The 230,686-nt window shown below is 54.5% G+C and carries 196 protein-coding genes, 3 tRNA genes, 2 pseudogenes and 1 riboswitch (2 of these 202 only partly in view); of the genes and pseudogenes, 111 read left to right on the plus strand and 90 right to left on the minus strand.

Going from position 1 to position 230,686, the window contains the following annotated elements:
* Positions 1–684, minus strand: partial view of an octaprenyl diphosphate synthase gene (gene ispB / locus AC1UKS_RS02665; RefSeq protein WP_482435619.1) — the 5' portion only. It extends 288 nt beyond the left edge of the window; 684 of the gene's 972 nt are visible here — the first part of the coding sequence; the start codon lies at positions 682–684; the stop codon falls past the left edge of the window.
* Between the two features lie 254 nt (positions 685–938).
* On the opposite strand from ispB, the gene rplU reads away from it, so the two are divergent.
* The 5 genes and pseudogenes from rplU to AC1UKS_RS02690 all read left to right on the plus strand — a co-directional run.
* Positions 939–1,250 carry a 50S ribosomal protein L21 gene (gene rplU / locus AC1UKS_RS02670; RefSeq protein ID WP_013204036.1) on the plus strand — a complete coding sequence of 104 codons (312 nt, stop codon included), beginning with the start codon at positions 939–941 and terminating at the stop codon, positions 1,248–1,250.
* Positions 1,251–1,265: 15 nt separating this feature from the next.
* A complete protein-coding gene (gene rpmA, locus AC1UKS_RS02675) occupies positions 1,266–1,523 on the plus strand; it encodes a 50S ribosomal protein L27 (RefSeq protein WP_013204035.1) in 258 nt (85 codons plus the stop codon).
* A gap of 329 nt (positions 1,524–1,852) precedes the next feature.
* The gene (cgtA, locus tag AC1UKS_RS02680) at positions 1,853–3,040 is read left to right on the plus strand and encodes an Obg family GTPase CgtA (RefSeq protein ID WP_265909755.1); all 1,188 of its coding nucleotides are present in this window, start codon (positions 1,853–1,855) and stop codon (positions 3,038–3,040) included.
* A gap of 147 nt (positions 3,041–3,187) precedes the next feature.
* The gene (gene fepB / locus AC1UKS_RS02685; protein ID WP_482435621.1) at positions 3,188–4,168 is read left to right on the plus strand and encodes a Fe2+-enterobactin ABC transporter substrate-binding protein; all 981 of its coding nucleotides are present in this window, start codon (positions 3,188–3,190) and stop codon (positions 4,166–4,168) included.
* Between the two features lie 192 nt (positions 4,169–4,360).
* Positions 4,361–4,792 (plus strand): annotated as a pseudogene (locus AC1UKS_RS02690) (TonB-dependent receptor domain-containing protein); the annotation flags it as partial.
* Positions 4,793–4,826: 34 nt separating this feature from the next.
* Here AC1UKS_RS02690 and pmrB read toward each other — a convergent pair.
* From pmrB to dacB, 3 genes are read right to left on the minus strand one after another with little or no spacing between them, the layout of a single operon-like run.
* Positions 4,827–5,882: a two-component system sensor histidine kinase PmrB gene (gene pmrB / locus AC1UKS_RS02695; RefSeq protein WP_265909751.1), complete on the minus strand. Its 1,056-nt coding sequence runs from the start codon at positions 5,880–5,882 to the stop codon at positions 4,827–4,829.
* Positions 5,879–6,541: a two-component system response regulator PmrA gene (pmrA, locus tag AC1UKS_RS02700; protein ID WP_013204028.1), complete on the minus strand. Its 663-nt coding sequence runs from the start codon at positions 6,539–6,541 to the stop codon at positions 5,879–5,881. Before pmrA ends, pmrB begins: the two co-directional genes overlap by 4 nt.
* A 5-nt stretch (positions 6,542–6,546) precedes the next feature.
* Positions 6,547–7,980: a serine-type D-Ala-D-Ala carboxypeptidase gene (gene dacB, locus AC1UKS_RS02705; RefSeq protein WP_106381975.1), complete on the minus strand. Its 1,434-nt coding sequence runs from the start codon at positions 7,978–7,980 to the stop codon at positions 6,547–6,549.
* A gap of 248 nt (positions 7,981–8,228) precedes the next feature.
* Here dacB and greA point away from each other — a divergent pair, with 248 nt between their 5' ends.
* Positions 8,229–8,705 carry a transcription elongation factor GreA gene (gene greA, locus AC1UKS_RS02710; RefSeq protein WP_013204026.1) on the plus strand — a complete coding sequence of 159 codons (477 nt, stop codon included), beginning with the start codon at positions 8,229–8,231 and terminating at the stop codon, positions 8,703–8,705.
* Positions 8,706–8,830: 125 nt separating this feature from the next.
* On the opposite strand, the gene yhbY is transcribed toward greA, so the two are convergent.
* A complete protein-coding gene (gene yhbY, locus AC1UKS_RS02715; RefSeq protein ID WP_013204025.1) occupies positions 8,831–9,124 on the minus strand; it encodes a ribosome assembly RNA-binding protein YhbY in 294 nt (97 codons plus the stop codon).
* A gap of 128 nt (positions 9,125–9,252) precedes the next feature.
* Here yhbY and rlmE point away from each other — a divergent pair, with 128 nt between their 5' ends.
* The 17 genes from rlmE to AC1UKS_RS02800 all read left to right on the plus strand — a co-directional run bounded on the left by rlmE (position 9,253) and on the right by AC1UKS_RS02800 (position 27,261).
* A complete protein-coding gene (gene rlmE, locus AC1UKS_RS02720) occupies positions 9,253–9,882 on the plus strand; it encodes a 23S rRNA (uridine(2552)-2'-O)-methyltransferase RlmE (protein ID WP_053145041.1) in 630 nt (209 codons plus the stop codon).
* Between the two features lie 56 nt (positions 9,883–9,938).
* Complete coding sequence (gene ftsH / locus AC1UKS_RS02725) at positions 9,939–11,873, plus strand: ATP-dependent zinc metalloprotease FtsH (RefSeq protein ID WP_013204023.1); 1,935 nt, start codon at positions 9,939–9,941, stop codon at positions 11,871–11,873.
* Between the two features lie 115 nt (positions 11,874–11,988).
* The gene (gene folP, locus AC1UKS_RS02730; RefSeq protein WP_482435622.1) at positions 11,989–12,825 is read left to right on the plus strand and encodes a dihydropteroate synthase; all 837 of its coding nucleotides are present in this window, start codon (positions 11,989–11,991) and stop codon (positions 12,823–12,825) included.
* Between the two features lie 4 nt (positions 12,826–12,829).
* Positions 12,830–14,164: a phosphoglucosamine mutase gene (gene glmM / locus AC1UKS_RS02735; RefSeq protein WP_013204021.1), complete on the plus strand. Its 1,335-nt coding sequence runs from the start codon at positions 12,830–12,832 to the stop codon at positions 14,162–14,164.
* Between the two features lie 220 nt (positions 14,165–14,384).
* On the plus strand, positions 14,385–14,717 hold the full coding sequence (gene secG / locus AC1UKS_RS02740) for a preprotein translocase subunit SecG (protein ID WP_013204019.1): 333 nt from the start codon (positions 14,385–14,387) through the stop codon (positions 14,715–14,717).
* A gap of 52 nt (positions 14,718–14,769) precedes the next feature.
* A tRNA-Leu gene (locus tag AC1UKS_RS02745) sits at positions 14,770–14,856 on the plus strand.
* 61 nt (positions 14,857–14,917) lie between these two features.
* Positions 14,918–14,994: transfer RNA gene (locus AC1UKS_RS02750), tRNA-Met, on the plus strand.
* A gap of 212 nt (positions 14,995–15,206) precedes the next feature.
* Positions 15,207–15,659 carry a ribosome maturation factor RimP gene (rimP, locus tag AC1UKS_RS02755; RefSeq protein WP_041692438.1) on the plus strand — a complete coding sequence of 151 codons (453 nt, stop codon included), beginning with the start codon at positions 15,207–15,209 and terminating at the stop codon, positions 15,657–15,659.
* A 24-nt stretch (positions 15,660–15,683) separates the two neighbouring features.
* Entirely contained in the window at positions 15,684–17,171 is a 1,488-nt protein-coding gene (gene nusA / locus AC1UKS_RS02760; RefSeq protein ID WP_053145037.1) for a transcription termination factor NusA, read from the plus strand.
* Between the two features lie 24 nt (positions 17,172–17,195).
* The gene (gene infB / locus AC1UKS_RS02765; RefSeq protein ID WP_482435623.1) at positions 17,196–19,883 is read left to right on the plus strand and encodes a translation initiation factor IF-2; all 2,688 of its coding nucleotides are present in this window, start codon (positions 17,196–17,198) and stop codon (positions 19,881–19,883) included.
* A 69-nt stretch (positions 19,884–19,952) separates the two neighbouring features.
* The gene (rbfA, locus tag AC1UKS_RS02770; protein ID WP_013204015.1) at positions 19,953–20,369 is read left to right on the plus strand and encodes a 30S ribosome-binding factor RbfA; all 417 of its coding nucleotides are present in this window, start codon (positions 19,953–19,955) and stop codon (positions 20,367–20,369) included.
* Positions 20,369–21,313 (plus strand): tRNA pseudouridine(55) synthase TruB, encoded by a 945-nt coding sequence (gene truB / locus AC1UKS_RS02775; RefSeq protein ID WP_013204014.1) that lies wholly within the window; start codon positions 20,369–20,371, stop codon positions 21,311–21,313. Before rbfA ends, truB begins: the two co-directional genes overlap by 1 nt.
* Before the next feature lie 108 nt (positions 21,314–21,421).
* Positions 21,422–21,691, plus strand: a complete 270-nt coding sequence (gene rpsO / locus AC1UKS_RS02780) for a 30S ribosomal protein S15 (RefSeq protein WP_013204013.1) — start codon at positions 21,422–21,424, stop codon at positions 21,689–21,691.
* A 300-nt stretch (positions 21,692–21,991) separates the two neighbouring features.
* The gene (pnp, locus tag AC1UKS_RS02785) at positions 21,992–24,136 is read left to right on the plus strand and encodes a polyribonucleotide nucleotidyltransferase (protein ID WP_013204012.1); all 2,145 of its coding nucleotides are present in this window, start codon (positions 21,992–21,994) and stop codon (positions 24,134–24,136) included.
* Between the two features lie 126 nt (positions 24,137–24,262).
* The gene (gene nlpI / locus AC1UKS_RS02790; RefSeq protein ID WP_013204011.1) at positions 24,263–25,147 is read left to right on the plus strand and encodes a lipoprotein NlpI; all 885 of its coding nucleotides are present in this window, start codon (positions 24,263–24,265) and stop codon (positions 25,145–25,147) included.
* A gap of 109 nt (positions 25,148–25,256) precedes the next feature.
* On the plus strand, positions 25,257–25,307 hold the full coding sequence (gene yrbN, locus AC1UKS_RS02795) for a protein YrbN (RefSeq protein WP_482436870.1): 51 nt from the start codon (positions 25,257–25,259) through the stop codon (positions 25,305–25,307).
* A 16-nt stretch (positions 25,308–25,323) separates the two neighbouring features.
* Entirely contained in the window at positions 25,324–27,261 is a 1,938-nt protein-coding gene (locus tag AC1UKS_RS02800; RefSeq protein ID WP_053145034.1) for a DEAD/DEAH family ATP-dependent RNA helicase, read from the plus strand.
* A 113-nt stretch (positions 27,262–27,374) separates the two neighbouring features.
* Here AC1UKS_RS02800 and AC1UKS_RS02805 read toward each other — a convergent pair whose 3' ends face one another.
* From AC1UKS_RS02805 to ubiU, 3 genes are all read right to left on the minus strand, one after another.
* Complete coding sequence (locus AC1UKS_RS02805) at positions 27,375–28,382, minus strand: luciferase-like monooxygenase (RefSeq protein WP_482435625.1); 1,008 nt, start codon at positions 28,380–28,382, stop codon at positions 27,375–27,377.
* A 234-nt stretch (positions 28,383–28,616) separates the two neighbouring features.
* Positions 28,617–29,495, minus strand: a complete 879-nt coding sequence (locus tag AC1UKS_RS02810; protein WP_482435626.1) for a U32 family peptidase — start codon at positions 29,493–29,495, stop codon at positions 28,617–28,619.
* Between the two features lie 8 nt (positions 29,496–29,503).
* Positions 29,504–30,499 carry a ubiquinone anaerobic biosynthesis protein UbiU gene (gene ubiU, locus AC1UKS_RS02815; protein WP_482435627.1) on the minus strand — a complete coding sequence of 332 codons (996 nt, stop codon included), beginning with the start codon at positions 30,497–30,499 and terminating at the stop codon, positions 29,504–29,506.
* A 205-nt stretch (positions 30,500–30,704) separates the two neighbouring features.
* Here ubiU and ubiT point away from each other — a divergent pair, with 205 nt between their 5' ends.
* Positions 30,705–31,232: a ubiquinone anaerobic biosynthesis accessory factor UbiT gene (gene ubiT, locus AC1UKS_RS02820; protein ID WP_482435628.1), complete on the plus strand. Its 528-nt coding sequence runs from the start codon at positions 30,705–30,707 to the stop codon at positions 31,230–31,232.
* On the plus strand, positions 31,226–31,729 hold the full coding sequence (locus AC1UKS_RS02825; protein ID WP_482435629.1) for a GNAT family N-acetyltransferase: 504 nt from the start codon (positions 31,226–31,228) through the stop codon (positions 31,727–31,729). Before ubiT ends, AC1UKS_RS02825 begins: the two co-directional genes overlap by 7 nt.
* On the opposite strand, the gene AC1UKS_RS02830 is transcribed toward AC1UKS_RS02825, so the two are convergent.
* Positions 31,716–32,033: a GIY-YIG nuclease family protein gene (locus AC1UKS_RS02830; protein ID WP_265909744.1), complete on the minus strand. Its 318-nt coding sequence runs from the start codon at positions 32,031–32,033 to the stop codon at positions 31,716–31,718. The two genes, AC1UKS_RS02825 and AC1UKS_RS02830, sit on opposite strands and share 14 nt — an antisense overlap.
* 73 nt (positions 32,034–32,106) lie before the next feature.
* Here AC1UKS_RS02830 and AC1UKS_RS02835 point away from each other — a divergent pair, with 73 nt between their 5' ends.
* Positions 32,107–32,535: a YhbP family protein gene (locus AC1UKS_RS02835; protein WP_482435630.1), complete on the plus strand. Its 429-nt coding sequence runs from the start codon at positions 32,107–32,109 to the stop codon at positions 32,533–32,535.
* Positions 32,536–32,567: 32 nt separating this feature from the next.
* Here the strand turns inward: AC1UKS_RS02835 and AC1UKS_RS02840 are convergent, their stop codons facing one another.
* Complete coding sequence (locus AC1UKS_RS02840; protein WP_482435631.1) at positions 32,568–33,089, minus strand: type 1 glutamine amidotransferase domain-containing protein; 522 nt, start codon at positions 33,087–33,089, stop codon at positions 32,568–32,570.
* Positions 33,090–33,332: 243 nt separating this feature from the next.
* On the opposite strand from AC1UKS_RS02840, the gene AC1UKS_RS02845 reads away from it, so the two are divergent.
* A complete protein-coding gene (locus tag AC1UKS_RS02845) occupies positions 33,333–34,376 on the plus strand; it encodes a permease (RefSeq protein ID WP_482435632.1) in 1,044 nt (347 codons plus the stop codon).
* 43 nt (positions 34,377–34,419) lie between these two features.
* Here the strand turns inward: AC1UKS_RS02845 and nrdG are convergent, their stop codons facing one another.
* Positions 34,420–34,896, minus strand: a complete 477-nt coding sequence (nrdG, locus tag AC1UKS_RS02850; RefSeq protein ID WP_482435633.1) for an anaerobic ribonucleoside-triphosphate reductase-activating protein — start codon at positions 34,894–34,896, stop codon at positions 34,420–34,422.
* Positions 34,893–36,992: an anaerobic ribonucleoside-triphosphate reductase gene (gene nrdD, locus AC1UKS_RS02855; protein WP_482436871.1), complete on the minus strand. Its 2,100-nt coding sequence runs from the start codon at positions 36,990–36,992 to the stop codon at positions 34,893–34,895. Before nrdD ends, nrdG begins: the two co-directional genes overlap by 4 nt.
* A gap of 409 nt (positions 36,993–37,401) precedes the next feature.
* On the opposite strand from nrdD, the gene AC1UKS_RS02860 reads away from it, so the two are divergent.
* Positions 37,402–39,978, plus strand: a complete 2,577-nt coding sequence (locus tag AC1UKS_RS02860) for a DEAD/DEAH box helicase (protein ID WP_482435635.1) — start codon at positions 37,402–37,404, stop codon at positions 39,976–39,978.
* 36 nt (positions 39,979–40,014) lie between these two features.
* Here AC1UKS_RS02860 and AC1UKS_RS02865 read toward each other — a convergent pair whose 3' ends face one another.
* Positions 40,015–41,673 carry an alpha,alpha-phosphotrehalase gene (locus AC1UKS_RS02865; protein ID WP_482435636.1) on the minus strand — a complete coding sequence of 553 codons (1,659 nt, stop codon included), beginning with the start codon at positions 41,671–41,673 and terminating at the stop codon, positions 40,015–40,017.
* Between the two features lie 210 nt (positions 41,674–41,883).
* Between AC1UKS_RS02865 and AC1UKS_RS02870 the strand changes: the two genes are divergently transcribed.
* Complete coding sequence (locus tag AC1UKS_RS02870) at positions 41,884–44,274, plus strand: beta-N-acetylhexosaminidase (protein WP_482435638.1); 2,391 nt, start codon at positions 41,884–41,886, stop codon at positions 44,272–44,274.
* A gap of 40 nt (positions 44,275–44,314) precedes the next feature.
* Here AC1UKS_RS02870 and ridA read toward each other — a convergent pair whose 3' ends face one another.
* The 5 genes from ridA to argF form a co-directional block, all read right to left on the minus strand.
* Positions 44,315–44,701: a 2-iminobutanoate/2-iminopropanoate deaminase gene (gene ridA, locus AC1UKS_RS02875; RefSeq protein ID WP_013203991.1), complete on the minus strand. Its 387-nt coding sequence runs from the start codon at positions 44,699–44,701 to the stop codon at positions 44,315–44,317.
* A gap of 103 nt (positions 44,702–44,804) precedes the next feature.
* Positions 44,805–45,269, minus strand: coding sequence for an aspartate carbamoyltransferase regulatory subunit (pyrI, locus tag AC1UKS_RS02880; protein ID WP_013203990.1), 465 nt, complete (start codon positions 45,267–45,269; stop codon positions 44,805–44,807).
* Positions 45,270–45,280: 11 nt separating this feature from the next.
* Positions 45,281–46,216: an aspartate carbamoyltransferase gene (gene pyrB / locus AC1UKS_RS02885; protein WP_482435639.1), complete on the minus strand. Its 936-nt coding sequence runs from the start codon at positions 46,214–46,216 to the stop codon at positions 45,281–45,283.
* Between the two features lie 12 nt (positions 46,217–46,228).
* The gene (locus AC1UKS_RS02890; RefSeq protein WP_482435640.1) at positions 46,229–46,381 is read right to left on the minus strand and encodes a hypothetical protein; all 153 of its coding nucleotides are present in this window, start codon (positions 46,379–46,381) and stop codon (positions 46,229–46,231) included.
* Between the two features lie 91 nt (positions 46,382–46,472).
* A complete protein-coding gene (gene argF, locus AC1UKS_RS02895; RefSeq protein WP_482435642.1) occupies positions 46,473–47,483 on the minus strand; it encodes an ornithine carbamoyltransferase in 1,011 nt (336 codons plus the stop codon).
* A gap of 159 nt (positions 47,484–47,642) precedes the next feature.
* Here argF and rraB point away from each other — a divergent pair, with 159 nt between their 5' ends.
* Positions 47,643–48,062, plus strand: a complete 420-nt coding sequence (gene rraB / locus AC1UKS_RS02900; protein WP_013203986.1) for a ribonuclease E inhibitor RraB — start codon at positions 47,643–47,645, stop codon at positions 48,060–48,062.
* Between the two features lie 127 nt (positions 48,063–48,189).
* Entirely contained in the window at positions 48,190–48,954 is a 765-nt protein-coding gene (gene miaE, locus AC1UKS_RS02905) for a tRNA isopentenyl-2-thiomethyl-A-37 hydroxylase MiaE (protein ID WP_482435643.1), read from the plus strand.
* A gap of 61 nt (positions 48,955–49,015) precedes the next feature.
* Here the strand turns inward: miaE and AC1UKS_RS02910 are convergent, their stop codons facing one another.
* The 4 genes from AC1UKS_RS02910 to pepA all read right to left on the minus strand — a co-directional run bounded on the left by AC1UKS_RS02910 (position 49,016) and on the right by pepA (position 54,441).
* Positions 49,016–49,519, minus strand: a complete 504-nt coding sequence (locus tag AC1UKS_RS02910; protein WP_482435644.1) for a GNAT family N-acetyltransferase — start codon at positions 49,517–49,519, stop codon at positions 49,016–49,018.
* Between the two features lie 84 nt (positions 49,520–49,603).
* Positions 49,604–52,459 (minus strand): valine--tRNA ligase, encoded by a 2,856-nt coding sequence (locus tag AC1UKS_RS02915; protein WP_482435645.1) that lies wholly within the window; start codon positions 52,457–52,459, stop codon positions 49,604–49,606.
* A gap of 5 nt (positions 52,460–52,464) precedes the next feature.
* A complete protein-coding gene (locus tag AC1UKS_RS02920; protein WP_265909728.1) occupies positions 52,465–52,923 on the minus strand; it encodes a DNA polymerase III subunit chi in 459 nt (152 codons plus the stop codon).
* Between the two features lie 6 nt (positions 52,924–52,929).
* Positions 52,930–54,441, minus strand: a complete 1,512-nt coding sequence (gene pepA / locus AC1UKS_RS02925) for a leucyl aminopeptidase (RefSeq protein WP_013203981.1) — start codon at positions 54,439–54,441, stop codon at positions 52,930–52,932.
* A gap of 290 nt (positions 54,442–54,731) precedes the next feature.
* Between pepA and lptF the strand changes: the two genes are divergently transcribed.
* The gene (gene lptF, locus AC1UKS_RS02930; RefSeq protein ID WP_265909727.1) at positions 54,732–55,832 is read left to right on the plus strand and encodes an LPS export ABC transporter permease LptF; all 1,101 of its coding nucleotides are present in this window, start codon (positions 54,732–54,734) and stop codon (positions 55,830–55,832) included.
* Positions 55,832–56,908, plus strand: a complete 1,077-nt coding sequence (gene lptG, locus AC1UKS_RS02935; protein WP_106381994.1) for an LPS export ABC transporter permease LptG — start codon at positions 55,832–55,834, stop codon at positions 56,906–56,908. The genes lptF and lptG overlap by 1 nt, the downstream gene beginning before the upstream one ends.
* An 83-nt stretch (positions 56,909–56,991) precedes the next feature.
* On the opposite strand, the gene AC1UKS_RS02940 is transcribed toward lptG, so the two are convergent.
* From AC1UKS_RS02940 to AC1UKS_RS02955, 4 genes are all read right to left on the minus strand, one after another.
* Positions 56,992–61,041: a S6 family peptidase gene (locus AC1UKS_RS02940; protein ID WP_482435646.1), complete on the minus strand. Its 4,050-nt coding sequence runs from the start codon at positions 61,039–61,041 to the stop codon at positions 56,992–56,994.
* 403 nt (positions 61,042–61,444) lie between these two features.
* Entirely contained in the window at positions 61,445–62,740 is a 1,296-nt protein-coding gene (locus AC1UKS_RS02945) for a DUF445 domain-containing protein (protein WP_482435647.1), read from the minus strand.
* Between the two features lie 55 nt (positions 62,741–62,795).
* Positions 62,796–64,298, minus strand: a complete 1,503-nt coding sequence (locus AC1UKS_RS02950) for a helicase HerA-like C-terminal domain-containing protein (protein ID WP_482435648.1) — start codon at positions 64,296–64,298, stop codon at positions 62,796–62,798.
* 203 nt (positions 64,299–64,501) lie between these two features.
* Entirely contained in the window at positions 64,502–65,014 is a 513-nt protein-coding gene (locus AC1UKS_RS02955) for a YjjA family protein (RefSeq protein WP_013203975.1), read from the minus strand.
* A gap of 392 nt (positions 65,015–65,406) precedes the next feature.
* On the opposite strand from AC1UKS_RS02955, the gene AC1UKS_RS02960 reads away from it, so the two are divergent.
* The 9 genes from AC1UKS_RS02960 to AC1UKS_RS03000 all read left to right on the plus strand — a co-directional run bounded on the left by AC1UKS_RS02960 (position 65,407) and on the right by AC1UKS_RS03000 (position 79,444).
* Positions 65,407–65,491: transfer RNA gene (locus AC1UKS_RS02960), tRNA-Leu, on the plus strand.
* A 184-nt stretch (positions 65,492–65,675) separates the two neighbouring features.
* Positions 65,676–66,929 (plus strand): tyrosine-type recombinase/integrase, encoded by a 1,254-nt coding sequence (locus AC1UKS_RS02965; RefSeq protein ID WP_482435649.1) that lies wholly within the window; start codon positions 65,676–65,678, stop codon positions 66,927–66,929.
* A 217-nt stretch (positions 66,930–67,146) separates the two neighbouring features.
* The gene (locus tag AC1UKS_RS02970; RefSeq protein ID WP_095924506.1) at positions 67,147–67,338 is read left to right on the plus strand and encodes a type II toxin-antitoxin system antitoxin; all 192 of its coding nucleotides are present in this window, start codon (positions 67,147–67,149) and stop codon (positions 67,336–67,338) included.
* A 2-nt stretch (positions 67,339–67,340) separates the two neighbouring features.
* The gene (locus AC1UKS_RS02975) at positions 67,341–70,466 is read left to right on the plus strand and encodes an anti-phage-associated DUF499 domain-containing protein (protein ID WP_284106250.1); all 3,126 of its coding nucleotides are present in this window, start codon (positions 67,341–67,343) and stop codon (positions 70,464–70,466) included.
* A 24-nt stretch (positions 70,467–70,490) separates the two neighbouring features.
* Entirely contained in the window at positions 70,491–71,576 is a 1,086-nt protein-coding gene (locus AC1UKS_RS02980; RefSeq protein ID WP_482435650.1) for an anti-phage-associated DUF3780 domain-containing protein, read from the plus strand.
* A 31-nt stretch (positions 71,577–71,607) separates the two neighbouring features.
* Entirely contained in the window at positions 71,608–74,703 is a 3,096-nt protein-coding gene (locus tag AC1UKS_RS02985) for an anti-phage-associated DUF1156 domain-containing protein (RefSeq protein WP_482435651.1), read from the plus strand.
* A gap of 42 nt (positions 74,704–74,745) precedes the next feature.
* Entirely contained in the window at positions 74,746–77,529 is a 2,784-nt protein-coding gene (locus tag AC1UKS_RS02990) for a phospholipase D-like domain-containing anti-phage protein (protein ID WP_482435652.1), read from the plus strand.
* On the plus strand, positions 77,526–78,395 hold the full coding sequence (locus tag AC1UKS_RS02995) for a restriction endonuclease (protein WP_482435653.1): 870 nt from the start codon (positions 77,526–77,528) through the stop codon (positions 78,393–78,395). The genes AC1UKS_RS02990 and AC1UKS_RS02995 overlap by 4 nt, the downstream gene beginning before the upstream one ends.
* Positions 78,396–78,691: 296 nt before the next feature.
* Positions 78,692–79,444: a hypothetical protein gene (locus AC1UKS_RS03000; protein WP_284106245.1), complete on the plus strand. Its 753-nt coding sequence runs from the start codon at positions 78,692–78,694 to the stop codon at positions 79,442–79,444.
* Positions 79,445–79,665: 221 nt separating this feature from the next.
* On the opposite strand, the gene AC1UKS_RS03005 is transcribed toward AC1UKS_RS03000, so the two are convergent.
* Positions 79,666–80,778, minus strand: a complete 1,113-nt coding sequence (locus tag AC1UKS_RS03005) for a helix-turn-helix domain-containing protein (protein ID WP_482435655.1) — start codon at positions 80,776–80,778, stop codon at positions 79,666–79,668.
* A gap of 9 nt (positions 80,779–80,787) precedes the next feature.
* Complete coding sequence (locus tag AC1UKS_RS03010) at positions 80,788–81,507, minus strand: hypothetical protein (RefSeq protein WP_482435656.1); 720 nt, start codon at positions 81,505–81,507, stop codon at positions 80,788–80,790.
* Positions 81,508–81,745: 238 nt separating this feature from the next.
* Here AC1UKS_RS03010 and AC1UKS_RS03015 point away from each other — a divergent pair, with 238 nt between their 5' ends.
* Entirely contained in the window at positions 81,746–82,729 is a 984-nt protein-coding gene (locus tag AC1UKS_RS03015; protein WP_482435657.1) for a toll/interleukin-1 receptor domain-containing protein, read from the plus strand.
* Positions 82,730–82,805: 76 nt separating this feature from the next.
* Positions 82,806–83,114 carry a hypothetical protein gene (locus AC1UKS_RS03020; RefSeq protein WP_482435658.1) on the plus strand — a complete coding sequence of 103 codons (309 nt, stop codon included), beginning with the start codon at positions 82,806–82,808 and terminating at the stop codon, positions 83,112–83,114.
* Between the two features lie 331 nt (positions 83,115–83,445).
* On the opposite strand, the gene AC1UKS_RS03025 is transcribed toward AC1UKS_RS03020, so the two are convergent.
* The 3 genes from AC1UKS_RS03025 to AC1UKS_RS03035 all read right to left on the minus strand — a co-directional run bounded on the left by AC1UKS_RS03025 (position 83,446) and on the right by AC1UKS_RS03035 (position 85,391).
* Complete coding sequence (locus AC1UKS_RS03025; protein ID WP_482435660.1) at positions 83,446–84,102, minus strand: inovirus Gp2 family protein; 657 nt, start codon at positions 84,100–84,102, stop codon at positions 83,446–83,448.
* A 389-nt stretch (positions 84,103–84,491) separates the two neighbouring features.
* Positions 84,492–85,088, minus strand: a complete 597-nt coding sequence (locus AC1UKS_RS03030; RefSeq protein WP_336982935.1) for a hypothetical protein — start codon at positions 85,086–85,088, stop codon at positions 84,492–84,494.
* Between the two features lie 96 nt (positions 85,089–85,184).
* Positions 85,185–85,391, minus strand: a complete 207-nt coding sequence (locus AC1UKS_RS03035; RefSeq protein ID WP_336982936.1) for a helix-turn-helix transcriptional regulator — start codon at positions 85,389–85,391, stop codon at positions 85,185–85,187.
* An 814-nt stretch (positions 85,392–86,205) separates the two neighbouring features.
* On the opposite strand from AC1UKS_RS03035, the gene AC1UKS_RS03040 reads away from it, so the two are divergent.
* From AC1UKS_RS03040 to AC1UKS_RS03095, 12 genes and pseudogenes are all read left to right on the plus strand, one after another.
* Positions 86,206–86,985, plus strand: a complete 780-nt coding sequence (locus tag AC1UKS_RS03040) for a hypothetical protein (RefSeq protein WP_336982937.1) — start codon at positions 86,206–86,208, stop codon at positions 86,983–86,985.
* A 133-nt stretch (positions 86,986–87,118) separates the two neighbouring features.
* On the plus strand, positions 87,119–87,994 hold the full coding sequence (locus tag AC1UKS_RS03045) for a GTPase family protein (RefSeq protein ID WP_336982938.1): 876 nt from the start codon (positions 87,119–87,121) through the stop codon (positions 87,992–87,994).
* 212 nt (positions 87,995–88,206) lie between these two features.
* Positions 88,207–88,908: a WYL domain-containing protein gene (locus tag AC1UKS_RS03050; RefSeq protein ID WP_482435662.1), complete on the plus strand. Its 702-nt coding sequence runs from the start codon at positions 88,207–88,209 to the stop codon at positions 88,906–88,908.
* 5 nt (positions 88,909–88,913) lie between these two features.
* Positions 88,914–89,561: a hypothetical protein gene (locus AC1UKS_RS03055; RefSeq protein ID WP_390215137.1), complete on the plus strand. Its 648-nt coding sequence runs from the start codon at positions 88,914–88,916 to the stop codon at positions 89,559–89,561.
* A 182-nt stretch (positions 89,562–89,743) separates the two neighbouring features.
* Positions 89,744–90,154, plus strand: coding sequence for an IrmA family protein (locus tag AC1UKS_RS03060; protein WP_088911601.1), 411 nt, complete (start codon positions 89,744–89,746; stop codon positions 90,152–90,154).
* 109 nt (positions 90,155–90,263) lie between these two features.
* A complete protein-coding gene (locus AC1UKS_RS03065; RefSeq protein ID WP_390215136.1) occupies positions 90,264–91,085 on the plus strand; it encodes a DUF932 domain-containing protein in 822 nt (273 codons plus the stop codon).
* A gap of 70 nt (positions 91,086–91,155) precedes the next feature.
* Positions 91,156–91,626, plus strand: a pseudogene (gene radC / locus AC1UKS_RS03070) (RadC family protein).
* Positions 91,627–91,638: 12 nt separating this feature from the next.
* Positions 91,639–91,962 (plus strand): type IV toxin-antitoxin system YeeU family antitoxin, encoded by a 324-nt coding sequence (locus AC1UKS_RS03075; RefSeq protein WP_064164243.1) that lies wholly within the window; start codon positions 91,639–91,641, stop codon positions 91,960–91,962.
* A 36-nt stretch (positions 91,963–91,998) separates the two neighbouring features.
* Positions 91,999–92,319: a TA system toxin CbtA family protein gene (locus AC1UKS_RS03080; protein WP_482435664.1), complete on the plus strand. Its 321-nt coding sequence runs from the start codon at positions 91,999–92,001 to the stop codon at positions 92,317–92,319.
* Positions 92,320–92,432: 113 nt separating this feature from the next.
* Entirely contained in the window at positions 92,433–93,266 is an 834-nt protein-coding gene (locus AC1UKS_RS03085; protein WP_094110323.1) for a DUF4942 domain-containing protein, read from the plus strand.
* Between the two features lie 74 nt (positions 93,267–93,340).
* Positions 93,341–93,736, plus strand: coding sequence for a DUF6088 family protein (locus AC1UKS_RS03090; RefSeq protein ID WP_088208768.1), 396 nt, complete (start codon positions 93,341–93,343; stop codon positions 93,734–93,736).
* On the plus strand, positions 93,729–94,679 hold the full coding sequence (locus AC1UKS_RS03095; protein WP_088208769.1) for a nucleotidyl transferase AbiEii/AbiGii toxin family protein: 951 nt from the start codon (positions 93,729–93,731) through the stop codon (positions 94,677–94,679). Before AC1UKS_RS03090 ends, AC1UKS_RS03095 begins: the two co-directional genes overlap by 8 nt.
* A gap of 378 nt (positions 94,680–95,057) precedes the next feature.
* Here AC1UKS_RS03095 and AC1UKS_RS03100 read toward each other — a convergent pair whose 3' ends face one another.
* From AC1UKS_RS03100 to AC1UKS_RS03115, 4 genes are all read right to left on the minus strand, one after another.
* Positions 95,058–95,231 carry a hypothetical protein gene (locus AC1UKS_RS03100; RefSeq protein ID WP_482435665.1) on the minus strand — a complete coding sequence of 58 codons (174 nt, stop codon included), beginning with the start codon at positions 95,229–95,231 and terminating at the stop codon, positions 95,058–95,060.
* Positions 95,228–95,491, minus strand: a complete 264-nt coding sequence (locus AC1UKS_RS03105; protein WP_482435666.1) for a hypothetical protein — start codon at positions 95,489–95,491, stop codon at positions 95,228–95,230. Before AC1UKS_RS03105 ends, AC1UKS_RS03100 begins: the two co-directional genes overlap by 4 nt.
* 348 nt (positions 95,492–95,839) lie before the next feature.
* Positions 95,840–96,622, minus strand: a complete 783-nt coding sequence (locus AC1UKS_RS03110) for a PAAR domain-containing protein (protein WP_482435667.1) — start codon at positions 96,620–96,622, stop codon at positions 95,840–95,842.
* A gap of 19 nt (positions 96,623–96,641) precedes the next feature.
* Positions 96,642–97,127, minus strand: a complete 486-nt coding sequence (locus AC1UKS_RS03115) for a PAAR domain-containing protein (protein WP_482435668.1) — start codon at positions 97,125–97,127, stop codon at positions 96,642–96,644.
* Positions 97,128–97,486: 359 nt separating this feature from the next.
* Here AC1UKS_RS03115 and AC1UKS_RS03120 point away from each other — a divergent pair, with 359 nt between their 5' ends.
* From AC1UKS_RS03120 to AC1UKS_RS03130, 3 genes are all read left to right on the plus strand, one after another.
* Positions 97,487–97,876: a hypothetical protein gene (locus AC1UKS_RS03120; RefSeq protein WP_482435669.1), complete on the plus strand. Its 390-nt coding sequence runs from the start codon at positions 97,487–97,489 to the stop codon at positions 97,874–97,876.
* A gap of 441 nt (positions 97,877–98,317) precedes the next feature.
* Positions 98,318–99,037 carry an integrase gene (locus AC1UKS_RS03125; protein WP_482435670.1) on the plus strand — a complete coding sequence of 240 codons (720 nt, stop codon included), beginning with the start codon at positions 98,318–98,320 and terminating at the stop codon, positions 99,035–99,037.
* Positions 99,030–99,692 (plus strand): RES family NAD+ phosphorylase, encoded by a 663-nt coding sequence (locus AC1UKS_RS03130; RefSeq protein ID WP_482435671.1) that lies wholly within the window; start codon positions 99,030–99,032, stop codon positions 99,690–99,692. The genes AC1UKS_RS03125 and AC1UKS_RS03130 overlap by 8 nt, the downstream gene beginning before the upstream one ends.
* Before the next feature lie 75 nt (positions 99,693–99,767).
* On the opposite strand, the gene AC1UKS_RS03135 is transcribed toward AC1UKS_RS03130, so the two are convergent.
* From AC1UKS_RS03135 to AC1UKS_RS03160, 6 genes are all read right to left on the minus strand, one after another.
* Positions 99,768–100,349 (minus strand): class I SAM-dependent methyltransferase, encoded by a 582-nt coding sequence (locus AC1UKS_RS03135; RefSeq protein ID WP_482435672.1) that lies wholly within the window; start codon positions 100,347–100,349, stop codon positions 99,768–99,770.
* The gene (locus AC1UKS_RS03140; protein ID WP_482435673.1) at positions 100,349–101,362 is read right to left on the minus strand and encodes an HNH endonuclease domain-containing protein; all 1,014 of its coding nucleotides are present in this window, start codon (positions 101,360–101,362) and stop codon (positions 100,349–100,351) included. The genes AC1UKS_RS03135 and AC1UKS_RS03140 overlap by 1 nt, the downstream gene beginning before the upstream one ends.
* 148 nt (positions 101,363–101,510) lie before the next feature.
* Positions 101,511–103,583 carry an FUSC family protein gene (locus AC1UKS_RS03145; RefSeq protein WP_482435674.1) on the minus strand — a complete coding sequence of 691 codons (2,073 nt, stop codon included), beginning with the start codon at positions 103,581–103,583 and terminating at the stop codon, positions 101,511–101,513.
* A gap of 355 nt (positions 103,584–103,938) precedes the next feature.
* Positions 103,939–105,270 (minus strand): MFS transporter, encoded by a 1,332-nt coding sequence (locus AC1UKS_RS03150; protein ID WP_482435675.1) that lies wholly within the window; start codon positions 105,268–105,270, stop codon positions 103,939–103,941.
* Positions 105,271–105,355: 85 nt separating this feature from the next.
* Positions 105,356–106,297, minus strand: coding sequence for a 2-hydroxyacid dehydrogenase (locus tag AC1UKS_RS03155; protein ID WP_482435676.1), 942 nt, complete (start codon positions 106,295–106,297; stop codon positions 105,356–105,358).
* A gap of 150 nt (positions 106,298–106,447) precedes the next feature.
* Positions 106,448–107,440: a LacI family DNA-binding transcriptional regulator gene (locus AC1UKS_RS03160; protein WP_482435677.1), complete on the minus strand. Its 993-nt coding sequence runs from the start codon at positions 107,438–107,440 to the stop codon at positions 106,448–106,450.
* Positions 107,441–107,710: 270 nt separating this feature from the next.
* Here AC1UKS_RS03160 and idnO point away from each other — a divergent pair, with 270 nt between their 5' ends.
* From idnO to AC1UKS_RS03175, 3 genes are read left to right on the plus strand one after another with little or no spacing between them, the layout of a single operon-like run.
* Positions 107,711–108,472 (plus strand): gluconate 5-dehydrogenase, encoded by a 762-nt coding sequence (gene idnO, locus AC1UKS_RS03165; RefSeq protein ID WP_482435679.1) that lies wholly within the window; start codon positions 107,711–107,713, stop codon positions 108,470–108,472.
* Positions 108,473–108,487: 15 nt separating this feature from the next.
* Positions 108,488–109,054, plus strand: a complete 567-nt coding sequence (locus AC1UKS_RS03170) for a gluconokinase (RefSeq protein WP_482435680.1) — start codon at positions 108,488–108,490, stop codon at positions 109,052–109,054.
* A complete protein-coding gene (locus AC1UKS_RS03175; protein WP_482435681.1) occupies positions 109,044–109,517 on the plus strand; it encodes a NanQ anomerase/TabA/YiaL family protein in 474 nt (157 codons plus the stop codon). Before AC1UKS_RS03170 ends, AC1UKS_RS03175 begins: the two co-directional genes overlap by 11 nt.
* A gap of 74 nt (positions 109,518–109,591) precedes the next feature.
* Here the strand turns inward: AC1UKS_RS03175 and AC1UKS_RS03180 are convergent, their stop codons facing one another.
* From AC1UKS_RS03180 to AC1UKS_RS03215, 8 genes are all read right to left on the minus strand, one after another.
* Positions 109,592–110,140, minus strand: coding sequence for a hypothetical protein (locus tag AC1UKS_RS03180; protein WP_482435682.1), 549 nt, complete (start codon positions 110,138–110,140; stop codon positions 109,592–109,594).
* A gap of 318 nt (positions 110,141–110,458) precedes the next feature.
* On the minus strand, positions 110,459–111,862 hold the full coding sequence (locus AC1UKS_RS03185) for a c-type cytochrome (protein ID WP_482435683.1): 1,404 nt from the start codon (positions 111,860–111,862) through the stop codon (positions 110,459–110,461).
* Positions 111,859–113,517 carry a GMC family oxidoreductase gene (locus tag AC1UKS_RS03190; RefSeq protein WP_482435684.1) on the minus strand — a complete coding sequence of 553 codons (1,659 nt, stop codon included), beginning with the start codon at positions 113,515–113,517 and terminating at the stop codon, positions 111,859–111,861. The genes AC1UKS_RS03185 and AC1UKS_RS03190 overlap by 4 nt, the downstream gene beginning before the upstream one ends.
* 27 nt (positions 113,518–113,544) lie before the next feature.
* On the minus strand, positions 113,545–114,111 hold the full coding sequence (locus tag AC1UKS_RS03195) for a sugar dehydrogenase complex small subunit (protein ID WP_482435686.1): 567 nt from the start codon (positions 114,109–114,111) through the stop codon (positions 113,545–113,547).
* A 243-nt stretch (positions 114,112–114,354) separates the two neighbouring features.
* The gene (locus AC1UKS_RS03200; protein ID WP_482435687.1) at positions 114,355–115,473 is read right to left on the minus strand and encodes an NAD(P)/FAD-dependent oxidoreductase; all 1,119 of its coding nucleotides are present in this window, start codon (positions 115,471–115,473) and stop codon (positions 114,355–114,357) included.
* Between the two features lie 58 nt (positions 115,474–115,531).
* Positions 115,532–116,305, minus strand: a complete 774-nt coding sequence (locus AC1UKS_RS03205; RefSeq protein ID WP_482435688.1) for an amino acid ABC transporter ATP-binding protein — start codon at positions 116,303–116,305, stop codon at positions 115,532–115,534.
* A gap of 1 nt (position 116,306) precedes the next feature.
* The gene (locus tag AC1UKS_RS03210; protein ID WP_482435690.1) at positions 116,307–117,119 is read right to left on the minus strand and encodes an amino acid ABC transporter permease; all 813 of its coding nucleotides are present in this window, start codon (positions 117,117–117,119) and stop codon (positions 116,307–116,309) included.
* Between the two features lie 62 nt (positions 117,120–117,181).
* On the minus strand, positions 117,182–118,012 hold the full coding sequence (locus AC1UKS_RS03215) for an ABC transporter substrate-binding protein (protein WP_265909669.1): 831 nt from the start codon (positions 118,010–118,012) through the stop codon (positions 117,182–117,184).
* A 201-nt stretch (positions 118,013–118,213) separates the two neighbouring features.
* Here AC1UKS_RS03215 and AC1UKS_RS03220 point away from each other — a divergent pair, with 201 nt between their 5' ends.
* The gene (locus tag AC1UKS_RS03220; protein WP_482435691.1) at positions 118,214–119,302 is read left to right on the plus strand and encodes a LacI family DNA-binding transcriptional regulator; all 1,089 of its coding nucleotides are present in this window, start codon (positions 118,214–118,216) and stop codon (positions 119,300–119,302) included.
* On the opposite strand, the gene fucO is transcribed toward AC1UKS_RS03220, so the two are convergent.
* The 8 genes from fucO to AC1UKS_RS03260 all read right to left on the minus strand — a co-directional run bounded on the left by fucO (position 119,274) and on the right by AC1UKS_RS03260 (position 132,287).
* Positions 119,274–120,425, minus strand: a complete 1,152-nt coding sequence (gene fucO / locus AC1UKS_RS03225; protein WP_482435692.1) for a lactaldehyde reductase — start codon at positions 120,423–120,425, stop codon at positions 119,274–119,276. The two genes, AC1UKS_RS03220 and fucO, sit on opposite strands and share 29 nt — an antisense overlap.
* A gap of 136 nt (positions 120,426–120,561) precedes the next feature.
* Positions 120,562–122,163, minus strand: coding sequence for an APC family permease (locus AC1UKS_RS03230; RefSeq protein ID WP_482435693.1), 1,602 nt, complete (start codon positions 122,161–122,163; stop codon positions 120,562–120,564).
* Positions 122,164–122,501: 338 nt separating this feature from the next.
* The gene (ampH, locus tag AC1UKS_RS03235; RefSeq protein WP_265909664.1) at positions 122,502–123,695 is read right to left on the minus strand and encodes a D-alanyl-D-alanine-carboxypeptidase/endopeptidase AmpH; all 1,194 of its coding nucleotides are present in this window, start codon (positions 123,693–123,695) and stop codon (positions 122,502–122,504) included.
* Between the two features lie 130 nt (positions 123,696–123,825).
* Entirely contained in the window at positions 123,826–125,406 is a 1,581-nt protein-coding gene (locus AC1UKS_RS03240) for a methyl-accepting chemotaxis protein (protein WP_482435694.1), read from the minus strand.
* A 106-nt stretch (positions 125,407–125,512) separates the two neighbouring features.
* Entirely contained in the window at positions 125,513–127,810 is a 2,298-nt protein-coding gene (gene opgB, locus AC1UKS_RS03245; protein WP_482435695.1) for a phosphatidylglycerol--membrane-oligosaccharide glycerophosphotransferase, read from the minus strand.
* 373 nt (positions 127,811–128,183) lie between these two features.
* The gene (locus AC1UKS_RS03250; RefSeq protein ID WP_482435696.1) at positions 128,184–129,677 is read right to left on the minus strand and encodes an FGGY-family carbohydrate kinase; all 1,494 of its coding nucleotides are present in this window, start codon (positions 129,675–129,677) and stop codon (positions 128,184–128,186) included.
* Between the two features lie 14 nt (positions 129,678–129,691).
* Complete coding sequence (locus tag AC1UKS_RS03255; protein WP_482435697.1) at positions 129,692–130,537, minus strand: class I fructose-bisphosphate aldolase; 846 nt, start codon at positions 130,535–130,537, stop codon at positions 129,692–129,694.
* Positions 130,509–132,287, minus strand: a complete 1,779-nt coding sequence (locus AC1UKS_RS03260; protein ID WP_482435698.1) for a glycerol-3-phosphate dehydrogenase/oxidase — start codon at positions 132,285–132,287, stop codon at positions 130,509–130,511. Before AC1UKS_RS03260 ends, AC1UKS_RS03255 begins: the two co-directional genes overlap by 29 nt.
* Positions 132,288–132,617: 330 nt before the next feature.
* On the opposite strand from AC1UKS_RS03260, the gene AC1UKS_RS03265 reads away from it, so the two are divergent.
* The 3 genes from AC1UKS_RS03265 to AC1UKS_RS03275 all read left to right on the plus strand — a co-directional run bounded on the left by AC1UKS_RS03265 (position 132,618) and on the right by AC1UKS_RS03275 (position 136,487).
* Positions 132,618–133,769, plus strand: coding sequence for a porin (locus tag AC1UKS_RS03265; protein ID WP_265909656.1), 1,152 nt, complete (start codon positions 132,618–132,620; stop codon positions 133,767–133,769).
* A 151-nt stretch (positions 133,770–133,920) separates the two neighbouring features.
* Positions 133,921–135,081, plus strand: coding sequence for an alanine racemase (locus tag AC1UKS_RS03270; protein WP_482435699.1), 1,161 nt, complete (start codon positions 133,921–133,923; stop codon positions 135,079–135,081).
* A gap of 59 nt (positions 135,082–135,140) precedes the next feature.
* Positions 135,141–136,487: an amidase gene (locus AC1UKS_RS03275; protein ID WP_482435700.1), complete on the plus strand. Its 1,347-nt coding sequence runs from the start codon at positions 135,141–135,143 to the stop codon at positions 136,485–136,487.
* 36 nt (positions 136,488–136,523) lie between these two features.
* Here AC1UKS_RS03275 and AC1UKS_RS03280 read toward each other — a convergent pair whose 3' ends face one another.
* Entirely contained in the window at positions 136,524–136,913 is a 390-nt protein-coding gene (locus AC1UKS_RS03280) for a tautomerase family protein (RefSeq protein ID WP_013203899.1), read from the minus strand.
* 130 nt (positions 136,914–137,043) lie between these two features.
* On the opposite strand from AC1UKS_RS03280, the gene AC1UKS_RS03285 reads away from it, so the two are divergent.
* The 4 genes from AC1UKS_RS03285 to mug all read left to right on the plus strand — a co-directional run bounded on the left by AC1UKS_RS03285 (position 137,044) and on the right by mug (position 140,109).
* On the plus strand, positions 137,044–137,964 hold the full coding sequence (locus AC1UKS_RS03285; RefSeq protein ID WP_482435702.1) for a LysR family transcriptional regulator: 921 nt from the start codon (positions 137,044–137,046) through the stop codon (positions 137,962–137,964).
* Between the two features lie 99 nt (positions 137,965–138,063).
* Positions 138,064–138,525 carry a heme-degrading domain-containing protein gene (locus AC1UKS_RS03290; RefSeq protein ID WP_482435703.1) on the plus strand — a complete coding sequence of 154 codons (462 nt, stop codon included), beginning with the start codon at positions 138,064–138,066 and terminating at the stop codon, positions 138,523–138,525.
* A gap of 71 nt (positions 138,526–138,596) precedes the next feature.
* On the plus strand, positions 138,597–139,553 hold the full coding sequence (locus tag AC1UKS_RS03295; RefSeq protein WP_482435705.1) for a YncE family protein: 957 nt from the start codon (positions 138,597–138,599) through the stop codon (positions 139,551–139,553).
* Between the two features lie 37 nt (positions 139,554–139,590).
* Positions 139,591–140,109: a G/U mismatch-specific DNA glycosylase gene (gene mug, locus AC1UKS_RS03300; protein ID WP_482436873.1), complete on the plus strand. Its 519-nt coding sequence runs from the start codon at positions 139,591–139,593 to the stop codon at positions 140,107–140,109.
* A gap of 72 nt (positions 140,110–140,181) precedes the next feature.
* On the opposite strand, the gene rpoD is transcribed toward mug, so the two are convergent.
* The 3 genes from rpoD to rpsU form a co-directional block, all read right to left on the minus strand.
* A complete protein-coding gene (rpoD, locus tag AC1UKS_RS03305; RefSeq protein ID WP_013203894.1) occupies positions 140,182–142,020 on the minus strand; it encodes an RNA polymerase sigma factor RpoD in 1,839 nt (612 codons plus the stop codon).
* Positions 142,021–142,256: 236 nt separating this feature from the next.
* On the minus strand, positions 142,257–144,002 hold the full coding sequence (gene dnaG / locus AC1UKS_RS03310) for a DNA primase (RefSeq protein WP_265909646.1): 1,746 nt from the start codon (positions 144,000–144,002) through the stop codon (positions 142,257–142,259).
* Positions 144,003–144,114: 112 nt separating this feature from the next.
* Positions 144,115–144,330 (minus strand): 30S ribosomal protein S21, encoded by a 216-nt coding sequence (gene rpsU, locus AC1UKS_RS03315; protein WP_001144069.1) that lies wholly within the window; start codon positions 144,328–144,330, stop codon positions 144,115–144,117.
* Between the two features lie 302 nt (positions 144,331–144,632).
* Here rpsU and tsaD point away from each other — a divergent pair, with 302 nt between their 5' ends.
* Positions 144,633–145,652: a tRNA (adenosine(37)-N6)-threonylcarbamoyltransferase complex transferase subunit TsaD gene (gene tsaD, locus AC1UKS_RS03320; RefSeq protein ID WP_482435709.1), complete on the plus strand. Its 1,020-nt coding sequence runs from the start codon at positions 144,633–144,635 to the stop codon at positions 145,650–145,652.
* Positions 145,653–145,752: 100 nt separating this feature from the next.
* Here tsaD and plsY read toward each other — a convergent pair whose 3' ends face one another.
* A complete protein-coding gene (gene plsY, locus AC1UKS_RS03325) occupies positions 145,753–146,361 on the minus strand; it encodes a glycerol-3-phosphate 1-O-acyltransferase PlsY (protein ID WP_053144871.1) in 609 nt (202 codons plus the stop codon).
* Between the two features lie 107 nt (positions 146,362–146,468).
* On the opposite strand from plsY, the gene folB reads away from it, so the two are divergent.
* Positions 146,469–146,828, plus strand: a complete 360-nt coding sequence (gene folB / locus AC1UKS_RS03330; protein ID WP_053144869.1) for a bifunctional dihydroneopterin aldolase/7,8-dihydroneopterin epimerase — start codon at positions 146,469–146,471, stop codon at positions 146,826–146,828.
* Positions 146,829–146,971: 143 nt separating this feature from the next.
* Complete coding sequence (gene bacA, locus AC1UKS_RS03335; protein ID WP_013203889.1) at positions 146,972–147,790, plus strand: undecaprenyl-diphosphate phosphatase; 819 nt, start codon at positions 146,972–146,974, stop codon at positions 147,788–147,790.
* Between the two features lie 49 nt (positions 147,791–147,839).
* Here bacA and AC1UKS_RS03340 read toward each other — a convergent pair whose 3' ends face one another.
* Positions 147,840–149,066: a multifunctional CCA addition/repair protein gene (locus AC1UKS_RS03340; RefSeq protein ID WP_482435712.1), complete on the minus strand. Its 1,227-nt coding sequence runs from the start codon at positions 149,064–149,066 to the stop codon at positions 147,840–147,842.
* 139 nt (positions 149,067–149,205) lie between these two features.
* The gene (locus AC1UKS_RS03345) at positions 149,206–149,826 is read right to left on the minus strand and encodes a TIGR04211 family SH3 domain-containing protein (protein ID WP_482435714.1); all 621 of its coding nucleotides are present in this window, start codon (positions 149,824–149,826) and stop codon (positions 149,206–149,208) included.
* Positions 149,827–150,097: 271 nt separating this feature from the next.
* Here AC1UKS_RS03345 and AC1UKS_RS03350 point away from each other — a divergent pair, with 271 nt between their 5' ends.
* The 3 genes from AC1UKS_RS03350 to hldE all read left to right on the plus strand — a co-directional run bounded on the left by AC1UKS_RS03350 (position 150,098) and on the right by hldE (position 155,846).
* Positions 150,098–151,402: a CYTH domain-containing protein gene (locus tag AC1UKS_RS03350; protein WP_482435716.1), complete on the plus strand. Its 1,305-nt coding sequence runs from the start codon at positions 150,098–150,100 to the stop codon at positions 151,400–151,402.
* Positions 151,403–151,464: 62 nt separating this feature from the next.
* Complete coding sequence (gene glnE, locus AC1UKS_RS03355) at positions 151,465–154,299, plus strand: bifunctional [glutamate--ammonia ligase]-adenylyl-L-tyrosine phosphorylase/[glutamate--ammonia-ligase] adenylyltransferase (protein ID WP_482435718.1); 2,835 nt, start codon at positions 151,465–151,467, stop codon at positions 154,297–154,299.
* A 119-nt stretch (positions 154,300–154,418) separates the two neighbouring features.
* Positions 154,419–155,846, plus strand: coding sequence for a bifunctional D-glycero-beta-D-manno-heptose-7-phosphate kinase/D-glycero-beta-D-manno-heptose 1-phosphate adenylyltransferase HldE (gene hldE, locus AC1UKS_RS03360; RefSeq protein WP_482435720.1), 1,428 nt, complete (start codon positions 154,419–154,421; stop codon positions 155,844–155,846).
* Positions 155,847–155,919: 73 nt separating this feature from the next.
* Here the strand turns inward: hldE and ubiK are convergent, their stop codons facing one another.
* Positions 155,920–156,216: a ubiquinone biosynthesis accessory factor UbiK gene (ubiK, locus tag AC1UKS_RS03365; RefSeq protein ID WP_053144859.1), complete on the minus strand. Its 297-nt coding sequence runs from the start codon at positions 156,214–156,216 to the stop codon at positions 155,920–155,922.
* A gap of 147 nt (positions 156,217–156,363) precedes the next feature.
* Positions 156,364–156,516, plus strand: a riboswitch (FMN riboswitch).
* 107 nt (positions 156,517–156,623) lie between these two features.
* Between ubiK and ribB the strand changes: the two genes are divergently transcribed.
* Positions 156,624–157,280, plus strand: coding sequence for a 3,4-dihydroxy-2-butanone-4-phosphate synthase (ribB, locus tag AC1UKS_RS03370; protein ID WP_482435723.1), 657 nt, complete (start codon positions 156,624–156,626; stop codon positions 157,278–157,280).
* Between the two features lie 86 nt (positions 157,281–157,366).
* Here the strand turns inward: ribB and zupT are convergent, their stop codons facing one another.
* Positions 157,367–158,134, minus strand: a complete 768-nt coding sequence (gene zupT / locus AC1UKS_RS03375; RefSeq protein ID WP_482435726.1) for a zinc transporter ZupT — start codon at positions 158,132–158,134, stop codon at positions 157,367–157,369.
* Between the two features lie 195 nt (positions 158,135–158,329).
* On the opposite strand from zupT, the gene ygiD reads away from it, so the two are divergent.
* Positions 158,330–159,115, plus strand: a complete 786-nt coding sequence (gene ygiD / locus AC1UKS_RS03380) for a 4,5-DOPA-extradiol-dioxygenase (RefSeq protein WP_482435728.1) — start codon at positions 158,330–158,332, stop codon at positions 159,113–159,115.
* Positions 159,116–159,137: 22 nt separating this feature from the next.
* Here ygiD and AC1UKS_RS03385 read toward each other — a convergent pair whose 3' ends face one another.
* The 6 genes from AC1UKS_RS03385 to tolC form a co-directional block, all read right to left on the minus strand.
* Entirely contained in the window at positions 159,138–160,154 is a 1,017-nt protein-coding gene (locus tag AC1UKS_RS03385) for a hypothetical protein (RefSeq protein ID WP_482435730.1), read from the minus strand.
* Positions 160,155–160,281: 127 nt separating this feature from the next.
* Entirely contained in the window at positions 160,282–168,765 is an 8,484-nt protein-coding gene (locus AC1UKS_RS03390; RefSeq protein WP_482435732.1) for an Ig-like domain-containing protein, read from the minus strand.
* Between the two features lie 235 nt (positions 168,766–169,000).
* Entirely contained in the window at positions 169,001–169,381 is a 381-nt protein-coding gene (locus tag AC1UKS_RS03395; RefSeq protein WP_482435734.1) for a hypothetical protein, read from the minus strand.
* A gap of 580 nt (positions 169,382–169,961) precedes the next feature.
* Positions 169,962–171,122, minus strand: a complete 1,161-nt coding sequence (locus AC1UKS_RS03400; RefSeq protein WP_265909628.1) for a glutathionylspermidine synthase family protein — start codon at positions 171,120–171,122, stop codon at positions 169,962–169,964.
* Positions 171,123–171,126: 4 nt separating this feature from the next.
* Positions 171,127–171,798: a DUF1190 family protein gene (locus AC1UKS_RS03405; RefSeq protein ID WP_013203875.1), complete on the minus strand. Its 672-nt coding sequence runs from the start codon at positions 171,796–171,798 to the stop codon at positions 171,127–171,129.
* A gap of 144 nt (positions 171,799–171,942) precedes the next feature.
* Positions 171,943–173,421, minus strand: a complete 1,479-nt coding sequence (tolC, locus tag AC1UKS_RS03410; protein WP_482435738.1) for an outer membrane channel protein TolC — start codon at positions 173,419–173,421, stop codon at positions 171,943–171,945.
* A 212-nt stretch (positions 173,422–173,633) separates the two neighbouring features.
* Here tolC and nudF point away from each other — a divergent pair, with 212 nt between their 5' ends.
* The 5 genes from nudF to parE are packed head-to-tail and all read left to right on the plus strand — an operon-like array spanning position 173,634 to position 178,092.
* The gene (nudF, locus tag AC1UKS_RS03415; RefSeq protein ID WP_013203873.1) at positions 173,634–174,269 is read left to right on the plus strand and encodes an ADP-ribose diphosphatase; all 636 of its coding nucleotides are present in this window, start codon (positions 173,634–173,636) and stop codon (positions 174,267–174,269) included.
* On the plus strand, positions 174,266–174,691 hold the full coding sequence (locus tag AC1UKS_RS03420; protein ID WP_013203872.1) for a DUF1249 family protein: 426 nt from the start codon (positions 174,266–174,268) through the stop codon (positions 174,689–174,691). Before nudF ends, AC1UKS_RS03420 begins: the two co-directional genes overlap by 4 nt.
* 39 nt (positions 174,692–174,730) lie before the next feature.
* On the plus strand, positions 174,731–175,558 hold the full coding sequence (gene cpdA / locus AC1UKS_RS03425; protein WP_013203871.1) for a 3',5'-cyclic-AMP phosphodiesterase: 828 nt from the start codon (positions 174,731–174,733) through the stop codon (positions 175,556–175,558).
* 3 nt (positions 175,559–175,561) lie between these two features.
* Positions 175,562–176,143 carry an esterase YqiA gene (gene yqiA, locus AC1UKS_RS03430; protein WP_265909626.1) on the plus strand — a complete coding sequence of 194 codons (582 nt, stop codon included), beginning with the start codon at positions 175,562–175,564 and terminating at the stop codon, positions 176,141–176,143.
* A gap of 53 nt (positions 176,144–176,196) precedes the next feature.
* Complete coding sequence (gene parE / locus AC1UKS_RS03435; RefSeq protein ID WP_053144838.1) at positions 176,197–178,092, plus strand: DNA topoisomerase IV subunit B; 1,896 nt, start codon at positions 176,197–176,199, stop codon at positions 178,090–178,092.
* A 79-nt stretch (positions 178,093–178,171) separates the two neighbouring features.
* On the opposite strand, the gene ampC is transcribed toward parE, so the two are convergent.
* Positions 178,172–179,338, minus strand: coding sequence for a class C beta-lactamase (ampC, locus tag AC1UKS_RS03440; RefSeq protein ID WP_482435742.1), 1,167 nt, complete (start codon positions 179,336–179,338; stop codon positions 178,172–178,174).
* 195 nt (positions 179,339–179,533) lie between these two features.
* Here ampC and AC1UKS_RS03445 point away from each other — a divergent pair, with 195 nt between their 5' ends.
* The 4 genes from AC1UKS_RS03445 to AC1UKS_RS03460 all read left to right on the plus strand — a co-directional run bounded on the left by AC1UKS_RS03445 (position 179,534) and on the right by AC1UKS_RS03460 (position 182,450).
* The gene (locus AC1UKS_RS03445; protein ID WP_482435744.1) at positions 179,534–180,859 is read left to right on the plus strand and encodes a sensor histidine kinase; all 1,326 of its coding nucleotides are present in this window, start codon (positions 179,534–179,536) and stop codon (positions 180,857–180,859) included.
* On the plus strand, positions 180,856–181,503 hold the full coding sequence (locus AC1UKS_RS03450) for a response regulator transcription factor (protein WP_482435747.1): 648 nt from the start codon (positions 180,856–180,858) through the stop codon (positions 181,501–181,503). Before AC1UKS_RS03445 ends, AC1UKS_RS03450 begins: the two co-directional genes overlap by 4 nt.
* A 70-nt stretch (positions 181,504–181,573) precedes the next feature.
* Positions 181,574–182,056: a GlcG/HbpS family heme-binding protein gene (locus AC1UKS_RS03455; protein WP_482435749.1), complete on the plus strand. Its 483-nt coding sequence runs from the start codon at positions 181,574–181,576 to the stop codon at positions 182,054–182,056.
* Positions 182,057–182,072: 16 nt separating this feature from the next.
* A complete protein-coding gene (locus AC1UKS_RS03460) occupies positions 182,073–182,450 on the plus strand; it encodes a DUF1090 domain-containing protein (RefSeq protein ID WP_482435751.1) in 378 nt (125 codons plus the stop codon).
* A 42-nt stretch (positions 182,451–182,492) separates the two neighbouring features.
* Here the strand turns inward: AC1UKS_RS03460 and AC1UKS_RS03465 are convergent, their stop codons facing one another.
* A complete protein-coding gene (locus AC1UKS_RS03465; RefSeq protein ID WP_482435753.1) occupies positions 182,493–183,170 on the minus strand; it encodes a hypothetical protein in 678 nt (225 codons plus the stop codon).
* A 104-nt stretch (positions 183,171–183,274) separates the two neighbouring features.
* On the opposite strand from AC1UKS_RS03465, the gene AC1UKS_RS03470 reads away from it, so the two are divergent.
* Entirely contained in the window at positions 183,275–184,174 is a 900-nt protein-coding gene (locus AC1UKS_RS03470) for a LysR family transcriptional regulator (RefSeq protein ID WP_482435755.1), read from the plus strand.
* 95 nt (positions 184,175–184,269) lie between these two features.
* Here the strand turns inward: AC1UKS_RS03470 and AC1UKS_RS03475 are convergent, their stop codons facing one another.
* Both AC1UKS_RS03475 and AC1UKS_RS03480 read right to left on the minus strand, forming a co-directional pair.
* Positions 184,270–184,578 (minus strand): putative quinol monooxygenase, encoded by a 309-nt coding sequence (locus AC1UKS_RS03475; RefSeq protein WP_053144804.1) that lies wholly within the window; start codon positions 184,576–184,578, stop codon positions 184,270–184,272.
* Between the two features lie 33 nt (positions 184,579–184,611).
* On the minus strand, positions 184,612–185,193 hold the full coding sequence (locus tag AC1UKS_RS03480; protein WP_105760224.1) for an NAD(P)H-dependent oxidoreductase: 582 nt from the start codon (positions 185,191–185,193) through the stop codon (positions 184,612–184,614).
* 153 nt (positions 185,194–185,346) lie between these two features.
* Here AC1UKS_RS03480 and AC1UKS_RS03485 point away from each other — a divergent pair, with 153 nt between their 5' ends.
* From AC1UKS_RS03485 to ftsP, 4 genes are all read left to right on the plus strand, one after another.
* Entirely contained in the window at positions 185,347–186,129 is a 783-nt protein-coding gene (locus AC1UKS_RS03485) for a transporter substrate-binding domain-containing protein (protein ID WP_265909605.1), read from the plus strand.
* 148 nt (positions 186,130–186,277) lie between these two features.
* Positions 186,278–188,551: a DNA topoisomerase IV subunit A gene (gene parC / locus AC1UKS_RS03490; protein ID WP_482435758.1), complete on the plus strand. Its 2,274-nt coding sequence runs from the start codon at positions 186,278–186,280 to the stop codon at positions 188,549–188,551.
* A gap of 180 nt (positions 188,552–188,731) precedes the next feature.
* A complete protein-coding gene (locus AC1UKS_RS03495) occupies positions 188,732–189,469 on the plus strand; it encodes a 1-acylglycerol-3-phosphate O-acyltransferase (protein ID WP_482435759.1) in 738 nt (245 codons plus the stop codon).
* A gap of 107 nt (positions 189,470–189,576) precedes the next feature.
* Positions 189,577–190,995, plus strand: a complete 1,419-nt coding sequence (ftsP, locus tag AC1UKS_RS03500; protein ID WP_482435761.1) for a cell division protein FtsP — start codon at positions 189,577–189,579, stop codon at positions 190,993–190,995.
* Positions 190,996–191,057: 62 nt separating this feature from the next.
* Here the strand turns inward: ftsP and dkgA are convergent, their stop codons facing one another.
* Positions 191,058–191,882 carry a 2,5-didehydrogluconate reductase DkgA gene (gene dkgA / locus AC1UKS_RS03505; protein WP_265909600.1) on the minus strand — a complete coding sequence of 275 codons (825 nt, stop codon included), beginning with the start codon at positions 191,880–191,882 and terminating at the stop codon, positions 191,058–191,060.
* Between the two features lie 124 nt (positions 191,883–192,006).
* Here dkgA and AC1UKS_RS03510 point away from each other — a divergent pair, with 124 nt between their 5' ends.
* Positions 192,007–192,900 (plus strand): AraC family transcriptional regulator, encoded by an 894-nt coding sequence (locus tag AC1UKS_RS03510; protein WP_265909599.1) that lies wholly within the window; start codon positions 192,007–192,009, stop codon positions 192,898–192,900.
* Between the two features lie 27 nt (positions 192,901–192,927).
* On the opposite strand, the gene AC1UKS_RS03515 is transcribed toward AC1UKS_RS03510, so the two are convergent.
* Together AC1UKS_RS03515 and metC are read right to left on the minus strand one after the other, a co-directional pair.
* Complete coding sequence (locus AC1UKS_RS03515) at positions 192,928–193,584, minus strand: DedA family protein (protein ID WP_053144792.1); 657 nt, start codon at positions 193,582–193,584, stop codon at positions 192,928–192,930.
* Between the two features lie 106 nt (positions 193,585–193,690).
* On the minus strand, positions 193,691–194,890 hold the full coding sequence (metC, locus tag AC1UKS_RS03520; protein ID WP_482435764.1) for a cystathionine beta-lyase: 1,200 nt from the start codon (positions 194,888–194,890) through the stop codon (positions 193,691–193,693).
* Between the two features lie 249 nt (positions 194,891–195,139).
* On the opposite strand from metC, the gene exbB reads away from it, so the two are divergent.
* A complete protein-coding gene (exbB, locus tag AC1UKS_RS03525; protein ID WP_482435766.1) occupies positions 195,140–195,871 on the plus strand; it encodes a tol-pal system-associated acyl-CoA thioesterase in 732 nt (243 codons plus the stop codon).
* 5 nt (positions 195,872–195,876) lie between these two features.
* Positions 195,877–196,299, plus strand: coding sequence for a TonB system transport protein ExbD (gene exbD / locus AC1UKS_RS03530; RefSeq protein WP_265909596.1), 423 nt, complete (start codon positions 195,877–195,879; stop codon positions 196,297–196,299).
* A gap of 50 nt (positions 196,300–196,349) precedes the next feature.
* Here the strand turns inward: exbD and tcuC are convergent, their stop codons facing one another.
* From tcuC to AC1UKS_RS03560, 6 genes are all read right to left on the minus strand, one after another.
* Entirely contained in the window at positions 196,350–197,678 is a 1,329-nt protein-coding gene (gene tcuC / locus AC1UKS_RS03535) for a tricarballylate/proton symporter TcuC (protein ID WP_482435768.1), read from the minus strand.
* 182 nt (positions 197,679–197,860) lie between these two features.
* Complete coding sequence (locus tag AC1UKS_RS03540; protein ID WP_482435770.1) at positions 197,861–198,847, minus strand: Csu type fimbrial protein; 987 nt, start codon at positions 198,845–198,847, stop codon at positions 197,861–197,863.
* A complete protein-coding gene (locus AC1UKS_RS03545; RefSeq protein WP_482435772.1) occupies positions 198,844–201,267 on the minus strand; it encodes a fimbria/pilus outer membrane usher protein in 2,424 nt (807 codons plus the stop codon). The genes AC1UKS_RS03540 and AC1UKS_RS03545 overlap by 4 nt, the downstream gene beginning before the upstream one ends.
* Positions 201,268–201,270: 3 nt before the next feature.
* The gene (locus AC1UKS_RS03550; protein ID WP_482435774.1) at positions 201,271–201,990 is read right to left on the minus strand and encodes a fimbrial biogenesis chaperone; all 720 of its coding nucleotides are present in this window, start codon (positions 201,988–201,990) and stop codon (positions 201,271–201,273) included.
* A 26-nt stretch (positions 201,991–202,016) separates the two neighbouring features.
* Positions 202,017–202,523 carry a Csu type fimbrial protein gene (locus AC1UKS_RS03555; RefSeq protein WP_482435776.1) on the minus strand — a complete coding sequence of 169 codons (507 nt, stop codon included), beginning with the start codon at positions 202,521–202,523 and terminating at the stop codon, positions 202,017–202,019.
* 37 nt (positions 202,524–202,560) lie between these two features.
* The gene (locus tag AC1UKS_RS03560; RefSeq protein ID WP_265909592.1) at positions 202,561–203,127 is read right to left on the minus strand and encodes a spore coat protein U domain-containing protein; all 567 of its coding nucleotides are present in this window, start codon (positions 203,125–203,127) and stop codon (positions 202,561–202,563) included.
* A gap of 549 nt (positions 203,128–203,676) precedes the next feature.
* On the opposite strand from AC1UKS_RS03560, the gene AC1UKS_RS03565 reads away from it, so the two are divergent.
* Positions 203,677–205,809 carry a putative bifunctional diguanylate cyclase/phosphodiesterase gene (locus AC1UKS_RS03565; protein WP_482435779.1) on the plus strand — a complete coding sequence of 711 codons (2,133 nt, stop codon included), beginning with the start codon at positions 203,677–203,679 and terminating at the stop codon, positions 205,807–205,809.
* Positions 205,810–205,866: 57 nt separating this feature from the next.
* Positions 205,867–207,276: an aminotransferase-like domain-containing protein gene (locus AC1UKS_RS03570; RefSeq protein ID WP_265909590.1), complete on the plus strand. Its 1,410-nt coding sequence runs from the start codon at positions 205,867–205,869 to the stop codon at positions 207,274–207,276.
* A 66-nt stretch (positions 207,277–207,342) separates the two neighbouring features.
* Here AC1UKS_RS03570 and AC1UKS_RS03575 read toward each other — a convergent pair whose 3' ends face one another.
* Positions 207,343–207,825 (minus strand): YlaC family protein, encoded by a 483-nt coding sequence (locus tag AC1UKS_RS03575; protein ID WP_482435781.1) that lies wholly within the window; start codon positions 207,823–207,825, stop codon positions 207,343–207,345.
* 301 nt (positions 207,826–208,126) lie between these two features.
* Here AC1UKS_RS03575 and AC1UKS_RS03580 point away from each other — a divergent pair, with 301 nt between their 5' ends.
* From AC1UKS_RS03580 to AC1UKS_RS03615, 8 genes are all read left to right on the plus strand, one after another.
* Positions 208,127–208,714 carry a hypothetical protein gene (locus AC1UKS_RS03580; RefSeq protein WP_482435783.1) on the plus strand — a complete coding sequence of 196 codons (588 nt, stop codon included), beginning with the start codon at positions 208,127–208,129 and terminating at the stop codon, positions 208,712–208,714.
* 192 nt (positions 208,715–208,906) lie between these two features.
* On the plus strand, positions 208,907–210,343 hold the full coding sequence (locus tag AC1UKS_RS03585) for a circularly permuted type 2 ATP-grasp protein (protein WP_013203827.1): 1,437 nt from the start codon (positions 208,907–208,909) through the stop codon (positions 210,341–210,343).
* Complete coding sequence (locus AC1UKS_RS03590; RefSeq protein WP_482435785.1) at positions 210,337–211,266, plus strand: alpha-E domain-containing protein; 930 nt, start codon at positions 210,337–210,339, stop codon at positions 211,264–211,266. The genes AC1UKS_RS03585 and AC1UKS_RS03590 overlap by 7 nt, the downstream gene beginning before the upstream one ends.
* The gene (locus AC1UKS_RS03595) at positions 211,263–212,063 is read left to right on the plus strand and encodes a transglutaminase family protein (protein WP_482435787.1); all 801 of its coding nucleotides are present in this window, start codon (positions 211,263–211,265) and stop codon (positions 212,061–212,063) included. Before AC1UKS_RS03590 ends, AC1UKS_RS03595 begins: the two co-directional genes overlap by 4 nt.
* A 19-nt stretch (positions 212,064–212,082) precedes the next feature.
* Positions 212,083–212,793: a proteasome-type protease gene (locus AC1UKS_RS03600; RefSeq protein ID WP_013203824.1), complete on the plus strand. Its 711-nt coding sequence runs from the start codon at positions 212,083–212,085 to the stop codon at positions 212,791–212,793.
* Between the two features lie 269 nt (positions 212,794–213,062).
* Complete coding sequence (locus tag AC1UKS_RS03605; protein WP_482435790.1) at positions 213,063–213,497, plus strand: DcrB-related protein; 435 nt, start codon at positions 213,063–213,065, stop codon at positions 213,495–213,497.
* Between the two features lie 14 nt (positions 213,498–213,511).
* Complete coding sequence (locus tag AC1UKS_RS03610; RefSeq protein WP_482435792.1) at positions 213,512–217,795, plus strand: RHS repeat-associated core domain-containing protein; 4,284 nt, start codon at positions 213,512–213,514, stop codon at positions 217,793–217,795.
* 9 nt (positions 217,796–217,804) lie between these two features.
* Positions 217,805–218,194, plus strand: a complete 390-nt coding sequence (locus AC1UKS_RS03615) for an Imm50 family immunity protein (protein WP_482435794.1) — start codon at positions 217,805–217,807, stop codon at positions 218,192–218,194.
* 179 nt (positions 218,195–218,373) lie between these two features.
* On the opposite strand, the gene AC1UKS_RS03620 is transcribed toward AC1UKS_RS03615, so the two are convergent.
* From AC1UKS_RS03620 to AC1UKS_RS03630, 3 genes are all read right to left on the minus strand, one after another.
* Positions 218,374–219,585 carry a serine hydrolase domain-containing protein gene (locus tag AC1UKS_RS03620; RefSeq protein WP_482435796.1) on the minus strand — a complete coding sequence of 404 codons (1,212 nt, stop codon included), beginning with the start codon at positions 219,583–219,585 and terminating at the stop codon, positions 218,374–218,376.
* Positions 219,586–219,809: 224 nt separating this feature from the next.
* The gene (locus AC1UKS_RS03625) at positions 219,810–220,418 is read right to left on the minus strand and encodes a phosphate/phosphite/phosphonate ABC transporter substrate-binding protein (RefSeq protein ID WP_482435798.1); all 609 of its coding nucleotides are present in this window, start codon (positions 220,416–220,418) and stop codon (positions 219,810–219,812) included.
* A complete protein-coding gene (locus AC1UKS_RS03630; RefSeq protein ID WP_482435800.1) occupies positions 220,399–221,493 on the minus strand; it encodes a fatty acid desaturase in 1,095 nt (364 codons plus the stop codon). Before AC1UKS_RS03630 ends, AC1UKS_RS03625 begins: the two co-directional genes overlap by 20 nt.
* 217 nt (positions 221,494–221,710) lie before the next feature.
* On the opposite strand from AC1UKS_RS03630, the gene olsF reads away from it, so the two are divergent.
* The 6 genes from olsF (at position 221,711) to AC1UKS_RS03660 (ending at position 230,300) form a co-directional block, all read left to right on the plus strand.
* The gene (olsF, locus tag AC1UKS_RS03635; RefSeq protein WP_482435802.1) at positions 221,711–223,414 is read left to right on the plus strand and encodes a bifunctional ornithine lipid synthase OlsF; all 1,704 of its coding nucleotides are present in this window, start codon (positions 221,711–221,713) and stop codon (positions 223,412–223,414) included.
* 334 nt (positions 223,415–223,748) lie between these two features.
* Complete coding sequence (locus AC1UKS_RS03640) at positions 223,749–224,969, plus strand: oxalate decarboxylase family bicupin (protein ID WP_482435804.1); 1,221 nt, start codon at positions 223,749–223,751, stop codon at positions 224,967–224,969.
* Between the two features lie 127 nt (positions 224,970–225,096).
* Positions 225,097–226,170, plus strand: coding sequence for an ABC transporter ATP-binding protein (locus AC1UKS_RS03645; RefSeq protein ID WP_482435806.1), 1,074 nt, complete (start codon positions 225,097–225,099; stop codon positions 226,168–226,170).
* Between the two features lie 23 nt (positions 226,171–226,193).
* Positions 226,194–227,171, plus strand: coding sequence for an ABC transporter substrate-binding protein (locus AC1UKS_RS03650; RefSeq protein ID WP_482435808.1), 978 nt, complete (start codon positions 226,194–226,196; stop codon positions 227,169–227,171).
* Positions 227,172–227,175: 4 nt separating this feature from the next.
* Entirely contained in the window at positions 227,176–228,918 is a 1,743-nt protein-coding gene (locus AC1UKS_RS03655) for an ABC transporter permease (protein ID WP_482435810.1), read from the plus strand.
* 113 nt (positions 228,919–229,031) lie between these two features.
* The gene (locus AC1UKS_RS03660; protein ID WP_482435812.1) at positions 229,032–230,300 is read left to right on the plus strand and encodes an acid phosphatase; all 1,269 of its coding nucleotides are present in this window, start codon (positions 229,032–229,034) and stop codon (positions 230,298–230,300) included.
* A gap of 63 nt (positions 230,301–230,363) precedes the next feature.
* Here the strand turns inward: AC1UKS_RS03660 and abgT are convergent, their stop codons facing one another.
* Positions 230,364–230,686, minus strand: partial view of a p-aminobenzoyl-glutamate transporter gene (gene abgT / locus AC1UKS_RS03665; RefSeq protein ID WP_265909576.1) — the end only. The gene runs 1,210 nt beyond the window's last position; 323 of the gene's 1,533 nt are visible here — the last part of the coding sequence; its start codon lies beyond the right edge, outside the window; it ends in the stop codon at positions 230,364–230,366.

The raw sequence follows: 230,686 nt of genomic DNA on the forward strand, positions 1-230,686 counted from the left end.
ACCGACATTTTTACCGAGCGTTTTACCATCGGCGCTGTAATCCAGCAGATCGTCGATTAGCTGGAAAGCGGTGCCAATGAAGCGGCCATAGTCCTGCAGCGCTTTTTCCTGCTCTGGCACAGCCTCAGCAAGGATGGCTGAAGATTGGGCCGCCGCTTCAAACAGACGGGCGGTTTTGCTGTAAATCACCCGCATGTAGCTTTCTTCGGTGATATCCGGGTCGTTGCAGTTCATGAGCTGCAGAACTTCACCTTCAGCGATAACGTTAACTGCTTCAGACATCAGCGCCAGTACCCGGAGCGATCCGAGGCTAGTCATCATCTGGAAAGCACGGGTGTAAATGAAGTCGCCAACCAGCACGCTGGCCGCGTTACCAAAAGCAGCATTGGCCGTGGCTTTGCCGCGACGCATGTCTGATTCATCCACCACATCGTCGTGCAGGAGCGTGGCCGTGTGAATAAATTCGATCAGGGCTGCTATGGTAACATGCTGTTTCCCTGTGTAATTAACGGCGCGAGCCGCTAAAACAGCGATCATCGGACGGATGCGTTTGCCTCCACCACTGATGATGTAGTAACCCAACTGATTAATGAGGGAGACCTCAGAGTTCAGCTGTTCGAGGATAGTTGCGTTGACGTCCGCCATATCTTGCGCGGTGAGTTCGGTTATCTGTTCTAAGTTCATCAGTCTGTTCAGCTATTGCTCAGTATGCTGCTATGATAAGCGTCTTTACCCGTGCCTGCGGCAGGTTATGTATTACAGATTGTACTGGAAAATCAGCGCAACGAAACAATTGCATTCGCTTAGCGTTTTTTTTCTGCAATACCCCGCATCAGGCACTTGTCATTATCCTGGAAGTTGCGTAGAATTCGCGCCCTATTGTGAATATTTATAGCGCAGCCTGAAACTAAGACGGCAAGCGCGAAAGCGGAGTTTATATGTACGCGGTTTTCCAAAGTGGTGGTAAACAACACCGAGTAAGCGAAGGTCAGACCGTTCGCCTGGAAAAGCTGGACATCGCAACCGGCGAAACGATTGAATTCGACCAGGTTCTGATGATTGCCAACGGTGAAGATGTGTCAATTGGCGCGCCTTTAGTTTCAGGTGGCTTGATCAAGGCAGAAATTATTGCTCATGGTCGCGGCGACAAGATCAAGATTGTTAAGTTCCGTCGTCGTAAGCATTACCGTAAGCAGCAGGGTCACCGTCAGTGGTTTACTGACGTGAAGATCACTGGCATCAGCGCGTAAGAGGAGATCTGACAAATGGCACACAAGAAAGCTGGCGGCTCCACTCGAAATGGTCGCGATTCCAATGCAAAACGCCTTGGCGTTAAGCGTTTCGGCGGCGAATCTGTTCTGGCAGGTAGCATCATCGTTCGTCAGCGTGGAACCAAATTCCATGCGGGCACCAACGTAGGCTGCGGCCGTGACCACACTCTGTTTGCAACTGCAAACGGCAAGGTCCAGTTCGAAGTGAAAGGCCCGAACAACCGTAAATACATCAGCATCGTTGCTGAGTAAGGTTTTCGTGCCTGAAAGCGGTACCTGATACCGCTTTCAGCAGCGAATCTAAAAGCCCCGCTATGATTGCGGGGCTTTTTACATTCTGCGTTCTGCCCCGGCGTAATTACGTCTGAGGGGGCACAGCAAAGGTCATTTTTGCTGTACACTTTATATTCAGCTGCACGATGTCTTGAGGCGGATCTCCTTTCTGGAATCGACGTGAAGACAGCTTTTGCGGCGCCAGAAACCCAGTTTCCGTCATCAGGCACACCAGCTTGCTACGGCGGATCACTCCCGGACACGCGTCACCTTGCCAGCGTCGGGCGAATGATTTACGGAGAAGTAACATGAAGTTTGTTGATGAAGCGACGATACTCGTCGCTGCGGGCGATGGCGGCAATGGCTGCGTCAGCTTCCGTCGTGAGAAATATATCCCAAGAGGCGGTCCGGACGGCGGCGACGGTGGTGACGGCGGCGATGTCTACATGCAGGCCGATGAAAACCTCAATACCCTGATTGACTACCGTTTCGAAAAATCTTTCCGTTCAGAGCGTGGCCAGAATGGTCAGAGCCGTGATTGTACCGGCAAACGTGGTCAGGACATTATTATTAAAGTGCCGGTCGGCACCCGTATCATCGATCAGGGCACTGGCGAGACGCTGGGCGACATGATGACGCATGGTCAGATCCAGATGGTCGCGAAAGGCGGCTGGCATGGTCTGGGCAACTCCCGCTTCAAATCCTCCGTAAACCGTTCTCCTCGTCAGAAAACGATGGGGACCAAGGGTGAAGTGCGTGATATCCAGCTGGAACTGATGCTGCTGGCTGACGTGGGTATGCTTGGTTTGCCGAATGCCGGTAAATCGACCTTTATCCGTGCGGTGTCCGCCGCGAAACCAAAAGTGGCTGACTATCCGTTTACCACGCTGGTACCAAGCCTCGGCGTGGTTCGTATGGACACTGAACAGAGCTTCGTGATCGCCGATATCCCGGGTCTGATCGAAGGGGCATCTGATGGCGCGGGTCTGGGTATTCGCTTCCTGAAGCACCTTGAGCGCTGCCGTGTACTGTTACACACCATCGATCTGGCGCCAATTGACGAATCCGATCCGATTGAAAATGCCCGCATCATCCTCGGTGAGTTGGAAAAATACAGCGAGAAGCTGTTCAACAAACCGCGCTGGTTAGTGTTTAACAAAGTTGACCTGCTGGATGCAGAAGAAGCGGAAGCTCGTGCGAAAGCGATTGCTGATGCGCTGGGCTGGACAGATAAATACTATCTGATCTCTGCTGCCAACCGTACTGGCGTAACGCCATTGTGTTGGGATGTGATGTCCTTTATCAACGCCAATCCAAAAGAAGCGGAAGAAGCACAGAAGCAGCCTGAGAAAGTCGAGTTCATGTGGGATGACTATCATCGCCAGCAACTTGAAGAAGCTGAAGCAGAATCAGCTGTTGAAGTGGAAGACGACGACTGGGATGACGACTGGGATGAAGAGGACGACGAAGGCGTCGAAATCATCTACAAGCGTTAATTCAGAAAAAGGACACCCCGGTGTCCTTTTTTAATGTCTGAAGCTCGGGCAATTAAGTCTTTTAAATGGTAAAGATAATTATTATCATCTTTGCCATCCTTCGATTTGCCATGTTTTGACATCGGCGCTTTACCAACGAGCCTGATAATGACCTCTGCCTTCCTCACGCGTTGCCCGCTACTGTTCAGCCTGCTTATGATCCCCATTCTCGCCCAGGCTGATGCCCGTCCTGACTGGCCGCGCCATCTTTCGACCTCAAAGGGGGATGTTGTGCTTAAGCAGCAACCGCGACGTATTGTTTCAACCAGCGTGACGCTCACCGGCTCATTACTGGCGATTGAAGCCCCGGTTATCGCCAGCGGGGTAACTCAGCCAGGAAAACGGCTTGCCGATGATCGGGGGTTCTTTCGTCAATGGGGCGATATTGCCAGAGCCAGAGGGGTTAAAACGTTACCCACAGGGGAAGCCAGTCTGGAAGCCATCGCCGCGCAGGATCCTGATTTGATCGTGGTCAGCGCAACGGGAAAAGACTCAGCTGTCACGCTGTATGACCGCCTTTCGCTGATTGCACCCACGCTGGTGATTAATTACGACCAGCAGAGCTGGCAGCAAACAGAGCGACAGCTTGCAAAAGCTATCGGAAAGGAGACTGAAGCGGAGGCTTCTATTCAGTCATTTGCCAGACGGGTCGCTGCCGTCAAAGAGGCAATAGTATTGCCACCGCAGCCCGTCTCTGCGCTGGTGTTCAATCCACAGACTCAGGCCGCTAATCTCTGGACCCGCGACTCTGCGCAGGGACAATTGCTGGAATCATTGGGGTTTACCCTGGCCACGGTGCCCGCTGAACTGGCTCAGGCGCAACGGAGATTGCAACGCAAAGACATTATCCAACTCAGTGGCGAGAGCCTGGTGACGGGGATCAATGGGCAATCTGTGTTGATGTTTGCCGCCGATCAATCTGGCAAATTGGCACTGCTGTCTGCGCCTCTATTGGCGGCGTCACCTGCCGTTCAGCACCAGCAGGTGTATACCCTGGGGAATGACAGCTTCCGCCTTGATTACTACAGTGCAAGCCATCTTCTGACGCGACTTACTGAGCTATTCGCTGCTCACGGAGTCCGACCATAACCACTTAAGTCCGTCCGTGATCCCTCCGCGCCAGCAGAGGGCATCATGACCGCCGTCAATCTCCCGAAAGCGCACATCCAGGCCAGCATCGACCAGCAGGGGATATAGCTGGCGGTTCGACTCAAGAATGATTTTCTCATGCCAGCCTGCATCCAGTGCAATGCGTTGTCCGGGCATTCCGGCAATGCCTTCAACAACCTGACCTATATGCTGCAAAGCAACAATAAAACGACAGGCGACCGCTTATCAATCATCCCGGAATATACCCTGAACTCGACGCTGGCCTGGCAGGCCACAGACGCGCTTTCCCTGCAAAGCACTCTGACCTGGTATGGTCGGCAGACGCCGAAAAAATATAACTACAAGGGAGAGTCAGTCAGCGGTACGGAGCAATCGACGGTCAGTCCCTACTCCATCGTGGGCTTGAGCGGTACCTACGATGTGAACAAATACGTGAGCGTCACCCTCGGCGTGGATAACGTACTGGATAAACGTCATTTCAGGGAAGGGAATGCACAAACAACCGGTAACGCCACGACCAATGCGTATATGTATGGCGCAGGGGCGAACACCTATAACGAATCTGGGCGGACCTGGTATATGGGCCTGAATACGCATTTCTGAGGATAGTGGAGGTGGTGACGGCTCCCCACCACGGCTAGTTCAGATTGTGCGGCAACCAGCAGGTGGCATTGAGCCCACTTCGGTCGTCACGATTGGTCAATCGCAACTCACCGTGATGGATCTGCGCGATGCGCAGCACAATATTCAGTCCTAACCCACTACCGCCATAACGTTGATCCATCCTGCGAAACGCTTTTGTCAGGTCGGCTGCAGCTTCAGGATCAATACCTGGCCCTTCATCTCTGACAGTGAAACGGCTGCCGCCGTTTTCACTTTCTGCCAACAGACTGATATGGCTGCCTTCCGGGCTGTATCTCGAAGCATTCTCAAGCAAATTACGCACCATCAGTCGCAACAGAACGGCATCGCCTTCAGCTTCAAGAGACAGGTCACCTGAGACCTCCAGCGTCTGCTGGCGCAGCAATAGCATCTCAACCATTTCCTGCTGCAATGGCTGGAAGACACTTTCCCAGCTGACCACCTGATAATGGCCACCGGCCAGAGCCTGACCTGCACGGGATAGCATCAGCAGTTGCTCAATAACATGCATGAGCTGGTCGATGCGTTTCACTAACATCGGACCCTGGGTAACACCCTGTTGCTCCAGCAGTTCAAGGTGAAGCCGTAATCCGGCTAACGGTGTGCGCAGCTCATGTGCCGCATCAGCGGTGAAAAGCCGCTCTTGCTGCAAGGTATGATCGAGCCTGCCCAATAACTGGTTCAGGGCGCGGGTCACTGCAGCAATTTCATCCATGTCAGAGAAATTAGGCAGCGGTGTGAGATTATCGGCAGAGCGTTCAGACAAGCTGTTCTGCAGTGACTTCAACGGGCGAATGATCCAGCTGATCGCCCAGAAAGAGAGTAGTAGCGTGAAGCAGACCATCACCACGGAAGGCAGTAACAGTGAGGCTATCGCTTCGCGGATTTCATTTTCGACTCGCTCATTGCGGGCGTGAGCAGAGAGCGTTTCGTTAACCAGGAAACTGATCTGTTCGCGGCTTTCATGCCACAGCCAGGCTGCGCTCATCATCTGACAGGACAGCAGGATCAATGCCAGCATAATCAGCAAACGCCGACGCATACTATTCAAGTGCGTTCTTCCAGACGATATCCCACGCCACGCACCGTCTTGATGCGGTCTTTGCCCAGCTTGCGGCGCAAGTTGTGGATATGCACCTCAAGCGTGTTAGAGCCGGTATCATCTTGCCAGCTATAAAGGTCTTGTTGCAGCGTTTCACGATGCACCGTCTGGCTGATGCGCATCAATAAACGGGTCAGCAGCGCAAACTCTTTCGGCGTCAGCTCAACAGGCTGATTGTCTATATAGACTTGCTGAGAAGACAGGTTGAGGGAGAGATCGCCCTGTTGCAGCAGGTTATCGCTGCGTCCCTGATAACGGCGAATCAAAGCCCGAACTCTGGCCTTCAATTCGGCCAGCGCGAAGGGTTTAACCAGATAATCATCGGCACCGGCATCCAGTCCATCAACCCGATCCTCTAAGGCATCACGGGCGGTGAGGATCAGCACCGGCAGATCGATAGTCTCTTTACGCCACTGCCGCAGCAGCTGCCTGCCGTCCCGATCCGGCAACCCAAGATCGAGAACAATCAGGCTGTACTGGCCGCTTTGCAGCAGAGCACAGGCTTCAGCGCCATTCTTAGCCGCATCCACCGCATACCCTTCAGTCGTCAGCGCCTGAACCAGTCCGCCCAACAGCAAAGCATCATCTTCAACAACCAGTAGTTTCATAATTGTCAGTTATTTTGGTAAACATCCTTATAAAGCCGGCTCTCAAAGCGGACCAGCGGAATACGTCGCTGACGCTGATCTTCCGGCGGAACGGCATAGCCAGAAAGATACTGGACGAATGCCACGCGCTGCCCGCTGGCTGTCGTCATAAAGCCAGCAAGGTTATACACACCCTGCAATGAACCGGTCTTGGCGGATACCTTTCCGTCGACGCCTGCTTCATGAAGACCACCGCGATAGCGTAACGTTCCGTCGTAGCCTGCGAGAGGCAACATGGAAATGAAATTCAGCTGTTGATCATTTTGTGCAATGTATTGTAACGCTTGCATCATGGTCGCCGGGGAAATCAAATCGTGCCGTGAAAGCCCCGAACCGTCTACCTGAATGCTGTTGCCCAGATCGACATTCGCCTTTTGCTTCAAAATCTGACGCACGGCATCAGAGCCGGCGCGCCAGGTGCCAGGGACGCCAAATCGCTCATGTCCAATGGTGCGGAACACGGTATCGGCAATCATATTGTCCGACTTCTTCAACATGATCTTCAGCAGATCGTGTAAGGGTGCAGACTGTGTTTCTGCCAGCACGTTAGCTGGCTGCGTGACCTGAGTCTGACGCAGTAAATGGCCGGAATAATCGATATCGGCTGCCTGCAACTCCGCTTTTAGCAGGGCACCGGCATAGCTAGCGCCATCCTGAATAGCAAAGGCCAGCGGCAAGGGTTCGGCACGCTGGGTCATACATCCAGTCAGGGTGAAGCGGTTTAATTCGCCTGGCACCACATCCAGCTCACAATACTGTGCATCCGGCGAGCCTTTCGCCAGCGTTCGCACCTGGCTAAACATACTGACCGGATAATAGGAGGCCACGCGAATAAACGCCTTGTCACCCGGATTCGGTGCGCTGTAGAGCGATACCGAGAAGCAGTTACGGTCAACAATGGCAGCGGCTGGCGGCGCACTAAAGCACTGCGTCAGGTCATTCCACGGCCAGCCTGGGGCTTCGTCGTGGCTGGCAAATACCGACGTATCAATCACCAAATTGCCCTGGATATGCTTCACACCCTGCTTTTTCAGCGTGGTCACCATATTGCGCAAGTCCTGACGCGTCAGCGTCGGATCGCCACCAAAACGGGCCACCAGATCGCCTTGCAGCGTGCCATCATTAATGGTGCCTTTGCTTTCCAGTTGCGTATGAAAACGGTAGTCCGGGCCAAGCTGAAGCAACGCCGCCAGGGCGGTTAACACTTTCATCGTACTGGCCGGCAGCGCCATCTGTTTACTGTGGTAGTCAATTGAAGGCGTGGTTGCGCCTATTTTCTGCACAATCAGCGCCAGATTTGCGCCATCAGGTAAATATTGGGTGTAGTCTTCAACCGAAGCAGCGTGGGCATTCAGCATAAATGCGCAGGCTAAACCGGTAACAATTCGTGAAAATCGCATAATCTCGCGTTTACTGACAGGTGATGCTGACATACTACGGTGCATCGTTGTGGAAAGTAAACGATGACCCATAAGGAACTCTGGGTTAAAATACGTATCAAAATGCAAAACCTCCAGGCCCTGAGCTTCCCTTTGGGTCTGGTTTGTTTCGTTTGAAATTCAGTGGCAAGCGCCGCAGAACGCTTTTTCTGCATGAACCTGTCAGGATGACGAAATTTTGCACAGGACAGAGTTTACGAGGTATTGAGATGAATCAGATTCCGATGACGTTAAGGGGCGCGGACAAACTGCGCGAAGAGCTGGAAGAGCTGAAAACCATTAAACGCCCCCGAATTATTGCCTCAATTGCAGACGCACGTGAGCACGGCGACTTAAAAGAAAACGCTGAGTATCACGCAGCGCGTGAAGAGCAGGGCTTCTGTGAAGGTCGTATCCAGGAGATCGAGGCAAAACTGTCTAATGCTCAGGTCATCGACGTTACCAAAATGAACGCGAACGGTCGGGTGATCTTCGGTTCAACCGTCAAGGTATTGAACCTGGATACTGACGAAGAGTCGACTTATCGCATCGTGGGCGATGATGAGGCTGATTTTAAGCAAAATCTGATTTCTGTGAACTCGCCAATGGCGCGTGGCCTGATTGGCAAAGAAGTTGATGATGTGACGATCGTGAAAACACCCGGCGGCGACGTCGAGTATGAGATTTTGAAGATAGAATATCTCTGATTTCTGCTACGCTGAAACTATCACGCGTATTGTAAAGAAAGGAAAAAGGCCGCTATGCGGCCTTTTATCAACATCAGGAGCGTGTCACCTTCTCCGGTCTAAGTTTCAGTATTGTTACCTGATCCTCAGCGCGGAAGGGAGATCTTGCGTTCCTTCGTTGGACGGTACAGTACCAGCATCTTGCCGATAACCTGCACGTTTGCTGCTTTGGTTTCGCGCACGATAGCCTCAACAACCAGTGCTTTCGTTTCACGGTCTTCCGTGGCGATTTTCACTTTGATGAGCTCGTGGTGCTCCAGTGCTTGTTCGATCTCGGCTAGCACCCCTTCGGTCAAACCATTGTTGCCCAGCATAACAACGGGCTTCAGCGGATGGGCCAGTCCTTTCAGGTGCTGTTTTTGTTTGGTACTCAGATTCATCGTATTTTTTACTTACATTGGGATTGAAAACGGGTCATTCTACCGCCATCTCTGGTGTATCACCAAATCGGCTTTGCTGATTTGCGCGGTTTATTTATCGCATGCGTTGAATCATAGTTGGAAATTGTATGACTGGTAAAAAGCGTTCGGCCAGTTCCAGCCGCTGGCTGCAGGAACACTTTAGCGATAAATATGTGCTTCAGGCACAGAAAAAAGGGCTGCGTTCTCGCGCCTGGTTTAAACTCGATGAAATACAGCAAGGTGACAAGCTGTTCAAACCTGGCATGACCGTCGTCGATCTGGGTGCTGCACCCGGGGGTTGGTCTCAATATGTGGTAACGCAGATTGGGTCAAAGGGTCGTGTTATTGGTTGTGATATCCTGCCGATGGATCCTATCGCCGGTGTCGATTTCCTTCAGGGCGATTTTCGTGATGAACTGGTCATGAAGGCGTTGCTGGAACGCGTAGGTGACAACAAAGTACAGGTTGTGATGTCCGATATGGCTCCCAACATGACAGGAACGCCAGCAGTTGATATTCCACGTGCAATGTATTTAGTTGAGCTTGCACTGGAAATGTGTCGTGATGTATTGGCACCTGGCGGCAGTTTTTTAGTAAAAGTGTTTCAGGGAGATGGCTTTGAAGATTACCTCCGGGAAATTCGCTCCCTGTTTACGAAAGTAAAAATTCGTAAGCCGGACGCTTCGCGCTCTCGTTCGCGTGAAGTGTACATTGTAGCGACAGGGCGCAAACTATAGTACCCTACGCTGTCTGTTAACACAGTTGTAATAAGAGGTTAATCCCCTTGAGTGACATGGCGAAAAACCTAATTCTTTGGTTAGTCATCGCGGTCGTGCTGATGTCTGTATTCCAAAGCTTTGGGCCCAGCGAGTCGAATGGCCGTAGGGTTGACTATTCAACCTTCCTGTCAGAAGTGAACCAGGATCAGGTCCGCGAGGCACGTATTAACGGGCGTGAAATCAACGTTGTCAAAAAAGACAGCAACAAATACACGACTTACATTCCTGTCAACGATCCCAAGTTGCTTGATAACCTGTTGACTAAAAACGTGAAAGTAGTTGGCGAACCGCCAGAAGAACCGAGCCTGTTGGCGTCGATCTTCATCTCATGGTTCCCAATGCTATTGCTTATTGGTGTCTGGATCTTCTTCATGCGCCAGATGCAGGGCGGGGGCGGCAAAGGGGCAATGTCCTTTGGTAAAAGCAAAGCCCGCATGCTGACGGAAGATCAGATCAAGACTACCTTCGCTGATGTTGCCGGTTGCGACGAAGCAAAAGACGAAGTGGCTGAGCTGGTTGAATACCTGCGTGAGCCAAGCCGTTTCCAGAAACTGGGCGGTAAAATTCCGAAAGGCGTTCTGATGGTCGGGCCTCCGGGTACCGGTAAAACGCTGCTGGCGAAAGCAATCGCCGGTGAAGCTAAAGTGCCTTTCTTCACGATCTCCGGTTCTGACTTCGTTGAAATGTTCGTGGGTGTGGGTGCATCCCGTGTCCGCGACATGTTTGAACAAGCCAAGAAAGCCGCGCCTTGCATCATCTTTATCGATGAGATCGATGCAGTCGGTCGTCAGCGTGGCGCTGGTTTAGGCGGCGGTCACGATGAACGTGAGCAGACGTTGAACCAGATGCTGGTAGAGATGGATGGTTTTGAAGGTAATGAAGGTATCATCGTCATCGCCGCGACTAACCGTCCAGACGTACTTGACCCGGCGCTGCTGCGTCCAGGCCGCTTTGACCGTCAGGTTGTTGTAGGCTTGCCAGACGTTCGTGGCCGTGAGCAGATCCTGAAAGTGCATATGCGTCGCGTTCCATTAGCGACCGACATTGAAGCATCCGTTATTGCTCGTGGTACGCCGGGCTTCTCAGGCGCCGATTTGGCTAACCTGGTCAACGAAGCTGCGTTGTTTGCTGCCCGTGGTAACAAACGTGTTGTGTCGATGGTTGAGTTCGAAAAAGCGAAAGACAAGATCATGATGGGTGCGGAACGTCGCTCCATGGTGATGACAGAATCGCAGAAAGAGTCGACGGCCTACCACGAAGCTGGTCACGCGATCATTGGTCGCCTGGTGCCGGAGCATGATCCGGTGCACAAAGTGACCATCATTCCTCGTGGCCGTGCATTAGGTGTGACCTTCTTCCTGCCTGAAGGCGACGCGATCAGCGCCAGCCGTCAGAAACTGGAAAGTCAGATTTCTACCCTTTACGGTGGCCGTCTGGCAGAAGAGATCATCTACGGTGTTGAGCGTGTTTCTACCGGTGCTTCTAACGACATCAAGGTAGCCACCTCAATAGCGCGTAACATGGTAACGCAATGGGGCTTCTCAGAGAAACTGGGCCCGCTTTTGTATGCTGAAGAAGAGGGTGAAGTATTCCTCGGTCGTTCAGTGGCTAAAGCGAAGCACATGTCTGATGAGACCGCACGTATCATTGACCAGGAAGTGAAATCACTGGTTGAAGGTAACTACCAACGTGCACGTCGTATTCTGAACGAAAACATGGACATTCTTCACGCGATGAAAGATGCGCTGATGAAGTATGAAACCATTGATGCTCCACAGATCGATGACCTGATGGCACGCCGTGAAGTGCGTCCACCACAGGGCTGGGAAGATCCGGGCAGCACCAATAATTCTGACAGCAACGGTACGCCTAAGGCTCCGCGCCCGGTTGATGAACCGCGCACGCCAAATCCTGGTAACACCATGTCAGAGCAGCTGGGCGACAAGTAATTTACTTGTTCGTTTAAGCTCACTCCAAACCCCGGCGCTGTCCGGGGTTTTTTATATCTACAATTTCATTACCCGGTCCTACTGACCTGCTGAACCCGTTTGGAGACTTACCGTTATGAAGCTTTACGCCAGAGACACCATCCTCGATCTTTCCCATCCTCATGTGATGGGGATCCTGAATGTGACCCCGGATTCTTTCTCTGATGGCGGCAAGCATAACGATTTGATCCAGGCGCTGACCCATGCCAACGAAATGATCAATGCCGGTGCCACCATTATTGATATTGGCGGCGAATCCACGCGTCCTGGCGCATCGGAAGTCAGTGTTGAGCAGGAACTGGAACGGGTTATTCCGGTGGTTGAGGCTATTTCTCAACGTTTTGAAGTGTGGATTTCGGTCGATACTTCCAAAGCAGAGGTGATCCGGGAATCCGCCAATGCGGGTGCGCATGTCATCAATGATATCCGTTCACTGCAGGAGCCAGGTGCTTTGGAAGCAGCGGCAGCAACAGGCTTACCTGTCTGTCTGATGCATATGCAGGGCGAGCCGGGCACCATGCAACAATCGCCGAAGTACAACCAGCTGCTGCAGGATGTGGACGCCTTTTTTGTGCAGCACATCGCCAGATGTGAAGCCGCCGGGATTAAAAAAGAGCAGTTGATCCTCGACCCGGGATTCGGTTTCGGTAAGAATCTGTCCCACAATTATCAGTTGCTGGCCCATCTGGCTGATTTTCACCGGTTCGGCCTGCCACTGCTGGTCGGCATGTCCCGTAAAAGTATGATTGGGCAACTGCTGAACGTTGGCCCGTCGCAGCGGCTGACAGGCAGTCTGGCCTGCGCGGTAATCGCCGCGATGCAAGGCGCGCACATCCTGCGCGTTCATGATGTTAAAGAAACCGTCGAAGCGATGCGCATCGTCGAAGCAACACTGTCAGCGAAGGAAGAGTAACGCTATGAGTAACCGTAAGTATTTTGGTACCGATGGCATCCGCGGCAAAGTGGGTGAGTCTCCTATTACACCTGACTTCGTGCTGAAGCTTGGCTGGGCAGCGGGTAAGGTGCTGGCACGCAATGGCTCAAAGAAAATTATCATCGGTAAAGATACGCGCATTTCTGGCTACATGCTGGAGTCAGCCCTTGAGGCAGGCCTGGCAGCAGCGGGATTATCGGCGGCCTTTACGGGACCGATGCCAACCCCAGCCATTGCCTATCTGACCAGAACCTTCCGTGCCGAAGCGGGGATTGTCATTTCGGCTTCGCACAATCCGTTTGACGATAACGGTATCAAATTCTTTTCCATCGAAGGCACTAAGCTGCCAGATGACGTGGAAGAGGCGATCGAAGCGGAGATGGAGAAACCGATCACCTGCGTAGAATCTGCAGAGCTGGGACGTGCCAGCCGCATTGTCGATGCAGCTGGCCGCTACATCGAGTTTTGCAAAGGTACCTTCCCAAGCGAACTCAGCCTGAATGGCATGAAGATTGTGGTGGACTGCGCCAACGGTGCGACCTACCACATCGCGCCAAACGTCCTGCGTGAACTCGGCGCGACGGTGATTACCATTGGTGTTAACCCTGATGGGATGAACATCAACAAAGAGTGTGGCGCCACCGATGTCCGCAAGCTGCAGGAACGCGTGTTGTCGGAGAAAGCAGACGTGGGGCTGGCCTATGATGGCGATGGCGATCGCATCATGATGGTGGACCATCTGGGCCATAAAGTGGACGGTGATCAGATCCTGTATATCATTGCCCGTGAAGGCTTACGTCAGGGACAACTGCGCGGCGGTGTCGTCGGGACGCTGATGAGCAACATGGGGCTTGAACTGGCGCTTAAGCAACTGGGTATTCCGTTTGCGCGTGCAAAAGTGGGCGACCGCTACGTGCTGGAAAAACTGCAGGAAAAAGGCTGGCGTCTGGGCGCTGAAAACTCCGGCCACGTGATCCTGTTGGACAAGACCACTACCGGTGACGGTATCGTGGCAGGTTTGCAGGTACTCACTGCGATGGTGCGTAACCACATGACTCTGCACGATCTGTGTAGCGGCATGAAGTTGTTGCCACAGATCCTCGTTAACGTGCGCTTCAGTGGAACAACCGATCCGCTGGAAGATGCAACGGTCAAAACGGTCACTGCAGAAGTCGAAAAAGAGCTGCAGGGTCGTGGGCGGGTGTTGCTGCGTAAATCAGGGACTGAACCGCTAATCCGCGTGATGGTTGAAGGCGAAGATGAAGCGCAAGTGACGGCGCTGGCACACCGGATTGCCGATGCGGTGAAAGCGGTCTGATAAGCCAGAAAAGGGCGGTAGATGAGTGATTTACCAGCAAGTTGTTGCTCATTTGCCGTTTTTTTCCGCAATCAGATGCCTGGTGCTAAATTGCCCTTGCGCAGTCAGGCGGCTTTGGTTAGTATTCACACCCGCTTCTGATGGGTAGTGACAACGCTATCTCTCTAACTGGTTTGAAGCTTTTTGATGTGCGGCTACCGCGCAAGGAAACAGGTTAATTATGTACGAAGCTCTCTTAGTTGTTTTCCTTATTGTTGCAATCGGCCTTGTAGGTTTGATCATGCTTCAGCAAGGTAAAGGCGCTGATATGGGCGCGTCATTTGGTGCTGGCGGTTCGGCAACGCTGTTTGGTTCTAACGGTTCAGGTAACTTTATGACCCGTATGACCGCAGTATTGGCAACACTGTTCTTCATCATTAGCTTGATTCTGGGTAACCTCAACTCCAATAAGACTCAGAAAGGAAGCGAGTGGGAAAATCTGACTCAGCCTGCACAGTCGCAGCAGAGCCAGCCAGCTAAACCGGCAACCCCGGGTAGCGATATCCCACAGTAAGCAGTAAGCAGTAATTTCGACACGACAGAAATAAAAAAGTCGTCTCTTTAGTGCCGTGGTGGTGGAATTGGTAGACACGCTACCTTGAGGTGGTAGTGCCCGCATGGGCTTACGGGTTCAAGTCCCGTCCTCGGTACCAAACTTCAGTATTGCTTGCGTTTTACGCAAGATCGGCGTAGTATTTGCCACGTTATTTCGGACGCGGGGTGGAGCAGCCTGGTAGCTCGTCGGGCTCATAACCCGAAGGTCGTCGGTTCAAATCCGGCCCCCGCAACCACTTTCCCTTAGAGTTCTTTTTCAAATATACTGTATGCATCGAACGGCGCATCTCAGCAGATTTTGAAAAAAATTCTTTTGGATTGTGCCGAACCGCCAGATTTTTGGCGTACAGGGTCCAGTCGCATAAAGCCCCGATTTATCGGGGTTTTTTGTTATCAGGAAACAGCATACTGGGCTATTAAGCCCTTTTTTTATGTCTTGGGGGTGGCCTTGTCCACATTAGAGCAAAAATTAACTGAGCTGATCACAGCACCTGTAGAGGCGCTGGGCTACGAACTGGTCGGTATCGAGTTTGTACGCGGTCGTACATCGACGTTGCGCATCTATATTGATAGTGAAAATGGCATCAATGTTGACGATTGTGCTGATGTTAGCCACCAGGTAAGTGCCGTATTCGATGTCGAAGACCCGATTACTGTCGCTTACAACCTTGAAGTCTCCTCACCAGGCCTTGAGCGCCCACTCTTTACCGCTGCGCATTACGCACAATTTATTGGCGAAGAAGTGAGCCTGGTGCTGCGTATGGCCGTTCAAAACCGCCGCAAATGGCAGGGAATCATTAAATCTGTAGAAGGTGAAATGATCACTGTTGCTGTTGAGGGTAACGACGAAGTGTTCGCGCTGAGCAACATTCAGAAAGCGAACCTGGTTCCCCACTTTTAAAAGTCCGGATTGAGGCATACCAGGATGAACAAAGAAATCTTAGCTGTAGTTGAGGCTGTGTCGAACGAGAAATCACTCCCGCGCGAAAAGATTTTCGAAGCGCTGGAGAGCGCACTGGCCACGGCGACCAAGAAAAAGTACGAGCAGGAAATTGAAGTCCGTGTCAGCATTGACCGCAAAAGCGGCGATTTCGACACCTTCCGCCGTTGGGTTATCGTTGACGAAGTGACTATGCCAACGCGTGAAATCACGCTGGATGCAGCTCGCTACGAGGACGAAGCGCTTAATCTGGGCGAATATGTAGAAGACCAGATCGAATCTGTGACCTTCGACCGTATCACCACCCAAACCGCGAAACAGGTTATCGTGCAGAAAGTGCGCGAAGCTGAACGTGCGATGGTTGTCGATCAGTTCCGTCAGCAGGAAGGTGAGATCATCACCGGCGTGGTTAAGAAAGTTAACCGCGACAATATTTCTCTGGATCTGGGCAGCAACGCTGAAGCCGTCATCATTCGTGAAGATATGCTGCCACGCGAAAACTTCCGTCCGGGCGACCGCATTCGCGGTGTTCTGTACGCAGTGCGTCCAGAAGCGCGCGGTGCTCAGCTGTTTGTCAGCCGATCCAAGCCTGAAATGCTGATCGAACTGTTCCGTATTGAAGTGCCAGAAATTGGCGAAGAAGTAATTGAGATTAAAGCCGCCGCGCGCGATCCAGGCTCACGAGCCAAGATTGCGGTGAAAACCAACGACAAACGTATCGACCCAGTCGGTGCATGCGTCGGTATGCGTGGTGCACGAGTTCAGGCAGTATCCAGTGAGCTGGGTGGCGAGCGTATTGATATCGTATTGTGGGATGACAATCCTGCGCAGTTCGTGATCAATGCCATGGCCCCTGCGGATGTTGCCTCTATCGTGGTGGATGAAGATAATCACACCATGGATATCGCTGTTGAAGCCGGTAACCTGGCTCAGGCGATTGGCCGTAATGGTCAAAACGTACGTTTAGCCGCACAGCTGAGTGGCTGGGAGCTAAACGTAATGACGGTCGACGATCTGCAGGCGAAGCACCAGGCTGAAGCCCATGCTGCCATCGACGTCTTTACCAAGCATCTCGATATTGATGAAGACTTTGCTACCGTTCTGGTTGAAGAAGGTTTCTCTTCTCTTGAAGAACTGGCATATGTTCCGATCAACGAGCTGTTGGAAATTGACGGTCTGGATGAAGAGACAGTAGAAGCGCTGCGCGATCGTGCGAAAAATGCGTTAACAACCCTGGCGCTGGCGAAAGAAGAGAGCCTGGGCGACAACCAGCCGGCAGAAGATTTGCTGAATCTGGAAGGTCTTGATCGTGAGCTGGCATTCAAGCTGGCAGCGATTGGCGTCTGTACGCTGGAAGATCTTGCCGAACAGGGTGTTGACGACCTGACAGATATTGAAGGCCTGAACGATGAGCGGGCTGGTGAGCTGATTATGGCTGCACGCAATATCTGCTGGTTCGGCGACGACGCGTAATAAACTGTAGCAGGAAGGAACAGCATGACAGATGTAACTGTAAAATCGCTGGCCGCAGAGATTCAGACACCGGTAGAACGCCTGGTACAGCAGTTTGCTGATGCAGGGATCCGCAAGTCTGAGACTGATTCTGTGACGCAGCAGGAAAAAGAAACGCTCCTGACCCATTTGAATCGCGATCATAACGGCGGTTCAGGTAAACTGACTCTGCAGCGCAAGACGCGCAGCACCTTGAATGTTCCCGTTACCGGGGGCAAAAGCAAGTCAGTACAAATTGAAGTCCGCAAAAAGCGCACCTATGTAAAAGGCGATCCTGCAGAAGCTGAACAGGCTGAAGCAGAAGAGCAGGCACAGCGTGAAGCGGAAGAACTGGCTCGTCGTGAGGCTGAAGAAAAAGCCAAGCGTGAAGCCCAAGACAAAGCGAAGCGTGAAGCCGAGGAGCAGGCTAAACGTGAGGCAGCTGATAAAGCCAAACGTGAAGCAGCGGAAAAAGATAAAGTGAGCAATCAACCTACTGATGAAGTAATCCGGGCAACGCAGTCTGACAAAGCCCGTCGCGAAGCAGAAGCTGCAGAACTGAAGCGTAAAGCCGAAGAAGAAGCGCATCGCAAGATTGAAGAAGAAGCGAAGCGCGTAGCGGAAGAGGCTCGTAAAATGGCAGAAGAGAAAGGCACCGAGTGGACTGAGGTTAAAGAAGTTGAAGATACTTCTGATTACCACGTAACCACTTCTACCCACGCCCGTGCGGCTGAAGACGAAAACGATGCGAAGGTTGAAGGCGACCGTCGTACCCGTGCAGTCCGCCCGGCAAAAGCGCCACGCTCCAAGAAAGGCAACAAGCATTCTGAAGCGAAAACTGACCGTGAAGAAGCGCGTGCGCAGGTTCGCGGCGGTAAAGGCGGCAAGCGCAAGCCAAGCACCCTGCAGCAGGGCTTCAACAAGCCAGCGCAGGCTGTTAACCGTGACGTGATCATCGGCGAAACCATCAGCGTAGCCGAACTGGCTAACAAGATGGCGGTGAAAGGTTCCCAGGTCATCAAAGCGATGATGAAAATGGGTGCCATGGCCACCATTAACCAGGTTATCGATCAGGAAACTGCCCAGCTGGTAGCGGAAGAAATGGGTCACAAAGTGACGCTGCGCCGTGAGAATGAGCTGGAAGAAGCGGTAATGAGCGATCGTGATACTCATGCGCTGCAGGAATCCCGTGCACCGGTTGTGACCATCATGGGCCACGTTGACCACGGTAAAACCTCTTTGCTGGATTATATCCGCTCCACCAAAATCGCCTCTGGCGAAGCGGGCGGCATTACTCAGCACATCGGTGCATACCACGTTGAAACTGACACCGGTATGATCACCTTCCTGGATACCCCGGGACACGCCGCGTTTACCGCAATGCGTGCTCGTGGTGCTCAGGCAACTGACATCGTTATCCTGGTTGTTGCGGCAGATGATGGCGTGATGCCACAGACTATCGAAGCTATCCAGCACGCAAAAGCGGCGAAAGTGCCGGTTGTCGTGGCGGTGAACAAAGTTGATAAGCCAGATGCCGATCCGGATCGTGTTAAAAACGAACTGACCCAGTACGGAATCATTCCGGAAGAGTGGGGCGGCGAGAACATGTTCGTGAACGTGTCTGCGAAAGCCGGTACCGGTATTGATGACCTGCTTAACGCCATCCTTCTGCAAGCAGAAGTGCTGGAACTGAGCGCGGTTCGTCAGGGTATGGCAAGCGGTGTGGTTATCGAATCCTTCCTGGATAAAGGTCGTGGTCCGGTTGCTACCGTGCTGGTACGTGAAGGTACGCTGAATAAAGGCGATATCGTTCTGTGCGGCTTCGAGTATGGCCGTGTGCGTGCGATGCGTGACGAATTAGGTCGCGAAGTGACTGAAGCCGGTCCTTCGATTCCTGTTGAGATTCTGGGACTGTCAGGTGTTCCTGCAGCCGGTGATGAAGCAACGGTTGTTCGTGACGAGAAGAAAGCCCGTGAAGTTGCACTGTATCGTCAGGGCAAATTCCGTGAAGTTAAGCTGGCTCGTCAGCAGAAATCTAAACTGGAGAACATGTTTGCGAACATGACCGAAGGTGAAGTTTCTGAACTGAACATCGTGCTGAAAGCTGACGTTCAGGGTTCTGTCGAAGCTATCTCCGACTCGCTGCTGAAGCTGTCCACTGATGAAGTGAAAGTGAAAATCGTGGGTTCAGGCGTAGGTGGTATCACCGAAACTGACGCCACGCTGGCCGCGGCTTCTAACGCTATCCTGCTGGGCTTCAACGTACGTGCCGATGCTTCTGCTCGCCGCGTAGTGGATACCGAAAGTCTGGATCTGCGTTACTACTCCGTGATCTATAATCTGATTGACGAAGTTAAGCAGGCGATGAGCGGTATGCTGGCGCCTGAGTACAAGCATCAGATTACCGGTCTGGCTGAAGTGCGTGACGTGTTCAAATCACCTAAGTTCGGCGCTGTTGCCGGCTGTATGGTGACTGAAGGTAACATCAAACGTCACAACCCAATCCGCGTTCTGCGTGACAACGTGGTTATCTACGAAGGCGAGCTGGAATCCCTGCGCCGCTTCAAAGATGACGTCAACGAAGTCCGTAACGGCATGGAATGTGGTATCGGCGTGAAGAACTACAACGATGTGCGTGTTGGCGATATGATCGAAGTCTTCGAGATTATCGAGATCCAACGTACTATCGATTAATGGTCGCCTGAAAACAGTGACTTATTTGGGAGGCCGTTGTGCCTCCCGAATTATTTGGAGAGTATTATTATGGCGAAAGAATTTGGTCGCCCACAGCGTGTCTCTCAGGAATTGCAGAAAGAGATTGCTGTTATTCTGCAGCGTGAGATTAAAGATCCCCGTTTGGGCATGATGGTTACCGTATCAGGCGTCGATTTGTCTCGCGATCTGGCCTATGCCAAAGTATTTGTGACCTTCCTGAACGACAAAGATGAAGACGCTATCAAAGGCGGTCTGCGTGCGCTGGGTGATGCTTCTGGCTACATCCGTTCACTGCTGGGCAAAGCGATGCGTCTGCGTATCGTCCCTGAACTGACCTTCTTCTACGACAACTCGTTGGTTGAAGGGATGCGCATGTCTAACCTGGTGACCAATGTGGTCAGAAACGATGTTGAACGTCGTGGACCGCAGGAAGAACAGGAAGAAGAAGACAAGAAGGAAGACTGATGAGCCGTCCTCGTCGTCGCGGACGTGACGTCCACGGTGTTCTGCTGCTCGACAAACCACAGGGGCTGTCGAGTAATGATGCCCTGCAGAAAGTGAAGCGGTTGTTCACAGCAAACCGAGCTGGTCACACCGGCGCCTTAGATCCTCTGGCAACCGGCATGCTGCCGATCTGCCTTGGCGAAGCCACCAAATTTTCTCAGTATCTACTGGACTCAGATAAACGTTACCGCGTGATTGCCCGTCTTGGGCAGCGTACGGATACGTCTGACGCTGATGGCGCGATTATCAGCGAGCGTCCGGTGACCTTTACTGAAGAACAACTGGCGCAGGCATTGGACAGCTTCCGTGGGGAAACCCAGCAGGTGCCGTCGATGTATTCCGCGCTGAAGTACCAGGGGCGTAAGCTGTACGAATATGCCCGTGAAGGCATCGAAGTCCCGCGTGAAGCCCGCAGCATTACGGTTTACGAGTTACAGTTTATTCGCTGGGAAGGCGATGAGCTGGAGCTGGAAATCCACTGTTCCAAAGGCACCTATATCCGCACCATCACCGACGATCTTGGCGAGATGCTGGGCTGCGGCGCGCACGTTATCTATTTGCGTCGTTTGCAGGTTGCGACCTATCCGATCGCCAGTATGGTGACGCTGGAACAGTTGGCTGAACTGAGTGAAGAAGCTTACCGTACCGAACGCACGCCGGCAGAATTGCTGGATGCGTTGCTGATGCCGATGGACAGCCCGGCAGCCGCGTATCCGGCGGTCAATCTGCCGCTGGCCGTGTCAGCTTACTTCCGCCAGGGCATGCCGGTGCAGGCGGTTAATGCGCCTTCTTCCGGCCTGGTTCGCGTGACGGAAGGTGAAGAGCAGAAGTTTATTGGTATGGCAGAAATTGCCGATGACGGTCGCGTTGCGCCACGCCGTCTGGTTGTAGAATATTCCGACTAGTCATTTGCGTAAGCTTCTGGCTAAGAGTAGAATGGCGCGGCTTTACCATTGGGTTGCTGAATTAGAGATCGGCGCCTGTACATTTATCTTATAATTTGGAGTTGTATCATGTCTCTAAGTGTTGAATCTAAAGCGCAGATCGTTGCTGATTACGGTCGTGACGCGAATGACAGTGGTTCTACCGAAGTTCAGGTTGCTTTGTTGACTGCACAGATTAACCATCTGCAGGGTCACTTCTCTGAGCACAAAAAAGACCACCACAGCCGTCGCGGTCTGCTGCGTATGGTTTCTCAGCGTCGTAAGCTGCTGGATTACCTGAAGCGTAAAGACGTTGCACGTTACACCAGCCTGATCGAGCGTCTGGGTCTGCGTCGCTAGTATCAGAGTTTGCCGGGTCGTTTCGGTGCATTCTGATGTACCGAAATGATGGGTTGGCAGATTCGTGCGAGATTCGCTAAAAAGGGGCCTTTATGGCCCCTTTTTTTAGGCGAGCGGCAGCATTTCAAGCCAAACTATTGTATTGTTGCTGGGTGTGATCTTCAGTTGCAGAGGTTCGCGCGGCTAATGAGAGGCTTTGTCCCATAAGGGATTAGGGTTGTCATTAGTCGCGAGGATGCAGATGAGGATTTAAAATTAACGGCAGGGTCAGTGCCTTGCCAGTACGTTAAGGACATAATTTTGCTGAACCCGATCGTAAAAAAATTCCAGTATGGTCAGCATACCGTCACCATTGAGACCGGTATGATGGCTCGCCAGGCAACGGCAGCCGTAATGGTAAGCATGGACGACACCGCTGTGTTCGTTACCGTTGTAGGCAAAAAGACCACTAAGCCAGGCCAGGACTTCTTCCCGCTGACCGTTAACTATCAGGAGCGTACTTACGCTGCTGGTCGTATTCCGGGTAGCTTCTTCCGTCGTGAAGGCCGTCCAAGCGAAGGTGAAACCCTCATCTCTCGTCTGATTGACCGTCCGGTTCGTCCGCTGTTCCCGGAAGGGTTCATCAACGAAGTCCAGATTATTGCCACCGTGGTCTCCGTAAACCCACAGGTTCACCCGGATATCGTGGCATTAATCGGTGCCTCTGCCGCACTGAGCCTGTCAGGTCTGCCTTTCAATGGTCCAATTGGTGCCGCTCGCGTGGGCTACCTTAACGATCAGTATGTGCTGAACCCAACCACCGATGAGCTGAAAGAAAGTAAGCTGGATCTGGTTGTTGCTGGAACTCAGGGCGCGGTTCTGATGGTTGAGTCTGAAGCTGAACTGCTGAGCGAAGATCAGATGCTGGGCGCAGTGGTGTTCGGCCACGAGCAGCAGCAGGTTGTGATCGACCAAATCAACGCGCTGGTTGCCGAAGCAGGTAAACCGCGTTGGGACTGGAAGCCAGAAGCTGTCAACGAATCATTACAGACCCGTATTGCTGCGCTGGCTGAATCCCGCCTGAGCGAAGCATACCAGATCACTGAAAAACAAGAGCGTTATGCTCAGGTTGGCGTGATCAAGTCTGAAACCACTGCAGCACTGCTGGCGGAAGACGCTAGCCTTGATGACAACGAAATCGGCGATCTCCTGCATGCGCTTGAGAAAAACGTGGTTCGTAGTCGTATCCTGAGCGGCGCTCCGCGTATCGATGGTCGCGAAAAAGACATGATCCGTGGTCTTGATGTACGCACTGGCGTTCTGCCACGTACTCATGGTTCTGCGCTGTTCACCCGTGGTGAAACTCAGGCACTGGTTACCGCAACGCTGGGTACCGCCCGTGATGCCCAGAACCTGGATGAGCTGATGGGTGAGAAGACCGACAGCTTCCTGTTCCACTACAACTTCCCTCCGTACTGCGTAGGTGAAACTGGCATGGTTGGGTCGCCTAAGCGTCGTGAGATTGGTCACGGTCGTCTGGCTAAGCGTGGCGTACTGGCAGTAATGCCTAAAGCTGACGCTTTCCCTTATACCGTGCGTGTCGTGTCAGAAATCACTGAATCAAACGGCTCCTCTTCAATGGCTTCCGTCTGTGGTGCTTCACTGGCACTGATGGACGCAGGTGTACCAATCAAAGCAGCCGTAGCCGGTATTGCGATGGGTCTGGTAAAAGAAGGCGAGAACTTTGTGGTTCTGTCTGACATCCTGGGTGACGAAGATCATCTGGGCGACATGGACTTCAAGGTAGCCGGTAGCCGTGAAGGTATCACCGCGCTGCAGATGGACATCAAAATTGAAGGTATCACCCGCGAAATTATGCAGGTGGCTCTGAACCAGGCTAAGGGTGCGCGTCTGCACATTCTGGGCGTGATGGAACAGGCTATCAGCACGCCGCGTGGCGATATCTCTCAGTTCGCACCACGTATTCACACGATCAAAATCAGCCCGGACAAGATCAAAGACGTGATCGGTAAAGGCGGTTCTGTGATTCGTGCGCTGACCGAAGAAACCGGCACCACCATCGAAATCGAAGATGATGGCACGGTGAAAATCGCAGCGACCGACGGTGAGAAAGCGAAATATGCTATCCGTCGTATCGAAGAGATCACTGCAGAAATCGAAGTGGGCCGTATCTACAACGGTAAGGTTACCCGCATCGTTGACTTCGGTGCCTTCGTTGCTATCGGTGGTGGCAAAGAAGGTCTGGTTCATATCTCTCAGATCGCTGATAAGCGTGTAGAGAAAGTGACCGACTATCTGCAGATGGGCCAGGAAGTGCCGGTGAAAGTTCTGGAAGTTGATCGCCAGGGCCGCGTACGTCTGAGCATCAAAGAAGCGACTGAGCAGGCTGCAGAGCCTGAAGCAGCCGTGACTCCAGCAGCGCCTGAAGCTCCTGAAGCAGAATAAAGTCAGACCCTTAAGCTCTCCCTGTGAACGGGGAGAGCAGTATCATCGCGAGGACAGGACGACACCTTGTGTACGGCAGGCGGATGAAAGGATATTCATCCCAATGTTTGTCTTTGGGAGTGGGAAATGAAGCCTTTTTTACGCTGGTGTTTCGTTGCGACAGCTTTAACGCTGGCAGGATGCAGCAACTCGGATTGGCGTAAGAACGAGGTTCTGGCTGTTCCGCTGCAGCCTACGCTGCAACAGGAAGTGATTCTGGCACGTATGGAACAAATTCTTGCCAGTCGATCCCTTAGCGATGATGAACGCGCACAGCTGTTATATGAGCGCGGAGTGTTGTATGATAGTTTAGGTTTGAGAGCACTTGCGCGAAATGACTTTTCATTAGCGTTATCTGTCAGGCCTGATATGCCTGAAGTATTCAATTACTTAGGCATATATCTAACGCAGGCAGGCAATTTTGATGCTGCCTATGAAGCGTTCGATTCTGTACTTGAGCTTGATCCAACTTACAATTATGCGCATTTAAACCGCGGTATCGCCTTATACTACGGCGGAAGGTATAAATTAGCGCAAGATGATCTGCTGGCGTTTTATCAAGACGATCCTAACGATCCTTTCCGCAGCTTGTGGCTCTATCTCGATGAAAGAGAGATGGACGCAGACAAGGCTAAAGTAGCGCTTCAACAGCGTTACGACAAAGCGGTCAGAGACCAATGGGGATGGAAAATTGTCGAGTTCTACCTGGGAAATATCAGTGAAAGTACACTGATGGACAGTCTCAAGGCAGACGCAACGGATAACACCTCGCTCGCTGAACATCTCAGTGAAACCAACTTCTATTTAGGTAAACATTACCTAAGTCTGGGGGAGAAGGACGACGCAGAAGCGTTGTTCAAGCTGACGGTCGCAAACAACGTTCACAACTTCGTTGAGCACCGATATGCATTGTTGGAGCTGGCCCTACTCGGCCAGACACAAGACGATTTATCAGAATCTGACCAGCAATAGCTGACGAACTACTATCGCCCTTTTTTCGAAATGTCATCATCTTAGCGGATGAGGGCTTTCTTGTTCGTCGAAACCACTAATTTGAGCCGGTTCACACTTTTTGATGAAAATGACTGAATGTTTTCACGACGAGTTATGTAGACTGGCCGCCGCAATCTAAGAGGCACGTGTACTACATGACTGATATTGAAACCACTTTTGCTGACCTTGGCCTGAACGCCGAACTCCTTGAATCTCTGAACGGTATGGGCTACGTGAAGCCTTCTCCAATCCAGGCTGAGTGCATTCCTCACTTGTTGGCAGGCCGTGATGTTCTGGGTATGGCACAGACCGGTAGCGGAAAAACTGCAGCGTTCTCGCTGCCACTGCTAAACAACATTGATAGCTCCCTGAAAGCACCTCAGATCCTGGTGCTGGCACCAACGCGTGAGTTGGCGGTTCAGGTGGGTGAAGCGATTACCGAATTCTCTAAACACATGAAAGGTCTGAACGTGGTTGCCCTTTACGGCGGCCAGCGTTATGACGTTCAGCTGCGCGCTTTGCGCCAGGGTCCACAAGTTGTTGTGGGCACCCCTGGTCGCCTGCTGGATCACCTGAAGCGTGGCACGTTAGATCTGTCTAACCTGCGCGGCCTGGTGCTGGACGAAGCCGATGAAATGCTGCGTATGGGCTTCATCGAAGACGTTGAAACTATCATGGCTCAGATCCCAGACAATCATCAGACTGCTCTGTTCTCTGCAACCATGCCAGAAGCGATTCGTCGTATTACTAAGCGCTTTATGAAAGATCCGCAGGAAGTGCGTATCCAGTCAAGCATGACCACTCGCCCTGATATTTCTCAGAGCTACTGGACAGCTTTCGGTCGTAAGACTGATGCACTGACTCGCTTCCTGGAAGCTGAAGATTTTGATGCTGCTATCATCTTCGTGCGTACTAAAAACGCCACGCTGGAAGTTGCTGAAGCGCTGGAGCGTAGCGGTTACAACAGTGCTGCCCTGAACGGTGACATGAACCAGGCCCTGCGTGAGCAGACTCTGGAACGCCTGAAAGATGGTCGTCTGGACATCCTGATTGCGACCGACGTTGCGGCCCGTGGCCTGGACGTTGAGCGTATCAGCCTGGTGGTAAACTTCGACATCCCTATGGATGCAGAATCTTACGTTCACCGTATCGGCCGTACCGGTCGTGCGGGTCGTGCTGGCCGTGCGCTGCTGTTCGTTGAGAACCGTGAGCGTCGTCTGCTGCGCAACATTGAACGCACCATGAAGCTGACCATTCCAGAAGTTGAACTGCCTAACGCAGAACTGCTGGGTGAGCGTCGTCTGGCTAAGTTCGCCGCTAAAGTTCAGCAGCAGCTGGAAAGCAGCGATCTGGAACAGTACCGCGCACTGCTGAGCAAAATGCAGCCTGCAGAAGATGAGCTGGATATCGAAACGCTGGCCGCTGCTCTGCTGAAAATGGCTCAGGGTGAACGTCCTCTGATCGTGCCTGCCGATGCACCTCAGCGTCCTCGTCGTGAGTTCAAAGAGCGTGATGATCGTCGTGGTGACCGTCCAGAGCGTGGTCCTCGTGAAAACCGTGAAGGTGGCGAGCGTCCAGCCCGTCGCGAACGTCGTGACGTTGGCGATATGGAAGTTTACCGCATTGAAGTTGGCCGCGATGACGGCGTTGAAGTTCGTCACATCGTTGGTGCTATCGCTAACGAAGGCGACATCAGCAGCCGTTACATCGGTAACATCAAACTGTTCGGTACTCACTCAACTATCGAGCTGCCGAAAGGCATGCCGGGTGACATCCTCCAGCACTTCACTCGTACGCGTATTCTGAACAAACCAATGAATATGCAGCTGATTGGCGATGCAGTGCCACACAGCAAAGAGCGTACTGGTGGCGGTGAGCGTCGTGGTCCAGCTCCAGCCCGTGGCGGCTTCGGCGCTGGCAACCGTGAAGGCGGTCGTAGCGATCGTCCTGAAGGTGGTCGTCGCTTCAGCAATGACCGTAACGGTCCAGCTGCTGGTGGTGAGCGTCGTGGCGGCGGTTTCAGCCGTGACGGTGGCAACCGCGGTCCTCGTACCGAAGGTGGCAACGCACCCACTCGTCGTCGTGATGCATAATCACTGACTGACCCATAAAAAAACCAGCCTTCGGGCTGGTTTTTTTTTGCCTGCAACTCGCGGACGCTGCATCAGCGATAAGGGCAGCGAAATCCTGCCCTACAGCGTGCGGATTACAGCGCGTTATGCGCTTCCATAGCCAGTTCAAACGAGCGCAAACGCGCCTGCTGATTGTGTATCTGACCATTCACCATGATTTCGTCAGCCTGCGTTTCACGCATCAGTGAAGCCAGTCCCTGACGGACTTTATCCACATCGCCGACAATCGACATACTCAGCGCCTGTTGCACACCGTACTGCTCTGAAGGTGACCACAGGTTATCCATATTCTCAACCGGCGCAGGCAGCGGGCCTGGCTTACCACGGCGAAGATTGATGAACTGCTGCTGCATCGAGGTGAACATATAGCGGGCATCCCGTTCGCTATCTGCAGCCACCACATTCACGCACACCATCGCATGCGGCTTCTCAAGACGCGCCGATGGCTTAAAGTTTTCACGATAAATATGCAGGGCCTGGAACAACATGTCCGGCGCAAAATGCGACGCAAAGGCAAAGGGGATGCCTAGCTGGGCGGAAAGCTGCGCGCTATATAAGCTGGAACCGAGCAGCCAGACCGGAATTTTCAGCCCCAGCCCTGGCACCGGCTGTACGGCCGGTTGTACGCCTGGTTCAGCATCAAACCAGGCAATCATCTCGGCGACATCTGACGGGAAGTTGTCGACATGGCCGCCCATATGACGGCGAAGTGCCATCATTGTGCGCTGATCCGAACCCGGCGCGCGGCCCAGTCCCAGATCGATACGGCCAGGATAAAGCGATTCGAGGGTACCGAACTGCTCGGCAATCACCAGCGGTGAATGGTTTGGCAACATTACGCCGCCTGAGCCCAGACGCAGCGTGGTGGTATTGGCGGCCAGATAGCCAATCAACACCGACGTCGCCGCACTGGCAATGCCGGTCATGTTGTGGTGTTCAGCCAGCCAGTAACGGTTATAACCTGACTTTTCCGCTTGCTGTGCGAGAGCCAGTGAAGAATGAAACGCATCGCGCGCGGTTGCGCCTTGCGGGATCGGCGCCAGATCGAGAACCGAAAGTGGGACATTTTTCTTATCAGACATAGGTGCTCACTTATTCGAAGGGCGTAAGCCAATACAAATATCTATCCTGGACGATTTCTTCTCAAAAGGATTGGCAGTTTGCAGCACTTTTTAGCAGTGCAAGGCCGCGATTAAAGCCCCGTCAATCCACTGGCTCGCGCTCAGGACAGGCTATTCTGACCAGTATCCTCCATCGCTACCCATATTGAACAGCCTTTATTGGTAGTGCGATGATGGGGTTTTACGCCCGCCGCGTTAGCTGACCAATTCCAGCCCGGCCACTTTCCACCAGTAGCCATTGCACTGCTGGCGGGATATCAATGTCAGAGGCTGTTTTCCGGTTTCGTTATTGCGGAACGCTTCAAGCATCGGCAGGGTATCGCTGCCTTCCGGTGACAGCCGCACAATGTCAACCAGGCCCTGCATCGAAATCAGCTCATTGCCAAGGTTATAGCAGTAGCCGCTCATGGTCTGGATGCCGTTAAGCACAAATACCTGCTGATCTTCCTGCGAGCGCAAAGCTCTGCCCCGTGGATACTCAATACAGCATGTCTGACAATCATCTTTCCCGCGGTTTTCCGCTCTGGCCGTAAAACAGCGCGCGGAATAAGCCAGCGGCAAATGGCCGTAGCTCAGCACCTCAACCTCAAACTGATTCCTGATCCCCAGCGCCTCACACTGAGTGAGTAAATTGACCAGCCATTCACGGGAAAGCTCAACCGGCATGCACCAGCGCATCATGCCCATTTTATGCAGCAGTCGTAGGGTCACGGCGTTATAACAGTTGAGCGCATGTCCGGCGACGAACGGCAAACCGGCCTCTGAAGCCATATTCACCGTGCCTATATCGTTAGCTTCGATCAGAAATTCGCCGTTATCAACGTACCTTTTCAGCTCGGTCAGTTCAGAGGGGGATTGCAGTAATGCCAGCGTACTGAGCACCACCTGTTTTCCGCTGCCCGCCAGGTCTTTGGCCATCCCCAGCCAGTCGGCGTGCTTCGTTGCCCGACGCTTGCTGCAAACGGCTTCACCCAGGTAAATAACGTCAGCCGAGCTGGCAGCAGCTGCCTGATAAAATGCCTGCAACGTCTCTGTTGGCCAGTACCAGAGAACCGGGCCTATTGCGTATTTCATGGTGATCCTTACTGCCATTCACGGTGATAGGCACCGAGCGTGGTTTGAGTGCCTTCGCTAAGCGAACTTAATGCGGTCATCCAACTTTGTTGTGCGCTGAAATTCTCCGGATCAGCCTTGCAGCGATCGATGGCGTGTCGCCAGATACGCGCGATTTGCGCCACATAGGCCGGACTTCTCTGGCGTCCCTCAATTTTCACGGAGGCGATATTTGCCGACAAAAGGGTGGGAAGCAGCTCGAGAGTATTCAGGCTGGTCGGTTCCTCCATGGCGTGATACGGCACATCGCCTACCTTATAACGGCCCTTACACAGCGTCGGATAACCGGCATTTTGACCGGCGTCGTAACGATCGATCAGCACTTCATTTAAGCGTGACTCAAGCCCGGCTGCGGTTTGCTGCCAACGGACATATTTCGCCGGTGAGCAGGCACCCACGGTATTCGGCGATTCGCCCGTCAGGTAGGAGGAGAGGTAACAGCGACCTTCAGCCATGATGCACAGGCTGCCAAAGGCAAAGACTTCAAGCGGAACGGTCGTCGCGCGCGCCAGCTGGCGAACCTGATGAATGGACAGCACGCGCGGAAGCACCACCCGTGAAACCGCAAAGTTGCGTTGATAGAACCTAATCGCCTCAGCGTTAGTGGCGGATGCCTGTACCGAAACATGGCGCTCAATCTGCGGATAGCGCTCGGCGGCGTATTCCAGCATGGCGATATCAGCGAGGATCAGCGCATCGACGCCGGCTTCTGCAGCCATATCCACCGCCCGTTCCCAGCGCTGGTAGCCGTCAGGATGGGCAAAAGTATTGATCGCCACATGCAGTTTACGTCTATGCTGATGAACGTAGCGGGACGCTTCCTGCAGACGCTTTTCGGTAAAATTGAGCCCGGCAAAATGGCGCGCGTTGGTGTCATCTTTCAGGCCGATATATACGGCATCAGCACCATTCTCTATCGCTGCCTTCAGGGCAGGTAAGTTACCTGCAGGACATAGCAATTCCATATCAAAACATTCCGGATAAACAGAAGAGGCGTTGAGTTTAGTCAGCATGAAGCGGACAATTTTTGATTTAAGGCAGCTAATGGCGTATTGATGGGAAGAGATTTGCCGACAAATTCCTCAAAGTTCGCTCACTTTGTTGATCCAACTGCCTGATGCGTTTTGTCGATATGGCAAAATAGTCGAAACTTACTCAAAAGGAGTCACGATGGTGTTGAACCCATTTCGCGCTCAATTGGTTCGAAAAGGCCCGCAAATGCTGCGGATCCCGCTGCAGTTTGCACCGTTCATGATCAAGAAGCAGATGCTGCAGCAGATCCTGAACTGGCAATTTCACCATGCTTTGGCCGAAGGTGAGTTAAACTTTCTGCAGGGGCGTTGGTTAGGGATTGAGATCCGTGACCTCGGGCTGAGCTGGGCAACGACTGTTGAACAGGGAAAATTACGGATAGCCGATCGGGTTGAAGCGGACGTCTGGTTTCGCGGCGACGCTAACGATTTGCTACTGGTAGCCGCTCGCAGGTTGGATCCCGACACGCTGTTTTTCCAGCGCCGTTTGGTAATTGAAGGGGATACAGAACTGGGGCTTGAAGTGAAAAATCTGATGGATGCGATTGAGCTTGAATTCATGCCGGCGCCGTTGCGCTTTGGTCTTATGCAACTGGCTGATCTGGTTGAGGCTGGACTGACTGAGGACGCGAATTCCCCAGCGGATCGCGCGGGTGCACCATGTTGATTCGTAGTGAAATAGGAATGGATGCGGCCAGCATAGACAGTTTGTTGCGCCGTTGCTTTGAAACCTCCGCAGAAGCTGAACTGGTTCAGCAACTGCGTGAAGATGGTTTACTCACCCTGGGCGTGGTCGCCACGGATGAGGAAGGCCAGGTACTGGGCTATGCGGCATTCAGTCCGGTAACCTTGAATGGCGAAGATAATCAGTGGGTCGGCCTTGCGCCGCTGGCCGTAGATGCCGATTTTCGCGGGCAGGAACTGGGCAAAAAGCTGATTTACGAAGGTCTGGATACGCTGAATGAGTTTGGCTATGCCGCGGTGGTCGTGCTCGGCGATCCGGCCTACTACGAACGATACGGTTTTGAACCGGCGGCCAGGCATCAGCTTCGTTGCCGCACGCTGGGCGCGGAGGCCGCTTTTCAGGTCTACAAGCTGGCTGATAATGCGTTTACCGGGGCCGGAGGGCATATTGACTATTCAGCGCCCTTTAACCGTTTTTAAGCCCCTCCAGCCAGGCGCTTAATGAGACAGGCTGGTGCTCTACCAGCCTGATCTTCTCCAGCCGCTTCAACTGTTTCACCTGATATTCCAGCCTGGAGGCAGAAGAACGATCCCCGGCCTCACAGTGAAACAGCAGCTCCAGCGGGCCTTTCCCGCGTAATGCTTTCGCTCCTTTCCCCGCCTGATGCTGTAAGAAGCGTCTGGCCACATCATTAGTGATCCCGGTATACAGCATGCCGCTGGCGGTGCGCAGGATATACAGGCGCCATGGCGTACTCTGACATTCGCTCATTATTTCAGTCATCACGATTCCTCTGCCCGCAGCATAGCAAAACCCACGGCGAATGTGGCAAAGTAGCGTTTTTCAGGGAGGCCTCATGTCAGCAAGCGAAAACCTTAGCGCGATTAGCCGCTATCTTAAAAAACAACATGTGCTGTCTCTTTGCAGCGGCAATCCAGTGTGGTGTGCCAACTGCTTTTACGTCTATGACGCCGAAAAGGTCGCCTTCTGGTTGATGACGGAAACTGACACCCGTCACGGTGCGCAAATCGCCCAGGATCCGCTGGTGGCCGGCACCATCAATGGACAGCCTAAATCAGTGCTGCTGATAAAAGGGGTGCAATATTCCGGCAAGATAGCTTTGCTGCAAGGTGAAGAAGAGCTGCATGCCCGCAAAGCCTACATCAAGCGTTTCCCGATCGCGGCAAAAGTCTCCGCACCGTTATGGCAGATAACGCTGGAGGAATTGAAGATGACCGATAATGCGTTGGGATTTGGCAAAAAGTTGAGTTGGATAAGAGGATAACAGGCCGGGTGTAATACCCGGCCTGAGGCCTGTCAGGCCGTTTCGAGCAGACGCAGGGACTCACGGTTAAACGCGGGTAAATCCTCAGGGGTACGACTACTGACCAGCGTGTCGTTATCGACGACCACTTCTTTATCGTAGAAATCGGCACCGGCATTTTTCAAATCAATCGCAATGGCCTTCACGGAGGTCATTTTACGCCCGCGTACCGCATCGGCGCTGATTAGCAGCTGTGGGCCATGGCAGATGGCAAATACCGGTCTGCCTAGCGCCACAAACTGTCTGGTGAAGTCAACGAAGCGGTCATCGCCTCTCAGGCTGTCCGGTGAATGGCCGCCGGGTAACAGCAGCGCATCGAACTCGCCTGGCTTAACGTCGTCGATAGACTTATCGATCTTCACTTCCGCTTTGCCTTGCTTGCCCTTGACGGTCACGCCGGCTTTTTTCTCGATGGTGATAACCTGATGGCCAGCCTGGGTAAAAGCGTCAGCAGGAGAAGTAAATTCTGAGTCTTCAAATTCATCGGTTATGAGTACCGCTATCTTCTTGCTCATGTTTTCCTCCGGTGATTAAAATCATTAACACCCTTGAGTGTGGTTCATTATGCTGATAAATCAAGTCGTGAGGGGGGGATTGCGCTGAGTTAAACCGGTTAAGGTAGAGTGTCATGCCGATGAGTTGGTCATGCCGACTGAGCAGGCGAAAATTCAAAACGGAACCCCGATCAAATTGTGGATAATGAATTCTGAGTACTATGCGCTGTCGGGCGTAGCCCGCAGCGATCCGGAGTCTTCGCCATGTCCCATATAACCTCGTCACGCCTTGCTCTTCCTGTGTTTGCCAGGTGGAAACCGCTGCTGTTTTTGGCTGTGGTGGTCATCGGGCTGTGGGTCGTCAAGTGGCAGCCCTATTACCTGAAAGCTTTCCTCGCCGCGGATACGCACAGCATCGGTAAATCCCTGTTGGCCAACCCCAGCGAGCATCCTGTTCAGGCCGCCTGGGACTACGCGCAGGTCTATTTTCTTGCGGTATGGAAAGCCGCCGTGCTGGGGGTGATCCTCGGCTCTCTGGTACAGGTGTTGATCCCCCGAAACTGGTTATTACGCACGTTGGGACAGCCCCGTTTTACTGGCACGCTGTTTGGTACGTTGCTTTCCCTGCCTGGCATGATGTGTACCTGCTGTGCCGCGCCGGTTGCTGCAGGGTTGCGGAAATCTTCAGCCTCAGTAGGGGGAACGCTGGCGTTCTGGTTGGGAAATCCGATCCTGAATCCGGCCACGCTGGTGTTTATGGGATTTGTGCTGGGCTGGCAATTTGCGGCCATCCGGCTGGTGGCCGGGGTGTTAATGGTGCTGGGTATTGCGCTGCTGGTGCAAAAAATGACGCCCGATACGCAAACTTCAAACGTGGTTCCGCTGGTGCCTAAAATCGATCACACGCCGTTTTTGCGACGCTGGTTTCGCGCGCTGTGGACGCTGTTCTGGAATACCATTCCGCTGTATATCCTGGCGGTGCTCCTGCTCGGCGCGGCGCGAGTCTGGCTGTTCCCTCATGCGGAGGGCCTGGTCAGCAATACGCTGTTCTGGGTGGTGGCGATGGCGATTGCTGGGTGCCTGTTTGTGATCCCAACGGCGGCAGAAATCCCGATTGTTCAGGCTATGATGCTGGCGGGCATGGGGATGGCACCGGCGCTGGCGCTGTTGATGACCTTGCCAGCGGTAAGCGTGCCGTCGCTGCTGATGCTGCATGGCGCGCTGCCGGCCCGTTCGTTGTGGTTTACCGGCGCATTGGTGGCATTAAGCGGGATAATTGTTGGCGGATTGAGTCTGTTACTGCTTTAGCGTGATTCAGGCAAGTAGATGTAAGCCCGCCAGAATAACGGGCTTAGCCATCGGCTTTCCGCAGGTAGTGAATGACCTGGTTACTGCTGCCACGCCAGGCGAGTGCCGGGTCTTTTAAGGCCGCGATAAACTTTCCATCGATTAACACATCAATCTGCTCAATGACCTGCTTTTGCTTAGCCGTCAGCTCCGCCAGCAGGTAACCGGTCCACAGCCAGATATCCTTGCCCGGGCAATCACGGCGCACGCGCTTCACCAGCCTCAGCACATCCGCGACGTTAGCCGGATGCAAGGGATCGCCTCCCGACAGGGATAAACCCTGGCGGGGAATGCGCGTATCGTTCAGGTCAGCGATCAGCTGCTCTTCCTGCTGCACGGTGAAAAGATGCCCGGAAGTGAGCCGCCAGGTACTTTTGTTATAACAACCCTTGCACTGATGCTCACACCCGGCGACAAACAGCGTGCAACGCGTGCCAGGCCCGTTAATGATGTCGACCGGGTAATACTGATGGATATTCACCCCAGCGGGCCGTTCAAATGCTTAACGCGTCGTTTCACCTCTTCCTGTTTTCCGGCGTTAAATGGACGGGCATCCGGGCTGCCAAGATAACCGCAAACGCGACGGGTAACCGACACTCTGGCCGCATCGTGATTGCCGCATTTCGGGCACGTAAACCCCTTGCTGGTACAGGCGAATTCGCCGGTAAAGCCGCACGCATAGCACTCATCAATCGGTGTGTTGGTGCCGTAATAGGGCACGCGGCTGTAGCTGTAATCCCAGACGTCTTCCAGCGCTTTCAGGTTGTGCTGAATATTGGGATATTCGCCGTAACAGATGAAGCCGCCATTGGCGACCGGCGGGTAGGCCGCTTCGAAATCAATCTTGTCGTAGGGGTTAACCTTTTTCTCCACGTCGAGGTGGAAGCTGTTGGTGTAATAGCCTTTGTCGGTGACGCCAGGCACCACGCCAAATTCTGCTGCATCCAGACGACAGAAGCGATCGCACAGGTTCTCACTCGGCGTGCTGTAGAGACTAAAGCCGTAACCGGTTTCGGCTTTCCAGCGATCGGTGGCCTGACGCAGATGGCTGACAATCGCCACCGCTTTGTCCCGCAGCTGTTGATCGTCGTAGAGATGCGTTGCGCCGCCGCTCAACGCGTTAATGGTTTCGTGCAGCCCGATATAACCCAGCGAAATGGAGGCGCGGCCGTGTTTGAAGATCTCCGCCACGTCATCGTCGGCATTTAACCTGACGCCACAGGCGCCTTCCATATACAGAATGGGTGCGACACGCGCTTTGACGTTCGCCAGCCTGGCGATGCGGGTCATCAGCGCTTTTTTCGCCAGCGCCAGACGCTGATCCAGCAGCGTCCAGAAGTGTTGTTCATTGCCTTTCGCCTCAAGGGCGATACGCGGCAGATTCAGGCTGATGACGCCGATATTATTACGGCCCTCATGCACCAGTTCACCGTTCTCTTCCCAGGTGCCGAGGAAGCTGCGGCAGCCCATGGGGGTTTTGAAGGAACCGGTGACGCTGACCACCTGCTCATAGTTGAGAATATCCGGGTACATGCGCTTACTGGCGCACTCAAGGGCCAGCTGCTTGATATCGTAATTGACGTCACCGGCGCGGCGGTTAAGGCCTTCTTTGATGGCGAACACCAGTTTTGGGAAAACGGCGGTTTTACGGTTTTTACCCAAACCGGCAATGCGATTGCGCAAAATGGATTGCTGCACCAGTCGCGCCGACCAACAGGTACCAAGGCCAAAGCCGAAGGTGACGAAAGGCGTCTGACCGTTAGCGGTATGCAGGGTATTCACTTCGTACTCAAGCGACTGAAAAGCGTCATAACACTCTTTTTCGGTACGGTCGCGGGCATAGGCTTCAGCATCGGCAATCTGCCATTGTTGCGCGGTTTTCAGGTGCTTAGCCTGGCTGGCCTCGACAAACGGCGCCAGCACTTCATCAATGCGGTTGATGGTGGTGCCGCCATAAATATGGCTGGCAACCTGCGCGATGATTTGCGCCGTAACGGCGGTCGCGGTCGAGATGGATTTGGGTGGTTCAATCTCGGCATTGCCCATCTTGAAGCCGTGCGTCAGCATCCCTTTCAGATCGATCAGCATGCAGTTGAACATTGGAAAGAACGGCGAGTAATCCAGGTCATGGTAGTGAAGTTCGCCACGTTCATGTGCCATCACCACATCACGCGGCAAAATATGCTGCGAGGCATAATGCTTAGCCACGATCCCCGCCAGCAGGTCGCGCTGCGTTGGGATCACCTTGCTGTCTTTGTTGGCGTTTTCGTTCAACAGGGCGGGGTTACTTTGCTCAACCAGGCCGCGAATGGCGGTATTCAGTTTGCCCCGCAGCTCACGGGCAATGTCGCGATCGTGGCGATATTCGATGTAAGTCCGGGCCAGTTCGGGATAGCGCCCGGCCATCAGCTGGTTTTCAACCGCGCGCTGGATATCATGAATATCCAGGCAGTCCTGCTGCTGAAGCTGCTGGCAAATCTGCACCGTTACCTCAGCACAATATTCCCGATCCTCAATTCCTGCCGCGTGCGCCGCGGCTATGATTGCATCGCCGATGCGCGTTGCATCAAACGGCATACTGCAGCCATCACGTTTAATCACCCTCACCACGTGTCATCCCTCGCAAAAATCTATATATGGATTTATGCAGGCATGATAAACGCTATATGTAGTGATTTTTGGAGTTTAACTGCCAGTTTGTTGACCTGGCGCAAGTGTTCAGCAAAGTCTTAAGAACGCGCTAAAACGCTCCAATTTATGCCCGGCAGGCAGAGCACTCGGATGCTGTCACTTTGCGGCGGCGGGCTGGCTCTCAAGGCCACCTGCGCTGAAACTTTGGCCGGAGAACGGGCAACATCGCAGCTGAAAGTATTTTTTGGCGCCTGAATGACGCGCTTCAGTTGCATTCATAGCAGAGGAATTCATATTATTGCCTGTTATGCGGAGCAAACATGTCTTTGCTCAGGTCATCCCGGGATACTGTCTGATGCCTTCTGTGACGTACAATGAAAAACAGGTTAGCCGATGGATCGGTGCGCGCACCGTTGCCAGGGGAAGAAGCCTGGTGGAAAAAGCGCAGAACATTCAGTGGCAAAACAACCTGCTGACCGGCGAAGTGCCGGGCAGAAAAATCGAACCCTTCCAGGTGATGGTGCATTTCAGCACGCCGCAGGGCAAGCTGCTGGCCAATGGCGAATGCACCTGTCCGGTAAAAAACAACTGCCGCCATGTTGCGGCGGTGATGCTGGCTTATCTGCAACAGCAGCCTGAGAAAGTGCCAGAAGAACCCACATTACACCGAATCTCCACCACGCCAGTGCCAACGCTGCGGCTTGAATCTCGCGCAAAATTTGTCAGTGGCTTTGGTCGCTATGGCCACCGGCAGAAGAAGCTGGACTTCGCTGCGGTGCATTTTGACTACTCGGGCATCGCCGTCCCGGCGGGCAGCAGCGGCGAACGCTTTGAAGACCGTCAGGGCACGCCTTTTTTGATTCAGCGTCAGCCGGTGCTGGAAGAGAGCTGGTTGCAGGAGCTGAATGCCGCCGGGCTGGAAACCATCCCGGCCGGGCACATCTACACCCCTGAATCCACGCCATTGCCACCGGTGATCTTTGCCCCGGAAACCCCGGCTGCGTGGCGTGCGTTTATCCGCAAACAGCTGCCGAAACTGCGCAAGCGCGGCTGGAAAGTCAGTATGGACGATGACTTCACCTGGAACGTCACCGACATTGCCGGCATCGAAGGCAAAGCGGTGCAGGGGCAGGACGGCTGGTTCAACCTTGAGTTGGAAGTCAACGTCGGCAAACGCCAGGTACGGATGCAGCCGTTACTGTCCGCGCTGTTCCAGAAAGATCGCCGCTGGTTCTCCGGCAACCTCAATCAAATCCCCGACGAGGAAGTGATCGAACTCCGAAGCGATCGCAACGAACGTCTGCATATCAGCGCCAGCATCATGAAGCCGCTGGTCGGCAACCTTATCGATCTCTTTGCGTTAGGGGCCCATACGCCGCTGCGTATTGCGCCTTACGAGGCAGGCCGCTTAACCGCGCTGAATGATACCGGCCGCTGGCAGTTTCACGGCGACAGCGGTGTCTGTCAGCTGGCCGAGCGCCTGCGATCCAGCGAAGGCATCCTGCCAGTTGAGCCACCGAAAGGGCTGCATGCCCAGCTGCGTGATTATCAGCAGCAAGGGCTGAACTGGATGCAGTTCCTGCGCGCCCATGACCTCTCCGGCGTGCTGGCGGATGATATGGGACTGGGTAAAACCGTGCAGACGCTGGCGCATCTTCAGCTGGAAAAAGAGGCGGGCAGGCTGGACCGTCCGGCGCTGATCGTGGTGCCGACCACGCTGGTCTATAACTGGACGCAGGAAGCCAGCCGCTTTACGCCAGAGCTGAAGGTGCTGGCGCTGACCGGGCCAGATCGTAAAGCCTTTTATGATGACATCGAAAAGTACGATCTGGTGCTCACCACCTATTCGCTGTTGTGGCGTGACCAGCCGCAGCTGATTGGCCACAGCTATCATCTGTTGATCCTTGACGAAGCGCAGTACGTTAAGAACAGCGCCTCACGCGCGGCGGCGGTGATTCGCTCGCTGAAATCCCGCCACCGCTTGTGTCTGACCGGTACGCCGCTGGAAAACCACCTCGGTGAGCTGTGGTCGCAGTTCGATTTCCTGCTGCCGGGCTTCCTCGGCAGCGAAAAGCAGTTTACGCAGGACTGGCGCGTGCCGATTGAGCGCAACGGTGACCGGGTGCGCAGAGAGCTGTTAGCGCGACGCGTCAGGCCGTTTATGCTGCGCCGACGCAAGCAGGAAGTGGCAAAAGAGCTGCCGCCTAAGAACACCATCGTGCGGTCTGTCGAGATGGAAGGCAGCCAGCGCGAGCTGTACGAATCCGTGCGCAGTGCGATGCAGGATCGTGTGCGGCTGGCGGTCGAGCAGCAAGGCGCCGGGCGCAGCCATCTGCTGGTGCTGGATGCGTTACTGAAGCTGCGGCAGATTTGCTGCGATCCGCGGCTGGTCAAAACCGATAAGGCGGCGAAGGTAAAGCATTCCGCCAAGCTGGCGCTGCTGCGGGAGATGCTGGACGATCTGCTGGCGGAGGAGCGCCGAATCCTGATTTTCTCGCAGTTCACCACCATGCTGTCGCTGATCGCGGAAGAGCTGCAAAAAGCCCGCATTCCGTATGTGATGCTGACCGGCAGCACGCGGGATCGTATTGAGCCGGTGAGGCGTTTCCAGGAAGGTGAGGTCCCGGTATTTTTGATCAGCCTGAAGGCCGGTGGCGTGGGGCTCAATCTGACGGCGGCGGACACGGTGATCCATTACGATCCCTGGTGGAATCCGGCGGCAGAGAATCAGGCCACCGACCGCGCCTATCGCCTCGGTCAGGACAAGCCGGTGTTCGTCTATAAACTGATTGCCGCGGGCAGCATTGAAGAGAAGATCGTCGCGCTGCAGGGGCAGAAAGCCGAACTGGCCGACAGCATCCTTGAGGATGAACTGAGCGAACCCGCCAGCTTCACCAGTGACGATCTCGCCACGCTGTTTGCGCCGCTCTGACGACGCGTCTCTGCGGTCGATTGCCGCTACGCGCCATCAGCGCTTCTGATACCACCAGACCGCTTCCCACGGGCGCAGCATCACTTCACCGGGCGTGACGTGGGTATCGGGATAGTTGCTGATCAGCACGTCCCACTGACCGCTGTAGGCCGGTGGGTGCCAGACCTGGGTTTCGGCACTGAAGTTGGTTGCCACCACCAGCGTCTCGTTGTCCATGCGTCGGCAGTAACACCACAGATAAGGATGATCCGGCAGCAGATCGAGATAATCGCCCCAGGTGAGGATCGCGAACTCTTTGCGTAGCTGGATCAACCGCTGATAGGTGTAAAACACCGATCCTTGGTCGGCCAGTGCCGCCTCGGCGTTGATCGTTTCCAGGTTGTCGCACATACCGATCCACGGCGTGCCGCTGGTGAAGCCGCCATTCTCGCCCGCGTTCCAGGGGATGGGCGTGCGGCCGTTATCGCGGGATTTACTGGCCAGAATCGCCAGCAGGTTATCGCTGTCACGGCCCTGAGAGCGCAGCTCGGCGTACATATTGTGGCTTTCGATATCGCGGTAATCGATGATGCGGGTGAAGTGCGGATTGGTCATCCCCAGCTCTTCCCCCTGGAAGATATACGGCGTGCCCTGCATCCCGTGCAGCACCAGCGCCAGCATTTTGGCCGACTGCACCCGGTAGCGATCTTCGTCTCCCCAGCGCGACACCACCCGTGGCTGATCGTGGTTACACCAGAACAGCGCGTTCCACGCCTGATTGTGCATGCCATGCTGCCAGTGGCTGAAGATCGCCTTCTGCGCCACCAGATCCAGCGGCGTCAGCGTCCATTTCTGACCATTGTAGAAATCCACCTCAACATGATCGAAGCTGAATACCATCGACAGCTCTTCGCCATCCAGTGCGCCATAGCGCTGGCAGTGCTCAAGGGTGGCGGAAGACATCTCGCCCACGGTCATCAGCTCACGCGGGCGGAACACGTCGCGGCTCATTTCCTGCATAAACTCATGGATGCGCGGACCATCGGTATACAGTCGCAGCCCGTCGCCACCGGGGTCGTCCGGGAAATCCTGATGCTTGGACACCAGGTTCACCACATCCAGCCGCAGCCCGTCGATGCCGCGATCGGCCCAGAAATTGACGATCTGCTTGAGCTCGGCGCGCAGATTCTCGTTCTCCCAGTTAAGCTCGGCCTGCTCCGGTGCCCACAGGTGCATATAGTACTGGGCGCTTTCCGGGTGCCAACGCCAGGCGTTGCCACCAAACTTCGACAGCCAGTTGTTCGGCGGCTGAGTTGGCGTGCCGTCACGCCAGATATAATACGAGCGATAGGGGCTCTCGGGATCCAGCGCCTCGTGGAACCAGTGATGCTGGGTCGAACTGTGGTTGAACACCATATCCAGAATAATGCGCATGCCGCGCCGATGCGTTTCTTCGACCAGTTTGTCAAAGTCGTTCAGGGTGCCAAAGATCGGATCGATGGCGATATAGTTCGCCACGTCATAGCCGTTATCGACCTGCGGGGAGATATAGAACGGCGTCAGCCAGATTGCATCCACGCCGAGCTGTTTTAAATAATCGAGCCGCTGGATCACGCCTGCCAGATCGCCCGTTCCGCTGCCGGTCGTGTCCTGAAAACTCTTGGGATAAATTTGATAAATAACGCCGTTCTGCCACCACGGGGGAATTTTGGTCATCGCTCAATCCTGATTCTCAGGTGAAAGGGTCTGGCTGCGTCGATCGTTGTAATCCATTCTTATTCCCTAAGATTAGCCATTATCTGGCAAGGCGTCACAAAACAAGACAGTGCCTGGGGGTTTAATCGCAACTCACTTGATGCGCATTGCGAAATATGTTTTATGGGTTTTTTGCCTTTTTTGGCCCGTCATACTTATGGAGACCTTTTGATGCCTCAGTTTTTGCGTTTGTCGTTACTTGCCAGCGCCCTGTTTGTCTCACTCTATGCTCAGGCAACCCCCGCTGGCAACCTACCGTTGATGCCCTGGCCACAACAGGTTGAGCAGCCGGCCAGCGGCGGCAGTTTGCGGCTGGATAACCGGCTTTCTATCCGCATTGAGGGCGACGATCTGCCGGGATCGGGAGATCGCTGGCGTCAACGCATTGGCCTGCAAACCGGCTGGCAGATGATGCCGCAAACCGCTGAGGTGGCGCAGCCGACCCTCCGCATTATTATCGCCAAACGCGTCGATCCAATCCCGCAGCCGGACAGTGATGAAAGCTACAGCCTGCAGGTCAGCGGTGACGGCGTGGTGCTGAATGCCGCCACGCGTTTTGGCGCGATGCGTGGCATGGAAACCGTATTGCAACTGGTGCAGAACACCCGGCAGGCCAGCGAGATCCCTTATGTCACCATCCACGACAGCCCGCGCTTTCCCTGGCGTGGGATCCTGATCGATTCCGCCCGGCATTTTATGCCGCTCGAGACACTCCGCCGCCAGATTGATGGCATTGCCTCGGCCAGAATGAACGTCTTCCACTGGCACCTGACCGACGATCAGGGCTGGCGATTCGCCTCCAGTCATTATCCGCAGCTGCAGGAAAAGGGCAGCGACGGCCTGTACTACACCCAGGATCAGATGAGATCGATCGTGCAGTACGCAGCGGATCGTGGCGTACGCGTGGTGCCGGAGATCGATCTACCGGGTCATGCGACGGCGCTGGCGGTGGCGATGCCCGAATTGATCAGCGCGTCGGGGCCGTATCAGATCGAACGTGGCTGGGGCGTGTTCAAACCGCTGCTCGATCCCAGCAACGAGCAGGTTTATCGGTTTATCGACACCCTGGTCGGCGAAGTGGCGGCAGTGTTCCCGGATCCGTGGCTGCATATTGGTGGTGACGAAGTGGATGCCACGCAGTGGAAGGAATCCAAACACATTCAGGACTTTATGCGGGGAAAAGGGCTGAAGGATGAGCATGCGTTGCAGGCGTATTTCAACCAGCGGGTGGAGAAGATCCTTGAGCAGCATCATCGCCAGATGATGGGCTGGGATGAGATCGCCCATCCGGATCTGCCGAAAAGCATTCTGATCCAATCCTGGCAGGGGCAGGATGCGTTGGGCGAGGTCAGCAAACAGGATTATCACGGCATCCTCTCCGCCGGTTTCTATCTGGATCAGGCGCAGCCGGCCTCTTATCACTACCGCAACGAAGTCTATCCCGTGGGTCTGGACGGGCACGATCGGCTGCAGCAGGGCGATACGGCGCAGAGCTGGCAGTTCAGCATGCCAAGGCTGAAAGGCAGCGAGGTGAAGGGCAGCTTTACGCTTATCGAGCATGGCGGCGAATGGCGCGGCTTTATCGATTTTGCCGGGAAATCGCGGCGGATGGTGCGCGACGTCGAGTGGCTGTCACCGCATCAGGTGACTTTCAGCGTGGATACCTGGATGGGGGACTTCCGCCCGGTGGTCTCACTGGATGGCGACAGGCTCAGCGGCTATATGCAGGTGGGCAACGCGCGCTATCCTGTTCAGGGCTCTAAGCTGCAGGCGGTGCCGGCCGGCATCCAGCCTGCGGTACCGAGTGAGCAGCAGATGAAAGATAACCTGCTGGGCGGTGAAGCGGCGCTGTGGGCAGAAATCGTCAATCCTCAGGTGATTGATGTGCGCCTGTGGCCGCGCGCCTATGTCGTGGCGGAGCGCTTGTGGTCGGCGAAGGATGTGACCAATGAGCAGAACATGTACCGGCGGCTGGCGGCGGTGGACAGCTGGTCAGCCGTCTCGGTAGGCTTGCAACAGCATGCCCAGACGCAGACCCAGATGATCCGGCTGGCAAACAGCAGCAATACCGTGCCGCTGCAAATCTTCGCGGAAGCGCTGGAGCCGGCACAGTATTACACCCGTCAGCACCTGAAATTCCAGGCCGGGCATTACGACCTCAACGAACCGCAAAACCGGCTTGCCGATGTGTTACCCGCAGAGAGCGATAAGGTGCGCGAGCTGAATCAGCAGGTCGGGGCATTGATTACCAACCGGGGCGACCGCCAGGCGCTGCAAGCTATACGTCATCAGTTACGTCTGTGGCAGCAAAACGTGCCGGAGGTGATGCCGCTGCTGGCGCAAAATTATCCATTACAGCCGCTTCAGCCGGTGGCGCAGCAGCTGGACGCGATAAGCCGCATCGGCCTGTCATTGCTGGATGCCATAGAGGATAACCGGGCGTTTGGGTCGGATGAAGTGGCAAAAATGCAGGCGACGCTGGATAACGCGGCGGCCACCCAGGATGAAGTGGTGCTGGCGTTGGTCTATCCGATTGAGCGGTTATTGCAGGCGGAACGATAGGACGAAAACCCTCTCCCGCGGCGGGGAGAGGGTGAACCGGTTAGCGACGAACGGCGATAGCTTCGATTTCGATTTTCACATCTTTTGGCAGACGGGCCACTTCCACGCAAGAACGCGCCGGGAAGCTGGCCTGATGCTCGGTGAAAAACGCTTCATACGCGGCATTCACCGTCGCGAAGTCATTCAGATCCTTGACGAACACCGTGGTTTTAACGATGTCACCGACTTTCAGACCGGCGGCTTCAACGATCGCCTTCACGTTTTCCAGCGACTGGCGTGCCTGAGCGGTCACGTCGTCGGCCACGGTGCCGGTTTTAGGATCGACCGGGATCTGGCCAGAAGTGATGATCATGCTACCCAGATCGACGCCCTGCACGTAAGGACCGATAGCGGCGGGTGCGTTTTCAGTGCTGATTTCGCGAGACATACTTTCTCCCTGATAATGAGATGCTGCGTTAGCGGAGCAACGGCGGTCACTCCGGCCGGGTTTGGCGTTCACCAGCGGCCCATTATAGGCCGCTGGATGCTGATTACCAGTTTGCCAGCACCACGTGGTGGGCGAACGACTTCTCACAATATTTGCAGGTTAAGCGCACGTCATCCTGGCGTTTTTTCACCGCGAAGCTGGAGGTGACCGGCTCGCTGCGGCTGATGCAGTTGCTGTTCGGGCAGGTCAGCACGTGCTCGATACGATCCGGCAGCGCCGGCGCAATTTTGCCGACCACTTCATAATTATCGATGCGGTTAACCGTGGCGTGCGGGGCATAGACCGCCAGCTGGTTAATCTGATCGTCGGTCAGAAACGTGTTCTCAATCTTGATCAAATCTTTGCGGCCCATCTCGCCCGACGGCAGGTTCAGACCGATAGTAATGCGCTGATCGGTTTCGGTCAGGCGGAACAGCGACAGCAGCTTAAAGCCAATCTGTGCCGGAATGTGGTCGATTACCGTGCCGCGTTTAATCGCTTCGACCTGCAGTTTATTATCGTGCGTCATCTCATTTCCCCTTACAGAGCCAGTTCGCTACTCAGCACCAGCGCCAGAAGCGCCTGGCGTGCATAGATGCCATTTCCCGCCTGCTGGAAGTACCAGGCATACGGCGTTTTATCGACATCGGTGGTGATCTCGTCGATGCGCGGCAGCGGGTGCAGCACTTTCATATTGTCGCGGGCGCCGGCGAGGTCAGCCGCACGCAGCACAAACTGCGCTTTGACGTTGGCGTATTCGGACGAGTCCAGACGCTCTTTCTGCACGCGGGTCATATACAGAATGTCGACCTGCGGCACCACTTCTTCAATGCTGTCGTGGCGGCTCCAGACAATGCCTTTTTCATCCAGCACATCGGTGATGTAAGACGGCATCGCCAGCGCATCCGGGGCGATAAAGTAGAAACGGTTGCCGTCGAACTTCGCCAGCGCCTGTGCCAGCGAGTGCACGGTACGGCCATATTTCAGGTCGCCGACCATTGCCACCTTCAGGTTGTTCAGACGGCCCTGGGTTTCCTGAATGGTGAACAGGTCCAGCAGGGTCTGCGTCGGGTGCTGATTCGCGCCGTCACCGGCATTGAGGATCGGCACCCCGTTGGAGAATTCCGTTGCCAGGCGCGCGGCACCTTCCTGCGGATGACGCATCACAATCGCATCGACGTAGGTGCCAATCACCGAAATGGTGTCGGCGAGGGTTTCGCCTTTCTTGCCCAGTGAGGTGTTGCTGCCATCGGCGAAGCCGACCACCGACGCGCCCAGGCGGTGCATGGCGGTCTCGAAAGAGAGGCGCGTGCGGGTGGAGGCTTCAAAGAAGCAGCTCGCCACCACGATATGCTTCAGCAGTTCCGGCTGCGGCGTGGCCTTCAGGCTGGCGGCGGTGCGCAGCACCAGCTCGAGCTCTTCACGATTGAGGTCGTTAATTGAAATGATATGCTTGTGAAACAACGGGTTTGCCATTATCTCTCTCCTTTACGCGTGCCGGTTAGCTGAAAAACGGGCAAAAAAAAGCCCCTCAATGAGGGGCTTCTTTTTATGATCGGTGGTGCCTTGGAAGGAAAAACGGCGCTGCCAGCCTGGGTTCAGGCTTGTCAGTCCAGCAATGTTAACGCGACTCAGTTTCATGCTTCCTCCCGGCAAACGGGGGGCATTATACGCAATCGGTACCCTGCGGCAAGCAAAAAACGCAGGTCCGAAACCGTTTGCCCCTGGCAACTTAATGCAGTTTTGCCAGCGTCGCGACCATCACCGCCTTAATGGTGTGCAGACGGTTTTCCGCCTGATCGAACACCACGCTGTGCGCGGATTCAAACACCTCGTTGGTCACTTCCATGCCGCCCTGCAGATTGTATTGCTCGGCCATCTGCTGGCCCAGCGTGGTCTGGTCGTCGTGGAAAGCCGGCAGGCAGTGCAGGAACTTCACTTTTGGGTTGCCGGTCAGTGCCAGCATCTCATTGTTGACCTGGTATTTGCGCAGCAGCGCGATACGTTCCTGCCACACTTCTTTCGGTTCGCCCATCGACACCCAGACATCAGTGTAGATGAAATCTGCGCCGTTCACGCCTTCCGCAATATCTTCGGTCAGGGTGATTTTGCCGCCGGTTTTTTCTGCCGCCTTACGGCACTCGGCAACCAGCGCCTCATCCGGCCAGCAGCCTTTTGGTGCCACCAGACGCAAATCAAGCCCGACCAGCGCGGCGGCTTCCATCAGGGTATTGCCCATATTATTATGCGCGTCGCCGACATAGGCGAGGGCCATCTGGCTGAAGGCTTTCTCCGGCAGGTGCTCTTCCATGGTCAGCAGGTCTGCCAGCAGCTGGGTCGGGTGGAACTCGTTGGTCAGGCCGTTCCACACCGGCACGCCGGCATGTTCCGCCAGCGACTCGACCAGCGCCTGGCCGTGACCGCGATACTGAATACCGTCATACATCCGGCCCAGCACGCGCGCCGTGTCTTTCATCGATTCTTTATGGCCGATCTGGCTGCCACTCGGGCCGAGGTAGGTGACGTTTGCGCCCTGATCGTAAGCGGCAACTTCGAAAGAGCATCGGGTACGGGTCGAGTCTTTTTCGAAGATGAGCGCAATATTCTTGCCTTTCAGGTGCTGAATTTCCTCATCGTTTTTCTTATCTGTTTTCAGCGTGGACGCCAGCGCCAGTAATCCGGTCAGTTCAGCGGGTGTAAAATCCAGCAGCCTGAGAAAATGGCGTTTATATAAATGACTCATAAAGCACTCCAGGTGACAATTATTGAATTAAAATTCAATTTAACCGTATGAATATGCATTTTCAACCCCGACGTGCAGAAACTTTTGTTTAAAGGTAGTGGCGGGAACGGCACTGTGGGAAAATACTCATTATAGATGCCACACACAGAGGAACGGATCATGGCAAATGAAGCCTTGCTGGAAGAGCAGCGTGAAGAAACGCGGCTGATTATTGAAGAGCTGTTAGACGATGGCAGCGACCCGGACGCGCTTTACACCATCGAACACCACCTCTCTTGCGACAGTTTTGACGCGCTGGAAAAAGCGGCGGTTGAAGCCTTCAAATTGGGTTACGAAGTGACCGAGCCGGAAGAGCTGGAACTGGAAGATGGCAGCAAAGTGATGTGCTGCGATATTCTGAGCGAAGGCGCGCTGAATGCGGAACTCATTGATACGCAGGTTGAACAGCTGGTCGATCTGGCCGCGAAGTTCAACGTTGATTACGATGGCTGGGGCACCTACTTCGAAGATCCTGATGCGCAGGACGAAGATGAAGAAGGCGACGAAGCCGATGAAGAAGATGACGGCATCCGTCACTGATTCAGCTTAAGCGTTATCAGGCCCGGACATTGCTCCGGGCCTGTTTATTTCTGATCGGGCAGAATTGCGCTGCCATCGACTTTTATGAAGGGAACGCCGGTTCACCTTCACCACTTTTCGGACCCGCATGAACACTGAACACCTGCTTGCTCCCATTCACGCTTTTTTGCATTGCCGCACGCCGCAGGCATGGATTGAGCAGGCCCGTAAGCCGGAGAACCTGCCGCTGCTGCTCACCGACCATCTGGTGTGCGAACTGAAAGCGGCGCAGACCGCCATGTGGCTGATCCGCAAATATGTGGCGGACAAAGAGAGTGGCGATGCGCTACTCGCCTGGCTGAAGCCGTGGGAACAGTTTGTGCATTGTGAGAACGCTGACCTGGCGTTTCTCGAGCAGCATAAAACCTTATCGAAAACGGTGATTAGCCGCGTCGACGCCAAATATGGTGATGTGCTGGTGGATAAGATGGTGCTGCTGATCAAAGAAGAGCTGCACCACTTTTATCAGGTGCTGGAAATCATGCAGGCGCGCAATATTCCCTATGTGAAAATTACCGCCAGCCGCTATGCCAAAGGCCTGCTGCGGGAAATCACCAATCATGAACCGCAAACGCTGGTGGATAAGCTGATTTGTGGCGCCTATATCGAAGCGCGTTCCTGCGAACGGTTCGCCAGCCTGGCGCCGCATCTGGATGATGAACTGGCATCGTTTTACGTGTCGTTATTGCGCTCAGAAGCCCGGCACTATCAGGATTATCTGGCGCTGGCAGCCGAGATATCGAAAACCGATATCAGTGCGCGCGTGCAGATCATTGGCGAGACGGAAGCGAAGTTGATTCAGGAACCGGACAGCCAGCTGCGATTCCACAGTGGATTGCCGGATTTCGATTAGTCGAACAGAAGGTTGGCTCAGGAAGGGATCAGGACGGAAGGGGACTTCCGTCCGGTTCAGTTCACAGCGTTTTCAGCATGGTGACTTCACAGTCAACGTGGCCGGTGCAGCCCATCGGGCCGGGGATATGTTCAAAGCCCAGATGCTCATACAAACGCACGGCACGCGTCAGTGAAGCGGTGGTTTCAAGGTAGCAACGTTTGAAGCCGCGCTCGCGCGCAAAGTCCATCGCCTGCATCGCCAGCTCGCGTGCCAGTCCCATACCACGCACCGCAGGCATAAAGTACATCTTCTGCAGTTCGCAAACCCCTTCCTCGCTGCACTGCAGCGGCGCTACGCCACCGCCGCCAACAATCTTACCTTCCAGCTCAACTACCCAGTAGGCGCTGTCAGGCTCGCTGTAGAGCTCAAAGAGATGGTCGAGGTTCGGGTCCGCCACGGTGAAGCCTTTATCGGCCGTCAGGCCAAACTCGGCGGAGACATCGCGGATGACCTGCGCAATCTGCGGGTTATCGTCCAGCGTAATGGGACGCACGTGTAAATTGAGCTGCGTTGCAGTTGTCATAAGACTCACTCGTTTAACCATGCCAAAAAAGCCGGGCAAGCCCGGCTCTGATCGGTGGGCAACGGGCAGGACGCCCGTTGCCCTTTACAGTGCGGCAATCACCGACTGTTGTTCAATCAGTTTCGCTTTAGCCTGTTCAAAGTCGGCAATGCGCTCACGCTCTTTCGCCACAACGGCTTCAGGGGCGCGGGACACAAAACCTTCGTTCGACAGTTTGCTCTCAATCTTACCGATTTCCACGTCCAGCTTGGTGACTTCCTTCGCCAGACGCTCCAGCTCAGCGGTCTTGTCGACCAGGTCAGCCATTGGGATCAGCAGCTCGGCACCGTCGATGATCTTGGTGACCGACACCGGCCCTTTGTCATCGGCCGCCAGACAGGTGATGCTGTCCAGACGTGCCAGCGTTTTCAGGAAGCTGTGGTTGTCGGTAACGCGCTGCACCACTGCCGGGCTCGCGCCACGCAGCAGCACATCGAGCTTTTTAGACGGAGACAGGTTCATTTCCGCCCGAATATTACGGATGGCAACGATAGCCTGCTTCAGCCACTCGGTGTCGTTCAGTGCGGCTTCATCAACCTTCGCGGTATCGAAAGCGGGCATCGGCTGCAACATGATGGTGTCGTCGCTGATGTTTTTCAGCACTTTCACGCGCTGCCAGATGGTTTCAGTGATAAACGGAATGATTGGGTGCGCCAGGCGCAGCAAGGCTTCCAGCACGTTCACCAGCGTATTACGCGTACCGCGCAGCTGAACTTCCGTTCCGCCGGTCATTACCGGTTTCGCCAGCTCCAGGTACCAGTCACAGAACTGGTTCCAGGTGAATTCATACAGAATGTTGGCGGCGATATCGAAGCGGTAGCTATCCAGCGCGTCACGGTAGGCTTTCACCGTCTGGTTGAATTCAGCGATGATCCAGCGATCGGCCAGAGACAGCTCCATTTCGCCACCGTTGAAGCCACAATCCTGATCTTCGGTGTTCATCAGCACAAAGCGGCTGGCGTTCCACAGCTTGTTACAGAAGTTGCGGTAGCCTTCCAGGCGCTTCATATCCCAGTTGATGTCACGGCCGGTCGAGGCCAGCGCCGCCAGGGTGAAACGCAGGGCATCGGTCCCGTGAGGCTCAATGCCGTTCGGGAACTGCTTCTCGGTGCGCTTGCGGATTTTCTCGGCCAGCTGCGGCTGCATCATGTTGCCGGTACGTTTCTCCAGCAGGTCTTCCAGCGAAATGCCGTCAACCATATCCAGCGGATCGATGACGTTGCCTTTCGACTTGGACATTTTCTGGCCTTCGTCGTCACGGATCAGGCCGGTCATATAGACCGTCTTAAACGGAACCTGCGGCTTGCCGTCTTCATCTTTGATGAAGTGCATGGTCAGCATGATCATGCGGGCGATCCAGAAGAAGATGATGTCGAAGCCGCTGACCAGCACGCTGGTCGGGTGGAAGGTGCGCAGCGCTTCGGTGTTCTCAGGCCAGCCAAGGGTAGAGAAGGTCCACAGGCCGGAAGAGAACCAGGTGTCCAGCACGTCTTCATCCTGATTCAGCGCCACTTCGGCACCCAGGCTGTTTTCGCTACGCACTTCTTCTTCGGTGCGACCGACGTAGACGTTGCCTTCTGCATCATACCAGGCCGGGATACGGTGACCCCACCACAGCTGACGGGAAATACACCAGTCCTGAATATCGCGCATCCACGAGAAGTACATGTTTTCGTACTGCTTAGGCACAAACTGGATATCGCCTTGCTCAACCGCTTCAACCGCGACTTTCGCCAGCGGTGCAGTACGCACGTACCACTGATCGGTCAGCATTGGTTCGATAACCACGCCGCCACGGTCGCCGTAAGGCACGGTCAGATCGTGAGGCTTCACCTCTTCCAGCAGGCCCAGCGCGTCGACCGCAGCAACGATCGCTTTACGCGCCGCGAAACGTTCCAGGTTCTGGAATTCAGCCGGGATAGCCGCGCTGTAGACGTCGGATTCTTCGCCGTTGCAGTCATACACCTGCGCCAGCTCACGGATATCGCCATCAAAGGTCAGGATGTTGATCATCGGCAGCTGGTGACGACGGCCAACTTCATAGTCATTGAAGTCGTGCGCCGGGGTGATTTTCACGCAGCCGGTGCCTTTTTCCATGTCCGCGTGCTCATCGCCAACGATTGGGATGCGACGGTTTACAAACGGCAGCACGATAAATTTGCCGATCAGATCTTTGTAGCGCGGATCTTCCGGGTTAACGGCCACGCCGGTGTCGCCCAGCACCGTCTCAGGACGGGTGGTGGCGACCACCAGGTAATCTTTGCCATCGGCGGTTTTCGCGCCGTCGGCCAGCGGATAGCGGATATGCCACATCGAGCCTTTCGACTCACGGTTTTCCACTTCCAGGTCAGAGATAGCGGTGCGCAGTTTTGGATCCCAGTTGACCAGGCGTTTGCCACGGTAAATCAGGTTCTCTTTGTACAGGCGCACAAACACTTCTTTGACGGCGTCAGACAGGCCATCGTCCATGGTGAAGCGCTCACGCTCCCAATCCACAGAGTTACCGAGGCGGCGCATCTGGCGGGTGATGGTGCCGCCTGATTCTGCTTTCCATTCCCAGATTTTTTCGATGAACGCATCGCGACCGTAGTCTTTACGCGTTTTGCCTTCTTCAGCGGCGATTTTGCGCTCGACAACCATCTGCGTGGCGATACCGGCATGGTCCGTCCCTGCCTGCCACAGGGTATTTTTACCCTGCATGCGCTGGTAGCGGATCATGGTATCCATGATGGTTTGCTGGAACGCGTGACCCATATGCAAGCTACCGGTGACGTTCGGCGGCGGGATCATGATGCAGAAGCTCTCCTGGCGGGTATCGCCATGAGGTTTAAAGTAGCCCTGCTGTTCCCAGTGCTCGTAAAGCGGCTGTTCGATATCTTGCGGGTTATATGTCTTTTCCATTTCTACTATGTCGTTGGCGGCACGGGCGGCGTTGCCGTATTCAAGTGGAATCCAACGCTGCGATACGCTTTATAGCGGTCGCGCGCCAGCTGTTTCAAAGATTCTTCATAAGGGACGAAGTCTACCACTTCATGGAAAGCGGTGGCAAAATCTGCAAACTGCGGCAGCAGGCTGATCAGCAGGTCACGCGGCGAATTTCCCCGACGTTGTGGCCAGGCGAGTTCAACCGGTGCACCGTATTTTGGCCCTTCGCCCGCCAGATTGTGCGGCACAAAGGCGCTGGCCGGACGTTGCCATAATGCTTCGTCCAGCCGGATGGCCTGCGCTTCATCCTCGCAGGCAATCAACACGCGTTTTCCCTCGCGCCAGCGCGCTTCTGCTATATCGCAGACCAGCGCCTCAAGGGCGCTGATCCCGTCAACCGGGGTGTCGGTTTCAAGCAGATAGAAGGTTGCGTTTTTCATCAGATTTTAATCGTCGCCGTTCAGGCCTGCGCGGTTAAGCAGGAACTGAGAGAGCAGGGCAACCGGACGTCCGGTCGCGCCTTTGGCTTTACCGGAGCGCCATGCGGTACCGGCGATGTCCAGGTGCGCCCAGTTGTATTTACGGGCAAAGCGCGCCAGGAAGCAGGCTGCGGTAATCGCGCCGCCAGGACGGCCACCAATGTTTGCCATATCGGCAAAGTTGGAGTCCAGCTGCTCCTGATATTCGTCGGCCATCGGCAGACGCCACGCGCGGTCACCCGCCTGTTCGGACGCGCCGATCAGCTCGTGCGCCAGCGGATTATGGTTCGACAGCAGTCCGCTGACGTGGTGGCCCAGCGCAATCACGCAGGCACCGGTCAGAGTGGCGATATCAATTACCACGTCCGGATCGAAACGCTCCACGTAGGTCAGCGCATCGCACAGCACCAGACGGCCTTCGGCATCGGTGTTCAGCACTTCAACGGTCTGACCGGACATGGTGGTCAGCACGTCGCCAGGACGGTAAGCACGGCCACCCGGCATGTTCTCACAGCCGGCCAGCACGCCGACCACGTTCAGCGGCAGGTTCAGCTCGGCCACCATCCGCATCACGCCGTACACCGACGCCGCACCGCACATGTCGTACTTCATCTCATCCATGGCTTCGCCAGGTTTGAGCGAGATACCGCCGGAGTCGAAGGTCACGCCTTTACCGACCAGCACGATTGGCTTGCTGTCCGGATCCGGGTTGCCTTTGTACTCAATGACCGACATCAGCGATTCATTCTGCGAGCCCTGGCCCACGGCCAGATAAGCGTTCATGCCCAGCTCTTTCATCTGCTGCTCGCCAATTACGCGGGTGGTGATGTTTTTGCTGTAGGCATCGGCCAGCTGACGCGCCTGGGACGCCAGGTAAGCCGCGTTACAGATGTTCGGTGGCATATTGCCGAGGTCTTTTGCCGCTTTCACGCCAGCCGCCACGGCCAGGCCGTGCTGAATGGCGCGTTCGCCGCTGGTCAGTTCACGGCGCGTCGGCACGTTGAACACCATTTTACGCAGTGGACGACGCGGTTCGGTTTTATTGCTTTTCAGCTGATCGAAGCTGTAAAGCGTCTCTTTCGAGGTCTCAATCGCCTGACGCACTTTCCAGTAGGTATTGCGGCCCTTAACGTGCAGCTCGGTCAGGAAGCACACCGCTTCCATTGAGCCGGTATCGTTCAGGGTATTGATTGTTTTCTGAATAACCTGCTTGTACTGACGTTCATCGAGCTCGCGCTCTTTGCCGCAGCCAATCAGTAAAATGCGCTCAGAGAGAATATTCGGCACATGATGCAGCAACAAAGTCTGACCGACTTTGCCTTCCAGTTCGCCACGGCGGAGCAGAGCACTGATGTAGCCATCACTGATTTTATCCAGCTGTTCAGCAATCGGTGACAACCTGCGCGGTTCAAACACGCCAACCACGATACAGGCACTGCGTTGTTTTTCCGGGCTACCGCTTTTTACACTGAACTCCATGCACTCTCCTGAATCTTAAAGACAACGGCGCTTGCTGCGGCTAGAATGTAGCGCTTTCGTCAAGCTCGGTGCCAGGCACTACGCCGTTAAAGTAACGGGCGTCAGATTTAGTTTTGGTGATGATTAGTCCCAATTATTTTGGGTTACATCATTTTTTTGCATCACCAGAACGCGATTGTTGTCATACTAGTTTAGCTATGACGGAGGCCATTGATGAGAAAAAATGGCGTATAAGCGATGAAACTAGCGATTTTCCTGCAAAAAGACAAGTTTTCACAGGCGTACTCAGCGTGATCATCATTAGATATCTGGTAAGGGAAACACTCAAAAGCCAGCTGGCTATCCTCTTCATCCTGCTACTGATCTTCTTTTGTCAGAAGTTAGTCAGGATTTTAGGCGCAGCGGTGGACGGTGAGATCCCAACAAATTTAGTCCTGACATTATTAGGCCTTGGCGTGCCCGAAATGGCGCAGCTTATCCTGCCACTGAGCCTGTTTTTAGCCATTTTGATGACGCTTGGCCGGTTATACACCGAAAGCGAAATCACGGTGATGCACGCCTGCGGCTTGAGTAAAGCCGTACTGGTGAAGGCAGCGATGGTGCTGATGCTGTTCACCGCCATTGTTGCGGCGGTCAACGTTGCCTGGCTGGGGCCCTGGTCTTCGCGCTATCAAAGCGAAGTGACACAAAATGCTAAAGCTAACCCTGGCGCTGCTGCGCTGGCGGCGGGCCAGTTCCAGCAGTCCGGAGATGGCCAGTCGGTGATGTTCATTGAGAACGTCAAGGGTAACAACTTTGGCAACGTGTTCCTGGCGCAGCTGCGGCCGAAAGGCAATGCGCGTCCGTCGGTGGTGCTGGCGGATAAAGGCCATATGACCCAGGGGCCCGACGGTTCTCAGATTGTGACCCTTGATAAGGGCACGCGCTTTGAGGGCACGGCGATGCTGCGCGACTTCCGCATTACGGATTTCGAGAACTATCAGGCGATCGTGGGGCACCAGGACGTGGTGCTGGATCCGAACGATGCCGAACAGATGGATTTCAAAACCCTGGCGAAGTCCGACAAGCCTGAGTTCAGAAGCGAGTTCCACTGGCGCCTGACGCTGGTGTTCTCGGTGCTGGTGATGGCGTTGATGGTGGTGCCGCTCAGCGTGGTCAACCCACGTCAGGGCCGCGTGCTGTCGATGCTGCCTGCCATGCTGCTGTACCTGATCTTCTTCCTGCTGCAGAGTTCCCTGCGCTCCAGCGGACAAAAGGCTCGCCTCGATCCGGCCTTATGGATGTGGGTGGTGAACCTGTCTTATCTGGGGCTGGCCGTGTTGCTTAACGTGTGGGATACGGTGCCGATGCGGCGTTTCCGTGCTCGCTTTAGCAAGGGAGGAGCCTACTGATGTTTGGCGTACTCGACAGATATATCGGTAAAACCATCTTCAACACCATTATGGCAACGCTGTTTATGCTGGTGTCGCTGTCCGGCATCATCAAGTTTGTCGACCAGCTGCGCAAAACGGGCCAGGGCGAATACACCGCGCTGGGTGCCGGATTGTACACCGTGCTGAGCGTGCCGAAAGATATCGAAATCTTCTTCCCGATGGCAGCGCTGTTAGGCGCGTTGTTGGGACTGGGCACGCTGGCGCAGCGCAGTGAGCTGGTGGTGATGCAGGCGTCGGGCTTTACCCGTATGCAGATTGCCGCCTCGGTAATGAAAACCGCCATTCCGCTGGTGCTGTTGACCATGGCCATCGGCGAATTTGTTGCGCCACAGGGCGAGCAGATGGCGCGTAACTACCGGGCTCAACAGCTGGTGGGCGGCTCGCTGCTGTCGACGCAAAATGGCCTGTGGGCCAAAGATGGCGATAACTTTATCTTTATCGAACAGATCAAAGATAACAGCGAACTCAGCGGCATCAGCATTTACAGCTTCAACAAAGCGCGTCGTCTGGAGACCGTGCGTTATGCGGCGTCGGCCAAGTACAACGTGGATAAAAAGCGTTGGGACCTGGCGGAAGTGGATCAGTCGAATCTGACCGATCCAAAACAGGTGACCGGCAGCCAGACGCTGAGCGGCGAATGGAAAACCACCTTAACGCCCGACAAGCTCGGCGTGGTGGCGCTGGATCCGGATGCGCTGTCGATTAGCGGTCTTTATAACTACGTGAAGTATCTGAAGCAGAGTGGCCAGGTGTCCAGCCGTTATCAGCTGAATATGTGGAGTAAAATCTTCCAGCCGCTGTCGGTGGCGGTGATGATGCTGATGGCGCTGTCGTTTATCTTTGGTCCGCTGCGTAGCGTATCAATGGGAATGCGTGTAGTCACCGGGATCAGCTTTGGCTTTATCTTCTACGTGCTTGACCAGATCTTCGGTCCGCTAAGCCTGGTTTACAACATTCCGCCCATTATGGGCGCTCTGTTGCCGAGCGGGGCGTTCTTTGCGATCAGCGTTTATATGTTGCTGAAGCGGCGGTAAACGCAGCCCGGTTGCTCCCAACGCCGACCTGAAAGTAAAAAGACCCCGTCAACTGGCGGGGTCTTCGTTTTACAGGGCAACAATCAGAAATTGTAGGTGATACCGGCGATGCCGCTGTAGTCGGTGCGGAAGGTGCCGCCCACGCTGCTTCTGGCTTTCCCCTCAACCGACCAGTTATCGGCAATCTTACCTTCGACGCCCATTTGCACGCGGTAACGGTTATCCGATAACGCGCCGTATTTGCGGCTGACCTGGCTGTCTGACAGCGTCATGCTGGAACCGGCTGAGCCTGGCGAATACTGATATTCAACACCCGCTGTTAGCATCACGTCCGGATTGGACTTCCACAGGCCACGCTTCTTCACCTCCAGCCCGGCGGTAGCGATATAAGGCGTGCTGGCGCTGAGGCCAACCTGCGCGCTGTCGCTCTTCAGGCTGAAGCCAGACAGGCTGCCGCCACTCAGGCCTACGTACGGCGAGATAAACAGCGAGCCGCGATCGGCGGTGAACTGATAGCCGCTTTTAACGCTGCCGGCCAGGATATGGCTTCTCGCTTTACCGTGGTGAATATCCAGCACCGGATCGAAGGTCAGATCCTGACTGAGGTGCATATAGCGGATGGCGGAATCAACAAACCAGCCCATGGATGACCAGGAGTAATCAGCGCCGATGGTTGCCATACGGTGAGTTTCCTGCCCGTTACCCTTGGTGGTGCCCTGGGTGTAGCCGGCAGTAAAGCCGAATATTGTCTGTCCCTGCACGCTGTCCCAGCCGAGGTTCAGGGATTGCTGGTTCACCGTAAACCCTTCAAAACTTCCCTTATTCTGCTCAATCGACACCCATTCACCGCTTTTTTGCGGCGCATTGCGTAGCAGCGAGGCACGTCCATGCAGCTGGCTTATGGCTTCGCTGAAGACATACTGGCGGGAAGCCAGCAATGCGCGGGTATCGCGGATCAACGGTTTGTTATCCTCGACGGTGAACCAGCCTGAAGGTTTACCACTCGTAGGGTCGACAGGCGTTGCAGGCGTCGCGACTTCGTCTGAAGCGGTCGGTTCAGCCGGTGTTTCTGCATCCGCAGCCGCTTCAGATTCAGCCGGTGTTTCAGCATCCGCGGCCGCTTCAGGCTCTGAGGGTGTTTCTTGATCCGCAGGCGTTGAAGGCTGAGTCGGCGTTTCAGGCTCTGCCGGTGTGACCGGATCCACAGGCGTGACAGGTTCAGCCGGTGTCTCAGGCTCAGTCGGCGTCACCGGATCCACAGGCGCAACAGGCTCAGCCGGCGTTTCAGGCTCTGCGGGTGTTACTGGATCCACAGGCGGGACAGGCTCAGCTGGCGTTTCAGGCTCTGCAGGCTTCACCGGATCCACAGGCGCGACAGGCTCAGCCGGCGTTTCAGGTTCTGCGGGTGTTACCGGATCCACAGGCGTCACAGGCTCAGCCGGCGTTTCAGGCTCTACCGGTAACGCCGGTTCTGCCACGGCGTTATGCGCCAGTACCCATTGCACGCGGTTATCTTTTTCGATCACCTGGTAGTCCGGTGTATACAGGCTGAAGCCCCGGGCAACCGACGGCACGGTAAAGTAGTCATGAGCCGTTCCGGCAGGCGCATCCAGCAGCACAATGTCGTTCATCAGGCTGACCGGTTCTGACGAGCTGGCCAGCACGCTGATATCCAGAATATTACTGCTGCCCGTTGCCGATTTCTCGATGGTCACTTTGTCGCCCTGTTCTGTGGCAGGGGAAGCCGCCAGGCTGATGGTCAGTCCGTTGGCATCCAGCGATCCCAAATTAAACAGGGTTGACGACCAGACGCCCCCATCCGCAGCCAGCAGTGAAATAGCGGAACCGGAGGTGGCTTTCAAACTCCCAACGCTACTGTTGCCGCTGAGCTGCCAGAATGCACCGGTGTCCATGGTCATTGTGCTGCTGGCCGCCGCAGTAATCGCGCCCTGGTAATTGACTTTACCGAGAGCGAGCCTGGCGTTTTCACCCAGCGTAATATCCCCAGTGACTGAGCTGGCAGCCAGCGCGGCAAGTTCAGTCGCGCTGCGCAGAGGCTGACTACAGGTGGTAGTGTCGGTATTGATTGCCGCATAACAGCGCCAGATACGTTCTTCTTCTGATGAGCTGGCGTAATATCCCAGCATCACCTTAGAAGAGTCAGCCGCTGCGATATCAGCCTGGACCTGGGCATACTCGCCGACCTGCAGCGTGCTGTCTTTACTGACGGAAATAAGGTCGGCGTTGAAGCGCGAGGTTGTCCAGTCGTCATCAACCACCAGGCCGGCAGCATGAGGCACGGGCTGGCCCGAAAGCAGGACGGTACCCTGAGAGACGTTCAGATTTCCCTTCAGGTTCATGCCGCCGGTAAGCGCCGTAATTGCAGATGAGCTGGCCATACTGGCATTGACGTTCAACTCGCCTTGCTGGTCGCCGCTGCCACCCAAAAAGCCACGAAAGACGATGCGGTTCAGCTGCGACAACCGGCTTTCGATAACCGCTTCAGCATCGGTGCCCAGATAGGTCCAGGTCTCGGTGCTGCTTTTATCGGTTGGGAAATACCAGTACGAACTCTTGTTAAGCTGAAAATATTCGGTGTCCTTGGTGTAAGGGTTGGCGTAGACGTAGATAGAGCCTATGGTCCCTTTGGGATTGCTGCCACTGAACTTGTTGAACTGCACGTCATCACTGTTGTATCCGGTCAGATTGAGCGTGGCTGCGGTTGACGTATCATGGTTCACCACCGTGGCGCCGCTGTCCGTATGGTTGATTTTTTTGAACGACAGATTATTACCGTTGAGATCGAGCGTGCCGCCCCGGTAACCGAAGAAGATATTATCTGTCGCGAGTTGTGCAGCATCGTTAAGGACCACCGTCGGCCGCCCGCTGACCAGCGTCACCGAAGAGAACGCCTGTTTGTTACCCTCAGCATCAGCTTGTTGATCAAGCACCACCGTACCGTCGCCGGTATTCAGGCTGCCGCCATTAATCCCGGAGGCATTGACGTACAGGGTCCCTGCACCAATTTTATGCAGAGCATCACCAGCCAGACCATTAACCTGCCACTGTACGGTTTTACCTGAATCAACTTCGATACCGCCGCCAACCCAGCTGCTGTTCGCACCCTCAGCCGATTTAACGAGGTAGTTGTTAGAGAATTGCAGCTTTCCGGCGCCCAGGTTTACTGCCTGATCCAGCACTAAGGTACCGCCCTCGCCGTTGAAGCGCAGATCTTTGGAGGCATCCAGCTCATCAGTGGTGGCATCGCTGGGTAACGCGGCGTCCACGCCATGCCATGCCCAACTCGTGTTTCCTTGCGTGATGCTGTCTGTACCCCAGTGCAGGGTGCCATCCACACTGCTGTCGGTCACATCCGGGTCGGTGTTGCCGGCAATGACCTGCTGAATAAATTCATCCTGAATTAAGCCTGAATTGGTGGTCAGGCCGTAAGGATAGGTGCCTGATATAGAAACGGTGACGGCAGCGAGTTTCCATATTTTGTCAACGTTGTCATAAACCAGTACCGGACTGCCGCTGTCGCCACCCTGGCCACCAATGTCCAGCGGGGTAACGCGTGCATCCGTTGGCGCATAGGTGGTCCAGGACAGGTAATTGGTCGAGAATCGTGGGTTGAGGATCGTGCCGCCGGTTCTGTAAGTGTAGGCATCGGCCAGATTAACGACTGTCTGAGTATCGGCATCGACCTGTTTCTGGGTGCCGGTTCCTACGCGCACGTACCAGGTGTAGCGGCTGGTATCGGTTAATTCGGTGCCGGTGACATAGGGAATTGACGCGGTTTCTGTCACCACTTTATTTAAACGTGGGGCATGAAAATCTAATGAACTCATTTCATTGCGATTGATTAAACTATAGCTGGTGGAATATTGGGCGCCACTACCAAAACTTACCGTTTTATATCCCCCATTGTGTTTTACGCCAGCAACATAGGAAGGGGAAATTAACGTGGCGTAGCCCTTGGACGACGCCACGCCAAAATCCGGCATAGGAAAATTCAGCGTTCCTGCGAGGATGCCGTCGGTGGAGTAGACATTGACGTCTTTATTACCCACGGCATACTTTCCGAGGTTTTCGCCAAAGTCGCGATAGTCCTGGAGATCAATATCTTGTCTCATAATACCTGCATAAGACGTTACGCAGACAAAAAGAGTGCCGTAGCACGCAGCGGTCCTTCTTCTCACAATAATAATCCTTTTAATTTATTCTATTTATTACATTGCTCTGGCAATGAATTATCTCGCCTTATTGTATTAAACAATTTAAAGACAAATTAAGTGTCCATTAAAAGTGATTTTAATTTTGCTGTAAACGGATATGTCAGGAATGATTGATCTGCGATAATATTCAAAATAGAGAAAAGCAGGGTCTTTTGAGATGCTTTATTATGAGGGTGTTAAATAAACTACCAGGAAATAAGGAGGGATTAATTAAATCCCCCTGAATAATACTATTCTACTGAAAAAATAAAAGAGTATTGTTCAGGGGTAAATCAGGAGGAAGTGTATTCACCGTGGCAGGCTAGCCTGTGCGAAGCCAGGCGATCAGCGTCGGCAGTAACGTCAGCAGCCACAGGATCAGCCCAATCACCCCACCGACCACCGTGCCGTTGATGCGGATGCGCTGTAAATCCTTGCCGATATTCAGCTCAACCTGATGCGACATATCCTTCGCATCCCAGCTCTTCACCGTATCGCTGATATGGCGGCTTAAGAACGCCGAGAATTCCGGTGCGGCGCTGGTCGCGGCCTCTTCCATATGCTGGTTGAGCGAGGCGCGTAAGTTGGCATCCTGCATCAGGGTTTCCCCCAGCCACTGACCGGCAGCGCTAACTTTGCTGTGCAGCACCGAATCTTCTTTATCAAGATCCGCTTTCAGCCAGTTACGCAGATCGCCCCACAGCTGGCTGATATAGGTATTCAGCGCGTCATCCTGCTTCAGATAGTCTTTGATCTCTTCGGCTTTCAGCTGCATTTCGGGATCGTTGCGCAGCCGCTCGATCAGCCGTTGCACCGCGCGGTTAAAGCCCTGACGGATCTCATGCGCGCCATCCTGCTCGATATCGTTGAGGATCGATCGCACCGCGTTGGCAGCCATCTCCGCACTCTTATCGCCAACCCATTCGGTCGGCAGCATCTTCTCTTTCAACGGATGCTCGCGCTTCAGATAACGCATCACCTGCTGGGCGATAAATTCGTGGGTGCCCGGCTTGTTCACCAGATGCAGAAGCTGTGCGATGGCATCGTCGAGCAACGTCTGGTGACGGTTATTCTTCGTCAGACTTTCCAGCACCATCGCCGCCGACTGCGACAAATCGACCTTATCGATGGCTTTATGGATGGCACGACGCATAAATGCCTGAATGCGCTGATCATCGGCCAGGTCGAGGAACCCGCGCACAATCTTCAGCAGATAACCGCCCAGACGAGCGGCGTTCTCAGGGCTGCTCAGCCAGTTGGCAATCATCTGCGCCGGATCGTGACGGCGGATCAGCGTCAGCAGCGAGGTAGTGTTAAGGAATTTGTCCTGCACAAACAGCGCAAGGTTATCGGCAATGCGGTCTTTATTGCGCGGGATAATGGCGGTATGACGCCCAACCAGTGGGATCGGCACGCGCCTGAACAGCGCGCTGACCGCAAACCAGTCGGCCAGTCCGCCGACCATCGACGCTTCAGAAATGGCCTTCAGCGCACCGACCCAATGATTAGTCGGAAACCACAGCGGGTAAAGCACGGTGCCGATAAAGGCCCCTGCCGCGCCGCATAACAGCAGCAACGGCGTACGTTTAGCTCTGGTGAGTTCGAGTTCTTTGTCCATTGACCCTTATCTTACAATTTATGGTGTGTTGACGGCCTTGCCTTACTCCCGTTGCTTAGCGTTTACGGCCGCCCATAATGCTGCCCAGCACGCCACGGATAATCTGATTGGTAATCTGGCGCGCGGCGCTTTTGGTGACGCTTTGCACCACGCCATCTCGCTTGCCGCCGCGCGGGCCGGTGCTGCCGAACAGGATATCCTTCAGTCCGCCGAGGATGCCGTCGTCCACCTCGACCTTTTGCCCTTTGGCCGGCGGCGCGTTGGCCTCGTCGCTGGCGGCCTGCACGCCTTTGCTCAGCATCTCGTAAGCCGATTCCCGATCGACCGCCTCTTCATATTTGCCGGAGAGCGGAGAGTGATTGATCAGGCCGTTGCGCTCATCGTCGGTAACCGGCCCCATCCGGGAGAAGGGCGCTATCACCGACGCGCGCTCGACCACCGACGGGCTGCCTTTCTCATCCAGGAAGGAGATTAACGCCTCGCCGGTGCCGAGTTCCTGAATGGCGGCGACGGTATCGAACGCCGGGTTGGCACGCATGGTCTGCGCGGCCACCTTCACCGCCTTTTGATCCTTAGGCGTAAACGCCCGCAGCGCGTGCTGAACACGGTTGCCGAGCTGTCCGAGCACCGTATCCGGGATATCCGCCGGATTCTGCGAGACAAAATAGACGCCCACGGCTTTGGAACGAATTAAACGTATCACCTGCTCAATCTTATCCAGTAGCACCTGCGGCGCATCGCTGAACAGCAAATGGGCTTCATCGAAGAAGAACACCAGTTTTGGCTTCTCTTGATCGCCGGCTTCCGGCAGTTGCTCGTAAAGCTCTGAAAGCATCCACAGCAGGCTGGTGGCGTAGAGTTTCGGCATCTGATAGAGCTTCTCTGCCGAGAGGATATTGATTACCCCTTTGCCGTCGCTGTCGGTGCGCATCCAGTCTTTGATGTCGAGCATCGGCTCACCGAAAAAGTACTCGGCACCCTGTTGCTCCAGCGACAGCAGCCCGCGCTGGATCGCCCCCACCGACGCGCTGTTGATATTGCCGTACTGCGTCTGGAATGCTTTGGCGTTATCGCCGATGTACTGGGTCATCGCCCGCAGGTCTTTAAAGTCGAGCAGCAGCAGACCCTGATCGTCCGCCACGCGGAAGATAATCTGCAGCACGCCGCTCTGGACCTCATTCAGATCCAGCAGACGCGCCAACAGCAACGGGCCGAGATCGGAGACCGTGGCGCGAATGGGATGGCCTTTTTCGCCGAAGATATCCCACAGCACCACCGGATTGCCCTGCGGCGACCAGTCGGTCACGCCAATCTTCGCCAGTCGATCTAACAGCTTCTCGGAGGCCGCGCCTTCTTTCGCTATCCCGGTCAGATCGCCCTTCACATCGGCCATAAACACCGGCACGCCGATGGCCGAGAAGCTTTCCGCCAGCTTTTGCAGCGTGACGGTTTTGCCGGTGCCGGTTGCGCCGGTAATCAGCCCGTGACGGTTGGCCATGCCAGGCAAAAGGCTAAGCGACAGGTCGGTGGTTTTGGCAATCAGCAACGGTTCAGTCATCGGTATGGTTCCTGAAGTAAGCGAAAGAAGTGGGTGAAGTCATACACTAAGCGTAGCAGGCCGACGCGCAGCGAAGCGAGAAGGGCACTGTCCTTTTTCAGCGCGCAATGATGACTGTAACGGATTCAGTTGGCGGATAAATAAAAAAAAGAGCCGCGCAGTGGCGGCTCCGGGAAGGACGGTGAGGGGACAGCCTCGCCGTTTTAAGAGATGAACTGTTTGCCCTGCTTCAGAACCAGGTCACAGGCTTTGGTTTTCACCTTCTTGCCCATCGCGGTATCGCCCAGGCTGCTGAGGTTCACCTGCTGATTATTACCGGTGTTCAGCAGACCCATCAGGCCCTGTTTGTAATCGGTGGTTTCCTGCTGCTTGGCCGTGTCGGTCAGACCCAGTTTGCCCATCAGCTGGTCTTTCACCGAGCTGACGTTGTTATCCACAAGATTGTTCTTCACGCAGTATTGCAGCACGCCAGTGGCATTGGTCATGGTGCTGGAGCTGAGCGCCTGATTGCCGCCGCCTAACAGGCTGGTCAGCGAGCTAAGCGACGTTCCCGCAGGCTGAGGCGTGGTACCCGACGCCGCAGTAGAAGAATTTGAGTTCTGGCTGAGCGTCGAAGCCGCGCTGCTCAGCTGATCCTGCCAGCTGGCTGCAGAAGCCACGCCCGCGAACAAGGAAGTCGAAACCGTTACTGCCAAAACCATCTTAGAAAATTTCATAATAGACCTTATAGTATGTTTTCCAGCGCGACGCCCTTCGGGCGTCACACCGTATCTCCCCATTGGGACTGCCGGATTGTCGGGGAGTTCCGCATTGTGAGGGGGGAAAGCATTTGGTGCTGGCCTTTGAGATTAGTCCTAAGGGGAAGGTGGGGCGGATGGCGGAGGTGGTGGGTTGGTTGTATGGTGAGTTTACGGGGTGGAGAAGGGGGGAGAAGTGGGACTGCTGATTTTGGGCTTTTGTTGTGGAGGATCGTTTGGGGAGAGGCTGGGTAAGGTTTTTCCTCGTAACCGCTGATTTTTTCAGCACTTGCATCACAACAGGGCGGATAGTAGTTGCGCGCAGAGTCGGTAACGGTATAATCCCCAACGTTTTCCGCATACCCTTCAGTGCCGAAGTGGCGAAATCGGTAGACGCAGTTGATTCAAAATCAACCGCCGCGAGGCGTGCCGGTTCGATTCCGGCCTTCGGCACCATCGGAACATCAATAGACGTCAACGGACGTCTTTTTTTGTGCCTGAAATCCAGTATTTACCTATCTTTCCCGCTATAGTAACTCTCTCAAGGTCAACCGGGTTCAACGTACATCTACCAACAGATGTTGGTACAGATGATGGTATTTCCGGTTCGATAATGCTTGTACCAACAGGAGGGATAAGCATGGCTCTAACAGATATTAAAGTCAGAACAGCCAAGCCAAAAGATAAGCAATACAAGCTGACTGATGGTAATGGTATGCATCTTCTCGTCCACCCAAATGGTTCAAGATACTGGCGTCTGCAGTACCGCTATGGCGGAAAGCAAAAGATGCTGGCTTTAGGTGTTTACCCTGACGTATCTCTTGCAGATGCCAGAGCTCGTCGCGATGACGCTCGTAAGCTTTTAGCAAACGGCATCGATCCGGGAGATAAAAAGAAAAATGATAAGATTGAGCAGGAGGAAGCACGTACTTTTGAGCAGCTTGCTATTGAGTGGCATGCCACAAATAAAAAGTGGTCGGAAGAACATAGCCGACGAGTGCTTAAAAGCCTGGAGGACAATCTCTTCCCTGCCATAGGTAAGCGGAATATCGCTGATCTTAAAACTAGAGACCTGCTGGCCCCAATCAAAGCGGTAGAACTGTCAGGACGGCTTGAGGTTGCTTCACGATTACAACAGCGAACCACGGCAATTATGCGCTATGCCGTACAGAGTGGTTTACTGGACTATAACCCCGCGCAGGAGATGGTTGGCGCTGTTGCTTCAAGTAACAGGCAGCATCGACCAGCCCTTGAGTTGAAACGGACTCCCGAGCTGCTTCAGCGCATAGGCAGCTATACCGGTAGGCCGCTGACTCGCCTAGCCGTTGAGCTAACTCTTCTTGTCTTCATTCGTTCCAGTGAATTGCGTTTTGCTCGCTGGTCAGAGATCGATTTTGAAACATCTATGTGGACGATTCCAGCCGAGCGAGAAGCTATTGAGGGAGTAAAGCACTCACAGCGTGGCTCAAAAATGCGTACACCTCATCTGGTGCCACTTTCCCGACAGGCTCTGGCGATTCTTGAACAGATAAAGAGGTTCAGTGGCGATCACGAACTGATCTTTATTGGTGACCATAACCCTCGCAAGCCGATGAGTGAAAACACGGTTAACAAATCTCTGCGAGTGATGGGATATGACACTCAGGTTGAAGTCTGTGGTCACGGTTTCAGGACAATGGCGTGTAGTTCGCTGATTGAATCGGGGTTGTGGTCGAGGGATGCGGTGGAACGACAGATGAGCCATATGGAGCGTAACTCTGTGCGGGCAGCGTATATCCATAAAGCGGAACATCTGGATGAACGCAAGCTGATGTTGCAGTGGTGGGCTGATTTTCTTGATGCGAATCGGGAGAAGGCGGTTAGTCCGTTTGATTTTGGGAAGATACGCAGGTGAAGGGATTTAATATATTGTAAATCTGCGGCCTGAACTGCTAGGCCGCTACAAAGTTAATGCCGGGTACCTATGGTGGAAAAATGGGCAAGCAATAACCGCAAAGTGTATGCCGGAATCAGTACTGGATTCAAAAAGGCTATGTGGGCGAGTCGATTGTTCAGTAAAATCTAATACTGTATATTGCAGTACATTTGCAGGCATTCTTCGGGAGTGTGACATGGCTACTACCAAAACCGCGACGCTTACCATCCGGCTAGATCCTGGATTGAAGGACGCGCTGCGAGCTGCCGCACAAGTGGAACATCGTTCTATCGCTAACATGATAGAAATGCTGATCCGTGAACATTGCGTGAAAAATGATATAGCCATCGAGCAGTCCAAGAAATCGGATCAACGTGGGGAACGTTAAACATGATCAAGACAGTGAAACAGGCGTGTCGTTTTAATCCTGTTATTAAGGATTACAGAATGAGCCAGGGAATTGAGAATCTGGCTGATCTGATAAACGATGCAGGCGATGGCAAAGAGTTCTTTTCAAGAAACTATGTTACTCACGGTATGGAGCAACTTTTCCGAGAAGGTATGCTTCGCCTGTCTGGTAAGTCAGACCAAGCAGTTTTCGAGCTCACCCAGGCTATGGGGGGGGGGAAAACCCACATGATGATTGCGCTAGGCTTGCTTGCAAAAAATACACATTTACGTCCTGAGGTCTTGCCTGCTGATCTTAATAAGCGCTTAGACTTTGATAATGCAAGAATTGCTGCGTTTAATGGTCGCAATAATCCTGACAATTACATCTGGGGGGATATTGCCACCCAGCTCGGCGAGTCAGAGAAAATCAAACAGCATTGGATTAATGGTCCTAAAGCTGTTGACCAACAAAAGTGGAAAGAGATTATTGGCAGCACTCCCACGTTGATAATGATTGATGAGTTGCCGCCATATCTTGATAACGCAAGTACTCAGGTATACGGTTCAGGCACACTTGCTAACATGGTGGTATACAGCCTTAGTGCCTTGATGAGTGCTGCATTAGAACTACCAAACTGCTGTATTGTCATCGCCAACTTGTCTGGTAGTTATGATGCCCAGACCAAGACACTTAAAGAAGCAATTTCAAACCTGCAGCAAGAAACTCGCAGACAATCGATGACCATTACGCCGGTACAGCTATCGGGTAATGAAATATATGAAATCCTTAAAAAGAGATTGATTGATGAGCTGCCAGATGAGCAAACCATCAATGAAGTTGCTGAGGAATACGCTCAGCAAATCAAAAAGGCAGAGGACGGAGGATACATTGTTGCAGCAAGTATTGAACAAATTGCTGAACAAATCAGAGAGACCTACCCCTTCCATCCATCGTTTAAACACTTGGTAGCTCTGTTTAAAGAAAATGAGGGATTCAGGCAGACTCGAGGCTTGATGCAGTTTACTGCTCGCCTATTAAAAAGTGTTGAGCAACGCGAAGTTGATGATGTTTTCCTTGTCGGCACGCAGCACCTGGATCTTAATGACGAGCAAGTGAATGATGAAATTGAACGAATTTCACCAAAACTGATTCCAGCCGTCACCAGAGACATTGCTGACAAGGGCGATGCGATTGCCGAGAATATCGATAATGAACTCAGTAACGATGCGGCTAGCCAGTTAATGACATTGCTGCTTGCATCGTCTTTGTCTCGTGCTGTAGGGGGGCGTATTGGCCTGTCGGAAAGTGAAGTAATTGAATTCTTAGCCGCGCCTAATCGTAAAGCTGATGAGTTCCTTGATGCACTCCAAAAATTACGCGAACAAGCTTGGTATTTACACCGGGAAGACCAGCGCTTCTATATCAAAGAAACGGAAAACCTTTCACGTCAGATCGAGCGTAATGCTAAAGAATTACCGCAACCAAAAATTGATCAGGCTCTAATTCATAGGCTTAAAGGAATCCTTCAGCCCAATCGTCGTAACGTATATCAGGAGGTTCAGATCCTCCCACGTATGGACGAACTCAAGCTGGGTGGACCTCGTGTTCTTATAGTGATTAAGCCAGATGGTAAAGTGCCTCCTAGCGAACTTACTAATTTCTTTGAGTTTCAGCAGGAAAAAAACAACTTACTTGTGCTTACTGGACAGGACAGCATCATGGCTGATGCAGTGGAAGATCGCCTGCGTGAGCTGTATGCCATCGAACAGATTACCAAGCGGTTGAAAGCTGGGGATACCTTATATGAGGAAGCTCGGGACAGATTAGAAGAAGCTGAAGGGCGTTTTATCAAGGCCTTGTCTGCAGCTTATAATACAATCCTATTTCCCGGTATCGATGAAATCGATGGCTCTGAGCGTTTGCTCAAAGTCACAATTGATCATGGATTAAAAGTTGGGGAAGGTGACCAATCTGCCGAAGTGCAAATTGAAAAATTGATGGCAGATCCAAGAGCTAATTATAAATTAGCTTCTGATTTGGATAAGAATTTCACCCAGTTTTTTGCTATGGCAGAATCCGAACTTTGGCCGTCTGGTGCCAGTAACCGCCGTACACCATGGAAGGATGTTGTCAACCGCGCCAAATGCAATTCAGGCTGGCCCTGGATGCCTGGTGGCAGTGGTATGGATACCCTCAGGGCTGCAGCTCTTAAGCAGGGGCGCTGGAGAATGGGGGAGGATGGTTATATTGAAAAAGGACCATTCCCGAAAGAAAAAACCAGTGTTAACGTCACGTTGGTAGGCACTAGTCCAGAAAATGGAGAGTCGCTCATCACTTTGACTCCAAGAAATGCGGGTGAGAGCCCAGTTATCTATTTCTCGACTAAACCAGAAGTGCTAGATACTGATCCAACAGTTGATGATTTGGAAAATTTTAGTACGAGGGAAGGTACACTTTATTTTAAAGTTGCCGATCCAACCGGAAAATATGAGTGTGGCCCCGCAACGCGCTGGGTTGCAGATCTAAAAATAAGACATCAAATTGAACCTTCCGCAGATAAACGAAAGGTTACCTTGCAGTGTACGCCGAAAGCCGAGATGTACTACACCTTGGATGGCTCGAATCCGAAAGATGGACAACCCTATGTTGCTCCGTTTGAAGTTGGCTCTAATGCTGCTCGCTTGTTGGTTTACGCTAAAGCAGGTGAAGCAACTAAAACAGCAGATTTCCCGATACAGCATAGCGGTGACAAAACTGTTCAGATAGATGACACCAAGCCAGCGAGTTTAATCAGTGGCAAGCGTGTACCGCTCGATACCACAGAAAAGGTCTTCAAGGTACTGAACCGCTTTAAAGATCAAGCAAACACACGCTTTAAAGGTGTTCGCATTGAGATCGGTGAAGGAGAGAACACTGTTGGTGTTCGCTTTGGAGAGCGTCAAATCACGGCCGCAATGATCGAGGCGACTATAAATAGCTTGCGGGACGTATTGAACGAAGCTGATGCTAATGTCTCAATTGCTGTGAGAGATGGTGTCGATTTTGAAAATGGCTTTGAAGCCAAAGAGTTCGCCAAATTAGTTGGTATTGAGTTGAAACCTGGTGACATTGCTCAAGAAGAGTAATCCCCAAAAATAGAGACTAGATATATGGCCAAGGCACAATCAAAAAAAACCACGACAGGTGTTAAGCATCCGACGCTGGGTTTCGGTGTGCCTGCTAGCAGTGATCCTCACCACTTTAAAGTGATCATTCCAAAGTCGAGTACCGGTAAAGTGCAAATTAGTGAGTATCTTGGTTTGCAGGCGCAAAGCGAAGAATTTTCTGTAGTTGATCGTGTGCAGTTAGACCGCACTCGTTGGACAGCGATACGCGCTGAAGTGCAACGTGCGTTTAATTCTCGCTTGAAAAGCTATGGCTTAGAAACTAGCTCTTGGCAAGTAGGCGAGAACATGCTTGACCGTTTGTTAGGTAAGGAGATTTGTGTACTCGCTTGGGCAATAGAGGGTATGGAAATTGACAATATCCCCGTTGCAGTTCGCAACTGGTTAGCGCTTAGCCCAGAAGAACGTTGGTGGTTATTTGGAATGACAGCCAAAAGCACTGGAGGGGTTGAAGATCGTGATATTGGGTGGCGTATTGCCCTGCGTCACGCGCTTGGTGATATCGTACAAACTGAGCAAATACAATTCACTCAAGACAGCTGTGTCTCTTATAGTCGACATGCACCAAAATCACACGAAATTGAGGAACCATCAGTAAGTTATGGCGACTTGAAATCATCTGATAATACCTGCTTGTTGTCTCACGATACCGGTGGTGACGATTCGTTATCTCTCGATGCAGCTAATGCTCAATTATCTATTGAACCTGCTCTAGGCAACTCAAATGCAGAGGAGTTCTTATTCTTGTTTGAAGCCAAACTTGCCAAGGCTATCGGGCAGCCGGTTGGCGAAATGAGTAGTCCAGAATTTTTGGTCAAAAAGGGATCAACAGCCAATATTGCTCTAGCTAGATCATTGCGCCCAGCGATTCGAGACCTGCGTCAGAAACTTTTAGATGATGGTGTTCTAATGAAACGAGGAGATGTTTATTCCTTCGAACACGAGTATCAGTTTAAAAGTCCCAGTGCGGCAGCTTGTGTAATAGCAGGTAATCCGCGTAGTGGTATGGATGCTTGGCGGGATCTGCAAGGGCGGAGCCTGAAAGAGCTGGGATACGGTAAAAAAAGTTAGCTCATGGTTTGAATTTAGGCGCGGAAAAACTATGAAGCCTAAAAAATATGTTCATTTTTTAGGTCGGGCAAGGCAAATTGCCTTGCCCGACCTGTTTGGAGATAAAGACAAGATGGCAGAATTAACTCCTTTTGTACTTAAGGATGCACCAGCTCTAATTGAGGCGGCATATCCGGCACAAAAAATTTCATTCGAAGCCCAAAAAGAACGAAAAGCTGGGCCAGGTCAAACATTAACTTCATTGGGATCTTATTGGAAGGGTAGAAAACCTTTGATCCTTGTTCGGTCGATCGTGTTGGGGACACTCTTGCCTCAAACTGAGGATACTGAAAAAGATTTAGAAACATTCGAGATGCTGATGGGTTTTGACATCGAAAGCCTAGCAAAACGAGCGTTAATTCAAAATGATATTAAGCCGACCGATATAGCTGCTCGTATACAGTTGCATAATCCTTGGGATTATTTTAGTCATAACGTCAAAGCTACTGATGCTAATTTTAACGAGATAGATGCGTTACAATTTCCAATCAACAGTAATTCTCTTGGCCTAAAGTTGCGCTGGCGTCGCGATGTAGAAAAAAGAGAAAAACTGACGATCTATATCCAATATTTAGAAACTATTGATGGATATGAGGCAAAAGCTAGCCTTTGCAAAAGACCGGAGGAAGTTGACCAGCATTGGCTTTACGAGCATATTTGGGCAAAAGTTAATCGAAACTATAAAAACCTTGGCATTAACGCAAAATCCCATCAAGAACTCGTAGAACAACTCGGGCTGCTTCGCTACGGCCACCGACCAAAAGTAGCCGATACCTTTAGTGGTGGCGGTTCAATACCATTCGAAGCAGCCAGATTAGGTTGTGACGTGTATGCCTCTGACTTAAATCCAATCGCGTGCATGTTGACTTGGGGAACATTTAATATCATTGGTGCTCAGCCTGATGTCCATAAATCGACAATAGAAAAGCAGAGACAAGTCAAAAATAAGGTTGAAAAAAAAATAGTTGACTTAGGAATCGAACATGATTCCAAAGGTAATAGGGCTAAGGCTTTCTTGTATTGTATAGAGGCTCGTTGTCCTGAAACTGGGTGGTTGATTCCCTTGTCGTCCTCTTGGGTTATTTCGCCGAGACAAAATACTATTGCAAAACTAATACCTAATCGTGAACTTAAGTCGTTTGATATTGAGGTTATTAGCGATGTAACTTCTAATGAGTTAGAGGCTGCGAAAACTGGTACCGTTCAAGATGGGCAAATGGTTTATGAGTTAGATGGTAAAGTGTACCGCACGCCGATAAAAACACTTCGAGGTGATTTTCGGGATCAAGATGGAAAAACAAAAAACCGATTAAGGTTATGGGAAAAATTGGATTTTAGGCCAAGGGAGAATGATATTTTTCGAGAAAGATTGTATGCAATACAATGGGTTACAAAGGATTCTATACATGAGTCTAGAAAAATAACATTTTTTACAGGCCTTAGAGAAGAAGATATTATTCGTGAAAAAGTGATAGATAAAATTCTATCTGAAAACATTCAGGATTGGCAGTCGCGCGGAATAATTCCCGATATGGAAATAGAGCCGGGTGACAAAACCGATGAGCTTATCAGAACGCGTGGATGGCGATATTGGCACCAATTGTTTACTCCGAGAGATCTCTTGAATCTAGCCTTTCTAAAGCAAGAAATAGATGCTCCAGAGCTAATTTCAGAATTTTGTGGAACACTTGATTTTTGCTCAAAATTATCTCGTTGGATTGTCAGATATTCATCAGGGGGGGGGAGCGATTTCACCTCTAATGTATTTTCAAATCAAGCATTAAATACACTGTACAACTGGGCTAATAGATCATTTTTTGATTGCGAATTTGTACAAAATTATCCATCGATCCCGTTGCCCCACAAAACTGAGTTACAAGCTTTAGCAAGCAATGAAATAACAGTATTGAATAATATATACATTACAGATCCCCCATACGCAGATGCGGTTAATTATCATGAAATTACTGAATACTTTATTGCATGGCTACGCAAAAATCCGCCTGAACCATTCGATAAATGGACATGGGACTCCCGTAGAGCCTTAGCTATTAAGGGTGCTGGGGATGACTTCCGTAAGGGAATGATTAGTGCTTATAAGGCGATGGCAGAGCATATGTCCGACAACGGTATGCAATGTGTGATGTTTACCCATCAAGATACTGGCGTTTGGTCAGATATGGTTGGTATTTTCTGGGCATCAGGGTTACAGGTTGTAGGAGCTTGGTACATCGCCACTGAAACTAGCACTGAACTGAAGAAAGGCGGCTACGTGCAAGGCACAGTCATTTTGATGCTGCGCAAACGCGTTGCTGGAGAACGTGCTGGTTTTAAGCAACGGTTGTTGCCGACCGTGCGGGCTGAGGTTAAGCGCCAGATCGAAACAATGATGCACCTTAATGATGAGGTTCAAGGCAAGTTGGGTGAACCTGTCTTTAACGACTCTGATCTTCAAATGGCCGGTTATGCAGCAGCGCTAAAAGTTCTGACGTCTTATACCCATATTGGTGGCGATGATGTCACCAACTTTGCCCTGCGTCCACGTATCAAGGGTGAAGTAACTGTCGTGGATGAGATAGTGCAACAAGCTGCTGAAGCTGCAAATAGTCTGTTGGTACCAGAAGGGTTATCCGCTGATACTTGGCAAAAAATAAATGGTATTCAACGTTTCTATCTACGCATGATGGATATTGAAACCACAGGGGCTTCAAAACTTGATAACTACCAAAATTTCGCCAAGGCCTTCCGAGTTGAGGATTACGGTCGGGTAATGGGTAATATGACTGCTAATAAGGCGCGTCTTAAGCAAGTACCCGAGTTTTCTTCACGTGACCTGACGGACAGTACTGAGATCGGCTCAACTTGGCTTGGACATTTGATTATTGCCTTGCAAGAAACACTCAGTGAGAAAGAACTTCAGACAATAATTAATCAGTTGCAAGCAGATTTGCCGGACTTTATAGAAGTGCGGCCGGTATTGATCGAAATGCTAACCTTCATTGAGAAAAAAGCTCCCGAGAGAGCCACTCGTGAGGCAGCTGAAGTGTTGGGGGCCCGCCTGAAGAACATGCGTGCACTTGGCCAATGATCGACGTGAATAGAAGCAATGATGAATCAATGAAGCTATTAGTTGAGTTACAACTGGGATGGAGATTCTACGGTAATGAGCATTAGGCGATTTTCGTCACGTACGCATAGACTCGACAATAGTTTCCTGCTTGAGCACCTTAAAGGTGCTCGCAGTTACAAACGTATAGCTGGTTATTTTACGAGCTCACTCTTTGAAGTGGCCAACGAGCTCATCGAGTCTATACCGGATGTAAAAATCGTCTGTAATGTAGATATTCATCCTGATGACCTGAAAGTGGCTCAGCTTCGTGAGTCCAAAATGATAGGTCGCTGGAATGAGCAGAACATTGAAGCTGAAAGCCTACTCAACCGCGATCGCTATCGACGACTTGACAGTTTCTTGGCCAAGCATGGTCAAGTAATCCGGGTTGCTCCTGACAGTATTTGCGGTTTTTTACACGGCAAAGCAGGTGTTATTGAGCTTGCTGATGGGCGAAAAGTTGGCTTCATTGGCTCTATGAACGAAACCAGCAGTGGCTGGCAACGTCATTATGAAATTCTTTGGGAAGATGAATCCCCGGAAGGAGTGGAATGGATTGAACAAGAGTTCAATTTTTTGTGGAATGCGGCTCGTCCATTACCTGAGGCGGTTATTCGTGAGGTGAAACGACGTGGCTATCGCAGAGAGGTTTTATTTGAAGATATCGTCGAAGCTGATGATATAGCTCCTGCAGCGTTGATCGAGTCTCCACTTTATCGGCAGGGATTTTCCTTACAACCTTGGCAGCAAGGGTTTGTCAGTGAGTGCATTCGGCATTACCACAACCATGGCATCGTACGCTTATTGATTGCTGATGAAGTTGGCCTTGGAAAAACGCTTTCGATGGCTACTGCTGCACTTTCATTGTGTTTACTGAGTGATCGCGATAATAAGAAACGCAAACCCGTTATTATTTTTGCTCCAGCCACGCTTTGTGAGCAATGGCAAGTGGAGATGATAGATAAGTTAGGCATTCCTTGTGCTAGATGGCATACCCAGAAGAAAGCTTGGTTAGATCCTGAAGGGCGGATTATATCGCCCACTGGACAAGAACATATTGCAAAGTGTCCGCTTCGCGTAGGGATTGTATCCACGGGCCTAATGATGCGTGACTCGTTAGAGAAGCAGCATTTGTTGGGATTGCATTTTGGTGTGGCGATATTGGATGAAGCGCATAAAGCGCGTAGCAGACAAGGTTTCGGCAAAGATGCTGGCTCGCATAATGAGTTACTCACCTTCATGCGAGAAATCGCTGCGCGCTCAGATCATGTTATTTTGGGCACGGCCACCCCCATTCAAACCAACTCTGAGGATTTATGGGACTTGATTGGCATCTTACATCAAGGTAGCGGTAATTTTGTACTTGGCAACGACTTTGCCAAATGGCACCGCCCACAAGAAGTTTTGCCCATACTGTCGGGTGAACAGCGCGTGACCAAAACCAGTTTTGCTTGGGAGCTTCTTCGGTCACCATTACCAGTCGTAGATTCAACCAATGAACAGTATGCTCGTCGCCTATTTAGCTCTATTCGCCAGGATCTTGGCTTAATTAATCAGAATGATAAATGGGATATAAAGAATACGCTCTCAGACCTGTCAGAAGACTCTTTAGAATATTTTGAAGATGAGTTGGATAGAGATATATCTGGTGCCAGTTTTTTTCAGCGTGAAAACCCATTAATCCGCCACATTGTTTTGCGCAAACGTGTAACGCTTGAAGATGCTGGTCTTTTGCCCCGCATAGGTGTAGATGTTCATCCTGATCGGGAGTTGGCAAAGGAAGTTCACCAATTTAATATTTTGTTCGAAGGGAAAGCCTTGAGAACAAGTGAGGACTTCCGACAAGCTTATGCAGAGGCGCGACATTTTAGCAAAGCCCTTTCCCTGAATGGTAAGGGCAGTGGCTTCATGAAAAATCTTATGGAACAACGGATTTGCTCAAGTATTGCCGCTGGATTAAATACGGCCCGAATGCTATTGGAAGGCCGTACTGTTCTTGAGGAAAACGATGAACAGCTGATTGAGATTAAAGCCGAAAGCCCGGCTGAAATTGCGGTTCTGGAAAGGATGATAGCCAGACTTGAGCATATAAAAGAAGATCCGAAACTCAACGCTGTGATTCATTACCTTGAGAAGGAGAAGTGGCTGAAATTTGGAGTCATTATTTTCAGCCAGTATTACGATACAGCTAAGTGGGTCGCCGACTCACTTGCTGAACGTTACCCTAATCAGGCTGTGGGTCTTTATGCTGGTGCAGGTCGCAGCCGCCTTTATCAAAAGGGTGAAAGTGTCAATATCGAAAGGGAAATGCTTAAGCGTATGGTTGCTGAGCATCAACTTGAGATCATGGTTGCCACGGATGCCGCTTGTGAAGGCCTGAATCTTCAGACATTAGGTACGTTGATCAATATTGACTTGCCATGGAATCCGACACGTTTAGAGCAGCGTATTGGCCGCATCAAGCGCTTTGGCCAAGTTCGTGAAAAAGTCAGTATGCTTAATCTCGTCAACGAGCAAACCGTGGACGAAAAGGTTTATGAGAAACTGTCTGAACGAATGCAGGATCGTTACAACCTGTTCGGCTCTTTGCCTGACACCATCCGTGATGAATGGATAGAAGATATTGAAACTATGGGTGAGAAAATGGATGAGTATATTAACGCCCAGAAGCAGGCTAATGGGTTTGACTTGCGATATACAGAGACAATGTCTCCATCAGATAAAGATTGGCGTGATTGCTCCAACGTACTCTCGCGTCGCGATTTCACAGAGTTAATGATGTCCGGGTGGAGTGAAAGTAAATGAGTTCTGGAAAAATGGTTACTTATGATCAGCTCATGGTCCCATTAATGAAGGCCTTAGTTAACTTAGGGGGGTCGGGTAGTATCGATGAAATCTATGAGACTGTGGTTGATATAGAAAAGTTTGATGAAGAAACATTGGCGATTTTACATAACCCGGAGAAAAGCAGTCAGACAGAGATTGGGTATCGCTTAGCTTGGGCGCGCACTTACTTAAAAAAGGCGGGTTATCTAGAAAATTCATCACGTGGTGTATGGGCCTTAACAGATAAAGCGAAACAAGCGTCGGAAATCGATAGTCGTGAGATTGTAAATTTTGTTCGTACATTAGACCGAAAAGCTAGCCTGGCTACAACGGATCCTAGTAAACCTGAATTATCTGTTGATGATTCACCGGAGGAAGTGCTTGCTTGGCGCGAAAAATTACATCACATATTGATTGAGGAGATGAGTCCTGACGCGTTTGAAAGGTTAACGCAAAGGCTTCTACGAGAATCTGGTTTTATTCACGTTGAAGTTACAGGCCGTACTGGTGATGGTGGTATAGATGGTAAAGGCATTGCCAGAATAAATGGTTTGATGAGTTTTCACATTGCTTTTCAGTGCAAAAAATACAAAGGATCGGTTGGGGCTCCAGAGATACGAGATTTCCGAGGTGCTACTGTGGGACGGGCAGATAGAGGAATGTTTATTACAACTGGGAATTTCACAAAAGCTGCCATAGAAGAAGCAAATCGTGACGGTGTTTCCCCAATAGATTTAGTTGATGGCGATCAATTAGCTGATAAGCTTAAGGAACTAAGTTTAGGAGTGAGAACAGAGCTCGTTGAGAAAGTGAGTGTAGATCCAGATTGGTTTTTAAATCTTTAGTAGCTACTAGTTAATTTTCCACAGTAGGGACTTGAATGGATGTATGGTTGTCATGATTTGTATTAGCTCAAAATATGAGCTAACAATTTCCTCAGGCAGCATCCAATCAAATCTGACATTCCGCTGCGAGCGAGAAGTGGAAGCTCTTGTTGGACTCAAATCTGATGACTGTTTGGCTCAAATCTTGGTTTATTGATCAACAGGGAGCAGTTCAGGCCTAGGGTCCCATATGGCCTAGAATAAGTTAGAATTCATTTTCTCCACTTATATGGTCAGGACGAAGAAACACAACTTTTATGACTAAGACAAAGAGACACAACTTCCCTCCAAGCGTTGTTGGTAAGATCGCAGAGCGCGCCGCATACATTTGTAGCAATCCTTCTTGTCACAGAGTAACAATCGGCCCGGATCAATCGGCGGAAAATCTTTCTATCAAGACGGGTGAGGCGGCGCATATCTGCGCGGCAAGTCCTGGTGGACCACGCTATGACATGTCCCAATCAGAAACAGAGCGGAAGAGCATAAATAATGCTATATGGTTGTGCGGAGCTTGTGCCGATCTAGTTGATAAGAATGGTGGAAAGGGTTACCCAGCCGAGCATTTGCGCAAATGGAAACGCGACCACGAATCACTGATGAAGGAGTGTTTGGAGGGAGGAAAGAGACTAATGTTTCAGTTTCTGTCGCATCGTCCAGACGAGAACGTTGCTCTACGTGTGATCCATTTATTGGAAGACAAGAGTTCTCTCTATATGCCATACGCTCAAGAAGATCCAAGCCGAGTCTTGGATTCTTTGAAGGAGCTCCGGCTCTCTCTTACGGCGATTCGCTCTGAGATTGCACCCGAGTCCCCGCTATCAGTGATCGTTGAGTCAATTGTCCGTGCTTGCCGACACTATATGAATTCAACTCCTGATTGGCCGGGCATTGATGAGCTGAACTTCTCCCTCGGCGCAGTTCGTAAGGTAGTAGGAATTAACATCGGAGAACTACTGAAACACTATGAAATTCCGATCAGCCAAGAACTACATTCCATTATTCCTGAATGAGTTTTAACACATGACTCCAGCGGACGCAGCGTGATAAAGCTGAGCTGCACCGTTAGTTTCAGTCCTTGAATGAATATATCTGGCACAGAGCGGACAGTCAGATTAGGTTTGGCTCAGTGCCAGAATTGTGTCAGTTCAAATCTGAGCTAATACACATGAGTACTAGATGTAGCTGTTGCTGTAAAATGAATATGGCAAGTAGATACCATATTCATTCAAATCTATTTAACCAGACTCAAATGTGGAGGGCGTTTACCAGAGGTTTGCTCAGATAAGCCTTCCCCATTGATGGAGCCCATAAAGAAGCTATTGCTGAAGGTAAGAGCACTTACTTCATCTGCAGGGAACCGTAGTTGTTCGAGGATCGTACTACGCTTGATCCCACTTGAACGCAGTGCTGAAAATACCTTTTCTAATACAAGTGATCTCTCACGATCGTCCATGCCTTGTGGTTCGCTGGTCCGATACCCCCGCCGAGCTAACTCAATTGATAACTGTCGATAATGCCATTCGGTAGATAAACCCACATCGAATGTGCGACGGACCAAAGCTGCGAGTGATACTTTCCAATTTTTTTTCATTGAGATAAGTAGATCCAGCGATGGCATTCTTGGGACTGTCGCCAAAACACTACGTTCAGGCATCAAAAAAGATGATGCAAAGCGGTCTGCATCTAGCTCGGCTTGCCTTCCATTATTGCTCGAATGTTTGTGAAGAACTAAATGACCTAATTCATGAGCGGCATCGAAGCGGCTACGCTCCGGCGTTTTCATTGTGTTCAGAAGAACAAATGGTTTTTCGTCAATCCAAAACGAAAAAGCATCAACTTCAATGCAATTTTCAGCGAGCGAGAACACACGTACACCATTAGCTTCCAGAAGGTGAATTAAGTTAGAAATCGATAATTCACCGACTCCCCAGTGTTCTCTCACTGCTCGGGCGGCACGATCAGGTTCCGAATAACCATCGAAGCTACAATCAGGAATATTGGGTTTCGGTAGTTTGAATTTTTCTTCAATCCAGATCGATAACTCCTGGGCAAGTTTGCCTGCACCAAGCGCTGAATCTCTCTTCTGTGCGCTTAGCTTAGACATTGCTCGAAAACTAACCGATTCAGGAGAAAGAGAAGGGACGTCTCCGTCGAGGAAAAACTCAACAGGGTAACCAAGAACAGCAGAGATTTTATCCATACTGTCACTGGCTATAGCGTCAAAGATACCTGCCTTCTCATAGTTCGAAATCGTTCTGCTGGTCAATTCAGCTGCTTCGGCTAAAGCTCTTTGTGTCAGACCTCTTCGTTCTCTTGCTATACGTAAACGCTCTGAATTAAACATGGTACATACTTAGCCTACTTTTAAAATGTCGAGGTCAATATCCGGCGTAAATAGTGGTGCATCATTACTTTGGATAATCGGCTCAGGTCCGTTGATATCAAGTATCAAACGTGTAGAAAAGCTATTAACTACATTTTTATCGTTGTACGAGACAGGCCGAGAAAGTTCTGCACGGATACCGACACGGTGAAAGTCATCGATTTCATAAAAATCGTAGAGTAAAAACCATAAGTCCATTCCGATTTTATTTGGCAGGAGAGGGACAATATCGCCCTCGGGTAGATCAAGGTCCAACTTAAGTTGGTTATCGTCAAGTTTGAGATCTCCCTGCCCTGGGGTATTGTTGTGAATCAATCCCATCAGATCGCAAGTAAAATCACCTTTCTTTAGGCGAGATTCAGGGTATCCATGAAGAAGCCCAGTTTGATCGCAGCCACGGCATAGGTAAATTGCAACTTTATCGCTCACTGTTAATTCAACATTTCGAATAGATAGCCGTTTGTACCCTTTTGGCGCAAGAATCTCACGAGCACCGCTAACTCCCTCACCATAAAAATACTGCCCACGTGAAATTGCAGGGTGGTTTTGGGTCGTTGAGTAACGGCCTGATAACCCTCTTTCGAGGATACGGCCAAGATCACTTTGGCTGAGATTCATAGGCTGTAGATAAGACTCAACGTCACCATGGTCAGCCAGCACGACAGTTTTTGCGAGATTGTGAGAGTACATTGGCAGTGCCTCTTATGTATTTTCTGTTTTTTATACCTCAATCGAGGTGTAAAAACAAGAAAAATACTGGATGCAATGACAGTGTAAGCGCATTGTTCATCTGACAATCAAAGCGCGTGAAAAGCAAAAAAAATCGAGAAAGATATAACCCTAAAAAATAGTGAGAAAAGTGACCTTTACCCATATCTGAGGCAGAATAGAACTAGTCAATTTCTGCGCCTCAGGAGTCTTCACCGTTATGATTAGCCTTGTTTTTTCTTATTCCCATGTAGATGAAGAACTACGCAATGAGCTCGAGAAACATCTTTCGCCCCTCAAGCGGATGGGGAAAATCACCACATGGCACGATCGCCGCATCGATCCTGGGCAGGAATTTGAACACCAGATTGATCATTATTTTTCCGAAGCCGATATTATTCTATTGCTCATCAGTAGCGATTTTATCGCCTCCGATTACTGCTATCAGGTTGAAATGACCAACGCGATGGAACGTCACAAGCGGGGTGAGGTAGTGGTCATACCGGTGATTTTACGAGAATGCGCTTGGCACCAGTTGCCGTTCGGCAGCATTATGGCGGCGACAATCGACGGTAAACCCATAACCAAATTTTCCAGCCATGATGAAGGTTATGTTCAGGTCGTTGATGCCGTCTCTCGCGCTATTGCCAGTATGGAAGCGAAAAAATCACTACAGAGTGCGCATGTCTCTTCTCCGGCTCCGGGGAATCTTGGGTATCAGGCAACAGAGATAGTTTTTACTCCACGATCCAGCAATCTATCTCTACCAAAGACTTTTACCGACCTTGATAAAGATCGAGCCCGACGTGAAGGTTTTGAGTATGTCGCCCGTTATTTTGAGAACTCGTTGGATGAACTCAAGAAACGCCATGCTGGGTTAGACGTCGATTTCCATCGGCTTGATGCGAATTCATTCACTTGCGCGGTCTATATCAACGGTAGCAAGGTTGGTCAATGTGGCATCTGGCGTGGCAATCAACATCATGGAATGGGGGACATCTGTTATAGCCAAGAGAACGTTATTCGGAACAGCTATAACGAAAGCTTGACCCTTACTGATAACGGTCAAATTCTCGGTTTTCGTGCCTTGATGGGTGGATTTAGCAGTGTCAACTCACGAGAACAGCTGCTGACGAATGAGGGGATCTCAGAACATCTTTGGGGAATGTTCTTCGGAGTAATCAAGCAACGTATGTGTCGATGATTAATCGCCTCAGAATCGTTAACTTAACCCAATTTGAACGAAGCCGGTACTGACAAATTACGATAAGGATATAGAAATGGTACAACTTAACCTTGCCAAGGTGCTGTTACTTGGAGACGAAAGTAATGGATATGTCCGTTACGAAATATTTTCAAAAGAAGGAGAACGACCAGACTATCCAGAAAAAATTATGGTTTATCGCGAGAAGGTATTGGAGACGAACGGCGATAAGTATTGGGCCAAAACGGATGAAATTATCAGTCTGGACCATCTCGGATTCCAGAACGGTGGATTTCAAATGGCAATTACTTATCAAATGCGTCCTGCGCGGGATATGTTTTCAGCGATAGATGAATGCAAAAAACATTATAGGAGTTCCCAGTGACCAGAAGATTATAGAACAGACTAATCCAGCATCGTTGATCTCAGTTCTACTTCAGTGCTGTAGCTCTGGCGTGGTCGGCTGGGCTGCGACTTACCTTTAATAATTAGTGCCAGATTGCGTATAGTGTCGATTGTCTCTGTTAACCCGTGTGGTTATAGCCTCGGAACATATTCAGACTCCTGCTGGCAGGCGTAAGCCGTCCCTGAAGGGCAGGCAGACGCCATGCTGTTGTTCAGATTAAAAGGATTGAGAAGGGTATCGCGGGGCGGTTGTCACACTATGGAGTTATGGCGTAAATAAGTCGCCATCAGCAAAAACGGTGTAGGGAATCTCAGTCCTGACTACAGCCGAATGAGCGTTCAGCACTGCTATAGCGTTTAGTTCGATGCTTTGCCATGTAGCTCAGACGGAAAGTCAGAGCATCTAGTTTATCCAGAAACCCCGGCTTATTGAGCTCCAGGAAAGCCAAAGGGTTATCAACAAAGTGCACCAGCGTCAGATATTCAGGCCAGTCACGCTTCTTCATCGCACTTAGCCATGCGATCTGAACAAGAGAGCCCAGACCTTTCCCCTGTTCGTCGTAGCTTCCCAGAGCATTGAACGTGTCTGTGTTGACGAAGAGGGCCATGTGATAATGCTTCTTGCCACACAGTTCTGGTTGCTCCAGCACCCAGACGTAGCGAACTGAAGAGCGATGGCAGCGTTTACCTTCCCTGGCTTTTCTTTGTCGGTAAGCGACTATCTGAGCTTTTAGTGAGTCGATAAAGCGGGATATTAGCCCCGGGCTTAAGTCAGCATCACTGACAATGCTGTCACCCACATCTCCGGCTTCAGGTAAGTGTAAATCCACCCTGATAACCGTGGTTTGTGGATGGTCCTGCAGTGCGTTACAAAGTACCCCTTCGATACGCTGTAGATATTTATCGTTGAAAGGTTCCTGGCGTTGGTCCAGTACCATTGGGTGGATGATGTCATCGAACAAAAACATAATGGATTCCTCCACCTGTCGGGAAACAGCAGGCATAGAGCTGCCTTCTTGGAACACAGACAGGTATAGTGATTGGGAAATTCAGCAATTAACGCTGATGGGGATACTGGGCAGGTGTTGTTTGTGATTTAGTATGCAACTCACGTTGTTACAGCCTTATGCCCTGCAGAGGTTTGCTTAAGTATTTGTATTATAAAATTACTGACAGGCTATTAGGTCCTTACCCTACAGGTGAATATTACCTATCCGACATTAGTTCCGCTTAGCGGAACCTTTTGGGGCAAGGCTTAACTTATTGTTTCAACGACAATAATTACTCCGAAGTTAGCAGTTCCATAAAATATGTATTTGCCCCGGAATGGTTATGTATCCGTCGCATCTCGAGCGGCTCAAATCAGTGGATCGAGTACTGTACGATAGGCAAAACAGATGTACTCATCCATCTTGCTGGTAAGTATGTGGTTCTCAGCCTGACGGTCATTAACCCAGTTATCTATCTCCTCGCTTGATTTAAACTTTAGATTCTCAATCCAGTCAGCAAGACAATTCCCCAGCATCAAATCGTACCAGCACAGCCAGACAAGCTTTAGACGGAGCTCGGTCCCTCTAAACTGCTGAAACAGGCTGGTGAGCTTATTTGCCAGTGAACGATGTTTTAAACGGACGCATTCGGAAAGCAGAACACCTTCAAGCATGGGATGGTGGGCCAACAAGTGCTCCTGCGTTAATAAGCTTACGTTCAGGTCATCATCTATCGATAATGATGCTGCCGCTGCCTTTCCGTAAATAAGCCGGTGTAGCCAGTGGGGCACAATAGCAATAACAGCTTCTTTCCCAGGGAATTTAAGACAGCCAACCGTCAGGCTATGATAGTGATATATATTTTGATGGCACATTCCCTGCCTGACTGTCAGCTTCGTAAAGTCTGTCAACCAGGTCTGGTAGCATTTATGAAGCTCTTCGTATCGGGGTTTATATTCTTTCATGGTTTAAATATTCCTTCGGGTATAGATGACAGGCAGCAGAAAACCTCCGGATAGCCGGATAATGATTTCATGCTGCGGATTTAGTTCGGGGTGAGATTATTTACGGGAACGGTTGATGCGTTCTTGCAGCCAAACTTCGACTTCGCTTTTACGCCAGCGAGAGCTGCGGCCAAATTTGATGGGTCTTGGGAAGGAACCATCTTTGATTAGCTTATATATAAATTTATCTGTCATGCATACGAGTTTGGTAATAAAAGTCATGTCGATAAACTGATCTTCGAGCAAGGAAGGTTGATTGGACATTGCTTGATTCTCCGGTTAAGTAAACTAAGCTGGACTCGTTATATTTGATAACGACCACGTGCTTCGGCATACCAACCCGGTAATCTGTAAAAAAGTTGAAGGTCATTGACCTCTATGCCACTACTGGCCTATTGGAAAATCGATCCCCTAAGTGCTGCATCATAACGAACCGCCAGCTATCAGCTACTGAGTTCTCTGAACGCTGCTCCATACCAATTTCTTGGCTGCCATTGAGCACTGCACTAAGGGAAATTTTTTCATTGCATGTCAAAGGTCGTTTACTGCGGAAGTGAATAAAGCATCCACTTCTTTCCTTGGCAGTTACTGAGTAGTCAATCGAGTTAATGGTAGAAGGACGTGCCTGCTGAATTTGGCTACGATTTTTGTGCAGAACACCATGGGGTAGGTTTCTTCGTGGATTGTAAGTAGAATACTGTATTCTTGATGCGGAAAGGCTAGGTGTCATACCTAACTTATTGATATTTTTCTCGTAACCGAAATTGAGCACTACACTTTTACTACGTTATTGCACGGCTTTTATATCATTCTTCCATTCAGAAAAAGTATGGTTTACATCTGGATTATCTTCTTTTACTCTTGAGTGAAATGATGGAAAACACCATTCTAGGGTAGGAGAGGTATCGTGGAGGGGTATGAATTCGATGAACGGGAAATGCGAAAAAAGAGACTGCGACAGGCAAGTCGCCTAAAGTGGTTGAGGAAAAACCCAAGGGCAATGCATTTTTTTCTCTTTCGTTTACTAGCGAACAAAACCGTAGCACTCGCCAGTACGAACATCCGAACAAAGCTCGATATGCCACAGTTTCATGTCCATGCCCCCGATGTGGTCATGTCCCCTCAAAATACGGGAAAAATAAATAATAAAGGCGAGATAAACTTCCAGGATTTAGACATAAATCTGCAGGACTTGGATCTGAATTTTCCCCCACCAAAATGTGAACAAGCTAATGGATTAGACTTCTCTAGGGTAACGAATACGGATGTTATCCCAGATGTAATGGAAAAAATAATCGATGTCATTTTGAAAATGCACCAATCGACGAGGGCAGCAGACCAGGCTATCACGGAAGTGATGGGGGCTTGGGCTAATGCCAGCAATCAGTTCCCTAGAGCATTTTCATGGCTGGATAAGAATAATGAAGAGCAATGTTTATGGGTTTGGGAGCAAATGAGGAAGAAATATATTTCTATTGATACCAAACCTATTTCCTGTGAGCAACGCTACCATTTTATTATTGCTATCTTTGATAACTGGAAAGGGTGGAGTGACGAGCAACTAGGTTATCTGAAAGAAAATAAAAGAAGAAAGGATGGGAAGTTCATTTCTCATGGTTTGGGTGGTGCAAATACTTTAAGCCACAAAGAAATATTGCTCGAAGAACTGAGTAAAGCTTGGGAGCAAAAATCCCGTAGGAAAAAGATTAAAGATACAACTCCTACCTTGAAATTGAATAAACTATACCAAAAAAGGCTGGGCCAGATTGCTGAAAATAAAAGCATGACGCTAGATGAGACACTCAAATGCCTTATCGATAATGAGTTCTCACGTGTCAGTATATTGAAGACTAGATAGTATTAAACCAGATGAGGAATAGGGTACACATCTGAACATCATTCCAAATAATTTCAGACAGATATTATCGCAGTGAATCACCTCCGACGCCTTATTGGCTCGGGGGTTTTGTTTTTCTGTCTGAGGTCGTTTCATGAAAAAATCAGAAGGTTTGCAAGCCATCGAGAAACCGTTGGCATCACTCCCCCATGCTTTCGGTAAACACATTCTTGACCATATTTACAAGCTCACTCACTACGAACCGATCATCGGCATCATGGGCAAAACAGGTACGGGAAAATCATCGCTCTGTAATGCGCTTTTCCAGGGTGAGGTCACTTCCGTTAGCGATGTCAACGCCTGCACTCGTGAGGTGCTTCGATTGCGTCTTAGCAGCGGCGACCATAGCCTGATACTTGTAGACCTACCCGGTGTAGGCGAGAGTGAGCAACGGGATAAAGAATATGAATCTTTATATCGCAATATTCTCCCTGAGCTGGACCTCATCCTGTGGGTTATTAAAGCTGATGATCGTGCGTTTTCCGTGGATGAACGTTTCTACCGTCGGGTTATGTCTGACCACCACCAGCGGGTGCTTTTTGTCGTTAGCCAGGCTGACAAAATCGAGCCATGCCATGAATGGTTTGTCACCAGCAATGCACCATCCCCGCATCAGTTGGTGAATATCGAGGCCAGACTGGCGTCTATTCGCCAGTTATTCTCACCACACCATCCGGTGTGCGCTGTCTCAGCGAGAACAGAATGGAATCTCCCATCAATGATAGAAACGATGATGTGCTGCCTGCCAGACCGAGCCACCAGCCCATTGGTGACACAACTGCATGGGAGGTTATGCAGTGAGCCGGTAAAAAAGCAGGCTCGTGAGGGCTTTGGTAATGCGGTTGGGGAGGTGTTTGATTCTGCGCAAGCGGCATCATTTATTCCCGCGCCACTGAAAGCAGTTATTCGCACTGTCCGCGATGCCGTAGTATCCGCTGCTCGCGCCGTTTGGGACTGGATTTTTTTCTGACCTGGCTTACCTGCCATTATCTTCGGGACATACCCTGTCCGTTCTGATGTTTTATAATCTGCTGAATTTCGACAGTTTTCCCTTTACGCCCCGTCACGGTTGATTTTGGCAACTGTAAAAAATACGTCTTCTGGTGTCCATTCCCTGTCCCTCCCCCTCGTTAGAATAATCGTTTTATTTTCAGCTAATTATATCACTGGAGAACCTGCCTCATGGTTCAGGTTGAACGTCGTCATGACCGGCTTGCCGTCCGACTATCGTTAATTATCAGCCGCCTGGTAGCTGGAGAAACACTGGATTTACGAGCGCTGGCAACTGAATTTGGTGTGTCGGTTCGAACTCTACGCCGGGACTTTCGGGAACGTCTGATGTACCTGGATCTGGAGTATCGCAAAGGCCGATGCCGCTTGCTATCCGGTAGCCGCCAGAGAGAGTTAGCAGTGTTGAAATTTGCCCGTCAGTCAGGCGTTGAAGCTCTGTTTCCTGATATGGATAACCATCTGGTCAGTTCACTGTTGAGCGGATCAGGAGAGTCTCCTTGCCTTATCTGGCAGGGAAGATCCCTGGTTTCATCCCCAGAATCAGGCGTATTCACTCGGTTAGTGAGCGCGGTATCAGAACATCGAAAGGTGACGCTGCTCGGTAACGGTTGCCGCTGTACAGGCCTCGCTCCCTATCGGCTAGTTCTGCGTGACGGCGAGTGGTATCTGACAGGCGAGCATCAGACCCGGATAGCAGTATTTCCCTTGACGGATATTCGTGCAGTCACGCTCCACAACGGCAGCTTCGCTCCTGATATAGCGATGCGCGATATCCTCTCTCACCCGGATTTTCTTCAGGCTTTACCCCACTTTCGCTTTTTCCATTCATTGCTTGTCGCAACTGCCGGCGGGCTTATACCTCAGAAGGAATAACCACGATGAAATTACTTACCACTACATTGCTGGCTACCAGCGTTTGTCTGAGTGCAGTTTTTCCGGCTGACGCTGGCAATATCGTCGGCTCTGTCAAAGCCTGGGAGTACATGCAGGCTGACGGCTGGAAATCAGCTGATGGCATGGATGACAATACGCTGCACAATATGCTCTACCAGGCCAATGTTATTGATAACTACCCGTGGACGAAGCAGTTTTTGCTACGTACCCGTGGTGGTGGTGCAATTTTCCTTGCCGATAAGAAAACCCACACTATTCGTCAACTAAAACTGAATCCTGTCGGTGAAACCTACAACGACATTGAAACGGTTTATCAGGGAGATGATAAAGGGGAAGGCTGCTACTTTGCCGTTATTGATAACCAAGCTTCGGTACGTGATAAGGCTATCGATGCTCTTATATACCCCGACTGGTCTGCACCCCAAGATACGGATGCTGTTCTTAAGGCTAAGATTGCAAAAGTCAGACAACAGACAGCCCCAAAAGTCATTATGGTGATGCCAGATAATTGTGTGAATAAACAGCAGCAAGCCACATTGGCGGCTAAGCGCTCGGAAGAGGATCGGAAACTACAGCAATGGGTCGCACAGCAAAGCTTAGCGGAATTGTGTCGTCGCACAGGCAACTGCTGAGCACTTCCCAAAAGCCACGTCCCAAATGCCACTGAAGGAAAAGAACGATGGAAAAGGATTGTCAGAAAGATATAGATATACCTTCTTTCACAATAGTAAGGGTATGGGCAAAACCTAGTTACAGCAAAATCATGCCACTCGTCAGCCGATTGGCTAAAACCTTACCTGCCATTGTCGTTTTAATGCTGTGCCATCCGTCATCTGCTTACGCAGATGAACAACGCTATATCAGTATCCGCAATACCGATACCGTGTGGACTCCCGGTAATATCTGTGTGTATCAGTTCCGTCTGGATAATGGTGGTAGCGGTGTGGGTTTTGGCCCTCTGTCTGTTTCGCTGGGGCTGAAAGACAAGGCGGGCAACACGCTGGCGACGGGAACAATGGACGTAGCCCCCTTTGGAGACAGCGATGCTACTCGTTCTCAGGAAGCTTTTCTTGAGCATGAATGTGTCGAAAACGTCAGCGCTATTGAAATCATGAATGCGACCGAAGAGCGCAACGGCCATCAGGCCAGGCTGCCACTGTCCGTTTTCGACCCTCAGTATTATCAGCCACTGTCAGTATCGGTTGCTGTGAATAAGGCATCATAACTGGCTTAGACTTAAATCTGCCAGACTTCAGACTCACAACAACATCAGGCCATGCCTCCTTCGGGAAGCATGGCCTTTTCTTTTTTAATCGCCAAAAAAGGAATTAATCATGATCCGATTAGCCAGCCGCTTTGGTGCGGTTAATGTTGTACGCCGCGACCGCCCATTAACTCACGACGAACTGGCACATTACGTGCCCAGCGTCTTCAGTGAAGAAAAGCATGAGTCCCGCAGCGACCGATACACCTATATCCCAACAATAACCCTGCTCGATAATCTGCAACGTGAAGGTTTCCAGCCTTTCTTTGCCTGTCAGACCCGAGTGCGCGACCAGAGCAAGCGCGAACACACCAAACACATGCTGCGTCTTCGCCGTGAGGGCCAAATCACTGGCAAGCAAGTTCCGGAAATTATTCTGCTCAACAGCCACGATGGTTCGAGCAGTTATCAGATGTTGCCGGGATTATTTCGTTCAGCCTGCCAGAATGGACTAATTTGCGGTGAGAGTTTTGGTGAGGTTCGTGTACCTCATAAAGGCAACGTGGTGGAGAAAGTCATTGAAGGGGCTTACGAAGTGCTGGGAATATTTGACCGTGTAGAAGAGAAACGCGATGCCATGCAGTCGCTAATGTTAACTCCGCCAGCACAGCAGGCGATGGCGAAAGCGGCATTAACCTATCGCTTTGGTGAAGAGCATCAGCCGGTGACGGATTCGCAAATCCTATCCCCGCGCCGCTGGCAGGATGAAAGTAACGACCTGTGGACCACTTATCAGCGCATTCAGGAAAACCTGATTAAAGGCGGTCTGTCTGGACGAACCACCAAAGGCAAACGTGCCCATACTCGTGCTGTAAAAGGTATCGACGGTGATGTGAAGCTTAACCGTGCTCTGTGGGTGATGGCTGAGAATATGCTGCAGCTTGCCTCATGAACCTTTTTATTATCCCTTCCCTCAGGCCTTGCCAATAAACCGGCGAGGCTTTTTGTTTTAAGGAACAAAAATGTCTGTATTTAATTTATCCCCGGTATTTCCTGCAAACGAGCAACGCGTCATTCGTCGGGCATTACGCCTGCTGGAGAAATATCAGCGTCAACCGAGTGAGCCATTTACCTCCACCAGCTTCACTAAGACCTAGCTGCAATTACAGATGGCTCATCAGGAGCGTGAAGTTTTTATCGTGATGTATCTCGATAATCAGCACTGCCTACTGGGATGCGAAACTCTATTTACCGGCACACTCAGCCATACCGAAGTTCATCCCCGCGAAGTGGTTAAATTAGCTCTGAAACACAATGCCGCTGCGGTAATTCTGGCGCATAACCATCCGTCAGGTACGACAGAAATCAGTCAGCAGGACAAACACATCACTCAGCGGATAGTGAAAGCGTTAGCACTGGTAGAAGTGCGAGTGCTGGATCATTTGGTTGTTGGGAACGAAGTGGTGTCTTTTGCTGAGCAGGGTTTGATTTAAACGGAGGTTTTCATGTCAATCACACCACCTCATGAATGGGGTCTACAAAGCGATATCACCCCTCGATTTGCCGCAAGATTAGTTCAGGAAGGCAACCGGCTGTATTACCTGGCTGACAGGGCTGGATTGACGGGGAGTTTTAGTCCAATGCACCTGCAGAAATTAGATCTGGCTTTCCCGCTGTTTGTCGAACAACTGGAAGATATGCTGTGTGCTGGCGAACTAAATCCACATCAGCAACGTCAGGTGAAAATTCAACTTGCGAGTTTAACCTGTATAGCTGATACCCTTGGTAGCTGCGGTTACGTTTACATTTCTATTTATCCCACACCGTAACACCTTCTCTTTTCTTCTTTTATCAGGATTCTACCCATGCACATTTCAACTGTACCGGCCAAGGTGCCGGTTTCGTCACGTCCGTCGCCCGTGCAGGTCTGGCAGCAACTTTTAACGTATCTGCTGGATCACCATTACGGCCTGACGCTTAACGACATACCATTCCATGACGACGCGGCCATCGAGGAGCATATCGATGCAGGAATCACGCTCGCCGATGCTGTTAATTTTCTGGTGGAACGTTATGAACTGGTACGCATCGACCGCAAAGGGTTTAGCTGGCAGGAACAGACTCCGTTCCTGACCGCGACTGATATTCTCCGAGCCAGGCGAGCTACCGGATTAACAAATACTTAAATTCTTCGAGCCTCATTCCTGATTTTGGCTTCTGAACTTCCCACCTTTTTTATTCATCGCATAATGCGCCTGCCATTCCCGGCAGGCGTGTTTGCTTTTATGGACGATTAACGATGCAAACAGAACCCGACGTGTTGACGGAACACAATGAACTCATTCTTTCGACCAGTATCGAGCGTGTTGTCACGGGCCGCGATACCGCACTAAAACGGATCGAACAACTCATTCAGCAGCTTGATGCCATTTCACGGCTGACCTCAGAAATTGGCGGTGGTACAGCGCAAGACTGGGCAATGAAGTCCGGGCACCGCTACGATAGCTGGCTGACTGAAAAGGCTGATAAAGCAATGCCTGCCGTCACCCGCAATATAGATCGCAGTATCTGGCGCGATTTGATGCTGAAGTCTGGCATGATGGCCTTGATGGATGCTCAGGCTCGAGACCAGTGGCATAAGAATTTGGAGGAGGGCGATCTTCCTGAGATCAGTGAGGCGAATATCCTCAGTACTTTTGAGCAGTTACATTTGAACAAAATGGATGTCTTTGAGCGCGGGATCATCAACGTGTTCAAAGGTCTGTCATGGGATTACAAAACTAATAGTCCCTGCTGCTTCGGTAAGAAGATCATCATTAACAATCTGGTGACGCATAACCGCTGGGGCTTTAGCCTTAACTGGGGTTGGCGACGGGATCAACTGGCGGATCTGGAGAGAATGCTGTTTCTACTGGATGGCAAACCCATCCCTGACAACCGGGGTGATATCTCTACCCGATTGATGGAGCATATTCGTGATAATCCGGCTAAAAATGTTTATGAAGATGAGTTATTCAGCATTCGTTACTATCAAAAAGGTACGGCACACTTGACCTTCAAGCGTCTGGAGTTGATTAAACGTATGAACGATATCATAGCTAAACACTATCCGGGAATGCTGGCTGCGAGGTAAGTGAGTTGTCGTATGTTTGCTGTTAAAAGTGTCGTATGTTTGCTATGATGAAGAAACGAACAAAGGAGGATGACATGACCATAAAAGCTCGAATTCAGTCACGGCTGAAGCGCTCAAAGCGTTATGTTTTCACTCGTGACGATTTCAAAGATCTTGCTGGCTACGATCAAATAGGCAGAGCACTGCGTGAGCTGATGAAGGAAGGGCAGCTACTGAAAGTAGGCTATGGCGTCTACACCAAAGCGCGGCAAAATGCGATTACCGGTAAGCTGATGCCTGCTGCTCCCGGAGGTTCTGCTGCGGTAATGATTGAGGCGTTGGAACGTCTGAAAGTGGATTACCGTCTGGCAGGCGCAACAAGCGCCTATAATAGCGGTAAATCCACCCAGATCCCTGCGTTAGTGGAAATCAAAACCTCACCACGTTTTAAGAGAACATTGTCAGTAGGGAACAGCAAATTAAATGGCTGATTTAATAAAGTTATTCCCTGATGTTGCCGATGCCCTGGGCATTGAATCAGTTGCAATTGTAGAGAAAGATTATTACATCGTTGAGTTATTGCGATTGCTCCAGCCTCTGGCGTTTGACACGCATCAACTGGTTTTTGCCGGTGGAACAGCATTGTCAAAAGCGGGGATATCTTTGAACAGGATGTCGGAGGACGTGGACATTAAGCTTGTTCCTGTCGCCGGTATTTCCCAGCAATATTCCAGAGGTAAGCGTAAAAGCATTCGTAAGGGTATTATTCAGACCATTATCGAAACGATTGCAGCCTCAGATACGTTTCGCATGGACGAAGAGTATCCAAAGGTTACTCGTGATGAATATCGCTATAATGAAATTCCGGTACGCTACCCGCAGGAATATGCACAAATTCCCTGTTTAAGGCCATTTATCAAACTGGAACTGATGGAAACGGATTTGCTTGAGGCTGCGGAAAATCGTGCTATTAGCTCACTGGTAATGGATCTAACAAAGAAGGGCGAAGTAGTGAGGGCTTTTCCCTGCGCAACTATCGGTAGCACGCAGGCTGAAAAACTGATCTCGATGATGCGCAGAACGGCTGCAAGCGTGCGTAATGTGGAGCGTGCAGTGGATGAGTCACTGGTGCGTCATATCTACGACAACTTTTGTATTGTCAGAGAAAAAGGTGCTGACGTTCCTGTTTTGAAGCGCTTTGTGCAGGAATGTATTGAGCAGGATATCCAACGTTACGGTGCTCAGTATCCTGAATTCTGCGAGTCGCCTGTTGAAGAACTAAAAATGGGGTTGGAAGAACTGGCGAGCAACCCTGTTTATAAGGAACGCTATCTGCAGTTTGTTACACCAATGGTGTTCGGTGAAAGCCACGTTTCCTGGGAAGAGGCCTATGCCTGTTTTCGCATAACGGCATTGGATGTGATTGATGCATAGCGCCAGAGATACGCTCGATGGTGAGCATTTTCCAGGTAACTCTTGCCCCGATTCGAGTCCCAAAATCAACGATTTAATGTGTTGGTATCGATGTTGGTATATTATCTAAATATTATTTTTTTATTGTTTATAAATAAAATGGTTAATCGTTATGTGCGAGTCCGGCCTTCCCATAGTGTATGAAAAATTACGTCACCGTTTAGGTGGCTTTTTTTTTGGTTTGAATTCAGTCCATGGTTCATTCTTTGCTGCGTGGCTATTCTTGGGGTATCTTATTTTTGTTGAGAAAACTGCACACAAATGATCCTAATGTCTTTTGAACCAAGGAGTATCATCGATATTTTCGGTAAGATCACAAAAAGGCAGCCACTCTTGAATTTATATGAGGGTTGCAATCGTCTTTAAATATTCTTTCGCTCTTGATAGCTCTGATTCTAAAAGTTGTGAAAATAAGCGTTTGTATTGATAGCTTATAATTTCTAAAGTTTTATTTAATTTACTTCTACCAGTGAGAAGAATAAAGGCTGAAACTCTCCAGCCTTTATCGGTCATCTAACTTTCTTGAAGACGAGCAAGATCAGAGGGAGACATACAGCGAAACCCACTATAGAGGCTAAAGCTGAATCGGAATGATTTTGCGATAGCTCCTTAACAAACCAGGTGCATTGAGAAGGTGGAAATTCCCCGCCCTGGCTCATTGTCTCCGAAAAGTTAAGAGCGAAGACAAGATCGAAGTAAAGCACTATAACGTAATAAGCAGCGCAGAGCAGCGCGATACTCACCCATCTGATCCAGAACTTCTTATTCGTCATCGTAAGTGCTTCCCAATGAGCCGCCTACTGTACCGCCTGAGTATGGGGATGTTGAGCCAGAATCGGCCGCCGCTTGTTGGAATTTTGCACTCCCCCCCGATGGTTGAGGGCTTTTGTTCTCTATGTTTGGAAACTGCTTCCTGCATGCACTTGCCATCTCGACAACGAGCATTGAAGAGTCGTCTGCACTCTTCGATTCAAGATAGCTTTGCAGTGATACCGGAATAGTGAAATCTTCTTCTATGTCGATTAGTAGCTGAGTTGTCGTGGATGTGTAACCGTGTTTGAATACCTTTGAGCCAGCAAACTTAATCCCCTTGACTGAGTGAGTGGTACAGTTGCTACCAGTCACATCATATTTATCAATCGTGCGGCCTCTTCGCTTTGTGCCGTCTTGCATGTTGGGCGTTTGATTTGGTAGCACACCTCTGTTCCACAGGTTTTCGAAAATTTACGGATTAATTTAGGATCAGCATCATCAATGCGAAATGCGCGAGCACCCATTTCATAAAGTTCGTATCGGTAATAATTAAGCGCATCTTCATCCTGGAAAAAATCTAAAATTCCATCCCCAGTAAAAGTACTTTTATCAGTGCGCCCATAGCGTCCATAGGTATATAGGGAGATACGGTTATTCTCATGCACCGAAACGAAAGCGTGACCCGCACTTGTCGTTTCAGTCCAGATATAAACGCCGTTTAAAAGCTGGTTATCTTTTGGCTTACATGTGTCAGCAAAGCTGTTTTGCTTCTTCGCTGTCTGGGCGTGTTGTTCTGTTTCCTGCAATGGTTCAGATATCGCTTTCTCAGCCACTGGTACTGTTGTTGCTCTCAAGGCTGGTTGGTAAGGCCCGTGTGACATAAAAGTATGAGTGGGAATGAAAAATGCTTTGCATGGACAGGTGGAACGACTGTAGATCGTACTGGCAGCTAATTGCCCATGAATAACCTCACCTGGGTATCCACCTCCCACACTATAAGAACCAGGATGTTTACCACAGGACACTTTGCAGCCTACTGTCGCTTGTCTGTTTCTGTTCGGGTCAATTAACTTTCCTGGCGGATGTCCAGATAGCACTGATCCACCGCATGTTGTTTTATCACCTTGCACTACCCAAAAACCATTAGCCATTTTCTTCTCACCTTTATTTTTAGAATGTTACTGGAGTGAGAAAATTGGCTGGCATTGCAGGGCTGTTATCTAATTGACACAGCAGAGTAAAATCTTGTGGGGTGCTAATAATCACGTCACCGTTATCAAGCAGGCTCCCAACAAGGGCAAAAGACACACCGTTGGCATTGGTTGCGGCTGAACCTGAGCCGCTGATAATTTTTGCGCGTGTTCCGTCAGGATAAACAACGTCATCACCAACCATTGCCCGTCTAACTTCGCTTCCGTCCTTAAAAGTAAATGAATCATTGGCGCTGGCGTGCTCAATTTTTCCGCCGTTTAGTGTAAGGGATCCGGCAGTGGCGAAGCGCCAGATCTCCACTAAAGAGCGGTCTTTCATCTCTTCTACATGGGATTCGAAAATCTGACGTTGTTCGTCGTCTGCGTTTGCCAGCTGTTCCACGCTGTACGGATTCTTGAATAATTCGATCACGGATGTGGTGATCTCGTTAGTATATTTCTGCATAAGTCCTTCTACTAGTATAGAAATAAACACAGAGTTTATTTTACAAACATTAATCACATGCGCAAGAAGTATTAGACTTAAGCCAAATAGCACTGGGGGCAGGTCATTGGATAGGGAGTACCTTAGGAGAGAGCTGATCCTTAGCCAAGTTAGGTGATAAACAAGTCCAGGCTCATGGTGCGAAAAAAAATTTTCGACAATTATTATTTCCACTTGTATAGTCTGGTTCTAATCTGTTTTTATTATGTTGTGTGACATTTAATGACTTGAAAACAGATTTAAACAAATATGTGAAATCATGGTTACCATATTCCAAATATGGAACCTGTCAATTTTCAAATAGCATAGCAGGGAGCTAAATGATGGAAATGTGTAGTAGTTTTATTAATCTATTAACATTAGGGATATCGAGTGGTGAATTGAATTTCACACAAGTTATTATCTTTTTATCCATCGCTTGTCCTTTGGCTCTGGTTATCTGGAAGGTTAAAGGGATTTTCACATTCTTTAATGATGTCAGAAATTCCAGAGTAAACGAACTACAGCGCATCCTTAATAGCCATAGCCTTGCTGAAGAAGTTCGTACTGGCTTAAAGGATGAAATTGAAAGGAGTGTTGGATATCGTATTACGGGCATATCAGATGTAGCGAAGCAGAAAGCTATATGGCAGCTTTACATGCAAAACAGAGTATTAATAAAAGTGGGTTTTTTCAAAAAAATTCAAGAATTTTATTTTTTTGGAAAATGATAATATTATTTTTAAAAAGGGGACATCCTTCTGGTTAGAGAACGTGTTGTATGGATTGTTTTCATTACAGTTTTTAGTTCTATCCGCATGTTATGTTTTTATATCCCTCTACCGAGGTCAACAGTACCCAATTTGGGGACATTCTCTTTTGTACTTTGCTGCCGTAGTACTATTCCTTTTCTTTATCTCTTTTGCAAACATAATCCCTCGCCCTAAAGAGTGCCAATTACTTGAGGAAATTCTAAAACCCAAGGATCTTGATGTCTAAGGTTGGTGGTTTTGCTCTAACCCGCACAATATCCTACTTTTTGGGCTTATCCTGATACAGGAACAGCCCAATCCTTACAGCATGCCCCAATTCATTTAGCTCAAATATTCGACAATTCTCACATCCCAGATATAATGGATATAACCGATATATCCATCTGTCAATCGAGGTTAATGATGGCAGCGAAAAACAACTCTGCACGGCGTGAAGATCACTCCTTCGATGTGAGGAGCCTCAGTGGCGACCAGCTTCACAGCCTAGAAACCCATGCCGATGCGGAATACCTGGTGATTGATTTGGGCACCACGAAAGCGCGTAACCCGGCGTTCAATGAAACCATGAAGGTGGCGATGCAGGCTGCCCTGAACGCCGTGCTGGCTTCGTTTAGCCAGAAAGAGCCTGCGTTGAACAAGAGCACGGCTTCCAGTAGACGAAAAACGCTGGCGGTCGTCACTGAACCTCTGGAACAAACCAGCAAACAGGCCAGGGCCGAACGGAATGCTCAACGGCGTGAACAGCTGAACGACCGTATTCTGGCAGATTCCGTCTGGCTGACGGCGCGTGAACTCTCCGAAAAAGCCAACTTCCAGAGCAGTAATCCAAGCGCTGGGCCGAATCGTTGGAAATCGGCAGGCAGTATTTTTGCCCTGCAGCTGCAAGGCAAGGACAACTATCCGGAATATGCGCTGGATGAAGGTTTCCGTCCAATCCCGGTGGTGAAGCAGGTGATCTCGTTGTTCGGCGAGAAGAAAACGCCGTGGGGACTCGCCATCTGGTTTGGGTCGGAGAACAGCTGGCTTGGCGGCAAAAAGCCTAAAGATGTGCTGGCATCCCAGCCTAAACAGGTGCTGTTAGCGGCGCAGGCAGAGAGAGAGGGCGCCGTTCATGGCTGATGCTGATGACAAGGAGGTTGTTGCCCGCAAAATACGTCAGCCCAAGGCTAATTTGCAGGTGAACTTTGTCACCTGGCCTGCTGGCAAACGGCTTCATCGGGTGCATTCAGCGGATTACAGTGCGGTGCAGTTCAATCCAGGCAAAGGGAACTCTCGCTTTAGCCCAATGAGTAACGGCGTAGCGACCTTATACGGCGGTGAGAATACCGGCGTGGCGGTGATGGAAACGCTGTTCCACGATCTGCCGGCAGACTCCGCTGGCGCACCTTACGATTTGGGAAAGCTGGCCGGAATGGCGCATTCGATTATCACGCCGCTTATTGACCTTCAACTTGCAGATCTTAATCCTAAAACACTGCGCAAAATGGGCGTTACGCGAGCCCAGCTTTTGGACTCTTCTGCCGAACAGTATATTTTCACCCGGGAATACGCGGTGGCGATATACCAGGCTTTCCCGGACGTTCAGGGGCTTCAATGGTCTTCTAAACAGCATGGTGATGCGGCGTTGATGCTATTCGGCGACCGTATCGAAGTAACTCAACTGAAGGTTGAGATTGAATCAGAAGTGATAAATGAATCAGAGAAGGTGTTGGATGCCATTGAGGAAGAAGCCGATCAGCTTGGTGTGGTGCTTTTGGCGGCGGGTGGTGGGTAATAAATAGCATTTGGTTAATCAATAATCCCAATAAGCGCTTATTAAAAATGCTGCCCTAAACCCCACCGGCAATAATCAGCCCGCCTTCACCACCAAGCCATTAACCCAAACATCATCCCGGTCAGGCCGACGATCGCCTGTCGTCCAGATATCTTTCAAATGCACATCTGGCAAAGCCGAAACAATCCCACTCAGCCGATCCTCATTCATATCCGTAAATCGCCTGCCGTCCTTCACCCGCTCGCCGGTTCCATACTTAAAGGATACATACCAAACGCCGCCAGGTTTCAGTGCGTTTGCCAGCCGCGCCATCACCTCCGGCAACTCCTTTTCAGCCAGATGTAACAGCGACGCACAGCACCAGATGCCGTCATAATGCTCAACCGCAGTCAGCTCCTGAAAGCGCATCACCTCAACCGGTTTTCCCGTAAGTTTCTTCGCTCGCCCGACAAGCTCCGCAGAGGCATCAAAAGCATCAACCGCATAACCCAGCTCGCTGAACGCTTTGGTATCACGGCCCGAGCCGCATCCCGCGTCCAAAATACGGGCGCCTGGCTTCAGAAGAGCCAGAAACGGTTGATAGACGGCAGACATATCGACATCCACCGTCTCGTCAAAAAAGCGCTGTGCGTTTTGCTGGTAATAATCGTCATTCATCAGAAAATACCGTCTCCCTGTGCGACAGGTTCCCATACATGGAACAGCGTTTCTTTCGCCATTTGCCAGTGTTGCTGCAGGAAATTATGCCTCAAAGCCGGCGTATTGCCCGTCTGACGGATCAAGGTTTCGCGCAGCGGAAGATGGCTGTTAATAAAGTACTCATTACGGTCATGCAGACGTTGAAGCAATTTGGTGGAAGGTATCCGGGCAAACTTCCCCTGATGCCCACGATTGCAGGTCTGGCAGGCCAGCACCAGGTTCCAGACGCCGTCCAGATTGCTGACTGAATGGTTCAGCATAAAGGGAAGGAAGTGGTCGACGTCGGCAAGGTCGGTTTCACCCATCGCGATACTGATAGGGCGGTAGCAATAGAAACAGTAGCCTTTTTGATAGCCATTCAGGCTGTCGCGACAGCTGGTAATGTTAATGCGCCTGTTGTTTCTGCGGCTGAATAACATCTTACTGTCTTCATCATATTCCACGGCAATCAGGTTACGTGAAACGCCCATTGCCCAGGCTTCCTCAACCAGTCGCCAGCGCGCATCGGTTTCCCGAATCAGATTAGGAAACCGATCGTTTTCGGTCAGATGGTAGTAATTGTCGGTCAGGCGAATGCCTTTCTCCGTTTTACGTTCATCAAGGAAAAAACGCTTGTGAATTTCAGCCTGATTGACGTTATGAAAAGCATCAATCACATTGGCAAAACCGCGTTTAACGGTAATGCCAATCAACTGCTCTTCCGTAATTTCACCCTTGTTGAACTGCAAACAGGCATCGAGAAACTGGCTTTGCTTGCTGGTGATCTGTTTGGGTGCCTGCTCCAGATGAGCACAAATATGGCGGGCAAAAGGCGCGGCCAGCATTTCCAGGGTGATCAGGTCGTTACCAGGCTGCTTCAGGTCATACAGCGCATGGGCCAGCGCAAATTTGTAGGACGCGACATTCTTGCCAAAAAGGATTACACCACGCCAGTAATGCTCCAGCTTAGGATCGGCCTGATAGAAACGCATAAATGTCCTGTTTTGTGAGGCGGCTCGTAATAAAGAGAGTTACGCGATCACATAACAAAACGCAGTAATTGTAAATCCAAAAACAACCCATCTTTAACAATGTTCGCTTATAGCGGCGCGGATGTTTTTAACATCACCACCCAAACCCTCACCGCCGCATCCTCAAATACGCCAACGGCTTATCTGGCCACGCCCGATCCGGGAACAGCCACAGGCGGATGCTGTACAGATGGAACAGCGGCGTGAACAGCTGCTCGTCGCGGGTGGCCAGGCCTTCCAGCTCCAGCAGCAGCAAATCCAGCTCGTCCAGCAGGGCGGGATGCGGAGCCACTTTCAGTGACTTCATTCGCCGCTTCAGGAACAGCGCCAGCTCGTGGAACATCTGACCGCTATCCAGCTGATGCTGCCCCAACACCTCGCGGTTGCGGGCGTAATAGTCATAGCAGTTCGCGCCCAGCCACACCTCGGTCACCAGGTTGCCAGCGGTCAGCAGGTCGGGATGCGGATCGAGGCGCATACGCGGCAGGATCACGTTCACGCGCTCCAGCATGCGTGTAATAAAGTGCTGACGTGATAGCAGCGATGAGCCGTTACGTTCCATCTCTTTCACAAATCGCAGCAGCTCGCCCAGCCCTGAACGCACCGCGCGGCGGGCAATCCATGACGGGCGCTTATTACGAATTATCGCGGTGATCACCACCGCAAACAGAATCCCGGTCATCGAGGAGATCGCCGTGTTGATCGCCAGCGTCAGGTCAGGCTTCAGGTGGTGGCTCAAGCCGATTAAACCGGGCAGCTGGATCGCGGCGCTCAGGCCGATCATGTTGGTCGAAGGATTCGCAATCACTAACCCCAGCACAAAAAGACCCGGCGACAGGCAGATAATCAGGCTTTCAAAGGTCACGGCCTGCGGGATCAGCAGCGCGACGTACAGCACGCTGATAATGATCGAAATTACGGTGCCTTTGATAAACAGCTTCATGGAGTTGCCCGGCGTATCTGCGCTGGCAAAGAATGAGCTGAGGATCGCGGCCATCATCGGCGCGGAGGCGCCATCACGCCAGGCGGTGCCCATCCAGAACAGGCAGGCACCAAAGGTCGCGAGGAATGAGGTGGTCGCGGAGAGCAGCAGCAGGCCGGTGTCGGTATGCGGGCGCGATCGCTCTTTACGTGCAAGGCTGGTATCGCCCGACAGATCGCTGACCAGGTTACTGACGCTGTGATACGCCCCGGCGATGCGCACAAAGTCGGCCAGGCGCTCAAGTAACCCTGTGAGCACCAGGCACTCGTCAATCGGCAACTCGCCTCTCTGCCAGGCACGTTTGAGATCGGCCTGAGTGGCGGTGAGCGTGGCCTGAATCGCGGCGTTATCCCTGAGATCGTCCCCGGCGTTCAGCCACAGCAGAAACTGCTGAAAGGCGAGGGAAACCGTTTCCGGAAAGCGGATATCCAGCTGCGCCATCTGATGCAGACGGATCTCAATCGCGGCCAGCGTCGGGATCAAATAAGAGAGATGCTGGTACTGCACGCTCACCAGGCGGATCAGCCTGCGCGCCGCGTCACCTTCATATACGCAGTGGGTAATCAGCGCTTCGACCTGCTGCGGATATTGCGCCATGCGGATCAGAATATCTTCCCGCTCCGGCGAGTTGTGCTTCGGAATACCGGTCAGCAGATCGCTGCACATCTTGCGCCCGTTCTGGTACCAGACGGTGACGCTTTGCTCGAGCAGGTTGCGCATCGATACTGGAAGCAGTAATCCATGAATAAAGCTGCTGCAGGTGACGCCCAGCGCGATCTCTTCAATACGTGAAATCACCGTGCCGGTAATGCTCAGCGGCATGGTCACCGCCGGGAAACCCATAATGGCAGCGCTGTAGCCCGCCAGCATAAACACATAGCTTTTCGGCGTGCGGTCATGCAGCGACAGATAGAGGCAGAAGCTGACCCACAAAGACACGCACAGGCTGAACAGCATCGGAGACTGCACGGTTTCGGGATAAATCAGGAATACAAACAGCCCACCCAGCAGCGTGCCCATCAGGCGGAAGATCGATTTCGAGATGGTTGAAGCGGAGTAAAGTTGGGAAGAGACGTAAACGGTAGTCAGTGCCCAGGCCGGTTTATCCAGATTCAGTTCAAGCGAGATATAGACAGCCAGAAAGGCCGCAAGACAGGTCTTTACTGAAAACAAAACGGCGTTTTTCGAAAACCACTGCATGACAGGGACTACCAGATGCACACTAAGTGCGCAGCATCCTGCCAGAATACGCGCCCAATTCATGGGGTTAACTACGTCAAATTGTTACTGAATCAAAAAAGATATTCCCATCATGAAATTATCTTCAGTTGAAACTATATAAATAAACTTCAGCGGCAACCCTAACCACAAAAGCCCCTGCCAGTAAAAGCAGGGGCTTATTTAGCGATAACAAGGTGCTGCACGTTACCCGTAACAGCCGATCAATAAATCCTGTCAATGATAGCGATCAACTTAATGTCAGTTAACGCTCAGAAACCGTCCCGTAACCATAAAAAAGATTCGTAAAAGAACGGGGCGAGCGCTCAACACATTCTTACCGTCCCTGGTGCGAAACACCGTGCCCCATCTTGCCATGCCCGGCACCGACTTTTCCGTCGTCGGCATCCTCCACCAGGTCACACTGTTTCGGCAGCGTGGTGGCAATCAGACCGGCAATAATCAGCGAGCCTGCCAGCGCGCAGATGGCGGTTCCCTGACCATAGAAGTAGATCATAATGCCGACCAGGTAAGGGCCGCAGAAGCCGCCCAGATTACCTAAACCGTTGATCACCCCGCGTGCGCTCCCGGCCAGTTCGGCCGAGGCGATACGGCCAGGCATCGACCAGAACGGGCTGGTGGCGGCTTTGAGGAAGAAACCACAGAACACCAGGGCGATATAAGCCGCGACGATATGCTGATGCAGCACCACGGAAGCCAGCAGCGACGCGGCAAAGCAGAACAGCGAAATCATCACCCACAGACGGCGTTTGCCGGTTTTGTCGCTAATCATCGAAACCAGGTAGATACCGACAATGGTCGCGACAAACGGCAGTATCGCCAGCAACCCCACGTTGGCCATATTGGTACCGGTCAGGTTTTTCAGAATGCTTGGCAGCCACAGCGTGTAGCCATAATCGCCGGTCTGGTAGAAGAAGTTCAGCAGCACCAGCTTCATCAACCCTTTGTTGCGGAACACGTCTTTCAGCCGCGCTTTGCCAACCGGCGCTTTCTTGCTGCGCGCTTCGCGCTCACGGGTCAGTTCGGTAATCAGGTATTCACGCTCACGCGCGGGCAGCCAGCGGGCTTCTTCCGGCCGGTCGCTGATCACCAGCCACCACACCAGCAGCACGGCGGCAGACAGCAGGCCTTCGATGATAAATAACCAGCGCCAGTCAAAGGCGTTAATGATCCAGCCGGAAATCGGCGCGGTAAACATGCCGCCCAGCGGCGCAAACATCATCACAAAGGCGTTCGCACGCCCCAGCTCTTTTTCCGGGAACCAGTTGCTGACCATGGTCAGCACCACCGGCAGCATCCCGCCTTCCGAAATCCCCAGCACAAAGCGCAGACCCAGCAACTGCCAGTGATTGGTGACAAAGCCGGTGGCGATCGACACCACCATCCACGCCGCCAGAGACCAGGCGATAAACTTTTTGCCGCTGCCGTTCACCGCCACGCGGCCGCCCGGCACCTGCAGGAATAAATAACCGATAAAGAAAATGCCGCTGGCGATACCGGCCATCTGGCTGGTGATGGCTAAATCCTGCTCCATGCCGCCAGGCAGGGCAAAGCTGATGTTCACCCGGTCCATAAACGACACAATGCAGGTGATCAGAATCGGGGCTATCACACGCAGCCAGCGCGTGCCGGGTATTTTATTATTCATCTCAGGCCCTCTGGAAATAGTGGATGACGGTCCATCCCGGTGATGCAGGCCGACAAAGCCGGCCTGGGCAGGTGGTATGAACGCGTTAATCGATGGCAGTCGGCAGCGGCTTCTGGTTGAAGAACGCCTCAACGTTGGCGAACACCACATCCGCCATCTGCTGACGGGTTTCGTGGGTGGCGCTACCCACATGGGGCTGTAACAGCACGTTGTTCAGCGCAATCAGCTCTTCCGGAACCTGCGGCTCCTGCTCGAAGACGTCCAGCGCGGCACCGGCAATCTCGCCTTTGCGTAAGGCCTGAATCAACGCCGCCTGATCGACTAACGAGCCGCGCGCGATATTGATCAGCCAGGCGTGTTTCGGCATCGCCTGCAGGACGGTGCTGTCAACCAGCCCTTTGGTGGATTCGCCGCCAGAGGCCGCAATCACCAGGAAATCACACTCTTTCGCCAGGCTCTGCACATCGTCGCACCAGCTGTACGGCAGCGACTCACGGCGGCTGCGGCTGGTGTAGCTGACCGGCATATCGAATCCGCTGGCACGGCGGGCAATCGCCTGACCGATGTTGCCCATGCCGACAATGCCGATGCGTTTGCCGCTGACCTGAGTGCCCAGTGTTGGGGCGTTTTTCAGCCACTGGCCCTCGCGAACAAAGCGGTCGCCCTGGCACAGTCGGCGGGATGCCGCCAGCAGCAGGCCCATCGCCATATCGGCAACGTCATTGGTTAACACGCCGGAGGTGATGGTCACGGCAATCTTGCGGGCGCGGGTGGTGTTGAGGTCGATGGCATCGGTGCCGACGCCGAACACGGCAATCAGCTTTACCTGCGGTAACTGTTGCAGGACCTCGTTGCGAACGCCGATGTCGCCGCGCGTCACCACCGCCTGAATGCTGTCGCCAGACTGGGCCAGAAAGGCCTGCGGATCCTGCTGCTCGTACAGGCGGTGAACCGTCCAGCCGGAGGCCAGTCGGTCCATCAGGCCGTCAGGTACGGGAGCGATTAGCAGGATGGCGTGAGTTGTCATGGGGTTCCCCTTCAAAGGCAGTACGTCGGATACGTACTATTAAAGGGGTTTCTGAGTATTTAATTGCGAGCTGGATCACACTGAATCGTGTTAGAAATCTGTGTTACCGACTACGTGATCGCGAAGGTGCTTATCGGCGGGTTTTCGGCGTCAGATGGTCGAGCCCATCGACAGGCGATAGTGCAAATCCACCCGCTCGATGGTGGGAAGGTTGTTGATCTTCTTAATCAAAATCTCGGTGGCGGTTTTGCCCATCTCGAAGCGCGGGGTGATCACGCTGGCCAGTTTCGGGGTTGTTACCTGACCGATCTCCAGCCCGTGGAAACCGGCAATCGCCATCTCCTGGGGCACGGCAATCCCGGCCGCCAGGCACTCCTGCAACACGCCTACCGCGAGGTCATCGTTGGTGCAGAGGATGCCGTCCATATCAGGATACATCTGACGCGCCATGGTCATCATTCCGGCCCCGGCAGAGACCGACGAAACCTTTTTCGGCGCGATGCGTCCGGTTGGCAGGCCCGCGTCTTCCAGCGCTTTGCAGTAGCCGGCGTAGCGCTGTTCATCGCGGATATCGGACATCGAACCGAAATAGATGATGCGCTTTTTGCCGCTGCCAATCAGCATGCTGGCCATATCAAACCCGGCCTGGACGTTATTGAATCCGACGTTGACGCGGCCTTTGGTGGTGGTCAATCCCATCACTTCCGCCACCGGAATGCCCGCCGCTTTCAGATACTTCTCGGCGCGCACGGTGTGGACCGATTCGGTCAGTAAGATTGCCTTAACATTGAAGGCCAGCACGGTGGCGATCTGCTCTTCCTCACGCTGGCTGTCGTAGTCGTAATTCACCACCAGCGTCTGATAGCCCTGCGCGGTGGTCACCGACTCCACGCCGGCCAGCAGGTCGGAGAAAATCTGGTTATTAAAGGAGGGGATCAGCACGCCGATGCGGGGAAGGGCGTTGCTGGCAATGGCGTGATTATCCGGGTCCGGCTCATAGCCCACCTCGGCAATCACGCTGGCAATCCGTTCGGCGGTGTCAGGTTTAACTTTTTCCGGCGTGCGGAGATAGCGGCTGACCGTCATTTTTGTTACACCCGCCAGAGTGGCAATATCATGTAACGTGATCCGTTGCATTTTCATCGTTGTTATCAGCCGACAGCCCTTCAATGCCTGCATTATGCCTGCTGCGACCCTTAAAGGAAATTGGATTAAAGTGCGGTTAATCCTGGTCTTACAACGCGCGTAGCGGGAAAAAGCCCGTCGCGATCACAGCAACGGTATCCTGGTTTCGTAACAGCGCTATAGGTGATCTGCATCACAGTTTAAAAGGGCTAAAAGCCGTGTGATAAGGCCCATACAGACTCACCTCGCGCGAGCCACTCACTGCCTGATGCAATGGAGCAGGAACAGATGAATTTATTCAGCTTAGAGAAAAAACGAATTTTAGTGACCGGTGCAGCGCAGGGCATCGGTTTTATTATGGCGCGCGGCCTGGCGCAGCACGGTGCGGAAATCATCATTAACGGCACCTCAGAAGAGCGCGCAGAGAATGCGGCGATGAAGCTGCGCGACGAAGGCTTTACCGCCCACACTGCGGTCTTCAACGTCGCGGACCCGCAAGGGGTTGAAGCGGGGATTGAAAAGATTGAGTCCACCATCGGGCCAATCGACGTGCTGTTTAATAATGCCGGCATCCAGCGCCGTCACCCGTTTACCGAGTTCCCGCTGGATGAGTGGAATGACATTATTGCCACCAACCAGACCGGGGTGTTCCTGGTGTCCCAGACCGTGGCGAAGCGCATGATCACCCGCAACGCGGGCAAAATCGTCAACATCTGTTCGATGCAGAGCGAACTGGGGCGCGACACCATCACCCCCTACGCCGCAGCGAAAGGCGCGGTGAAAATGCTGACGCGCGGCATGTGCGTGGAGCTGGCCCGCTATAACATTCAGGTCAACGGCATTGCGCCGGGCTATTTCGAGACGCCGATGACCAAAGCGCTGGTGGACAATCAGGAATTTACCGACTGGCTGTGCAAGCGCACCCCGGCTGCCCGTTGGGGCAATCCCGAAGAGTTGGTCGGCGCGGCGGTATTCCTGTCTTCAAAAGCGTCTGACTTTGTGAATGGGCATCTGCTGTTTGTTGATGGCGGCATGCTGGCAGCGGTCTAACCGGGAGGATCCGAAATGGCAGGTCAATGCATTATTGTGATGGGCGTCTCCGGCACCGGGAAATCCTCGGTGGGGACCGCGCTGGCAAACGCCTTACAGGCGAAATTTATCGACGGGGACGATCTGCATCCGCGGCAGAACATCACCAAGATGGCGTCCGGCCAGGCGTTGAACGACGACGATCGGTTGCCGTGGTTAGGGCGACTTTCAGACGTGATTTTCAGCCTTGAGCAGAAGAATGAGTCCGGTGTGCTGGTCTGTTCAGCGCTGAAAAAAAGCTACCGTGACCGGCTGCGTGAAGGCAATCAGAACGTGCATTTTATCTGGCTGAACGGCGATTACGACTGCGTGCTGGATCGCATGAAACGGCGCAAAGGGCACTTTATGCCGGAAGCCTTGCTCAAAAGCCAGTTCGCCGCGCTGGAAGCGCCCGGCGCAGAGGAGAGCGATGTGATCCCCGTGGATATCTCGCCAGCGCTGAGCACCATTGTCACCCGCTGTGTCAGCCTGTTGCAGCCAACGCCTGCGGCGCCCGCCATGGCATCCTTACAACCGGAGACCGAACAACGTTATGATCATTGATACCCTCGAACAGGCAGCAAAAAATCCGCTTTATCCCGCGGTGATCCGTAATACCCTGCAGGCCATCCAGGCGAACAATCCGCAGACGCAGGCGGTGGGAAAATACGCCATTCAGGGCGAGGCGATCTTCTACTCGGTGATGGAAAGCGAAACGCGCGATTTCAACGCGCAGCAGCCGGAGTTCCACCGTCAGTATATCGATATCCATCTGGTGCTGGCCGGGGAAGAGATCATCGGCGCAGGCCCGATCGGGCTGGATCTGGATCTGGTTGCTCCTTTTGAAGAGCAGAAGGATCTGGGCTTCTGCCACCGGATCGACAGCGAAACGCTGATCCACCTGCAACCCGGCGCGCTGGCGGTGATCTTCCCGCTGGAGCTGCATCGCCCAATGTGCACCTTCGGCGTTCCCTCTCCGCTGCGTAAGATCGTGGTGAAAATCGACAGCGCGCTGCTGGTGGATTAATCCCGATCCGGCTTGTGGATCTTGTTTAGAAAGCGCCTGAAATTGGAAGATCTCAGGCGCTTTTTAGGGCGGGGTTAGTAGCCAGGAACGGAGCGTGTCCCCCAGTTCTTTGTGCCATTTCTGTCTTCAGCCATAAGCTCATCATGGACAAAGTCAAGCACCCACGAACACTTCGCGGCCAGGTTATTAGCCTCATCCAACGCATGCTTCGTTGCGGCATAGAACAGGAGATAGGAGTGTTTGGATATATCAGGAATGCTGCCAAAACAGATATTATCCGTATCAAGATGTTCGACCTTTCCCCTTGGCGTCATCTTATCGATTGAGTTCAGGGCCTCCAGCATAGCCTGAGGATGACGGATTAACCCTCGCTGGGCCGCTTCAACCAGATCAGCGGTTTTTTCGTTATTAGATAACGCTCTGAACCAGGGCAGTATGGCTATCCATTCCGCATCGCCTTCAGCAACTTTAGTGGCAATAATGCTATGCCAGTCGGATTCGCTGACTTGAGCCTGAAAAGCGTTAACCCCATGCTCCTCAATCTGATGCTTTACCTCGGCAGGGCTCATCTCTGCACTGGCAAAGACTGAACATAAGAGTAACGTCAGAAGAGCTCTTTTCATGGCTGACCTTCCAGAACAACACCCCCCCTGATCGCTGAACCGCCATCATCCTTTAAACGCAAATAGACGGGTATTGCCATAAACATCTCCTTGTTTATTCCGTATACGGGCAAGGATGATGCTAAGGCTTTGTGTTTTGACATCCAACAGGGAAGTGCGGAAATTTGCGTGCGATAACGGAAATAGCATTCAGGCAGAGGGAGAGGTTAATTAGCGTCAGCGAAATAAATAAGATGGTGTTCGAATTAATTCTGAATTGTTAGCTCATTGCCAACAGTAAAATAGCTGGGGTTAATGAAATTAACCCCAGCCTCACGTTTATTTGCGTCGTGCCCGACGCCACAGCAGCACAATAATCAGCACAATCACAATGACCGCAATGCTGCCAGGGACGATCCACGGCTGCACTTCGGCCAGCAGCGGTGGATGGCCGCCCTTGCGCACCCAGGCAACATCGCCCGCGGTGACCGTACCTTCTGGATTGCCGTAGTGCTGACGGACAAAGTTGGTGATATCCGCCACCTGCTGATCGTTCAGCTTGTCGACATAGGACGGCGAGCTGAAGCCCGGCATTAGCACGTCGCCATCGGCAGTTTTGCGCTGCACACCAAACAGGATCGCCGAGATCAGGTTATTCGGATCGCGCAGCCCGGTGGCGGTGTTGTGGAACAGCGACGGATAGGCCTGATTCTTGCTGCCTGCACCATCCGGCTGGTGGCAGCTGGCGCAGTTCCCGCTAAACAAGGCGGCACCGGTAGTGAGCGAGTGGTTGGCATTATTCGGGTTGCGGCCACGAATGCTGTTTTCCACATCCATCGGCTTGCCGTAAGAGAAGGCAGCCTGAGTGTCGCCCTCGTCACGGATCGCCGGGGTGCTTTTCAGGTACACCGCAATGGCCTTCAGATCGCTGTCCGGCAGATACTGCAGGCTGTTTTCAACCGCTTCCGCCATGCCGCCTGCCGCCTGGTTTTTCCCTTCAGCGCGCCCGGTTTTCAGGTACTGCATCAGCTCCTGGTCGCTCCAGCCGCCAATGCCGCTGACCTTGTCGGAAGTGATGTTTGGCGCATACCAGCTGCCCAGCGGGCCGCCGGCGAGCGGTTTCGCACTGTCTTCCTGCATCAGCACACCGCGCGGCGTATGGCAGGTATTGCAGTGCGCCAGGCTGTTGACCAAATAGTTGCCGCGGTTCCACTCGGCGCTTTTGCTGCTGTCCGGCTCAAAACGTTTGGTGTTAGCAAACATCAGGTTCCAGAACTTCATGCTGAAGCGCAGGCTGAACGGGAACGGCAGGTTAGTCTGCTGATTCGTTTGATCGACCGGCTTCACGCCGTGCTCGAAGTAGTAATAAAGCGCGTGCAGATCCTGGTCGGTCATCTGGCTGTAGGAGGTATAGGGCATCGCCGGATAGAGCTGGGCGCCGTCAGCCCGCACGCCATCACGCACCGCAGCGGAGAATTCCGCTTCGGTATAATGACCAATGCCGTTTTCGGCTGGCGTGATGTTGGTGGAGTAAATCACCCCCATCGGCGAGGCGATGGCATAGCCGCCGGAAAAGGCGGTTTTGCTGCCGGGTGCGGTGTGGCACGCCTGACAGTCCGACGCGGAGGCAACCTGCTGGCCTTTATGCAGCAGGTTAACATCCAGATCTTCAGCAGAAGCGGCAAGGCTTACGCCAGCACCGCTCAGGGCCAGCAGCAGGGAAAGCAACGTCAGTTTTTTCATACCCGCCCCTTCATGCGCATCGCCATATCCTGTGCCGCTTTCAATGCCAGTGCGGCCATGGTCAGCGTACTGTTCACCACGCTGGCTGAAGGAATCGCTCCGCCGCCCGGCAGCCACAGATTCTCATGATCGAAGGCGCGACAGTTGCCATCCACCACCGCGTCTTTGGCATCTTTGCCCATGATCACGCCGCCCATAATATGATTGTTGGCGTTCAGCCCTTTGCTGATGTTGAACTCTTTGGCATCAAACAGCTGGCCGATATGCTCCAGTTGCGCGTGGGACGCTTCCGCGCCTTTACGCACGTAATCACCGACGTCGTAGTAAATATCCGGGCAGGGCAGGCCGTGCGGATCCAGGCGGGTTTTGCTCAGCGTCAGGCGATTTTCCGGATCCGGCAGCGGCTCAAGGCTGATCGACAGATCGACGCTGTGCACGGCGCGATAGCGGATCTCTTGGTCCAGCGCCTTGCCGACCAGGCCTTTTGCCAGCGCCTGGGTGGTGGCAGCAACCACGCGCGAGATGTTATTGAGGATCACTTTGTTGGCGGAGTAGTCGCGGCGAAACTCGCCATCGCGATAGCCGACCATACAGCTACTCTGCGCCGGGCCACGACCCAGCCAGACCGGTTCTTTGGTCAGGAACGAGCAGTGGAAACCGGAGTGGTCCATCATATTGCGGCCGACCATATCAGAGCTGTTAGCGATGCCGGTTGGGTTGGCGTCGTTGGCCGCCATCAGCAGCAGGCGTGGCGTTTCGATACCGTTACAGGCCAGCGCGAAGGCCTTTCCGGTGGCTTTATGTGATGCGCCAGAACTGTCTTTCCAGTGGACGGCGGTGATGCGGTTGTTATTGTCGGTGTCCATTTTGTAAACCACCGCTTCCGCCAGTACCACCGCACCCGCGCGCTCGGCACGTTCGATATGGTGGATGCCGTTATACATCGCGCCAATCGGGCAGATTGGCTGGCAGTTATTGTTACCGCAGCAGGTCGGGCGACCTTCCCACGGGCGGGTACTGCGGCCCTGCGGGATCGGCACCAGGTTGTAGCCGTGCGGGTTGACCACGCTGGCGAAATAGCTGTCGCCATGGGCAAACGGCACCATATCCATTGGATAAGGCTGGCTGCGCTGGGAAGGTGACTGTCGGGCCGGATCGTGCGGGCCCGCCACGCCAATTTCGTTTTCGGCTTTGCAGTACCACGGCTCTAGTTCGTCATAAGAGATTGGCCAGTCACGCCCGACGCCGTATTTCGACTGCATGACAAAGTCGCTGGGATCGTGACGCCAGCAGGACGCCGCCCAGTGCCAGGTGGTGCCACCGACGGTACGCAGGTAACCCTGCTGAAAACTGGAGGCGTTCGGGCCGGTCACGTTAACGTAGTTATTCGGTGGGAAGTAGAGCGGGGCAGGCGCGAATTTCGACTGCGGGTACAGTCCCTGGAAATCCGATCCGGCACGGTTGGCGAACGGCATATTGCGCCAGTTCTCGACCGCCTGAGAACGCTCAATGCGCAGGCCGGCTTCCAGCACCAGCACGGAGTACCCCTGGCTGACCAATTCATTGGCAATCATGCCACCGACAACACCTGAGCCCACGATCACAATATCCGCACTGGCATCGCCTTGCGCAGTAAAAACGGGTTGTTTGTTCATTTTTATCTTATTTTTTAATGTGTTGAATTACAGACTGGCGATCAAACCGTCGTTTTCATCCGGGACGGGTGCGGTCCACCAGATCGGGCCATTGCCGCAGTAGGTTGGCACCACCAGGCCATCGCTGACCGGGGCATACATCAGCGCCTGCTTATAGGCGACCAGCGTGCCGTGATAGTCGCTGCCGACGGTGCCGGTGTACCAGGCGGTAACGATCTGATAGAGGAAGTCTTTCAGTCCGGCCTGAGTGGCTTTGTCCATCAGCTGTTGCGCGCTGTCGCCGGCGGTCAGCAACTGCGCCAGGCGGGTGACCCTGGCGGTAAACTGCCTGTCGCGGCGGGCAAAGGCGTCGTAGAAACGCGCGGCCAGGCCACTGTCGATCTGCTTATGCTCGGTGATGGCCTGCGAGACGGTAATAAAGTTTTTAACCGGATCGCTGGCGCTGACCAGGCCTGCCGAAAACGCCCGGCCCGGCCCGACGAACAGCGCCGCCGATAAGGTCAGATTGACGGCAGCGCGCAGGAACTCACGACGATTGGAACCGGTTCCATTTTTGAGCGGAACCCTAGAACGATCGGTTTTTGGCTGGTGCATGGTATCCCTGGAAAACGAAAGTGAGCGAGAAATGAGACTTAAGTCGCAAATCTTACTGGGATGCCCCTGTTTTGTTAATGGGATATTGCAGGAATTTATCGAAGTGTGACGATTTCAGCTCTAAATGATAATTTTGTTTAAATATTAACACCCGATCGCCAGACGAGAATCGCCCCCCGTTCTCTCGTCTCATCAGGCGTAATTGACGAAGGCGCAACCTCGCTATCCGGTTACGCCTGACCCTTAAAACCGCTCTGCGCGGAATGCCGCCAGCATCGGATGTTTCTCCCCACTGACAATTTCCCCGGCCAGCAGCTCGCCAACAATCAGCCCCAGCGTGGCGCCTGAATGGGTGAAGGCGACATAGCAGCCCGGCACTTTTTCCAGTTCACCCAGCACCGGATCGCCATCGCCCGGAATTGGCTTCAGACCAGCCTTCCAGCCGGCGGCTTGCAGCGGCGGATGCCCGGCCAGCAGCTTCGTGGTCTCCGCCATCAGCTCGGTGACCACCGCCTGCGGGATCTGATAGTTGCCTGCGGCATCCTGGGTAAACTGCGCTTCATACCAGTCATGATCCATCACTAACGTACTGCCCGGATTGGGCCGCACCGCCGATCTTGGCGTATTCAGCACGGCTTTCAGACCGTGATCGACCGGTTCGCTGGTCACCAGCATCGACACGGGCGAACCGTTGGGAATGGTCACGCCCAGCGGCTTCACCACATCAGGGGTATAGGGTCCGCAGGCCACCACCACCACTTCGGCTGCAAACTCACCGGCCGCATGGGTGGAAACGCCGGTGGCGCGTCCTGCGCTGTCGGTTTGCACCGTGGCTTTCCCGGCCTGCTCAACCAGCTTGCCGCCCGCGGCCTTGAACTCGGCCAGCAGCTGGCTAATCAGCGGCGGCAGGCTGACCCAGCCCTCTCCGGGATTGAAGATGGCGGTGGCGGCCATAGCCCCGGTGGCGATATTCGGCGTAAAGCGGTCAACGGTGTCGGGCCTAACCAGCACCGAGGCATAGCCGTGGGCGGCTTCATAGGCATGACGCGCCAGGCTGCCGGCCTCATCGTTTTTACTCCAGCACAGGCCGCCGTCGAAACGCAGCCAGTCGACGTCGGGCTGCCGGGAAAACAGCGTGCGATAACGGTCGATCCCGGCCATGCGCAGATTATGGTAGGCAAGCGAGCGCTCACCCGCAGAATTCAGCCAGGCCAGAGAGCGGCCGGACGCGCCGGAGGCGGGCTCAGCCTCGGTAATCAGCGTGACCTGTGCGCCAAAGCGCTGCAAATGGGTGGCGATGGAAACACCGATAATGCCGCCGCCAATCACGGCAACGGTCTTGCTAGAAGCGGTTACAGCCATATAACAAATTCCTTATCAGTCAGACAGAGTAAGAGGCGGTCAACGGCCAACAGGGGCGTTACAGCACTTCCGAAAGAAACTGGCGCAAACGGGCCGATTGCGGCCGGTCAAAGATCTGCTCCGGCGTGCCGCTTTCGACGATTTCACCTTCATCCATAAACACCACCTGGTCGGCAACCTTGCGGGCAAAGCCCATTTCATGGGTCACCACCACCATGGTCATGCCGCGCGTGCACAGGTCGGCCATCAGCGTCAGCACCCCTTTCACCAGCTCTGGATCGAGGGCAGAGGTCGCCTCATCAAACAGCATCACCTGCGGATCCATCGCCAGCGCCCGGGCAATCGCCACGCGCTGCTGCTGGCCGCCGGACAGATCGCGCGGGCGGTGGTCGGCACGGGTGGTCAGGCCCACTTCATTCAGCCGATCGGCCGCCAGCTTAAAGGCCTGCTTCTTTGGCAATCCTTTGATTTTCCACGGGGCCAGCGCGACGTTCTGCAAGGCGCTGTGGTCCGGGAACAGATTGAAGTGCTGGAACACCATGCCAATGCGCAGCCGCAGCGCGTCGGGGTTCTCTTTCAACACTGAACGGCCAGCCAGCAACACATCGCCGGATTTCGGCTCGTGCAGCCGGTTGATGCCGCGCAGCAGGGTCGATTTTCCCGAGCCGGACGGGCCAATAATGCAGGTGGTGGTGCCCGGTGCGACGCTGATCGACACCTTGCGCAGCACCTCAATCTCACCGTAGGCCAGCGTCAGATCGCGCAGCTCGAGGCTGGCGCCGTGAAACGCGCGCTCGTCGATCGGCGCTGAGGGGGAAGTCTGAATCAGCATCTTATTGTCCTCTGTCGGGCGTCAGCTGCGACGCAGGATGGGTGGCAAGCGCGTTGCGTTGCTGCACTTCGTCCACTTCTTTCAGCCCGCTTTGTGGCGCGGTGGCTTTGCGGCGTCCGGTGCGGTAACGGGCATCGACATAGTTCACCAGATGGGTCATCGGCACGGTGATCATCAGGTAGAACAGCCCGGCCAGCATCAGCGGTGACAGGTTGCCGGTCAGCACTGCCGCATCCTGGCCGACGCGGAACAGCTCGCGTTCGTTGACCATCAGCCCAAGCAGATACACCAGCGAAGAGTCTTTGATGATGGCAATAAACTGATTCACCACCGCCGGTAACACGCGACGGATGCCCTGCGGAATGATGATCAGGGCCATGGCGCGGGCGTAGCTCATGCCCAGCGCGCGGCAGGCCTCCAGCTGGCCGCGTTCCACGCTTTGGATCCCCGCGCGGAAAATCTCGCCCATATAGGCGCTGGCAATCAGGCTCAGGGCGAAAATCCCCAGCGGATAGGGGCTGGGGCCAAAAATCTGATAGCTGAAGCGGGCGAAGCCCTGGCCGATCAGCAGGATGGTGAGGATCGCCGGCAAACCGCGGAACAGGTCGGTATAGAGGCGGGCAGGAATGCGCAGCCAGCGGGAGGGCGATATGCCCATCAGCGCCAGCAGCAGGCCGATGGAGGTGCCCAGCACGGTGGCGCAGAGTGAGATGATCAGCGTGTTGATCAGCCCGGTGCCGAGCAGCTGCGGCAGAACCTGTAACATCGACGGAAAGTCGAAAAACGTTTTCCTCAGGATCTCGAAAATATCCATAGCAAGGACTCACTTTCTTTAGGCGGCGCGAAGGTCACGCCGCCGGGTAGAGGGGCGCGTTTTCAGGACTGGCTGGTCTGGTCAGCGGCAGGGAGATACTGTTTCGGCATCGGTGAGCCGGGGAACCACTTCTGGTACAGGCGTTTCCAGGTACCATCTTCCATCGCCGATTTAATCGCTTTATCCAGCGCGGTTTTGAACGCCATCTTGTTTTTGGCGATGGCAAAACCGGCCGGCGCGTCAAACGACGGAATGTCTGCGGCATGGATCAGGTCATAACGGTCGGCGTAGGTTTTGGCCGACTCATAATCAAGGAACACCGCATCCACCGTGCCGTTGTTCATCGCCGAGATCGCCGCGTTGTTGTCCGGGAAGCGCACCAGGTCGGTCTGTTTAAAGTGATCGACCGCATAAGATTCCTGCAGGGTGCCCTGGATCACCGCCAGCCGGTGTTTGGCCAGCGTATCGACGTTCTTCACCCCAGAGGTTTTGTTGGTCAGCACCGTCAGGTAACCCGCCAGATAGCCGGAGGAAAAGTCCACCGTCTGCTCGCGCGCTTTGGTGATGCCAATCGCCGCCACGCCGGCGTCGTACTGACCATTGGCCACCGCCGGCAAAATCCCGGCAAAGTCCTGGCCGATAAAGTCCACGTTGTTGATGCCGATGCGGTGCGCCACGTCGGTAAAGAACTCGACGTCGAAGCCGGTGAACTGGCCGTTGGCATCGGTGAAGGTATAGGGTTTGGCATCGCCAAGGCTGGCGACGCGCAGGTGGCCGGGCTCAATCAAACCATAGGGATTGTCATTACTGGCCGCCGAAGCAGCGCTGGTGAATAAAGAGACCGCAGCAAGAAGGGAAGCGGCCAGAGCGATCAGGGGCTTATGCGATTTCATAGTCAGTCCGTTTTTGTTGTGGATAACATCAACGACTATTGAGAGCGGATCGGTATTTTAGTATGAGACCGGTCTCAATGCAGGTGGCTGAAAGACGACAGGGTGGTTGTGAGACCGGTCTCAAGTCAGCTATAGTGATAGTAGACACAGCCGGTAAAAGCCGTCAATCTTCATTCACTCAAGGTGTGATTCGAAATTATTATGACCAGAACAGCAGCACGGGCCAAAGCCCCGACCGTCGCCGATGTGGCCCGCGAAGCCAACGTGTCGAAAGCGCAGGCCGCCCGCGCGTTGGGAGGCTATGGCGCAGTGAGTGAAGAAGTGGCCACCCGCGTGACCGATGCCGCCGGTCGCTTAGGCTATCGGCCCAACGAGCTGGCGCGCAGCATGAACACCGGACGCTCGAACACGCTGGGGGTGATTGTCGGCGATATCGAAAATCCGCACTTTGGCCTGGCGCTGCGCGGCATCTCCGACGTGGCGCGCCAGGCAGGATACCATGTGATCCTCAGCAACAGCGATGAGCAGGTCGACATTGAACAGGAAGCGGTGCGGGTGATGCTGGATAAGCGCGTGGACGGCATTATCGTGGCGCCCTGTAGCTCGGCGGCCGGACACAACCCGCATCTGGCGCAGATTCTGGCGGATGGCTGTGCGCTGACCCTGTTCGATCGGGGCGTTTACGATCTGGATGTGGAGGTGATCGGCGTGGACTTTACGCCTGCGGCGCAGGAAGCCACCCAGCAGCTGCTGGAGCTGGGTCACCGGCGGATTGCCTATGTCACCAGCATGCAGTGCGAGGGCGGCTATCAGCAGCCGGAGGATCTGGGGCTGACCCCGGTGGCGCAGCGTGTGACGGGCATGGAACAGGCGTTTGTGCAGGCGGGCGTGACCTTCCTGCCGGAGATGATTAAAACCGATGCGATTGATGATGCGGCGATCGGCAAGATTGTCGCAGAACTGTTTGAGGATGGCCCGCCGCCGTCGGCGATTGTCGCCTCAGACAGCCTGATTGCCCAGTCGCTGATGCGTGAATTCGCCCTGCGCGGGCTGCGGATCCCGCAGGATTTGTCGTTTGTGATGTATGACAATTTCCCGTGGACGGAAATCGTTTCACCGCCGCTGTCGGTGATTGAGCAGCCGGTGTATGAGATGGGCCGGGAAGCGGCCCGCCGCGTGATTTCACAAATCCGTGGCGATGATGCCGGCGCCCAGCCCAGTTTCACTCCCCGTTTTATCCGCCGGGGTTCGGTTGGTCCGGTCAGTACAGCTGGCGATACAGCTCGGTAATATCGGCCAGCGTGGCGTCGCGCGGGTTGCCGCCGGTGCAGACATCGTCCAGTGCCGCCTGCGCCAGCGCGGCAATGTCTTCTTCTTTCATGCCAACATCGCGCAGCCTGGCGGGGATGCCGACGTCGGCGGACAGCTGTTTCACCGCGTCGACCGCGGCCACCCGCACTTCGCTCAGGCTTAAACCGCAGACTCTAGGGACGTTCATCGCCCGGGCAATATCACGGTATTTTTCGCCGGTATAGTCGGCATTCCATGCCATCACGTGCGGCAGGATAATGGCGTTGGCCACGCCGTGCGGCACGTTGTAAAACGCCCCCAGCGGGTGCGCCATGCCGTGAACCAGCCCCAGCCCGACGTTAGAAAAGCCCATGCCGGCGATATACTGGCCCAGCGCCATATCTTCCACCCCTTTGGCATCGCCGGCCACCGACGCGCGCAGTGAGCGGCTGATAATCTGCATCGCTTTCAGGTGCAGCGCATCGGTTAACTCCCACGCGCCTTTGGTGGTGAAGCCTTCAATCGCATGGGTCAGGGCATCAATGCCGGTGGCCGCTTTCAGCGAGGGTGGCATACTGGCCATCATTTCGGCATCGACGATCGCCAACACCGGAATATCGTGCGGATCGATGCAGACGAATTTGCGGCGGTTCTCTTCGTCGGTGATGACATAGTTGATGGTGACTTCGGCGGCGGTGCCGGCGGTGGTGGGAACAGCAATAATTGGTACTGACGGGTTGCGGGTGTCGGCGAAGCCTTCAAGGCTGCGCACGTCGGCAAATTCCGGGTTGTTGATAATGATGCCGATGGCTTTTGCCGTATCCTGCGGGGAACCGCCGCCGATGGCGATCAGGTAGTCAGCGCCGGCAGTTTTGAACAGCTCGACGCCTTGCTGCACCACGCCGATGGTCGGGTTCGGCACCACCTCGTCATAAATCATATAGGGCAGATGGTGGCGGTCGAGCAGCGCGGTGACTTTCTCCACCACGCCGGCTTTCATCAGCGCCTTATCGGTTACCAGCAACGCTTTAGTAAAGTGGCGTTTGTTCACTTCACTGACGATTTGCGCAATCGATCCCGCACCAAACCAGGCTGTTTCATTCAATACCATTCTGTGTTGCATATCGGCTCCTGCCTTGAAGGTTTTTATTATTACTCGAGAGGTCGGGGGGAAATATGCGCAGGAAATAGCCGGCGGGGTATTGATGGAGATCAGTCCAGGGCGAGTTTTCTCGCCCTGGTGAGGTTAACGCGGCGGATTAATTGTGGGCGTATTTGCCGGACGGTTTTTCGTCAGTGTCGGTGGAAATTTCTTCGTCATCGGTAATGTCGGGCACCGACAGGCTGGCCGCTACGCCCCAGTAGTAACAAACCAGTGAGGCGAGGGTCACCAGGATCATATCGGTCGGCGACGCTATCGCATTGATGCCGCCAAAGGTGCCGAGATACGACAGGATCAGCACCAGCAGATAGTAGACCAGCAACCACCAGGCGCATTTCAGATCGCGGGCTGAGGTGTCCGATTTCTTACCGAATACCGCATAGCCCACCCACGCCAGCACCAGAATCGGGATCAGGATTTCGTTGACCGACCAGCCGCTCCAGTAGATCAGCAGCGTACTGGCGACAAACGCCAGCGGGCTGAGGATGGCGGCAACCGGCAGGCGGAACGGACGGGGCATATCCGGCAGATGACGACGGAATGCGCCCAGGGTGATTGGGCCTGGCATATAGGTGAAAACGGTGGCCGAGGTAACGGCACCAATCAATCCGCCCCATACCTGAAACTCCGACGGCAGCGTCCAGGCAATCGACAGGATCAGTGATAACCATAACGCGCCGCGCGGTACGCCGGATTTGGCATCCACTTCACCAAAGATTTTAAACAGGTGGCCGTTACGCGCCCAGGCAAACAGCACGCGGCTGGCCCCGGCGAGGTAAATATTGCCGGTCCCGGCAGGAGAAATCACCGCATCGACGAGGATCAGGTTAATCAGCCAGGTGATCCCCAGGCTGCGTGCCAGATCGGCATACGGCGACTGAAATACCTGCTTCAACCCATCCCAGCCGTGCGCCGACAGCGCTTCGGACGGCACCGCACCCATAAACGCATATTGCAGGGCGATATAGATCACGAAGCTCACCGCGATGGCGATGATGATCGACAGCGGCACGTTGCGCTGAGGATTTTTTGCCTCGCTGGCAAAGTCCACCGCCTGGCGGAAACCGAGGTAAGCAAACACGATTCCTGCCCCGGTCAGCGAGGTGAAGATGCCGTGCGCCCCGCCCGGTGGCGGTGGTGGCACATCGAGGTTTGCGCCGTGGTAATACATAAACAGCGTGCCGATAGTCAGCAGCGGCACGATGAATTTGAAGGTGGTGACGATGGTATTCACCCGGCCGAAGAAGCTGACGCTCCAGTAGTTCAGCAGGAAGAAGCCGACCAGCAGCAGGATCTGCACCGCGAAGCCCAGCGCCGTCGGGCCGCCCGCGCTGTTACTGACCGCTGGCCACCAGTACTGGGCATACTGACGCACCGCTTCCACTTCCACCCCGGCGGTGCTGGTGTAGGCCAGCAACGAACTGACGCCAATAACAAAGCCGACCACGTTGCCGTGTGAGAAGTTGGGGTAACGCACAAAGCCACCGGCGCGCGGAATGGCGGCAGAAAGCTCGGCAAACACCAGGCCAATCATCAGCACGATAATCGCCCCCAGAATCCACGCCCATCCAGTCTGTGCCCCGGCATAACCGGAGCTGGTCAGCGCCGCATACAGCCAGCCGGAGCCGATCATCGACCCGATCCCCAACAGGCTGAGATCAACCAACCCTAACTTTTGTTTGAATGCAGCCTTCGCCATAGGAACCTCATGATGTGATGTCGCGAGTTATTCGTTAACTCTTAATATTTTGGGTAATACGGTAAAAGGGGGATGTAGCATATTACGTGCCAGTAAAAATAACGGCGCGTGACGTTATTAATATTCCGGCGAGTTTCTCATGGAATAAGGGCGTAATACGGGCGGAATAAGGGTGGGGGGCGTTTAATACATTCACGAAGAAAAAAGCAGTGAGCGTCAGCAGTGCGCTGCGCACCCGGATGATCCATTATATAAACTTTATAATGGATAGTTACATCCTGATATATCGGCGATCTATTCCCGGCCGGTTTTATACGTCCGCCGGGAATAATCGTTTATTAGTTCGACATAATGCTGGCGGCTAATTGTGCACTGTCAGGCGTATTGCCGATTAATTCGGTCAGCAGATTATTCACTCCATCGCTCATCGGCGTGAAGTGCGTTTGCGCCGAGCGGGTCACCACAATAAACACACCAACGCTGTACTGCGGCACCATCGCCATATAGGTAATAAAGCCACCGCCACCGCCGGTTTTCTGGATGATGCCGGGACGGCCGCCCTGAGGCGCCATATATACCCAACCCATGCCCAGCGCCGTGGCTTTGCCCGGTACATCCATGCCGATGACTCTGCTTAACTGGTCGCGCTGATAAATCATGGTCTGAATGCGGTCGGCCTGCGGGGTGCGCGGATGCACGTCGGAGGAAAGGAACTGCTGCATCCAGCGGCCCATATCATCCGGCGTGGAGTAAATGCCGCCGCTGCCGATTGCCGCCAGCGTATTCATGCACGGGCTGGCGCCTTTCGCGGCCACCATCAGGCGACGACACTGGTCCGGTGACGGCGTAAAGGTGGTGTCCTTCATACCCAGCGGACGGGTAATTTCACGCTGAAGCAGCGCCGGATAGGGCACGCCGGAGGCTTTAGACAGCGCATCGCCCAGCAGATCGAAGGCCAGGTTAGAGTAGGCTGCCTGGCTGCCCGGCGCGGCTTTCAGCTGGGCATTGTCCAGCCAGTTCCAGCGCTGAGCGTGCGTCGGCCAGACAAACACCGGACGCTGCGCCTTGCCGCCAGGCTGTTCGCGAGGCAGGCCGCTGGTGTGCGTCGCCAGGTTGATCAGGCGGATGGTTTGCCCGGCGTAACTCGGCACGCTGCTGCCGGCAGGGGCATATTTGCTTAACGGATCGTCAAGGCGAACCACGCCCTGTTCAGAGAGCTTCACCAGCAGTTCGCTGGTCAGCAGTTTGGTCAGCGAGGCAATGCGGATCACCGAGTCTTTCTGCGGGCGCACGTTGCTGCCTGGACGGACATAACCCTGGCTGGCAAAAACGCGCTGGTTGGCATCAATTGCCACCATCGCCATGCCGGTTGCCTTGGTGTTGTAGAAGATGTTCTGCGCGTAGCGGTCAACAATTTGGGACGCAAGAAGCGGGTCGGGGCTGGTTCTCGCTGCCATGCCGCTAAGCGGAAGGGCAACAAGCATTAGTGCCAGCAAACGGTGAAGAAGGGGTTTCAACGTGCGGTCATCCATCTGAGTCAGGCTTAAGAGAAACCTTATAGTAATCTGTTTTAACCCGGCTTAAAAAGCCGTCAGCGTGCTTTTATCAGCGACTTTCGCCACAAATTTGTATCAAGAGGGCACAGGCGTGCCCTCTCAACAATCAGGCCAGCGCCTGACCGTGATACTGCGCGTCGTTAACCTTGAACACGCTGATCGCCCGTGACAGCTGTTCTGCCTGCTCTTGCAGCGATTGCGCCGCGGACGCCGACTGGTTTACCAACGCGGCGTTCTGCTGCGTCACCTGGTCCATCTGGGTGATCGCCATGCTGATCTCGTTGATGCCGGTGCTCTGTTCTGAGCTGGCAATTGAGATTTCGCCCATGATGGCGGTCACGCTTTTCACGCTGCTCAGCACTTCTTCCATGGTGGTGCCGGCTTTCGCGACCTGCTTGCCGCCTTCGTCCACTTTGCTAACAGAGTCTTCAATCAGTTGGGCAATCTCTTTCGCCGCTGAAGCAGAGCGCTGCGCCAGGCTGCGCACCTCCGAGGCCACCACCGCAAAGCCGCGACCCTGTTCACCGGCACGCGCCGCTTCTACTGCCGCGTTCAACGCCAGGATGTTGGTCTGGAAGGCAATGCCGTCGATCACGCTGATGATGTCGACAATTTTACGTGAGGAACCGTTAATCATCTCCATGGTGCTGACCACCTGCTTCACCGCATCACCGCTCTGGCTGGCAACTTTCGACGCCAGCGCGGCCAGTTCATTGGCCTGGCGGGCGTTGTCGGCGTTCTGCTTCACGGTCGAGGTCATCTGCTCCATTGCTGAGGCGGTCTCTTCCAGCGAGCTGGCCTGCTGCTCGGTGCGCGATGACAGGTCCATATTGCCCGCTGAAATTTCGCTGGAGGCGTTGTGGATCAAATCGGTGCCGGAGCGCACTTCGGTGACGATGCGCAGCAGGTTTTCGTTCATGTGCTTCAGGGCCTGCATCAGCTGACCGGTTTCGTCGGTGGAGTTGACGCGGATCACCGTGCGCAGGTCGCCTGCCGCCACGTTCTCGGCAATGGTCACCGCTTCACGCAACGGACGCACGATAGAGCGGGCGAGGAAATAGCCCAGCAGGACTGCGGCCAGGATCGCCAGGGCAGAGAAGATCAGGGTGATTTGAATCGCACTGTTCCCTTCCGTGCCGGCCAGCGCGCCTTCAGCAACCAGCTGTTGCGACTGCGAGTCGGCAAAGGCGGAGGCCAGATTCAGATAGGTATTCTGTGCCGGGGTCATTTTTTGCAGGGCGAATTCGGCCGCTTCATCTTGTTTACCGGCGCGGATCATCTCCAGCAGCGTGGATTTAGCCGTTTCAAATGTCTGAGCCGCTTCTTTAACCGCCTGAATTTTTTTGATACCCACGGGCGTGGTTTGCAGCTGGGCAATCTTGCCAACCGCCAGATTGGTTTTGTCGGTGGCGTCAGTCAGCTGACCGAAGCGCTTAACGTTGTATTGTGGGCGGGTGGTGTCGATAACCATGCCGCGCAGGAATTTAATCTGATCGTTGACGCCGTCGCGCACGTCAAATGCCAGGCGGACTTTGATATAACGATCGCTGACGATGCTGCTGACCGCGTCGTTAATGGTGTTGATTTTGACTACGGCGGTGACGCTCACGACGATCAACAACAGGATCACCAAACTGAACGCAGCGCCGAGGCGAACCCCGACCTTCATATTTTTCACTGATGCCATCACATGTTTCCCTCTGAAAGACAGGGCTTTCGTTTGCGCCCCTGAAGCAGGTTAAATCGGCAACAGGGGCGAAAACTTGATGAATATTTGTGAGGCAGGTCTCAGCTTATTCGGTGGCGGTCACCTGCAGGCTGACCAGGCCGATGCCCAGCTTACGCGCTGCAAAGCCGTCGATAGCGCCTTCGGCGGTCTCTTCCGGCGCTGGCGGCAGGATTTCAATGGTGCGCGACTGCGACGGATTAGTGAAATGAATCTTAAGCGTGCTGTCGGCATTGGTCAGCGTAATCTGTTGCGTGCTGTCACCCACTTTAACGGTGAACGGCTTCTGGCTGTTTTTACCAAAGGCCCGCGCGTTCAGCGTCAGGTCAAAGGCTGCCGGCAGCGGTTCCAGATACTGCACGGTGACGGTCGGCAGCAGATTGGCGTCAGACCAGCGTCCGCCCCAGGGTTCGATAAAGGAGAGGCCGGTGACCTTTTGCACCTGCTTCGGCAGGCCCGGCAGGCCGAACATGATGTGGTCGGCGGTATAACGCAGATCGTCGTCGGTGACTCTCAGGCGCGTCACCGCCTGCTGATAACGCGCGTCGCTCTGTCCGCCGGTCTGTTTAAAGGTGACCTTGCCCAGCGTGTTGCCCGCTGCAATCTGCAGGATCTGCGGCGCGGAATTCAGCGTGCCGTCAGCGACGCACAGGCCTGGGTTCAGTTCCAGCTTCTCGTCCCAGACATCGCCCATTTTGAAGCAGCGGTCAATCCAGACAAACTTCTCGTCGGGCGCAAAGCCCGCCAGCTGTTGCTTTAGCGGAGTTGCGAGGTAGACGTCAAATTTTGGCTCTATCTTGTTCGGCTTCACCGACAGCAGCAGCGGCAGCTTAAAGTGCATGCCGGAGAAGCTGAAGGTATTGCTGACCGTATCAATTTTGTAATCTGAGATTGATTTTGGGAAGTTCCACAGCTTGATGACGTCCGGCTTCCACTCGTTGATTTTGTCTTTGATATTCAGATAGGTGGCCACCATCGAGGTCGACGACAGGCTGCTGCGGCCAAGGCCGATAAAGTTATCGCCACCCATCGCATCCAGCACCGTCGCGCCGTTATCCAGCGTACTGCGTTTCACCGGCAGCACTTTGCTGGTGACGTCGTTGCCGCGCACCATAAAGAACAGATCGCTGCGATCATGCTGGTTCAGGTATTTATAGGCGGTATTGTTCATCGCCAGGTGATCGGAACTGACCACGATAATAGTGTTTTTAAAGTACGGCGTGGCCTGAATGCGCTGGATCAGCCGGGCAATATGTTCCTGGCTACAGGCCACTGCGGCAAAGGATTTGTTCGGCTTGCCCTCATACGGGTAGTCTTTGCGCTGGCAACTGCGCGAGATAAACCCGTCCGGGTGATGGGTATCGACAGTTAACGCAAACAGCGAGAAAGGGCGGTTCTGCTTCGCCAGCTCAAGGTATTTATCGAACACCACGTCCAGCAGCGTGTCATCATACCAGCCCCAGTCGTTGCGGTAGTTGGGGTCTTTGACCACCGATTTCAGCTCGTTATAGCCATACAGATGGTCGAAGCCGTGCGAGGAGAGGAACAGGTCTTTGCCGGCGAAGCTCAGGCTCGCGCCCTGGTAAAAGTAGTTCTGATAGCCGGAAGACTTCAGGATGTCGCCCAGGCAGACATTCTGCGGATAGAAGCTGGAGAGCGAGCTGGAGGCATTGCCGTCAAACGGCGCAAACAGCGGAATACCGCACTGTGAGGCCACCATCCCGGCAATGGTATATTCGGTTCCCGGCAGCTGTTCGGTATTGCTGAAGTCGTAGGCGTTATCTTTAATCTTGCTCAGTTCAGGCGCCAGACCGGGAAAGGCTTTTTCATCGAAGTAGGTGCGTTCAAGGCTTTCGGCATAGATATAAACCAGATTGGGCTTATCCCCGCGAAGCTGTTTTCCCGGCACTTTGTAATGGGTATAAAAATCGGAGTTACCTTTTCCGACCTGGGATTTAATCAGGCTGGCCACCTGCTGATAGGCCGGCGTGGTATTGATTGAGGCGACGGCCAGAATCACCGCCAGCAGGCTGTAGAGCTGACTGGCGCGATGGCCTTTGCGCAGGCGTAACAGCCAGGACAAAACGCCAAACAGCACAACCAGCGCGACAATCAATCCCACCGCCGGAAGAATATATTTGCTGATCCCCGCGCCGCTTAAGCTGCTGGTGATGGTGTAAATAACCGCGTCATTAATGCCTTCGCCGGTAAAATAATTACTCGCGAGCATTGAGGCGTTCAGAATGATATAGATGCCAAGAAACAGCAGAATAGCGCTGAACCACAGTTTATTTCTTCCGGCTTTCCAGGTGTAAAGCGACACTGAACCAATGAACAATACCAGCGAGAGTAATTCTGAACCCATGAGCTTATTTTTATCCTCAACCTGACGCGATCCCTGCCCTGTGCCGGAAGTAGCAGTGGTCTGATCTGCGCGTAATACGCCAATTTAGCGCAGCGAATTATCCCTGGCAATGTTGTTACCCCCCAGCAAAATGCGCCTGACCGCGCGGTTTATGACGGCCTGTTTACACTTTGTTTAATTTTGTATTATTTTAAAATCGGTAACATTAACGTTTTGTGGGGCGTATGCGGGGAAGATGACGGGAAGTTCGTTGAATTATCAGCAAAATGTGGGTGTTCTCCGCCAGCCTGATAGCGGAGTGTTAAGTTAAATTAACGTTATTTTGCGGCGGGTTGCCCGTCTGCGAGATAACGGAATTCAGATTTAGATCACGTTAAGCCAGGTCGTTAAGCTCTTCATGCCAGAGGCGGTCCATCGCCCGCTCCAGCTTTTTGAACAGGCGGTAACGGGGTTCATGGAAGGCAACGCGGGCAGCGTCGGGTTGCAAAATCACCGGGTTGAGTTTCACCGCCTGCGCCACGCCATCCGCCAGATTCGCCCAGATCCCCACGCCGACGCCGGCACAGATTGCCGCGCCCAACGCGCCGGTCTCTTTACACTCCGCGACCTGAATCGGGATCGCCAACACGTCGGCAAACATCTGTGGCCAGACGCAGCTGCGGCTGGCACCGCCAGACAGGGTGGCCGAGGTGAACGGCAGCCCTGCCGCGCGCAGGCGATCGATATGCGCACGGTGAGAAAAGGTCACGCCTTCAAATAAGGCGAACAGCATATCGGCGCGGGTGTGCCAGCCGCTGAGTCCATAGAATCCGGCTTTGGCCGGTTCTTCTTTCCGGCCGGAATAGAGGTAAGGATGGTAGACCGGCAGATGCGCATCCGGCACCACCTTTGCCACTAAATCACTGCTTTGTTCTGCGCCGCCGCCGCTGCGGCCGTCGGCAAACTCGCGGATAAACCAGTCCAGATTGGTCGCCGAGGTGGCGCTGGCTTCAATCGCCATATAACGGTCGCGCTCAATCAGGGCGTTCATAAAGACCGGGCGCAGGTAATCGGGACGGGAAACCACCACCTGATTAATGCTCCATGTGCCTGCCACAATCGAGGCTTCGCCTGGCGACACCACGCCGGAGCCGACGGCACTGGCCACCACGTCAAAAATCCCTGCCACCACCGGAATACCCGCAGGTAAACCGGTAAGCTGCGCGGCATGTGGGGTGACGGTGCCGACCACTTCACAGGATTCATGCAGGGTGGGAAGCAGCGGCAGGGCATCCGCCAGGTCGTACAGGGCCAGCAGGTCGGCGCTGTAGCCGCGAACGCGGTGATCGATCAGCCCGGCCCCTGACGCATCGGAATAGTCGGCACTGACTTCGCCACTCAGAAAGTGGCTGATAACGTCCTTGGCACAGAGCACATGCCTGATGCGCTGATACAGTTCCGGCCGGTTTCGCTTCAGCCAGCTCAGCAACACCGGCGTTGAGCTGGCCCAGACTTTTTGCAGCGAACGGGCATAAATCGCCGCCGCGTTGCCGTCGTGCTCCAGCTCTTCGACTCTGGCGGCGGCGCGACTGTCGACCGACTGAATGCCGATCACCGGCTGCTGCGCCTGATCGAGCGCATACAGCCCGTTGCCATGCCCGGCGGCACCGACGGCGATCACCTGCGCATCCGGCAGCTGGGCCAGGCAGGCTTTGATGGCGGCGGTGACGCCCTGCCAGACCTCGTTCACCGGACGTTCGGCATAGCCGGGCTGTGGCTGGTGGGTTTCGCCCGCACAGCTGGCAACGGCGCGAACCGTGCCATCCAGATCGAACAACACCGCCTTAATCATGGTGTTGCCGGCATCAATGCCCAGCAGTTGGCTCATCGCATTTCTCCGTTTCAGCCGGCACGCTGATAGATCGCCAGCGCCTCTTCTCCGCTGACGCCCTGATGAATTATCGCCATCAGCGCCGTCACCACGCTGGCCGGGTTGCTGTGTTGATAGACGTTACGGCCATACACCATGCCGGATGCGCCCTGCGCCATCAGCGCCGCGCTTTTGGTCAGCACCGGGCCAAGTTCACCCTTGCCGCCGCCGCGCACCAGCGTTGGACAACGGGCCGCTTCCACCACGCGGTGAAACTCTTCCACATTATCGGTCGGATCAACCTTGATGATATCCGCGCCCAGTTCGCGCGCCAGCCGGACCAGTGGCACCATTTTCTCCACGTCGCCCAGCGAGCCATAGGCCGCGCCCTGTCCGGCCGCTGCCATTACCAGCGGCTCAATCATCAGCGGCATACCGTAATGCTCGCAGGCGTGGCGCAGGCGGCCGATATTCTCAATGCACTGGCGAAAAATGCCCGGCTCATCGGGGATCAGATAGAGATTCACCACCACTGCCGCCGCGTCCATTTGCAGGGCCGCCAGAATCGGATCGTCCGGATTGTGCAGCACCGCCCACATCTCGCGATGACGGGCGGCGTTATAGGCATTGCCGACGTCGGTGCGCAGCACCAGCGCGGGCTTGTGGCGCTGGGGCAATTGCTGAAGCAGATCGGCCTGGCCGTAATTGACCTGAATCGCATCAGGCTGAGCGGTAACCAGGCTGCGCATCACGCCGGCGATATCTTCCAGGCCGATAAGAAAATCCGGCTCGTTGGCGATGCCGTGATCGATGGCGACATCCAGACATTTACCCTGATTAAAGAGTCGGTTAAGCCTCACTTTCTGACTGGCTGACATGGCGGGATTCCTTATTAACGGCCACAGGCGAAAGCCTGCCGAGCCCGTGCAGGCTGGCAAGACGGGAAAGGGTTTGATTGAGGTGCTGGTCTGCCTGTTCGGGCGACCAGCTTCGCGCCTCCGCCAGCAGACCGTTGATCTCCTCGATCAGCGCCAGCGTTAGCTGTCCGCTGATGGCCAACGGCGTGCGGCGTACCAACAGGTCTTCCAGCGTCTGCACCTGCTCGTGCGCGATCAGGAAGCGTATTTCGTTCTGGCTCCAGTTCGGGTTAGCCTGCAACGGCTGGTCAGGCTGGAGCGCCATGGTATGCAGCATCGCCTGTGCACGGGTGCCGTAACGGGCAACCAGCTGTGAAACGCGCGCGGGCGTCAGGCTGAATTCCTCACTCAGTTCGTGCATCCAGATGGGTTTTCGCGCCGCATTGGGATAATTGCGGCCACCGCCAATCGCCAGCTCTACCGTGCTGACCTTGCGGCTTTCGCCCAGCAGCTTCAGCACCCGGTCTGCCGCTTCTTCGCCAAATTTGCGGAAGGTGGTCCATTTGCCGCCGACCAGGCACAGGGTGGTGAACTCCCGTCCGGCCACCGGCGGCAGTAACACTAACGAGTGATTGCGCGAAATGGTGCCGTTAAAGGCCGAATCGCTGGCCGGAAGCGGGCGCACGCCGCTGAAGGTATAGAGGACGTCTTCGTCTTTGACCTTAAGGTGGGGAAAGACAAAGCGCAGCGATTGCAGAATATAGGTTTTCTCGTCCGCTTCGCAGACCACATCATCCGGGTTATCCACCCGAATATCGGTCGATCCCACCAGCACGTTGCCGTACCACGGGAACATGATGCACACCCGGCCTTCCTGATTCTCGTAGTAGACCATTTCGCCATCCAGCATCTGCAGCAGCGCCGGGCTGCGCAGGATCAGATGCGAGCCCTTAGTGCCGCCAATCAGCTTTTGCTCAGGCAGGGTCGGGCTTAAGGTGCCGTTCAGCCGATCGATCCACGCGCCGGTGGCATTGACCACCACATGCGGTCGCAGCGAAAACGTCTCGCCGCTAAAGCTGTCGCGCAGGGTGATGTTCTCGCCATCACAGTGTTCAACGCTGACATAGTTCAGCGCCAGTGCGCCTGCGGCCGCACGCTCGGTATCGTCAATCAGTTCAAAGCCCAGCCGTTCCGGTGCGGCAATCCACGCATCGTAATAGGCGGCGCTGCACTTCACCCAGTCGGCAAAACCCGGCCAGCGTTGTTGAGTCTGTTGTTTAGTGTGCAGCTGATGTTTGGGCAGGGTGCCGAAGCGGCGGGACCAGGTGTCATACAGCGCCAGACCGGTTTTGATCACCAGCGCGCCGCGACGACTCGGTTTTTCGGACAGGCGCAGAAAGCGTTTTCCGGCATTCATCAGGCCACCACCCCAGCTGTCAATGGGCACGGTGGTGCGCAGCGGGGCGACAAAGTGCGGCGCATTTTTTAACAGCCGGTCGCGCTCCTGTACCGACTCTTTCACCAGCGAAAACTCACCGGTTTCCAGATAGCGCAATCCGCCGTGGATCATCCGTGACAACGCGCCGCTGGCGGCCTGACACCAGTCGCCTTTTTCCACCATCACCACCGGGATCCCCTGCAGGGCCAGCTCGCGGAAAGTGCTGATGCCGTTAATGCCGCCGCCAATAATCAGTACCGGCGTGCGGGTGAGTTGCCGGAGCCGGGTCAGTCGCGCCTCGCGATCGTCAGGCCTGCTGCTGTCTGATGCCATGCTGTCCTCCTTATGCAATCCTTTGTGAGGTATAGCAGTCAGGGACAGAAATTCACTTTTGTGTTGCAAAAGTGTTAACCAGCGCGGCTTTAGCGGCGCTTATCGGCAAATTATTGCAAAACATCAATGCTGATGGAAATGACGCACAGGAAACGCTAAAAACCGCACAAAATGCTTGGTTTCGTGAGTAAATGCGTCAAATGACACATTTACTTAATGATTTCATCAGCAAAAACGCACAAAACGGTCATGAAAGGCGATTTTTTGTCATGTTTCTCAGGCTATTATCAGCGGGCAAAATTCTAAGACGATTCTTTCCAGGGATACATTATGTTAACAAAAATGCGCGTTTTATCTCAGGCCATTGGTCTGGGGCTGCTGGCAGGCAGTGCGTCATTCGCCGCCCATGCAGAAGTGACTGTGTTGAAGCAAGATCCGCAGGCTGGCGACCCGCTCAGCCGCCTGAATTTCACCGTTGGCGGCAGTATTCGTCCGCAGTTCAACAATATGACCGGCGCCAGCGATAACGGCTCTTACAAACGTAACGGCTTCGATGGCGGCACCCGTTTCCGCTTTGCGGCGGATTACTACCTGTTTGATGACATCAGCTGGATCGGTTACTACGAGCTGGGCGTGAATATTCCGGCGGTGTTTGACTGGGATAATCACCATGCTGACGGCGCAAACAACACCAGCCGCCGTATGCTGTACACCGGTTTCAAAAGTAAGACCTGGGGCCAGATGACCTTCGGCCAGCAGAACAGCGTTTACTATGATGTGGTTGGCGCGAAAACCGATATCTGGGACTACGACATGCTTGCCCAGGCACCGGGCAACGGCATCAACGGCGACTACGATGGTTCATACCGTAGCCGTAAGATGCTGAAGTACAAAAACACCTTCGGCGCGGCTGACGTCTATGCCTCGTACCTGTTCAGCGATAACGAATACCTGCCGGGCAACGGCTTACGCTACAAGCGTCAGGGCGGCGGCTCGCTGGGTGTGGATTATCACCTGACCAAAGACCTGACCTGGGGCACCGCGTGGAATTACACCCGCGCTGAGATGCGTAACCCGGGCAACGGCGACAGCAAAACCTACGATCAGAACATCTACGGCACTTCTCTGAGCTGGAAACCGGACAACTGGACCTTCAGCTTCGGCGGCGGTTACTACCAGAACTTCCTGACCACCAAGCAAGTTAACGTGAATAACTACTTCGCGGGCGATGCGTGGGGCATTGAATATCTGGCCGGTTACACCATCCCGGTGGGCCAGTATGCCCTGAAATCGGTGATGCCGTACTTTATGGGTGACCGTCTGGAATACGTTAACGACCGCAACTACCAGCGCATCGATAACGGCGTCGGCGTGACCTTCCAACTGGATTACGGCTTCCGTGTTGACTACGAACACGTCTTCACCTCCAGCACCGACAACCTGGGTGATATGAACCTGGTCCGTCTGCGTTACGACTTCTGATTCGCTGTAAACCGTGACCTTATTCACGGTTCAGGCAGACTCTGAGCGCCCCTGCATTTGCACGGGCGCTTTTTTTTTCGCTGAGGCGCGTTTGGGTTAGGATGGGCAACTCACTCCTGATGACGGGAGAGTCCGATGCGATGGAGGCAGTGTGAATCAACAGAAGGCAGGTTCAGAAGCAGTGGCAGGCAGCGATCGTCCGTTTTATGACGACCGGCTGACGCCCTATATTGAAATCGATGCGCAACGGCTTACGCGTAATTTACAGCAGATGCAGCAGCGTGCCGCGGCGGGGAACGTACGGCTCCGTCCTCATGTGAAAACCCATAAAAGCGTGGCGATAGCGCAACAGCAGATTGCGCTGGGCGCGGTCGGTATCACCGTGTCGAAACCCAGCGAAGGCGTGGTGTTTATCAACGGCGGCGTGCGCGATGTGCTGCTGGCGTACCCGGTGATGCAGGCTGAAAGCGTCAGCGAGCTTTTCGCCGTCGCCGCCAGCAGCGGCTGCAAACTGGGGGTGATTGTCGCCAGTCAGGCCGGTGTGGCGGCTATCGCGCAGGCCGCCGCGGCGGTCACTTCACTCGATTTATCGGTGTGGATCAAGGTCGATGTCGGGCTTGGACGGGTTGGCGTCAATCCGGAAGGCGATGAAGCGTTGCAGTTGGCCCACGCGGTGCAAGCCGCCGGCCTGCACTTTGCCGGGCTGGTTTCTCATGCCGGACATGCCTATGGCGCACAGAACCCGCAGCAGATGGCGGCGATCGTGCAGGCAGAAGCGCAGTGTATGCAGGGACTGCGCCAGCGCCTGCATCAGGCCGGATTTGTGCAGTGCGCGTTGTCCGTCGGTGCAACGCCGTCAATCCTTGGTGCGCCGTTGCCTGATGGGTATGACGAGATCCGCCCCGGCAATTACGCCCTATGCGATCTCACCGGGTTGCGCCTGCAGCTGTGCACGCTGGATGAGGTGGCCATCAGCGTGGTTGCGCGGGTGGTGTCGGTAAACGATCGCTACGCCATTATTGATGCGGGTTCAAAAGCACTCAGTTCTGACAAGGGGCCGCACGGAACTGGTGCAGCCGATTTTGGTCTGGCGGTCGATGCGTCGACCGATCGGCAGTATCGTGTCGAAAAATTATCGGAAGAGCACGGCTTTATTCCACATTATGGCAATACACCGCCGCTCGGCAGCCTGATGCGCGTTTTCCCCAACCATTCCTGCGCGGTAATGGCACAATTTGCGCAATTTGTTATGAGAAACAGCAATGGCACGGCGGAAATCATGAATATCGATGCGCGCGGTATGTTTTTATAGAATATGGATCGGATATTGCAGTGTCTCCTTCATAAATGATGACAGGCCATGGAGACCGCATGATTGCGCCATTTTCACCGATCACCGAACTGGCCGCCGCGTTACGGCGCGGCGAGCTCAGCTGTGAAGAGATTGCGGAATTTTATCTCGCCCGCATCGCCCGTTATAACGACAAGCTTAATGCGTTTGTCACGGTGTTTGCGCAGACCATGCTGACGGCGGCGCAGGGGCAGGACCTGTTGCTGAAAGCCGGCGTCGATCTGGGGCTACTTCAGGGGATACCGCTGGGCATTAAGGATCTGTTGCACTGGCGGGGCACGCCCTGTAGCGCCAGCTCCCGTCAGCTGCCGGACAGTCGCTCCATCCATACTGCGCCTGCGGTAACCCGGTTGCTGCAACACGGCGCGGTGATTGCCGGAAAAACCCAACTGGTGGAGTTTGCCTTCGGCGGTTGGGGGATCAATCAGGGTGCTGGCACGCCGTGGAATCCCTGGGATTGCGAGGTGCATCGCGTGCCGGGCGGGTCCTCCAGCGGATCGGCTGTGGCGGTGGCGGCGGGCTTGGTGCCGGCGGCGATCGGCACTGATACCGGCGGCTCGGTGCGTATTCCCGCCGCGCTGAATGGCCTGGTCGGCCTGAAGCCCACGCAAAATCGCATCAGCCGCGAAGGCTGTATTCCGCTCTCCACCACGCTGGATTCGATTGGTCCATTAACCCACACGGTGGCCGATGCGGAGCTGATCTACCGCAGTATGAGTGGGGATACGCAGCGCCTTGCGGTGGCGGACACGCTAAAGGTGGCGTTTATTGAGCCGGCTACGCTGGGCGCAGCAATCGACCCAGAGATTGTCGCCGCGCTGGAAAAGACCCAGAGACGGCTGAGTGAGGCGGGAATATCGGTCACCCGCATTAAGCTGCCGTTCTCGTGGACCGGGCTGAGTGCCCGTAGTGGGGAGATCATCTCGGCAGAAGCCTGGGCCTGGCATCGCGAGATGATGACCAGCCACCGCGATCGCTACAATCCGTTAACGGCGGAGAAGCTGCTGCATGGGGCGGCAATTAACAAAGAGAGTTTTGAAGGCCTGCTGCGCCAGCGCGAGCAGCATATCGGGCTGTTCCATGAGTTGATGGACGACTGGGATATCCTGCTGATGCCGACGCTGGCTATCACCGCCTGCCCGGTTGACGAGGTGGATGAGCAGCAGGCCACGCTGGCGCTGCTGACCCGCGCGGTAAACTATCTTGATGGGTGTGCCATTACGCTGCCGGTGGCGCTGAGCTCAGAAGGGATGCCGATTGGTGCGCAGCTGGTGGCCAACTACCACCATGAGTCACAGCTGCTGGCGATGGCGCACCGGCTGGAAGCGTTAACCGGCTGGCATCAGCAGCCCGCTGGCTGGGAATAACCGTCGGCGCGCTTGCTGCACAAGCGCGCCGTCAGTTTACAGATCGCCGGTCATGTACTGCGCCACGCCGTTGCCAAAGCTCCAGTCGCCTTTGCCGTTGGTGATAAAACTGATCATCACGTCGCTGCCCAAAATGCCACAGCTCTCTTTCAGCTCACGGCAGAGTTCGGCCATAAAAAACTGCTTCTGCTCATCGCTGCGCGGGCTGGTAAAGACGCGCACCATCACCAGATTATCGGTACGGGTCAGACCCAGTCCGGTATCTTCAAACACCATCTGATACGCTTTGTTTTCGTGAACAATCTGGTAGCGATCGCGCGCTGGCACCTTAAATGCCGCCAGCACCGCGCGGTGCGCTGCGTCCAGTAAGGTTCTCATCTCCGATTCTGAACGGCCCTGAATCACATCAAATTGCAGTAATGGCATTGGTTTATCCCCTGAAAACAGTCAATTGAGCCGGATGGCTGCGGCTTATCTGAGGTTCACTTTACGGGGAATATGAGAGGGGAAAAAGCGCTATACTTGAATTGATTATTTACTATTGTGAACAATAACCATGAAAGACGTAAAGACCGACGCGCTGTGGATCCATCTGCACTGGCTGACGGTGCTGGCAGAGCAGGGGAGCTTTACCCGCGCTGCCGAGCGCCTGGAGGTCAGTAAAGCGGCGATGAGCCAGAAGATTAAAGAGCTGGAGCATCTGGCGGGCGTGCCGCTGGTCACGCGAACCACCCGCAGCCTGCGGCTGACCAGCGCCGGTGAGAAGCTGGTGGAAGAGTTACGCCAGCCTTTTGCGCAGATTGAACAGAGCTTTTTCAGCGTGCGTGACTCGGCGGGGCCGTTACGCGGCCTGGTGCGGGTGACGGCGCCGGTGGCGTTTGCCCGCCAGCAGCTGGTGTCGCATATCACCGCCTTCCTGCGCGAGCATCCGCAGGTGCGTGTGCAGCTTGAGGTGTCTGACCGGCTGGTGTCACTGGCCAGTGAAGGCTTTGACCTCGCTATCCGCCACAGCGATACCCTGCCCGAAACCCATGTGGCGCTGCCGCTGTGTGCCACTCATGCGCAGGTGGTTGCTTCACCGGCGTATCTTGCGCAGCACGGCTTCCCGCAAACGCCGCAGGCCCTGAGCGATCATCAGTGCCTGTATTACCCGCGCGGCACGGAGATGCCACGCTGGACCTTTGCCTCACGCCAGGCGGGTGAGGAAAGGGTGACGGTGAATGTCAGCGGGCCGTTTGCCACCAATAACAGTGAATCCATTCGTGATGCGGCGCTGGACGGGCTGGGCATCGCGCTGCTGCCGGACTTCAGCGCCCGCGCGGCCTTAAGCGAAGGGCGGCTGGTGGAGGTGTTGCCAGACTGGCAGACGGTGGGTGCCTTTGCCGGAATGCTGTACGTAGTGCGCCCGTGGTCTGCGCAGGTGCCGCGCGCGGTCAGCGGTTTTATTCACTGGCTGCGGGCGGGGTTTGAGCCGTGATCATCCTCGCAAAAACCGAACTGATATTTCATAGTTACCTGTTTTGAAAAATAGTAATCAATTAAGCTGAAGGCCTTGTTTCCCCTCACGGAGAGGCCGATGTCCAGCGTTCCCAGCCTTGAAACCCTGCTGCAGCAGGAACAACTTGTCCGCCTGACCCATTTCAGTTTTGATGATGCCTGGAAAGTGGGGGAGCTGATCCGCCAGCGCGCCTCACAGGAAAAATACCCGGTGGCGATTGAAGTTTACGCCTTCGGTCAGGTGTTATTCTGCGCTGCGCTACCCGGTTCCAGCGCCGAAAATCTGGAGTGGATTGCCCGCAAGCGCAACAGCACCCTGCGCAACGGTCATGCCTCTTTATACACCGGCGAAGTGAATGAAGCGGCCGGCACGCGGATGGAAGCGATGAACTATATGGATCCTGAGCGCTATACCGACCACGGCGGCAGCTTCCCATTACTGCTCACCGGCGGTGGGATTATCGGTGCGGTGACGGTCAGCGGACTGCCTTCTCATGAGGATCATGCGCTGGCGATGTGGGGGATCCAGCAGGTTTTGTAACCTTTTCCCGCAAAACTTGACGACGTTATGCGCTACCCTTAAATGAAACGTTCATTTTACTGGAGGTGTGTATGACGTCGGCCACTCGCTATGGTTTGATCGCAGTGGATAAGCAGGGCAGTAACGTGCTGTTCCTCAATCCGGAGACTTTTGCCGTCGAGCAGGAGCTTAATGCTTTCCCTCCGCGTCCCCACGAGTTACTGATCCTGCCGCAGCAGCAAAAAGCCTATGTGCCGATCTTTGGTGATGGCATCCACGGTGATAATCCCCATCCAGGCCACAAAATTGCGGTGATCGATCTGATCTCCCGCCAGGTCAGCGGATTTATTGACGTCAGCCCGCTGGAGTCGCCGCATACTTCGCGGCTGGCAAGCGATGGCTATGTCTATCAGTGCTGTGAAAACAGCGCGACGATCCTGGCGATCGACCCCAATACCGATAAGATCGTCAGCCAGATTGCGGTGCCTTCGCACAATACCCATCGCCTGACCATCCTGCCTTCCGGCCGCAAGCTGTTTACCGACAACGAAGAAGATGCCTCAATAACCGTGGTGGCACTTGAAAACGGCAAAGGCCAGGTGGTAGACAATATTGCGATGCCGGGGCCAATTAACGGGATTGCGGCATCGCCATGCCATCCGGCGATCGTTGCAACCGATGGCGACCAGCCGCGTCTGTATGTGCTGGATGCGGAGAGCCATCAGCTTATCCGCACCTTGCCGCTGACCGGCCACCAGAAGGCGTCACAGATTGTCCGCTTCAGTGAGGATGGCTCTTTGCTGGTGGTGATTGGCGATCAGGAGCCGGTGATCAGCCTGTTCGACGGTGAGCTGAATCCGCTCGGTCAGGTGGCGGTGGGCAATAAGCCGATGGACGGCTGTTTCAGCCCCGACAACCGCACGCTGCTGATTGCTAACGAAGATGATGGCACCCTGAGCGTCATTGATATTGCCAGCCTGTCCGTGACCGCTACGCCGTCTGTCGGGCGAGGTTGTGAAGTATTGAGCTATTATGCGTTAGCAGAATAAACGCGGCATTTGGAAGAGAAGATAATCAGTGAGTGAGATCGACGAGCATAATATTACCGATATTCTGGCACCGGGCCTGCGGGTGATTTTTTGCGGCATCAATCCGGGAAAATCCTCCGCCCATAAGGGCTTTCATTTTGCCCATAACGGCAACCGCTTCTGGAAGACCATCTGGCAGGCGGGATTCACCGTCAGGCAGCTGAAGCCGGAAGAGGAGATGCAGCTGCTGGAGACCGGCTGCGGCATCACCATGCTGGTGGAGCGGCCAACCAAAGAGGCGACCGAGCTGTCCGGCATGGAGCTGCGTGACGGCGGCATAGCGCTGATAGAGAAGGTGCAGCAGTATCAGCCTGATGCGCTGGCGGTGCTGGGCAAGCAGGCTTACCAGCAGGCGTTCCGGGTCAGTAAGGTGGAGTGGGGCAGGCAGCCGCAAACCATTGGCGACACCGAAGTGTGGGTGCTGCCGAATCCCAGCGGGCTGAACCGGGCGTCTCAGGAGCAGCTGGCGGCCGCTTACCGCGAGTTGGATACTGCCCTTGCGGCACGAGGCCGTTAGGGCGCTGCCCGGCTTCAGGCATAAAAAAAGCCCCTGCATGCAGGGGCTTTTTTACTGGCGCTTAAGGAACGATTAATCGTCCAGGAAGCTGCGCAGCACTTCAGAGCGGCTCGGATGACGCAGTTTACGCAGCGCCTTCGCTTCAATCTGACGAATACGCTCACGGGTTACGTCAAACTGCTTGCCGACTTCTTCCAGCGTGTGGTCGGTATTCATATCGATACCGAAACGCATACGCAGTACTTTCGCTTCACGCGCGGTCAGGCCAGCCAGCACATCGTGCGTGGCAGAGCGCAGGCTCTCGGAGGTCGCAGAATCCAGCGGCAGCTCCAGCGTGGTATCTTCGATGAAATCACCCAGATGCGAATCTTCGTCATCACCAATCGGCGTCTCCATAGAGATCGGCTCTTTAGCGATTTTCAGCACCTTACGGATTTTATCTTCTGGCATCAGCATGCGTTCGGCCAGTTCTTCCGGCGTCGGCTCGCGCCCCATTTCCTGCAGCATCTGGCGGGAAATACGGTTGAGTTTGTTGATGGTCTCAATCATATGCACCGGAATACGGATGGTGCGCGCCTGGTCAGCGATGGAGCGGGTGATAGCCTGACGGATCCACCAGGTGGCATAAGTCGAGAACTTATAACCGCGGCGATATTCAAACTTATCAACGGCTTTCATCAGACCGATGTTACCTTCCTGAATCAGATCCAGGAACTGCAGACCACGGTTGGTGTACTTCTTGGCAATCGAGATAACCAGACGTAAGTTCGCTTCAACCATCTCTTTCTTCGCACGGCGGGCTTTCGCTTCACCGATAGACATACGACGGTTGATGTCCTTAACCTGCTCGATGGTCAGGCCGGTCTCTTGCTCAATCTGTCCGAGCTTCATCAGGCCGCGCTGCACGTCATCGGCGACGTCTTTCAGCTTCTCGGACCATGGTTTATTCATTGCCAGCGCGGCTTTGAACCAGGTTTCGCTGGTTTCGTTGCCGGTGAACAGGGTGATGAAGTTCTTCTTCGGCATTTTGCAGATTTCAACACAGAACTTCATGATCAGGCGTTCTTGCGTACGAACGCGATCCATCATGATGCGCATGCTGTTGACCAGGAAGTCGAACTGCTTCGGCACCAGGCGGAACTGCTTAAAGACGTCTGAAAGATTCTGGATCTCAGCGGCGGCATCAGCGTGGCTGCGGCCTTTAGCTTTGATAACGGTACGCGCTTTCTCGTACTGAACACGCAGGTCGTTGAACTTCTCGCGCGCCAGTTCCGGGTCGATGCTGTTGTCATCTTCCGCGTCGTCTTCGTCTTCTTCTTCTTCGTCGTTGTCGTTACGTTCTGCTTCAGAAAGCTCAGAGCCCACGTGGGTGGCGGTAGGGGCAATTTCTGCTTCAGCGTTAGGATCGACAAAGCCGGTGATCATGTCTGACAGGCGTGCTTCGCCCGCTTCAACACGGTCATACTGTTCCAGCAAATAGGTAATAGCTTCCGGATATTCGGCAACGGAGCACTGAACCTGGTTGATACCGTCTTCGATACGCTTAGCGATGTCGATTTCGCCTTCGCGGGTCAGAAGTTCAACGGTACCCATTTCGCGCATGTACATACGCACCGGGTCAGTGGTACGCCCGATTTCAGATTCAACGCTGGACAGCACCTGAGCGGCGGCTTCGGCGGCATCTTCGTCAGTGTCGCTGCTGTTTTCGTTGAGGATCAGATCGTCGGCATCAGGCGCTTCTTCTACAACCTGGATGCCCATGTCGTTGATCATCTGAATGATGTCTTCGATCTGATCGGAGTCGACGATATCTTCCGGCAGATGGTCATTGACCTCGGCATAGGTCAGATAGCCTTGCTCTTTACCACGGGTGACAAGAAGCTTAAGCTGTGACTGCGGGTTTTGCTCCATAAGACGGTATCCACACTTCTGTTAAATTAGATTGGTGTCGGTCGGCTAACAAGCCAACAATAACAGTGAGGGCGTTAGATTTATGCCGCTGCCCATCCAAGCGGCTGCCAGGCTCGACCTGGCGGATTATCGGCACTTAAGCCGCAGTGTTCGTTACATATTCTGTATTGAAGCTATCTGGCTTTGCCGATATACGCTTCTTAAATTCGGCAAACAGACTCAAAAAAGCCAGCTTCTTATTTCCTGGCTAAGGCCTGGCTCAGCGTCCAGAACTCGCGGCGTTCTTCCGAGTTCAGACCATGTGTGCGGTCGCGCGCAATCAGCTCTTCGAGCCGGCGTTCCAGCGCCGCGTCATACATGCTGGCCAGGGAGTCCTGAAACATGGTTTCCACTTCATCTTCTACGATCATGTGGTTCCATGTGGCCAGAGTTTCAAGGCTCTGGCTAAAATTTGTTCCACGATACAACTCTAGTAGCTGTCCGGTGGTCAGGCCAGGATGAGCAACGCAAGTGCTCACTAACTCCACAAATAGTGGGAATCCGGCCAGATCTGACGCTTCTAATCCTTCCAGTGGCGGCACGGTAGTGGCCAGCGCCGGATTCTGGATCAGCAGTCCAATCAGTATACGCATGGTTGTGCGTTTGAGCTGGGGCTGCTGAGGAGGCCGGGCTTTATCGCCCAGCTTCGGCATCAGCTTATCCAACTGGCTGTCGTCCAGAATGCCCAGCTTGTTGCCCAGCTCCTGACGCAAATAAATGCGTAACGTTTCGCCAGGCACCTGGGTAATCAACGGTAACGCCAGGGTGCTCAACTGCGCGCGACCATCTGGCGATCGCAAATCAACCTGCGGCAGTAAAGAGTCAAACAGGAACGCGGAGAGCGGCATCGCCTGCTCCATCCGGGCTTCAAAGGCCTCTTTACCCTCTTTACGCACCAGCGTATCCGGGTCTTCACCATCAGGCAGAAACATAAAGCGTAGCTGACGACCGTCATTCATGTAAGGTAATGCGGTTTCCAGCGCGCGCCAGGCGGCTTCGCGGCCTGCTCTGTCGCCGTCATAACAGCAAATAACCGTGTCGGTGGTGCGGAACAGCAGCTGAATATGCTCTGGTGTGGTCGAGGTTCCCAGCGAGGCAACGGCATAATCAATGCCAAACTGCGCCAGCGCCACCACATCCATATAGCCTTCAACCACCAGTAACTTCGCCGGTTCGGGATGATTCTTTTGCGCTTCATACAGGCCGTATAACTGACGACCCTTATGAAAAATATCGGTTTCGGGGGAGTTGAGGTATTTCGGCATCCCGTCGCCTAACACGCGACCGCCAAATCCTATTACCCGCCCGCGCTTGTCGTGGATCGGGAACATCACCCGTTCGCGAAAACGATCGTAACTGCGGCCCTGGTCGTTGGTGACCAACATGCCCGCATCGATTAATGACTGGCGATCGTCCTGATTGCGACCGAAGCGCTTCAGGGCGTTATCCCAGCCTGCAGGGGCATAGCCGATAGAAAAGTGCTTGATGACAGCGTCACTCAGTCCGCGATTGGCAAGATACTCGCGCGCGCCTGAAGACTGACTCTGTGACAGCGCCTGCTGATAAAACTCATTCAGGCCGCCCATCAATTGATAAAGGCTCTGACGCTGATGGCGCTCTAACTGGCTCGGGCCGGTTCCGCTTTCGTACGGCACTTCTAATCCGTATAGCGTTGCCAACTCTTCGATGCTTTCCACAAACTCCAGACGATCGTAGTTCATCAGGAAGTCGACAGCATTGCCGTGGGCGCCACAGCCGAAGCAGTGGTAGAACTGTTTCTCACCGTTCACGGTGAAAGAGGGGGTTTTTTCGTTATGGAAAGGACAGCACGCGTGGTAGTTCTTGCCCTGCTTCTTCAGCTTTACCCGTGCATCGATGAGGTCCACGATGTCCGTGCGCGCCAGCAAGTCATTGATAAATACACGTGGAATTCGTCCAGCCATAGGCCCCGGTTTATCAGTGCATAAACGAGAACAAGCCGCGCATTCCTTTCGGAAAGCACGGCCTTCTTAACTACTTACTTATCTGTAATACGTGAGGGCGAGCCCCCAACGACTAGTACAGACGAGTGCGGCGTGCGTTTTCGCGAGCCAGTTTCTTCGCGTGGCGTTTAACTGCTGACGCTTTAGCGCGCTTACGTTCGGTAGTCGGTTTTTCATAAAACTCACGACGACGAACTTCAGCCAGAACGCCTGCTTTCTCGCAAGAACGCTTGAAGCGACGCAGTGCTACGTCAAATGGCTCGTTTTCACGTACTTTAATTACCGGCATGTAACTCTCACCTCGATAAAATCGGTTTTGTTGCTGACGTCGGTGCCAGCTTGTTTCAAAATGGTGCGGAATTTTACTCCAACACAGGCAGCGTTGTAAAGCACCATAGCATTAACTTACCAACAGATGCGCCTGTGCCACTGCCGGTTTTTTCAGGCCAAGGAGTATACATCAAAGGGAAGGCGGTCGCGAAAATATTTTCCCCAGCTTTTTCAGGGAGTCACGTTTTTCGTTGCAAAATTGCCGAACGGCAGCGGCCTTCATGGTACACTGCGCGCCGCCAGAATGAGGTAAATAAAGTCATGCGTGTGCTCGGAATTGAAACATCCTGCGATGAAACCGGAATCGCCATTTACGACGAAACCGCCGGTTTGCTCGCCAATCAACTTTACAGCCAGGTCAAACTGCATGCCGATTACGGCGGTGTGGTGCCGGAACTGGCGTCGCGCGATCACGTGCGTAAAACCGTACCGCTGATCCAGGCGGCGTTAAAAGAAGCCGGATTGCAGGCCAAAGACATTGATGCGGTGGCCTATACCGCCGGTCCCGGTCTGGTCGGCGCGCTGCTGGTCGGGGCCACTATCGGCCGTTCGCTGGCCTTTGCCTGGGATGTGCCGGCGATCCCGGTTCATCATATGGAAGGCCATCTGCTGGCACCGATGCTGGAAGATGATCCGCCGGAATTCCCCTTTGTTGCCTTGCTGGTATCGGGTGGTCACACCCAGTTAATCAGCGTGACCGGTATTGGCGAATACAGCCTGATGGGCGAGTCAGTGGACGATGCGGCAGGTGAAGCCTTTGATAAAACCGCCAAACTGTTGGGGCTGGATTATCCTGGCGGCCCAATGCTGTCGAAAATGGCCCAGCAGGGCACCGAAAAGCGCTTTATCTTCCCGCGTCCGATGACCGATCGCCCTGGGTTGGATTTCAGCTTTTCGGGGCTGAAAACCTTTGCGGCCAACACCATCCGTGAAAACAGCGATGACGATCAGACCCGTGCTGATATCGCCCGTGCTTTTGAGGATGCGGTGGTTGATACGCTGGCGATCAAATGCAAGCGCGCGTTGGAGCAGACCGGCTTTAAACGCCTGGTGATTGCCGGTGGCGTCAGTGCTAACCGCACGCTGCGCAGCAAAATGGCGGAGGTGATGAAGGCGCGCGGCGGGGAAGTGTTTTATGCGCGACCGGAGTTCTGCACCGACAATGGCGCGATGATTGCCTACGCGGGTATGGTGCGGATGAAAGGCGGAACGCGGGGCGAGTTGAGCGTGACAGTACGTCCGCGCTGGCCGCTGGCGGAACTGCCTGCCATCCAGGCGTAGTGGTCCACTCTGCCATCATTAGTCGGTGATGGCAGAGGCGTTACGGATGACGCAATAAATCCTTTAATACCCGCCCGGGCGATGGCTTTGCCCTGCGTTCTCAGGCGTCAGGTTTCTTCTTTTTCTTCTTCCAGATCTTCGTTTCCTGCCCACGCCACAGACGCTGAATATTGTCGTGATGGCGCAGCAGCACCAGGCACGAGAGCATGGCGACCGGGAAGGTCAGCTGGGGTTTGAACCACCAGACGTAGAAGGGGGCAATCAGTGCGCTGATAATCGCGCCAAGGGAGGAGTAGCCGCTCAACAGCACGGTCAGCAGCCAGGTGCCGGTCATCAGCCCGGTTAAGTCCCAGCCAATCGGCGCAATGGCACCAAAGGCTGTCGCCACGCCTTTTCCACCTTTAAAGTGGAAAAACACCGGATAGATATGACCGAGGCAGGCGGCAATGGCGATGAGGCCGAGATAGAGTGGCGAAACGCCATAGTGATAAGCCAGCCAGACCGGCAGCATGCCTTTCAGAACATCAAACACCAATACCATCGCTGCCGGGGTCTTCCCGCCAATACGCAGCACATTTGTCGTACCGGGATTACCGGAACCATTAAGTCGCGGGTCCGGCAGTCTGAACAGTCGGCAAACCAGGATCGCGCTGGAAATGGAGCCGCACAGATACGCGAAAAGAATCATACCAAGCGCGAATACACTCATAACACCGTTCCATCCAGTAGGGGTCGTTTTGTTCTCGTCATCCGTGGATAATACGCATAATCCGCCGGAAGTGGTATCCGGCAACCACAAAAACAGAGACGGCCATCATGGATATTGTATTTATTGAACAGCTCACGGTCATCACCACCATTGGTGCTTTCGACTGGGAACAAACCATTCAGCAGAAGCTGGTGTTCGATGTCGAAATGGCCTGGGACAACCGCAAAGCCGCCGCCAGTGATGATGTAAACGACTGCCTGAGCTACGCCGATGTGTCTGAGGCCATTATTAATCACGTTGCCGGTGGCCGCTTTGCGCTGGTTGAGCGCGTGGCGGAAGAAGTGGCAGCGCTGTTGCTGACCCGATTCAACTCGCCATGGGTGCGAATCAAGCTCAGTAAGCCAGGCGCAGTGGCCCAGGCAGCGCAGGTTGGGGTGATCATCGAACGCGGGACTAATCCGAAATAAACTCAATGTGATTGCCATCACGGTGAAACCAAACCACATTATGCTCTGTCTTAAGGTTGGCCTAACTCAACCTGGGCACAATTTGGCGGGAGCGTTAAGCAACCGCCTTTTTAATGTTTTTTATACGGATAGAGGTAGATTGGATGGCAGATATTCATCAGCTATGGGTGGCAGCAATACTCGGCATTGTTGAGGGGTTAACGGAGTTTCTTCCGGTCTCCTCCACCGGGCACATGATCATCGTCGGTCATTTGTTAGGATTTGAAGGCGACAAGGCGGACACCTTTGAGGTTGTTATCCAGCTGGGTTCAATCTTAGCTGTTGTAGTGATGTTCTGGCGTCGACTGTTTGGTTTAATCGGCATCCATTTTGGCAAAGTGCCGCATGAAGGCACTGGCAAAGGTCATCTGACCCTGATCCACATCCTGTTGGGTATGGTGCCGGCCGTGGTTATCGGTCTGATTTTCCACGATAAAATCAAAGAGCTGTTTAACCCGATTAACGTGATGTACGCGTTGGTGGTGGGTGGCGTGTTGCTGCTGGCGGCGGAATACCTGAAGCCTAAAAACCCGAAAGCGGTTGGCGTGGATGATATGACCTATCGTCAGGCGTTCGTGATCGGCTGCTTCCAGTGTCTGGCGCTGTGGCCTGGCTTCTCCCGCTCGGGCGCGACCATTTCAGGCGGTATGCTGATGGGCGTGAGTCGTTATGCGGCTTCAGAGTTCTCCTTCATCCTGGCCGTGCCAATGATGATGGGTGCCACCGTGCTGGATCTCTACAAGAGTATTGGCTTCCTGAGCATGGCCGATCTGCCGATGTTTGCGGTGGGCTTCCTGACCGCCTTCGTGGTTGCGCTGATTGCCATCAAGGTGTTCCTCAACCTGATTAAGCGCATCTCGTTCGTGCCGTTTGCGATTTACCGCTTTATTGTGGCCGCTGCGGTCTACATGATCTTTGTGTAGTTAAGCGCGCATTGTCCCGGAGTCGGCCTGCCCAGGCCGCTTCGGGATCTTAATCCTGCTGTTGCTTCCACTGTTCCAGCGCGGCAATGCGCCTTCTGTTTAGCTCCTCCCGGACCTCAATACCCTTAAATCCGGCTGCCACCACCTCCCTGGTCGACACGCTTAACACCACCTCAAACGCCTGACGCAGATAATCACCCTGCGGATACGCATTGCTCTCAAAACCGGTGCGCCCACGGGCATCCGCTTCGCTGGTCAGCGCAATTTGCTCCACCCGCTGGGGTTTACGCCAGGCATCAATACGATCAAACAGCGCTACCAGGGTTTCCGCGCTCTGACGTTCCACGGTATGCACCAGATCGTGAAATTCGGTGACCAGCAGGGCGAGATCGCGAATCGCATTCGGCACCCGCAGACGCTGGCATAAGGCGGCAACCAACGGGACGCCGGCGGGGCCGTGACCGTGATGGCTCGGCCACTTCTCCGGTGGCGTCAGCGCCTTGCCGACGTCGTGGAACAGGGTGGCAAAGCGGACAGCGATATCCGGGCTGAGCTGGGCGGCAATAGCCAGCGTCATCAGCGTATGAATGCCGGTATCGATTTCAGGATGCCATTTGGCCGGCGCGGGCACGCCGTAGAGATTGTCCAGCTCCGGGAACAGCACCGCTAAAGCACCGCAGTCTCTCAGCACCTGGAAGTAGACCTGCGGGTTGCGGGTTTCCAGCGCCTTTTCCGTCTCCTTCCACACCCTTTCTGGCGTCAGCGTGTTCAACTCGCCGCTCTCTGCCATCCAGCGCATCAGCGCCTGGGTCTCTTCCGCCACCACAAAATTCAGATGGGCAAAACGCGCGGCAAATCGCGCCACGCGCAGTACACGCAGCGGATCTTCGTTAAAGGCCGCGGAAACATGGCGCAACAGACGCTGATCAAGGTCCGCTTTGCCGCCATAGGGGTCGTATAAGCGGCCCTGTTCATCCTGGGCAATGGCATTAATGGTCAGATCGCGGCGCTGTAAATCCTGCTCAAGGGTCACATCCGGGGCGGAATAGCAGACAAAACCGGTGTAGCCACTGCCGCTTTTGCGCTCGGTGCGCGCAAGCGCGTACTCCTGATGGGTTTCAGGATGCAGAAAAACCGGGAAGTCACGGCCAACCTGCTCGTAACCCTGGCTGAGCATCTCTTCCGGAGAGGCGCCCACCACGACCCAATCTTTGTCTTTGACCGGCAGATTTAACAGTGCGTCGCGTACCGCGCCACCGACAAGGTAAGTCTCCACTACCACGCTCCTGAGTTAAACGTTTCAGTCATCATACTAGATGTGGTGATCCTCTCCCACCTTTGCGGGTCAGGTTTGCTGAATGACAGGCACGACAAAAAGGGCATCAATGGATGCCCTGATGCTGACCGGTGAAGGGTTAGTTCATCCAGCGATCTTTCTTTTTACGGCTGGGGATCATATGCGGTAACAGCAGACCCAGCAGCAGGCCGACACCGGCCACGCCGCCGCCGTACATAAACCACTGCATAATGATGGTGCGCTGCTTATCATCAAGCTGAACGTTGGCGGCACTCACTTTTTTCTGTGCCACAACCAGTTCGTTTTTCAGCTTTTGATTCTCGTCCTTCAGGCTGTTGATGGCGCCATCGCTACCGGCCACTTTCTTCTGCATCTCGGCGGTGCGCTGGTTCCAGCTGCCATCAATGTTTGCCAGCTTGTCAGTCAGGTCTTTGACCTGCTGTTCCAGCTGCGGCACGCGGGTACGCAGGCTTGGCTGCTGGCTCAGCTGGGATTCCGGGATCCAGGTGGTGCGGCCGTTTGAGTCGCGGATCTGCGCATAATGCGTGCTGTCATTCGATTGCAGCAGCTGGACTTCTTCGCCGGCATTCAGGGTGCCGACAAGGCGGAAATTGTCACCGGGACCACTGCGAACCCAGGTGGAAAGTTCGTCGGAGATATAGCGTTTTTCTTGGGCATGAACGGATGCTGCTACGCTAAAAGTCAGTAAAGTGAGGCCAATAAGCTGAGTTTTTTTCATTCGATGTCTTTTTTACATGGATCCTGGACAAAAGTAATGGAACAGTCTGGAGCTGGCTCGCAGAAAGCTGAATGAGAACTTTCCTGGTCTCAGCGCTCTGCGAGGGCCGACGCGAGCAGACGCGAAATAGAGAAGAAAGCCAAGACAGCCACGGCGATTCTGCATTACTCTTCACGTCATATCTGGCCACCGTGTGCCCCATTGATGAAATGAGCGGCAAAGTCGCGCCAAAAGCCCTTTACCGTACCGCTAATTATCTGGTTAAGAAAATATGACCATCGAAATCGAATTAAAGTTCATCGCCACCTCCGAAGCCGCCGAAAAATTGCCTGCACAGCTGGCAAACTGGCCACATCAGCACTCTGCCCCGCAGAAACTCACCAATATCTATTTCGAAACGGCCGACGGCCAGTTGCGCGGTTGGGATATGGGGCTGCGCATTCGTGGCTTCGGCGACAGCTATGAAATGACGCTGAAGACAGCAGGGCAGACCATTGGTGGCCTGCATCAGCGCCCGGAATACAATGTGGCGCTGGCCAAACCCGAGCTGGACATTACCCTGTTGCCGGCAGAGATCTGGCCGCAAGGCTGCGATCTGGCCGCGCTGCAGCAGCAGTTGCAGCCGCTGTTCAGCACCCATTTCGTTCGTGAAAAGTGGGTGGTTACTTACCGGGAAAGCGAGATTGAAGTTGCATTTGATCGCGGCGATGTCACCGCCGGTGAGTTGAGCGAACCGCTGAATGAAATTGAACTGGAACTGAAAACCGGTGAACGTGATGACCTGTTGGCCTTTGCGACTGAACTGGCAAATATGGGCGGACTGCGTCTGGGTAGCCTGAGCAAAGCCGCCCGCGGATACGCGCTGGCCAAAGGCAATCCAACCCGCGAACTGCGCCCGCTGAAAGTAATGAAGGTGGCACCGAAAGCCACGGTAGAGCAGGCGATGCTGGCGGCGTTCACCCTGGCGCTGAGCCAGTGGCAGTATCACGAAGAGCTGTGGCTCCGCGGCAACCGCGCGGCTCAGCATGAAGTGCAGCAGGCGCTTGAAACCCTGCGCCAGACTTTCTCCCTGTTTGGTTCACTGGTGCCGCGTAAAGCCAGCAATGAGCTGCGCCACTCCTTAACCGGGCTGGAGGAGGCGCTGCGGGAAGATGAAGTTAAGGCCGAAGCGCTCTGTTTCAGCACGCTCTCTCTGGATACCCAGTTAGCACTTACTAACTGGATTGTTACCGAGCGCTGGCGCGGGTTTATCGACGCGAAAGGCGATGCCAAGCTGCAGGGATCGTTCAAGCGCTTCTGCGACATTATGCTCGGCAGAATTGCCGCCGATTTGAAAGAAACCTTCGGCGATGTGCGTCAGATGAATGAATATCAGGATAAATTGACCCGTTTGCATCGTCAGCTGCTGGCCGCCCGTTTACTGTCCGGTGGCTACGACGCTGAGACGGTCGATGCCTGGATGCAAAGCTGGCAGCAGCTGGCGCAGGCGATCGAAAGCGGTCAGGAAATCTGGCTGGAAGGTCATTGTCGTCAGGCGGTTAAGCAACCGGCCTTCTGGAAAAACGGCACCGTCTGATTTTAGTTTGCCCGTCGCGTTTAGAGAACAGAGAGAATTCACGCTGCTCACAGGGAGTTTTTATGTCGCCATCGCTTACTCAAATCCTGCCGCCGTTGCTGGCAGCACAGGCCCAACAGCTTAGCCCGACGTGGGGAGAACTGAGCGCCGGACAGCAGGGCGTGCTGGCCTTCAGTGATTTTGTGCAGGATAACCTGGCGCGCCATCCTGACTGGTGGCAATCGCTGCAGGAGCAGGCGCCCGCGCCGGACGAGTGGCAACACTATCCGGCCTGGCTGGCAGAAAAACTGGCGGGGGTGGCGGATGAAAATGCCTTGATGCGTGAACTGCGCCTGTTCCGGCGACAGATGTTGACGCGTATTGCCTGGATGCAGACGCTGGCAACCAGCAGTACGCAAGACTCGCTGAAGCAGCTGAGCGAACTGGCAGAAACCCTGATTGTCGCCGCCCGTGACTGGCTATGGCTGGCCTGCAGCCGTGAATTCGGCACGCCGGTCAATGCCGCCGGTGAGCCGCAGCCGCTGCTGATCCTCGGCATGGGCAAGCTGGGCGGCGGCGAGCTGAATTTCTCTTCTGATATCGACCTGATTTTCACCTGGCCTGAAAATGGTACCACCACCGGCGGACGCCGTGAGCTGGATAATGCCCAGTTCTTCACGCGGCTTGGCCAGCGTCTGATCAAAGTGCTCGATCAACCGACGGTAGACGGCTTCGTCTATCGCGTTGATATGCGCCTGCGGCCCTTTGGTGACAGCGGCCCGCTGGTATTGAGCTTTGCCGCGTTGGAAGATTATTACCAGGAGCAGGGACGCGACTGGGAGCGCTATGCGATGGTCAAAGCGCGCCTGATGGGCGGGACGGACGATCGCTGGAGCCAGGAATTACAGCAGATGCTGCGGCCCTTTATCTACCGCCGCTACATCGACTTCAGCGTGATCCAGTCGCTGCGAAATATGAAAAGCATGATCGCCCGTGAAGTCCGGCGGCGCGGCCTGACCGACAACATCAAGTTGGGCGCAGGCGGCATTCGCGAAACGGAATTCATTGTGCAGGTGTTCCAGCTGATCCGTGGCGGGCGCGAGCGTTCGCTGCAGCTGCGCGCGCTTTTACCCACCTTGCAGGCCATTGGCGAGCTGAATTTGCTGCCTGCCGAACAGGTCGGGCAGCTCGGTGAGGCCTATCTCTATCTGCGTCGTCTGGAAAATCTGCTGCAAAGCATTAACGACGAACAGACCCAGACGCTGCCGGCGGACGCGTTAAACCGCGAGCGTCTGGCCTGGGCGATGGGCGTGGATGATTGGGCTGAGCTCACCCGCCAGCTTGAGGAGCATATGGCCGCGGTGCGGGCGATTTTCGATGACCTGATTGGCGATGACACTCCGGAAACCGGCGGCAATAAAGAAGCCGATGATTATGGCGTGCTTTGGCAAGATCGACTGGAAGAGGCCGAACTTGCGCCGCTGGTTCCGCACCTTGATAGCGAGGCGCGTCAGCGTCTGCTGCAAACCATCAACGACTTCCGTCAGGATGTCGATAAACGCACCATTGGCCCGCGTGGACGGCAGGCGCTCGATCAGCTGATGCCGCGTCTACTGAGTGAAGTCTGCCCGCGCGATGATGCCGCCGTTGCCTTAAGCCGCCTGACGCCGCTGCTGCTGGGCGTGGTAACGCGAACCACCTATCTGGAGCTGCTGACCGAGTATCACGGCGCGTTAAAGCACCTTATCCGCCTGTGTGCGGCGTCGCCAATGGTGGCCAGCCAGCTGGCGCGCTATCCGTTACTGCTCGATGAACTGCTCGATCCGGCCACGCTGTATCAACCAACCGCCACAGATGCCTATCGTGATGAGCTGCGCCAGTATCTGCTGCGCATCCCGGAAGAGGATGAGGAGCAGCAGCTGGAAGCGTTGCGTCAATTTAAGCAGGCCCAGCATTTGCGCATTGCGGCGGCAGATATTGCCGGCACGTTGCCGGTGATGAAAGTCAGCGATCATCTGACCTGGCTGGCAGAAGCGATGATCGAGCAGGTGGTGCAGCAGGCCTGGCAGATGATGGTTCAGCGTTATGGCCGTCCTTCGCACCTGACTCAGCTTCAGGAACGCGGGTTTGCCGTGGTGGGTTACGGCAAGCTGGGAGGCTGGGAGCTGGGCTACAGCTCGGATCTGGACCTGGTGTTCCTGCATGATTGCCCGGCCGATGCGGTGACCGACGGCGAGCGCAGTATTGATGGCAGGCAGTTCTATCTGCGTCTGGCGCAGCGTGTTATGCACCTGTTCAGTACCCGCACCTCGTCCGGCATTCTGTATGAAGTGGATGCGCGGCTGCGTCCATCCGGTGCGGCGGGCATGCTGGTCAGTACCTTTGACGCCTTTGACGACTACCAGCGCAATGAAGCCTGGACCTGGGAGCATCAGGCGCTGGTGCGCGCGCGCATCGTATTTGGCGAGGCGGCGCTGAGCCAGCGCTTTGATGATATCCGCCGGGGCATCCTGTGCCTGCCGCGTGAGGCCGATAAGCTGAAGATCGACGTGCGCGAGATGCGTGAGAAAATGCGCGCGCACCTTGGCAATAAGCATAAAGGGCGCTGGGATCTGAAAGCCGATCGGGGCGGCATCACCGATATTGAATTCATTACGCAATACCTGGTCTTACGCTATGCCGCCAGTGAACCGAAGCTGACCCGCTGGTCCGATAACGTGCGTATTCTGGAGCTGATGGCCAATAATGACCGGATGAGCAGCGAAGAAGCGAAGGCGCTGACCCAGGCTTACGTCACGCTACGTGACGCGCTGCACCACCTTGCGTTGCAGGCGTTGCCGGGTCATGTCTCGCCGGATGCGTTCAGCGCGGAGAAGAGCGTGGTCAACAACAGCTGGCTGCACTGGTTCGGCAGTTAATCTGCTGCTTGCCCGGGTTTGCAAGCGATAGCGTGTAAGATGACGGGTGAATGTGCGGGATTGTCAGCTTGTGCTATCATCCCGCGCACTATTTTTGACTTCAGCCTGGAGTGTCTGGAATGAAAATTACGCTGCCCGATTTTAACCGTGCGGGTGTTCTGGTTGTTGGCGACGTGATGCTGGATCGCTACTGGTACGGCCCAACCAGCCGCATCTCCCCTGAAGCCCCGGTTCCGGTCGTAAAAGTGGATAACGTTGAGGAGCGTCCTGGCGGCGCGGCTAACGTGGCGATGAACATCGCCTCACTGGGCGCAGGCTCACGTCTGGTGGGATTAACCGGTATTGATGATGCCGCCCGCGCGCTGGACGCCAGCCTGAGTGGCGTTAACGTGCAGTGTGACTTCGTTGCGGTTGCCACCCATCCCACTATCACTAAGTTGCGCGTTTTGTCGCGTAACCAGCAGCTGATCCGCCTGGATTTTGAAGAAGGTTTTGAAGGCGTCGATCCTGAGCCGCTGCATGAGCGTATCCGTCAGGGCCTGCCGAAAGCGGGCGCGCTGGTGCTGTCTGACTACGCCAAAGGGGCGTTGGCCAGCGTAGAAACCATTATTCAGATCGCCCGCGAGGCCAATGTGCCGGTGCTGGTCGATCCGAAAGGCACTGACTTTGAGCGGTATCGCGGTGCCACCATTCTGACGCCAAATCTCTCTGAGTTTGAAGCCGTGGTCGGCAAATGTGCCGACGAAGCCGAGATTGTTGATCGCGGCATGGCGCTGATGGCGCAGTTCGATCTGTCTGCCTTGCTGGTAACGCGTTCAGAGAACGGTATGACGCTGCTACAACCGGGCAAAAAGCCGTTCCATCTGCCGACTCAGGCACAGGAAGTGTATGACGTGACCGGTGCCGGTGATACGGTGATTGGCGTGCTGGCGGCGGCGCTGGCGGCGGGTAATACGCTGGAAGAGAGCTGCTTCCTGGCCAACGCGGCTGCGGGGGTGGTGGTCGGTAAGCTGGGGACCTCTACCGTGTCGCCGGTTGAACTGGAAAACGCCATCCGTGCCCGTCCGGAGTCAGGTTTTGGCGTAATGGACGAAGCGCAGCTGAAAGAAGCCGTCGCCCTGGCCCGTCGTCGCGGTGAGAAGGTGGTGATGACCAACGGCTGCTTCGACATTCTGCACGCCGGCCACGTTTCCTATCTGGCCAACGCCCGTAAGCTGGGCGATCGCCTGATTGTTGCGGTTAACAGCGATGCCTCGACCAAACGGCTGAAAGGCGAAACCCGTCCGATCAATCCGCTAATCAACCGCATGATTGTGCTGGGCGCGCTGGAAGCCGTCGACTGGGTGGTACCGTTTGAGGAAGACACGCCGCAGCGCGTGATTGCTGATGTGTTGCCGGACCTGTTGGTGAAAGGTGGGGACTACAAGCCGGAAGATATTGCTGGCAGTGAAGAGGTCTGGGCCAACGGTGGTGAAGTGCGGGTGCTGAATTTCGAAGATGGCATCTCCACCAGCAACATTATCAAAGCCATTAAATCGAAAGATTGATGCGCTGACTCAGGTCAGAAAGAAAAAAGGGGCGATCTGAGATCGCCCCTTTTTTTAGCTTAAAACCAGAGAATTACTGCATATCTTCGGTTTTAATCACGTCAGCAGGCGCAGCAGGTGCAGCAGGCGCGCCACGGCTTTCCAGCTCGGCCAGGCGTTGCTCCAGCGCAGCCAGCTTTTCACGGGTGCGTAATAACACCTGAGTCTGCACATCAAACTCTTCGCGATTGACCAAATCTAGACGGGTCAGCTGCGATTGCAGCGTCTGACGGATTTTTTTCTCAACATCGTCGCCGAACTCACGGATGCCTTTTGGCATGGATTCGTGAACCTGACGGGCGAGTTGTTCAATTTTTTTGGGGTCAATCATAGCGGCTTCCTGGTGGCGGCAAAGTTTCTTTAAGTGTAATGCGATAATCCGAAAGGATAAACCAGAAATAAGCAAAGCAGAAAAATGCCAAACTAAAGGCACATTTTGTTCGTTGCCCTGGCTTTTTAACGGCGTTATAGTAAGCAGGCTTATTCTCAGGGCGGGGCGTAATTCCCCACCGGCGGTAAATCGGCGTCATGCCGAAAGCCCGCGAGCGCTTCAGACCTCCCGGTTTGAAGGTCAGCAGACCCGGTGTAACTCCGGGGCCGACGGTTAAAGTCCGGATGGGAGAGAGTAACGTATCAGGCCGGGCTTTGCCCGCCGCGCCGTTATTTTTTGTCACTGCATGACACTCCTAAGCACGCCCTGATTCTGGTAACCCATACATTTTATAAGGTTTTATTACCATGAATCAGACGCTACTTTCTGAATTTGGCACGCCTGAAGAGCGTGTAGAACGTGCTATCGCCGCCTTGCGCGACGGGCGCGGTGTGATGGTGTTGGACGATGAAGATCGTGAAAACGAAGGCGACATGATCTTTGCCGCCGAAACCATGACCGTTGAACAAATGGCACTGACCATTCGCCACGGCAGCGGCATTGTCTGCCTGTGTCTGACCGAAGAGCGTCGTCGTCAGCTTGAGCTGCCAATGATGGTTGAAACCAATACCAGTGCTTACGGCACCGGCTTCACCGTGACCATTGAAGCGGCGGAGGGGGTGACCACCGGCGTTTCGGCTAAAGATCGCGTGACCACCATCCGTGCGGCTATCGCCGACAATGCCAAACCTTCTGACCTGAATCGCCCTGGCCATGTGTTCCCACTTCGCGCCAGCGAAGGTGGCGTGCTGACGCGCGGCGGTCATACTGAAGCAACTATCGATCTGGTGACGCTGGCCGGCTTCAAACCGGCGGGTGTACTGTGTGAACTGACCAACGATGATGGCACCATGGCCCATGCGCCAGAAGCTATCGTGTTTGCTAAGCAGCAGAATATGCCGGTGGTGACCATCGAAGATTTGGTGGCTTATCGCCGTAGCAACGAGGCTCGTCAGGCCAGCTAATTGCCTTACGATAAAAAAAACCGGGTGCCTGTCACCAGGTTTTTTTATGCCCGAACTTAAGCCGCTGCTTTAACTAAACCATGGCTTTAACTTAATCCGCTGCTTTGCAGCAGGGTCAGGCTTAGGCCCATCACCGCCATCCCGCACAGCACGCCATAGCTGGGATTACTTTTCGGATCGATCTCTTTCGCCAGCGGCATCAGCTCATCGACTGACAGCGCCACCATAATCCCTGCCACGGTCGCCATCACCGCGCCCATCATCACTGGCGACACCAGTGGACCGAGCACCAGGAAGGCCAGCACGCCACCCAGGATTTCGGCCATGCCTGACACGCCTGCCCAGAAGATCGCCTTCCTTTTTGAACCCGTTGCGGCATACATTGGCCCGGCGACGGCAAGTCCTTCAGGAATATTGTGGATGGCAACGGCCAGCGCGATGCCTAAGCCCATTTCGAGGTCACTACTCGCGGTGACATAGGTTGCCACACCTTCTGGAAAATTATGCAGGCTGATGCCGAGCGTCAGCAAGATCGCCGTGCGCCGAAGGTTACGGGGAGGTTGGCCGCCGGCCAGCAGATCCTGTGGATGCTGGTGGGGCAACATGCGATCTAGCGCGAAGTAGCCCAATAGCCCAACCACAAACATGCCGTAACCCAATACAGGAGACATGCCTTCAGCGTGCAGCGCCGCTGGCAGCATCTCCATCAGCGAAATCAGCAGCATAATTCCGGCAGCAAAACCCAGCGCAAACGCCAGAACCCGGTTCGACGGTTTCTGGCCGACAACACCCAGAAACGCACCAATAAAGGTCGCGCCACCGGCGAGTAAAGTCAGTATTAATGGCACGGACAAGGTGACCTCCTGAAGGAAAGTATAAGGTATAGCCTTTGCTATACCTTATCAAAAAATAATCAGTTGTAACGTCAGGATTTGTATTTTTTGCTGTTCAAATTTCTTGAATATCTTCATCACCGTTATCCGGGTTCATCCCCTGTAGAAAGGGCGTAATGTAGCGATCGTTAAGCCGACATCTTCAGGGGAACCACTATGAGTCAGTCACGTATGCCCGCACTTTTTCTTGGCCATGGCAGCCCAATGAACGTGCTGGAAGAGAATGTTTATACCGAAACCTGGCGTAAGCTGGGCCAAACCTTACCGCGCCCTAAAGCTATCGTTGCAGTCTCCGCACACTGGTACACCCGCGGCACGGCGGTCACCGCGATGGAAAAGCCAAGAACCATTCATGATTTTGGCGGATTCCCTCAGGCGCTATTTGACACCACTTATCCGGCACCGGGTTCACCGGACCTGGCCCGCCAGGTTGTTGACGCGCTGACACCTTACGATGTTCGCCTGGATCAGGAGTGGGGTTTTGACCACGGTTCATGGGGGGTACTGATCAAGATGTACCCTGAAGCCGATATTCCTGTGGTTCAGCTGAGCGTCGACGGTACACAACCGCCGGCTTATCACTTTGAACTGGGCCGCAAGCTCGCGGCACTGCGTGAGCAGGGCGTAATGATTGTCGCCAGTGGCAACGTGGTGCATAACCTGCGGATGGTGCGTTGGGAAGGCAATGCTGAGCCTTACCCGTGGGCATCTTCCTTCAACGACTACGTGCGGGAAAACTTGAGCTGGGAAGGGGAAGCAGAGCAGCATCCGCTGGTGAACTTTAGCCAGCACAGCGGCGCTGCGTTATCCAACCCGACGCCAGAACACTATTTACCACTGCTCTACGTGCTGGGTGCCCGTTTGCCGGGTGAAGAGGTCTCTATTCCGGTGGATGGTTTAGTGATGTCTTCGCTCAGTATGCTGTCGGTGCAGGTGGGCTAAGCCTGTTGTTAATTCGCCACTATTAGTTGGTATTAACTGAAAGCGCGGTGAAAACCGGCGTCGCGGTGGCTTTCACCTCTTTCTCCGTATCGCTGAATATCCAGGCGGGGCTATTCAGTGTTATTTCATCCAGCCTTGGTTCCAGTCCCAGAGGTACGGAGTAGGCTGCCTTCCCACCGCTCAGCGGGATCGTTAGCGGCACTGTTTGACCGGGGATGACAGCGGTTCCATTGAAAGTGACCGCATAGCCAAATCCATCTTTGTCAGTGCCGTAATGGTCGCTTCGGTTAGCCATCGCGCTGCCTGTAAGGGCAAAATTGCCGGTGACACTGGACAGCAAATTAGCCAGCCCTGAAGCATCCGAGGTACAGGTGACATTCACCACCGGTTTTGCACTGAGGGTTGATGATGTTGCCAGGGCTTGATCTGTGGCAACAGCAAGACGGAAGGCGGTGTTGGAAACCGTATGGGAGCAGCTTACCGTCCCGGTTTGATCCCACTGTGACAGACTGAACTTATAATTCTTTGCACCAGAGGCGGTGTTTAATCCCCCTTTGCCATCCAGCTGAAAGAGATGTATCGCGCCTGAAACGTTACTGGTATCTATTTCCCCGGTTTTTATCAGATAGGCCTGGATTTTGAATGTGCGGGTTGCGGTAGTTCTGTTAATCGTCCAGTCCGTATCAATTTTCGTGCTTAAATTGCCATTTCCGGAACTTTCATCAAAGGTACCGAGATCCTTTCCGTCATATATTAGCCCCATCTTCACTCCAGAAGGCATAGTCTGGCTTTTTATTTTGGGGAAAGGATAAAAATAGACATTTTCCTGAATTCCCGTTGAGCAAGTAATATTCCGAACATACTCTTTTGATTCCCATACCCGGCTGCCATTCTGAGTGCCAGAAAGCAGGACCAGTTTGCCAATCTCCTGACTTTCATCTGAAACATTACCAATATAGCATTCAAGTGCGGCGGCATTAAATGAGAGTATTAAGGTGAAAAGGCCAAAGGTAATTTTTCTTTTCAGGTGTTTTTTCATTTATCGTAGTTCCTTTACATCAGTTAATTAATGGAGCCTCGGCCATTAATTTAATGTTTCGTTGAAGGTCTCTCTTAGCAGGCCGGTATATACCGGCCTGCTATCCTTAAGACAGGTTCGTAGAGTGCTAATTGATTAACAGGGTTACCTGTGATGAGTACTGGCCCACTTCAGCGGACAGACCTTCTAACAGAGTCTCATTTTCCAGTACGGTAATCGTTCCTGTGCCCGCTGTCGTTCCGCTGGTCAGTGTCGCCGTGTAAACGCCGTCTTCTTCAGTCACCGCGCTGATTTTTGCTCCATCTAAATTAGCGACCTTGAAGGCCACCTTCGCACCTGTGGCGGTATTTAAATATTGGTCTTTCGCAGTTAACGTTATGGTCAGCGTAGATTTCCCATCGGCTGACAATATGCTGTTGTTGCTGAGCTGCAAGACTGAGTTGCTGGCACTTATAGGGCCGGCAACAAAGGTGACCTCTGTGGACTTGCCCGTTGTGTCAGTGCTGATGATGGCATTGATGGTCTTACTTCCTGCAAGGAAGCTGTAGACCTTAGCTGTGGCTATGCCGTTAGCGTCTGTCGCTCTTATAGAAGCAAAACGTAAGTTTACGCTTTGTATGGTTCTAAACGTTACATTTAAACCTTTAACGGGATTACCGCTGGCATCTTTCACCACGACGGTTAGCGTTGAGAAGGCTGAGTTGTCCGCAGTAACGCCGGCCACTGGCGAGGCCGTCAGGCTGTCGATGAACGCTGTTTTGCTGTCCCCGATAAAGGTAACCTCCACCGTTTTGTCAACGGCATTGGTACTGGCCATGACTTCCATTGTCATGGCTTGCGTACTGCTCACGGTAGTGACAGCCAGTCCTGCACTGTCGGTCTGTACCTGACTTTGGCTAAGCGTACCTGGCGCGGAGAAGGTGACTACTGCATCCGTCACGGGGTTATCGTAGGCGTCGGTGATCAGTGCCGTGATGGTCGAGACGGCAACACCGTCGGCAACAACGCCTTGTGCCGGTGTTGCGGTCAGGCTGGCCACCCTGGCGGTGCTGGCATCGGCGTAAAACTCGGCGGTGATGGTCCGACTGTCTTCAACCGCATCCGTCCGGGCCGTAACAATATTGCTTCCAGCGACGGTACTGGTCAGCGTCAGGGTCGCGTAACCGTCGCTGTCGGTGCGAGCAGTTAGCTGATTCGGCGCCGCTTTACCGTTTACGTTAAAGATCACGTCGACGTCACTGACCGGGTTGTCATTGGCATCCTGTACTACCGCCGTGAGGATCAACGGGTCTTTGCCATTAGCCTGCGGCGCATTCGCTGACATCATGATGTCAGCGACTTTGGCCGTGGTTTTATTGCCGATAAAGGTTACGTAAACCTGTTTGCCGCTGCTGTCATAGTCAGTGACCGCCGTTATCACATTCTCTCCCGCCGCCTTGCTGGCTAGCGTGACCTCTACCTTGCCTTCATTGTTGGTGACAGCAGGGGACGGGTTCAACGTGGCATCACCAACCACCGTAAATGTCACCTCAGTTCCACCCAGCAGATTGCCATTGGCATCTTTTACTGTCGCCGTCAGAGTGGAGAGTGAGGTGCCGTCAGCGATGACTTCGTTGGCCGATGCGCTGAAACTATCGATGGTGGCAGTAGCGGCATCGCCAATAAAGCTGACCGAAGCCTCCTTACCCGTTTCGTCATAGGCGGTCTGCGCCAGAACCGTGTTGCTCCCGGCTAACCAGCTGGTCGCGATCGCCATTGCTTTACCGTCACTGTCGGTTGTCGCCGAGGAGGTACTCAGGCTGGCGTTGCCCTCAATGGTGAACGTCACACGGGCGTTATTGACCCGATTTCCGTTGGCATCCGACACCGTTGCCGTCAGCACAGATTTATCCTTGCCGTTGGCAGTCACTCCACTTTCAGGTGCAGCGATAAGACTGTCGACTTTGGCCGTGGCTTGGTCAGCGATAAAGCTCACCGAAGCCTGCTTACCGGTTTTATCGTAATCAGTGGTTGCAGTAATGGTGCTACTGTCTGCGGTAAGACTGGTCAGGGTTATTTCTGCATAACCCTCATTGTCCGTCGTCGCTGACGGGCCGGTCAGATTGGCGTTTCCGCTTATGGTGAAGCTGACGGGTTTGTTGCTCACCGCATTGTTATTGGCATCGAGCACCCTGGCCCTGAGCACCGAGCTGTCGGCACCGTTGGCGATGACGTCGGATTTGCGCGAAGCGTCCAGGAAATCTACATGCGCGGTGGCGGCATCGGCCACAAAGCTGACGCTAACCTGTTGGCCGATGTTGTCGCCCTCAATGGTCGCCGTGACGGTGCTGCTACTGGCGCTTCGGCTGGTAAGGTTCGCCGTCGCCACGCCTTTCACATTGCTTATGGTCGTTTCAGCCAGCACACCCTCACCGGATGTCACGGCAAATGACACCGCAACCCCACTGAGCGGATTACCGTTGGCATCTTTCACGGTAGCGCTAATCTCTGAATGGTCGGAGCCATCCGCCGTCACGTCTGAATCCCGTGACGCAGTAAGCGTGTCGATCTTCACCGTGGTGCTATCGGCGATAAAGCTGACGTAGACCTCTTTGCCGACAGGATCGGCGTCGGTATACGCTATGGCCTCGATGGTTTCAGCAATACGGTCGGTAAGCTGGACGCTAGCCAGGCCATCGACAGAAATGACTGATGCCTGGCTTAAGTCACTATAGCCGGGAGTACGCTCAAACCATACTTTTGCACCGCTAACCAGGTTACCGTTAATATCCTTCACCGTTGCCGTCAGCACCGAGTAGTCAATCCCGTTTGCCACCACGCCGGAAGTCCGCGAGGCCGTCAGAGTGTCAACTATCGCCGTCGTTGGGTCGCCAACAAAACTGACGCTGGTTTGTTTACCGGTAGCGTCAGCGTCGGTGGTCGCCGTGACCGTGATGCTCTCTGCCGTCAGGCTGGTTAGCTGCACGGTGGCGATGCCTTCAACAGTCGTGGCAATGTTCTGACTGAGGGTGCCATTATCCGTGACGCTAAAGGTGACTTTTGCGCCGTTGACCAGGTTGCCATTGGCATCTTTCACCCTTGCGGTAATCACCGAGCTGTCGCTGCCGTCAGCCGTAACGTTATCCGCCCGCGAGGCGGTCAGGCTGTCGATATTTGCTGTAGTGACGTCGGCAATAAAGCTGACGGAGCTCTGTTTTCCGCTGGTGTCGTAAGCCGTAACAGCGGTGATTGTGTTGCTGTCAGCAGCGGTGCTGGTCAGCGTCACCGAGGCGTTTCCGCTGCTATCAGTTCTGGAGGATGACGCGCTCAGCTGGGCGCTACCGGTAATGTTGAAGCTTACCAGCTCGTCGTTAACGGCATTACCATTGGCATCTTTCACCGTGGCGGTCAGTGTGGACATGGCTTTGCCGTCAGCCTTGACTGCGGATGAAGGCGTGGCGGTGAAACTGACAATACTGGCTGTTTTCGCTTCCGCGACAAAGGTGACGGTGGTCTGTTGACCGTTTGAGTCAGTGTCCGTGGTGGCGGTCACCGTACTGCCGCCTGCGTTGACACTGGTTAGCTCAACACTGACCTTACCGTCGCTGTCGGTGGTTACTGAGTTCGACTTCAGTATTGCCCCATCAGTAGCCGTAAAGCTTACCGGCACCTGGCTCACCGGGTTGTTGTTGGCATCCGTGACAACCGCTGTCAGCGTGATGACTGAACTGCCATTTGCCAGTGCGGTGGAAGGGTAGGAGGTAAGGCTGTCCACTTTCGCGCTAGTGCTATCGGCGATAAAGGTGATGGACGAATTTTTACCCGTTTGGTCAAAAGCAGTTGTTGTGGTGACGGTGCTGGTGGCCGCGACAAGGCTGGTCAGATACACCACGGTTAAGCCGTGTACTTCGGTTGGCGCTGACGAGTAACCTAATTTGGCAGTGCCATCCACCCTAAAGAAAACGGTAGCCTTATTCACCGGATTTCCGTAGGCATCTTCGACGGTGACGAAAATTGACGAACTGTCTTTACCGTCAGCCCGCGCGAAGTTATCTCTTAACGAAGCTTCGACGATTTGCGCCGTAGCCAGGTCGGCGACAAAGCTGACGGAGGCCTGTTTTCCGGTGGGATCAAATTCTGTTACTGCTTTAACAGTTTTGGTTTCAGCGCGGGTACTGACCAGACTAACGCTCGCAATACCATTCACCGTGTTGGCCGATTTCTGGCTCAGTTCTCCTTCTCCTGTCACCACGCTGAAGGTGACTTTAGCACCATTGACCAGGTTGCCATTTGAATCCTTCACTGTAGCAAAAAGGGTTGTACTGTCATTGCCGTTAGCAGTCACCTCTTCTGTACGGGTTGTGGTTAAGTCATCTACTTTCGCCGTGGCAAGGTCGGCCGTAAAGCTGACAGAAGCCTGTTTGCCCGTTTGATCAAAGTCGGTGACAGCCGTCACCGTACTGACTTCAGCGACGGCGTTAGTGATCTGCACGGTAGCGATGCCATTCTGACCGGTGGTGGCCGATTTCCAACTTAACTTGCCCTTACTCCCATCGGATACGCTGAAGTAGACCTGCGTGCCATCGATAGGGTTGCCCTGAGCATCCTTCACCGTGGCGGTAAGCGTCGCGCTGTCAGCGCTGTTAGCCGTCACTTCATTCGCTGGTGATGCGATGAAGTCGGCAATTGTCGCAGTGTCCGCGTCGGCGATAAAGCTGACGGAAACGTGCTTACCGGTGCTATCGACGTTGGTTGTCGCGGTTACGCTGATGCTTTCCGCACCCAGACTGGTCAACACGGTCGTGGCCACACCGTTTACGGTGGTGGCTGGGTTCGGACTTAACTGCCCTTTACCTGTTGCGCTGAAGAATACCTTTGCGCCGTTGACCAGGTTGCCATTGGCATCGCTCACCGTAACGGTAAGCTCCGAACTGTCGGTGCCATTGGCTTTCACATCAGAATCCCGTGAAGCGTGCAGGCTGTCGATTTTCGCGGTGCCAACATCGGCCATGAAAGTGACTGAAGTCTGCTTGCCGGTGGCATCAGTGTCAGTGGTGGCTTTAACGGTGACGATGCCGGCCTCAGTGCTGGTAAGCCGCACGGTCGCGATGCCGTTAGTCGTGGTGGCCGGAGATGGCGTCACGGATCCCTTGCCGGACACATCGAACGAGACTTTGGCGTTATCGACGAGGTTGCCGTTGGCATCCTCAACCTTCACGGTGAGCACCGACATATCGCTGCCGTTAGACAAGACATCTGCATCGCGAGAAGGGGTGAGCTCGACGACTTTCGCGGTGGTGATATCGGCTTTAAAGCTAACAGCCGCCTGTTTACCGATATTGTCACCGTCGACCACTGCGGTCACCGTGCTGCTTCCTGCCGCCTTACTGGTAAGACTGACTGTCGCGGTGCCGTCACTGGCAGTTTCAGCAGTCGACTCACCGAGGACGGCATTGCCCTGCACGCGGAAAGTGACCGTAACGCCCGCTACTGCATTGCCAAAATTATCTGTTACCCGCGCGGTCAGTTGTGAACTGTCGGAGCCGTCAGCTTTCACCTCTGCTTCGCGCGATGCGTTCAGGCTGGCAACTTTCGCTGTCGTGGTATCAGCAATAAAGCTGACGCTGGTCTGTTTTCCTGTGGTATCAAAATCGGTTTTCGCCGTAACGGTAATAATATCTGCCAGCGTGCTGGTCAACTGAACGGTGGCGATACCCTCACTGGAGGTAATAGCGGAAGGTTGGCTTAATTTGCTGTTCCCGTCAGCAGGCACGTTGAAGCTCACCTTTGCCCCGCGGACGAGGTTGCCCCTGGCGTCTTTAACCCGTGCGCTGAGGATCGAGGTGGCAATGCCGTTAGCTTTCACCTCAGTGGCGGGCGTTGCGATAAGGTCATCAACGCCGGCCGTGGCAACGTCCGCAGCAAACTCAATGGAAACCTGCTTACCTGTCGCGTCAAAAGGCGTTGTGGCGCTGACGGTAATGCTGTGGGCTGTGGCGCTGGTCAGGCTAACCGCAACGGTGCCGTCATCGCCTGATATCACTGCAGTTTGGCTGAGAAGACCATTGCCGCTGACTATTGCAAAGTTAACCACAATCCCGCTGACGACGTTGCCCTGAGCATCCTGCACCACGGCTTTCAGCTCGGCGGCTTCAGCGCCATCCGCTTTGACGCCCGTTTCTGGCGAAGCGGTGAACTGGCCTATCTGTGCGGTACTGATATCACTGATGAAGGTGACGGTGACCTGCTTACCTGTTTTATCCTCCCCCGTCGTTGCGGTTACCGTACTGCTGCCCGCGCGGGTGCTGGACAGGTCAACCCTGACCGCTCCGTCTGCATCGGAGATCACCGTCGTCTGGGCCAGTTTGGCCCCGCCCGTTGCGTTGAAAATGACCGGCGCGCCACTGACGCGGTTGCCGTTAATATCTTTCACTACTGCCGTCAGAACCGCGGCGTCATTGTTATTAGCGACTAAATCTGTCGATGGCGTTGCAGATAAGTCATCAATTTTCGCCGTACTCATATCTGCAACAAACGTCAGCTCTGCACGCTTCGAAAAGCCAGCGGCCGATGCCGTCAGGGTGACGTTGCCAGCCAGTTTACTGGTTACATCCACGGTGGCAGATCCGTTGCTGTCAGTCACGGTGGCGGTTGTAGAAGGCGTCGCCTCCCCTGCGACCGAGAAGGTGACCGGCACATTATCGAGTGGGTTGCCGTAGTAGTCGGCGACCCGCACTCTGGCTTTATTGGCGGCTTTGCCATTGGCGACGGCATTGTTGACGTCAATGGTCAGTTCAGCCAGTTCGGCAGTACTGCGGTCAGCAATAAAGTTCAGCGTTTTACTGTCGCGGTTGCCGTTATCGAGATGTGAGAAAATGGTGACCTTACCGGCTTTGGTCGATGCCAGCGGCACAACTGCAGTGCCAGAGGTGTCGGTAATATGCAGCGCTTCACAGCTGTTTGCGCCCTTCAGAATACAGCTGTCGTCGATCCCTGAAACGACATAGCGCACGTTGAGATCGCTTAACAGCTCACCGGATTTACCGGTGACTGTGGCAAGTAACTGTGCTGAATCAACGCCGTTAGCCACCACATTATCGGCCGGCTTAACATCCAGCGTGATGATGGTGCTGGAAGGGATAAGGGTGATCACCACGGTACTTTCTGGCGAGACATTGCCGTGGTTATCGGTGGCAATGGCCGAAACGGTATAGCTGTTAACGCCTTCGTGCAGATACTTCGGTAATTTGACCGCGACAGAGGTCGCAGAATCCTGAGACAGTGAGCCGCCCGCCGCAATCAACTCTGCTGCGCGCCAGTCAATTTTCTTTAAACCGTATTTGGCGCGCACGCTTGCGGTGATCACCGTGGTGGACGCCGCTTCAGCGCTAACAGAGGCGGGCAGGGAGAGTGAGATGAGGTTCTGTTTGCGGTATTGCATCACGATGTTGTAGTTACGATCGACAAAATCGTAGCGCGCCCCCGGGAGGCTGCGCATCACCCTGACGGTTTCCCGGTCTGTCTGTTCTTGCCACGACAGGCCAAGGCGGTAATTAATGTCCAGTCCGACAAAGCTGTCGGAACCGCTACCTGACTTGTGACCCGCTTTAAAGGTCAGCAACGGGATCGGCGTGTAGTTTAGCGTGGTGGTGACTGCGGAAGGGGAATCGCGCAGGTCGCTTGGGCTGGCGGCGTTATCGAGAACGATCCCTTTGCCAAAGTACTTTTCATACTTCACCGAGCCGCCAAATTGTGGATAGAAGGGCAGCCAGGCATCCGCAGCCAGATCGAAACCATTGGCTGGGCGCTCGTCGTAATCTTCCATCGCATCCAGTGGCGACTGGTGCCAGTCGGTCAGGCGCTGATATTTATTGGCGCTCAGTTTTAAGTAGTGGGTCCAGGCTTCTGCCCCGACACTGAATCGCGCATTATTGCCGGTAATATCGTGGTCATAGAAGCTGTTGACCCCGAGCATAAAGTGATCGGAAAGGTAATGACGCAACCCCAGACCGAGATTGAACGTGGTACGTTCTTTATTGACCCGAACGCCCTGTTGATTAAACAGCAGCGTGCTTGGGGTATCCCACCAGGGTAACAATAAATCTGCACTGGCTTCACCAGAAGAATTGAACTGGATGCGGGTATTGCCGCTTTGACCCATCCAGTCACGCAGCGCACTGCTGGCCATATCATTGGCAATACCGGTAATTACGCCCATACCGGCCTGAGAACGGCTGTCTGCGCCCATCACTTGCCAGAATTGCTTTATGCCTTGCAGTGGACGCATATCGTTATCATCCGCGTCACGGGAACGTTGCATGTCCTCTTTTAACAGCAGCGATTTTTCTTCTGATAGGCTGCTCTGGCTGCCTTCCAGTGAAGGGATCTGTGAAATAAGGTCATTGCGGTCTTCTTTATCCAGCTCAGCCGCGCTATTGAACGGGCCAGAGGAAGAAGAGGTGCTGTAGGCCGGTGGGGCGGGGAATAAAGGGGACGAAAGGTCCAGTGCCGACGGCGAAGGATGGTTTTTTCCCTGCTCCGTTGTTGCAGACCCGGGCTCAAGGGTCAGGCGGTCTGGCAGGGTACTTATCCCCGCGTTGAGCTCCGCCATCGTCTCACTTAACGCCATCATGTCTGATTCTGCCCGGGCGGTTGAAGAATAAAGCGGTATAGCAATTGAAACAAATAGATGGTTCAGAATAACAAGAACTGCGGCAATTTTTTTGAATTTGAATTCCATATCTTCCCGTCCTTAAAAAAAGTTCCATAACCCCGGAGAGGAGGTTATGGAAAGTAGAGAAAAAAATGTTGGAAAAGATTTTTTGGTTTTTAGTGTGACAGGCTGTCAGCGGCAAAAAATGGTTTGATTAAATCTGGCTGATGCTTTTCATTTTTTTTTGAATTTCGAGGAAGGCCTGGCTTTTTACCCGCTCACAGATCATATTCAGCTTGTCATTCAGTGTCAGCGTCATCAGCTCTTTTGGATCCTTTTCCATCAGGTCTTCGTGGCTTTTAAAATAGGCATGGGAGTTATTAATCTTGTCAAACTGCAAGCGGTACTGATTAAAGGCTTCGTAATTAAGGCCTTTCAGCATATCGAAGTTGTCTACACATTTCTTGCCGTCAGTCTTTTGTTGGACCAGGCTATCACCGGTTTTTTTTACCGTTCCTTTTTTTCCTTGCGGCGTACTGCAGGCACACAGTGTCAGTGAAAGAAGGGCAAGTGAGACGAATTGATGAATTTTCATAGTACATATCCTTATGGCTATCCTGGCCGGGCGTAATTGATAAGCGCGTGCATGCCCTCACCAAATAATAATGCAGTATATTTAAGAAAGTTATTAAGATTCCTTGAGTGGAGGGGAATATTCTTAAAAACTTTCGCATGAGGATAAGATCGGGAGATGGGTTAATGAAATCGTTTTTTACGATTGGTTGAGAGGTTTTGTTTTGTCAAAACGATCATGAATATAGTAAAAATCTTAATTAGCAATATTAATGTTAACAGGGCTCGTTAGTGGCTATATTAAACTGTTATTGACTCCTTTAGACATAACGAGAGGGTTATTATTCAGATATCATTCCGCGTTCTACTCATTATAGCGTGAGAAGGTCGATTATTATTAGTTGGACAATGTAAGACGTTTCGCAAAAAAATTAGGCAATATCATGGCGCTCCAGCCCCGATTTTCTGAGATTAAGGAAAAAAGGTTCGGATGAGGATGACGCAGGTGGAAGAAGAGTATTGAGGGTATCGTGGCAATGGCCTAAGAGTCTCAGCGAAGCACTCCGCGTTAACAGAGTGCTCAACTGAAAGGCATAACAGCGTTATTCGATAAAGGTGTGCGGATAGAACCGCGACAGATCCTGAGTAATCAACGCCCGGTCTTCGCGGATGCCAATACCAGCAGGTTGATCGTCAATCAGCCAGCTGCCAATTAAGGTGTAGCTGTCGCCAAATTTTGGCAGCGGGTGGAACTGCTGCACAATCATGCCTTCTTCGCCATAAGGGCCATCGGCACTGGCAATTTCCTTGCCGTTTTCAATGATGCTGATGTTAGAACCTTCGCGCGAAAACAACGGTTTAACCACATATTTATCCATATGCGGCACGTCATCTTCGGCAAAATACGCCGGCAATAAATTCGGATGATTGGGGAACATTTGCCACAGCAGCGGCAGCAACGCTTTGTTGGAGATGATGCTTTTCCATGCCGGTTCCAGCCAGCGAACGCCAGCATCTTCCAGCTTGGTAGAGAACACCTCACGCAGCATAAACTCCCACGGATAGAGCTTGAAGAGGTTGCCGATCACCTGGTCATGCACATCGGTGAACTGGCCTCTTTCGCCCAGGCCAATTTCATCCATAAACAGAAATTCGCTCGGTAAGCCGGCTTCGGTGGCGCAGTCCTGCAGATATTGAACCGTGCCACGATCTTCGTCGGTGTCGCGACAGCAGGCAAAATGCAGCCAGCTAAAGCCATGCTGCTGGTGCAGGTCGGCAAAGCGCTCAATCAGCTTCTCTTGCAGGCTATTAAACTGATCGCTGCCGGTGGGCAGGTTACCCGCCGCCTGCTGATCTTCCAGCCAGATCCACTGAAAGAAGGCCGCTTCATACAGCGAGGTCGGCGTATCGGCGTTGTTCTCAAGCAGCTTAATGTCGGAATGGCCATCCCAGGCCAGATCCAGCCGCGAATAGAGCGACGGCTGGTTGGTTTTCCACGAGGCGCGTACGAAGTCCCAGGTGTGTTTTGGAATGCGGAATTTGGCGAGCAGCTGTTCGCTGTTCACCACTTTCTCCACCACCTGTAAACACATCTGATGCAGTTCGCTGGTTACGTCCTCCAGCTTCTCAATCTGCTGGAGCGTAAACTGGTAGTAAGCATCCTCACACCAGTAAGGCTCGCCGTGCATGGTATGAAAACGGAAACCGTATTCGGTGGCCTTTTCACGCCAGTCCGGGCGTTCAGCGATAGCAAGACGCTTCATGGCATTAGCCCCCTGAGGTGCGGCGGGAACCGGATGTCGCGCTGCTACGCTGCGCGGTGGCCTGCTTAGCTACGCTGTCACCAAAGCCGCCACGGGTGACCGTGCTGGTGGTGGCAGGTTTCGGCGCCATGGCGGTTTTCGGCACGTTCATGGTGCGACCTGGTGTGGCAGCGCCAAAGCTTTTACCGCTGGCATCAACAAACTTGCCGTTGGCCGGGCTGTTCGGTGCGCGTGAGGTGAATAGCGGCTGCTGTTGACCACCAAACCCGCCGCCCATCATACGGCCCATCATGTAGCCGGCCATCAGCGGCATCCAGAAGCTTCCGCTCTGCTGAGATTCAGCATTATTGGTTGTGCCTACACCCGCCTGAGCAGGGGTTTGCTGGCACTGACCCTCACCGAATTCCGCCACGCAGTCTTCACGTGTTGCGTATTTCGGTGCGGTTTTTTCCGCTTCTTTTTTCGCGTTGTTGAACGCCGTGGTGCATTGCTCGCTTTTGCCCGGGTTGGCGCTGGAGCAGTCGTCGGCATTTTGATACAGGGAAACGCTTTCATCCGATTGTTCACAACCGGCAAGCATAAAGACCGCGGTGACCGCTAAGGCTACCGGGGTTAAGTGTCGTGCGCTCCAGCTTTTGCGAAAGGAGGCATGATTGATTTGTTTAGTCCGTTTCATCACGTTCTGTCCTGTGCCCAAAGGTAGTGCATAGAATAGGGTAACAGCGGTGAAAAATGAAGCGATGAGGGCAGTACGGAGGGGGATCTTTACTTAGCTATACGTTTGATTGTGAAGGGGCAGCAGGCGCTGCCCCTCAGCGGATCACTTACTGAAAGGATTGCCGCTGGCACGGGCTGGCGCGGTGCTTTGCGCAACCGGCGTGGCATGAACCCGGGCGGGTGCAGCATTGCCGTTATCAGCCGCGTTATTTTGCTCCGGGGTTTCAGGTGCGACCGCCTCAGGAGAGGTGGACACATCTTTGCCCAGGCGGGCATTCAGCGACTGCAGATCCTGCTCGTTCAGCGTACCCAGTGCCGACTTGATGTTCAGCTCATTGATCATGTAGCTGTAGCGGGCATCGGACAGCTGCTGTTTGGCACTGTACAGCGTGGAGGTCGCATCCAGTACATCAACGATGGTACGCGTACCCACCTGATAACCGGCTTCCATCGCATCGAGGGAGCTTTGCGCAGAGACCACGGCCTGACGGTATGCGTCGATGCTGCTGATGGAGGCATTCACGTTGTTAAAGGAAGAACGCACGGTCTGAACGGCAGAACGGTGCGCGCTTTCTAACTGCTCGCTGGCAGCAACGAAAGAATACTGCGCCTGCTTAACCTGAGAGGTCACCGCGCCACCGCTGTACAGCGGCAGAGAGAAGCTCAGGCCAACCTGGTTAGAACCGGTAATGCTGTCATCGGTCGCAGACGTCTGGTTGGCGCGGCTGCCACCGTATTTGCTGTTAGACAAACCGGTAGAGGCGGTCAGGTCCAGGGTTGGCATATGGCCCGTTTCGGCTGAGCGGATGGATTCGCGTGCCAGATCCTGTGACAAACGGGCAGACAACAGGCTCAGGTTGCGGCTTTCTGCTTCTTTCAGCAGTGCGTTAACCGGCTGCGGTTTTTCCGTTTTAAAACGTTCAACGTTCAGCGATGCCAGGTTTGGATAGTAGTTGCCGGTGACCTGACGCAGGATTTCCACATTGTTATCCAGCGCGTTACGTGCGGTCACTTCGTTAGCCAGCACGCTGTCGTACTGGGCACGGGCGTTCTGCACGTCAGTGATGGCGACCAATCCGACGTTAAAACGTTGGGTGGTTTGATCTAACTGGCGATAAATAGACTGTTTCTGCGCTTCGGTGTAGGACAGCGTATCAATCGCATTCAGCACGTTAAAGTAGGCGGTAGCGGTGTTCAGGATCAGCGTCTGCTGTGCAGTCTGATAAGTCACATCCTGGATGCCGGCTTGTTTTTCCTGCAGGGTCAGCGCGCGCCATTTTGACATATCAAAAATGGTCTGAGTCAGCTGCAAGGTTCCGCTGGTGGTATTGGAATGCAGGCCACTGCTGTCGCGATAGCCGTTGTTATAGGTATAATCAGCACCCAGGCCTAACTGCGGCAACAACGGGCTACGGGCTTCGTTGATTTTCTCAAAGGCCGCATCACGATCTGCTGCAGAACTGCGAAGATCGGGGTTAGACAAACGAGCCTGTTGGTAAATCTGCAACAGGTTTTCTGCCTGACTGGCGACACTGAAGCCGCCCAGGCTCAGGCCGATGAGTAACGGGAGCAGTTTCTTCATTTGCATTCCTTGTAGTGCAGCAAAATTGCTATGGTAGCGCTGACGTAAGCCAAAAAATAATCGCCGATTCTAGCAGAGTAAACGGAACAGTTAAGTTGGCTGAACGTGCCATGTTGCCCTAATTTACTTAAATAATTCATTAAGAACCACACTCTCAGCGGATTCGGGTTGCTTTTCTCGTTTTCGCACTCATCCGGAATGGAGCTGCCCCGATGGAAAACAGCAAAAAATACCCAGTGACTTTCACAAAAAACGATGTAGAAATTATTGCACGAGAGACACTTTATAGCGGTTTTTTTTCACTCACCAGCTACCGATTTCGTCACCGCTTATTTAAGGGTGGGATGAGTGGTGAAGTAAAAAGGGAAGTCTTTGAGCGCGGACATGCCGCAGTGCTGCTACCCTATGACCCCGTGCGCGACGAAGTGGTCCTGATCGAACAAATCCGAATTCCCGCGTTTGACAGCAGTGAGACGCCCTGGCTGTTAGAATTAGTCGCCGGGATCGTTGAGCCGGGCGAAACCTATGAAGATGTGGTGCGGCGTGAAGCCGTAGAAGAAGCCGGGATAACCCCCGCGCGCGTGAAGCCGGTGCTGAGCTATCTGGCCAGTCCTGGCGGCACCAGCGAGCGGTTGCATATCCTGGTGGGAGAAGTGGATGCCAGCGTGGCGAAGGGAAACCACGGTCTGGAGGAAGAGAATGAGGATATTCTTGTCCATGTGGTCAGCCGTGAGCAGGCTTATCAGTGGGTGGAAGAGGGGAAAATAGATAACGCAGCCTCTGTCATCGCTTTGCAATGGCTTGAACTGCACCATAAAAAATTACGCAACGAGTGGAAAACCGAATGATAAAGCGCTATGTACCTGATTTCCCTGAAATGATGCGCGTGTGCGAAACCAATTTCGCCCAGCTGCGTCGCCTGCTGCCTAAAGAAGACCAGGCGGGAGAGTCAGTGACCTATCAGGTGAACGGTGCCCATTATTCTGTCACCATCCAGGAATCGACGCGTTACACCACGCTGGTGGAAGTGAAGCAAACCGCGCCCGCGGTGAGCTACTGGAGCCTGCCTGCCATGTCCGTCAGGCTGTATCACGATGCGATGGTTGCGGAAGTGTGTTCAACGCAACAGATCTATCGCTTCAAAGCGCGCTATGATTATCCTAATAAAAAGCTCCATCAGCGTGATGAAAAGCATCAGATAAACCAGTTCCTCGCAGACTGGTTGCGCTACTGTTTGGCGCATGGCGCGATGGCCGTACCGGTTTGCTAAAACAGACAACTGAGATGGCGTTAACCCTAAGGATTTTGATTGGATAGCCGGCTACTACTTCCTGCGGCGGGTGGGTCTACGGTCAGGATTTTACAGATAACCGATACCCACCTCTTTGCAGGTAAAGATGAAACGCTGCTGGGTGTGAACACCTGGGCCAGTTATGACGCGGTACTGCAGGCAATATCCGCCAGCCCCCGTCACTATGATTTGATTGTCGCCACGGGCGATCTGGCTCAGGACCATACTGTCGAAGCCTATCAGCATTTTGCTGAGGGTATCGCGCGCCTGCCCGCACCCTGCGTCTGGCTGCCGGGAAATCACGACTTCCAGCCAGCCATGTTCAGCACCCTGGCCGAATCGCAGATTGCCGATGAAAAACATGTGCTGATTGGCGACAGCTGGCAGATTGTGTTGTTAGACAGCCAGGTCTTTGGCGTGCCGCACGGGATGCTCAGCGACTATCAGCTGGAATGGCTGGAGAATACGCTGGCGAAAGAGCCGCATCGTCATACGCTGGTGCTGTTGCATCACCATCCGCTGCCGTCTGGCTGCACCTGGCTGGATCAACACAGCCTGCGCAATCCCCACTCGCTGGATGCGGTGCTGCAAAAATACCCGCTGGCCACCACGCTGCTGTGCGGCCATATTCATCAGGATCTCGATCTGAACTGGAACGGACGCCGCCTGCTGGCGACGCCGTCGACCTGCGTGCAGTTCAAACCCCATTGCACCAATTTCACCATTGATTCCGAAGCGCCGGGCTGGCGATGGCTGGATCTTCTGCCGGACGGCCGGGTGGAAACGCAGGTCGAACGCCTGGCGACGCGGGCCTTTAGTCCCGATCCCGATTCGGAAGGATACTGACGGATGGCCACGCTACTTTATCTGCATGGCTTCAACAGTTCCCCGCAGTCAGCCAAAGCCACCCAGTTCCGTGAATGGCTGGCCGCTTACCATCCCGATCTCAAGGTGCATGTGCCGCAACTCCCTGCTTTTCCTGGCGAAGCTGCGCAGATGCTGGAGAACTGGTTGATGTCTGCCTCCGGTGAACAGGTCGGCATTGTCGGCTCCTCGTTGGGCGGCTATTACGCCACCTGGCTGTCACAACGCTTCCATCTTCCGGCGGTGGTGGTGAACCCAGCGGTGCGGCCTTTTGAACTGTTGGCGGATTATTTGGGCAACAACGAGAACCCATACACCGGCCAGCAATATGTGTTAGAGTCACGCCATATTTACGATCTGAAAATGATGCAGATTGACCCGTTAAAGTCACCAGATTTGCTCTGGTTGCTGCAACAAACGGGTGATGAAGTGCTCGATTACCGTCAGGCCCTGGACTACTACAGTGCCTGCCGCCAGACGGTTGAAGAGGGCGGCAATCATGCTTTTATCGGATTCGAACGCCATTTCTCCCCGATCCTCGACTTCCTGGGCTTGTCCTCCGGCTGACGTGAGTCGCGGCGACTGGCTTCTCACTTTTAGCCACCAATCAGATTTATACGATGACTCAATCCAGCTATAACGCTGACTCCATTGAGGTACTCAGCGGCCTTGAACCCGTTCGTCGCCGTCCGGGGATGTACACCGATACATCACGTCCTAACCACTTAGGTCAGGAAGTGATCGATAACAGCGTCGATGAGGCGCTGGCGGGCCATGCCAAACGCGTCGAAGTGATCCTGCATGCCGATCAATCGTTGGAAGTTATCGACGATGGCCGCGGCATGCCTGTGGATATTCACCCGGAAGAGGGTGTTCCAGCCGTTGAGCTGATCTTCTGTCGTCTGCACGCCGGCGGTAAATTCTCCAATAAAAACTATCAGTTCTCTGGCGGCCTGCACGGCGTCGGGATCTCGGTGGTAAACGCCCTTTCCACCCGCGTGGAAGTGACGGTTCGCCGTAATGCCGAAGTCTATGAAATGGCCTTCGAGAACGGCGATAAAGTGGAAGATTTGCACGTTACCGGCACCGTGGGTAAGCGCAACACCGGCACCCGCGTCCGCTTCTGGCCCGATGTTAACTTCTTCGACAGCCCACGCTTTTCCGTTTCGCGCCTCAGCCATTTGCTGAAGGCAAAAGCGGTACTCTGTCCGGGCGTTGAAATTGTTTTCAAAGACAACGTGAACAACACCGAACAGACCTGGTGCTATGCCGATGGCCTGACCGATTACCTGTGTGAAGCGGTAAACGGTCTGCCTACGCTGCCAGAGCGGCCATTTGTCGGCGCGTTCGCCGGCGATGTGGAAGCGGTGGACTGGGCGCTGTTGTGGCTGCCGGAAGGCGGCGAGCTGCTGACCGAAAGCTACGTCAACCTGATCCCGACTATGCAGGGCGGGACGCACGTCAACGGTCTGCGTCAGGGCCTGCTGGATGCGATGCGTGAGTTTTGTGAATACCGCAATATCCTGCCGCGCGGCGTGAAGCTGTCTGCGGAAGATATCTGGGATCGCTGTGCTTACGTGCTGTCGGTCAAAATGCAAGATCCGCAATTTGCCGGTCAGACCAAAGAGCGCCTGTCTTCACGTCAGTGCGCGGCCTTTGTTTCGGGCGTGGTGAAGGATGCCTTCAGCCTGTGGCTGAACCAGAATATTCAGACCGCTGAGATGCTGGCCGAAATGGCGGTATCGAGCGCGCAACGCCGTATGCGTGCTGCCAAAAAAGTGGTGCGTAAAAAGCTGACCAGCGGCCCGGCGCTGCCCGGCAAACTGGCTGACTGTAGCGCGCAGGATCTTAACCGCACCGAGCTGTTCCTTGTGGAAGGGGATTCCGCAGGCGGATCCGCCAAGCAGGCCCGCGATCGTGAATATCAGGCGATCATGCCGCTGAAAGGTAAGATCCTCAATACCTGGGAAGTCTCTTCGGATGAAGTGTTAGCGTCGCAGGAAGTGCATGATATCTCGGTGGCGATTGGCATCGATCCAGACAGCGAAGATCTCAGCCAGCTGCGCTACGGCAAAATCTGTATTCTTGCGGATGCGGACTCCGATGGTTTGCATATCGCCACGCTGCTGTGCGCGCTGTTTGTCCGTCACTTCCGCACGCTGGTGAAAAACGGCCACGTCTACGTGGCAATGCCGCCGCTCTACCGCATCGATCTGGGTAAAGAGGTTTATTACGCGCTGGATGAAGAAGAGAAAGCCGGCATTCTCGATCAGCTCAAGCGTAAAAAGGGCAAGCCTGGCGTACAGCGCTTTAAAGGGCTGGGCGAGATGAACCCCTTACAGCTGCGTGAAACCACCCTTGATCCAAACACCCGTCGCCTGGTTCAGCTGACGGTTGAAGATGATGAAGTGGAGAAGACCATGGCGGTGATGGATATGCTGCTGGCGAAGAAGCGTTCGGAAGATCGCCGCAACTGGCTGCAGGAAAACGGCCATACGGCAGATATCGAAGCGTAATCTAACGCCGATATAAAAAAGGCCCGGACAGGAAACCGTCCGGGCCTTTTTATTGCGTCAATGCTGGCGGGTTAACAGCTTAACGCAATGCCTGCAGAATATTCGCCGCGGCTTCCACGCGCACCGGGTTTGGGTAATTCTTGTTCGCCAGCATCACGATCCCGAGCTTCTCCGCAGGGATATAGGCAATGTAAGTACCGAAGCCATTGGTGCTGCCGGTCTTGTGGATCCAGCTGGCGGGCGTTGCCGGGTGGGCGGGAACCAGCGCGGTGACTTCACGTGGCTTAAGCGCAATGCCGTTTGCGCTGTCGGCAATAATCGTCTGTGGATTGGTCGGCCAGTCATACATCTCCCAACCCAGCCCCTGCCGGAAATTCCCGACCTGGTAATAGCCTTTCTGCGCGGTCAGCAGCGCTTCTTTCAGCACCGCATCCTTCGCGGGCAGGCTGTCGGGATCGATATTGGCCTGTAAAAATTTCGCCATGTCCTGCGCGCTGGACTTCACGCCATAGGCCTGTTCATCCAGCGGGCCTGGCGTCACGCGCAGCGGCTGGCCATTTTTATAGCCCCAGGCGTAGTCAGCCTGAGCGGATTCGGGCACGCGAAGGTAGGTGTGGGACAGGCTTAACGGCGTGAAAACCTGCTGCTGCATCAGCGAAGCAAAGCTGCTGTTAGATTTCGCCACGGCTAACAGTCCAAACAGGCCGATGCTGGCGTTAGAATAGTTGCGCTTAGTTCCGGCTTTCCACTGCGGTTGCCACTGCTGATAGTAATTCCACAGCGATTTCTGGTCGGTCACCGCATCAGGCACCTGCAGAGGTAACCCGCCCGCCGTATAGGTGGCGAGGTTGAGCAGGGTGATATCGCGCCACTGTTTGCCGGACAATTCTGCACTGTATTTCGCCACCGGATCGTCGAGCTTGATCAGCCCGCTCTGCACGGCATAGCCGCCCAGCACGCCGGTGAAGGTTTTGCTGACCGAGCCCAGCTCAAAAATAGTGTTGGCAGAAACCGGGCGGCCGCTTTTCACTTCCGCCACGCCATAATTAAAGAACCAGGGATGACCCTGATAGATCACTACCACGGCCATGCCGGGGATCTGCTGGGCTTTAAGCAGCGGGGCAATCTGGCCATCGACCACGCTTTTGATCTGTTCACTGCTCAGCGGCGGGGCAGAAAAAGCGTCAGCAGAGGTCAATGTCAGTACGGCAGACAGGCAAACTACAGGGGAAAGTCCTTTAAACATCACAGTGCTCCAGATAATTAATTAACCGGCTTATGCTAAGGGATCCTCCCGGAAGTTAACATGTCCTTAACCGCAATCGGCCAATTATGTGATGGCCGCGACATTTACCCTTTCCCTTATTCTCTGTCCGTTTAGTTGATCCCTGGCGATAATACAGGCTACTCTGCCGCCAATGTGCTGATTAAGGATTTTCTGGTGACATTTCCGCTGATAAAACGCAGCCTGATCATCTGGTTACTGCTGATGGTGATCCCGCTGATGGTGGTGCCCGGCATCCAGCTGTATCAACAATGGAAAGCGCTCAATAAGGCGTTTCAGGAAGTGGAGCTGCAGATTGCTTACCGGCTGACGCAGAATGCGGCGGTATTGCCGCTGATCTCACCCGGCAGCGATGCCAACGCGCTTAATCACAAATTCCCGCAAATTGTCGCCATTGAACCCTTGCCTGGGGGAAGTTCCCAGCAAGAGCGGATCACCCTCGCGGATAACGGCCGCTACTGGCTGAACAATCCCTGGCAGAACGTCCGCGAGCTGGTGGACTTTCGCCCGGTTGTCTCCGCGGCATTGCAGCAGGCCGAGTTCAGCCATCTGACCTTAAGCTGGCAGGAAAACGTGCTGCTTACCGCAGGCAGCGGGCAATCTGGCGGCATCTGGCACTGGTCAACAACATTTTCTCAAGAGATCCAGCCGTTTAAGCTGACCGCTGACGCGTCGGCAAACTGGGCGGTAGTCAAAATATGGCCTTCGTTACTGCTGGCGCTGCTGCTCAGTGGGCTGGTTCTGCTACTGCACCAGCTGCAGCGCCAGCGCCAGGCCGATCGCCGCGCGCAGTTTTATCAGCATTCACAGCTCAACGCGTTAGGCGAAATTACTGCGGGCATGGTGCATGAGATCAATCAGCCGCTGACCGCCATCCAGACCTGGTTACAGGGCGCGCAAAGGCTGGTGGCGAAGGGCGATCTCAGCCTGCTGCCGAAAGCGCTTGAGGGCGCCTTAAGCCAGACTCAGCGCATTGCCTTACTGCTGCAACGCTTTCGCGATCACCTTGAACAACGTGAGGTGAAGATGGAAGCGGTGGACGTGAAACGTCTATGGGGACATGTGGAGGATCTGCTGGCGCGCGAGATCCGCGAAGGCGAAATAGCCGTACAGCGCGATTTTGTTACGCCAGCACCATTGGTGCGCGCCGACCGCCTGTGGCTGGAACAGGTGCTGCATAATCTGTTAAGCAACGCGGTGCAGGCCCAAAGCGCGCAGCGTAAAGGCTGGGTTCGGGTGCAGTGCAGGGTGGACGATCGCAGCGTGTTGATAACCCTGACCGACGGCGGTAAAGGATTTTCGGAAGAGGGCCTGAAGCAGGCGCTGATGCCGTTTTACACCACCCGAGCCGAAGGTATCGGCCTCGGTATGACGCTGGCAGAAACGCTGGTATTGCGAATGAACGGCACTCTTCGCCTGTCGAATCATAAGGCTGGCGGAGCCTGCATCCAGCTGCGTTTTCAGCTTTGGGAGAAGCAATGAACGAGTCATCTATCTGGCTGATCGACGATGATGCGTCAATCAGGGAATCCCTGAGCTTTCTGTTGCAGACGCTGGGCTGGCAGGTCAACACCTTCGACAGCATTACCGCCTTTGAAAGCCACGCTTCGGTCACGCCCTCGCTGACCGGTTGCCTGTTGCTGGATATCCGCATGCCGGGAAAAAGCGGGCTGAGCTGGCTGGAAGAGACGTCCCGTCACTATCCGCTGATGCCGGTGATCCTGATGACCGGCCACGGCACTATCGACCTGTGCCGCCGGGCGTTCCAGCACGGTGCCTGGGAGTTTTTCACCAAGCCCATCGACAGCGATGCGCTGATTGAGTGCATCAGCGAGGCCTTCAAAGAGAGCGAACTGCGCGCCGGGCAATGGCAGGAACGGCAGCAGTTGGAGACCCGGTTTGCTCAGCTGACTAACCGCGAGCGCGAGGTGCTGGCACTGCTGGTCGAAGGGCAGAGCGCCAAAGAGATCGCTAAGACGCTGGCGCTTTCCCCGCGTACCGCCGAAGCGCATCGCGCCTCGATTTTTGCCCGCCTTGAGATCAACAACCTGGCCACGCTGGTCTGGCAGTATGCCCGGCTGCAAACCCTGTCTGAACCTGGTAAATCTACCAGGCACGATGGGTAATCCACCGAATAGTTCGCCTCTGACGTTTCCTGCAGAATAGGGTCCACTTACCGAAAACAGGAATACTGAGATGAAAAAGACCCTTTCTGCTCTGGCCGTACTGGCCTGCTTTAGCGCACTGCCGGTACATGCCGCGTCGCTGACTGAAAAAAACATTTCTCTGCAGCAGGCCAATGAATTGGCGTCTGCCGTCATTCAGTCCTGTTCGGCGAAAAAATATAACGTCAGCGTGACCGTACTGGATCGTGGCGGCAACGTGAAATCCCTGCAGCGCATGGATAACGCCGGCCCGCACACCGTTGAAGCCAGCCGCATGAAGGCCTTCACCGCGCTGAGCGCGAAAAACGCCTCTGGCAAAGTGATGGAAGCCGCGCAGTCCAACGCCGTCGCCGCCAATATGCGTGACATCCCGGGTTTCCTGTTGCTGGCTGGCGGTTTGCCGCTGCATGATGGCGACCAGGTGATCGGCGCGGTAGGCGTGGGTGGTGCACCGGGCGGAAATCTGGATGAGCAGTGCGCTCAGACCGCTATCGATAATGTGTTCAAAGGCTGATGAGGAAGGCTAAACCATGAAAAAAATCATTCTACTGACTTCGCTGCTAATGGTGTTGGGTTCAGCCCAGGCCGCGGAACCGGCAACCGGCTGCGCCGCGAAACGCGCAGAGGTTGTCGAACAAATTAAGTATGCTGACGCCCATGGCAACCGTTCACAGAAAGCGGGCCTGGAAAAAGCGCTGAAAGAGATCGATCAGCACTGCACTAACGACGGTCTGCTGGCCGATCGCCAACAGAAGGTCAGCGAGAAGCAGGCCAAAGTCGCCGAGCGCGAAGCCGATCTGCGTGAAGCGCAGGCCAGCGGCAGCAGCAAAAAAATTGCCAAACAGCAGAAGAAACTGGACAGCGCTAACGAAGAGTTAAAAGACGCGCAGGCGCAGTTGAGCAAGTAGGGTCGAAAAAGTCATCCCGACCCCATTCAGCCCCTAAAAATGTTAATCGCCCCTGGTGCGCACTTTGCGCGCCAGATTAGCGAGACGCTGGGTGCGACAATAAACCGCAAACAGCACAACCCCCCGGCTATTGAAAATCCGTCTGCAACACAGTAGCGCAAGTGCGGCAATCGCCAGAGGCCACACGGAGCCAGCTCCGGCCAGCAGCTGACTGAGTAGTTGTGATACCGTCAGCGCAAGCAAAATGAGCAACAGCGATAAGAATCCTGTCAGCCCTGCGGTGAAACCACGAGCCACAAGTACGCTTGCGGTTATTAACGCGACGAGCATTACCAGTGACGGCGCAAAGAAGCTCAGCGCATGAAGCTGCGGTGATAATTTGGGCAGAGTGTGCAGGAAGGGCAACAGGTTGAAGGCAAAAGCCACCAGAAATAGCGGGAATAACGTGGCTATCGGGAAGGCATTTTGTCGGGGAAGTTCGCTGACAGGACGTGAGAAATAGCGCTCCAGTTCTGGCGTGGAATGGTTCAACATATGAGCGTCATGACGCGCGATAGCACGTTCGATCTCCCGGCCATGCACTATAAGATCGTAAAAGACACTTCCGGTTATCAGTGAAAGAAATCGCCTCAAAAAACCGCCAAAGATTTTAAAGCTAAGCCACGGGTTCCAGAGTGACTGAAGCAGGATATCATCTCTCCTGAAGTAAACAAAAACCATCAAAGTCGTTTTTAGTCGCAAAAACTTCACGCAACAAATAGGGAAAATGACTTCACAGTTTCTGGGATATACTCAGCCGGTCCTCACTTTCGCTAAGGCCATCCTTGAAAATCACGCTTGAAGAACTGCGCGCCTGGGTCGTGGTTGTCGATACCGGTTCGATCACCGCTGCCGCCGAGCAGCTGAGCCAGACCACTTCCGGCATCAGCCGTGCATTGAGCAGGCTGGAAAAGAAGCTTCAGACCACCTTATTGCACCGCACCACCCGACGTATCGCCCTGACCGAAGAGGGCCAGATATTTCTGGAGCACGCACGGGAGATCCTGCGATCGGTCGAAACCGCCGAGGAGCATATTGCTCAGCGTCGTGAAGTCCCTTCAGGCCGCTTGCGGGTGAATGCCGCCACGCCGTTTATGCTGCATGTGATCGTGCCGTTACTGGACGAATTCACCGCGCGCTATCCGTTGATTCAGCTTGAACTGAATACCGACGATCTGGTGATCGATCTACTGGAGCAGCAGACCGATATCGCCATCCGGATTGGCGAGCTCAGGGATTCCAGTATTCATGCCAGGGCATTAGGCAGCAGCCGATTACGCCTGGTGGCCAGCCCGGACTATCTGGCGAAATATGGCGTGCCGACCCGCGTGGAGGATCTGGACAATCACCGTTTACTGGGCTTCAGCCAGTTGGATCGTCACAACGTCTGGCCGGTGTGGAAGAGTGAAGGGGAGCCGCTGCAAATCAAACCGACGATGTCGGCATCCAGTGGCGAAACGCTCAGGCAGCTGGCGGTTTACGGGCAGGGGATCGTGCGCATCTCCGATTTTCTCAGCCGTGAGGATCGCGCCAGCGGCAGGCTGGTTACCGTACTGGATGACCTTACGCGCGAGATGCATCACCCGATCCACGCGGTCTACTACCGCAACACCACCTTATCGGTGCGCATCAGCTGCTTCCTGGATTTTCTTAGCGAGCAGATCGCCAGCAAGCCTTTGCTTTAAAAAAGGGCAAGTGCAGCGAAAATACAGCGAATACCGACAGGGTTAAAAAAATCGCCCGGGGAGTGTTACTCATCCGGGCGAATTATTAATGCGGCTTACTTGGCCGCTTCCAGCACGAAAATCTTCACATCCACCACATCGGCTTTGATATTGGTGCGGTGCTGTTCCATATGGGCAGCCTGCTGATGCTGTTCCAGATGGCGCAGTGAATCCCAGTGCTCGACCATAAAGATGGAATCGGGCGAATGCTGCTTCCAGGGAACCTGCGCTTTAAAGTCAGTCAGCGCCTGATAGCTTCCGCAGCCCGCTTCCTCCAACACCGTTGGCGTTACGTTCTCAATAGCCTGTAAAACGGCCGTGCGGCGGCCTGGCTTTACGCAAATTTCAGCGATCACGGTGAGCATAGTCGTTCCTTTTTGGGATTGTCGTCTGACTAGTTAAGCAAAGATTTCGCTCAGATGAGTCCGATAGCGCGCAATATCTGCGGCAATGTCCGGTTGTTTAATCACATCGTTACAAATAAAGGTCGGTAAACCTTCCATGCCGAGGAACTGATTCGCCTTATGGAAGTGCAGGTACAGGCCATCGACGCCGACGCCTTCGAAGAACTGCTCGGGATCGGTAAACGCCTGCAGCGGCGCATTCCAGGTCAGGGACAGCATGTATTTGGTGCCCTGAATCAGCCCGCCGGAGCCGTATTTTTTCGCCGCGTCGGAGCGGGTACGACCATCGCTGGCGTACAGTGAACCGTGACCTTCGGTGAACACTTCATCAATGTATTTTTTCAGGATCCACGGCTCGCCCATCCACCAACCTGGCATCTGGTAAATGACGGTATCCGCATCAAGATATTTTTGCACTTCATCGGCAACCACATACCCGTCGTCAACCACGGTGACGTCGACCTGATGGCCGGCATCGCGTAAAAAGGTGGCGGCCACTTCGGTCATGGTGTGGTTCAGTTCGCCTTTTGAATGGGCGAAGGCTTTTCCTGCATCAATAATTAAAATCTTGCTCATGCTCTTTGTTCTCCAGTTCATGACATTACGGCCAGTGTACGCGCGAGAACCGCAGAGAAAAATGTGTGTTTGATCACAACACTTTTGCTTTTTGAGCAATAATGGCGCTTCACAAGGTAGGATTTCGGCACAGTTACCATGAGACAGACAACAATGATAAAAAAAATACGCATTAAAAGCGGGGTTGCCGCATTACTGCTGGTTGCAGGCGGCGCCAGTGCTCAGTCACATCTGGACCGCGTGCTGCAAAGCAAAGTCCTGACGGTTTGCACCACCGGCGATTACAAGCCGTACACCTTCCTGCGCGCTGACGGGCAATATGAAGGTATTGATATCGCGATGGCGCAGTCACTGGCCAAAAATCTCGGCGCGGAAGTGAAGTGGGTGCCCACAACCTGGAAAACCTTAACGCCGGACTTCATCGCCAAGCAGTGCGATATCGCCCTGGGCGGCGTGTCGGTCACCCTGAAGCGCCAGCAAACCGCCTGGTTTGCCATCCCGCTGGGCACCGATGGCAAGATCCCGCTGGTGCGCTGTGTTGATAAGAAGAAGTACCGCACCATTGAACAGCTGAATAAGCCGTCGGTGCGGCTGATCGAACCGGCGGGTGGCACCAACGAGGCGTTTGTGCACGCTTACCTGCCGCAGGCTAACCTGACGCTGTTCCACGACAACGTGACCATATTCCAGCAGTTAGTGGATAAAAAAGCCGACGTGATGATCACCGATGCCTCGGAAGCGATGTTCCAGCAGAAGCACTATCCCAAGCTCTGCGCCATCAATCCCGAGCAGCCGATGCAGTACGGCGAGAAAGCCTACATGCTGCCGCGTGACGATCTGAGCTGGAAACTGTATGTCGACCAGTGGCTGCATTTAAGCAATGCCACCGGCGAATATCAGCAGGTTGTCAGCCAGTGGCTGGCCGTTAAAAAATAAACCTGATGGCGGGGCGATCTTTCCCCGCCTGAATCCGCTTTGCCCCCACGGTACCCTGTGACAGACCCCGCCTGGATAAGGTACTATCCACGCCAAACGACCCCGATGTGGCGCGCCAACAGCGCCGCGATGTGAGGAATCAAGAGTAATGAGTGACCTGACGCAGGATGGTGCAGAGCGTCGTGCCCTGCATAAGTTTACGGAAGAGGCCTACCTCAACTATTCCATGTACGTCATCATGGACCGTGCGCTGCCCTATATTGGCGACGGGCTGAAGCCCGTACAGCGCCGCATTGTCTATGCGATGTCAGAGCTGGGGCTGAACAACAGCGCCAAGTTCAAAAAGTCGGCCCGTACCGTGGGTGACGTGCTGGGTAAATACCATCCGCACGGTGACAGCGCCTGTTATGAAGCGATGGTGCTGATGGCGCAGCCGTTCTCTTACCGCTATCCGCTGGTGGATGGCCAGGGGAACTGGGGTGCGCCGGACGATCCGAAGTCCTTCGCCGCGATGCGTTACACCGAATCCCGCCTGTCGAAATATGCCGAAGTGCTGCTGGGCGAGCTGGGACAGGGCACCGTCGACTATGTCCCGAACTTCGACGGCACTCTGCAGGAGCCGAAAATGCTGCCTGCGCGGCTGCCGAATATCCTGCTGAACGGCACCACCGGGATTGCGGTGGGCATGGCAACGGATATTCCTCCGCATAACCTGCGCGAAGTGGCGAAGGCGGCGATCGCACTGATCGACGCGCCAAAAACCACTCTCGACGAGCTGCTGGATATCGTGCAGGGGCCGGACTATCCGACTGAAGCCGAAATCATTACGCCACGTAACGAAATTCGTAAAATTTACCAGAGCGGTCGTGGCTCGGTGCGTATGCGCGCGGTATGGAAACGGGAAGATGGCGACGTGGTGATCACCGCGCTGCCGCATCAGGTCTCCGGTGCGCGCGTGCTGGAGCAGATTGCTGCCCAGATGCGCAATAAAAAGCTGCCGATGGTCGAGGATCTGCGTGATGAATCCAACCATGAGAACCCGACGCGGCTGGTGATTGTGCCGCGCTCCAATCGGGTGGATATGGACCAGGTGATGAACCACCTGTTTGCCACCACCGATCTGGAAAAAAGCTACCGCATCAACCTGAACATGATCGGCCTGAACAACCGTCCGGCGGTGAAAAATCTGCTGGAGATCCTCAGCGAGTGGCTGATCTACCGTCGCGATACCGTGCGCCGCCGCTTGCAGCACCGTCTGGATAAAGTGCTGCGTCGTCTGCATATCCTCGAAGGTTTGCTGGTGGCGTTCCTCAACATCGACGAAGTGATCCACATTATTCGTACCGAGGACGAACCGAAGCCGGTCTTGATGTCGCGCTTTGAGATCAGCGAAACTCAGGCTGAAGCGATCCTCGAACTGAAATTACGTCATCTCGCCAAGCTGGAAGAGATGAAAATTCGCGGCGAGCAGGATGAGCTGGCGAAAGAGCGCGATCAGCTGCAGGGCATTCTGGCGTCCGAGCGCAAAATGAATACCCTGCTGAAGAAAGAGTTGCAGGCAGACAGCGACCTGTATGGCGACGATCGCCGTTCACCGCTGCGTGAGCGTGAAGAAGCCAAAGCGATCAGCGAAAGCGAACTGGTGCCGTCAGAGCCGGTGACCATTGTGCTGTCGCAGTCTGGCTGGGTGCGCAGCGCCAAAGGGCATGATATCGATCCGGGTGGCCTCAGCTACAAAGCCGGTGACAGCTATCGCGCCGCCGCCCGTGGCAAGAGCAATCAGCCGGTGGTGTTTGTCGACTCCTCCGGGCGCAGCTATGCGTTGGATCCGATTACGCTGCCGTCGGCGCGTGGCCAGGGCGAGCCGTTAACCGGCAAGCTGACGCCACCGCCGGGCGCGGTGATGGAGCAGGTGCTGATGGAGGCCGACGATCAGAAACTGCTGATGGCCTCGAGCGCGGGCTACGGCTTCGTCTGTACCTTCAGCGATCTGGTTTCCCGTAACCGTGCCGGTAAAGCGCTGCTCACGCTGCCGCAGAATGCCAAAGTGATGACGCCACTGGCGATCCATCATGATGACGATCTGCTGTTAGCGATCACCTCTGCGGGCCGGATGCTGCTGTTCCCGGTGGGCGATCTGCCGCAGCTGTCGAAAGGCAAGGGCAACAAAATTATCTCCATTCCTTCCGCGCAGGCGGCGTCCGGTGAAGATAATCTGGCCTGGCTGCTGCTGCTGACACCACAAACCTCGGTGACGCTGCACGTCGGTAAACGCAAGCTGACGCTGAAGCCTGACGATCTGCAGAAGTTCCGCGCAGAGCGCGGGCGTCGCGGTACGCTGTTGCCACGTGGATTGCAGCGTATCGATCGGGTGGAAGTTGACGGTCCGGTCAGAGCACCGGTTGCTGACAGCGAAGAGTAACGGTCCCTGTATACTGGGTGCTGGCCAGGCGAAAGCCTGGCTAACCCAGTGAAATGCAGTCAATTTCAAGATTTCAGGATATACTTTATCCGTACCCCGAAGGCAGGGCGTTCGCCCCGGTAACAGGTCAGGTTACCGTCTGCCGACTCAGGGGAGTCTGAAAGCAATAACGAGGATGTGATGCTCTCAATTTTACGTTTTATTGTCGTGGTGGTTTACTCAATCCTGGTGTGTGTCTTTGGCTGCATCTGGTGCTTATTCAGCCCGAGAAACCCGCGTCACGTCGCCACGTTTGGCCATCTTTTTGGCAAACTTTCGACGGTATTTGGCCTGAAAGTCGAACTCCGCCGTCCAGAAGGCGCCGAAAATTACCCTAACGCCATCTATATTGCCAACCATCAAAATAACTACGATATGATCACCGCGGCGAAGATTGTGCAGCCGACGACGGTGACCGTCGGCAAGAAAACGCTGTTGTGGGTGCCCTTTTTTGGCCTGCTGTACTGGCTGACCGGTAACCTGCTGATTGACCGTGATAACCGCTCCAAGGCGCACGGCACCATTGGCGAACTGGTCGATCAGTTCAAGAAGAAAAAAATTTCGTTCTGGATGTTCCCGGAAGGTACCCGCAGCCGTGGTCGTGGCCTGCTGCCGTTTAAAACCGGCGCGTTCCACGCGGCAATGGCCGCCGGTGTGCCGATCATCCCGATTGTGGTGTCGAACACCCACGATAAAATTAAGCTTAACCGCCTGAACAACGGCCATGTGATTATCGAAATGCTACCACCGGTAGACACGGCTGCCTTTGCCGACCAGTCGGTACGCAAGCTGGCGACGCACTGCCGTGAACTGATGATGGCGAAACTTGACGAGTTGAACGCAGAAGTGGCCGCGCGCGAAGCCGCCGATAAAAGATAATTTCAGCCAGCCTGCGGGCTGGCTTACCCTCACACAGCAAAGACCAGAATCATAAAAGATGGATAGCAGTCCGGCATAAGGACTGCGTTTTGGTTTACGGAGTTTTTATGTCTTTCAGTCGACGTCAGTTTATTCAGGCTTCGGGTATCGCGCTGTGCGCGGGCTCGTTGCCTGTTAATGCGTTCGCCGCCGGGCCGGGCACCGCATTGCCGGTCCCGCCGCTGGTGGAATCGCGCCGTGGGCAGCCCATTTTCCTGACCCTCCAACGCAGTCACTGGTCCTTCACTGGCGATGGCAATAAGGCCCAGGTGTGGGGCGTCAACGGCCTCTATCTCGGGCCGACGGTGCGGGTCTGGAGCGGCGATGATGTCAAGCTGATCTACAGCAACCGACTGAATGAACCCGTCTCGATGACCATTAGCGGTCTGCAGGTGCCTGGCGCACTGGCGGGCGGCGCACCACGACTGATGTCACCGGGCGTGGACTGGGCGCCGGTATTGCCGATCCGCCAGCCGGCCACCGCCTGCTGGTATCACGCCAACACGCCAAACCGCATGGCACCTCACGTTTACAATGGGCTGGCCGGTCTGTGGCTGATTGAAGATGAGGTCAGCAAAGCGCTGCCGATCCCCAATCATTACGGCGTCGATGATTTCCCGCTGATTATCCAGGATAAGCGGCTGGATAACTTTGGTTCACTCCAGTATGACCCGCCGTCCAGCGGTGGCTTCGTCGGCGACACGCTGCTGGTTAACGGCGTGCAGAATCCGTATGTCGACGTCTCGCGCGGCTGGGTGCGTTTGCGCCTGCTTAACGCCTCCAACTCCCGCTGTTATCAGCTGTTAATGAGCGACAACCGCCCGTTCAACGTGATTTCCAGCGATCAGGGATTCCTGCCTGCGCCGGTGGCAGTCAAGCAGCTATCGCTGGCACCGGGCGAACGCCGTGAAGTGCTGGTGGACATGAGCCAGGGCGACGAAGTGTCGATCACTGCGGGCACCGCAGCCGGTATCGTTGACCGCTTGCGCGGCCTGTTCGAACCCTCCAGCATTCTGACCTCGACGCTGGTGCTGACGCTGCGTCCGACCGGGCTGTTACCGCTGGTCACCGATAACCTGCCAATGCGCCTGCTGGCCGATGAGATGATTGAAGGTTCGGTCAGCCGCACGCGTGAATTCAGCCTCGGTGATGCATTGCCGGGCATCAATGGCGCGCTATGGGATATGGAGCGAATTGACGTGCAGGCGCAGCAGGGCACCTTTGAGCGCTGGATTATCCATGCCGATCTGCCGCAGTCATTCCATATTCAGGGCGTGAAGTTCCTGATTAAAAACGTCAACGGCGCGCAGCCATGGGCAGAAGACCGCGGCTGGAAAGATACGGTCTGGGTCGACGGCACGGTGGAGTTATTTGTCTCTTTGCTGCAATCCTCAGCCGAACACTTCCCGTTCGTCTATTACAGCCAGACGCTGGAAATGGCCGACCGCGGCTCGGCGGGTCAGATGCTGGTACAGCCAACGATTTAGGTGGCGAGAGTCGGGCAGGCAGGCAAAAAAAACGGGGCGATTAATTCGCCCCGTTTGCACAGTTAGTTCAGCTCATCCGGATTTGGTCCCAGTCGGTTACCCTTATCCAGCTTGGCAATCTCGCTGATTTCAGGTTTCTCCAGACGGAAGTCAAACACCTTAAAGTTCTCTTCGATGCGCGACGGCGTGACCGATTTCGGGATCACCACCAGGCCGCTATCCAGATGCCAGCGAATCACGATCTGCGCCGGGGTTTTGCCGTATTTCTTCGCCAGGTTTTTAATGATTTCCTGATCAAATACGCCTTTACCGCCCTGCGCTAACGGACTCCAGGACTCGGTCTGAATATGGTGCATCGCATTCCACGCGTGCAGCGTGCGCTGCTGCAGCATCGGATGCAGCTCAATCTGATTGACCACCGGGCTGACGCCAGTCTCTTCCAGCAGCCGTTTCAGGTGGGCTTCCTGGAAATTACAGACGCCGATACTTTTGGTCAGCCCTTGTTTCTGTAACTCAATCATCGCTTTCCAGGCATCAACGTAGTTGTCTTTTGCCGGGCACGGCCAGTGCATCAGATAAAGATCGACACTCTCCAGCTGCAATTTTTTCAGGCTGGTTTCCATCGCCTGCGGCGCGTTCAGCTGATCGTCATTCCACAGTTTGGTGGTGATAAAGATATCCTCGCGCGGGATATCGGTTTCTTGCAGCGCCTGCCCAATCCCTTCCTCGTTTTTATAGATGGCGGCGGTATCCAGTGAACGATAGCCGACCTGCAACGCCTTAACTGCCGCGGTGCGGGTGTCGTCAATGCTGGCCTGCCAGACACCAAGGCCAATCTGCGGCATCATGTTGCCGTCATGGAGTTTAATTACAGGTTGCTCTGCCATGTTTTCTCCTTTGCAGCGAATGAACCGGCACCTCTGTGCCGGCGAGTGACTCTAAGTCTAGTTGAGAATAGCCGCGCCGTTGGGCATGATGCTATTTGGAATTCTCTGAGAGTAAAACTCGTTTATGGATCGCAACACGCTTTGTACTCAGCTTGCCAGCAAGGTGGTGCATCTGGTGACATCGGGCGCTTCGCCGCTGGCTTCGTTGCCGGATGTTCGCCTGATTTATGCCGACAAGCCCAGCGGACGGACGCCGGTGCTTTATTCCTCGGGGATCGTGATCCTGTTCCAGGGGCAGAAAACCGGCTACCTCGGCAATAATGTTTTTCATTACGATGCCACGGAATACCTGATGCTGACCGTGCCGCTGTCGGTAGAGTGTGAAACCTTCGCCACGCCGGAAGCGCCGCTGGCCGGGATCCTGCTGAACGTCGATCCGGTCAAGCTGCAGGATTTGCTGATCGATATTGGCGATGACGACAGCTTCCATCCCGAACCGCAAACCCGGGGCATTCACTCCTCCGCGCTGACGGAAGAGATGCTCTGTGCCGCCGAGCGGCTGCTGGATGTGCTGGCGAATCCGCGCGATGCTCGCGTGCTGGGCCCGCAGATTGTCAGGGAAATTCTTTATCATGTGCTGCTTGGCCCGTGTGGCGGGGCGCTGATGGCGCTGGTCAGTCGCCACACCCAGTTCAGCCAGATTGCCCGCGCGCTGCGCCGCATCGAACACCATTACACTGATAACCTCAGCGTTGACCTGCTGGCCGCGGAAGTAAATATGAGCGTCTCGGCGTTTCACCATAACTTCAAAGCGGTGACCAGCACCTCGCCGTTGCAGTATCTGAAAAGCTACCGGCTGCACCAGGCGCGGATGCTGATGCTGCACGAAGGGCTGAAGGCCAGCGCGGCGGCAATGCGGGTGGGGTATGAAAGTGCTTCGCAGTTTTCGCGCGAGTTTAAGCGCTATTTTGGCGTTACGCCGGGCGAAGAAGCGACGCGGATGCGTCAGGCGGGATAAGAGAAAGGCCGGAGCACCGGCCTTTTTTTACGCCGATTTTTTACGGCGGATCAGCAGTACCACGCTGCCGATTAATCCGGCGCAGAGCAGCACCAGCGGCAGCACCATCAGAATGGTCATCACCTGATCTTCGTGCCGTTTGATAAACGGCACCTGGGTGATGGCAAAGCCCAGCGACACCAGAATGCCTACCCAGAGAAAACCGCTCAGCCAGTTAAACAGCTGGAAGCGGCCGTTTTTCAGGCCGGAAATCCCTGCCATGGTCGGCAGAATGGTGCGCACAAAGCCCAGAAAACGGCCAACGATCAAAGCCGTCAAACCGTGGCGATGAAACAGATTCCACGCCCGCTGGTGATACTGCACCGGCAGATGCATCAGCCAGCTTTTCACCAGCCGCGTATTGCCCAGCCAGCGCCCCTGTAAATAGCTAAGCCAGCAGCCGAGGCTGGCGGCCAGCGTCAGGATCGCCACCGTAGGCACAAAGTCCATCACCCCTTTGGCAATCATCGCGCCTGCCAGTAACAGCAGGCTGTCGCCCGGCAAAAACGAGGCGGGCAACAGGCCATTTTCAAGAAACAGGGTAGCGAACATAATGCAATAAACTACCCAAATGACGTCCGGATTGGCCAGCGCAGCAAAATCCTGATGCCACAGCGCCTGAACAATCTCATGCAATACACCCATCTTAATTCCTGTTTACTGCGTTAAGCTGCCATTGTAGCGCTAATCCCCTCACCACACTTTGATCAAGGGCGCGGATGTCGCACCGTTAATCGTCCGTTTAGCTTTATCAGGCAGGACAGGCGGAAAGACGAGCAAATCCGGCAGCCAGGTCTTCAATCAGGTCGTCAACGTTCTCCAGGCCAATATGCAGGCGCACCAGCGTGCCAGTAAAATCCACGCCGCCGGCCGGCCGGATTTCCGCCAGCTCCTCCGGTTGATTAGCGAGGATCAGCGACTCGTAGCCGCCCCAGGAATAGGCCATGCTGAAGTGTTCGAAGCGATCGAGATACTCAGCCAGCTGCGGGTCGGTCAAACGCGCTTTCAGCACAAAGGAGAACAGGCCGCTGCTGCCGGTAAAGTCGCGTTGCCAGAATTCATGTCCCTTACATTGTGGCAGAGCAGGGTGATTGACCACGGAAACTTCGGCCCGATCCGCCAGCCAGTTGGCGACCTTTATTGCGCTTTCTTCATGCTGACGTAGGCGCACGGCCAGCGTTCTTAATCCCCGGCTGGCCATATAGGCGGTATCGGCATCGACCATCTGACCCATCAGATAGGAGTTTTCACGCAGCTGTGCCCAGCAACGTTCATTGGCAACGGCGGTACCGATCATCGCGTCGGAGTGACCAATCAGATACTTGGTGCCGGCCTGAATAGAAATATCCACACCAAAATCCAGCGCGCGGAACAGAATGCCGGCGGCCCAGGTATTGTCGATCATGATCACCGCATCCGGCGCTTTGCTGCGCACGGCGGCGACAATCGCCGGGACATCCTGCACTTCCATGGTGATCGAAGCCGGAGATTCGAGGAACACCACTTTGGTATTTGGCTGCACCCGTTCGGCAATTTCCGCACCGATGCAGTGATCGAACCAGCTGGTGGAGACATTCATTTTGCTGAGGATTTTGGTGCAGAAGTCCTGCGTCGGCTCATACACCGAGCCCGCCATCAGCACGTTATCGCCAGCAGAAACAAAGGCCAGAATGGCGTTAGCAACCGCGGCCGCGCCGCAAGGATAGAGCGCACAGCCCGCGCCACCTTCCAGTTCGGTCATCGCGTCCTGCAGGGAAAAGTGGGTCAGCGTGCCGCGACGGCCGTAAAATAACTCGCCATCGGCGCGGCCGGCGGTACAGCGTTTTTTCTCCGCCACGCTATCAAACACCAGCGAGGAGGCCCGCTGGATCACGCTATTCACTGAGCCCTGGGTAAAACGTTTACTGCGTCCGGCGGCAATCAGCGCCGTTTCAATTTTTTTACTGGTCATCGGAATGCTCTGTTTGCGGATGTCTGGTCTGCCTTAACGTTAACACGGCAGGCGGCTGGGCGAAATTAAGCGTAGGGCACTGTGAGAAAGATTCAGCAAAAGTCGGCTGGATATGCGTTAAATCAGGAAAGTGTGTAAAAAATGTTACCCCAAAAGTAAATAGTAATGATAACCACTATCAATTCAGCACTGATTTGGTATGATCCGCACTGGTTTTTTTTACCCGTTGAATGACGTTGGAGACACAGCGTGACGAATGATTTGATGCAGACGGATCTTTCCGTCTGGGGCATGTACCAGCATGCAGACATCGTAGTAAAAGTGGTGATGATCGGCTTACTGCTGGCATCTGTCGTGACCTGGGCGATCTTCTTCAGTAAAAGTTTTGAACTCAGCGCCGCTAAACGCCGCCTGAAAAACGAGCAGAACGCGCTGGCAGGTGCACGCTCTCTGCAGGAAGCCGCGCAGATCAGCGCCAGCTTTAAAACGGGCAGCCTGACCACGCAGTTTCTGAAAGAAGCGGAAAACGAGCTGGAACTTTCCGCAGGCTCCGACGACGACAACGGCATCAAAGAGCGTACTTCTTTCCGCCTGGAGCGCCGCGTGGCGTTCTTTAGCCGTCACGCGGGCCGCGGCAACGGTTTCCTCGCCACCATCGGCGCCATCGCACCGTTCGTCGGTCTGTTTGGTACGGTGTGGGGCATCATGAACAGCTTTATCGGCATTGCCCAGACCCAGACCACTAACCTGGCGGTGGTGGCACCAGGGATTGCGGAAGCCCTGCTGGCCACCGCTATCGGCCTGGTTGCGGCCATCCCCGCCGTGGTGATCTACAACGTCTTTGCCCGCCTGATCGGCAACTACAAAGCGTCAATGGGCGATGTTGCCGCCCAGGTGATGCTGCTGCAAAGCCGCGATCTGGACCTGGCCGCCAGCGGCAGCGCACAGCGTGCGCCCGCTCAGAAACTGCGGGTAGGATAAGCACCATGGCAATGCGATTGAATGAAGATCTCGAAAGCAACGGCGAAATGCATGAAATCAACGTCACGCCGTTTATCGACGTGATGCTGGTGCTACTGATTATCTTTATGGTCGCCGCGCCGCTGGCAACGGTTGACGTCCGCGTTAACCTTCCTGCTTCCACCAGTGCGCCGCAGCCGCGTCCTGAGAAGCCGGTTTACCTGTCAATCAAAGCCGACAAGCAGCTGTTCATTGGCAACAATGCGGTGACGCCGGACACGCTGTTGAATGCGCTAAACAGCCAGACCGAAGGCAACAAAGAGACCACCATTTTCTTCCAGGCAGATAAGTCTGTGGATTATGAAACGCTGATGGGCGTGATGGATAAACTGCGTCAGGCGGGATATCTGAAGATTGGTCTGATGGGAATGGAAACCGCCGGGAAGTAACCGACGGGCGTTAAAAAAAGGGCCGACATGCAGATGTCGGCCCTTTTTTATTACAGCTGCACCACCGGGGCGCCGCTGTGTCGGGTCTGGTACTGACGGATCAGGCGTTTGATAATCATTGTCCCAATCAATCCGCACACGGCGGCAAAGGTCAGCCAGACGCCAGGCATCGCCTTATCGCCGGTGGCGTGGATCAGGTAGCTGGAGATGGCCGGGGTGAAGCCGCCGAACAGGGCGGTTGCCAGGCTGTAAGCCAGTGAGAAGCCGGTCGCCCGCACTTCCGCCGGCATCACTTCTGCCAGATAGACCACCATCGCACCGTTATAGCTGGCGTAAAGGAACGAGAGCCACAGTTCCGCTTCCAGCAGGTGCGAAAGGCTCGGGGAACCGACCAGCCAGTGCAGCACCGGCCACGCGGTGGCAATCATCAGCAGCGTAAAGAAAATCAGCAGCGGCCGGCGGCCATAACGGTCGGACACGGCACCCATGATCGGCAGCCAAATCAGGTTAGATACGCCCACGCACAGGGTGACGAAGAAGCTCTGTTTGTCGCTCATCATCAGCACGGTTTTGCCAAAGGTGGGGGTAAACGCGGTGATCATATAGAACATCACCGTGGTGGTGACCACCATCAACATGCCCGCCAGCACCAGCGCCCAGTTGCTGGCGACCGAGCGAACGATTTGCTTCATCGACGGGTGCGTTTTGCGCTGGCTGAACGCTTCGGTTTCTTCCAGCTTGCTTCGGATCCAGAACAGGAACGGAACAATCATACAGCCGATCACAAACGGGATACGCCAGCCCCATTCGGTGACCTGATCTTTTTCCAGCAGATGGTTCAGGCCCAGGCCTAACAGCGCCGCAAAAATCACCGCGATCTGCTGGCTACCCGACTGCCAGCTCACGAAGAAGCCCTTACGGTTCTTCGGCGCGATCTCGGCCAGATAAACCGAAACGCCGCCCAGCTCAACCCCGGCAGAGAAGCCCTGCAACAGGCGTCCTAACAGGATCAGGATCGGCGCGGCGGCACCCAGCGTGTTGTAACCCGGCACCACGGCAATGGTCAGCGTACCGATGGCCATCAGGCCCAGCGTCATTAGCAGCCCTTTGCGGCGGCCATGATGGTCAATATACGACCCCAGCACGATGGCACCCAATGGCCGCATCAAGAAACCTGCACCGAAGGTCATCAGCGTCAGCATCAGCGAGGCAAAGGGATCGTCACCCGGGAAAAAGGTTTTGGCGATAGCCGTGGCGTAATAACCAAACACCATGAAATCGAACATTTCCAGGAAATTACCGCTGGTCACATTGAAGATGGTTCTGGCATTACCCTGAGGCTTGCGGGCGGGATTTGGGGGAGAAGTCACGGCAGTCATACAGCATCCTTTTGGGTTTTCTTCCGTTTTATCCTGCCAGCCGCGGATTTAATGTGATGACGGTCACCGTTAGCCGGGTGCTGCGCAGAGTCTTCGTAACAAATTATTAACACATGCAGTACCAGCCATTATTCAGGCAGAAAAGCCGGTGCCAGAAGCCGCTGACGGCGGCGGTCATCGACTCAGAACGACAGGTCTATCACCACACTGTCGCTGTAACTGCCCGCCACCGGCGTGGCCTGGGTAGTCAGCACCTTCGCGGTGTAGTTGAAGGTGCGGGTCAGGCCATCGGTGCTGAGAGCACTGGATGCGGTACTCGACACCCGGTCGGTACCGGTTGGCCCCCAGCGCGTGGTGGTGGCATTTTGATAAATCTCGTAGGCCAGCTGGTTGCTGCCGCTGGTCATATAGCGTTGGGTGCCCACCGCATGGCTGCCGTTGCTCATCCCCACCGTATAGGTGCTGCCTTTGGTACAAATCACATTAATCGACTGAGAAATGGTATTGAAACTGCTGACCAACGGCGCGCTGCCGAAGCTGATATTGGGTGCGGTAATCGTCGTACAGTCATTGGTTACCAGCAGGGTGGTGGTGATCGGCACCGTGCCCGATCCCGTCTGTTGGCTGCCCAGCAGGCAGAGTCCTACTGCGCCAATCCCGGTACAAATGTTGTAGTTCACCAGGATATTCAGGGTGACGGTATAGGTGCCTGCGGCCACCGTTTGTCCGGGCACCGTGCGCAGGTAGAGCGGAATACTGAAGTTCTGCCCGCCGCCCAGGCCAAGCAGGTTCAGCAATTGCGCCTGGCTATAGGTGGTGGTGACGCCACCGACTGCGATCTCGGTGGCGCAGGCGGAATCGGTGCAGGTCTGCAACGGGATATTGTCGGTGCCGGTGCTGACGGTTTTTAACGTTCCCCGCGTGCCGCTGGTGTAGGTGGCGCTGGCGAGCTGCAGCCTTATATAGTCGGTGGAAAGCAGTGACAGCACGCTGCCCGAGCCGCAGTTAACGTTGACGTTGGCCGTTATGTTGCTGGCAGTGGTATTGACCGCAAACGAACTGACGGTGCCGAAACTGGCGGTGGAAGAGGGCAACGTACAGGCGGCCCAGCCGGGGATCGCGCAGGCCAGCAGCAGCAGGAATAACAGGCCGGAAAGCAGCTTTTTCATGGTGACGTTCCTGAAGAGGGATCGGATGTGAGCGAGCAGGTTAGCGGCCCGTAAGTTTCAAGCGATTTAGGGCGGCCGCCCGCCACAGTGAGCGTTGACGCACAGTGGCGACCATCCGGCGTTTCCGCGCGGAAAGCATTGTCAGTTTTCAGGTTTTCCATCCACACCAGACCATCCCAGCCGACATATTCGGTTGCCTGACCTTCGCGGAGGATCTGCGTGGACACCGGCAGCGGCTGACCATTTTGATCGTGCAGGATCACGCTGGCGGCACGCAGCGGTTCAATCGGGAAGTGCAGCAGATAGCCACTGTCCCGCTTGACGGCAAAGCGCTGTTCCACGCTGGAGGTGGTCATGTCCGCCGGCAGATCCAGCGTATCGATGTCGTACTTCGCCGGATAATAGGAGCTGATGCCCGGCACCAGCAGATAGCCGTTGTCATTGGTTTTACCCATCAGTTGGTTTTCGTAGCGGACATTGATGTTCGGGTAATCGGTTTTCACCAGCACGAAGGCGTCGTTAACCTGATTGGCGGCAAACAGGCTGCCATCCATCAACACTACCGAGCCGGTTAAATCCGCCCATTCTGTGCTGTAATCCTTGTCGCCATAGAAGCCGGCGGAGGTTTCGATATTGGCGTTACGCCAGCTCAGGCTCGCCTGGCGGTAATCGCTGTCGCTACTCTGATTGGCATACGAGGCATCCCAGGCAAATCCGCCTTCGGTCGGCATCGCGCGTGAGGCGGTGATGCGTTGTGACGATCCGCCTTGCTGATCGCGCTCCTGACTTACGCTGACCGTGCCCAGATCGCTGAACGGGATCACCAGTGAGATCGCACCGGACCATTCCCCTTCCTGCTGGTCGCGGCTGGCCGAGACGTACAGGCTGCTGTTGCCCCACAGGTTTTTACTCCACGACAGGTTCCACAGCTGGGTACGGTCGCCGGTGCCGCTGGTGATATCAATAAAGGCGGCGCCGACGCTGCCATACTGGTTCAACGACAGGCTGGCACTGTACTGAGCGCTGCGGCGGCTGAGGGTGTATTCCGAGCCGCCGATGTTGCCGTTACGATCGCCGTACAGGGCCAGATTGCCGAAGCCTGACGAGCGCACGATATGCTGCGTGCCGACGCTGAAGCGGCTGTTGTTGTACTGGTATCCCCAGCTGTACTGCGTGCCGGTGTCGCCTTCCATCTGGCTTTGCGTCAGCGCTGCATTGACCACGCCCAGCGAGCCAACCCTCATCTGGCCGCCCGCGCCGCCCACCGCCAGCGCATCGGCACCTTCGGCGTGGCTCTCCAGCGTCAGCCAGTCGTTCAGGCCATAACGATATGAGCCGCTGACCGCACCGGCTCCGTAATCAAAATTCTTCAGGCCGTAATTTTCACGCAGCGCACCGGCAGAAAATGAAAAGTCCGACAGGCCGGGCTTCAGCAGGTTACTCGACACATAAAACGGCAGGGTGGTGGTCACGCGCCGGCCCACCGCATCGGTGGTCACTACCACCGCGTTCCCCGCGCCGTTAACAAACGGCATATTGGTCAGTGACCATGGGCCAGGCTGGACGTTGTTGCTGCTGTTTTTATAACCGTTCACAAACAGGTCAACGGTTGATGGCACCGCCGCCTGGCCGGAAAACGACGGCAGCGGATAGGTGACCAAATCCGGGCGTACGGAAAAGTCCCTTGCGATCTGGATTCCGCCCAGCCTGACGCTGCTGGTCCACGCCAGCGAGTCGGTGATCAGATCGCCCACCCGCCAGCTGAGCGAGTGGTTCTCATCCTGATTACTCCACCAGGTGTCGTAGCGCAGGAAGCCCTCGTCCTGGCTGCCCGGCGTACCGGAAAGCTGTTCCTGATAGACACCATTGGTAGAAAACTGCCCGCTGTCGCTGAACAGGCGGAATTCATTCCAGGCAGAGAGCCGGGTGCCGCTGGCCGAGGTGTGGCTGGTATACAGATCGTAATTGAACAGCGCGCCTGCGGTGGTGCGTCCCGGATAGCGCGGGCCGTTGGTCTCGGTGCTGGCGATGGTTTGCTTCGGCAGCCACGCCGGCGGCACGGTCAGCAGGATACGCTGACGCGGTCGATCGTATTCGGCTTTGACCTCGGGGAGCGTTGAGACATCGACAATCGAGGCATTAATCTTCGAGGTGGGGATCCCGGCGCGCTGCAGATCGCCCGCGCGCAATAAATAGTGGTCATCCTTAAACTCAACCGGCACCACCTGACCGCTGTCCTGATCGTTCACCACCAGTCCCAGCATGTACTGATTGTTCTGCTGACCTGGCGCAGTTTGTTGCGGCGGCGGCGGCAGCGAGGAATAGGTTTCCGCGCTGCCGGTTACAGGTAACAGGCAACTGATGATGCCGGTGACGGCCAGGGAGCAGCGTCCCAGTGACGCAAAGCATCGCCTGCTCATGCGTTATTGTGAGGAACCGGTACTACGCCAGCTTTTATTATTTTCCAGCTGTGCGCTCAGTTCCGAACTGTTGGAAGCCGGGAAATTCAACGGGAAGGTATTGCTGGATCCTGCCAGCACATAGCCAAACAGGCTGTTGGACAGAATGCGGCTGCCGAGCGAGACCTTGCTCAGTCTGGCGTGGCCAGAGCCGTTGTTGGTGATCCTGATGGCGGAATGGCCATCCTGGCTGACCGTCTGCCAGCTGAGATCGGGCTTAGCCGAGTCAGAGGAAAGGCCCTCACCATAGGTGAACAGAGGAACCGAATAACGCATCTGGAAATTCAGCCCGGCCTGATCCTTACCCGGCGTTTGCGGGGTGGGGATCTCATCCAGCAATACCCGGTACGCCACTTCTTTGCCTGCCGGTGGCGGCGTCTGATTGATCAACCGCACCAGCTGTTTTTTCCCCGGTTCAATCCTCACCAGCGGCGGGCTGGCGACCACGGTTTGCTGCGTCTGATACTGTTCCTGACCGTTAATCTGCTGCCAGGTAAACACCCTGACCTGCATTAAGGTGGTGTCTTCTCCCCGGTTCTCAAGCCACAGCTCGGTGGCTTTATCACCGCTGGGGATTTTAGGATCGATAGGCCAGATCAACACCGAGTTACCAGCCCAGGCTGGCGCCACCAGAGCACTGCCCATCAGGCTGATAAGCAGGCCAAAAAGTCGTAGCGTCTTCATTATTCAATCCTTCTGAAATCCCTGTTTTACCAACTCAGCGTCACGTTCAGCGTGTCGCTGTAAGTCCCAGCCCGGTTGACGCCGCTCAGCTGCAGCAGGCCATAAATCGGCAGGGTAATGTTATTTGCATTGCTATAGGTCAACGCCACGTTCTGATTCACCGGGATGGCGCTTGCCGCACTGTGGCTGGCATTGGTATACAGCGAATAGGCCACCAGATTGGTGTTATTCGCCACCTTCAGATTCCGGCTGGAGCCGAAGTTGCTGCCGCCATCAATGCTCATATTCAGCGTGGTCCCGGGCGTGCAGGCCAGCGTGATGGTGGTGCTTTGCACAAAAGCGGCACTGACGCTTCTGCTGCCGACGCCCGGTTGGGTGCCAAAATCGAGCGTGCCAAACACGCCCGGATTGGTCCCCGACACCACGCAGCCGTTGACCACCGATGCGGTCACCTGAAAAGTTTGAGTGGGTAGCGACCAGCCCTGGTGACTGATCAACAGCAGCATCAGGCACAGCCGCCCGCCTCGTCGCATCACCCACTCCAGCACGTTGTTTTCCCTGTCTTCAGACTCAGTAATTGACGGCTACGTTGATGGTATCGGTGTAGGTGCCTGCCGGAATGGCCGCATTGAATCCACCGCCGGTGATACGACCGTAAATCGGGTAGTTGTCGCCGTTAGCGGGATCGGTGGTGCCGGTATTGGCCAGGTTGGTATTGTTGGCAATTGGCGTGGTGTAGGAGGTGGTGCCATACAGGGTGTAAGCGATCCCCCGGGTGGCGTCACTGCCCAGTACCAGATAGCGTGGCTGTGCCGTCACCGCACCGAACACGGTAGCGGGGGCCGCATTACTGCTGGTGAGCTGGACATTGTAGGTTTGTCCGGTGGTGCAACGGACAAAGATGCCGTTGCCCAGCGAGCCGACCAGGGTGGCGTTCAGGGTATCGAAGGTGGCAGCGCTGCTACCAAAGTCTAAGGTACCGAAGTTGACGCCGGTGGTGGCGGACTGACCGTTAACCAGGCAGCCGGTGGTCAGGACCAGCCTTGCGTTAATGGTTCCCGTTGTGGTGGCGGCAAAGCCAGAAGAGGCCACGCCAAGGCTAAGGCCACAGCCCAGCAGAAAAAGCTTCATTTTCATAACCATTCCTTACTGATTAGACAGATGAACGTGCTTTTTCGCCTGATGTGAAATTAATATAAGTGACGCTAAATTCTGCAATAAAATTACTCGATCTCTGTCACAATAAACGCCTGAGAGCTGTGCATCAGGCGTTTGAATTAACAGCTTTGTCTTGTTTTTCTTTACTATAGATCAGCCTGGACCTTGTAGCGAAGCGAAACGTTAAAATAAAGCTTATCAATTTTCCAGTAGAAATCATTTCTGCGCCAAACCCTTACCCGATCTGGGCTGTGAAAATAAACGGGACTTTTCCTATTTATGACTTCGCAAAAAAAAGTGGCTCTGCTATGTTCGTAGGCTCGCAATTGGTCTTTATTAAACGCGATAAATTATAGGGATATAAATAATTGCGCTGCGTTTATTTTGCTCACTTTCCGGTCTTTATTGTCACAGGCATAAAGTTGCCTGATCTTTAGCCGATACACTGATCTCAAAGGCAGTTTTTTTCAGCAATTTTGTTTAACTACCCGGCGCCCGTAAAACGGCATCAGCATCAGAGATTTCCCTATGCTTATGAGCTCCTACGACCAGCTTCTGGTCATCGTTTCCATCTTCGTGGCTTTTCTGGCTTCCTATACCGCATTGGATATGGCGGGCAGAGTGGCGACCACTACGGGCAGAACAGCGCAGGTCTGGCTGTTAGGCGGCGGCTTTGCGATGGGCGTCGGCATCTGGTCAATGCACTTTATCGGCATGCTGGCGATGAACATGGCAATGGTGATGAGTTACGATCCCACGCTGACCGTGGTCTCGATGCTGATTGCGGTCGCGGCCTCGATCTTCGCGCTGTGGATCGTTTGCTACGGTGAACTGCCGCTGCATCGCCTGATGGTCGGCGCGCTGGTGTTGGCCAGCGGCGTGGTGGCGATGCACTACACCGGCATGGCGGCATTGATGTTCGAGCCGGGCATCATCTGGGACTGGAACTGGATCATGCTGTCGGTAGTGATTGCGCTGGCCGCGTCCACCGCGGCGCTGTGGCTGGCATTCAAGCTGCGTCAGGGCGGCGGACGACTGGCGCTAATGCGCGCGGGTGCGGCGACGGTAATGGGCTTTGCCATCGCCGGGATGCACTACACCGGCATGGCGGCCGCCAGCTTCCCGATGCACAGCCACGCCACTGAAATGGGCGTTAACAGCAACTGGCTGGCGGTGCTGGTGGTGGTGGTGACGCTCTCCATTCTGGGGATCACGCTGGTGGTGTCGACGCTGGATGCCCGCCTGCAGGCGCGAACCTCGGTGCTGGCCTCCTCGCTGGCCGATGCCAACCGCGAGCTGGCTCAGCTGGCGCTGCACGATAACCTGACCCGCTTACCTAACCGTATTCTGCTGGAAGATCGTCTGGACCAGGCGATGAATAAAGCGGTGCGTGAAAACACCTCTTTTGCGCTGATGTTTATGGATCTTGATGGCTTTAAGGCGGTAAATGATGCGTTCGGCCACCATATTGGTGACAACCTGCTGGTTGCCGTTACCGACAGAATGAACCATCTGCTGAAGGGCCACCACACGCTGGCCCGCCTGGGCGGCGACGAGTTTGTGCTGCTGGTGGAGATCAACGATCCCAATGATGCGGCCACCACGGCCGATATGCTGGTCAAAGCCATCGACCAGCCGTTTGAAATTTCCCGTTATGAACTGATGGTGTCGCTGAGCATCGGCATTGCCGTATTCCCTGGCGATGGCAATGACGAGCGCGAGCTGATGTTCAATGCCGATGCCGCTATGTATCACACCAAAAATAACGGCCGTAACGGCTACACCTTCTTCCAGCCGTCGATGAACATGATCGCGCAGAGCCAACTGCAGCTGATTAACGATTTGTGGCTGGCGCAGGAGCGTGAAGAACTCCGTCTGTTCTATCAGCCGAAGTTCTGTGCTCCGCAGGGACCGATCCTCGGATTTGAAGCGTTAATCCGCTGGCAGCACCCGGAGCGCGGCCTGATGTCCCCGGACGTATTCCTGCCGCTGGCGGAAAAAACCGGGCTGATTGTCAGTATCGGCAACTGGGTGATCAACGAAGCCTGTCGCCAGCTGCGTATCTGGCATTTGCAGGGCAACCCGCACTGGTCGGTGGCCGTCAACCTGTCCGCGTTGCAGTTTGAACAGCCAGGGTTGGTGGAAACCGTGCTCACCGCCCTCGAGGTTCACCACATTCCGGCCGAGCTGCTGACGCTGGAAGTGACGGAAACTACCGCGATGCGCGATCCGGATGAAAGTATCCGCATCCTGACGCAGCTAACCGATCTGGGCGTCAAAGCCTCGATTGATGACTTCGGTACCGGCTACTCCAGCCTGCTGTACCTGAAGCGTTTACCGGCCAGCGAGCTGAAAATTGACCGTGCCTTCGTCAACGAGTTACAGGCGCAGAGCGAGGATGCCACCATTGTCACCGCCATTGTGGCGCTGGCGCAGACCCTGAATCTGAAAGTGGTGGCCGAAGGGGTGGAAACCGAAGAACAGCAGGCGTTTCTTACCAGCCTCGGCTGTAACTCCCTGCAGGGCTATCTGTTGGGCCGACCGATCCCTGCGGATCAGGTGGCTGGACTGAAGCATTACGTCGGTGACAATGAGGTGGACGTTTTGCCGACCCTGAAAAAAGAGCTGATTGGCATCACGCCACTCACCGACGCTGTTTAATATGCCCACGGCAACCTATAATAGTTGCCAAATTCCTTGTTCGGGCATGTAACAGTTTTGGCTAAATACCAGCAGCTCATCGACCAACTCCAGCAGCAGATTTCGTCGGAAGTCTGGCTGCCCGGAGAAAAACTGCCCTCGCTGCGTGAGCAGGTCGCGTTAAGCGGCATGAGTCTGATGACGGTGATGCACGCCTATCAGGTGCTGGAGAGCCAGGGGTGGATCCAGTCCCGTCCGCAGTCCGGCTACTACGTTGCCCCACGCGCGGACTTCCTCAGCCAGCCTGCCAGCCACCAGAAGGTGCAGCTGGCGGAGTCTGTCGATATCAATGCCTTTATCTTTGACGTGCTGCAGGCCTGCCGCGACCCGCGCATTCTGCCGTTTGGCTCTGCCTTTCCCGATCCTGAACTGTTCCCGCAGCGGCAGCTGATGCGCTCGCTGGCGTCGGTTTCACATACCATGAAGCCTGCCGACGCGCTGAACAACCTGCCGCCGGGCAATGAAGCCTTACGCAAAACCCTTGCGCAGCGTTACGCCCTGCAAGGCATCCAGGTCTCCCCGGATGAAATCGTTATTACCAACGGTGCGATGGAAGCGCTGAACCTGAGTATGCAGGCGGTCACCGAACCCGGCGACTGGGTAGCGATCGAAAACCCGTGTTTTTACGGTGCGCTGCAGGTGATTGAACGGCTGAAGCTAAAGGCCGTGGCGATCGCCACCGATCCGCAGCATGGGATGGATTTAGACGAGCTGGAAAGGGCGCTGGAACGTTGGCCGATCAAAGCCTGCTGGATGATGACCAACCAGCAGAACCCGGTGGGCCATACGCTGACCAAAGCCAAAAAGCAGCGGCTGGTGGAGATCCTCTCTGCCCATAAGGTGACGCTGATTGAGGATGACGTTTACAACGAACTCTATTTTGGCCATGAAAAGCCGCTGCCCGCTAAAGCCTTTGAGCTGGAGCACAGCGTGCTGCACTGCTCGTCCTTCTCCAAGAATCTGGTGGCCGGCTTTCGCGTCGGCTGGGTGGTTGCCGGTCAGCATGCGCAGCGTATCCAACGCTTACAGCTGATGAGCACGCTGTCGACCAGCACGCCGATGCAGCTGGCGCTGGCCAACTACCTGTTGACCCGCAGCTATGACAGCCATCTGCGCAAACTCCGGATGTTGCTGGAGCAGCGCAAGAATCAGGCGCGACAGTCGCTGAAGCGTCATCTGCCGGTGGAAGCGAGGATCAACGATTCCCTGGGCGGCTATTTCTTGTGGGTGGAGTTGCCACGCCAGGTGAACACCACCGAACTTTATTACCGCGCGCTGAACAGCAATATCAGTATTGCACCGGGAAAAATGTTCTCGTCAGGCGAACAATACGCGAATTATTTCCGCTTTAATGCGTCATGGGCGTGGGGCGATGCGCAGGAGGCGGCGGTAGCGATTCTCGGGGGATTGATTGCGGAAATGCTGTAAAGGCCGGAGCGGACGTAGGAGCAGATGGATGTGATTAATGGGCCAGTTTGCCTGGCCCCATTGCCATCAGATAGTTGAGGCGCGCTGCTGGCCCCAGGCTAGATGATATACGTCGTAGAAATCGACTTCGCCTTTCAGCGACAGCAGCTTTTCAATGCCCTGTTTCACCTTGTCAGAAACCTGGCTGCTGGAGAGGATTTCCTGAATCGCCTGGTCGGACAGGGTACGAATGTAGTACCACTCGCCGTTATAGCAAACGCGCAGATCCAGGGTATCGATATCCTCAAAACGGTAGCGCGGATTCACATCCAGCATCATCAAGCCGCTCATCAACAGCACAAAAAACGTCGCGCCCCAAAACGCCGGCCAGCCGAGGAATTCGGTGGTGAAACACAGCGCTACGGTCAGGGCATAACAGACGTACATTGATATCCATAAGCCGGGATGATTTTTCAGGAAGGTCATGCTCAGGCGCGGCCGGTTATCACGCTGTTCCTGTTGATTCAGCGTGTCGATCTCGCGTTGCAGTATCTGTTTTACGTCGTGCATTTTTCTCACCTCATTCGTGACTGTTCACAGTAAAACACACGGCGTAAAGCCAGGGCAGACACAGTTTTCATTAAAATTGCTATAACAGTTCGCCAGCCGTGGTAAACGCCATCGCATCGCGCCTTTTTGAGCCCGATTTCCGTTTCTTTCTTTCGGGGGATCTGCCGCTGCGCTGATTTGAGTTAAGTTCCCGTAAATTAATAAGTTATGTGATCTGCACCGTCGCGGGAACATTGCATCTTGTGGATTATTTGCCACAATTAATTAACAACTAATTCAGTCCAGAAACAGGAGACGCCGTATGTTGCCGCAATCTGGGAGCCTACTCACCATGATGTCCTTCGCTGCCGGTACTTTCTCTGCCGGCGCGTCATCCAATCCGCAATATATGACGTTCCAGCCCGCCAGCGGCGTACCGAACAATCCGCTGCCGTTGATCATCTATCCGCAGGTCGCGCTGGATGATGAAGAAGACATTGCCCGCTTTTTCGAAGATCTGTTTGCCCGCCACCAGTGGCTACCTCGCTGGCGCTATCCGGTTTTCCCTTACACCCATTACCATCCCAACACCCATGAACTGTTGGGGATCGCGGCCGGTTGGGCGCAGATTCTGTTTGGCGGTGAAACCGGCCGGGCAGTTACCGTCTATGCCGGCGACGCGGTGCTGATCCCGGCGGGCGTTGGCCATCAACAGCTGGCCGCCAGCGATGACTTCTTTGCGGTCGGCGCTTACCCACGTGGGATGCAGCCGGATACCCGCCGCGATGAGCTGAATCTTCTGAACCAGTCTATAGTAGAAATTAAGCGGGTTCCGATGCCGCAGCATGACCCGATCACCGGCGGTGAAGGGGCCGTCACCGAAATCTGGCACCCGCTGGAACAAAACTGATCGCCGCTGATTAAACGCACCGTTATGGTGCGTTTCCTTTATGACCTCCTTTCCAGGGATACTTCCCGGGGCACCGGCCCGGCCAGGCGTTGAAGGTGCCCTCGCACGGCATCAGGCTCCGCTCTGTCACCCTGGGTACTGGCACGCTTTGTGCAGATAAGTAACGGGTTCACCGACAGTGGAAGGGAAATCATGAATCAAGGCTATGAATTAGCATCAACCTTTTATGATGAAATGCTGCTGGGCAGCGGTCAGCACCGCCAGCACTATCGCGACTACTGGCACTGGCTGCAAAAAGCCGACCACGAGGCGATCGCCCGCAAGCGGGAAGAAGCCGAACTTTTGTTTCACCGCGTCGGCATCACCTTCAATGTTTATGGTCAGGATGGCGGCGCTGAGCGCTTAATCCCGTTCGACAGCGTGCCGCGCATTATCCCGGCCAGTGAATGGGCGATGCTGGACAAAGGCATCCGCCAGCGCGTTCAGGCGCTGAATGCCTTCCTCCATGATATCTACCACGAGCAGCACATCCTGAAAGCCGGCATCATCCCGGCGGAGCAGGTACTGGTTAACGATCAGTATCAACCCTGCATGCAGGGACTGAACCTGCATCGCGATATCTACGCCCATATCTGCGGCGTCGATATGGTGCGTAACAGCGACGGTGAATACTACGTGCTGGAGGACAACCTGCGCACGCCATCCGGCGTCTCCTACATGCTGGAAAACCGCAAAATGATGATGCGGCTCTACCCGGAACTGTTCGCCCAACAGCGGATTGCGCCGGTCGAACGCTATCCGTCGCATCTGCTGCAAACCCTGCGCGAAAGCTCCCCGGTGAACGATCCGGTGGTGGTGGTGCTGACGCCCGGCCGTTTTAACAGTGCCTACTTTGAGCACAGTTTCCTTGCCCAGCAGATGGGCGTGGAGCTGGTTGAAAGTGCCGACCTGTTTGTGAAGGACGGGGCAGTGATGATGCGCACCACGGCGGGCCCGTGCAAAATCGACGTGATTTATCGCCGTGTTGATGATGCCTACCTCGATCCGCTGGCCTTCCGCGCCGACTCCATGCTTGGCGTGCCGGGGCTGCTGTCGGTCTATCGCGCCGGCAATGTGGTGCTGGCGAATGCCATCGGCACCGGCGTGGCGGACGACAAGTCTATCTATCCGTATGTACCGGATATGATTAAGTTTTATCTCTCCGAAGATCCGATCCTGAATAACGTGCCGACATGGCAGTGCCGTCGCCCGGACGAGCTCTCGTGGGTGCTGGCTAACCTGCCAAAGCTGGTGGTGAAAGAGGTGCATGGCGCGGGCGGTTACGGCATGTTGATTGGTCCGGTGGCCACTCAGAAACAGCTGGAAGAGTTCCGTTCGCTGCTGATTGCCCGACCACAAAACTACATTGCGCAGAACACCCTGGCGCTCTCGACCTGCCCGACCTTTGTTGAGCAAGGCCTGGCGCCACGGCATATCGACCTGCGGCCGTTTGCCCTCAGCGGGGCTGAAATCCGGCTGGTGCCGGGCGGGTTAACGCGGGTGGCGCTGACCGAAGGTTCGCTGGTGGTGAACTCATCGCAGGGCGGTGGGACTAAGGATACCTGGGTGCTGGAGGATGACCAATGCTGAGTCGCACAGCCAGTGGTTTGTACTGGATGGCGCGCTATTTAGAGCGTGCCGAAAACATTGCCCGCGTGCTGGACGTGACCAACCGTCTGTCGCTGATGCCGGTGCGCAGCAGCCACGACGATGAGCTACACGTGCCGCTTAACCTGACCAGCACCAGCGAGCTGTTCTGGACGCTGAATGACAAGCTGGCGATGCCGCAGCTGTTCAATTTCTTTGTGCTCGATGACCGCAATCCGGGCAGTATTTTTTGCTGCTGGGAATCGGCGTGGAACAATGCGCACGCGGTGCGTGGCAGCCTCTCTTCCGAAGTGTGGGAAAGCATCAACTCCAGCTGGATTGAGATGCGCAAGCTGCGGCGCAAAGGCGTCAGCAGCATCGGCGCGGATACCTTTTTTGACTGGGTAAAAGAGCGTTCGCACCTGTTTCGTGGCGCAATGTTTGGCACGCTGATGCGCGGCGATGCGATGAGCTTTATCCGCCTCGGCACGCTGCTGGAGCGGGCGGACTGCACCGCCAGATTGCTGGACGTGACCCACTCTCTGACCGAGCAGGATGACGACTCGGTGCGCGAATATTACCGGCTGGATACCCTGCTGCGCTCGGTGTCGGCGCGCGAGGCTTACCACACCATCTACAAACAGGAGCTGGCCAGTGCCAGCGTTAATGAGATGCTGATCCTGCGGGAAGAGAGTCCGCGATCCCTGCGATCCTGCATTGATGAAATTTCCAACCAGCTAAACTTGATCGGTGGCAGCGGTGAAAATCGCCCGCGTCTGCTGGTGACGGTGCTGGATGCAGAGCTGCGCTTCACCTCGTATGACACGCTGATAAAAGAGGGGATCCACAGCTGGCTGCAGGATTTCCTTGGCGACCTTGGCAACATTGCCGTGAGCATTCAACAGACTTACCTGGAGGCTAAATGAAACTGGATATCGCCCATAAGACCCTTTTCAGTTATCAGAGTCTGGTGAAGCAAAGCACCCAGTATCTGCGGCTGACGCCGCAGAATTCGGTCCATCAGGACATTATTTCCTGGGAATTGATCCTGCCCGAACAGGCGATCTGTACCACCGATACTTACGGCAACGTGCTGCACGTGCTGACGCTGGATACGCCGCACCAGTCGATTGAGATTGAAGCGCGCGGCATGGTGGAAATCCTCGATGATGGCGACATGGCCCCGGATCCGGACAGCTGCCTGTCGCCGTTAGTGTTCCTGCGCGTGACGCCGTTAACTCAGCCTGATGCGGCAATCCGCGACTTTGCTCTGCGCTATTTCCGCCCGGAAGCGCCAATGGCCAGCCTCGACCGGTTGATGGACGAGTTATTACTGAAAATGCCTTATCAGCCGGGTAGCACAATGGTTACTGATAACGCCGCGAAAGTATTTGCCGCGGGCACCGGGGTTTGCCAGGATCACAGCCACGTGTTTCTGGCCTGCTGTCGCAGCCTGCATATCCCCGCTCGCTATGTGAGCGGATACCTTTATACTGACACCGTTGAACATGTGGCTACGCACGCCTGGGTTGAGGCCTGGGTGGACGGCAGCTGGCACAGCTTTGATATCACCAATAATACCCGCAGCACGCGTCAGCATCTCAAGCTGGCGGTGGGCGTAGATTATATGGATGCCTGCCCGGTGCGGGGCATGAGGCTGGGCGGCGGGAGCGAAGACATGTTAGCGGTGGCTGCGGTGCAACTGGTGAATTCGCAGCAGTAATTACTGACTCGGGCAAACTATGACTTACTGTGTGGCAATGCGTTTATCGTCAGGGATGATTTTTGTTTCGGACTCCCGCACCAATGCGGGCGTCGATCATATTTCGTCGTTCCGTAAGCTTCACGTTTTCCAACAGGACGATGAGCGCACGCTGGTCCTGCAAAGTGCCGGCAACCTGGCCACCACGCAGAGTGCCCTCAGCCTGCTAAGGCGAGGGTGCGAAGACGCGAAAAAGCCCAACCTGATGAGCTGCAGCAACATGTACGATGTGGCGCTGCTGGTGGGCGATACGCTGCGCGAAGTGATCAAACGGGACGGGGAAGAGTTTGGCGGCACGCTGATGTTGGGCGGCCAGATCAAAGGCGAAGAGCCGCGGCTGTTCCAAATCTACCCGCAGGGCAATTTCATCGAGTCGAGCACCGACACGCCGTATTTCCAGATTGGTGAGAGCAAGTACGGCAAACCGATTATCGACCGCGTGCTGCGCTTTGATACGCCGCTGGATCAGGCGATGCAGTGCGCGCTGATCTCGATGGACTCCACGCTGGCCAGTAATATCTCGGTCGGACTGCCGCTGGACGTGATGATTTATCCCACCGACAGTTACAGCATCGCGCAACAATATCATCTGACCGAAAAGCATCCCTACTACTCGCAAATCCGCCAGCTGTGGAGCGCCGGTCTGCTCAGCGTCTTCGCTCAGTTACCGCCTTTAGAGCTGGATGAATAGCCTCGCCTGATCTCGATTTTAAGTCTGCTTTTAGTTGGCCGGGTTTATCTCAACCCGGCCAACTAATGACGCCTGTCATACTGCTACAGATAACCCGGCTGGGTCATTTCCTTAATAAATTCGCTAATCATTCCACACCGGCCAGATGCTTAATATCTTTCCTAACCTGTTGTAAGTAATGCACTACGGCGATTTTTTCTTGGTCTGCGTCTGGCATCGTGAGATGATGGTTTGCATCAATTATCTTTAAGCATCAGGGATTGGGCATCATGTCTTCCACCTCTCCGCAGTGCATTTTTACCGAAGGTCAGCTTGACCTGCCGCCAGGCTATGAAGATCGCACCCTCAACGTTTTCAAACCCCTCGATCCTGCAGGCGCAGTCATTACTATCGCCCGCGATGCGCTGAATGAAGGCGAAATGCTGGGGGCGTACATTGACCGTCAGCTGCAGCAACTGAAGCAAGTTCTGAAGGGCTGGAAGCTGGAAAGCCGTCAACCGGCGACGCTGGGGCAAAATGCGTTGGTGGGCGAGAGCATCCACGCCAGCTATCTGCGGGAAGGTAAACGCATCACTCAGCAGCAAGCCGTTTTCGCGGTTGACGACAGGTTGGTGCTGGTAATCACTCAAAGCAAAACCGCCGTACTGGATAACGGCGATATGGCGACCTTCAGCTCTCTACTGAAAAGCTACGTCGCCCGTTAATAAGGACATTTCAGATGCTTGAAGCTGCGCGTGTTGGCGATGACATCGGCCATTCCCATGCTCTTGCCGGGATGATTGCCGGAACAGTGGTGGGCGGACTGCTGTGCGCGATGGGGGGCATCGCCGCCGGAGCATTGATGGTGGCAGGGCTGGCTTCTTCCTGTCTCGGTGTTGGGCTGCTGTTAGTGGGCGCCAGTCTGGCAGTGGGCTATGCGACGGGAGAACTGGCAACCGCTGCCCGCGATGGCATTGCCGTAGCCGGCGCAGCCGGCATGTCCGCAAGTGGGAAGATCCTGACGGGGTCTCATAATGTCTTTATCAACGGCAAGCCCGCGGCAATCGCCACCCTCAGCCAGGCAGGCTGTGCCAATGACGGCCCTTCGATGCAGGTGGCACAGGGCTCTGCCAGCGTCTTTATCAATGGTTATCCTGCTGCACGCATCGGTGACGCCACCAATTGTGATGCCAAAGTGATGACGGGGTCGTCCAACGTGTTTATTGGCGGCGCCCGCCAGACCACCTTACCTATCACGCCAGAAGTGGCTGACTGGATGTATAAAGCCTCGGATCTGACGCTGCTGTTCACCGGCCTGTTGGGTGGCTGGGGCGGGGCGGCCGGAAAGGTTGGCGCGTTGAGCAAACTGCTCGCTAAACTTCCCGGCATCAATAAACTCGCCCGCATTACCTGTCGCGCGGGGGTACTGATGACCGGTGCGGCAGCGGCAGGCATTATTGCCCGCCCGGTGGATCTCATTAGCGGACAAAAATTCCTCGACGGCGATGATGAGCTGGACTTCACGCTTCCCTCCCGTCTGCCCGTGCTTTGGCAGCGCTACTGGCGAAGCGGCAATCCCGCAGACAGTGTGCTGGGGCGCGGCTGGAGCCTGTTCTGGGAAACCCGTCTGGCACGCTATCAGGATGGGCTGGTCTGGCGCGCGCCTTCCGGCGACTACGTCTCTTTCCCCGACGTCCCCAAAGGCCGTAAAACCTGGTGCGATAGCGAGAAGTGCTGGCTGGAGCACCATAGCGATGACAGCTGGTCGGTGTTTGATGTCAGCGGCGAGCGTCTGCATTACGGCAGTCTGGACGAGGCGATGCCCGGCCTGTTAACCGCCATGGCTGACCTTACCGGCAATACCATCACCTTCCATTATCAGCATGATGGTCTGCTGCATGAACTGATCGACAGCGCCGGGCAGCGGGTCATCTGCCGTTACGACCCTGCACGAAAGCGGCTGCTGGAAGCCCGACTTGATGATGCAGTCACGCTGGTTAGCTACGAATATGATGATGAAGGTCAGCTGGTCAGGGTTAAAAATCGGGGCGGTAGCGTGGTGCGACGCTTCAGCTGGCACGACGGGCTGATGAGCAGCCATGAAGATGCGAACGGCCTGCTGAACGAATACCTGTGGCGCGAAATTGCGGGGCTGCCGCGCGTGGTGGCTTACCGCAACAGCGCGGGAGAAAGGCTGGACTTCAGTTACGATTTTGAAAACGGCAGCCGCCGGGCAGTGCGTGAAGACGGCTGCACCGCTCACTGGGTTTGTGAGGATGATGACAGCGTGGCCGCATTTACCGATTGGGACGGCCGCCGTTACAGCTTTATCTATCAGAAGGGCGAGCTGTGTTGCGTCCTGTTGCCGGGCGGCGCACAGCGCAGCTGTCAGTGGGACCGCCATGGCCGTCTGCTCAGTGAGAAAGATGAACTGGGTCGCAGGACGGAATATCGCTGGTCACGGCTGTCCACCAATCTTATTGAAATCGCCTGGCCCGACGGCGTCCGCGAGCGCAGTGATTTTGACCCGGCAGGTCGGTTGATCGCTGAGACTGATGCCGAAGGCAACATCACCCGCTGGCATTATCCGGACGCTGAAGAGAGCCTGCCGGACAGGATAACCGATGCCAACGGCGGCGAAGTCAGTCTGCAGTGGAACCATCAGGGGCTGCTGACGCAGCATACCGACTGTTCCGGCAGCATCACGCGCTGGCAGTACGATACCTTTGGCCAGCCCAAAGCCATGATCGATGCGCAGGGCAATATCACCCGCTGGCACTGGCTTGCCGCCGGGCAACTTAGCGAAGTGGAACACCCGGACGGCACGACGGAACGCTTTAGCTGGAACGAACGCAATCAGCTGGCGGCGTGGTATGACCCGCTGGAGAGCCTCACTCGCTGGCAGTACAACGCCCTGGGCCAGCCGCTGAGCCAGACCGACCGCCTGAACCGCACGCGGCGTTGGCATTATGACGTGCGCGGACGGTTAACCGAGCTGGATAACGGCAACGGAGGACGCTATCGTTTTGAGCACGATCCGACGGGACGCCTGACGCGCGAAGTTCGCCCGGATGAGACCTCCCGTCAGTTTGACTATGACGAGGCTGGCTACCTTGCCACCGTGGCGGAGACCGCGCGAGAAGCGGCCGATGGCGGCATTGCCCGCCGCAGCCAGATGTTCCGCCACGATGCCGCCGGACAGCTCCTCTGGCGCGCTAACAACAGTGCCGAATGGAATTACCGCTATGACCTGCGCGGCAGGTTGACAAGGCTGCAGCGCACGCCAACAGAGTCAGGACGATCGCTGGGCATTGAAGAAGACAGCCTGCAGTTCAGCTATAACGCGCTGGGGCAGCTGGAAGAAGAGTCTGGGGTGAACGGCGCGCTGCGTTATACCCGGGATGCGCTGGGCAATCTGACCCATCTGGCCCTGCCTGGCGATGATGAACTCCGCTGGCTGCATTACGGTTCCGGCCACGTCAGCGCGATCGGTTTCAACCGCCAGACGGTCAGCGAATTCACCCGCGACAGCCTGCACCGCGAGGTTTCACGCACCCAGGGGGCCCGCCTGCAGACGCGAAGCTATGACGCGCTCGGCCGCCGCACGCAACAGCAAAGTCAGCTGAGCGGTGAATTTGTTTCACCACAGAGTATGCTGCTGGCCCGCGCCTTCCGCTATACCGCAAGAGGCGAACTGGCCGGCGTCAGCGACATGCTAAGAGGCGATATCCATTACGGCTACGATGCTGAAGGCCGGCTGCTGAGCCATGCAGAATCGCGCAGTCGCCGGGCTGCCAACGAACTGCGTTATGACAATGCCGACAACCTGCTGGCAGAGGGTAATGGCCCGCTTCCCGATAACTGGGGAGGCTGGAATGATGATCCAGTTTACGGCCAGCGTCAGAGCCACGGTAGCCAGGACACGGACGCCATTGCGGATAACCGCCTCAGCGTCTGGCGAAACCTGTTTTACAAATACGATGGCTGGGGCAACCTGATCAGCCGCCGCAACGGCGCGGACGAACAGCATTACCGTTACGATGCAGATAACCGCCTGATTACGGCCCGCGGTACCGGCCCGGAAGGCCGGTTTGAGGCCCACTATCATTACGATGCGCTGGGTCGCCGTACCTGCAAAGCGGTTCGCCTCCATGACAAAACCGTCGCCACGCGCTTCCTGTGGCAGGGTTACCGTCTGCTGCAGGAACAAAAGCAAAGCGGCGCACGGCAGACCTACCTTTATGATCCGAACGATATCTGGAGCCCGCTGGCGAGACTGGATCAACCTGCCGCCGGAACGGCAGCAGACATCTTCTGGTTTAACACCGATCTGAACGGCGCGCCGCTGGAGGTAACGGACGAAGAAGGCCACCTGCGCTGGGCTGGCCATTACGGCACGTTTGGGGAGGTCAAATATCAGACGACGCGCAGTTTCGACGTCCGTCAGGATCGCTCCCTGATAGAGCAACCCCTGCGTTACGCAGGCCAGTACGCTGACAAAGAAACCGGGCTGCACTATAATTTATTCCGCCATTACGATCCGGGTATAGGACGGTTTACGGTTCAGGATCCAATAGGGCTGGCGGGTGGTGATAACCTGTATGCGTATGCGCCGAATCCGTTAACGTGGATTGATCCGCTTGGGCTTACCGCGTGTAGCCCAAATAAGAAAACAACGTATGAAGGTACAAGCCGAAGAGATGCATTCCGTCAGGCTAAACGTGATGCGGGCATACCTAATAACCAGCAACCTTATCAAGTGAGTAGGGCTGAACTAGGCGACGGATATGGTGATCTTGTGAGAGATAGAAGAGGCATTCCTATTGAAACCCGACAATATCTTTTCAAAGACGGGAAGGGTTCAACAGTGGTTATCCAGGAACATAGCTTAGGACATGCTAAAGCAACACCTTTACATGGGGCTGAACCACATTTCAATGTTAGGCCAGTTGAGCATGTGACTGGGAAAATTGCAAATACAGGTAGTATTCCCGGAACTCACGGACATTATAACTTTCCATAAGGAATTGATATGTGGTTTGAATTTGCTTTGCATAAAGAGAAGATTACTCATATGTTTGGGGGTCTTTTTGAAATAAAAGATGCCGAATTAAACGGGTTTTATTTTCATGAAAAATCATCAATCAGATTTTTGTTTGGCATTAAAGGAATTCCTGATAAGCATCCTAAAAAATGGGATGGATATGGTTATAATGCTATGAATGTTGTTATAAGTTTTGATGTGATAAAAAAGTTTAGTGCCAATGGTTGTGAAATTAATTTCAGATGCAATCCAGAAATTATTAGTTCGTTAGGTAAGTCTTCGATTAATATTGATAGCGATGAAATGTCTATTTTTTGTGAGTCTGAATTTCTCAAGATTGAAAGTATAAGTCCGTACATTGATATAAGATGGGATTGATTTTGTAATGCTATGGAAAAGGCCGAAAGCGATCCCTCCGATCCCTCCGATCCTTCCTGCCTTTTCCTTCAGTCGCCCGTCACGGCAGCATGGCGAGCCAGCTCCAGCAGCTGCTTCGCCTCTAGCGGCTGTTTTTATCATCCGCCCCTCAATATTCTCATGCACTCCCATCATGAACATCACTCCTCCCTTCCGTTCGCCCCACACGCCGTTCCTTGATCCTTCTCGGTCGCCAACCTCAGCAGCATGCGGTGGCCGATATCATTATCCCAGTTAAAGCTGTTCTGTAGCACCACGATGGCGGTGCGGTGTTTGATGTCCATCCCGATATAGCTGGCGTAGCCGCCGATAAAGCCGGACTGATAGAGAATGCTTTGACCGTCAATATTGTTGCTCAGCCAGGCTAACGCGGAAGAGTCATACTTCGGCTCTTTAAAGCGAATGGTGGTGGCATCATCAAATGCCGCGTCCAGCGCCGGATTGCCGCTGCCGTTCATATGCGCATTCAGATAGGTTAACAGGTCGTTGGCGCTGGACCACAGCGAGGCGGCTCCCACCATATTGCCGGCAAAATGCCACTCCGGCACCACTTCCCCCCGACGCACAAACTTGGGTTGATCCCCTGCATGCCCTCGGGCGCGAAGCATATAGCCCGGCAATGTCTCAGGCTGATAGCCGGTATGGCGCAGACCCAGTGGCGCGATAATCTGCTGGCTGGCGATCTGCTGCGGTGACTGGCCGCTGTGCCGGGCGATCACATCATCCAGAATCGAATAGCCGAGGTTGGAGTAGATCACCGAGCGATGGGCCGGCGCGGAAAAATCGCGCAGGTAATCAACAAACTCGCCCTGATCCAGGTCGTCATAGAATGGATTGCCGGTAAACAGATAGTCGGTCAGCTTGCCGAGCATATGCAGCGTGGTCATCTGGCGCGGCAGGCCGGAAGTGTGGGTCGCCAGTTCCATCAGGGTGATCCTGCTGGCATCCGGGCTGAGCGCCACCTCATTACCCAGCATCTCCCGCAGCGTGCTGTCCCAGCGCAGTTTACCTTGCTGCACCAACAGCGCGGCACTCTCTGCGGTAAAGCCTTTTGTCAACGAGCCCACCGCAAACAGCGTATCGCCGGTCAGCGGGATCTGCCGGTCGTTATCGGTAAAGCCGTAGCTAAACACCTGGCGTTTGCCGTCATGCATCAGGGCAACCACCACGCCAGGCGTGCGATGCGTGTCGATCAATGGTTTGGCCAGCGCATCAATCTGTTGTTTTACCGGCACATGGCAGCTTGCCAGCAGGCTGGCTTCCGGGGAGGTATCGATGCTGTTGCTGGACAGCGAGGCGCAGCCGCTCAGGAGCAGGCATGCGGACAGCAACAGGGAGGTCAGGTTATTCATTGCGATAGGCCGTACTGATGATTTTGACTGCCGCGAAATTTTTAACTTTATCAGTAAGGCCTCGGCGGGACGATCGCCGCCAGATTTCCATTAGTGCCAAAGATTTACGCTTGCTGGTAAGTAAAATAATCAATAAAAATAATAAGTTAGGATTTGTTATAGTGTAACCTGGTGACATTGTGAACGGCAAGCGCTAAGCCCGGTTATCAGCCAGTTCTGAATAATTACGCGAGAAGTACCTGCCAGGCGGATCGGGGAAGGGGGGTAAAATCCTTAATTAACAAGGCGTCCAGCATCGGGCGGTTGGCGACATCGGTCACCACCTGAGTCAGTCCCTCGCGCAGCGCGGCGAGGGTTTCAGTGGATGTGCGGGCGGAAGTGATTACCGGTAAGCCTGGTACGCTCGCCGTTTGGTCAATAATCTTTAACCCACGCAGCTCTTCCGGGAAATCACGCTGAAGCAGTGCCCAGCTGATACAGTCGATGGCGGCAATATCGGCTTGCCCACGGCGAATTAACGCCACGGAACGTCGATGGCCGCCGGAGGCAACGGTGGCAGAAAAGATCGCCGGGCCGCCGGTCATTTTCATGACGCTGTGGAAGCCCGACTGGGAATCTTCGCTGTTAAAGGCCAGCCTGCGGCCGGCAAAATCAGCCAGCGCCTGACCCGATTCCTCTTCCCGCACCACCAGCCAGCTGGCGTAATTCGGGCCATCGCAACCGGCCGCCGAGTAGCAAAACGCCCCGACCACCTGAACGTCCGGCAGCAGGGTGACCAGCGGAAAGCCGCAGGTCTGGCTCAGCAGCAGATCGTCACGTTGCCAGTGAGGCAACAAGGGATCCGGCCAGCTCAGGGCGGTGGGCGTCGTGAGCGACGGCAGAGTGTTCCTCAGCGTCTGCCAGAAGGCTTCCACATGCTGGGGCGTGAAGGGGTACATCGGCAGTGAGGCAATCATCTGTGCTCTTTGCTCCATCGGCAAACGGGTGGACAGTCACCGCTATCGGGGTAATTAACGCGGGCAGCCACGCGCGGTAACCGTCGACCACAAAGCCTTCGCTGCGCTGCTGATAGGCGGTTTTATCCGCCAGATAAACGTCGCGCAGGCCGTACCACGGCAGGCCCGGCAGATCGTGATGTACCAAATGATAGTTCAGATTCAAAAACAGCAGTCGCCAGAACGGTCCCGCCTCGTTGAGCACCGAACGCGCCTGTGGATTCTCTTCCGCCCGATGCTCGTAAAAGGAGCGGATTTTGGTCAGGCTCAGGCTGAAATAAGTCACGGCGAACACATAGTAGCCGGTTGCAATCCCGTGCCTTTCCAGCCAGTAAAAAACGCCGGCCAGCAGCAGCCCGTGGTTTAGCCACATCAGCATTTCGCGCCAGTCACCGGCGAGTATTTTGCGCACGGCATCCTGCGCGGTGCCAACGATATCCAGCAGCGGGCCCAGCACCACCCGGCCGCTTAAGGTGTTGCGCACCGCCGCCAGCAGCGGAAACAGGCGCGGATAGCGTTGCCAGTGCGCCGCGCTGTAATAGTAGGTTTCAGGATCCTCTTCCGGCAGCGTCAGGAACTCGTTGCGGTGATGTTTCAGGTGCGAATCGCGATACAGCCGGTAGGGATACCAGACGGCCAGCGGCAGTTGCGCCAGCAGCTGATTCACCCGCGCCCACCGGGTGGGATGGCCATGAATACATTCATGTTGCAGCGACATATACCAGGTGTTCAGCAACACCAACAGCGGGGTACCGATCCACGGACTTAATGCCTGCCAGTACGACACCACGCCAAACCAGCCGGCATACACGGTGACGATCACCGCCCAGGTGGGCAGTTCGCTTTGCCACAACCAGTGGGCTTCACGCCGCTTAATGGCGCGGCGCTGTGACGCATGCAGGTAATCAGCCATAATTCTCTCCTGAAACAGAACGTTCAGTATGCCGTGGCTGAAAATCGCGCGGAAATAGTGAAAACGTATGAAGTTATGCGCTTAACAGCAATGCTGACGGCGTGCGGCCAGCGAAGAATGTCGCCGGGGAACAGGCTTCTTCTTGTCGTCATTTTTTCGCCATGAAAGCGTCATTCAGGCTCTTTACTGTCGCGGTAAACCGCCTGGAGAGATGCCTGTGTTTACTATTGAATCCGTATTAGACGACCTCTGCCCACAGCGGAATACCCCCGGCTGGCAAAAATCCTTGCTCAGGATCCTGCTGCGCGAAAAAGAGTTTCAGCAGTTCAATCAGAAATACCGCCACCTTAAGGGGCTGGATATGGCGGAACAGGTGCTCGATTACTTCGATATCCGCTGCGAACTGAGCGAACGCGATCTGGAGCAAATCCCCAGTCAGGGGCCGGTGGTGATTGTCGCTAACCATCCGCTGGGCACGCTGGATGGACTGGCCCTGTTACACGCGGTTTCGCAGGTGCGCCGCGATGTGAAAATTGTCACCAACCGGCTGCTGAACTGCCTGGAGTCGCTGAGTAGCCTGATGCTGCCGGTCGACAATATGGGCAACCGCACCAACCGCCAGCAGCTGACGCAGATGCAGGAGCAGCTGGAAAATCAGGGCGTGCTGATCTTCTTCCCGGCGGGGGAAGTCTCGCGGTTTGGCAGCAAAGGCGTGAAGGACGGCAAATGGAGCCACGGGTTTGTCCGGCTGGCCGCCCGTTACCGCGCGCCAGTCGTGCCGATCCACGTCAGCGGACGCAATACCTCGCTGTTCTATCTCACCTCGATGATCTACCAGCCGCTGTCGATGCTGTTGCTGGTGCGCGAGATGTTCAAAAACCGCGGCGCACGGCTCAAGCTGACCATCGGCGCGCGCATTCCCTATGCCCACTGGCATGACGGCCACACCCCGGCGAAAGAGCTGGCAAAGCGCTTCCGTCGGCATCTGTACCGCACCGCGCAGGGGAAGTCCGCCCTGTTCCAGACCGAACCGGCGATAGCCCGCGCAGAAGACCGTGCGGTGCTGAAGCGCGCGCTGTCAGGCTGTGAAGTGCTGGGCCAGACGGCGGATGGCAAAATGATTTACCTGTGGCGGCGTAACGGCGAAGACTACGTGCCGATCCTGCGCGAGCTGGGCCGGCTGCGGGAAATCGCCTTCCGTGCGGTGGGTGAAGGCAGCGGCAAACGACGCGATCTCGATGACTACGATGACGACTATTACCACCTGATTTTGTGGGATGACGAGGCGCTGGATATCGTTGGCGCCTACCGTTTTCTGCCCACCGCCGAACAGCTGGCGCAGAAAGGGCTGGAAGGGATCTACAGCCACAGCCTGTTCCATTACGATCACCGGATGAACGACGTGCTGATGCAGGGCATCGAGCTGGGCCGCAGCTTTATCCAACCGGCTTACTGGGGCAAACGCGGGCTGGATTATCTCTGGCTGGGGATTGGCGCTTACCTGGCGAAATACCCGCAGTACCGTTACCTGTTTGGTCCGGTGTCCATCTCGGGCGGACTGCCGCTGCCCGCGCGCGATCTGCTGGTGGCCTTCTACCGGCTCTATTTTGCACCGACACTGCCGCTGGCCACGTCACGCCGACCCTATCCGGCTTCGCTGCCCGACGTGCTGGCGCAGTTCAGCGGCGAGGATTATCAGCAGGATTTGAAAACGCTGAAGCGGATGCTGAACAACCTCGGCACCAGCATCCCGCCGTTGTACAAGCAGTACTCCGAGCTGTGCGAACCGGGCGGCGTGCAGTTTATCGATTTTGGCAGCGACCCGGACTTCAATAACTGCATTGATGGCCTGGTGGTGGTGGATCTGCTGCAACTGAAGTCCACCCGCTTCGATCGTTATATCGCCGTGCATCACTCCTGACCTATGAGGCCGAACGACACGGTTCACTGTAAACATTTATTTCACATTTCATTAACGTATTGATAAATATTTTGCATGGATAACGCGCAGGTCACACGCATGCTTCTGCGAAAGCGTCATTCCAAAGCAGGGAATTCTGCCGGGCGGAAAAAGGGCTAATCTGGTTTAATTGCGGTTGAACTAACGATAAAAAATTCTGCATAACGGTGGCTTACATTTGGTAAGGGTATTCCGCCGTGGGTGAGTGGCGCAGGGCAATACTGTGGTTAGTCTTATCTTTCGCTGGGACTAAAAAGGTCACCGGCTAATAAGACCCTACACAAGGAAGCCCATCATGAACCCCATTACTCGTCGCAGTTTTATGGCATTTGCTGCTGGTGGCACCGTCGCGTTAGCGGCTGGAAAGGTGCACGCTCACGATCAACCGGTGGCGCAACCCTTCACCGGTAAAACCGGCGGCAGCGATCCCGGCCCAAACGACCCAATCCGCATGGGGGAAAATCCCGATATCGTTAATCCTCCGCCGACCGACAGCGGCACCCTGCCTAACCTGCGCTTCTCCTTTAGCGACTCGCACGTCCGCAAGGGCAGCGGCGGCTGGACCCGGCAGGTCACGCAGCGTGAACTGGGGATTTCCACCACCATCGCCGGCGTGGATATGCGCCTGAACAGCGGCGGCATTCGCGAGCTGCACTGGCATAAAGAGGGGGAGTGGTCCTATATGCTGTATGGCTCAGCGCGCATCACCGCGCTGGATACCGACGGCAACTGGTTTGTCGATGACGTGAACGTCGGCGATTTGTGGTACTTCCCGCCTGGCGTGCCGCACTCGATTCAGGGACTGGGGCCGGACGGCTGCGAGTTTCTGCTGGCATTCGATAACGGCGGCTTTGATGAAGACAGTACCTTCCTGCTTAGCGACTGGTTTAAGCACGTTCCGCCGGAGATTTTAGCGAAGAACTTTGGCGTCCCGGCGGAAACCTTCAGCAAGCTGCCTTCGCCCTCCGATGAATATATCTTTGCCGGCCAGGTGCCGGGCGCGCTGAATGCCGATGCGATCGGCGGCGCAGCCCGCTCAAGCATTGCCTTCAGTCACAGGATGCTGGCGCAGGATCCGATTACATTGAAAGGCGGCACGGTGCGCATCACCGACTCTTCCACCTTTAAGGTGTCTAAAACCATCGCCGCCGCGCTGGTGGAGCTGCAACCCGGCGCGATGCGTGAGCTGCACTGGCATCCGAACAATGACGAGTGGCAATACTATCTGGAAGGCGAAGGCCGGATGGGGGTATTTGCCTCGTCCGGCCAGGCGCGCACCTTTGACTTCCGCGCGGGCGACGTTGGCTACGTGCCTTTTGCCATGGGGCATTACATCGAAAACACCGGCGATAAGCCGCTGCGTTTCCTTGAGCTGTTTAAAAGCAGCTACTACGCCGATATTTCCCTCAATCAGTGGCTGGCCTCAACGCCGCCAGAGCTGGTGAAAAAGCATTTGCATCTGGATGACCGCTTTATGCAGGCGCTGGATAAAACCAAAAAACCGATCGTGAGCTAGTCATCATCTCAGCGGGCGGCGTCCGGTTTCGCCCGCGTTATCCATTGTCACCGCGTTGTCATCTGCGCAGGATAGTGTCTTAAGCCGTTACTGTGACCAACCGCACAGACGGGAGACCACGAACGCTATGTCTGCGATCCATATCCATCGCCTCACCAAAACCTTCGGCACGCAAACGGTGCTGAACGAGGTTACGCTGGCGATCCACCACGGGGAGTTTATTGCCGTGCTGGGCCCGTCGGGCTGTGGCAAAACCACGCTGCTGCGCACGCTTGCCGGTTTTGAAACTATCGACAGCGGGACCATTACCGTCGGCGATCGGCTTTATTCCTCCGTTGATCATCACCTGCCGCCAGAAAAACGCGATCTGAGCATCGTCTTCCAGAGCTATGCACTCTGGCCGCATATGACCGTCGGGCAAAACGTCGAATACAGCCTGAAGGTCAATGGCATCGGGCGCGAAGAGCGGCGGATCCGGGTTCATACCGCGCTGGAGACGGTAGGGCTGTCGGGATTTGACGATCGGAATCCGGCGGATCTCTCCGGCGGACAACGACAGCGCGTCGCTCTGGCCCGCTGCCTGGTGGCACGGCCGCAGGTGGTGTTATTGGATGAACCGCTGGCTAACCTGGATGTGCATCTGCGCGCGGCCATGGAAGAGGAGTTCAGTCGTTTTCATCAGCACTCAGGCGCCACGCTGATTTACATCACCCACGATCAGCAGGAAGCGATGGCAATAGCCGATCGGGTGGTGGTGATGGACGCGGGCAGGGTGATGCAGTTTGCCACGCCGCAGACCCTTTACCGCGAGCCGGCCAACGACATGGTGGCGCGCTTTATTGATGATGGCCGCGTGGTGCCGGTGCAGGAGATTGAACCGGATCATCAGGGACGCGCGTGGGTGAACCTGCTCGGCGCTCGCTTTAATCTGCGTGCTTCGCCGGACCAGACGGTGGTGCCCGCGGCAAACGTCTGCCTGCACGCCGCCGATCTGCGTCTCGCTGAGCCTGGCGAACCGGCCTTCCCGGTGCGGATCCGTCGGGTGATTTACCGTGGCGGCTTCAGCCAGCTGGATGTTACTGCCGAAGCCGACAACCAGACCGTTCTGACCTTCCACCTGACCGACACTGCGGCTCTGCGTTGTGGCGACCGCCTGATGCTGACGGTGCAGGACGGCTGGGTTATTCCATCTTCTCATTGAACTTTTTAAAGGACTTCAGGGACATGCGTACAGCCAAAACCACCTTAGCGTTACTGCTGGCCGCCAGCACTTTTTCCGCCATCGCTGCGGAGGGAAAGCTGGTGATTTACACCTCGCAGGCACCGGAAATTGCTCAACAGACCATTGATGCCTTCAAAGCGGCGAATCCGGGTATCGAGGTGGAATGGACGCGCAACGGCACCACGCAGCTGATGAACGTGCTGCGTACCGAGAAAATGAGCGGCGAAGTGCAGGCTGACGTGCTGCTGGTGGCGGATGCGATCAACCTGGGCGCACTGAAAAAAGACCGGATGCTGATGGCTTATCCTGATGCGCCGGTCAGCCACATCAGCGCCAACTTTTATGACAAAGACAAAACCTGGTTTGGCACCAAAATCATCGCCACGGTGATTGGCTATAACACCCAAAATGCCAAACCGGTCGACAGCTGGATGGCGGTGACCACGGCCGAAAACAAAGGCCAGGTGGCGGTGCCAAGCCCGCTCTATTCCGGGGCGGCGCTGTATCATCTGCACACGGCGATTAACACGCCGGATATTGGCTGGGGCTTCTATCAGAAGCTGGCGGCAAATGGCGTGATGCCGGAAGGCGGCAATGGTCCGGCGCTGAAGGCGGTGGCCAGCGGCATGGATAAATACGGGGTGATCACCGATGCCGATATCATCCGCGCCAAAAAACAGGGCTCGCCAATCGACCTGATCTACCCGAAAGAGGGCGCGTCCTTTGTGACTGAACCGGTGGCGATTCTGGCGGGGGCGCATAACGTGCCGGCGGCGAAAGCCTTCGTCGACTTTATGCTGTCGGAAAAAGGGCAGCAGCTGGTGGCGAAACAGGGTAACCGCCCGATTGATGATCGTGTCGCCGCGCCGGAGGGCTTTGCGCCTGTCGACAGCATCAAACTGCTGACGCTGGATACCGATAAAGCGGTCGCAGACGATGCGCAGGTTCGCGCGAAGTTTAGCGAAATCTTTGGCGGATAAGAGCATGGTTCAACAGGTGTTAGCCCGCAAGTCAGCGGCGAAAGGCTGGCGCTGGCGCTGGCCGCGCAGTGAGCTTGCCGTACTGTGGCTGCTGACACTGCTGATTGGCCTGCTGTCGATAGCGCCGCTGAGCCGACTGGTGTGGGCCGCTATTGCGCCGGAAGGCGTGCCGGATCTGGCCAGGCTGATGCAGGTTGTCGCCACGCCGCGCGTGCTGCGGGCAACCGGCAACACCGTGATCATCGCGTTAGCGGCCACCGCGCTGGCGGTGGTGCTGGGCACGCTGGCCGCCTGGCTGGTGGCGTTAACCACGATGCGCACAAAGCAGGCGTGGGTGTTTGCCTTTATCCTGCCGCTAATGATCCCGCCGCAGGTGACGGCGCTGGCGTGGCTTCAGGCACTGTCTCCGTCGGGTCTGCTGATCACCGGCCTGCACGCGCTGGGGATCTCGCTGGATATGCAGGGGCATCAGCCGCTCTATTCTATGTGGGGCATTATCCTGCTGCTGGGGTTGCACAATGCGCCGTTGGTCTTTTTGTCGGTACGGGCAGGTTTACGCCGCTTGCCCGCCGAACTGGTGGACGCGGCGCGTATTACCGGGGCTTCTCCACTGCGGGTGATGCTGACGGTGATCCTGCCGCTGGCGCGTCCGGCGATTTTTGCCGGTGCGGCACTCTCCTTTGTCGCCGCGGCGGGTAACTTTGGTATTCAGGCGATGCTCGGCATTCCCGGCCGCGTGCCGACGCTGATCACCCTGGTTTATCAGCAGCTGAATAATACCGGTCCCGGCGCGCTGCCGGATATGGCGGTGCTGTCGATTCTGATTGCGGCGATCACTCTGGCTGGCCTGTTGCTGAGCGGGTTTCTGGGCGGGCGGCATGATGTCCGCGTCACCGGCACGCCGCGCCGGTTGCAGCAGCCGCTGAATCGCTGGCGTCTGCCGGTCGAAATCGGGGTCTGGGCGGCGATGGTGCTGACGTTGGTGATGCCGCTTTCGGCGCTGTTCACCACCTCACTGACCCGGGGCTTCGGCCAGGCGCTGACCCTGCAATCGCTGACGCTGGAAAATTATCGTAATGCGCTCTTTGCCTATCCGGCAATCCGCACGGCGTTCTTTACCAGCCTGGGCCTGACGCTGCTGGCGGTGGTGATCCTGACGGTTGTCGCGCTGTTTATGGCCTTCTTCCTCAGCTGGCAGCGCACGCGGCTGGTGGGGCTGCTGCACCTTTCCAGCGAGCTGGCTTACGCCCTGCCGGGGATTGTCACCGGTATCGCCGCCATTCTGTTTTTCCTGAAACCGTTGCCGCTGATTAACGTCAGCCTGTACGGCACGGTGTGGATAATCCTGGCGGCCTATTTATCCAACTTCCTTGCGCTGGTACTGCGGCCAACGCTGGCCGGATTTGCCCAGATTGAGCGTTCGCTGGATGAGGCGGCGCAGCTGGCCGGCGCCGGTTTTCTGCGTCGCATGCGCGATATTTTGCTGCCGCTGGCTGCGCCGTCGGCCACTGCCGGCGCGGTGCTGGTATTTCTTACCGCGCTGAACGAAATCCAGGTGTCGATCCTGCTGGTGACCTCGAATACGCAAACGCTGGGGCCGATGATCGTCTTTCTCGATGAGGGCGGATCGTCCACCCTGGCGGCGGCGGTGGGCTGCCTGATGATCCTGATCGTGCTGCTGTTTATGTTGCTGGCTACCCGGCTGGTGAAAAAGCTGCCTGAAGGGGTGCTGCCATGGCAGGCGTAACCGGATCGATGGGCGCAAATGGTAACAGAATATGCCTTGCAACATTTCTGTCATCATTGTCTTCTAGTCTGCTCTCCAGGCAGTTAACACCTTCAATTTCATGAGGAATGGCAATGCGCTATCGTTACTCTCTGCTGGCAGGCGCTCTGGTGCTCAGCCAGTTTGCCCAGGCGAAACCGGCAACTCTGACCTTTGAACACATCCGCGCCATCGCCGACACCACCACACCCGCCAGCGACCCACAGTTTGTCGCCTTTGATGCGGCAATCCAGCAGTCGCTGATCGCCGCGCTGAAAGGGGATGCCGCGACACTGACGCGTGACCAGCTGGACGACACCAAACAGAGTAAAACGCTGGCGGATAAAAAGTGGTTGAAAGAGAGTGGCTACGACTTCCAGAAGAAAGCCAATCAGCAGGCGGGTATCCAGCTGTTAACGGCGTTCCCGGCATTGCCGAAATCCACCATTGCCGCCAGCCTGAAAACCGTTGAAAACGTTAACCTGAATGCCAGCCAGGGCCAGCGCACGCAGGCCTTGATCGACGCCGAAGGCCAGGATCATCTGTTCTTCCTGGCGGATGCGCTGGGGCCGAAACTGGGCCAGGCCTTCCTTAACGCTTACAACAAAGGCGAGATCGGCAAAGCCGCCGCGCTGATCAAAGCCAGCGAAGTCAGCACCAGCGCCGCTAAAAAACAGTTCAACAATCCGCGTCCGTTCCTGATCGACGGCAACAGCATTCACCTTGTGCCGGACACGGCGGTGGTGAAGGACAACAAACCCTATAGCGCCACCGAAGGATCCTATCCAAGCGGCCACACCAATACCGCCTATACCGATGCCTTACTGCTGGGCGAAATGCTGCCAGAGCGGTTTGTGCCGCTGGTGGATCGTGCGGCCCGCTATGGCTATTCCCGCATGGTGCTGGGCGTGCATTACCCGATCGACTTGATCGGATCGCGGATGGTGGCGCAGCGAAACGTGGCCCATTATCTCAATGATGCGAAGTATCGCGGCCTGTTTATTAAGGCACGCGATCAGCTGCGTCACGCGCTGGAAAAGGAGTGCGGCACCTCACTGGAGGTCTGTGCTAAACCGGCTGGCGAAGCCGATCCCTATACCGCGCCTGAGATGAAAACCTTCTACCGCTTCACCATGACCTACAACCTGCCACAGCAGAAAGTGAAGACCTCGCCGGTGGTGGTGCCAGAGGGGGCGGAAGTGCTGCTGAAAGGGCCCTTGCCCGATCTGACCGATGCCCAGCGTCGTCAGCTGATGGTGTCTACCGCGCTTGCCGGCGGCTATCCGCTTTCCGGCAACACGCCAGAGCAGAACTTCTGGCAGCGCCTGAACCTGCAAGATGCGGTGGCGGCCGCGCACCGCTAGCCGTCAGCCAGACAGCAGAAGGGCAACCCTTGTTGCCCCTTTTTACCTTACGCCGACAGGAAACTAGCCCTGGGTCGGCATGCCCGGCCAGACGCCCGGCCCGATCGGCAGGCCCAGCGCGTACCACGCCAGCAGCAGCAGGAACCACACGCTAAAGAACACCAGCGGATAGGGCATGATCAGCATGTAGTAGGTGCCCAACTGCGCGTCTTTGCGGTAGCGCTGCAGGAAGCCGAGGAACAGTGGCAGGAACGGAGACATCGGGGCCAGCGGCAGCACCGACGAGTCGGCAATGCGGAAAATCATCTGGGCGAAGGCCGGATGGAAGCCCAGCAGCATAAACATCGGCACAAAGATTGGCGCCAGAATCGACCAGATCGCCGAGC

The organism is Erwinia sp. AK-PDG3-5 (assembly GCF_056821705.1).

Bases quoted from the DNA above. Each gene is read 5' to 3' on its own strand.
- rplU (WP_013204036.1), top strand. From the start codon at position 939: ATGTACGCGGTTTTCCAAAGTGGTGGTAAACAACACCGAGTAAGCGAA.
- rpmA (WP_013204035.1), top strand. From the start codon at position 1,266: ATGGCACACAAGAAAGCTGGCGGCTCCACTCGAAATGGTCGCGATTCC.
- cgtA (WP_265909755.1), top strand. From the start codon at position 1,853: ATGAAGTTTGTTGATGAAGCGACGATACTCGTCGCTGCGGGCGATGGC.
- fepB (WP_482435621.1), top strand. From the start codon at position 3,188: ATGACCTCTGCCTTCCTCACGCGTTGCCCGCTACTGTTCAGCCTGCTT.
- pmrA (WP_013204028.1), bottom strand. From the start codon at position 6,541: ATGAAACTACTGGTTGTTGAAGATGATGCTTTGCTGTTGGGCGGACTG.
- dacB (WP_106381975.1), bottom strand. From the start codon at position 7,980: ATGCGATTTTCACGAATTGTTACCGGTTTAGCCTGCGCATTTATGCTG.
- greA (WP_013204026.1), top strand. From the start codon at position 8,229: ATGAATCAGATTCCGATGACGTTAAGGGGCGCGGACAAACTGCGCGAA.
- yhbY (WP_013204025.1), bottom strand. From the start codon at position 9,124: ATGAATCTGAGTACCAAACAAAAACAGCACCTGAAAGGACTGGCCCAT.
- rlmE (WP_053145041.1), top strand. From the start codon at position 9,253: ATGACTGGTAAAAAGCGTTCGGCCAGTTCCAGCCGCTGGCTGCAGGAA.
- ftsH (WP_013204023.1), top strand. From the start codon at position 9,939: ATGGCGAAAAACCTAATTCTTTGGTTAGTCATCGCGGTCGTGCTGATG.
- folP (WP_482435622.1), top strand. From the start codon at position 11,989: ATGAAGCTTTACGCCAGAGACACCATCCTCGATCTTTCCCATCCTCAT.
- glmM (WP_013204021.1), top strand. From the start codon at position 12,830: ATGAGTAACCGTAAGTATTTTGGTACCGATGGCATCCGCGGCAAAGTG.
- secG (WP_013204019.1), top strand. From the start codon at position 14,385: ATGTACGAAGCTCTCTTAGTTGTTTTCCTTATTGTTGCAATCGGCCTT.
- nusA (WP_053145037.1), top strand. From the start codon at position 15,684: ATGAACAAAGAAATCTTAGCTGTAGTTGAGGCTGTGTCGAACGAGAAA.
- infB (WP_482435623.1), top strand. From the start codon at position 17,196: ATGACAGATGTAACTGTAAAATCGCTGGCCGCAGAGATTCAGACACCG.
- rbfA (WP_013204015.1), top strand. From the start codon at position 19,953: ATGGCGAAAGAATTTGGTCGCCCACAGCGTGTCTCTCAGGAATTGCAG.
- truB (WP_013204014.1), top strand. From the start codon at position 20,369: ATGAGCCGTCCTCGTCGTCGCGGACGTGACGTCCACGGTGTTCTGCTG.
- rpsO (WP_013204013.1), top strand. From the start codon at position 21,422: ATGTCTCTAAGTGTTGAATCTAAAGCGCAGATCGTTGCTGATTACGGT.
- nlpI (WP_013204011.1), top strand. From the start codon at position 24,263: ATGAAGCCTTTTTTACGCTGGTGTTTCGTTGCGACAGCTTTAACGCTG.
- AC1UKS_RS02800 (WP_053145034.1), top strand. From the start codon at position 25,324: ATGACTGATATTGAAACCACTTTTGCTGACCTTGGCCTGAACGCCGAA.
- AC1UKS_RS02805 (WP_482435625.1), bottom strand. From the start codon at position 28,382: ATGTCTGATAAGAAAAATGTCCCACTTTCGGTTCTCGATCTGGCGCCG.
- AC1UKS_RS02810 (WP_482435626.1), bottom strand. From the start codon at position 29,495: ATGAAATACGCAATAGGCCCGGTTCTCTGGTACTGGCCAACAGAGACG.
- ubiU (WP_482435627.1), bottom strand. From the start codon at position 30,499: ATGGAATTGCTATGTCCTGCAGGTAACTTACCTGCCCTGAAGGCAGCG.
- ubiT (WP_482435628.1), top strand. From the start codon at position 30,705: ATGGTGTTGAACCCATTTCGCGCTCAATTGGTTCGAAAAGGCCCGCAA.
- AC1UKS_RS02825 (WP_482435629.1), top strand. From the start codon at position 31,226: ATGTTGATTCGTAGTGAAATAGGAATGGATGCGGCCAGCATAGACAGT.
- AC1UKS_RS02830 (WP_265909744.1), bottom strand. From the start codon at position 32,033: ATGACTGAAATAATGAGCGAATGTCAGAGTACGCCATGGCGCCTGTAT.
- AC1UKS_RS02835 (WP_482435630.1), top strand. From the start codon at position 32,107: ATGTCAGCAAGCGAAAACCTTAGCGCGATTAGCCGCTATCTTAAAAAA.
- AC1UKS_RS02840 (WP_482435631.1), bottom strand. From the start codon at position 33,089: ATGAGCAAGAAGATAGCGGTACTCATAACCGATGAATTTGAAGACTCA.
- AC1UKS_RS02845 (WP_482435632.1), top strand. From the start codon at position 33,333: ATGTCCCATATAACCTCGTCACGCCTTGCTCTTCCTGTGTTTGCCAGG.
- nrdD (WP_482436871.1), bottom strand. From the start codon at position 36,992: ATGCCGTTTGATGCAACGCGCATCGGCGATGCAATCATAGCCGCGGCG.
- AC1UKS_RS02860 (WP_482435635.1), top strand. From the start codon at position 37,402: ATGCCTTCTGTGACGTACAATGAAAAACAGGTTAGCCGATGGATCGGT.
- AC1UKS_RS02865 (WP_482435636.1), bottom strand. From the start codon at position 41,673: ATGACCAAAATTCCCCCGTGGTGGCAGAACGGCGTTATTTATCAAATT.
- AC1UKS_RS02870 (WP_482435638.1), top strand. From the start codon at position 41,884: ATGCCTCAGTTTTTGCGTTTGTCGTTACTTGCCAGCGCCCTGTTTGTC.
- ridA (WP_013203991.1), bottom strand. From the start codon at position 44,701: ATGTCTCGCGAAATCAGCACTGAAAACGCACCCGCCGCTATCGGTCCT.
- pyrI (WP_013203990.1), bottom strand. From the start codon at position 45,269: ATGACGCACGATAATAAACTGCAGGTCGAAGCGATTAAACGCGGCACG.
- pyrB (WP_482435639.1), bottom strand. From the start codon at position 46,216: ATGGCAAACCCGTTGTTTCACAAGCATATCATTTCAATTAACGACCTC.
- AC1UKS_RS02890 (WP_482435640.1), bottom strand. From the start codon at position 46,381: ATGAAACTGAGTCGCGTTAACATTGCTGGACTGACAAGCCTGAACCCA.
- argF (WP_482435642.1), bottom strand. From the start codon at position 47,483: ATGAGTCATTTATATAAACGCCATTTTCTCAGGCTGCTGGATTTTACA.
- rraB (WP_013203986.1), top strand. From the start codon at position 47,643: ATGGCAAATGAAGCCTTGCTGGAAGAGCAGCGTGAAGAAACGCGGCTG.
- miaE (WP_482435643.1), top strand. From the start codon at position 48,190: ATGAACACTGAACACCTGCTTGCTCCCATTCACGCTTTTTTGCATTGC.
- AC1UKS_RS02910 (WP_482435644.1), bottom strand. From the start codon at position 49,519: ATGACAACTGCAACGCAGCTCAATTTACACGTGCGTCCCATTACGCTG.
- AC1UKS_RS02915 (WP_482435645.1), bottom strand. From the start codon at position 52,459: ATGGAAAAGACATATAACCCGCAAGATATCGAACAGCCGCTTTACGAG.
- AC1UKS_RS02920 (WP_265909728.1), bottom strand. From the start codon at position 52,923: ATGAAAAACGCAACCTTCTATCTGCTTGAAACCGACACCCCGGTTGAC.
- pepA (WP_013203981.1), bottom strand. From the start codon at position 54,441: ATGGAGTTCAGTGTAAAAAGCGGTAGCCCGGAAAAACAACGCAGTGCC.
- lptG (WP_106381994.1), top strand. From the start codon at position 55,832: ATGTTTGGCGTACTCGACAGATATATCGGTAAAACCATCTTCAACACC.
- AC1UKS_RS02940 (WP_482435646.1), bottom strand. From the start codon at position 61,041: ATGAGACAAGATATTGATCTCCAGGACTATCGCGACTTTGGCGAAAAC.
- AC1UKS_RS02945 (WP_482435647.1), bottom strand. From the start codon at position 62,740: ATGGACAAAGAACTCGAACTCACCAGAGCTAAACGTACGCCGTTGCTG.
- AC1UKS_RS02950 (WP_482435648.1), bottom strand. From the start codon at position 64,298: ATGACTGAACCGTTGCTGATTGCCAAAACCACCGACCTGTCGCTTAGC.
- AC1UKS_RS02955 (WP_013203975.1), bottom strand. From the start codon at position 65,014: ATGAAATTTTCTAAGATGGTTTTGGCAGTAACGGTTTCGACTTCCTTG.
- AC1UKS_RS02965 (WP_482435649.1), top strand. From the start codon at position 65,676: ATGGCTCTAACAGATATTAAAGTCAGAACAGCCAAGCCAAAAGATAAG.
- AC1UKS_RS02970 (WP_095924506.1), top strand. From the start codon at position 67,147: ATGGCTACTACCAAAACCGCGACGCTTACCATCCGGCTAGATCCTGGA.
- AC1UKS_RS02975 (WP_284106250.1), top strand. From the start codon at position 67,341: ATGATCAAGACAGTGAAACAGGCGTGTCGTTTTAATCCTGTTATTAAG.
- AC1UKS_RS02980 (WP_482435650.1), top strand. From the start codon at position 70,491: ATGGCCAAGGCACAATCAAAAAAAACCACGACAGGTGTTAAGCATCCG.
- AC1UKS_RS02985 (WP_482435651.1), top strand. From the start codon at position 71,608: ATGAAGCCTAAAAAATATGTTCATTTTTTAGGTCGGGCAAGGCAAATT.
- AC1UKS_RS02995 (WP_482435653.1), top strand. From the start codon at position 77,526: ATGAGTTCTGGAAAAATGGTTACTTATGATCAGCTCATGGTCCCATTA.
- AC1UKS_RS03000 (WP_284106245.1), top strand. From the start codon at position 78,692: ATGACTAAGACAAAGAGACACAACTTCCCTCCAAGCGTTGTTGGTAAG.
- AC1UKS_RS03005 (WP_482435655.1), bottom strand. From the start codon at position 80,778: ATGTTTAATTCAGAGCGTTTACGTATAGCAAGAGAACGAAGAGGTCTG.
- AC1UKS_RS03010 (WP_482435656.1), bottom strand. From the start codon at position 81,507: ATGTACTCTCACAATCTCGCAAAAACTGTCGTGCTGGCTGACCATGGT.
- AC1UKS_RS03015 (WP_482435657.1), top strand. From the start codon at position 81,746: ATGATTAGCCTTGTTTTTTCTTATTCCCATGTAGATGAAGAACTACGC.
- AC1UKS_RS03020 (WP_482435658.1), top strand. From the start codon at position 82,806: ATGGTACAACTTAACCTTGCCAAGGTGCTGTTACTTGGAGACGAAAGT.
- AC1UKS_RS03025 (WP_482435660.1), bottom strand. From the start codon at position 84,102: ATGTTTTTGTTCGATGACATCATCCACCCAATGGTACTGGACCAACGC.
- AC1UKS_RS03030 (WP_336982935.1), bottom strand. From the start codon at position 85,088: ATGAAAGAATATAAACCCCGATACGAAGAGCTTCATAAATGCTACCAG.
- AC1UKS_RS03035 (WP_336982936.1), bottom strand. From the start codon at position 85,391: ATGTCCAATCAACCTTCCTTGCTCGAAGATCAGTTTATCGACATGACT.
- AC1UKS_RS03040 (WP_336982937.1), top strand. From the start codon at position 86,206: ATGCCACAGTTTCATGTCCATGCCCCCGATGTGGTCATGTCCCCTCAA.
- AC1UKS_RS03045 (WP_336982938.1), top strand. From the start codon at position 87,119: ATGAAAAAATCAGAAGGTTTGCAAGCCATCGAGAAACCGTTGGCATCA.
- AC1UKS_RS03050 (WP_482435662.1), top strand. From the start codon at position 88,207: ATGGTTCAGGTTGAACGTCGTCATGACCGGCTTGCCGTCCGACTATCG.
- AC1UKS_RS03055 (WP_390215137.1), top strand. From the start codon at position 88,914: ATGAAATTACTTACCACTACATTGCTGGCTACCAGCGTTTGTCTGAGT.
- AC1UKS_RS03060 (WP_088911601.1), top strand. From the start codon at position 89,744: ATGCTGTGCCATCCGTCATCTGCTTACGCAGATGAACAACGCTATATC.
- AC1UKS_RS03065 (WP_390215136.1), top strand. From the start codon at position 90,264: ATGATCCGATTAGCCAGCCGCTTTGGTGCGGTTAATGTTGTACGCCGC.
- AC1UKS_RS03075 (WP_064164243.1), top strand. From the start codon at position 91,639: ATGTCAATCACACCACCTCATGAATGGGGTCTACAAAGCGATATCACC.
- AC1UKS_RS03080 (WP_482435664.1), top strand. From the start codon at position 91,999: ATGCACATTTCAACTGTACCGGCCAAGGTGCCGGTTTCGTCACGTCCG.
- AC1UKS_RS03085 (WP_094110323.1), top strand. From the start codon at position 92,433: ATGCAAACAGAACCCGACGTGTTGACGGAACACAATGAACTCATTCTT.
- AC1UKS_RS03090 (WP_088208768.1), top strand. From the start codon at position 93,341: ATGACCATAAAAGCTCGAATTCAGTCACGGCTGAAGCGCTCAAAGCGT.
- AC1UKS_RS03095 (WP_088208769.1), top strand. From the start codon at position 93,729: ATGGCTGATTTAATAAAGTTATTCCCTGATGTTGCCGATGCCCTGGGC.
- AC1UKS_RS03100 (WP_482435665.1), bottom strand. From the start codon at position 95,231: ATGACCGATAAAGGCTGGAGAGTTTCAGCCTTTATTCTTCTCACTGGT.
- AC1UKS_RS03105 (WP_482435666.1), bottom strand. From the start codon at position 95,491: ATGACGAATAAGAAGTTCTGGATCAGATGGGTGAGTATCGCGCTGCTC.
- AC1UKS_RS03110 (WP_482435667.1), bottom strand. From the start codon at position 96,622: ATGGCTAATGGTTTTTGGGTAGTGCAAGGTGATAAAACAACATGCGGT.
- AC1UKS_RS03115 (WP_482435668.1), bottom strand. From the start codon at position 97,127: ATGCAGAAATATACTAACGAGATCACCACATCCGTGATCGAATTATTC.
- AC1UKS_RS03120 (WP_482435669.1), top strand. From the start codon at position 97,487: ATGATGGAAATGTGTAGTAGTTTTATTAATCTATTAACATTAGGGATA.
- AC1UKS_RS03125 (WP_482435670.1), top strand. From the start codon at position 98,318: ATGATGGCAGCGAAAAACAACTCTGCACGGCGTGAAGATCACTCCTTC.
- AC1UKS_RS03130 (WP_482435671.1), top strand. From the start codon at position 99,030: ATGGCTGATGCTGATGACAAGGAGGTTGTTGCCCGCAAAATACGTCAG.
- AC1UKS_RS03135 (WP_482435672.1), bottom strand. From the start codon at position 100,349: ATGAATGACGATTATTACCAGCAAAACGCACAGCGCTTTTTTGACGAG.
- AC1UKS_RS03140 (WP_482435673.1), bottom strand. From the start codon at position 101,362: ATGCGTTTCTATCAGGCCGATCCTAAGCTGGAGCATTACTGGCGTGGT.
- AC1UKS_RS03145 (WP_482435674.1), bottom strand. From the start codon at position 103,583: ATGCAGTGGTTTTCGAAAAACGCCGTTTTGTTTTCAGTAAAGACCTGT.
- AC1UKS_RS03150 (WP_482435675.1), bottom strand. From the start codon at position 105,270: ATGAATAATAAAATACCCGGCACGCGCTGGCTGCGTGTGATAGCCCCG.
- AC1UKS_RS03155 (WP_482435676.1), bottom strand. From the start codon at position 106,297: ATGACAACTCACGCCATCCTGCTAATCGCTCCCGTACCTGACGGCCTG.
- AC1UKS_RS03160 (WP_482435677.1), bottom strand. From the start codon at position 107,440: ATGAAAATGCAACGGATCACGTTACATGATATTGCCACTCTGGCGGGT.
- idnO (WP_482435679.1), top strand. From the start codon at position 107,711: ATGAATTTATTCAGCTTAGAGAAAAAACGAATTTTAGTGACCGGTGCA.
- AC1UKS_RS03170 (WP_482435680.1), top strand. From the start codon at position 108,488: ATGGCAGGTCAATGCATTATTGTGATGGGCGTCTCCGGCACCGGGAAA.
- AC1UKS_RS03175 (WP_482435681.1), top strand. From the start codon at position 109,044: ATGATCATTGATACCCTCGAACAGGCAGCAAAAAATCCGCTTTATCCC.
- AC1UKS_RS03180 (WP_482435682.1), bottom strand. From the start codon at position 110,140: ATGAAAAGAGCTCTTCTGACGTTACTCTTATGTTCAGTCTTTGCCAGT.
- AC1UKS_RS03185 (WP_482435683.1), bottom strand. From the start codon at position 111,862: ATGAAAAAACTGACGTTGCTTTCCCTGCTGCTGGCCCTGAGCGGTGCT.
- AC1UKS_RS03190 (WP_482435684.1), bottom strand. From the start codon at position 113,517: ATGAACAAACAACCCGTTTTTACTGCGCAAGGCGATGCCAGTGCGGAT.
- AC1UKS_RS03195 (WP_482435686.1), bottom strand. From the start codon at position 114,111: ATGCACCAGCCAAAAACCGATCGTTCTAGGGTTCCGCTCAAAAATGGA.
- AC1UKS_RS03200 (WP_482435687.1), bottom strand. From the start codon at position 115,473: ATGGCTGTAACCGCTTCTAGCAAGACCGTTGCCGTGATTGGCGGCGGC.
- AC1UKS_RS03205 (WP_482435688.1), bottom strand. From the start codon at position 116,305: ATGCTGATTCAGACTTCCCCCTCAGCGCCGATCGACGAGCGCGCGTTT.
- AC1UKS_RS03210 (WP_482435690.1), bottom strand. From the start codon at position 117,119: ATGGATATTTTCGAGATCCTGAGGAAAACGTTTTTCGACTTTCCGTCG.
- AC1UKS_RS03215 (WP_265909669.1), bottom strand. From the start codon at position 118,012: ATGAAATCGCATAAGCCCCTGATCGCTCTGGCCGCTTCCCTTCTTGCT.
- AC1UKS_RS03220 (WP_482435691.1), top strand. From the start codon at position 118,214: ATGACCAGAACAGCAGCACGGGCCAAAGCCCCGACCGTCGCCGATGTG.
- fucO (WP_482435692.1), bottom strand. From the start codon at position 120,425: ATGCAACACAGAATGGTATTGAATGAAACAGCCTGGTTTGGTGCGGGA.
- AC1UKS_RS03230 (WP_482435693.1), bottom strand. From the start codon at position 122,163: ATGGCGAAGGCTGCATTCAAACAAAAGTTAGGGTTGGTTGATCTCAGC.
- ampH (WP_265909664.1), bottom strand. From the start codon at position 123,695: ATGGATGACCGCACGTTGAAACCCCTTCTTCACCGTTTGCTGGCACTA.
- AC1UKS_RS03240 (WP_482435694.1), bottom strand. From the start codon at position 125,406: ATGGCATCAGTGAAAAATATGAAGGTCGGGGTTCGCCTCGGCGCTGCG.
- opgB (WP_482435695.1), bottom strand. From the start codon at position 127,810: ATGGGTTCAGAATTACTCTCGCTGGTATTGTTCATTGGTTCAGTGTCG.
- AC1UKS_RS03250 (WP_482435696.1), bottom strand. From the start codon at position 129,677: ATGAGCCAACTGCTGGGCATTGATGCCGGCAACACCATGATTAAGGCG.
- AC1UKS_RS03255 (WP_482435697.1), bottom strand. From the start codon at position 130,537: ATGTCAGCCAGTCAGAAAGTGAGGCTTAACCGACTCTTTAATCAGGGT.
- AC1UKS_RS03260 (WP_482435698.1), bottom strand. From the start codon at position 132,287: ATGGCATCAGACAGCAGCAGGCCTGACGATCGCGAGGCGCGACTGACC.
- AC1UKS_RS03265 (WP_265909656.1), top strand. From the start codon at position 132,618: ATGTTAACAAAAATGCGCGTTTTATCTCAGGCCATTGGTCTGGGGCTG.
- AC1UKS_RS03275 (WP_482435700.1), top strand. From the start codon at position 135,141: ATGATTGCGCCATTTTCACCGATCACCGAACTGGCCGCCGCGTTACGG.
- AC1UKS_RS03280 (WP_013203899.1), bottom strand. From the start codon at position 136,913: ATGCCATTACTGCAATTTGATGTGATTCAGGGCCGTTCAGAATCGGAG.
- AC1UKS_RS03285 (WP_482435702.1), top strand. From the start codon at position 137,044: ATGAAAGACGTAAAGACCGACGCGCTGTGGATCCATCTGCACTGGCTG.
- AC1UKS_RS03290 (WP_482435703.1), top strand. From the start codon at position 138,064: ATGTCCAGCGTTCCCAGCCTTGAAACCCTGCTGCAGCAGGAACAACTT.
- AC1UKS_RS03295 (WP_482435705.1), top strand. From the start codon at position 138,597: ATGACGTCGGCCACTCGCTATGGTTTGATCGCAGTGGATAAGCAGGGC.
- rpoD (WP_013203894.1), bottom strand. From the start codon at position 142,020: ATGGAGCAAAACCCGCAGTCACAGCTTAAGCTTCTTGTCACCCGTGGT.
- dnaG (WP_265909646.1), bottom strand. From the start codon at position 144,002: ATGGCTGGACGAATTCCACGTGTATTTATCAATGACTTGCTGGCGCGC.
- rpsU (WP_001144069.1), bottom strand. From the start codon at position 144,330: ATGCCGGTAATTAAAGTACGTGAAAACGAGCCATTTGACGTAGCACTG.
- tsaD (WP_482435709.1), top strand. From the start codon at position 144,633: ATGCGTGTGCTCGGAATTGAAACATCCTGCGATGAAACCGGAATCGCC.
- plsY (WP_053144871.1), bottom strand. From the start codon at position 146,361: ATGAGTGTATTCGCGCTTGGTATGATTCTTTTCGCGTATCTGTGCGGC.
- folB (WP_053144869.1), top strand. From the start codon at position 146,469: ATGGATATTGTATTTATTGAACAGCTCACGGTCATCACCACCATTGGT.
- bacA (WP_013203889.1), top strand. From the start codon at position 146,972: ATGGCAGATATTCATCAGCTATGGGTGGCAGCAATACTCGGCATTGTT.
- AC1UKS_RS03345 (WP_482435714.1), bottom strand. From the start codon at position 149,826: ATGAAAAAAACTCAGCTTATTGGCCTCACTTTACTGACTTTTAGCGTA.
- AC1UKS_RS03350 (WP_482435716.1), top strand. From the start codon at position 150,098: ATGACCATCGAAATCGAATTAAAGTTCATCGCCACCTCCGAAGCCGCC.
- glnE (WP_482435718.1), top strand. From the start codon at position 151,465: ATGTCGCCATCGCTTACTCAAATCCTGCCGCCGTTGCTGGCAGCACAG.
- hldE (WP_482435720.1), top strand. From the start codon at position 154,419: ATGAAAATTACGCTGCCCGATTTTAACCGTGCGGGTGTTCTGGTTGTT.
- ubiK (WP_053144859.1), bottom strand. From the start codon at position 156,216: ATGATTGACCCCAAAAAAATTGAACAACTCGCCCGTCAGGTTCACGAA.
- ribB (WP_482435723.1), top strand. From the start codon at position 156,624: ATGAATCAGACGCTACTTTCTGAATTTGGCACGCCTGAAGAGCGTGTA.
- ygiD (WP_482435728.1), top strand. From the start codon at position 158,330: ATGAGTCAGTCACGTATGCCCGCACTTTTTCTTGGCCATGGCAGCCCA.
- AC1UKS_RS03385 (WP_482435730.1), bottom strand. From the start codon at position 160,154: ATGAAAAAACACCTGAAAAGAAAAATTACCTTTGGCCTTTTCACCTTA.
- AC1UKS_RS03390 (WP_482435732.1), bottom strand. From the start codon at position 168,765: ATGATGGCGTTAAGTGAGACGATGGCGGAGCTCAACGCGGGGATAAGT.
- AC1UKS_RS03395 (WP_482435734.1), bottom strand. From the start codon at position 169,381: ATGAAAATTCATCAATTCGTCTCACTTGCCCTTCTTTCACTGACACTG.
- AC1UKS_RS03400 (WP_265909628.1), bottom strand. From the start codon at position 171,122: ATGAAGCGTCTTGCTATCGCTGAACGCCCGGACTGGCGTGAAAAGGCC.
- AC1UKS_RS03405 (WP_013203875.1), bottom strand. From the start codon at position 171,798: ATGAAACGGACTAAACAAATCAATCATGCCTCCTTTCGCAAAAGCTGG.
- tolC (WP_482435738.1), bottom strand. From the start codon at position 173,421: ATGAAGAAACTGCTCCCGTTACTCATCGGCCTGAGCCTGGGCGGCTTC.
- nudF (WP_013203873.1), top strand. From the start codon at position 173,634: ATGGAAAACAGCAAAAAATACCCAGTGACTTTCACAAAAAACGATGTA.
- AC1UKS_RS03420 (WP_013203872.1), top strand. From the start codon at position 174,266: ATGATAAAGCGCTATGTACCTGATTTCCCTGAAATGATGCGCGTGTGC.
- yqiA (WP_265909626.1), top strand. From the start codon at position 175,562: ATGGCCACGCTACTTTATCTGCATGGCTTCAACAGTTCCCCGCAGTCA.
- parE (WP_053144838.1), top strand. From the start codon at position 176,197: ATGACTCAATCCAGCTATAACGCTGACTCCATTGAGGTACTCAGCGGC.
- ampC (WP_482435742.1), bottom strand. From the start codon at position 179,338: ATGTTTAAAGGACTTTCCCCTGTAGTTTGCCTGTCTGCCGTACTGACA.
- AC1UKS_RS03450 (WP_482435747.1), top strand. From the start codon at position 180,856: ATGAACGAGTCATCTATCTGGCTGATCGACGATGATGCGTCAATCAGG.
- AC1UKS_RS03455 (WP_482435749.1), top strand. From the start codon at position 181,574: ATGAAAAAGACCCTTTCTGCTCTGGCCGTACTGGCCTGCTTTAGCGCA.
- AC1UKS_RS03460 (WP_482435751.1), top strand. From the start codon at position 182,073: ATGAAAAAAATCATTCTACTGACTTCGCTGCTAATGGTGTTGGGTTCA.
- AC1UKS_RS03465 (WP_482435753.1), bottom strand. From the start codon at position 183,170: ATGGTTTTTGTTTACTTCAGGAGAGATGATATCCTGCTTCAGTCACTC.
- AC1UKS_RS03475 (WP_053144804.1), bottom strand. From the start codon at position 184,578: ATGCTCACCGTGATCGCTGAAATTTGCGTAAAGCCAGGCCGCCGCACG.
- AC1UKS_RS03480 (WP_105760224.1), bottom strand. From the start codon at position 185,193: ATGAGCAAGATTTTAATTATTGATGCAGGAAAAGCCTTCGCCCATTCA.
- AC1UKS_RS03485 (WP_265909605.1), top strand. From the start codon at position 185,347: ATGATAAAAAAAATACGCATTAAAAGCGGGGTTGCCGCATTACTGCTG.
- parC (WP_482435758.1), top strand. From the start codon at position 186,278: ATGAGTGACCTGACGCAGGATGGTGCAGAGCGTCGTGCCCTGCATAAG.
- AC1UKS_RS03495 (WP_482435759.1), top strand. From the start codon at position 188,732: ATGCTCTCAATTTTACGTTTTATTGTCGTGGTGGTTTACTCAATCCTG.
- ftsP (WP_482435761.1), top strand. From the start codon at position 189,577: ATGTCTTTCAGTCGACGTCAGTTTATTCAGGCTTCGGGTATCGCGCTG.
- dkgA (WP_265909600.1), bottom strand. From the start codon at position 191,882: ATGGCAGAGCAACCTGTAATTAAACTCCATGACGGCAACATGATGCCG.
- AC1UKS_RS03510 (WP_265909599.1), top strand. From the start codon at position 192,007: ATGGATCGCAACACGCTTTGTACTCAGCTTGCCAGCAAGGTGGTGCAT.
- AC1UKS_RS03515 (WP_053144792.1), bottom strand. From the start codon at position 193,584: ATGGGTGTATTGCATGAGATTGTTCAGGCGCTGTGGCATCAGGATTTT.
- metC (WP_482435764.1), bottom strand. From the start codon at position 194,890: ATGACCAGTAAAAAAATTGAAACGGCGCTGATTGCCGCCGGACGCAGT.
- exbD (WP_265909596.1), top strand. From the start codon at position 195,877: ATGGCAATGCGATTGAATGAAGATCTCGAAAGCAACGGCGAAATGCAT.
- tcuC (WP_482435768.1), bottom strand. From the start codon at position 197,678: ATGACTGCCGTGACTTCTCCCCCAAATCCCGCCCGCAAGCCTCAGGGT.
- AC1UKS_RS03540 (WP_482435770.1), bottom strand. From the start codon at position 198,847: ATGAAAAAGCTGCTTTCCGGCCTGTTATTCCTGCTGCTGCTGGCCTGC.
- AC1UKS_RS03545 (WP_482435772.1), bottom strand. From the start codon at position 201,267: ATGAGCAGGCGATGCTTTGCGTCACTGGGACGCTGCTCCCTGGCCGTC.
- AC1UKS_RS03550 (WP_482435774.1), bottom strand. From the start codon at position 201,990: ATGAAGACGCTACGACTTTTTGGCCTGCTTATCAGCCTGATGGGCAGT.
- AC1UKS_RS03555 (WP_482435776.1), bottom strand. From the start codon at position 202,523: ATGCGACGAGGCGGGCGGCTGTGCCTGATGCTGCTGTTGATCAGTCAC.
- AC1UKS_RS03560 (WP_265909592.1), bottom strand. From the start codon at position 203,127: ATGAAAATGAAGCTTTTTCTGCTGGGCTGTGGCCTTAGCCTTGGCGTG.
- AC1UKS_RS03565 (WP_482435779.1), top strand. From the start codon at position 203,677: ATGCTTATGAGCTCCTACGACCAGCTTCTGGTCATCGTTTCCATCTTC.
- AC1UKS_RS03575 (WP_482435781.1), bottom strand. From the start codon at position 207,825: ATGCACGACGTAAAACAGATACTGCAACGCGAGATCGACACGCTGAAT.
- AC1UKS_RS03580 (WP_482435783.1), top strand. From the start codon at position 208,127: ATGTTGCCGCAATCTGGGAGCCTACTCACCATGATGTCCTTCGCTGCC.
- AC1UKS_RS03585 (WP_013203827.1), top strand. From the start codon at position 208,907: ATGAATCAAGGCTATGAATTAGCATCAACCTTTTATGATGAAATGCTG.
- AC1UKS_RS03590 (WP_482435785.1), top strand. From the start codon at position 210,337: ATGCTGAGTCGCACAGCCAGTGGTTTGTACTGGATGGCGCGCTATTTA.
- AC1UKS_RS03595 (WP_482435787.1), top strand. From the start codon at position 211,263: ATGAAACTGGATATCGCCCATAAGACCCTTTTCAGTTATCAGAGTCTG.
- AC1UKS_RS03600 (WP_013203824.1), top strand. From the start codon at position 212,083: ATGACTTACTGTGTGGCAATGCGTTTATCGTCAGGGATGATTTTTGTT.
- AC1UKS_RS03605 (WP_482435790.1), top strand. From the start codon at position 213,063: ATGTCTTCCACCTCTCCGCAGTGCATTTTTACCGAAGGTCAGCTTGAC.
- AC1UKS_RS03610 (WP_482435792.1), top strand. From the start codon at position 213,512: ATGCTTGAAGCTGCGCGTGTTGGCGATGACATCGGCCATTCCCATGCT.
- AC1UKS_RS03615 (WP_482435794.1), top strand. From the start codon at position 217,805: ATGTGGTTTGAATTTGCTTTGCATAAAGAGAAGATTACTCATATGTTT.
- AC1UKS_RS03620 (WP_482435796.1), bottom strand. From the start codon at position 219,585: ATGAATAACCTGACCTCCCTGTTGCTGTCCGCATGCCTGCTCCTGAGC.
- AC1UKS_RS03630 (WP_482435800.1), bottom strand. From the start codon at position 221,493: ATGGCTGATTACCTGCATGCGTCACAGCGCCGCGCCATTAAGCGGCGT.
- AC1UKS_RS03640 (WP_482435804.1), top strand. From the start codon at position 223,749: ATGAACCCCATTACTCGTCGCAGTTTTATGGCATTTGCTGCTGGTGGC.
- AC1UKS_RS03645 (WP_482435806.1), top strand. From the start codon at position 225,097: ATGTCTGCGATCCATATCCATCGCCTCACCAAAACCTTCGGCACGCAA.
- AC1UKS_RS03650 (WP_482435808.1), top strand. From the start codon at position 226,194: ATGCGTACAGCCAAAACCACCTTAGCGTTACTGCTGGCCGCCAGCACT.
- AC1UKS_RS03655 (WP_482435810.1), top strand. From the start codon at position 227,176: ATGGTTCAACAGGTGTTAGCCCGCAAGTCAGCGGCGAAAGGCTGGCGC.
- AC1UKS_RS03660 (WP_482435812.1), top strand. From the start codon at position 229,032: ATGCGCTATCGTTACTCTCTGCTGGCAGGCGCTCTGGTGCTCAGCCAG.